231 protein-coding genes and 20 pseudogenes (1 of these 251 only partly in view) are annotated in these 224762 nt (G+C 61.5%); 99 read left to right on the forward strand and 152 right to left on the reverse strand.

Translation table 11 applies throughout. The features are described from left to right. A protein-coding gene (locus EHW12_RS31830) for an IS110 family transposase (protein WP_125053188.1) crosses the window boundary here: on the reverse strand, nt 1-738 show its 5' portion. Its footprint begins 306 nt before the window's first position; only the first 738 of its 1044 coding nucleotides appear in the window; it begins with the start codon at nt 736-738; its stop codon lies off the left edge, out of view. Nucleotides 739-957: 219 nt separating this feature from the next. After that, the gene (locus tag EHW12_RS31835; protein WP_030537341.1) at nt 958-2238 is read right to left on the reverse strand and encodes an IS256 family transposase; all 1281 of its coding nucleotides are present in this window, start codon (nt 2236-2238) and stop codon (nt 958-960) included. Here EHW12_RS31835 and EHW12_RS35625 point away from each other — a divergent pair. Together EHW12_RS35625 and EHW12_RS35630 are read left to right on the forward strand one after the other, a co-directional pair. Then, nucleotides 2229-2606, forward strand: a pseudogene (locus EHW12_RS35625) (DMT family transporter); the annotation flags it as partial. The gene EHW12_RS31835 and the pseudogene EHW12_RS35625 sit on opposite strands and share 10 nt — an antisense overlap. Nucleotides 2607-2817: 211 nt before the next feature. Continuing rightward, nucleotides 2818-3210 carry a DMT family transporter gene (locus EHW12_RS35630; RefSeq protein ID WP_231783881.1) on the forward strand — a complete coding sequence of 131 codons (393 nt, stop codon included), beginning with the start codon at nt 2818-2820 and terminating at the stop codon, nt 3208-3210. A 187-nt stretch (nt 3211-3397) separates the two neighbouring features. Here the strand turns inward: EHW12_RS35630 and EHW12_RS31845 are convergent, their stop codons facing one another. The 5 genes and pseudogenes from EHW12_RS31845 to EHW12_RS31865 form a co-directional block, all read right to left on the reverse strand. Then, nucleotides 3398-3955, reverse strand: coding sequence for a hypothetical protein (locus EHW12_RS31845; protein WP_125053190.1), 558 nt, complete (start codon nt 3953-3955; stop codon nt 3398-3400). A 78-nt stretch (nt 3956-4033) separates the two neighbouring features. Further along, nucleotides 4034-5754, reverse strand: a pseudogene (gene ctaD, locus EHW12_RS31850) (cytochrome c oxidase subunit I). A gap of 317 nt (nt 5755-6071) precedes the next feature. After that, the gene (locus EHW12_RS31855; protein WP_064444962.1) at nt 6072-6518 is read right to left on the reverse strand and encodes a rhodanese-like domain-containing protein; all 447 of its coding nucleotides are present in this window, start codon (nt 6516-6518) and stop codon (nt 6072-6074) included. 580 nt (nt 6519-7098) lie between these two features. Continuing rightward, on the reverse strand, nt 7099-8682 hold the full coding sequence (locus EHW12_RS31860) for an NlpC/P60 family protein (protein WP_125053192.1): 1584 nt from the start codon (nt 8680-8682) through the stop codon (nt 7099-7101). A 304-nt stretch (nt 8683-8986) separates the two neighbouring features. Continuing rightward, nucleotides 8987-9310 carry a hypothetical protein gene (locus EHW12_RS31865; protein WP_125053194.1) on the reverse strand — a complete coding sequence of 108 codons (324 nt, stop codon included), beginning with the start codon at nt 9308-9310 and terminating at the stop codon, nt 8987-8989. A gap of 219 nt (nt 9311-9529) precedes the next feature. Here EHW12_RS31865 and EHW12_RS31870 point away from each other — a divergent pair, with 219 nt between their 5' ends. After that, entirely contained in the window at nt 9530-9775 is a 246-nt protein-coding gene (locus EHW12_RS31870) for a hypothetical protein (RefSeq protein WP_125053196.1), read from the forward strand. 312 nt (nt 9776-10087) lie between these two features. On the opposite strand, the gene EHW12_RS31875 is transcribed toward EHW12_RS31870, so the two are convergent. Beyond that, nucleotides 10088-10450, reverse strand: coding sequence for a metalloregulator ArsR/SmtB family transcription factor (locus EHW12_RS31875; RefSeq protein ID WP_064444960.1), 363 nt, complete (start codon nt 10448-10450; stop codon nt 10088-10090). A gap of 101 nt (nt 10451-10551) precedes the next feature. Here EHW12_RS31875 and EHW12_RS31880 point away from each other — a divergent pair, with 101 nt between their 5' ends. After that, entirely contained in the window at nt 10552-12552 is a 2001-nt protein-coding gene (locus tag EHW12_RS31880) for a heavy metal translocating P-type ATPase (protein ID WP_164490666.1), read from the forward strand. A gap of 632 nt (nt 12553-13184) precedes the next feature. On the opposite strand, the gene EHW12_RS31885 is transcribed toward EHW12_RS31880, so the two are convergent. From EHW12_RS31885 to ccsB, 4 genes are all read right to left on the reverse strand, one after another. After that, nucleotides 13185-13838: a PhoU domain-containing protein gene (locus EHW12_RS31885; protein ID WP_064444875.1), complete on the reverse strand. Its 654-nt coding sequence runs from the start codon at nt 13836-13838 to the stop codon at nt 13185-13187. A gap of 233 nt (nt 13839-14071) precedes the next feature. Continuing rightward, a complete protein-coding gene (locus EHW12_RS35635; RefSeq protein ID WP_231783883.1) occupies nt 14072-14299 on the reverse strand; it encodes an ANTAR domain-containing protein in 228 nt (75 codons plus the stop codon). Between the two features lie 1497 nt (nt 14300-15796). Continuing rightward, nucleotides 15797-16015 carry a hypothetical protein gene (locus EHW12_RS31895; RefSeq protein ID WP_084326696.1) on the reverse strand — a complete coding sequence of 73 codons (219 nt, stop codon included), beginning with the start codon at nt 16013-16015 and terminating at the stop codon, nt 15797-15799. A gap of 515 nt (nt 16016-16530) precedes the next feature. After that, nucleotides 16531-17517: a c-type cytochrome biogenesis protein CcsB gene (ccsB, locus tag EHW12_RS31900; RefSeq protein ID WP_064444871.1), complete on the reverse strand. Its 987-nt coding sequence runs from the start codon at nt 17515-17517 to the stop codon at nt 16531-16533. A gap of 702 nt (nt 17518-18219) precedes the next feature. Between ccsB and EHW12_RS31905 the strand changes: the two are divergent. The 3 genes and pseudogenes from EHW12_RS31905 to EHW12_RS31915 all read left to right on the forward strand — a co-directional run. Then, nucleotides 18220-18872 (forward strand): annotated as a pseudogene (locus tag EHW12_RS31905) (CBS domain-containing protein); the annotation flags it as partial. A gap of 55 nt (nt 18873-18927) precedes the next feature. Next, nucleotides 18928-19332 carry a MerR family transcriptional regulator gene (locus tag EHW12_RS31910; protein ID WP_064444868.1) on the forward strand — a complete coding sequence of 135 codons (405 nt, stop codon included), beginning with the start codon at nt 18928-18930 and terminating at the stop codon, nt 19330-19332. After that, the gene (locus EHW12_RS31915) at nt 19329-19637 is read left to right on the forward strand and encodes a hypothetical protein (protein WP_064444867.1); all 309 of its coding nucleotides are present in this window, start codon (nt 19329-19331) and stop codon (nt 19635-19637) included. The genes EHW12_RS31910 and EHW12_RS31915 overlap by 4 nt, the downstream gene beginning before the upstream one ends. A gap of 136 nt (nt 19638-19773) precedes the next feature. Here the strand turns inward: EHW12_RS31915 and EHW12_RS31920 are convergent, their stop codons facing one another. Continuing rightward, nucleotides 19774-20001, reverse strand: coding sequence for a DUF4229 domain-containing protein (locus EHW12_RS31920; RefSeq protein ID WP_082920753.1), 228 nt, complete (start codon nt 19999-20001; stop codon nt 19774-19776). A gap of 267 nt (nt 20002-20268) precedes the next feature. Between EHW12_RS31920 and EHW12_RS31925 the strand changes: the two genes are divergently transcribed. Genes EHW12_RS31925 through EHW12_RS31955 form a run of 7 tightly spaced genes read left to right on the forward strand, consistent with a single transcriptional unit; the run spans nt 20269 to nt 27175 of the window. Then, complete coding sequence (locus EHW12_RS31925) at nt 20269-20910, forward strand: TlpA disulfide reductase family protein (protein WP_064444865.1); 642 nt, start codon at nt 20269-20271, stop codon at nt 20908-20910. 26 nt (nt 20911-20936) lie between these two features. Beyond that, nucleotides 20937-21551 carry a TlpA disulfide reductase family protein gene (locus tag EHW12_RS31930; protein ID WP_064444864.1) on the forward strand — a complete coding sequence of 205 codons (615 nt, stop codon included), beginning with the start codon at nt 20937-20939 and terminating at the stop codon, nt 21549-21551. Continuing rightward, complete coding sequence (locus EHW12_RS31935) at nt 21548-22354, forward strand: cytochrome c biogenesis CcdA family protein (RefSeq protein ID WP_064444863.1); 807 nt, start codon at nt 21548-21550, stop codon at nt 22352-22354. Before EHW12_RS31930 ends, EHW12_RS31935 begins: the two co-directional genes overlap by 4 nt. 47 nt (nt 22355-22401) lie before the next feature. Beyond that, nucleotides 22402-23982: a cytochrome c biogenesis protein ResB gene (locus EHW12_RS31940; protein WP_125053621.1), complete on the forward strand. Its 1581-nt coding sequence runs from the start codon at nt 22402-22404 to the stop codon at nt 23980-23982. Beyond that, nucleotides 23979-25592, forward strand: a complete 1614-nt coding sequence (gene lnt / locus EHW12_RS31945) for an apolipoprotein N-acyltransferase (RefSeq protein WP_011133456.1) — start codon at nt 23979-23981, stop codon at nt 25590-25592. Before EHW12_RS31940 ends, lnt begins: the two co-directional genes overlap by 4 nt. Nucleotides 25593-25638: 46 nt before the next feature. Beyond that, nucleotides 25639-26439, forward strand: coding sequence for a DUF3105 domain-containing protein (locus EHW12_RS31950; RefSeq protein WP_011133455.1), 801 nt, complete (start codon nt 25639-25641; stop codon nt 26437-26439). Between the two features lie 31 nt (nt 26440-26470). After that, nucleotides 26471-27175, forward strand: a complete 705-nt coding sequence (locus tag EHW12_RS31955; RefSeq protein WP_095996212.1) for a DUF305 domain-containing protein — start codon at nt 26471-26473, stop codon at nt 27173-27175. 58 nt (nt 27176-27233) lie between these two features. On the opposite strand, the gene EHW12_RS31960 is transcribed toward EHW12_RS31955, so the two are convergent. Continuing rightward, the gene (locus EHW12_RS31960) at nt 27234-28169 is read right to left on the reverse strand and encodes a cytochrome c oxidase assembly protein (RefSeq protein WP_030538024.1); all 936 of its coding nucleotides are present in this window, start codon (nt 28167-28169) and stop codon (nt 27234-27236) included. A 42-nt stretch (nt 28170-28211) separates the two neighbouring features. After that, nucleotides 28212-28754 carry a copper resistance CopC family protein gene (locus EHW12_RS31965; protein ID WP_225320455.1) on the reverse strand — a complete coding sequence of 181 codons (543 nt, stop codon included), beginning with the start codon at nt 28752-28754 and terminating at the stop codon, nt 28212-28214. Between the two features lie 183 nt (nt 28755-28937). Here EHW12_RS31965 and EHW12_RS31970 point away from each other — a divergent pair, with 183 nt between their 5' ends. From EHW12_RS31970 to EHW12_RS31980, 3 genes are all read left to right on the forward strand, one after another. Then, the gene (locus tag EHW12_RS31970; protein ID WP_030538023.1) at nt 28938-29594 is read left to right on the forward strand and encodes a thioredoxin domain-containing protein; all 657 of its coding nucleotides are present in this window, start codon (nt 28938-28940) and stop codon (nt 29592-29594) included. Then, nucleotides 29591-30253 (forward strand): vitamin K epoxide reductase family protein, encoded by a 663-nt coding sequence (locus EHW12_RS31975; protein ID WP_030538022.1) that lies wholly within the window; start codon nt 29591-29593, stop codon nt 30251-30253. Before EHW12_RS31970 ends, EHW12_RS31975 begins: the two co-directional genes overlap by 4 nt. Before the next feature lie 143 nt (nt 30254-30396). Further along, a complete protein-coding gene (locus EHW12_RS31980; RefSeq protein ID WP_030538021.1) occupies nt 30397-30588 on the forward strand; it encodes an antitoxin in 192 nt (63 codons plus the stop codon). Nucleotides 30589-30720: 132 nt separating this feature from the next. Here EHW12_RS31980 and EHW12_RS31985 read toward each other — a convergent pair whose 3' ends face one another. From EHW12_RS31985 to EHW12_RS32010, 7 genes are all read right to left on the reverse strand, one after another. Continuing rightward, on the reverse strand, nt 30721-31260 hold the full coding sequence (locus EHW12_RS31985) for a hypothetical protein (RefSeq protein ID WP_011133446.1): 540 nt from the start codon (nt 31258-31260) through the stop codon (nt 30721-30723). A gap of 29 nt (nt 31261-31289) precedes the next feature. After that, nucleotides 31290-33047 (reverse strand): cytochrome c oxidase subunit I, encoded by a 1758-nt coding sequence (gene ctaD / locus EHW12_RS31990; RefSeq protein ID WP_011133445.1) that lies wholly within the window; start codon nt 33045-33047, stop codon nt 31290-31292. Between the two features lie 117 nt (nt 33048-33164). Next, nucleotides 33165-34115: a M56 family metallopeptidase gene (locus EHW12_RS31995; protein WP_011133444.1), complete on the reverse strand. Its 951-nt coding sequence runs from the start codon at nt 34113-34115 to the stop codon at nt 33165-33167. Beyond that, nucleotides 34116-34475 carry a BlaI/MecI/CopY family transcriptional regulator gene (locus tag EHW12_RS32000; protein ID WP_011133443.1) on the reverse strand — a complete coding sequence of 120 codons (360 nt, stop codon included), beginning with the start codon at nt 34473-34475 and terminating at the stop codon, nt 34116-34118. Between the two features lie 32 nt (nt 34476-34507). After that, a complete protein-coding gene (locus tag EHW12_RS32005) occupies nt 34508-35389 on the reverse strand; it encodes a M23 family metallopeptidase (protein WP_225320456.1) in 882 nt (293 codons plus the stop codon). 132 nt (nt 35390-35521) lie between these two features. Then, nucleotides 35522-35917 carry a cytochrome c oxidase assembly protein gene (locus EHW12_RS35640; RefSeq protein WP_241199210.1) on the reverse strand — a complete coding sequence of 132 codons (396 nt, stop codon included), beginning with the start codon at nt 35915-35917 and terminating at the stop codon, nt 35522-35524. Continuing rightward, on the reverse strand, nt 35875-37470 hold the full coding sequence (locus EHW12_RS32010; RefSeq protein WP_241199211.1) for a bifunctional copper resistance protein CopD/cytochrome c oxidase assembly protein: 1596 nt from the start codon (nt 37468-37470) through the stop codon (nt 35875-35877). The genes EHW12_RS35640 and EHW12_RS32010 overlap by 43 nt, the downstream gene beginning before the upstream one ends. A 179-nt stretch (nt 37471-37649) precedes the next feature. On the opposite strand from EHW12_RS32010, the gene EHW12_RS32015 reads away from it, so the two are divergent. The 9 genes from EHW12_RS32015 (at nt 37650) to EHW12_RS32055 (ending at nt 46098) form a co-directional block, all read left to right on the forward strand. Then, nucleotides 37650-38570 carry a cation diffusion facilitator family transporter gene (locus EHW12_RS32015; RefSeq protein WP_030538018.1) on the forward strand — a complete coding sequence of 307 codons (921 nt, stop codon included), beginning with the start codon at nt 37650-37652 and terminating at the stop codon, nt 38568-38570. Nucleotides 38571-38620: 50 nt separating this feature from the next. Beyond that, on the forward strand, nt 38621-39103 hold the full coding sequence (gene lspA, locus EHW12_RS32020; RefSeq protein WP_051721011.1) for a signal peptidase II: 483 nt from the start codon (nt 38621-38623) through the stop codon (nt 39101-39103). Between the two features lie 245 nt (nt 39104-39348). After that, nucleotides 39349-40410: a multicopper oxidase domain-containing protein gene (locus EHW12_RS32025; protein WP_011133438.1), complete on the forward strand. Its 1062-nt coding sequence runs from the start codon at nt 39349-39351 to the stop codon at nt 40408-40410. A gap of 128 nt (nt 40411-40538) precedes the next feature. Further along, on the forward strand, nt 40539-41672 hold the full coding sequence (locus EHW12_RS32030) for a metal transporter (RefSeq protein ID WP_037127376.1): 1134 nt from the start codon (nt 40539-40541) through the stop codon (nt 41670-41672). Further along, the gene (locus EHW12_RS32035) at nt 41669-42088 is read left to right on the forward strand and encodes a Rieske (2Fe-2S) protein (protein WP_011133436.1); all 420 of its coding nucleotides are present in this window, start codon (nt 41669-41671) and stop codon (nt 42086-42088) included. The genes EHW12_RS32030 and EHW12_RS32035 overlap by 4 nt, the downstream gene beginning before the upstream one ends. A gap of 89 nt (nt 42089-42177) precedes the next feature. Then, nucleotides 42178-42897, forward strand: coding sequence for a TIGR02206 family membrane protein (locus tag EHW12_RS32040; protein WP_037127360.1), 720 nt, complete (start codon nt 42178-42180; stop codon nt 42895-42897). 311 nt (nt 42898-43208) lie between these two features. After that, nucleotides 43209-43538 carry a metalloregulator ArsR/SmtB family transcription factor gene (locus EHW12_RS32045; protein ID WP_030538015.1) on the forward strand — a complete coding sequence of 110 codons (330 nt, stop codon included), beginning with the start codon at nt 43209-43211 and terminating at the stop codon, nt 43536-43538. Nucleotides 43539-43565: 27 nt separating this feature from the next. Further along, nucleotides 43566-43958 carry a DUF3703 domain-containing protein gene (locus EHW12_RS32050; protein WP_011133433.1) on the forward strand — a complete coding sequence of 131 codons (393 nt, stop codon included), beginning with the start codon at nt 43566-43568 and terminating at the stop codon, nt 43956-43958. Continuing rightward, nucleotides 43951-46098: a cation-translocating P-type ATPase gene (locus EHW12_RS32055; protein WP_011133432.1), complete on the forward strand. Its 2148-nt coding sequence runs from the start codon at nt 43951-43953 to the stop codon at nt 46096-46098. Before EHW12_RS32050 ends, EHW12_RS32055 begins: the two co-directional genes overlap by 8 nt. A 153-nt stretch (nt 46099-46251) precedes the next feature. Here the strand turns inward: EHW12_RS32055 and EHW12_RS35645 are convergent. The 11 genes and pseudogenes from EHW12_RS35645 to EHW12_RS32100 form a co-directional block, all read right to left on the reverse strand. Beyond that, nucleotides 46252-46359: pseudogene (locus tag EHW12_RS35645) on the reverse strand (ArsR family transcriptional regulator); the annotation flags it as partial. 172 nt (nt 46360-46531) lie between these two features. After that, nucleotides 46532-47328 (reverse strand): annotated as a pseudogene (locus EHW12_RS32060) (hypothetical protein). Next, nucleotides 47328-49286 carry a hypothetical protein gene (locus EHW12_RS32065; RefSeq protein WP_241199212.1) on the reverse strand — a complete coding sequence of 653 codons (1959 nt, stop codon included), beginning with the start codon at nt 49284-49286 and terminating at the stop codon, nt 47328-47330. The pseudogene EHW12_RS32060 and the gene EHW12_RS32065 overlap by 1 nt, the downstream one beginning before the upstream one ends. Before the next feature lie 34 nt (nt 49287-49320). Further along, entirely contained in the window at nt 49321-49623 is a 303-nt protein-coding gene (locus EHW12_RS32070; RefSeq protein WP_064444829.1) for a type II toxin-antitoxin system PemK/MazF family toxin, read from the reverse strand. Then, nucleotides 49624-49839, reverse strand: coding sequence for a hypothetical protein (locus EHW12_RS32075; protein ID WP_003941254.1), 216 nt, complete (start codon nt 49837-49839; stop codon nt 49624-49626). Between the two features lie 198 nt (nt 49840-50037). Continuing rightward, complete coding sequence (locus tag EHW12_RS34855) at nt 50038-50331, reverse strand: hypothetical protein (RefSeq protein ID WP_164490658.1); 294 nt, start codon at nt 50329-50331, stop codon at nt 50038-50040. A gap of 29 nt (nt 50332-50360) precedes the next feature. Next, a complete protein-coding gene (locus tag EHW12_RS32080) occupies nt 50361-51656 on the reverse strand; it encodes an AAA family ATPase (RefSeq protein WP_125053200.1) in 1296 nt (431 codons plus the stop codon). Nucleotides 51657-51726: 70 nt separating this feature from the next. After that, nucleotides 51727-52914 carry a hypothetical protein gene (locus EHW12_RS32085; RefSeq protein WP_125053202.1) on the reverse strand — a complete coding sequence of 396 codons (1188 nt, stop codon included), beginning with the start codon at nt 52912-52914 and terminating at the stop codon, nt 51727-51729. Beyond that, a complete protein-coding gene (locus EHW12_RS32090; protein WP_125053203.1) occupies nt 52911-53105 on the reverse strand; it encodes a hypothetical protein in 195 nt (64 codons plus the stop codon). The genes EHW12_RS32085 and EHW12_RS32090 overlap by 4 nt, the downstream gene beginning before the upstream one ends. Then, on the reverse strand, nt 53102-54340 hold the full coding sequence (locus EHW12_RS32095) for a VWA-like domain-containing protein (RefSeq protein WP_125053205.1): 1239 nt from the start codon (nt 54338-54340) through the stop codon (nt 53102-53104). The genes EHW12_RS32090 and EHW12_RS32095 overlap by 4 nt, the downstream gene beginning before the upstream one ends. After that, entirely contained in the window at nt 54337-55437 is a 1101-nt protein-coding gene (locus tag EHW12_RS32100) for an AAA family ATPase (protein WP_125053207.1), read from the reverse strand. The genes EHW12_RS32095 and EHW12_RS32100 overlap by 4 nt, the downstream gene beginning before the upstream one ends. A 778-nt stretch (nt 55438-56215) precedes the next feature. Here EHW12_RS32100 and EHW12_RS32105 point away from each other — a divergent pair. After that, on the forward strand, nt 56216-56593 hold the full coding sequence (locus EHW12_RS32105; RefSeq protein ID WP_064113927.1) for a hypothetical protein: 378 nt from the start codon (nt 56216-56218) through the stop codon (nt 56591-56593). 229 nt (nt 56594-56822) lie between these two features. Here the strand turns inward: EHW12_RS32105 and EHW12_RS32110 are convergent, their stop codons facing one another. The 6 genes from EHW12_RS32110 to EHW12_RS32135 all read right to left on the reverse strand — a co-directional run bounded on the left by EHW12_RS32110 (nt 56823) and on the right by EHW12_RS32135 (nt 60151). Then, nucleotides 56823-57641 (reverse strand): DDE-type integrase/transposase/recombinase, encoded by an 819-nt coding sequence (locus tag EHW12_RS32110; protein WP_081377669.1) that lies wholly within the window; start codon nt 57639-57641, stop codon nt 56823-56825. Between the two features lie 179 nt (nt 57642-57820). Continuing rightward, nucleotides 57821-58237, reverse strand: coding sequence for a transposase (locus EHW12_RS32115; protein WP_030537394.1), 417 nt, complete (start codon nt 58235-58237; stop codon nt 57821-57823). 375 nt (nt 58238-58612) lie between these two features. Continuing rightward, on the reverse strand, nt 58613-58909 hold the full coding sequence (locus EHW12_RS35650; RefSeq protein ID WP_064114222.1) for a hypothetical protein: 297 nt from the start codon (nt 58907-58909) through the stop codon (nt 58613-58615). A gap of 77 nt (nt 58910-58986) precedes the next feature. Beyond that, nucleotides 58987-59574 (reverse strand): hypothetical protein, encoded by a 588-nt coding sequence (locus EHW12_RS32125; RefSeq protein ID WP_064114221.1) that lies wholly within the window; start codon nt 59572-59574, stop codon nt 58987-58989. 122 nt (nt 59575-59696) lie between these two features. Further along, entirely contained in the window at nt 59697-59942 is a 246-nt protein-coding gene (locus EHW12_RS32130; protein ID WP_064114220.1) for a hypothetical protein, read from the reverse strand. A 5-nt stretch (nt 59943-59947) separates the two neighbouring features. Beyond that, nucleotides 59948-60151 (reverse strand): hypothetical protein, encoded by a 204-nt coding sequence (locus tag EHW12_RS32135; protein ID WP_064114219.1) that lies wholly within the window; start codon nt 60149-60151, stop codon nt 59948-59950. Nucleotides 60152-60877: 726 nt separating this feature from the next. On the opposite strand from EHW12_RS32135, the gene EHW12_RS32140 reads away from it, so the two are divergent. From EHW12_RS32140 to EHW12_RS32155, 4 genes are all read left to right on the forward strand, one after another. Continuing rightward, nucleotides 60878-62359 carry a DUF4185 domain-containing protein gene (locus EHW12_RS32140; protein ID WP_331715347.1) on the forward strand — a complete coding sequence of 494 codons (1482 nt, stop codon included), beginning with the start codon at nt 60878-60880 and terminating at the stop codon, nt 62357-62359. 142 nt (nt 62360-62501) lie between these two features. After that, nucleotides 62502-62846 carry a hypothetical protein gene (locus EHW12_RS32145; RefSeq protein WP_125053209.1) on the forward strand — a complete coding sequence of 115 codons (345 nt, stop codon included), beginning with the start codon at nt 62502-62504 and terminating at the stop codon, nt 62844-62846. A gap of 37 nt (nt 62847-62883) precedes the next feature. Continuing rightward, the gene (locus tag EHW12_RS34860; RefSeq protein WP_082920797.1) at nt 62884-64008 is read left to right on the forward strand and encodes a matrixin family metalloprotease; all 1125 of its coding nucleotides are present in this window, start codon (nt 62884-62886) and stop codon (nt 64006-64008) included. A 28-nt stretch (nt 64009-64036) separates the two neighbouring features. Next, on the forward strand, nt 64037-64765 hold the full coding sequence (locus EHW12_RS32155; RefSeq protein ID WP_064445101.1) for a hypothetical protein: 729 nt from the start codon (nt 64037-64039) through the stop codon (nt 64763-64765). A 99-nt stretch (nt 64766-64864) separates the two neighbouring features. Here the strand turns inward: EHW12_RS32155 and EHW12_RS32160 are convergent, their stop codons facing one another. Then, nucleotides 64865-65443 carry a hypothetical protein gene (locus EHW12_RS32160; protein WP_125053211.1) on the reverse strand — a complete coding sequence of 193 codons (579 nt, stop codon included), beginning with the start codon at nt 65441-65443 and terminating at the stop codon, nt 64865-64867. A gap of 200 nt (nt 65444-65643) precedes the next feature. Between EHW12_RS32160 and EHW12_RS32165 the strand changes: the two genes are divergently transcribed. Next, nucleotides 65644-66042, forward strand: coding sequence for a hypothetical protein (locus tag EHW12_RS32165; RefSeq protein WP_125053213.1), 399 nt, complete (start codon nt 65644-65646; stop codon nt 66040-66042). Nucleotides 66043-67106: 1064 nt separating this feature from the next. On the opposite strand, the gene EHW12_RS32170 is transcribed toward EHW12_RS32165, so the two are convergent. Continuing rightward, nucleotides 67107-67916: a hypothetical protein gene (locus EHW12_RS32170; protein ID WP_064114085.1), complete on the reverse strand. Its 810-nt coding sequence runs from the start codon at nt 67914-67916 to the stop codon at nt 67107-67109. A gap of 144 nt (nt 67917-68060) precedes the next feature. Between EHW12_RS32170 and EHW12_RS32175 the strand changes: the two genes are divergently transcribed. Next, complete coding sequence (locus tag EHW12_RS32175) at nt 68061-69050, forward strand: DUF2971 domain-containing protein (RefSeq protein WP_064114084.1); 990 nt, start codon at nt 68061-68063, stop codon at nt 69048-69050. Here the strand turns inward: EHW12_RS32175 and EHW12_RS32180 are convergent. Then, on the reverse strand, nt 69047-69763 hold the full coding sequence (locus tag EHW12_RS32180) for an SOS response-associated peptidase (RefSeq protein WP_125053215.1): 717 nt from the start codon (nt 69761-69763) through the stop codon (nt 69047-69049). The genes EHW12_RS32175 and EHW12_RS32180 overlap by 4 nt on opposite strands. Nucleotides 69764-69929: 166 nt before the next feature. Here EHW12_RS32180 and EHW12_RS35970 point away from each other — a divergent pair, with 166 nt between their 5' ends. From EHW12_RS35970 to EHW12_RS34865, 3 genes are all read left to right on the forward strand, one after another. Continuing rightward, nucleotides 69930-70058, forward strand: coding sequence for a hypothetical protein (locus EHW12_RS35970; protein WP_256931965.1), 129 nt, complete (start codon nt 69930-69932; stop codon nt 70056-70058). A gap of 24 nt (nt 70059-70082) precedes the next feature. Continuing rightward, complete coding sequence (locus EHW12_RS32185) at nt 70083-70667, forward strand: DUF6461 domain-containing protein (protein WP_064113936.1); 585 nt, start codon at nt 70083-70085, stop codon at nt 70665-70667. Nucleotides 70668-70997: 330 nt separating this feature from the next. Further along, nucleotides 70998-71162 carry a hypothetical protein gene (locus EHW12_RS34865; protein WP_164490667.1) on the forward strand — a complete coding sequence of 55 codons (165 nt, stop codon included), beginning with the start codon at nt 70998-71000 and terminating at the stop codon, nt 71160-71162. Between the two features lie 224 nt (nt 71163-71386). Here the strand turns inward: EHW12_RS34865 and EHW12_RS32190 are convergent, their stop codons facing one another. After that, nucleotides 71387-71776, reverse strand: a complete 390-nt coding sequence (locus tag EHW12_RS32190) for a heavy metal-responsive transcriptional regulator (RefSeq protein ID WP_006246584.1) — start codon at nt 71774-71776, stop codon at nt 71387-71389. 105 nt (nt 71777-71881) lie between these two features. Between EHW12_RS32190 and merA the strand changes: the two genes are divergently transcribed. Genes merA through EHW12_RS32215 form a run of 5 tightly spaced genes read left to right on the forward strand, consistent with a single transcriptional unit; the run spans nt 71882 to nt 75731 of the window. Continuing rightward, a complete protein-coding gene (merA, locus tag EHW12_RS32195) occupies nt 71882-73306 on the forward strand; it encodes a mercury(II) reductase (protein WP_006246583.1) in 1425 nt (474 codons plus the stop codon). A 37-nt stretch (nt 73307-73343) separates the two neighbouring features. Next, nucleotides 73344-74003, forward strand: coding sequence for an organomercurial lyase MerB (gene merB, locus EHW12_RS32200; protein WP_006246582.1), 660 nt, complete (start codon nt 73344-73346; stop codon nt 74001-74003). A gap of 19 nt (nt 74004-74022) precedes the next feature. Next, a complete protein-coding gene (locus EHW12_RS32205) occupies nt 74023-74328 on the forward strand; it encodes a hypothetical protein (protein WP_040538777.1) in 306 nt (101 codons plus the stop codon). Next, nucleotides 74325-74849 (forward strand): redoxin family protein, encoded by a 525-nt coding sequence (locus tag EHW12_RS32210; RefSeq protein ID WP_006246580.1) that lies wholly within the window; start codon nt 74325-74327, stop codon nt 74847-74849. The genes EHW12_RS32205 and EHW12_RS32210 overlap by 4 nt, the downstream gene beginning before the upstream one ends. A 3-nt stretch (nt 74850-74852) precedes the next feature. Next, the gene (locus EHW12_RS32215) at nt 74853-75731 is read left to right on the forward strand and encodes a cytochrome c biogenesis protein CcdA (RefSeq protein WP_048472691.1); all 879 of its coding nucleotides are present in this window, start codon (nt 74853-74855) and stop codon (nt 75729-75731) included. A 48-nt stretch (nt 75732-75779) separates the two neighbouring features. On the opposite strand, the pseudogene EHW12_RS32220 reads toward EHW12_RS32215, so the two are convergent. After that, nucleotides 75780-75917 (reverse strand): annotated as a pseudogene (locus tag EHW12_RS32220) (ATP-binding protein); the annotation flags it as partial. A 145-nt stretch (nt 75918-76062) separates the two neighbouring features. Between EHW12_RS32220 and EHW12_RS32225 the strand changes: the two are divergent. Together EHW12_RS32225 and EHW12_RS32230 are read left to right on the forward strand one after the other, a co-directional pair. Then, nucleotides 76063-77124 (forward strand): site-specific integrase, encoded by a 1062-nt coding sequence (locus EHW12_RS32225; RefSeq protein ID WP_064445106.1) that lies wholly within the window; start codon nt 76063-76065, stop codon nt 77122-77124. Continuing rightward, nucleotides 77121-77438: a helix-turn-helix transcriptional regulator gene (locus EHW12_RS32230; RefSeq protein WP_064445096.1), complete on the forward strand. Its 318-nt coding sequence runs from the start codon at nt 77121-77123 to the stop codon at nt 77436-77438. The genes EHW12_RS32225 and EHW12_RS32230 overlap by 4 nt, the downstream gene beginning before the upstream one ends. 16 nt (nt 77439-77454) lie before the next feature. Here EHW12_RS32230 and EHW12_RS35655 read toward each other — a convergent pair whose 3' ends face one another. Continuing rightward, nucleotides 77455-77799 (reverse strand): hypothetical protein, encoded by a 345-nt coding sequence (locus EHW12_RS35655; RefSeq protein ID WP_073513720.1) that lies wholly within the window; start codon nt 77797-77799, stop codon nt 77455-77457. 123 nt (nt 77800-77922) lie between these two features. Here EHW12_RS35655 and EHW12_RS32235 point away from each other — a divergent pair, with 123 nt between their 5' ends. Next, nucleotides 77923-79089 (forward strand): site-specific integrase, encoded by a 1167-nt coding sequence (locus tag EHW12_RS32235; protein ID WP_003943392.1) that lies wholly within the window; start codon nt 77923-77925, stop codon nt 79087-79089. A 46-nt stretch (nt 79090-79135) separates the two neighbouring features. Here the strand turns inward: EHW12_RS32235 and EHW12_RS32240 are convergent. The 6 genes and pseudogenes from EHW12_RS32240 to EHW12_RS32260 all read right to left on the reverse strand — a co-directional run. Continuing rightward, nucleotides 79136-79807 (reverse strand): annotated as a pseudogene (locus EHW12_RS32240) (ATP-binding protein); the annotation flags it as partial. Beyond that, nucleotides 79804-81522 carry an IS21 family transposase gene (gene istA, locus EHW12_RS32245; protein ID WP_008720624.1) on the reverse strand — a complete coding sequence of 573 codons (1719 nt, stop codon included), beginning with the start codon at nt 81520-81522 and terminating at the stop codon, nt 79804-79806. The pseudogene EHW12_RS32240 and the gene istA, both read right to left, overlap by 4 nt. A 226-nt stretch (nt 81523-81748) precedes the next feature. Continuing rightward, nucleotides 81749-82054 (reverse strand): hypothetical protein, encoded by a 306-nt coding sequence (locus tag EHW12_RS32250; RefSeq protein WP_082920792.1) that lies wholly within the window; start codon nt 82052-82054, stop codon nt 81749-81751. Then, nucleotides 82051-82200, reverse strand: coding sequence for a hypothetical protein (locus EHW12_RS34870; RefSeq protein WP_164490668.1), 150 nt, complete (start codon nt 82198-82200; stop codon nt 82051-82053). The genes EHW12_RS32250 and EHW12_RS34870 overlap by 4 nt, the downstream gene beginning before the upstream one ends. After that, nucleotides 82193-82534: a hypothetical protein gene (locus EHW12_RS32255; protein ID WP_064445094.1), complete on the reverse strand. Its 342-nt coding sequence runs from the start codon at nt 82532-82534 to the stop codon at nt 82193-82195. The genes EHW12_RS34870 and EHW12_RS32255 overlap by 8 nt, the downstream gene beginning before the upstream one ends. Next, nucleotides 82531-82791 carry a WhiB family transcriptional regulator gene (locus EHW12_RS32260; protein WP_064445093.1) on the reverse strand — a complete coding sequence of 87 codons (261 nt, stop codon included), beginning with the start codon at nt 82789-82791 and terminating at the stop codon, nt 82531-82533. The genes EHW12_RS32255 and EHW12_RS32260 overlap by 4 nt, the downstream gene beginning before the upstream one ends. Before the next feature lie 142 nt (nt 82792-82933). Here EHW12_RS32260 and EHW12_RS32265 point away from each other — a divergent pair, with 142 nt between their 5' ends. Beyond that, nucleotides 82934-83284, forward strand: a complete 351-nt coding sequence (locus tag EHW12_RS32265) for a hypothetical protein (RefSeq protein ID WP_064445092.1) — start codon at nt 82934-82936, stop codon at nt 83282-83284. Between the two features lie 11 nt (nt 83285-83295). Here EHW12_RS32265 and EHW12_RS32270 read toward each other — a convergent pair whose 3' ends face one another. The 5 genes from EHW12_RS32270 to EHW12_RS32290 are packed head-to-tail and all read right to left on the reverse strand — an operon-like array spanning nt 83296 to nt 86765. After that, the gene (locus EHW12_RS32270; protein ID WP_064445091.1) at nt 83296-84012 is read right to left on the reverse strand and encodes a hypothetical protein; all 717 of its coding nucleotides are present in this window, start codon (nt 84010-84012) and stop codon (nt 83296-83298) included. A gap of 59 nt (nt 84013-84071) precedes the next feature. Then, on the reverse strand, nt 84072-84797 hold the full coding sequence (locus tag EHW12_RS32275; protein WP_125053218.1) for a hypothetical protein: 726 nt from the start codon (nt 84795-84797) through the stop codon (nt 84072-84074). Then, the gene (locus EHW12_RS32280; protein WP_054781793.1) at nt 84794-85672 is read right to left on the reverse strand and encodes an RAMP superfamily CRISPR-associated protein; all 879 of its coding nucleotides are present in this window, start codon (nt 85670-85672) and stop codon (nt 84794-84796) included. The genes EHW12_RS32275 and EHW12_RS32280 overlap by 4 nt, the downstream gene beginning before the upstream one ends. Beyond that, a complete protein-coding gene (locus EHW12_RS32285) occupies nt 85672-86085 on the reverse strand; it encodes a hypothetical protein (RefSeq protein ID WP_003941562.1) in 414 nt (137 codons plus the stop codon). The genes EHW12_RS32280 and EHW12_RS32285 overlap by 1 nt, the downstream gene beginning before the upstream one ends. After that, nucleotides 86082-86765 (reverse strand): hypothetical protein, encoded by a 684-nt coding sequence (locus EHW12_RS32290; RefSeq protein WP_054781794.1) that lies wholly within the window; start codon nt 86763-86765, stop codon nt 86082-86084. The genes EHW12_RS32285 and EHW12_RS32290 overlap by 4 nt, the downstream gene beginning before the upstream one ends. Nucleotides 86766-86903: 138 nt before the next feature. Between EHW12_RS32290 and EHW12_RS32295 the strand changes: the two genes are divergently transcribed. Continuing rightward, nucleotides 86904-87758, forward strand: coding sequence for a phosphoadenosine phosphosulfate reductase family protein (locus tag EHW12_RS32295; RefSeq protein WP_125053220.1), 855 nt, complete (start codon nt 86904-86906; stop codon nt 87756-87758). A gap of 645 nt (nt 87759-88403) precedes the next feature. Here the strand turns inward: EHW12_RS32295 and EHW12_RS32300 are convergent. The 11 genes from EHW12_RS32300 to EHW12_RS32345 form a co-directional block, all read right to left on the reverse strand. Next, the gene (locus tag EHW12_RS32300; RefSeq protein WP_238592786.1) at nt 88404-88775 is read right to left on the reverse strand and encodes a hypothetical protein; all 372 of its coding nucleotides are present in this window, start codon (nt 88773-88775) and stop codon (nt 88404-88406) included. Between the two features lie 131 nt (nt 88776-88906). Next, complete coding sequence (locus tag EHW12_RS34875; protein ID WP_164490669.1) at nt 88907-89080, reverse strand: hypothetical protein; 174 nt, start codon at nt 89078-89080, stop codon at nt 88907-88909. Beyond that, nucleotides 89080-90027, reverse strand: coding sequence for an NlpC/P60 family protein (locus EHW12_RS32305; RefSeq protein WP_064445088.1), 948 nt, complete (start codon nt 90025-90027; stop codon nt 89080-89082). Before EHW12_RS32305 ends, EHW12_RS34875 begins: the two co-directional genes overlap by 1 nt. Nucleotides 90028-90214: 187 nt before the next feature. Then, nucleotides 90215-90589 (reverse strand): hypothetical protein, encoded by a 375-nt coding sequence (locus EHW12_RS32310; protein WP_064445104.1) that lies wholly within the window; start codon nt 90587-90589, stop codon nt 90215-90217. Nucleotides 90590-90782: 193 nt separating this feature from the next. Then, nucleotides 90783-91178: a hypothetical protein gene (locus EHW12_RS32315; RefSeq protein ID WP_082920798.1), complete on the reverse strand. Its 396-nt coding sequence runs from the start codon at nt 91176-91178 to the stop codon at nt 90783-90785. A 91-nt stretch (nt 91179-91269) separates the two neighbouring features. After that, complete coding sequence (locus tag EHW12_RS32320) at nt 91270-92193, reverse strand: hypothetical protein (protein WP_064445086.1); 924 nt, start codon at nt 92191-92193, stop codon at nt 91270-91272. After that, nucleotides 92190-92573: a hypothetical protein gene (locus tag EHW12_RS32325; protein ID WP_064445085.1), complete on the reverse strand. Its 384-nt coding sequence runs from the start codon at nt 92571-92573 to the stop codon at nt 92190-92192. The genes EHW12_RS32320 and EHW12_RS32325 overlap by 4 nt, the downstream gene beginning before the upstream one ends. A gap of 53 nt (nt 92574-92626) precedes the next feature. Next, nucleotides 92627-92911 (reverse strand): hypothetical protein, encoded by a 285-nt coding sequence (locus tag EHW12_RS32330; RefSeq protein ID WP_125053222.1) that lies wholly within the window; start codon nt 92909-92911, stop codon nt 92627-92629. Nucleotides 92912-93027: 116 nt separating this feature from the next. Then, on the reverse strand, nt 93028-93357 hold the full coding sequence (locus tag EHW12_RS32335) for a hypothetical protein (RefSeq protein ID WP_064445083.1): 330 nt from the start codon (nt 93355-93357) through the stop codon (nt 93028-93030). Nucleotides 93358-93477: 120 nt separating this feature from the next. Next, the gene (locus EHW12_RS32340; RefSeq protein ID WP_125053224.1) at nt 93478-93822 is read right to left on the reverse strand and encodes a hypothetical protein; all 345 of its coding nucleotides are present in this window, start codon (nt 93820-93822) and stop codon (nt 93478-93480) included. A gap of 10 nt (nt 93823-93832) precedes the next feature. After that, on the reverse strand, nt 93833-94105 hold the full coding sequence (locus tag EHW12_RS32345) for a DUF1524 domain-containing protein (protein ID WP_241199213.1): 273 nt from the start codon (nt 94103-94105) through the stop codon (nt 93833-93835). A 198-nt stretch (nt 94106-94303) separates the two neighbouring features. Here EHW12_RS32345 and EHW12_RS32350 point away from each other — a divergent pair, with 198 nt between their 5' ends. The 3 genes from EHW12_RS32350 to EHW12_RS32360 are packed head-to-tail and all read left to right on the forward strand — an operon-like array spanning nt 94304 to nt 98063. Beyond that, nucleotides 94304-95479 carry a tyrosine-type recombinase/integrase gene (locus tag EHW12_RS32350; RefSeq protein ID WP_042445344.1) on the forward strand — a complete coding sequence of 392 codons (1176 nt, stop codon included), beginning with the start codon at nt 94304-94306 and terminating at the stop codon, nt 95477-95479. After that, nucleotides 95472-97646, forward strand: a complete 2175-nt coding sequence (locus EHW12_RS32355; protein ID WP_080726510.1) for a tyrosine-type recombinase/integrase — start codon at nt 95472-95474, stop codon at nt 97644-97646. The genes EHW12_RS32350 and EHW12_RS32355 overlap by 8 nt, the downstream gene beginning before the upstream one ends. Nucleotides 97647-97664: 18 nt before the next feature. Further along, a complete protein-coding gene (locus EHW12_RS32360; protein ID WP_042445338.1) occupies nt 97665-98063 on the forward strand; it encodes a DUF6262 family protein in 399 nt (132 codons plus the stop codon). Nucleotides 98064-98094: 31 nt separating this feature from the next. Here EHW12_RS32360 and EHW12_RS32365 read toward each other — a convergent pair whose 3' ends face one another. Then, complete coding sequence (locus EHW12_RS32365; RefSeq protein WP_042445334.1) at nt 98095-98862, reverse strand: HNH endonuclease family protein; 768 nt, start codon at nt 98860-98862, stop codon at nt 98095-98097. Then, complete coding sequence (locus EHW12_RS32370) at nt 98862-99092, reverse strand: HNH endonuclease family protein (protein WP_241199214.1); 231 nt, start codon at nt 99090-99092, stop codon at nt 98862-98864. The genes EHW12_RS32365 and EHW12_RS32370 overlap by 1 nt, the downstream gene beginning before the upstream one ends. Before the next feature lie 131 nt (nt 99093-99223). On the opposite strand from EHW12_RS32370, the gene EHW12_RS34880 reads away from it, so the two are divergent. The 6 genes from EHW12_RS34880 to EHW12_RS32395 all read left to right on the forward strand — a co-directional run bounded on the left by EHW12_RS34880 (nt 99224) and on the right by EHW12_RS32395 (nt 104667). After that, on the forward strand, nt 99224-99397 hold the full coding sequence (locus EHW12_RS34880) for a hypothetical protein (protein ID WP_164490670.1): 174 nt from the start codon (nt 99224-99226) through the stop codon (nt 99395-99397). A gap of 57 nt (nt 99398-99454) precedes the next feature. Next, nucleotides 99455-99871 carry a transposase gene (locus EHW12_RS32375; RefSeq protein WP_030537394.1) on the forward strand — a complete coding sequence of 139 codons (417 nt, stop codon included), beginning with the start codon at nt 99455-99457 and terminating at the stop codon, nt 99869-99871. A gap of 179 nt (nt 99872-100050) precedes the next feature. Then, complete coding sequence (locus EHW12_RS32380) at nt 100051-100869, forward strand: DDE-type integrase/transposase/recombinase (protein ID WP_081377669.1); 819 nt, start codon at nt 100051-100053, stop codon at nt 100867-100869. A 59-nt stretch (nt 100870-100928) separates the two neighbouring features. After that, on the forward strand, nt 100929-101858 hold the full coding sequence (locus tag EHW12_RS32385; RefSeq protein WP_082920791.1) for a tyrosine-type recombinase/integrase: 930 nt from the start codon (nt 100929-100931) through the stop codon (nt 101856-101858). Then, complete coding sequence (locus EHW12_RS32390) at nt 101855-104062, forward strand: site-specific integrase (protein ID WP_058037609.1); 2208 nt, start codon at nt 101855-101857, stop codon at nt 104060-104062. The genes EHW12_RS32385 and EHW12_RS32390 overlap by 4 nt, the downstream gene beginning before the upstream one ends. Then, complete coding sequence (locus tag EHW12_RS32395; RefSeq protein WP_064445081.1) at nt 104059-104667, forward strand: DUF6262 family protein; 609 nt, start codon at nt 104059-104061, stop codon at nt 104665-104667. The genes EHW12_RS32390 and EHW12_RS32395 overlap by 4 nt, the downstream gene beginning before the upstream one ends. A 12-nt stretch (nt 104668-104679) precedes the next feature. Here EHW12_RS32395 and EHW12_RS32400 read toward each other — a convergent pair. The 10 genes from EHW12_RS32400 to EHW12_RS32460 form a co-directional block, all read right to left on the reverse strand. Then, a protein-coding gene (locus tag EHW12_RS32400; RefSeq protein WP_241199215.1) for an IS3 family transposase occupies nt 104680-105943 on the reverse strand; the annotation gives its coding sequence in 2 pieces (ribosomal slippage) (nt 104680-105631 and nt 105630-105943; 1266 coding nt in all). 111 nt (nt 105944-106054) lie between these two features. After that, nucleotides 106055-106759: an HNH endonuclease family protein gene (locus EHW12_RS32405; RefSeq protein WP_174519535.1), complete on the reverse strand. Its 705-nt coding sequence runs from the start codon at nt 106757-106759 to the stop codon at nt 106055-106057. A gap of 410 nt (nt 106760-107169) precedes the next feature. Beyond that, nucleotides 107170-109656: a site-specific integrase gene (locus EHW12_RS32415; RefSeq protein ID WP_011133408.1), complete on the reverse strand. Its 2487-nt coding sequence runs from the start codon at nt 109654-109656 to the stop codon at nt 107170-107172. Beyond that, nucleotides 109653-110912: a site-specific integrase gene (locus EHW12_RS32420; protein ID WP_011133407.1), complete on the reverse strand. Its 1260-nt coding sequence runs from the start codon at nt 110910-110912 to the stop codon at nt 109653-109655. The genes EHW12_RS32415 and EHW12_RS32420 overlap by 4 nt, the downstream gene beginning before the upstream one ends. 937 nt (nt 110913-111849) lie before the next feature. Next, entirely contained in the window at nt 111850-112017 is a 168-nt protein-coding gene (locus tag EHW12_RS34885; RefSeq protein ID WP_156423061.1) for a hypothetical protein, read from the reverse strand. Then, nucleotides 112014-112913, reverse strand: coding sequence for a hypothetical protein (locus tag EHW12_RS32440; protein WP_125053226.1), 900 nt, complete (start codon nt 112911-112913; stop codon nt 112014-112016). The genes EHW12_RS34885 and EHW12_RS32440 overlap by 4 nt, the downstream gene beginning before the upstream one ends. Further along, nucleotides 112913-113959 carry a hypothetical protein gene (locus tag EHW12_RS32445; protein WP_064445014.1) on the reverse strand — a complete coding sequence of 349 codons (1047 nt, stop codon included), beginning with the start codon at nt 113957-113959 and terminating at the stop codon, nt 112913-112915. Before EHW12_RS32445 ends, EHW12_RS32440 begins: the two co-directional genes overlap by 1 nt. Before the next feature lies 1 nt (nt 113960). Continuing rightward, nucleotides 113961-114902, reverse strand: a complete 942-nt coding sequence (locus EHW12_RS32450) for an alpha/beta hydrolase (RefSeq protein WP_125053228.1) — start codon at nt 114900-114902, stop codon at nt 113961-113963. Further along, the gene (locus EHW12_RS32455) at nt 114899-115438 is read right to left on the reverse strand and encodes a hypothetical protein (protein ID WP_238592780.1); all 540 of its coding nucleotides are present in this window, start codon (nt 115436-115438) and stop codon (nt 114899-114901) included. Before EHW12_RS32455 ends, EHW12_RS32450 begins: the two co-directional genes overlap by 4 nt. A gap of 282 nt (nt 115439-115720) precedes the next feature. Further along, nucleotides 115721-116491 (reverse strand): HEPN domain-containing protein, encoded by a 771-nt coding sequence (locus EHW12_RS32460; RefSeq protein WP_164490671.1) that lies wholly within the window; start codon nt 116489-116491, stop codon nt 115721-115723. A gap of 409 nt (nt 116492-116900) precedes the next feature. Between EHW12_RS32460 and EHW12_RS32465 the strand changes: the two genes are divergently transcribed. After that, on the forward strand, nt 116901-117575 hold the full coding sequence (locus EHW12_RS32465; RefSeq protein WP_064445009.1) for a DUF6338 family protein: 675 nt from the start codon (nt 116901-116903) through the stop codon (nt 117573-117575). A gap of 135 nt (nt 117576-117710) precedes the next feature. Here the strand turns inward: EHW12_RS32465 and EHW12_RS32470 are convergent, their stop codons facing one another. Further along, the gene (locus EHW12_RS32470; protein WP_241199216.1) at nt 117711-118235 is read right to left on the reverse strand and encodes a hypothetical protein; all 525 of its coding nucleotides are present in this window, start codon (nt 118233-118235) and stop codon (nt 117711-117713) included. Nucleotides 118236-118739: 504 nt separating this feature from the next. On the opposite strand from EHW12_RS32470, the gene EHW12_RS32480 reads away from it, so the two are divergent. Next, entirely contained in the window at nt 118740-119747 is a 1008-nt protein-coding gene (locus EHW12_RS32480) for an IS481 family transposase (protein ID WP_125050546.1), read from the forward strand. A gap of 69 nt (nt 119748-119816) precedes the next feature. On the opposite strand, the gene EHW12_RS32485 is transcribed toward EHW12_RS32480, so the two are convergent. Then, on the reverse strand, nt 119817-120548 hold the full coding sequence (locus EHW12_RS32485) for a hypothetical protein (protein WP_238592781.1): 732 nt from the start codon (nt 120546-120548) through the stop codon (nt 119817-119819). A 90-nt stretch (nt 120549-120638) separates the two neighbouring features. Next, nucleotides 120639-121538, reverse strand: coding sequence for a hypothetical protein (locus tag EHW12_RS32490; protein WP_164490672.1), 900 nt, complete (start codon nt 121536-121538; stop codon nt 120639-120641). A 268-nt stretch (nt 121539-121806) separates the two neighbouring features. On the opposite strand from EHW12_RS32490, the gene EHW12_RS32495 reads away from it, so the two are divergent. Then, nucleotides 121807-122412: a hypothetical protein gene (locus EHW12_RS32495; protein ID WP_125053236.1), complete on the forward strand. Its 606-nt coding sequence runs from the start codon at nt 121807-121809 to the stop codon at nt 122410-122412. 31 nt (nt 122413-122443) lie between these two features. Here the strand turns inward: EHW12_RS32495 and EHW12_RS32500 are convergent, their stop codons facing one another. From EHW12_RS32500 to EHW12_RS32615, 22 genes are all read right to left on the reverse strand, one after another. Further along, the gene (locus EHW12_RS32500) at nt 122444-122746 is read right to left on the reverse strand and encodes a hypothetical protein (protein ID WP_064445006.1); all 303 of its coding nucleotides are present in this window, start codon (nt 122744-122746) and stop codon (nt 122444-122446) included. Next, nucleotides 122747-123373: a hypothetical protein gene (locus EHW12_RS32505; protein WP_241199217.1), complete on the reverse strand. Its 627-nt coding sequence runs from the start codon at nt 123371-123373 to the stop codon at nt 122747-122749. Between the two features lie 261 nt (nt 123374-123634). Next, entirely contained in the window at nt 123635-124372 is a 738-nt protein-coding gene (locus tag EHW12_RS32510) for a hypothetical protein (protein ID WP_241199218.1), read from the reverse strand. Between the two features lie 134 nt (nt 124373-124506). Then, nucleotides 124507-125337 (reverse strand): CPBP family intramembrane glutamic endopeptidase, encoded by an 831-nt coding sequence (locus EHW12_RS32515; protein ID WP_125053240.1) that lies wholly within the window; start codon nt 125335-125337, stop codon nt 124507-124509. 244 nt (nt 125338-125581) lie between these two features. Continuing rightward, nucleotides 125582-126250: a hypothetical protein gene (locus EHW12_RS32520; RefSeq protein WP_238592774.1), complete on the reverse strand. Its 669-nt coding sequence runs from the start codon at nt 126248-126250 to the stop codon at nt 125582-125584. Between the two features lie 63 nt (nt 126251-126313). Next, nucleotides 126314-127597 (reverse strand): IS256 family transposase, encoded by a 1284-nt coding sequence (locus EHW12_RS32525; RefSeq protein WP_125053242.1) that lies wholly within the window; start codon nt 127595-127597, stop codon nt 126314-126316. Nucleotides 127598-127849: 252 nt separating this feature from the next. Next, the gene (locus tag EHW12_RS32535) at nt 127850-128200 is read right to left on the reverse strand and encodes a hypothetical protein (protein ID WP_064445003.1); all 351 of its coding nucleotides are present in this window, start codon (nt 128198-128200) and stop codon (nt 127850-127852) included. 89 nt (nt 128201-128289) lie between these two features. After that, nucleotides 128290-129090: a hypothetical protein gene (locus EHW12_RS34890; RefSeq protein WP_241199268.1), complete on the reverse strand. Its 801-nt coding sequence runs from the start codon at nt 129088-129090 to the stop codon at nt 128290-128292. Between the two features lie 149 nt (nt 129091-129239). Beyond that, nucleotides 129240-129866 (reverse strand): hypothetical protein, encoded by a 627-nt coding sequence (locus EHW12_RS32550; RefSeq protein WP_064445002.1) that lies wholly within the window; start codon nt 129864-129866, stop codon nt 129240-129242. Nucleotides 129867-129877: 11 nt separating this feature from the next. After that, nucleotides 129878-130444, reverse strand: coding sequence for a hypothetical protein (locus tag EHW12_RS32555; RefSeq protein WP_064445001.1), 567 nt, complete (start codon nt 130442-130444; stop codon nt 129878-129880). Continuing rightward, a complete protein-coding gene (locus EHW12_RS32560) occupies nt 130441-133632 on the reverse strand; it encodes a LysM peptidoglycan-binding domain-containing protein (RefSeq protein WP_125053246.1) in 3192 nt (1063 codons plus the stop codon). The genes EHW12_RS32555 and EHW12_RS32560 overlap by 4 nt, the downstream gene beginning before the upstream one ends. After that, nucleotides 133629-134084: a pilus assembly protein TadG-related protein gene (locus EHW12_RS32565; RefSeq protein ID WP_125053248.1), complete on the reverse strand. Its 456-nt coding sequence runs from the start codon at nt 134082-134084 to the stop codon at nt 133629-133631. Before EHW12_RS32565 ends, EHW12_RS32560 begins: the two co-directional genes overlap by 4 nt. Further along, nucleotides 134081-134482: a pilus assembly protein TadG-related protein gene (locus tag EHW12_RS32570; protein ID WP_241199219.1), complete on the reverse strand. Its 402-nt coding sequence runs from the start codon at nt 134480-134482 to the stop codon at nt 134081-134083. Before EHW12_RS32570 ends, EHW12_RS32565 begins: the two co-directional genes overlap by 4 nt. 47 nt (nt 134483-134529) lie before the next feature. Continuing rightward, nucleotides 134530-134943 (reverse strand): hypothetical protein, encoded by a 414-nt coding sequence (locus EHW12_RS32575; RefSeq protein WP_125053252.1) that lies wholly within the window; start codon nt 134941-134943, stop codon nt 134530-134532. A gap of 39 nt (nt 134944-134982) precedes the next feature. Then, nucleotides 134983-135297 carry a hypothetical protein gene (locus EHW12_RS32580; protein ID WP_125053254.1) on the reverse strand — a complete coding sequence of 105 codons (315 nt, stop codon included), beginning with the start codon at nt 135295-135297 and terminating at the stop codon, nt 134983-134985. 67 nt (nt 135298-135364) lie between these two features. Beyond that, complete coding sequence (locus tag EHW12_RS32585; protein ID WP_241199220.1) at nt 135365-135622, reverse strand: hypothetical protein; 258 nt, start codon at nt 135620-135622, stop codon at nt 135365-135367. Nucleotides 135623-135776: 154 nt separating this feature from the next. Then, complete coding sequence (locus tag EHW12_RS32590; RefSeq protein ID WP_125053257.1) at nt 135777-136031, reverse strand: hypothetical protein; 255 nt, start codon at nt 136029-136031, stop codon at nt 135777-135779. A 116-nt stretch (nt 136032-136147) separates the two neighbouring features. Beyond that, entirely contained in the window at nt 136148-137038 is an 891-nt protein-coding gene (locus EHW12_RS32595; RefSeq protein ID WP_125053259.1) for a type II secretion system F family protein, read from the reverse strand. Next, complete coding sequence (locus EHW12_RS32600; protein WP_241199221.1) at nt 137035-137916, reverse strand: hypothetical protein; 882 nt, start codon at nt 137914-137916, stop codon at nt 137035-137037. The genes EHW12_RS32595 and EHW12_RS32600 overlap by 4 nt, the downstream gene beginning before the upstream one ends. Continuing rightward, nucleotides 137913-139559, reverse strand: a complete 1647-nt coding sequence (locus EHW12_RS32605) for an ATPase, T2SS/T4P/T4SS family (RefSeq protein ID WP_125053261.1) — start codon at nt 139557-139559, stop codon at nt 137913-137915. Before EHW12_RS32605 ends, EHW12_RS32600 begins: the two co-directional genes overlap by 4 nt. Next, nucleotides 139556-140353 (reverse strand): hypothetical protein, encoded by a 798-nt coding sequence (locus EHW12_RS32610; protein WP_011331693.1) that lies wholly within the window; start codon nt 140351-140353, stop codon nt 139556-139558. Before EHW12_RS32610 ends, EHW12_RS32605 begins: the two co-directional genes overlap by 4 nt. 6 nt (nt 140354-140359) lie before the next feature. Further along, entirely contained in the window at nt 140360-141064 is a 705-nt protein-coding gene (locus EHW12_RS32615) for an SAF domain-containing protein (protein WP_125053263.1), read from the reverse strand. A 236-nt stretch (nt 141065-141300) separates the two neighbouring features. On the opposite strand from EHW12_RS32615, the gene EHW12_RS32620 reads away from it, so the two are divergent. Both EHW12_RS32620 and EHW12_RS32625 read left to right on the forward strand, forming a co-directional pair. Continuing rightward, the gene (locus EHW12_RS32620) at nt 141301-141747 is read left to right on the forward strand and encodes a helix-turn-helix transcriptional regulator (protein ID WP_164490673.1); all 447 of its coding nucleotides are present in this window, start codon (nt 141301-141303) and stop codon (nt 141745-141747) included. Between the two features lie 266 nt (nt 141748-142013). Further along, on the forward strand, nt 142014-142796 hold the full coding sequence (locus EHW12_RS32625) for a helix-turn-helix transcriptional regulator (protein ID WP_125053267.1): 783 nt from the start codon (nt 142014-142016) through the stop codon (nt 142794-142796). A 12-nt stretch (nt 142797-142808) separates the two neighbouring features. Here the strand turns inward: EHW12_RS32625 and EHW12_RS32630 are convergent, their stop codons facing one another. The 4 genes from EHW12_RS32630 to EHW12_RS32645 all read right to left on the reverse strand — a co-directional run bounded on the left by EHW12_RS32630 (nt 142809) and on the right by EHW12_RS32645 (nt 146724). After that, the gene (locus EHW12_RS32630) at nt 142809-143612 is read right to left on the reverse strand and encodes an alpha/beta hydrolase (protein WP_125053269.1); all 804 of its coding nucleotides are present in this window, start codon (nt 143610-143612) and stop codon (nt 142809-142811) included. A 139-nt stretch (nt 143613-143751) separates the two neighbouring features. Continuing rightward, nucleotides 143752-144420, reverse strand: a complete 669-nt coding sequence (locus EHW12_RS32635; RefSeq protein ID WP_241199222.1) for a TetR/AcrR family transcriptional regulator — start codon at nt 144418-144420, stop codon at nt 143752-143754. Beyond that, complete coding sequence (locus EHW12_RS32640; protein WP_241199223.1) at nt 144413-145159, reverse strand: hypothetical protein; 747 nt, start codon at nt 145157-145159, stop codon at nt 144413-144415. The genes EHW12_RS32635 and EHW12_RS32640 overlap by 8 nt, the downstream gene beginning before the upstream one ends. A gap of 23 nt (nt 145160-145182) precedes the next feature. Then, nucleotides 145183-146724: a hypothetical protein gene (locus EHW12_RS32645; protein ID WP_125053271.1), complete on the reverse strand. Its 1542-nt coding sequence runs from the start codon at nt 146722-146724 to the stop codon at nt 145183-145185. A 200-nt stretch (nt 146725-146924) separates the two neighbouring features. On the opposite strand from EHW12_RS32645, the gene EHW12_RS32650 reads away from it, so the two are divergent. After that, entirely contained in the window at nt 146925-147377 is a 453-nt protein-coding gene (locus EHW12_RS32650; RefSeq protein WP_228233067.1) for a helix-turn-helix transcriptional regulator, read from the forward strand. A gap of 26 nt (nt 147378-147403) precedes the next feature. Here the strand turns inward: EHW12_RS32650 and EHW12_RS32655 are convergent, their stop codons facing one another. Beyond that, a complete protein-coding gene (locus EHW12_RS32655; RefSeq protein ID WP_125053275.1) occupies nt 147404-147769 on the reverse strand; it encodes a hypothetical protein in 366 nt (121 codons plus the stop codon). Nucleotides 147770-147991: 222 nt separating this feature from the next. On the opposite strand from EHW12_RS32655, the gene EHW12_RS32660 reads away from it, so the two are divergent. Together EHW12_RS32660 and EHW12_RS32665 are read left to right on the forward strand one after the other, a co-directional pair. Continuing rightward, the gene (locus EHW12_RS32660; protein ID WP_125053277.1) at nt 147992-148789 is read left to right on the forward strand and encodes a type IV toxin-antitoxin system AbiEi family antitoxin domain-containing protein; all 798 of its coding nucleotides are present in this window, start codon (nt 147992-147994) and stop codon (nt 148787-148789) included. Then, nucleotides 148789-149703 carry a nucleotidyl transferase AbiEii/AbiGii toxin family protein gene (locus EHW12_RS32665; RefSeq protein ID WP_011331704.1) on the forward strand — a complete coding sequence of 305 codons (915 nt, stop codon included), beginning with the start codon at nt 148789-148791 and terminating at the stop codon, nt 149701-149703. The genes EHW12_RS32660 and EHW12_RS32665 overlap by 1 nt, the downstream gene beginning before the upstream one ends. A gap of 2 nt (nt 149704-149705) precedes the next feature. On the opposite strand, the gene EHW12_RS32670 is transcribed toward EHW12_RS32665, so the two are convergent. Continuing rightward, nucleotides 149706-152063 (reverse strand): FtsK/SpoIIIE domain-containing protein, encoded by a 2358-nt coding sequence (locus EHW12_RS32670; protein WP_241199224.1) that lies wholly within the window; start codon nt 152061-152063, stop codon nt 149706-149708. A 789-nt stretch (nt 152064-152852) separates the two neighbouring features. Continuing rightward, entirely contained in the window at nt 152853-153311 is a 459-nt protein-coding gene (locus EHW12_RS32675) for a hypothetical protein (protein ID WP_125053281.1), read from the reverse strand. 488 nt (nt 153312-153799) lie between these two features. Here EHW12_RS32675 and EHW12_RS32680 point away from each other — a divergent pair, with 488 nt between their 5' ends. After that, complete coding sequence (locus tag EHW12_RS32680; RefSeq protein WP_125053283.1) at nt 153800-154219, forward strand: SMI1/KNR4 family protein; 420 nt, start codon at nt 153800-153802, stop codon at nt 154217-154219. A 177-nt stretch (nt 154220-154396) separates the two neighbouring features. On the opposite strand, the gene EHW12_RS32685 is transcribed toward EHW12_RS32680, so the two are convergent. From EHW12_RS32685 to EHW12_RS32720, 8 genes are all read right to left on the reverse strand, one after another. Beyond that, on the reverse strand, nt 154397-155077 hold the full coding sequence (locus tag EHW12_RS32685) for a hypothetical protein (RefSeq protein ID WP_125053285.1): 681 nt from the start codon (nt 155075-155077) through the stop codon (nt 154397-154399). Nucleotides 155078-155089: 12 nt separating this feature from the next. Next, the gene (locus tag EHW12_RS32690) at nt 155090-156805 is read right to left on the reverse strand and encodes a peptidoglycan DD-metalloendopeptidase family protein (protein ID WP_125053287.1); all 1716 of its coding nucleotides are present in this window, start codon (nt 156803-156805) and stop codon (nt 155090-155092) included. Further along, entirely contained in the window at nt 156805-159153 is a 2349-nt protein-coding gene (locus EHW12_RS32695) for a hypothetical protein (protein WP_125053289.1), read from the reverse strand. The genes EHW12_RS32690 and EHW12_RS32695 overlap by 1 nt, the downstream gene beginning before the upstream one ends. Further along, nucleotides 159150-161645, reverse strand: a complete 2496-nt coding sequence (locus EHW12_RS32700) for an ATP-binding protein (RefSeq protein WP_241199225.1) — start codon at nt 161643-161645, stop codon at nt 159150-159152. The genes EHW12_RS32695 and EHW12_RS32700 overlap by 4 nt, the downstream gene beginning before the upstream one ends. Before the next feature lie 37 nt (nt 161646-161682). Further along, nucleotides 161683-162288, reverse strand: a complete 606-nt coding sequence (locus EHW12_RS32705; RefSeq protein WP_125053293.1) for a hypothetical protein — start codon at nt 162286-162288, stop codon at nt 161683-161685. A gap of 139 nt (nt 162289-162427) precedes the next feature. Beyond that, nucleotides 162428-162748 carry a hypothetical protein gene (locus tag EHW12_RS32710; RefSeq protein WP_011331713.1) on the reverse strand — a complete coding sequence of 107 codons (321 nt, stop codon included), beginning with the start codon at nt 162746-162748 and terminating at the stop codon, nt 162428-162430. A 26-nt stretch (nt 162749-162774) separates the two neighbouring features. Then, on the reverse strand, nt 162775-163968 hold the full coding sequence (locus tag EHW12_RS32715) for a conjugal transfer protein (protein WP_125053295.1): 1194 nt from the start codon (nt 163966-163968) through the stop codon (nt 162775-162777). Further along, nucleotides 163965-164219, reverse strand: coding sequence for a hypothetical protein (locus EHW12_RS32720; protein WP_125053297.1), 255 nt, complete (start codon nt 164217-164219; stop codon nt 163965-163967). The genes EHW12_RS32715 and EHW12_RS32720 overlap by 4 nt, the downstream gene beginning before the upstream one ends. Before the next feature lie 340 nt (nt 164220-164559). Here EHW12_RS32720 and EHW12_RS32725 point away from each other — a divergent pair, with 340 nt between their 5' ends. From EHW12_RS32725 to EHW12_RS32735, 3 genes are read left to right on the forward strand one after another with little or no spacing between them, the layout of a single operon-like run. After that, entirely contained in the window at nt 164560-165399 is an 840-nt protein-coding gene (locus EHW12_RS32725; protein ID WP_206434867.1) for a sigma-70 family RNA polymerase sigma factor, read from the forward strand. Continuing rightward, the gene (locus EHW12_RS32730) at nt 165399-165656 is read left to right on the forward strand and encodes a hypothetical protein (RefSeq protein ID WP_125053301.1); all 258 of its coding nucleotides are present in this window, start codon (nt 165399-165401) and stop codon (nt 165654-165656) included. The genes EHW12_RS32725 and EHW12_RS32730 overlap by 1 nt, the downstream gene beginning before the upstream one ends. Nucleotides 165657-165679: 23 nt before the next feature. Next, the gene (locus EHW12_RS32735; RefSeq protein ID WP_125053303.1) at nt 165680-167680 is read left to right on the forward strand and encodes a cutinase family protein; all 2001 of its coding nucleotides are present in this window, start codon (nt 165680-165682) and stop codon (nt 167678-167680) included. 170 nt (nt 167681-167850) lie between these two features. On the opposite strand, the gene EHW12_RS34895 is transcribed toward EHW12_RS32735, so the two are convergent. Then, nucleotides 167851-168603 (reverse strand): hypothetical protein, encoded by a 753-nt coding sequence (locus EHW12_RS34895; RefSeq protein WP_164490674.1) that lies wholly within the window; start codon nt 168601-168603, stop codon nt 167851-167853. A gap of 186 nt (nt 168604-168789) precedes the next feature. On the opposite strand from EHW12_RS34895, the gene EHW12_RS35660 reads away from it, so the two are divergent. Beyond that, entirely contained in the window at nt 168790-169314 is a 525-nt protein-coding gene (locus tag EHW12_RS35660) for a hypothetical protein (protein WP_241199226.1), read from the forward strand. A gap of 261 nt (nt 169315-169575) precedes the next feature. On the opposite strand, the gene EHW12_RS35665 is transcribed toward EHW12_RS35660, so the two are convergent. Next, nucleotides 169576-169713, reverse strand: a complete 138-nt coding sequence (locus EHW12_RS35665) for a hypothetical protein (protein WP_241199227.1) — start codon at nt 169711-169713, stop codon at nt 169576-169578. A 983-nt stretch (nt 169714-170696) separates the two neighbouring features. On the opposite strand from EHW12_RS35665, the gene EHW12_RS32760 reads away from it, so the two are divergent. The 3 genes from EHW12_RS32760 (at nt 170697) to EHW12_RS32770 (ending at nt 173757) form a co-directional block, all read left to right on the forward strand. Continuing rightward, the gene (locus tag EHW12_RS32760; RefSeq protein ID WP_125053309.1) at nt 170697-171371 is read left to right on the forward strand and encodes a hypothetical protein; all 675 of its coding nucleotides are present in this window, start codon (nt 170697-170699) and stop codon (nt 171369-171371) included. A gap of 683 nt (nt 171372-172054) precedes the next feature. Beyond that, nucleotides 172055-173020 (forward strand): ParA family protein, encoded by a 966-nt coding sequence (locus EHW12_RS32765; RefSeq protein ID WP_125053311.1) that lies wholly within the window; start codon nt 172055-172057, stop codon nt 173018-173020. Then, the gene (locus EHW12_RS32770) at nt 173017-173757 is read left to right on the forward strand and encodes a hypothetical protein (RefSeq protein WP_125053313.1); all 741 of its coding nucleotides are present in this window, start codon (nt 173017-173019) and stop codon (nt 173755-173757) included. The genes EHW12_RS32765 and EHW12_RS32770 overlap by 4 nt, the downstream gene beginning before the upstream one ends. Nucleotides 173758-174026: 269 nt before the next feature. Here the strand turns inward: EHW12_RS32770 and EHW12_RS32775 are convergent, their stop codons facing one another. Continuing rightward, nucleotides 174027-174725, reverse strand: a complete 699-nt coding sequence (locus EHW12_RS32775; protein WP_125053637.1) for an IS6 family transposase — start codon at nt 174723-174725, stop codon at nt 174027-174029. Nucleotides 174726-174792: 67 nt separating this feature from the next. On the opposite strand from EHW12_RS32775, the pseudogene EHW12_RS32780 reads away from it, so the two are divergent. Then, nucleotides 174793-175290: pseudogene (locus tag EHW12_RS32780) on the forward strand (aldehyde dehydrogenase family protein); the annotation flags it as partial. 543 nt (nt 175291-175833) lie between these two features. Here the strand turns inward: EHW12_RS32780 and EHW12_RS32790 are convergent. The 4 genes and pseudogenes from EHW12_RS32790 to EHW12_RS32805 all read right to left on the reverse strand — a co-directional run. Beyond that, nucleotides 175834-177798: a tyrosine-type recombinase/integrase gene (locus EHW12_RS32790; protein WP_241199228.1), complete on the reverse strand. Its 1965-nt coding sequence runs from the start codon at nt 177796-177798 to the stop codon at nt 175834-175836. Nucleotides 177799-178264: 466 nt separating this feature from the next. Continuing rightward, complete coding sequence (locus EHW12_RS32795; RefSeq protein WP_125053317.1) at nt 178265-178468, reverse strand: hypothetical protein; 204 nt, start codon at nt 178466-178468, stop codon at nt 178265-178267. A 49-nt stretch (nt 178469-178517) separates the two neighbouring features. After that, a pseudogene (locus EHW12_RS32800) lies at nt 178518-178970 on the reverse strand (transposase); the annotation flags it as partial. A gap of 84 nt (nt 178971-179054) precedes the next feature. Next, nucleotides 179055-179285: pseudogene (locus tag EHW12_RS32805) on the reverse strand (SDR family NAD(P)-dependent oxidoreductase); the annotation flags it as partial. A 97-nt stretch (nt 179286-179382) separates the two neighbouring features. On the opposite strand from EHW12_RS32805, the gene EHW12_RS32810 reads away from it, so the two are divergent. Then, complete coding sequence (locus EHW12_RS32810) at nt 179383-180159, forward strand: helix-turn-helix transcriptional regulator (RefSeq protein ID WP_241199229.1); 777 nt, start codon at nt 179383-179385, stop codon at nt 180157-180159. Between the two features lie 583 nt (nt 180160-180742). Here the strand turns inward: EHW12_RS32810 and EHW12_RS36095 are convergent. Next, on the reverse strand, nt 180743-180898 hold the full coding sequence (locus EHW12_RS36095; protein WP_164490659.1) for a hypothetical protein: 156 nt from the start codon (nt 180896-180898) through the stop codon (nt 180743-180745). Here EHW12_RS36095 and EHW12_RS32815 point away from each other — a divergent pair. Next, nucleotides 180888-181307 (forward strand): annotated as a pseudogene (locus EHW12_RS32815) (integrase core domain-containing protein); the annotation flags it as partial. The gene EHW12_RS36095 and the pseudogene EHW12_RS32815 sit on opposite strands and share 11 nt — an antisense overlap. A 58-nt stretch (nt 181308-181365) precedes the next feature. Here the strand turns inward: EHW12_RS32815 and EHW12_RS32820 are convergent. The 7 genes from EHW12_RS32820 to EHW12_RS32850 form a co-directional block, all read right to left on the reverse strand. Further along, nucleotides 181366-182649 carry an IS256 family transposase gene (locus EHW12_RS32820; RefSeq protein WP_125053321.1) on the reverse strand — a complete coding sequence of 428 codons (1284 nt, stop codon included), beginning with the start codon at nt 182647-182649 and terminating at the stop codon, nt 181366-181368. A 145-nt stretch (nt 182650-182794) separates the two neighbouring features. Then, the gene (locus tag EHW12_RS32825; protein ID WP_125053323.1) at nt 182795-183673 is read right to left on the reverse strand and encodes an NAD(P)-dependent oxidoreductase; all 879 of its coding nucleotides are present in this window, start codon (nt 183671-183673) and stop codon (nt 182795-182797) included. Beyond that, nucleotides 183670-184035, reverse strand: a complete 366-nt coding sequence (locus tag EHW12_RS32830; RefSeq protein ID WP_125053325.1) for a hypothetical protein — start codon at nt 184033-184035, stop codon at nt 183670-183672. The genes EHW12_RS32825 and EHW12_RS32830 overlap by 4 nt, the downstream gene beginning before the upstream one ends. 103 nt (nt 184036-184138) lie before the next feature. Continuing rightward, nucleotides 184139-185272, reverse strand: coding sequence for a 3,4-dihydroxy-2-butanone-4-phosphate synthase (ribB, locus tag EHW12_RS32835; protein WP_241199230.1), 1134 nt, complete (start codon nt 185270-185272; stop codon nt 184139-184141). Continuing rightward, nucleotides 185269-185802: a flavin reductase family protein gene (locus EHW12_RS32840; RefSeq protein WP_125053327.1), complete on the reverse strand. Its 534-nt coding sequence runs from the start codon at nt 185800-185802 to the stop codon at nt 185269-185271. The genes ribB and EHW12_RS32840 overlap by 4 nt, the downstream gene beginning before the upstream one ends. Nucleotides 185803-185866: 64 nt before the next feature. Further along, nucleotides 185867-186700 carry a mycofactocin-coupled SDR family oxidoreductase gene (locus tag EHW12_RS32845; protein ID WP_125053329.1) on the reverse strand — a complete coding sequence of 278 codons (834 nt, stop codon included), beginning with the start codon at nt 186698-186700 and terminating at the stop codon, nt 185867-185869. 62 nt (nt 186701-186762) lie between these two features. Continuing rightward, the gene (locus EHW12_RS32850; RefSeq protein ID WP_125053331.1) at nt 186763-187509 is read right to left on the reverse strand and encodes an IclR family transcriptional regulator; all 747 of its coding nucleotides are present in this window, start codon (nt 187507-187509) and stop codon (nt 186763-186765) included. A gap of 277 nt (nt 187510-187786) precedes the next feature. Between EHW12_RS32850 and EHW12_RS32855 the strand changes: the two genes are divergently transcribed. Genes EHW12_RS32855 through EHW12_RS32865 form a run of 3 tightly spaced genes read left to right on the forward strand, consistent with a single transcriptional unit; the run spans nt 187787 to nt 189569 of the window. Next, entirely contained in the window at nt 187787-188566 is a 780-nt protein-coding gene (locus EHW12_RS32855; protein ID WP_241199231.1) for a fumarylacetoacetate hydrolase family protein, read from the forward strand. Next, nucleotides 188563-189333 (forward strand): fumarylacetoacetate hydrolase family protein, encoded by a 771-nt coding sequence (locus EHW12_RS32860; RefSeq protein WP_241199232.1) that lies wholly within the window; start codon nt 188563-188565, stop codon nt 189331-189333. Before EHW12_RS32855 ends, EHW12_RS32860 begins: the two co-directional genes overlap by 4 nt. Before the next feature lie 32 nt (nt 189334-189365). Beyond that, on the forward strand, nt 189366-189569 hold the full coding sequence (locus EHW12_RS32865) for a 4-oxalocrotonate tautomerase family protein (protein WP_125053333.1): 204 nt from the start codon (nt 189366-189368) through the stop codon (nt 189567-189569). A 49-nt stretch (nt 189570-189618) separates the two neighbouring features. Here the strand turns inward: EHW12_RS32865 and EHW12_RS32870 are convergent, their stop codons facing one another. Continuing rightward, complete coding sequence (locus EHW12_RS32870) at nt 189619-191040, reverse strand: aldehyde dehydrogenase (protein WP_125053335.1); 1422 nt, start codon at nt 191038-191040, stop codon at nt 189619-189621. Nucleotides 191041-191120: 80 nt separating this feature from the next. Continuing rightward, nucleotides 191121-191393, reverse strand: a pseudogene (locus EHW12_RS32875) (acetaldehyde dehydrogenase (acetylating)); the annotation flags it as partial. A gap of 111 nt (nt 191394-191504) precedes the next feature. Here EHW12_RS32875 and EHW12_RS32880 point away from each other — a divergent pair. From EHW12_RS32880 to EHW12_RS32910, 7 genes and pseudogenes are all read left to right on the forward strand, one after another. Then, the gene (locus EHW12_RS32880; protein WP_125053339.1) at nt 191505-192110 is read left to right on the forward strand and encodes a TetR/AcrR family transcriptional regulator; all 606 of its coding nucleotides are present in this window, start codon (nt 191505-191507) and stop codon (nt 192108-192110) included. Nucleotides 192111-192227: 117 nt separating this feature from the next. After that, entirely contained in the window at nt 192228-193427 is a 1200-nt protein-coding gene (locus EHW12_RS32885) for an LLM class flavin-dependent oxidoreductase (protein ID WP_164490675.1), read from the forward strand. Between the two features lie 47 nt (nt 193428-193474). After that, nucleotides 193475-194155, forward strand: a pseudogene (locus tag EHW12_RS35670) (dienelactone hydrolase family protein); the annotation flags it as partial. Between the two features lie 70 nt (nt 194156-194225). Further along, nucleotides 194226-196523 (forward strand): CoA transferase, encoded by a 2298-nt coding sequence (locus tag EHW12_RS32895; protein ID WP_125053345.1) that lies wholly within the window; start codon nt 194226-194228, stop codon nt 196521-196523. A gap of 102 nt (nt 196524-196625) precedes the next feature. Further along, a complete protein-coding gene (locus EHW12_RS32900) occupies nt 196626-197696 on the forward strand; it encodes a VOC family protein (RefSeq protein ID WP_125053347.1) in 1071 nt (356 codons plus the stop codon). A 32-nt stretch (nt 197697-197728) separates the two neighbouring features. After that, nucleotides 197729-198709 carry a zinc-binding dehydrogenase gene (locus EHW12_RS32905; RefSeq protein ID WP_125053349.1) on the forward strand — a complete coding sequence of 327 codons (981 nt, stop codon included), beginning with the start codon at nt 197729-197731 and terminating at the stop codon, nt 198707-198709. Nucleotides 198710-198890: 181 nt separating this feature from the next. Further along, nucleotides 198891-199265, forward strand: coding sequence for a WhiB family transcriptional regulator (locus EHW12_RS32910; protein ID WP_241199264.1), 375 nt, complete (start codon nt 198891-198893; stop codon nt 199263-199265). Here the strand turns inward: EHW12_RS32910 and EHW12_RS32915 are convergent. Then, nucleotides 199150-200433, reverse strand: a complete 1284-nt coding sequence (locus EHW12_RS32915; RefSeq protein ID WP_125053353.1) for an IS256 family transposase — start codon at nt 200431-200433, stop codon at nt 199150-199152. The genes EHW12_RS32910 and EHW12_RS32915 overlap by 116 nt on opposite strands. Nucleotides 200434-200588: 155 nt before the next feature. Here EHW12_RS32915 and EHW12_RS32920 point away from each other — a divergent pair. Both EHW12_RS32920 and EHW12_RS32925 read left to right on the forward strand, forming a co-directional pair. Further along, a pseudogene (locus EHW12_RS32920) lies at nt 200589-201813 on the forward strand (IS3 family transposase). A gap of 382 nt (nt 201814-202195) precedes the next feature. Beyond that, nucleotides 202196-203567, forward strand: a pseudogene (locus tag EHW12_RS32925) (IS1380 family transposase). Between the two features lie 127 nt (nt 203568-203694). Here the strand turns inward: EHW12_RS32925 and EHW12_RS32930 are convergent. Continuing rightward, entirely contained in the window at nt 203695-204135 is a 441-nt protein-coding gene (locus EHW12_RS32930) for a hypothetical protein (RefSeq protein WP_125053355.1), read from the reverse strand. A gap of 424 nt (nt 204136-204559) precedes the next feature. Between EHW12_RS32930 and EHW12_RS32935 the strand changes: the two genes are divergently transcribed. The 8 genes from EHW12_RS32935 to EHW12_RS32970 are packed head-to-tail and all read left to right on the forward strand — an operon-like array spanning nt 204560 to nt 212046. After that, nucleotides 204560-205084, forward strand: coding sequence for an MSMEG_0572/Sll0783 family nitrogen starvation response protein (locus EHW12_RS32935; RefSeq protein WP_206434868.1), 525 nt, complete (start codon nt 204560-204562; stop codon nt 205082-205084). Between the two features lie 11 nt (nt 205085-205095). Beyond that, complete coding sequence (locus EHW12_RS32940) at nt 205096-206157, forward strand: MSMEG_0568 family radical SAM protein (protein ID WP_125053359.1); 1062 nt, start codon at nt 205096-205098, stop codon at nt 206155-206157. Nucleotides 206158-206159: 2 nt separating this feature from the next. Next, nucleotides 206160-207608 carry an MSMEG_0567/sll0787 family protein gene (locus EHW12_RS32945; protein WP_125053361.1) on the forward strand — a complete coding sequence of 483 codons (1449 nt, stop codon included), beginning with the start codon at nt 206160-206162 and terminating at the stop codon, nt 207606-207608. Beyond that, a complete protein-coding gene (locus EHW12_RS32950) occupies nt 207605-208546 on the forward strand; it encodes a carbon-nitrogen hydrolase family protein (RefSeq protein WP_125053363.1) in 942 nt (313 codons plus the stop codon). Before EHW12_RS32945 ends, EHW12_RS32950 begins: the two co-directional genes overlap by 4 nt. After that, nucleotides 208539-208844: an MSMEG_0570 family nitrogen starvation response protein gene (locus tag EHW12_RS32955; RefSeq protein WP_054828303.1), complete on the forward strand. Its 306-nt coding sequence runs from the start codon at nt 208539-208541 to the stop codon at nt 208842-208844. Before EHW12_RS32950 ends, EHW12_RS32955 begins: the two co-directional genes overlap by 8 nt. Then, nucleotides 208841-210100: an MSMEG_0569 family flavin-dependent oxidoreductase gene (locus EHW12_RS32960; protein ID WP_125053365.1), complete on the forward strand. Its 1260-nt coding sequence runs from the start codon at nt 208841-208843 to the stop codon at nt 210098-210100. Before EHW12_RS32955 ends, EHW12_RS32960 begins: the two co-directional genes overlap by 4 nt. Nucleotides 210101-210104: 4 nt before the next feature. After that, nucleotides 210105-210935: a carbon-nitrogen hydrolase family protein gene (locus tag EHW12_RS32965; RefSeq protein ID WP_125053367.1), complete on the forward strand. Its 831-nt coding sequence runs from the start codon at nt 210105-210107 to the stop codon at nt 210933-210935. 19 nt (nt 210936-210954) lie between these two features. After that, nucleotides 210955-212046 carry an MSMEG_0565 family glycosyltransferase gene (locus tag EHW12_RS32970; RefSeq protein ID WP_054828301.1) on the forward strand — a complete coding sequence of 364 codons (1092 nt, stop codon included), beginning with the start codon at nt 210955-210957 and terminating at the stop codon, nt 212044-212046. Between the two features lie 114 nt (nt 212047-212160). Here EHW12_RS32970 and EHW12_RS32975 read toward each other — a convergent pair. The 9 genes and pseudogenes from EHW12_RS32975 to EHW12_RS33010 all read right to left on the reverse strand — a co-directional run. Further along, a pseudogene (locus EHW12_RS32975) lies at nt 212161-213195 on the reverse strand (IS256 family transposase); the annotation flags it as partial. Nucleotides 213196-213238: 43 nt separating this feature from the next. Continuing rightward, nucleotides 213239-214522, reverse strand: coding sequence for an IS256 family transposase (locus EHW12_RS32980; RefSeq protein ID WP_075832375.1), 1284 nt, complete (start codon nt 214520-214522; stop codon nt 213239-213241). A gap of 53 nt (nt 214523-214575) precedes the next feature. Then, nucleotides 214576-214821, reverse strand: a pseudogene (locus EHW12_RS32985) (transposase); the annotation flags it as partial. Between the two features lie 22 nt (nt 214822-214843). After that, nucleotides 214844-215593, reverse strand: coding sequence for a Fic family protein (locus tag EHW12_RS32990; RefSeq protein ID WP_241199233.1), 750 nt, complete (start codon nt 215591-215593; stop codon nt 214844-214846). Further along, nucleotides 215590-215805, reverse strand: a complete 216-nt coding sequence (locus EHW12_RS32995; RefSeq protein ID WP_075835818.1) for an antitoxin VbhA family protein — start codon at nt 215803-215805, stop codon at nt 215590-215592. Before EHW12_RS32995 ends, EHW12_RS32990 begins: the two co-directional genes overlap by 4 nt. A gap of 117 nt (nt 215806-215922) precedes the next feature. Continuing rightward, nucleotides 215923-216090, reverse strand: coding sequence for a hypothetical protein (locus EHW12_RS34905; RefSeq protein WP_164490676.1), 168 nt, complete (start codon nt 216088-216090; stop codon nt 215923-215925). Further along, a complete protein-coding gene (locus tag EHW12_RS33000; protein ID WP_125053369.1) occupies nt 216087-216317 on the reverse strand; it encodes a hypothetical protein in 231 nt (76 codons plus the stop codon). Before EHW12_RS33000 ends, EHW12_RS34905 begins: the two co-directional genes overlap by 4 nt. Then, nucleotides 216314-216859: a DnaB-like helicase N-terminal domain-containing protein gene (locus EHW12_RS33005; RefSeq protein ID WP_241199234.1), complete on the reverse strand. Its 546-nt coding sequence runs from the start codon at nt 216857-216859 to the stop codon at nt 216314-216316. The genes EHW12_RS33000 and EHW12_RS33005 overlap by 4 nt, the downstream gene beginning before the upstream one ends. Before the next feature lie 36 nt (nt 216860-216895). Beyond that, on the reverse strand, nt 216896-217216 hold the full coding sequence (locus EHW12_RS33010) for a hypothetical protein (protein WP_125053372.1): 321 nt from the start codon (nt 217214-217216) through the stop codon (nt 216896-216898). A gap of 204 nt (nt 217217-217420) precedes the next feature. Between EHW12_RS33010 and EHW12_RS33015 the strand changes: the two are divergent. Continuing rightward, nucleotides 217421-218622, forward strand: a pseudogene (locus tag EHW12_RS33015) (IS110-like element IS2112 family transposase). A 141-nt stretch (nt 218623-218763) separates the two neighbouring features. On the opposite strand, the gene EHW12_RS33020 reads toward EHW12_RS33015, so the two are convergent. Beyond that, entirely contained in the window at nt 218764-219711 is a 948-nt protein-coding gene (locus tag EHW12_RS33020) for a recombinase family protein (protein ID WP_047269784.1), read from the reverse strand. 119 nt (nt 219712-219830) lie between these two features. Between EHW12_RS33020 and EHW12_RS33025 the strand changes: the two are divergent. The 4 genes and pseudogenes from EHW12_RS33025 to EHW12_RS33040 all read left to right on the forward strand — a co-directional run. After that, nucleotides 219831-219952, forward strand: a pseudogene (locus EHW12_RS33025) (cold shock domain-containing protein); the annotation flags it as partial. A gap of 78 nt (nt 219953-220030) precedes the next feature. After that, nucleotides 220031-220570: a DUF488 domain-containing protein gene (locus EHW12_RS33030; RefSeq protein WP_125053374.1), complete on the forward strand. Its 540-nt coding sequence runs from the start codon at nt 220031-220033 to the stop codon at nt 220568-220570. A gap of 364 nt (nt 220571-220934) precedes the next feature. Further along, the gene (locus EHW12_RS33035; RefSeq protein ID WP_064442814.1) at nt 220935-221594 is read left to right on the forward strand and encodes a carbonic anhydrase; all 660 of its coding nucleotides are present in this window, start codon (nt 220935-220937) and stop codon (nt 221592-221594) included. A gap of 144 nt (nt 221595-221738) precedes the next feature. Next, on the forward strand, nt 221739-222326 hold the full coding sequence (locus EHW12_RS33040) for a uracil-DNA glycosylase family protein (RefSeq protein WP_064443438.1): 588 nt from the start codon (nt 221739-221741) through the stop codon (nt 222324-222326). 376 nt (nt 222327-222702) lie between these two features. Here EHW12_RS33040 and EHW12_RS33045 read toward each other — a convergent pair whose 3' ends face one another. The 4 genes and pseudogenes from EHW12_RS33045 to EHW12_RS33060 form a co-directional block, all read right to left on the reverse strand. Continuing rightward, nucleotides 222703-223020, reverse strand: coding sequence for an MGMT family protein (locus EHW12_RS33045; RefSeq protein ID WP_064442813.1), 318 nt, complete (start codon nt 223018-223020; stop codon nt 222703-222705). Continuing rightward, nucleotides 223013-223201: pseudogene (locus EHW12_RS33050) on the reverse strand (vitamin B12 dependent-methionine synthase activation domain-containing protein); the annotation flags it as partial. The gene EHW12_RS33045 and the pseudogene EHW12_RS33050, both read right to left, overlap by 8 nt. A 349-nt stretch (nt 223202-223550) precedes the next feature. Further along, nucleotides 223551-223883, reverse strand: coding sequence for a cupin domain-containing protein (locus EHW12_RS33055; protein WP_125053376.1), 333 nt, complete (start codon nt 223881-223883; stop codon nt 223551-223553). Between the two features lie 116 nt (nt 223884-223999). Then, a complete protein-coding gene (locus EHW12_RS33060) occupies nt 224000-224689 on the reverse strand; it encodes a hypothetical protein (RefSeq protein ID WP_125053378.1) in 690 nt (229 codons plus the stop codon). Between the last annotated feature and the right edge of the window lie 73 nt (nt 224690-224762).

The following is a 224762-nucleotide window of genomic DNA, read 5'->3' on the forward strand; positions in this document are numbered from 1 at the left end:
ATCGACCCCTGCGGTCTCACCAAGGATCTTGGCCGCAGTTATGGCTCCGCAGCCAGGGATCGCGATCAAAGACGGCGCCATATCGGCTACCAATGTAGTGATTTCTGCGGTGAGCTCGTTGATCTGCTCGGTCAGTGCGCGGCACCGATCGAGCAGACCGCGGGCAAGCCGCACAACAGTTCCCGTCAACGGGTTCAGGTGTGCCGAAACCTTGTCCAGGATGGCAAGTCGATCCAGCGATCGGGCCTTCGGCTCCCAGGACGGGTCAAGTTCATGTAGATACCAGCGCAATCTATTGATCGCCCGAGTACGTTCTGCAACAAGGGATTCACGGTGATCGCCGAGTAACCGCACATCGCGGTCAGGGCCATCCAATCGGGCCGTGGGGAGGTCGGGTTCGCGTTGAGCGGCCCGTGCGACGGCCAGCGCATCGATGGGATCGGACTTGCCGTAGGTGCGAGCGGAGTCACGGACGTGGGCCATCAACTTTGGTGGCACCCGCACGATCGACTGGCCTGCAGCGAGAAGGTCGCGTTCGAGCCGCCGCGACAGATGCCGGCAGTCTTCGATTGCCCAGAGCAGACCGTTGCCCTTGGCCAACTGCTCGGCCCAGGTCAGCAGTCCCAGATGGTCTTTTGTGGTCGTGGTGATCGTCTTCGATGCCAGCTGGCGACCGTTGGGATCGACCGCGACGATGGTGTGGGTGCGCTTGTGCGCATCGACTCCCAGAGTGATCATTGAACCGTCTCCTTGTCCTTGAGGGGATCAGGGATCGGCCGGTGGGCACATCCCAGTCAGGGGCGATTCCACGCTCCTCTCAAGCCACGCCGGCCGGTCCTTGGCATCCGGCGGGCCGCACTACAGATAATGGCCACCAACGGCAAATAACAGGTGGAGCGAACCCACCGGACCGCTCCAGTCAAACACTGGCTTTAACGGTGTTTCGGCGGTTTTCCATCAGTAAGTTTCCGATCCCGGCCAACGATCGGCGAACGTGATCGCAAACGCGTTCAGAGCGGGCTTCCACCTCGTTATCCATCGTGCCTGGCCCTTGCCTGTCGGGTCGAGCGAACGTGTCACCAAATACAGACACTTCAGCGCAGCCGCCTCGGTAGGGAAATGGCCACGAGCTTTCACCGCCCTCCGATAGCGGGCATTGAGGGACTCAATCGCGTTGGTAGAGCAGAGCACTCGCCGTATCTCTGTGTCGTAATCGAGGAACGGAATGAACTCCTGCCAAGCGTTGGTCCACAATCGGATGATCGCCGGATACCTCTCACCCCAGTGCTCGGCGAGATCGTCCAGCCCCGCGTGAGCGGCAGCCTCGGTCGGTGCCGTGTAGATCGGTCTGAGATCGTGTTTGAGTGCGTCCCAGTGTTGACGTCCCGAGAGCCGAAAGGTGTTGCGGATCAAATGCACGACGCACGTTTGTACCGTCGTGGCCGGCCATACGTTCTCGACGACTTCCGGCAGGCCTTTCAATCCGTCGCAGACCAGGAAGAACACATCCCGAGTGCCGCGATTGCGAATGTCCGTCAGCACGGACATCCAGAATTTGGCGCCCTCACCGCCGGTGCCGGCCCACAATCCGAGCACGTCGCGCCGTCCGTCGAGACTGACGCCGATCGCCGCGTAGATCGGCCGGTTTGCGACCTGCCCGTCTCGAACTTTGACGACGATCGCATCGACGAAAACTGCCGCGTACACCTCGTCGAGCGGACGGGCAGACCAGTCCTGCATCTCCTCGAGGACCTTGTCGGTGATCCGCGAGATGGTCTCCTTCGAGACCGAGGCCCCGTAGATTTCAGCGAAATGCGAACTGATTTCACCAGTCGTTAATCCTTTGGCGTACAACGACAACACGATCTCATCGACCCCGTTCAATCGACGTTGGCGCTTCTTGACGATCTGCGGCTCGAACGTCCCTTCCCGATCACGAGGGACCTCGATCGGGACATGCCCACTGGCCTCGGTCAACACCGTTTTCGACCGAGTCCCGTTGCGAATATTCGTAGACTCCCGATCGGCCGGAGCTTGGTTCTTGTCGTGCCCGAGGTGCTCGGTCATCTCCTCGTTCAGTGCGGTTTCCAGAACGGTTTTAGTGAACTGCTTGAGCAAACCGTCCGGCCCGGTCAGCGACAGGCCCTGCTCCTTGGCCAGGCGCACCAACTCCGCGGCCGCCGCAGCTTCCGCGGAGGGCTCGGCCCTCTTCTTCGTAACATTCTCCAGTGTCGTCATCTCGGCACCTCCTCGCCGAGCATTCACTCAGCGTCTCGGGCCAAAACACCGATTACGAAACAGTCCCAGCCTGTTTTCTCGGCGTCCGGTGGGGGCTCCGTGACGCGCCGTTATTGTGGTTCGCCGCACTGAGAGCCCTGCTCGGTGGAGCAGCCCTGGCTGTTGTTGCCATCACCCAGCGCCGATCACTGCCACGGTCCGCAGCTAGCTGGGGCAGGATCGGGCTCCTCGGGCTTGTCAACGTCAGCCTGGCGTTCTGGGCGATGTTCGCCGGAATCGCCGGGCTCGCAACCGGTACTGCTGCTGTACTCGCGAATGCGCAGCCGCTGCTGATTCTGCTACCTGCCTGGTGGCTGTTCGGCGAGCGTGTGACGGCCCGGACCGGCTTGGCATTGGTGGTCGGGTTCGGAGGGTTGTTGGTGGTGGCGGTCCCGGGCGGCGGCGGCCAGGGTGCGGTGTTGTCGCTGTTGTCCGCCGCCGCGGTCACTACGGGGACACTGATGGTGCGCCAATTGGACGGCGACGTAGTGGTCGCGAGCGCAGCACATTTATTGTTCGGGGGGGACGGTCCTGGCGAGCGTGGCATTCGTCACCGAGGGCGTTCCGCATATCGACTGGACTCCACGGTTCGTGGCAGTTCTGCTTTTTCTCGGGTTGATCGCGACTGCAGCGACCACCTTGGCCTGGTTCGTAGAGACCCGGCGATGCCCTCTGTCCTCGCTCACACCCTGGATGTTTCTTGTACCCGTCTTCGGCGTGCTCATCGGTATAGCGGCCCTGCGCGAACGACCTGACGGATGGGTGGTGACCGGAATTGTCTTGGTTCTGCTCAGTATGCGGGTGGCCCTCACGAAACATGCCACCGCCGGGGCGGGTCCACCGGGCCACTTGTATGTTGCAGACTCAGGTTCAGCCGAGCCTGAGGTCGAGGTCCACCGCAAGCCTCCACATCCACCCCTCGATGATCGATGACCACGATCACCTCTCCCCGCCCCGGTTCTGGTACCGCTACCTCACGTCGACGGTTCAACTACGCCGTCCGTGTGAACAGTCGCCGCCGGTACGACTTCCCCGATGCAACGACGGTCCTCAATCGCCGTTGTCCAAACGAATGACTTCTCTCGCCGGTGGCCGTTCCGATCTTCCGCACGGCAGTTCGTCATCGGTTCCGCAGTTGGACGTGCACCTCGAGGTCCGTACTCCACAGCCGTGCAAGCACCCCGCAGTAGGAATCACGGACCGAATAGTATGCATCCGGTGTCGACAGATCACCCCGGCCGGTACCGATGACCGCACCGGCCGCGAACAGCGCACGATTGGCCAATGATGCTATTTCACAGCCACTTTCGTCCAGATCGCCGCTCAGTCGCGCCACCGCGTCCATCACCTGCTCTGGCATCACCCGTGTGGGTGGGACGGCGACCCCGGCGCTGCCGTGCGTCGGATCTTCGATCGCCCCGGCATAGTTGCCGGCCAGTCGTGCTTCCGCAGCGCCGATCGCCGTCCGTAGTGCCCGTGCGTGAAAGCGAAGTCTCCACGGCGATCGAATACGACGTGCGGTGACAGAGGGGAGCTTGCGCAGTGTCGAGGCAGGGCAACGGAGGCCCGCGCCGGCAAACATGAGCGGTAAGAGTTCGCGTAACAACCAATCGGTCAGTGCGGCTGTCGTCTCATCTGTCGCCGGCACAGTCATCACCGAAATTGAGTCCTGCCTCATAGCGACTTCGTATCCTCACTTCTTCCTGTGACAACGTGCGACATATATTGCGTACGTGCAGTTTGCGGACGAGACGGCTCACTCGAATCCGTTCCCCGACATCGTGCTCGTTGTGGGATGGAACCTTCCGGTGTGAGCTTCAGCGCGCATCCGATCCACCATATGTGGGTAATGCATCTCGAACGCCGGACGCTCAGAGCGGATGGGGGGGAAGCTCGGTGAAGTTGTGACGTGGCGGCGGACAGCTGGTCGCCCACTCGAGGGAATTGCCATAGCCCCACGGATCGTCGACGGTGCGACCTCACCAAATCTGTAGCTTCTGAAGACGTTCCAGATGAACGGCAAGGTGGATGCACCCAAGACGAAGGATCCTATGGTCGAGATGGAGTTCAGCACCGTAAAACCGTCCGAGGGTAGGTAATCCGCGTAGCGGCGCGGCATCCCCTCGGCGCCGAGCCAGTGCTGCACGAGGAAGGTCATGTGGAATCCGACGAACGTCGTCCAGAAATGCCATTTACTCAGCCGCTCGTCCATCATGCGGCCAGTCATCTTGGGGAACCAGAAGTAGATCCCCGCGTAGGTGGCGAACACAACCGTGCCGAAGACCACGTAGTGAAAATGTGCCACGACGAAGTAACTGTCGGTGACCTGAAAATCGAGCGGTGGACTGGCCAGCAGCACCCCCGAAAGACCGCCGAAGAGGAAGGTGATCAGGAAACCGATCGAGAACAGCATCGGCGACTCGAAAGTCAATTGTCCCTTCCACATTGTCCCGATCCAATTGAATATTTTCACCCCCGTGGGGACCGCGATGAGGAACGTCATGAAGGAGAAGAAGGGGAGAAGGACCGCGCCGGTCGCGTACATGTGGTGAGCCCAGACAGCGATCGACAAGGCGGCGATAGCAAGGCGTTGCGTAGACCAGTCCTGTGTAGCCGAATATCGGTTTGCGGCTGAAGACCGGAAATATTTCCGACACGATGCCGAAGAAGGGCAGCGCGATGATGTACACCTCGGGGTGTCCGAAGAACCAGAAAAGGTTCTGCCACAGCAAGACTCCTCCGTTTGCTGGATCGAACAAAATGCCCACCCAACTGACGGTCGACTAGGAGGCCGGCCAACGCTGCAGTGAGCAAGGGAAACGCTATGAGGATCAAGATGGACGTGATGAAGATGTTCCAAGTGAAGATCGGCATGCGGAACATCGTCATTCCCGGCGCGCGAAGGCAGATGACCGTCGTGATCATGTTGACACCGCCGAGAATGGTCCCCAATCCCGACAGCGCCAACCCCACGATCCACATGTCCGCGCCCACACCCGGCGAACTGACAGCCGAACTCAGAGGTGTGTACGCAGTCCATCCGAAGTCGGCTGCACCTTCTGGGGTGACGAAGCCAGCCGTCGTGATAATCGCTCCGAACAAGTACAACCAGTAGCTGAAGGCGTTCAACCGCGGAAATGCGACGTCGGGCGCGCCGATCTACAGTGGGAGAACGAAATTGGCGAAGCCGAACACGACCGGCGTCGCATAGAGCAGCAACATGATCGTGCCGTGCATGGTGAACAGTTGGTTGTACTGCTCGTTCGACAGGAACTGCATCCCCGGTATTGCGAGCTCGCTGCGCATCATCAGTGCCATCAACCCGCCGATAAGGAAGAAGGCAAACGAGGTGAACAGGTACATCACTCCGAGCGTCTTGGGGTCGGTCGTGGTGATCATTTTGACGATGAACGACCCCTTGGCTCCCTTCGGAGGGTAAGGCCGCGCGACCACCGGCGTGGGTGCGAGGACGATCATGAGTTGCCTGCTTCCTGTCGAGTCGTTCATAAAGACACATGGCGAACATAAACGAACTACTATGTTTCATAGTAATTGAGGGTCGGGTGGACCGCAGGTTCCGCCACATCCCTTTGGCTGCACCATTTCCCATCGTTGATGTTCACAACGGCGGCGACTACAAATGGGATGCCGGTTCGATCGCGGAAGGGCGGAGCACGAATTCGGCCATCACCACACCGTCGCGCCTCCGGACCGAGTGGGCAGGATTTGCGCGCTCGACAAGGAAAGCGCTCGTCACACCGAAGACCGCTCGCCCGACGAGAGCAGCTATGTTCCTACTCGCCGGGCGGCAGCAGATCTCGGCCCTCCGCCTTCCACGCTTTCATTCCTCCGCCGAGTTCGACTATCTCCGTGAACCCCAATACGGAGAGCGTTCGAACTGCAATTTCGCTCATTCTTCCGGTCATGCAGTAGACGGCAATCGGAGTCGATCTCTCGCGCGGTAGTTCTGCAGCACGCCGATCCAGCTGATCGAAGGGAATCCGCGCATTCGTCCCCGGAATCGACCCCTCGTCCGGCGCATGAACGTCCACGACGAAATAGTCCTGCGAGGAGACCGCGCTGGCGAAGGTAGGAACATCGACCGTCACCGGAAGTCCGCCCTGCTCGACACGCATGGATGCCGGAACGTCGGTTCCACAACCGGCTACCAACACAAGGACGACCAGGAGCAACGAGACGCCGATCCACCGATCACCCCTGCGAGTTCTACGCCATTGCATCCGAGAACGCGAACGACCCACTGACCACGCCACCTTGCCCATACACGGCACCTGTCTCACGATTCGGCGAACCGTGCTCTCATGACCCGGTGACCCCATCGCGCCGAAATGAACTACTACCACACATAGTATATCGAGTCGATCTGCAATGCCAGGGGAGATCGGCTCCACTGCAACTACCTGAAACTCGCCAAAGTCGATTCTGCCCAGAAGGTTTCGTCCTCGCGGAGCCTCTCGAGAGAATCCCACCAAGTCGCCTCAATCGGGAATGAACTAGGCGTCGCGCGCGGTTCTACCCGAATCTCACCCCACCACTCTTCGATTCACCTAGGCAGGAATTGCTTTCCAGATTCGAACCTGCGAATGCGGGGTTGACAATGCTCTGCGGGACCGACTTGGCCGACCCGGCATTGTCGAGTTGAGGCCCGCGAAAAGCTGGGCCCACAACAAAGTCTGCCCCACCTTACGGGCAGCTCGACCGCACGTGTCCAGTTTCGGAGCACAAACATGTGAACGACGCGCGTGCAATGTTTTCGGCCGACCTCGAAAGCCTACCCATACCGCCGACGGTGAAGAGCGCCTAGAGAAGCCTGGTCACGTTAGGAACCATGCCATCCCAACGCACCGGGGAAACCTTGACCACATCGCCGGACTGCGGGGATTCGAGCATCTGATTGTTGCCAAGGTACAGCGCCTCGTGCTGACTTGCATTGGGCCCGTGGAAGATCAGGTCACCTCGCTTCATTTGAGAAGCTGGCACCTGCCTTCCCGCGGTGTACTGGTACCCGGAGTAGTGCGGAAGTGAAATTCCTACACCAGCAAACGCGTAGATCATAATTCCGGAACAGTCGAAGCCTGCATTTTCGAAATCACCGAAAGTGTCCGCCACTCCGCCGTCACGAATACCGAAGGTCGGCCCGTTCGCGTCTCCGCCTCCCCACGAATAGCGCACACCAAGTTGCGACATGGCCCGGTCGATGACAGTTTCGATGGCACCCTCATCCGTGGCCGAATTCTGGCCGTTGCCCCCCTCACCATCCCCGGGATCCGTCGTCGCGGCCGGCGGAGCCTTCGTCGGAGAAGCAGTCGATGGTGGCGTCGTCACCGACGGCGGCGGCGGCGGAGCCTTGGTCGGAGAAGGAGTCGGTGGTGGCGCCGTCGCCGATGGCACTTTCGTCTCCGAGGGGCCATCGTTGATCTGTGTATGCGGACGCTGTCTGCTGGCGATGTCCGCGGCGCGATCACGTGCTATTTGATCCGCAGCAACCCGAGTCGCAGCTTCCGCTGCTGCTTGCTGAGCTGCTGCGATCGCCGCTGCAGTGGCTGCTTCGTCTGCTCGGCGCTGAGTGTCCCATTGGTCGTAGACCTGTCGCTGGTTCTGCAGTCCCGTCGCGCTGTTTCTCGCTGCATCCAACTCGCTTTGCGCCGAATCGCGCTCCTTCATGACCACTGCCTGTTGGTCTGTTGCCGACTTCTGCACATCCGTCACGCGCTGGATTGCTTCCGTTGCAAGGGCTTTGTTGTCTTCTGCTCTCGCTGCAGCGGCGTCGGCAGTGGCCTGGGCCGCGCGTGCCACAGACTCCGTGTTCGAGCGCGTCGTTCGTGCGCGCTGAAGCTCGTCCATCACGGCGTTATGTTTCTTCGTAATCATCCGCACCAGATCAGCTTTGGCCAAGAGATCGTCAGGGCTGTCGGTTCCGAGGAAGACGGTCAGCGAGCCAGCGGTGCTGCCTTGCCTGTAGCTGGCGGCGACGAAATCGTCGAACTGCTGCTGCGCCACCTCGATCGCCTGCCCAGCCACTCCCATGTCGGTGCGTGCAGCGGCCACAGCAGCAGTAGCGGCCACCGCGACATCACGTGATGACTGAAGGTCCACCAACGCCTTGTTCACATCCTCCCGCTTGATCGCAACCTGGGCGGCGATCTCGGCGAGTTGCGCATTCGCCGACGCAACGTCGTTGATCAGATCACCGATGCGGCGCAGAGTTTGATCCACGCGCGAGTCCGCCTGTTGCAACTCGGAATCGCTCGGATTCGGTGGCGGTGGGGGAACCGCTGTCGCGATACCGGGAATGGTTGCGACGATCGAGCCTGCGAGAGCCAGAGCGAGGACGGTGTGAGCGACTCTCGTGCGAGCACGCGTGGGTCGATTCCGTTGCCTCACACACACCCCGTCCTCGATGATTCAGCTGAACTCGACACCCACATACTAAGGACAATAGTAGATAAATATCACCAACTGCCCCATATGACAAAAAGCGTCACATGTTCCCCTCGGGCACCACAGCACCACAGATCGGCTGACCGTGCCGTCCTACCGGATTGGACCAGAACAGCAATGCTCCTGACCTCGGGACCGTTCGCACCCGCTGCGTGGAATCGCCACCGCGCCTTGGTCAGGAATGTCGGGTGCACGCACGAGGTGCCGGCGGCACCTCCCGATTGTCCTTGCGCCTGCTGAAGGATCGTTACAGAGCTACGGTGATCGCCGCGGTGTGCAGCTGGCCCTGCGCCTGGAACTCGATGAACAGTCGCCAGTCGCCGGACTTCGAGAGTTTCGCAGGCACATCGAATTCCGGACCCTGCTGATCGCTGCCCAGTGGCGTCAAATCAGCAAAGGCCAGAGTCTGTGCGTGGATTGCAGTGACATGGACATAGGCGTCCTCGTAGCGCTGCAAGTCGAATACCGGCTCACCGTCTCTGGCAATGTCCACCGTGAGCTCGCCCGCCTGGCCGGGTGTGAGTTTCCCCGCAACCGTGAGCGTGTAACCGTCGACCGAGGTCGACGGCATAGCGTGAGGAAGCCTTTCCGGAGTCCCCTCCCCAGGAACTGTGACCAGCTGCGAAAGCACCTGCGTTTCAGAGGTTTTCCCGCTAAGAGCCCTAAACTGGGCGTATACGCGGTATCTCCCGGGCACAAGGCCTGAGATCGGTGCGCTCCACGTGCCGTCGCCAGCCATGATCGGATGCAGATGCGCGAATCTCGTCGAGTCGTCCCGAATGAAATACAGATGCATGAGCTGGCCGTGCTCTGCCTCGTACTCGGTTACCGCGCCACCCCCGGAATCGTCGATTCGGAATCTCCACGTGGTGGCTTGACCGGCGGGAATCACCGAATCATCAGTAATCAGCGCCATATCGGAGGTGCTGGACTCGAGCCCATTTATCACTGCCGAGGGTTCGCCGGCCTTGCTCGACGATGGCTGAAGGGAAGGCTCCGCACTATCGGTACCGCTGTTCGCGCAGGCCGTGAGTGATGTCACGGCGGCGGCGACCACAGCCGCCACCGTCATGTACCGAGGCAGACTGCGAATATCCATCGGGTTGGATCGCTTTCGTTGTTCCACCGACCAGGGGAGGAGATGTCGGGGGTCGAAATGAAGGGTAGCCCGATCAGGGATTGCCGATTGATCAACACATTCACCTCGCCCCAGCGAGTAGATCGGGGTTGGTAACACCACTGCAGCATGAGCTTCAGCGAGTGTGTCGCCGCACGCACTGATCACCTGGTCGTCGGACGCGCCGCCGAGGGACGCCGGCGTCGATTGGCCACATATGGGGTGAGCTCTTTACAGGGCAGGGATCGGGTCGTCGGCGATTCCGAGCCCGAGATGTTCGATGTGATATACCGCTTCGTCGAGAAGCATCGCCACGTGATTGTCGTACAGGCTGTACACGACGTTGCGGCCCCGCCGCGTCCCCGTCACCAACCCCATCACACGCAGCAGCCGCAGTTGATGCGAGACAGCGGACTGCTCCATCCCCACCGCCTCCACCAGGTCACCCACAGAACACGCCCCGTGCCGCAGCCGAGTCAACATCCGCAGTCGACTCGGCGTCGCCAACGCCTGCAACGTGGCAGCGACCGTCGCGGCCGACTCCGCATCGAGCTGCGCGGGCGGTGTGGACGTGCCTTCGACTCCGTGACCCATGTGAAGCATCTTACCCACCATGATTACATGAAGAGGTCTTCATGTACTCCTGTATCGTGGCATTCGTTCCCCCCGCCACCAGCCGGAAGCCATGCCATGCCATGACCACCCCCGTGCGCAGCGATCCCCACACCGAGTCCGCGGCGCCCCGGCCCGCAACCGCCGTCCGCACCCGGCCGTTCGCACTCCCGGAAGTGCGGCGGGCAGCCACCGCGACCGGGCTGTTCGTCCTCGGGCTTACCGCTCAGTTCGGCGGTGCCCCGACCTGGCTGTGGTGGACGCTGTATCTGGGCTGCTACGTCACCGGCGGGTGGGAACCCGCACTGGCGGGCTTGCAGGCGCTTCGAGAGAAAACCCTCGACGTCGACCTGCTCATGATCGTCGCCGCGATCGGCCAGGTCCTCGACGGCGGCCTGCTGATCGTCATCTTCGCCACCTCCGGCGCACTGGAAGCATTCCTGACCCAGCGCACCGCCGACTCGGTGCGCAGCCTGCTCGACCTTGCTCCCGAACGTGCCACCGTCATCGGCCCTGACGGGCACGAAACCATGGTGGATGCAGCGTCATTGACGGCAGGTGATGTGATCGTCGTCCGACCGGGCGAGCGGATCGGCGGCGACGGCCGGATCATCTCCGGAAGCAGCGATGTCGATCAGGCCTCGATCACCGGAGAACCCCTACCAGTGGCAAAACATCGCGATGACGAGGTGTTCGCCGGGACTCTCAACGGGACCGGCACTCTGCGAATCCGGATCGATCACGCGGCATCGGAAACCGTCGTCACGCGGATCGTGGCGATGGTCGAAGAAGCGTCCGCCACCAAAGCGAAGTCTCAGCTGTTCATCGAGAAGGTCGAGCAGTACTACTCGGTCGGAGTCGTGTCCGCGACCCTCGCAGTGTTCTTCATCCCGGTCGCGCTCGGGAGCGCCCTGCAACCGTCGCTGCTGCGGGCAATGACGTTCATGATCGTCGCCTCCCCGTGCGCAGTCATGCGGGCGACAATGCCGCCGCTGCTGGCGGCGATGGCCAACGCCGGCCGCAACGGTGTGTTGGTCAAATCCGCCGTCGTGACGGAGCAGCTCGGTTCGGTCACCACCGTCGCGTTCGACAAGACCGGAACCCTCACCAACGGGTCCCCGGCACTGACCGATGTCCGGCCGATGAGCGGGGCGAACCTCACCCCCGACGAGCTGCTCACGTTCGCCGCCGCTGCCGAGCATCCGAGCGAGCACCCGCTCACTGCCGCGATCGTCGCCGCTGCCCGCCAACGCGGGCTGCAGGTACCCCCGGTCGAAGAGTTCGACTCCGCCCCCGGGCGCGGAGTGCGAGCACGCCTGAACGGTCGCCGGGAGCAGGTCGGCAGCCCCGCCCACCTGCTCCCGGCCGCATCGGGCGCGGTCGCGGACCGTGGCACAGCCCAAGCGATGTCTACGGCCGCCGAGATGGAAGCCGGCGGAAAGACCGCGATCGTGGTGATCGTCGACGCCGCACCGATCGGAGTACTCGGCCTGGCCGATCAACTCCGCGACGGTACCCGCGGCGGCGGCGACGAACTGACCGCCCTCACCGGACACATACCGGTGCTCCTGACCGGCGACAATCCCCGCGCCGCCGCTGCGCTCGCCGCACAGGTCGGGATCACAGACGTGCGAGCCGGACTTCTCCCTGAAGACAAGGTCACCGCCGTCGCCGACCTCGAACGCAGCGGTGCGAAAGTTCTACTGGTCGGCGACGGCGTCAACGACGCCCCCGCACTCGCCGCAGCGCACACCGGCGTCGCCATGGGCCGCGCCGGATCCGACCTCGCACTCGACACCGCCGACGCCGTCATCGTCCGCGACGAACTCGCCACCATCGCGCGCGTGATCGCCCTCTCACGCCGTGCCCGGCGCATCGTGATCGCCAACCTCGCGATCGCCGCCACCTTCATCACCACCCTCGTCCTGTGGGACCTGTTCGGGCACTTACCGTTACCCCTCGGCGTCGCGGGACACGAAGACTCCACCGTCATCGTCGGACTCAACGGAATGCGACTCCTTTCCCAACGCGCGTGGCGCTACGAGACAGGCAACCTCGGGTGGCGCCGGGCTCGATCCATCTAGAGAAGAGGTACATCTCCCAAGCAAAGGTCGTCCGCCTTCGATTGCCTGCGCGCTACGTAGTGGCGAAGGGAACCCGCGAGTTTTGCCGCGGGACGCCGTCAATGGACCACCGCCATGAGCAATCTACTATTGACGATAGTAGATTGTTGATCGACACTGTCCCAGACCACTCGATCCGAGCATAGGAGAACTCCATGAGCTTGGCGCCGTTCCTCGTCGTAGTTCTCGGAATTCCAGCAGGAATGGCCGCCATAATTGGACTGATGACCGCGGGCAACGAGAGAAAGAGCCGAGTTGACCGACCGATGCGACGGATGCGTGCGGAGATCAGTCGACTCAATTCAGAGAACGCAGCACAGTAGCCCGGCATGGCATCGACCATGCTCACCGCCGATACACTCGTGCTGCATCTCATCTCGCAACCACGAGCGGGACCACGGACGTGGGGTCAAGATCCTTCCTCGGGAGAGGCGACGTCGTGCAGCCAAGGTCGGGCGCGAGAATCGAACTCCCAACGCAACACCAAATCGGATCCCATCACACTGTCCACGTCTTCCGACTGACCAGACAGCCGGCTTCCACATCGGGACCGGCATGCATCATCTCCTCCTGACATCCCGTCAGCTTCCAACCTACGGAAGCAGGGCGTCCGGTCGAGCGGGGAGTCGACCGGTTTCGAGGAAGATGATGCGCCGTCCGATTTCCACAGTGTGATCGCAGAACCGTCCGAGCAAGGTGACGTCGACAGCAGCTTGCACTCCGTGCACCCATTGCTGGGCCTGGGTCACGGTGAACAGGCGCCGGCGCAGCTCGTCCATGACCGTATCGGCAGCGACAAGCTCTTGCGCGCGAGCAGAATCGACGTGCCGCAGTATCAACTGCGTTTCGGTCGCCCGGGCCACTGCTGTCCGTCCCATGTCCGCGACGACTGCCCGCGCTTCGAGCGGTACGGCCGGTGCCGGGTGGCGCAGGCGCGCGATCTTGGCGATGTGGACGGCCAGTGCGCCCATACGGTGCAGGCTCGCGGCGATGTGCAACCCGCCTACGGTAAATCGCAGGTCATGCGCCACAGGGGCCTGCAAGGCGAGAAGTGAGAACGCCTTGTGTTCCCAATCGGAGGCGGCCCCGTCGAGGTCGGTGTTCGCGTCAAGCACTCGCTCGGCGGTGCGAAGGTCAGCATCGAGCAGGGCTGACGTTGCCTCCGACATCGCCGTCACGGTGAGCCCGCACATCGACGCCAGGCCACACGAGAGGTCGTCGAGGCTGTCGGCGAAATGTGTGCGCATCTCATCACCCTAGATGTGTACCCAGCGGTTGTTTCGTCTTCAGTTCGATCCGGGGCATCGGGTCCATTGCGCCTCTTCTCGGCCTCCGTCCGGGCAATACCGCTTCTGCGCCCGCCGGTGACGGGTAGAAATGGATTGAAGCCGACAGCCGTAATGGGTGCTGTCGGCGAGGTGCCTGTGGTTAAGCAGTCAGCCGCAGGTGCTGACCACAACGCGATTCAGTCTGTCGTCGGTCACGAACCGAGCAGCAGCTGATCGAATTGCGAACGCAACCCACCGAGTAGAGCCAAGTCTGCGCGAACACGGGCGCTCAACTGCTCGGAAACCTGGCGGAGTTTGACGTTCTTCTGCTCCAAGCACCAGATGAGAATGTCGAAGGCCCGCTCCGCGGAAATTCCGTACACGATCATCAGCATCACTTTGGCCTGCTCGATCGCTCCACGGGAGCTACTGATCTTCATCGACCAACTCGCCGACCGACTCCCTGACCCATGCGGTCGAGCGTTTCGGTGACGTCTATGTAAAAGACCGGCACTACCGATTACTTCGTCGTTGTCGCCGAGGATGCTGTCGCCCACCACGATCACCGATCTCGTCACACCATTCGTGTCGATGATGCGATGTCGACTACTGAACGGCCCAAACTGGTCGCCGCCGGCACCGCCCTCTACGAGGCGTGAGGCATTATCTTCCTCGAAGACCAACTCGCGGAAGCCCGCCGCATCAACACCGAACTTCAACAGCAAGAAAGCGGACCCGGCGCATCACCCGAATACGCCCAGCACCTCCGACATCACCCCTCCTCAATACTCTCCGCTACGCCACCACACCCACCTTCGCGGACTGCATCTTCACAGGGCCGGATCTGCCCGAGCGGAAACGTCAGGAGTCGAACGCAGACAATGCTTTCGCTACAGTCGATCAATGCAGCACAATCCCGACGTGGCGTTGCACTCGGCCCACCGAACGCGAGGTCGCGCAGGCCGAAAATTCGGTGGGCCGCCTCTGACTGCGCGCCCGTCTACCCTGACACCGGGCCTCACGGCCCATCAGGTCGGACGTCTCACCCTGACCTGGTGAACCACGGTGGAACTGTGTCCCCCAACTGGCGAAAACACATACCCTCGCTCGGCCGCCGAAAACATGGGTACAGAAGAATTTCACCCCGGACAGCGCCTAGGAACCTTCGGCGATCTTGCCGCAACGCCTGGCCGGGGGCAACGCCTAGAACACACACTCGCCTACGCGACCCCATGGTGGCAGACGTGGATTGATGGTGTCGACGTGTGCTCAGCACATACCCAGGACAAACCTCACCTCACCTCACCTCGACCGCCCGCGACACGTACGGCCTAGTCGTACACGTCCGGGAGCGGGCGCCGGCATCTACCGGTCTCGTCGGTCCTCTGCCTTGTATGGTCGTCGAGACTGCCCTCCCAGCGTCAGAGCCCCATCGGTTGGGTAGAGCACATATAGTCCTGCAATGATGCACGGCCCAATCTCGCAGTTGCACCGAAAGCTCGCTCTCACTCGTCGATCTCGGCCAGAGAACCACGAACGGCACGGAGGACCTCGCGAGATCAGTCCGAAAAGCGAACTCCATTCCGCCACAGCATTTTTCGCCGTGTCGAAAAGTCAAGACGGTCGGTGCTACGCCTGCAGCGCAAGTTTTCCAATCTGTAACTTCGATTATCTGTGCGCTAGCCGCCGAAAAGCAGTCCAGTGCAAGCCGAACCTCTACGCAATACAGTCAGGAGAACCGGATGACACCACACCCGAAGAGGGAGCATCACCGTGATCCGTCAAACGCCTGAGTCCGCGGGCGTGAGTGGTTTCAGCAACCGCCTCAGTGCTCGTTGATCCCAGGTCCTTGATGAGTGTGTATTGCGCACCGATTCGACACCGTAAAATCGACCTGGGAAGCCATGCAGTGCAGTTATTTGCGTAACACGCGAATCTCAGATCTCTCCATCCCAGGCATCGTCGTGATCGCGCGCAGCGGGAGTTGGCATGCCATGTTCGAGCCCACGAGCTTTCATTTCCCCGTTCACATAGTAGAACCGCGCCTTTTGATTCGGGGTGTGGCGATCAAACCTGTCGTACAAGTATTGGTACTCCTCGACCAGGTCATCGCCCGTCATTCGGTAAACCGACAGAGGCGCCTCGTCATTCGTCATCGAATCGCCTCCTTGATACAGCGGCGCCGCAAGAGAATCTCGAAGACCATTCCCCGGCCGAGCGGACTTCGCAACGTGGATTTGCGGTTGGCCCACGGGACAATTACACACCTGTCTCCGACGAGGTCAAAGGATGATCCCAGCTTTCGATCGGCTTCGGTCATGACACCCCAGGTTCCGTACGGCTCACCAGCACCCAGGGCATCAGGGGCAGTTCTGACAAATCCGCCGAGTCGGCGAATCCCACCGGCTTCCAGCAGTAAGACCACCCTTCACCGGCACTCGAACCCCGCCTTCCGTCACGCCCTCACCCGAATAACCTATAACCAAACCCGTGACTGCATTCAAACAAGCAGCAGGAAGGCAAGACACGAAGGAATCCCCCGCCGCCTCGAACGCACCAGTCGCGCCCACGGCGTAGCCTACGAAGATCATTCTTTGGGCACTCATACGTTGTCTTCGCTTCGAACGCCACCGTGGACGTGCCCGCCGACTTCAATTCGATCACGAATCGCTCAGCTCAGACCGGCGTAGGAGTGCAATCCGGACACGACCATGTTGATGATGAACAGATTGAACAGCATCGCGACGAATCCTGCGATGTTTATCCAAGCGGCTTTGGTCTCGCGCCAACCTGCGGTCGCTCGGGCGTGGAGGTAGGCGGCGTAAATCACCCAGGCGATAAACGACATCGTCTCTTTGGGATCCCACCCCCAGAACCGACCCCAGGCTGCCTCCGCCCAGATCGCGCCGAGGATGACGCCGACACCAAAGAGGGGGAAGCCGACGATGACGGTTCTGTAGGCCAACCGGTCGAGTGTCTGGGCGTCAGGCAAACGACGAGCCATCGCACCTACAGGCCCGCGGCGCTCCGCGCCGGCGGGCTGTCGGATCCGTAGTAGGAACGCGAGGCTGGCCACGCCGGAAACCAGGAAGACGCCGCTGCCGATGCTGACGATTGTGACATGGATCGGAAGCCAGTAGGACTGCAGAGCCGGAACGACAGGCGCTGCGTCGGCGTAGAGCAGGGTTGCCGCAACGAACATCAGGATTAGGACCGGCGCCAGAAGAAAAACCCACATCGCGCGGTATGTCTGCCCACGCAGAAACACGATGCCAGTCGCCGTTGCGGCCACGGTGGCCATGGTGACAAACTCGTACATGTTGCCCAACGGGAAACGTCCGGTTGCGAAGCCACGCAACACGATCGACACAAGGTGCAGGCCCAAGCCCACGACGAGAACCGCGGCACCCATGTTGCCGAGACGCTCGGGCACTGGCTTCGGCGGAGCCGAAACGATCCGTCGGGGCACTTCCGGCGACGGCGCCGAGACTCCCCCTGCCGCTACAAGCTTCCTGCTCCCCAACTCGAACCGGTGAACGTGGTCGGTGCGTGTCGCGGCGTAGTGCCAGATCAGCAACACGAGTGCTAACAGATACACGGCGAAGGCCGACTGGAACGACAGGTCACTCAGCCTGGCAATGGTTTGGTTGATGGGCACGGTGGGTCCTCTCCTGAGCCATCCGGGTTCTCAGATCAGATGCGGCCGCACCCGTCCAGCGAGTTTCTACTACTCGTACGTCATTCGTGGTCCATTAATCCGTGCCGCAGACTTGGCAGAATCGCACAACCTACAATTCCGTCTGGGATGCGCCGGACCCGCCGTACGCGTCATTGCCCTGACCTCGGCGCACTGCGGTTTCGATCAGTCGTTCGTTCAGATCAGCATGCCCGTAGAGGTCGGCGAGGGCACACATTTACTACTATGCCCGATAGTAGTCAATGTTGTGTGGCTCAACGGGGAGTCGCCCGGAAATGAGGCTGCCGTCGGATGCCGGGATCGATACCGCGTTCCGCGGCGCTGAGTGATACGCCAAACCCCTCAGAGCGCAAGGGCTCGCTGACGCAACGAACATTGCCATGCCACCGAGCGAACACGTTGACGCATTGATCTGCTGACCGACCCTCCGGGGACGCGACTTCGCGCTCACGGCAACGCTTCTAGGTGCACTGGACCACGTGCGCGATAGATGGGCGAATGTATGGATACGCTCACCAAAGGCGGGGTCGACCGTGCATCCGCATTGAGCCTCTGCTCCGACGACCTCACAACCCGAACCGCTACGCCAGAAGTCGCCGAGCTTGAGAGTCGCCCCAAATGGCTCCCAAACTGGACCTTACATGCATAGGTGCGCATGTAACAATATCGGAGCGGAAAGAGGGCGCAGACAAGCGCGAGGGTGGGGAAATCCTTGACCGCGTCCACACCGACCCCGAGCTTGAGGCGGACGTTTTCGAAGAGCTCGACCCGGGCGCAAGGCCAACAAGCTGCTCGACGACATGAGCGACGTCGAGGTGGCCGGTGTGCTTGGTCTCATGCGCGCAGACGACGCCGCCGTCGCAGTCGCAGAGTTACGACAGTCCCGCCGTCGACGAGTGCTCGATCTGATGCCGGCCGGCCAACGCACGAAGGTGATCACACTAATGGGGTTCAATTCGTCCAGCGCCGGCGGCCTGATGAGCGTCGACGTCATCTCCTGCGCCGCCACCGCCACTGCGGCGCAGGCCCTGTCGGCAACCTCAGCAGCACGGTCCATGCAGCCCGAGGCTCCGCTGAAGGTGCACGTGCTCACCAACGCCGGCCGGCTGATCGGGGTGGCGTCGGTTATCCGACTGCTGCAATCGGAGTCGGTGACCCCGATCGTCGACATCATGGACACCGACCCTGTGCGCGTGACCCCCGTGGCGGACCTAACCGAGGTGGCGGTGCTGATGGTCGACTATAATCTCGCGACGATCCCGGTCGTCGACGATGCCGACCACGTCGTCGGCGTGGTCACCGTCGACGATGTCCTGCCGCCGGGTAGAACGACTTGACTCCGTAGCCGGGTACAAGGTTCACAATGGCAACATGCGTAGCAGTGAACTGGCCACCCGCGCCGGGGTGAACGTACAGACGTTGCGGTACTACGAACGGCGCGGACTCCTGCAGCAGCCTCCACGATCCGCCTCGGGATACCGCTCATATCCGGACGAAACTGTCGAAATTGTCCGGTTCGTCAAACGCGCCCAGGAACACGGCTTCAGCCTCGACGAAATCAACGAACTTCTCCATCTCGCCGGCGGCGGACCGGACGATTGCGACACAGCTCGGCGACTGGCGCAGACGAAGATCACCGAGTTCGACGAAAAGATCCGAGATCTGCAACGCATGCGGGCCTCGCTGACCGAGTTCGCGTCCACCTGCGCGCGACCGCGAGCGGACCGGCACTGCCCCATGCTCCAGACACTGCACACCGACACAGGACGACCATGATGAATCTCGAAATTCTGCAAGTCCCGGACTGCCCTAACGTGCCGATCCTCGAACAACGAATCGAGCACGCTCTTTCAGGCATGCCGATCGAATGGGAACTGCGCCGCCTGGTCATCGAGGATTCCCAATCAGCAGCACTCACGGGTATGGCCGGGTCTCCGACGTTGCTCGTCGACGGCCACGATCCCTTTGCCGAACCGGATCAGGTGCCGAGCGTGTCCTGCAGGCTCTACCGCGACGCCGCGGGCGCTGTCGACGGCGCTCCTACTGTGTCGGCGCTGAGGAGAGCATTCGGAATGGATTGACCAACGTGGACAGTCGTTGACTGCTGCTCCGAATTCGGCTTCGGCAGCAGCGATCGCCGTGACCTAGCCCCTTCCCGCGTCACACCGGGGGATGAAGGAAGTCTTCATCTATGCCGGCGTGACAGTGGGAAACTCTTCACGCGGTGCGCGACGCGCGACGCTTCTCATCTACGACCATCACCTCGTCGTTGATCCGGCGTCGCAACGATCGGAATGCGATCGCAGAGATGGCGAATCCGAGCAGCAAGGCCCCGAACAGTGACAAAGCGCCGGGGATTTCGAGGTCGAATACGGCGTTGATTCCCATGACGATCACTGCGAGCCCAGCGATCAGGGCGAGTCGAGCTGCGGTGTAATACACCATCAATCGCACAAGCTTCGACCGTGCAATTCGTGTCAATCGTGTCGGCGACGCTTGATGTGAATCCAGTGCTGGAATTTCGGGGCGAGCCGACGAGCTGGGTCGCCCCTCCGGGGCGGATTGACGTTTCACAGTGCTCGATTCAATAGTTGGACTCGGGCCCTCTGCCGCTGCTGAGCGAGGGCCGGTGGAAGAACCAATATAGCTACTATGCACAATAGTAGTTCAGTGTTGTTCCCCAATTCGCCGCACCATACTTGGAGGAAGTGCATGCAGGCACGGTCGCGATGGCTCATGTTCTTCTTGGCCGTGATCGCCCTCCTTGTCGTGGCAATCTGGCCTCGATCCACGTCAACCGAGGCCCACACCTCGACCCGGCCGCAAGTGCCCCCGGCCGCATCACAAGGGGAAGAAGAAGCTCCCAACTCGGGGCTTTCATCGTCGTCCGCGGCAGCGGACGTTTCCTGTCCAGTGGCCCCGGCGGCACCGCCCGTGAACGGAAAACTCCTGGGAATCAAAGCGACGTGTCTTGGCGAGAGCACTGAAGTCGACCTCGGCGCAGCGCTGTCCGGGGAACCCACCTTGATCAATCTCTGGGCATCGTGGTGTGGGCCGTGTCGATCGGAAATCCCAGTCCTGAACGATTACGCAGGCAGCCCCGGCGCGATCCGTGTGGTCGGCGTCAATGTCCAGGACGACATGTCAGCAGCACTAGCACTTCTCACGGACGCCGGCGTGCGCTATCCCTCGTTCGCCGCCATCGACGACGTCGGAATTGCACTGTCGGCGCCGCCAGTTCTGCCGCTGAGCTTCCTCGTCCAACGTGACGGGTCCGTCGACCAGGTCACAGCCCCCATGGTTTTCGAAAACACGGACCAAATACGCTTCGCTGTAAGTGAGTTGATGAAATGACCGTCCCCACACCCGCGCGACAACGGATGCACCGCACCCCGCGAGCGCATGCCCATCCCCTCTCACTCGTCGTTATTCTCACCGCGATCGTCGTCGCCGCGAGTGGGTGTGCAACCGGCACCGACGCAGTCGCTTCGGGTGCCAACTTTGATTTCGTCTCACCGGGAGGGCAAACCGATATCTTGTACGACCCACCCGAGTCGCGAAACATGATCGGCGTATTGGCCGGGCCTGACCTCATGGCCGAAGGTAACGACATTTCACTGACCGATTACGCAGGTCAGGTCGTCGTGATCAATCTGTGGGGGCAATGGTGCGCCCCGTGCCGGTCCGAAGCCGACGATCTCGAGCGCGCATACGAGGCAACCAAAGACCTCGGTGTTCAGTTTCTCGGGATCAATGTTCGGGATCCTCAACGTGACAAAGCTCAGGACTTCGTCGTCGACAACAGCGTGAGCTACCCCTCGATCTACGACCCGTCGATGAGGACCTTGACAGCGCTCGGCGGAAACTACCCGACCAGCGTGATTCCCTCCACATTGGTGTTGGATCGACAGCATCGCGTCGCCGCCGTGTTCCTTCGCGCACTTCTCACCGAGGATCTACAACCTGTCATCGAGCGTGTGGCGGCCGAACGGTGAACGAACTCGCCCAAGGCATCGGGTCCAGCTTCCAGACAGCCGCCGCGAGCGGCCCGTTGCTGCTGGCCGTAGCGGCGTGTGTTCTCGCTGGTCTGGTGTCTTTCGCCTCACCATGTGTGGTGCCACTGGTTCCCGGATACCTGTCATATCTGGCCGGCATTTCCGGAGCGGACTCCCCTGCGGTTGCCCCTGCCAATGCGACCTCGAAACCCGTCGGAAGATGGCGGGTGACCGGGGCCGCAGCGATGTTCGTTGCGGGATTCACCGCAGTGTTCGTCCTCGCCACTGCCTCGGTATTCGGGGTGATCGGCACCCTTCGTATCAACGAAGCGCTGCTCCAACGCGTGGGTGGTGTGATCACCATCGTGATGGGGTTGACGTTCATCGGCTTCATTCCTGCCCTGCAGAAAGACGCACGGTTCGCCCCGCGGCGCATCTCATCCCTTGCCGGCGCTCCCTTGTTGGGGGGCGTGTTCGCGTTGGGTTGGACACCGTGTCTCGGCCCCACCCTCGCTGGGGTTATTTCGGTTGCGGCCGGAACTCAAGGCACGACAGCAGCGCGAGGGGTGATACTGATCGTCGCCTACTGTCTGGGATTGGGACTTCCGTTTATCGTGCTGGCGTTCGGGTCGGCGAAGGCGCTCCGCGGCGTCGGATGGCTCAAACGCCATTCACGGACGATTCAGATCGTCGGCGGAATAATGCTCGTCGCTGTCGGCCTGGCACTGGTCACCGGCGCGTGGGGCATGTTCATCGGCTGGTTGCGCAACGAATTCGTCAGTTCGGTCGTGTTGCCGATATGACAGATAGCGCCACCGCGGGAGCTCGCATCCGTCGCCTCCCGAGACTGATGATCCGAGAAAGCATTCGGCTACTGCGCCAGAATTGGCGCAGGTTGACATCGATGAGTACCGCGCTCGTGCTCCTGTTCCTCTTGGCGCTCGCAGCACTTCCCGGCGCTATGTTGCCTCAGCGAAATCTCAACGTACAAAAGGTGTCCCAGTACATCGCGGCCCAACCAACCCTTGGCCCGTTGTTCGACAAGCTGGAGTTGTTCGACGTCTTTTCCAGCTTCTGGTTCACTGCGATCTATGTCCTGCTGTTTCTCTCTCTCATCGGCTGTCTGGTTCCACGCTTGCAGGCGCATCTCGGCGCGCTTCGGAGCCAACCTGTGCGAGCGCCTCGAAATCTGTCCAGGTTGCCTCACCATTTTCGCGGCGTAGTAGATATCTCGCATGACGAGGCCCTCACCAGAGTGCGGCAGTCGCTCAAGGGCTGGCGGGTAGCGGTCAGGTCCGAAAAAGATTCCGAGGTAGCGGTTTCCGCGGAGAAGGGGTATCTGCGAGAAGCAGGGAATCTGGTGTTCCACTTCTCGCTGATCGGATTGCTCGTCACCGTCGCCATCGGCAAGTTGGTCGGGTATGAGGGTTCGGTGATCGTCATTGCCGACGGCGGCCCCGGTTTCTGCAACACGTCACCCGCTGTGTACGACTCGTTTCGCGCTGGAAGTGCAACTGATGGAACGGGTCTCGCACCGTTCTGCATCAAGGTGAACGATTTTTCCGCGGACTATCTCGATACCGGTCAGGCGGAAATGTTCACCTCCAACATTTCGTATCAGAGTGGGCAGGACATCGCGACGAATACGTGGAAGGACTATCGCCTTCGGGTCAACGAACCGCTGCGTACCGATGGCGCCCGCGTCTATCTGACCGGCCACGGGTACGCGCCGCAGTTCACGGTCACATTCCCCGATGGACAATCCCGTACCGAGACAATGCAGTTTCAACCGGACGACGCGGTGACGTTCCTGAGCAGTGGGGCGTTGCGGTTCGATCCACCCGGCGGTTCGTTCCCCGATCCGAACGAGCGCCGGAAGAATCAGATCGCCATCGAGGGACTCTTCGCACCGACCGCGGCCTTCAGCGGGACGCTCCTGACTTCGTCGTTTCCCGATGCGCGTGACCCTGCGGTCGCGATCGACATCTACAAGGGCGATACGGGTCTGGATACCGGCATCCCGCAATCGATCTTCTCGTTGAACAAGGAAATGATCAACCAAGGAAGGCTGGTCAAACAAGATCGTGTGAACCTTCGCCCGGGAGAGACGCGGACTCTCACCGATGGAACACAGGTTCGGTTCGACGGGGCCAAGGAATTCGCCAATCTGCAGGTGTCGTACGACCCTGCGCAACAGTGGGTTCTTGTCTTTGCGATCACGATGATGCTCGGACTATTGATCTCGCTCGTGATCAGGAGGCGGCGAGTGTGGATCCGTCTACGCCCGGGGGCGGGACCGGAGCAGGTTGATCTCGAACTCGGTGGACTGGCGAGGACCGATCATGCCGGGTGGGGCGGCGAATTCGACGATCTCTGTGAGAAATTGTTGACGGATCAGCGAAGCTCTCCCTCGATAAGAGCGGGCATGTGAAGGTTCCTTCGGCCAAACGTGCAATCGCTACCGACTGCGACACTGATACAGGCCCCAAAGATGACCGGCCCACGCGGCGCAGCGGTGGGATTGTCCTGGGTCTCGCGTTTTCGGTGGGCGCTGGATGGCTGCTGTTTCTCAGCTTTCCGCCGCGCACGCTGTGGTTTCTCGCCCCTGTCGCCATCGCCCTACTGACGGTCGTTCTCCGGGGTCGTAGTCTCCGTGCGGGTTTCGGATTCGGCTATGCCGCGGGACTGGGGTTCTTCGTTCCCTTGCTGCCGTGGGTCGGAGCGTACGTAGGTGCAACGCCTTGGTTGGCGTTGGCGGCGATTGAAGCGCTCGCGTTCGGCGTGTTCGGCGTACTGGCGGTGGCCGTCGGCCGCGCTCCGCTTTCCCCGGTGTGGATTGCGGGTGCATGGGTCACCGCCGAAGCACTTCGTAGCCGAATTCCGTTCGGCGGTTTCCCGTGGGGGCGTTTGGCCTTCGGGCAGGCGGACAGTCCGCTGCTGCCGTTGGCTTCGATCGCAGGGGCGCCAGGTCTTTCCTTCGTGACTGCACTGACCGGAACACTCATCGCCTGGTCACTGGCCGGACCCTCCCGTGTTCGATGGCAAGCATTGGCGAAGGGTGGCATTGCCGTCGTCCTCATCTTTGTGAGTGCATTGGTGACAAGTTCTCCCGGTGCCGCCCCTGACGAGGTCGTCACAGCGACCGTCGTTCAGGGCAACGTGCCGCGACTCGGCCTCGATTTCAACGCCCAACGCCGAGCGGTGCTCGACAATCATGTTGCTCGCACCGAGCAGCTCGCTGCCGATGTCGCGGCGGGTCGCGTAGCCCGGCCACGGCTTGTTATCTGGCCCGAAAATGCTTCGGATATAGATCCTTTGGTGAATCGGGATGCGGCAGAGCGACTGGACCGAGCAGCCCGTTCGATCGGGGCACCGATCCTGGTCGGTACGGTTCTCGTAGGTGAGGCGGGCACCTCGATCAACAGTGTCATGGTGTGGGATCCCACGGATGGCCCTGGCCAGCAACACATCAAACGACAACTCGTGCCGTTCGGGGAGTATCTGCCGCTCCGATCGATCGTTCGTGCAGTGTCGTCGTACGCCGATTCTGCGGGCAATTTCGTTGCCGGGAACGGGAACGGTGTCGTCGACCTCAACGGAGTTCAGGTAGCTGTTGCCACGTGTTACGAGGTGGCCTTCGACGATCTGGTGACCGAGTCGGTCCAGGCGGGAGCCACCGTCATCGCGGTTCCCACCAACAATGCGACCTTCGGCCGGACGGAGATGACCTTTCAGCAGTTGGCCATGTCGCGGGTGCGGGCAGTCGAGCACGGTCGCACTGTGTTGATCGCCGCGACCAGCGGTGTCAGTGCGATCATCACGCCGACGGGAGAGGTACGCCAACAGAGTGAGATCTTCACAGCACAGGCATTGACCGACGAGATCGCCCTGCGTTCCGATCTCACACCGGCAACACGTCTGGGCGCGGTTCCCGAGATCGCCCTGGCGGTGATCGTCCTTTCTCTCGCTGCCGCATCTCTTCGGGGGCGCGTACCGCTTCTGTCTCGGCAGAAGAACGAAACCATGAATTACTATGATTGATAGTAATTCAGTGTCGGTGCCAGCGCGCAAGGGAACGAGTCCACCAATGTCGAAGAACCGCAAGAAGAACACACCCCGCCCCCGCGGCGGTGGGGTGCCCGGTGGCCGAAGTTTTCCGTGGTCGATATCGATCGCAGTCCTGATTATCGCCGGCCTGGTCTCGGTCATCGCCTACAACATGGTGCCCAAGGCCATCGAGAGAACCGAAGCGCAAAAATACGCTCCGAGCGCGGACAACCCGGACCCGTCGAAGTCGATCGAGGGGGTGACCGAAATCGAATATGCTGCCGCCAATCATATCCAAGCGCCTCAGCGTGTGGCATACGATCAAACTCCGCCTTTGGGCGGAGCGCATGATCAGTACTGGGCAACGTGCACAGGCATCGTCTACCCGGAGCCGATTCGCACAGAGAATGCGGTGCATTCACTCGAGCACGGCGCGGTTTGGGTGTCCTACGATCCTGACTCCTTGAACTCGTCCGACGTCGATGCCCTTGCCTCCCAAGTAGATGGTGAACCGTATTCTCTGATGTCACCGTTCCCCGGCATCGATTCACCTGTTTCGATTCAATCGTGGGGGCACCAACTCAAAGTCGACAGCGTCGACGACCCCCGTATCGCAAAGTTCGTCACCTCCCTCAAACAGAACCCGAACACCCATCCGGAGGTCGGGGCCAGCTGTGCAACCGTCCCCGGCGGATTCGACCCGAAGGCTCCTTCCCCCTTCGACGCATCTCCGCCAGGCCCTGATGCGATTCCCGCAGCATCGGAGCAGTCAGCAACTGGTCTCCCCGGGGCAACGGCCACACCGACGCCCGCGATCACGGGAGAACGCCGCAATGGTTGAACACGCTCCGGTACCCATTGAGACCGAGTCGATGTCCGATTCATCGGGCAATCGCCGTGACACGAGGCCCACAGCGTTGGTTCTCGGTGTTGTCATCGCCCTGTTGGTCGGAATCGTCATCGGACTGTGGGCAAAGGGACGAATCGAAAACACCTCGCAGAGCGCCCCAGCCGTCGGCGCAGTAGAGGTCGGCTTCGCGCAGGACATGTCCGTTCACCACGGGCAAGCGGTCGAGATGTCATCCCTCGCACTGATGAACACAGCCGACCCTGCCATCCGTACGCTCGCCTACGACGTCGTCACTACTCAGCAAAGTCAGATAGGAATGATGCAGGGGTGGTTGTCCCTCTGGGATCGACCAGCCCGGGGCACGGGCGAATACATGGAGTGGATGCCCTCGACTACCTCGGCGATGAATCACTCGATGCCCGGCATGAGCACCGGACAAAATGATTCCGGCACAAATTCGTCAGCTGTGATGCCCGGCATGGCTTCTCCTGCCGAACTCGCGGAACTACGCGCGCTGACAGGGCCGGCATTCGAAATTCGCTATCTGCAATTGCTGTTGCGCCACCATCAAGGGGGAATTCCGATGGCCCAATACGCCGCCGACAATGCCGATCTCCCCGTCGTGACAAATCTTGCGCGACAGATCGCCGCCACACAGCAAGCCGAATCGACCGCATTGCGAGAACTGCTCGCAATGCGAGGCGCCCAACCGATTCCGATGAACTGACACTCTTCTCACCCGCCGTCGCATCTGCTGAACCGGGGGTTACCGAATTCTGCGAAATTCATCGACGTGGGAGGGTTTTGAGGAACTCGTTGTATGCCTCGAGATCGACGTCACCGTCCCTGGCGGCCTTTTTGTCGACGGCGGCGTTGGTGTGGGTCTCGTCGCGATTCCACCTCATCGCGAAAACCACCATGATGATCAACGCGACCGGTTCTCCGTACGACCATGCCAAAGCCCCCGCCATTTGTTGATCGGCCATCAGATCGACGTTCCAGGACGCCGGCGGATTGGTGAAGGTACTCAGAAGCGGCGAGGTTGCCATCATCAGGATCACGCCGATGAAAACATGGAGAGGCATTTCGACGAACAGGTCGAAACATCGCCCCAGGTTGCTTTGCTTGACGGGCAACGGCCCCGATGAGAGCACCGGAACGATGAACAACACTCCAGTGGCCAGGAAGAAGACCTCCAGGCCCGTGTGACCGACCCAGGACGACGCCACCAGGTCGAACACCGGAGAGAGGTAAATGCCGTAGTAGCTGAACAGGAACAGCGGAATCGTGACGCCGGGGTGTAGCAGAATCTTCGCCGTCCGGCTTCTGAGTGCCGTCAATGCAAGCTTGAGGATCGGAATTCCCCAACCTGCATGAGGCGTGGAGCGCAGCAGAAGCAGACCTGGACTGCCGAGAACCAGCAGTGGTGGAATCGCCATCGACAAGGTCAAATGCTGGAACATCCAGATACTGAAGAGTTCGTACCCGTAGCCCTCGACGGCGAGCCCCGTGACCAGGATCAGCAATATACAGCCGAAGAGGAAGCTCGCCGTCCTCGTCCACGGCCACACCCGACCGGAAGCCGTCACCCGGTAGACACCCCAGCAGTACCACGCTGCCAGTAGGACTCCGATCAGTGGTAGGACCGGGAGCGGCTGCGGCGCCCACCCCACCATTGCTCCGAACGAAGGCACGGCCTCGGGTAAACGTATCCAGTCCATCACCTACGTTGTCCCTCCCCGCTCGTACTGTGTTGTAAAATCTCAGCGCTTCGAGCGCTTGTCTCCGCGGAGAACGATGACCATCCCGATCACGAACAGGATTGCCACTGCGCCACCGAGAATCGGCAACAACAGTGGGGATCCGTCGTCGGAGTCGGCATCGGCGGTCGCCGCCGACGGCGCAACAGTTGCCGGAGGTGTTGCACCTCCGGGAAGCGGCGCCGCATTGTTCGTCGCCGCGTTCAAGGTGAAGGAGTACGACCCCGTGATCGGGTGTCCGTCCTCAGAGATCACCCGGTAACCAACGGTGTAAGTGCCAGACGACATCTGACCGGTCGTCACGAGAGAAACGCGCTCTCCCTGCACCGACGGCTCCCCGGCTCCGACCTGCGTCCCGTCGGCCGCACTGACGGTCACGTTCGCGAAACTCGTCTGAATCTCCTGATTGAAAACCAATTCCACCGAACTCGGCGCAGTGTCGAGAACTGCGTCGGCGGATGGAGTCGATCCGACCAGTGCACTGTGTGCTTGCGCGGTGCCTGCGCTTATGAGCGCACACCCCGCAGCCACCAGCAGCACAACCATTGCACGCCTCAAAATCTGTTCCTCCTACTCGGCTCACACCATCGAGGTGCGGAGTCCGGCGATCGATGCACACCGCACTTCGCTGAGACAATACCTCCGACTACTATGTTGCATAGTATTCAGGGCTGTGTGGTGGCCGGGAGGTTGCACGCATCGACGAACTCCGATCAGGTAGGCGGATCCATGAAGTTGACCACCAACGCGAAATTCTCGATAGCCCTGGTAGCTGTCTTCGCTGTCGTCCTCGGCGCACTGTTGCTCGGCAACCGCAGCGCGACGGAGACCACCAACGCCGGGGCTTCGGGCGCGTCGGTTCTTCGCGACGACACACACCTGCTGTCCACTGCGCCGGACAACGACGTCGTTCTGGTCGAATTCCTCGACTTCGAGTGCGAGGCATGCCTGGCCATGTATCCGACGATGGAGCGGATACGTGCTGAGTACGCTGACCGCATCACGTTCGGTGTACGGTACTTTCCCATTCCCAGTCACACGAACAGTGGACTCGCGGCGCGAGTGGTCGAAGCGTCGTCCCGGCAAGGGAAGTTCGTCGAGATGTACCAGCGGATGTATGACACGCAGACCCAGTGGGGCGAGTCGTCCGAGTCCCAAGAAGCAGTATTTCGTTCATTCGCACAGGATCTGGGACTCGACATGGCAGCCTTCGACGCGGATGTGAACGACCCGGCGGTCGCCGAACGTGTCGAACAGGATTTCAACGAAGGAATCGACCTGGGAGTGCAGGGCACGCCCACACTGTTCCTCAACGGCGTCCAGTTGCCGTCGATGCCGACGTACGACGATCTCACCGCTCGCATCGACGCAGCACTGTCCCAATGACATCGACGGGTTCACACGGCACCCAGATTGATGCCGGAGCGTCTTCATCTGTCGGCGCGCATCCGAAAGTGTGCTCTGCCTCTGTGACCGGATGGATTCTCGTTACTACTGGCGCTCTCGGGTTGGCGGCGTCTCTGATTCTGACCATTGAGAAGATTCAGCTTCTCGTGGATCCCTCATACCGCCCGTCCTGCAGCATCAACCCCGTCCTCAGCTGTGGATCGGTGATGAGTTCTCCCCAGGCGTCGATCTTCGGTTTCCCGAACTCGATCCTCGGCATAGTCGGGTTCACCGTCTTGCTGACCACGGGAATCGTGACCCTCGTCGCAACAAACGCACTGCCTCAATGGTATTGGCGCTGTATCGTCATCGGATTGTTCGCCGGCGCGGTGCTGGTTCACTGGCTGATATTCCAAAGCCTGTACAGAATCCAGGCACTGTGTCCGTACTGCATGCTCGTGTGGGTGGTGACAATGACAGCCCTGTGGTACGCCACTTTGCACCTGTGCACCCGTAGCCGCTCAGCCTCCTCTCGAACCGTGACGAGAATCGTGACCGTCGGCACCAAGAATCACACGCTCGTGCCTACTATTTGGGTCTTGTCCGTCGCGAGCATGATTCTCAACGCATTCTGGACCTACTGGTCGACGCTGGTCTGAGAGTCTCACGAGAATCCGCCGACGCCGTCGACCTCGGTAGTTGCGCGAGCAGTCACCCCTTAACGCAACTACTATGGATCTTAGTTTTTAGATCCGCAATCTTCTCGACCATCGGCGATTGAGGCCAGACCAAGGAGACGACCATGAAACTCATGGGTGCAGCGAAAGCGTTAGTCGACAAAGGCAAGGAGGCTGCCTCGAAGAACGCAGACAAGATCGAAAATGCAATCGACAAAACTGCCGCTTCTGCCGAAGCCAGGACGGGCGGAAAACTGACCAGCCAGATTCAGAAGGCTGCGCTTGCAGCAAAGAGAGCAATTCCTCCGAAGAAGTAGCTGCTCTCTTTGCCGTGCCGCACTGATTGCTCGTTGGTCGCCGCGCCGTACGACTGAGAATCGGCGTCGAGATCGCGAACAATCTCACTTCGGTGTGCCCCCCTCGTGACAGCACACCGAAGCGAGGAGCGCTCAGGGTTCGATCTGCGGAGGAATGACGATACTCGCGTCAAAATCTTTGTGCCACAGCCGCGCAAGGAGAGCGTAATAGGATTCGGTCACCCTCGATCGGGTCGAGAGCGCCGCTTCCGACGACTCGATTGTCGCCGGAACGAGAAGGAGGGCACGATTCGCCAACGCCGCCGCGGAACTCCCGATATCCATCACCGCGCCACTGATACTGGCTGAGGCATTCAGCACGGGGTCTGGAAGGACAGTGGCGGAACGCGTGAAGATCCGCTCTGCGTCAACCGAACCCGCTACGGCCTGGAGATGATTCTCGATTGCCGCGATTGCTTCGCTGACTCGACGGGTGTGAACCCGAAGTTTGCGAGGGTGCCGGATGTGGCGACGAGATACCGGCGGCAACGCTCGCAACCGGGCACCAGCATGGTTCGCCACACCGCCGTCGAGAGCGGCCGGCAGTACGTCTCGAATCAACCAGTCCGCGAGTGCGGCAGCAGCAGCATCGGTTGCCGGGACGATGACCACCGGCATTGTTCGTGTTGACATTGACTTTCCCATCGGTCTTCGTCGCCGAACTACTTCTTCTCGTCACCATCGGACGTGGAAGCGGTAAGTACCTGCTCCGATTCCGATGAACTCGTCTCCGGCCGATGACCGGCCCCGACGTGCGCTTCTGCCCGCATCCGAGCAACCATGTGCGGGTAATGCAATTCGAAAGCAGGGCGTTCGCTGCGGATGCGCGGCAACTCGGTGAAGTTGTGGCGCGGCGGTGGGCAGGTCGTTGCCCATTCCAGCGAGTTTCCGTATCCCCACGGATCGTCGACAGTGACAACTTCGCCGAATCGGTAGCTTTTGAAGACGTTCCAGATGAACGGGAGGGTGGATGCTCCGAGAATGAAGGACCCGATGGTCGAGACTGTATTGAGTGTGGTGAACCCGTCCGCGGGCAGGTAATCGGCGTAACGACGCGGCATACCTTCGGCACCGAGCCAGTGCTGGACGAGGAACGTCATGTGAAAGCCGACGAACGTGGTCCAGAAGTGCCACTTGCCGAGGCGCTCGTCCATCATGCGACCGGTCATCTTCGGGAACCAGAAGTAGATACCGGCGTACGTGGCGAACACGACCGTACCGAAGACCACGTAGTGGAAGTGGGCGACCACGAAGTAAGTATCCGTGACCTGAAAATCCAACGGAGGGCTGGCCAAAAGTACACCGGACAGACCACCGAAGAGGAAGGTGATCAAGAATCCGAGAGAGAACAGCATCGGTGACTCGAACGTCAAGTGTCCCTTCCACATCGTGCCGATCCAGTTGAAGATCTTCACACCTGTCGGCACGGCGATCAGGAACGTCATGAACGAGAAGTACGGCAGGAGAACAGCGCCGGTTGCGTACATGTGGTGAGCCCACACTGCGATCGACAGCGCCGCGATACCCAGCGTTGCGTACACCAGGCCGCTGTAGCCGAAGATCGGTTTGCGGCTGAAGACCGGGAAGATTTCCGAGACGATGCCGAAGAACGGCAGCGCGATGATGTACACCTCGGGGTGGCCGAAGAACCAGAACAGGTGCTGCCACAGCAGGACTCCGCCATTCGCGGGGTCGAATATGTTGCCTCCGAGGCGACGGTCGTAAAGCAGTGCGAAGAGTGCGGCGGTCAACAGCGGGAAGGCCAACAGAATCAAGACGGAGGTGATGAAGATGTTCCACGTGAAGATCGGCATGCGGAACATCGTCATGCCGGGAGCGCGTAAGCAGACAATGGTGGTGATCATGTTGACCGCGCCGAGAATCGTGCCGAGACCGGAGACGAGAAGTCCTACAATCCAGAGATCCGCACCGACTCCGGGTGAGCTGACCGCCGAACTCAGAGGTGTGTAGGCCGTCCAGCCGAAATCTGCGGCACCGCCGGGGGTGACGAACCCGCCTGTAGCGATGAGGGCGCCGAAAAGGTAGAGCCAGTAGCTGAAAGCGTTCAGTCGCGGGAAGGCGACGTCCGGCGCACCGATCTGTAGGGGGAGAACGAAATTGGCGAATCCGAACACCACCGGCGTCGCGTACAGCAGGAGCATGATCGTGCCGTGCATGGTGAAGAGTTGGTTGTACTGCTCGTTCGACAGGAATTGCATGCCCGGAATCGCCAGTTCACTACGCATGATCAACGCCATGAGTCCGCCGATGAGGAAGAACGCGAACGAAGTCACCAAATACATCAGGCCGAGTGTCTTGTGATCGGTCGTCGTCACAAGGTTCCGCAGCACCGATCCCTTCGGCGCTCTACGCGCGGGGTACGGCCGGGCGGGGATAGGGGGTGATGCAATTGCGGTCATAGTCAGCCCGCTTCCTGTCGAGACGCAAATAGAGTGTGCGCCAGAAGCATAACCCAAATACTACGTTGCATAGTTTTTGGGTTGGGGTGGCGCCTCGGCCACCCTTTCCGACTGCCGTCAGGTCACGAGGGCATGAGCGGACGCCGAAAAAACGACCATGGTGGTCAACGCGGCGATGACGGGAACGATCATCGGGAGCACCGCTGCAGAGATACAGACCAGTTTGGTGCCGCGAATCCGGGAATCCGCTTGCAGCCTGACCAAGCGCACCGAGATCTCGTCGTCACCGAGTCCGAGGGTCCACACCGGCTGAGGTAGCGGCGACGTCGCCACCACGCGCAACGCCGACCTGACGGCATCGGGGCTGGTGGCCTGTGCGGCCCGATCGTCGGCAGCTAGCTCGACCAGCCGCCGCACCGCAACAGGAGCCGCTTTGAACAGCGGGATCAACGGCAGCGCCTTCGCGAAGACTTCGCACACACTGATGATTCGGTGATGGTGACCTCGCAAGTGTGCCCGCTCGTGTGCGATCACCGCTTCACGCTCGGATGCGGTCAAGCAATCGGAAAGACCTTTGGTCGCTACGACGAACCCTGGCCGTCCCGCGACACTGTAGGCCATCGGCATCGGATGATCAAGCCAGAGAACATCATCCGATGCCGGATCTGCGCGGGCGATGATCGATACGACATCACGGTGGTAGTCGCGGACCTTCGCTCGGCCCTTATGTTGCCGATGAGCCAAGAACAAGCTGCGAGCGGCGATGAGCGCGGTAACCGCAACTCCGCCGACAGCGAGCGCTTCCCCGATCCAGGGGGCCATCGCGTGTTGGAAGGCAGTGAAGCATCGCACAAGGGCCTCGGAGAGTCCTTCGGCCGGCGCATGGCTCGGCCACAGAAGGATCGCTACTGCCGATACGGCAAAGAACCCCAGACCTGCGATGCTGCCGATCCATGCCGCGAGAATCGCTGCAGGAGCCAGAGTGGTCGATTCGAAACGCCGCAAAACCTTGGGCATGAACGCTCCGATGAGCACCGCCCCGAGAAAGAGGACTGCAGCGAGAGTCATCTACCGAACCTTGCCGTGATCCAGTGCTCGCCGCAGTGCCTCGTATTCGTCATCGGAGACGTTTTGCGCGAAGTGCAGAAGCGCTGAAACAGAGTCATTGCTGTTGTCGAGTAATTCGCGCATGGCCAGCGAGGCAGCTTCATCGCGGCTACGCGATGGCGAATAGATGTACGCGCGGCTTCGTTTTTCCCTCTGCACCCAACCTTTTTCGTGAAGGTGCGTCACGACGGTCAAGATCGTGGTGTATGCCTTCGGGGCGCCGCCCTCGAAGCGGTCGACCAGATCCCGCACAGACTGCGGCTCGTCTGCATCCCACAGGAGATCCATCACTTCGGATTCGAGCCCGCCGAGCCTCTTCATCTTCCTTCCCCCTTCGAAAATCGTCGATTGCGTCAGTCACTGATGGCCGGAGGCTGGATCTGTACCCCGCGCGCGTCCAACCATGCCATGGGATCGACCTTCTGGCCGTCTGCCTGCCACACCTCGTAATGCAGATGTGGCCCTGTTGATTGTCCTCTGTTTCCTACCGTCGCAATCAATTCTCCGGCACGCACCTTTTGACCCGCGGTTACCAGAGTCTCGTTGATGTGTCCGAAGACCCCGATTGTCCCGTCATCCTGCAGGATACGGACCCACAGTCCGAAACCCGACGCAGGTCCGGACTCGAGTACCGTACCGTCGGTCACGGACACGATAGGCGTACCAATCTCATTGGCAATGTCCAACCCGTAGTGAGTCGACCCCCACCGCGGTCCGTAGTTCGAGGTCAATGTTCCGCTCACTGGAGCCATCGTCAGCGGCTGGCGCGCAGCCTCCTCTCTCGAAGCGCGCTCGGCGTCGCGTTCGGTGCCTCGAGCCAGCTGTTCGGCCAACTTCCCCAGGTCGGCCACTTTGGGGACCTGAAGAATTTCCGGAGCCGAAGCCAGTGCCTGCTCGACGAGAGGTGCCAGCGGTTGCTGGTCGAGCTCGACAGGAGCACTGACGCTCCCTGCCGAGGCATGTGAAGCGGATGTTCCGGCGGCGAGCAAAGCGCCGGTGGCAACAGAGAGAACCAAGGCCCGCCCACCAGGACGACTGCGGGACTGTCGGCGATGAGCGCCGCCTCGTCGCGAGTGAACGCTTCCAACGCCGGATTCAACGTCGACTGCTGACGTGGTGGAGATCCGGATCGAGTCGCCCTCCAGGTTGTGACCACTGTGGAGAGTGCCGAAAAGGTAACTTTCCCGAAGCGTGCAGTCGAGATCGTCGGTGTCGGGCTTGCGGTGTCGGGCCAAGATCGCATTCCTTGCGTCGCGGAAGGTCACAGAATGGTGACGGTCCCAGTCAGCGTACTACTATTTCGCATAGTTTTTCATCGGGCGTTGACAAGAGATCACACTCTCGATGAAAAGCCTCACTGCGAGTACTCACTTTTCCCTCCTGACTTGCTGAGAGTCGGTCTCTCGACCCGCACAGCGCCTGATGACAAGGATCCCTGTAGCAATTGCCAGGGGAATTACTCCGACAGCGAGTATCAGTCCGGCACCGAGGCGCTGATCTCGTGCGAGGTCCTCTAGCCAACCTCGCTGCAACGATGTGAAGTACCAATCGGCAATCACCGCGTCAGTGGCAATCAAGGCTGCTGCGAGGCACGCATAGGCGAAGAACGCCGCCAGAAGAAGGACCGTTCTGATTGCGGGGCTTGCTCGTCTCGGCAAGGGATCGACGCCGACCATGACCCAGAAGAACATGAAACCGCAGATCAGCAGGGTGCCATTGATCACCAGATGGGGGACGTGCGAGCCGGCGACAGCGCTGTACATCCCCCCAGGTAAAGGAGAGGCAGGGCTCCGGCGAAAATCACAGCAATCACATAGGGCTGGGACACGAATCGGAACCAGGAGCCTCTGTACACGCTTTGCGCCCATTCCCTCAGCCCGGGCGCATCTCCGGACGATCGTCGAACGGAGAGCCTAAACAGCGTGAACGGGGCGCCCAGGACCAGACAGAGTGGAGCAAGGACCGCCACGGCGGACGTTGCGGCCATATGCACACTCATCACTGCGGGTGCATATCTACCCACTCCCGACGATGTTGCGACAAGCAACACGAGGCACCCCAGAGCCCAGCTGACCGATCGGCACGTCGACCACTGCACGCCCTGCTGCCGGAGGCGAAAAACGCCGACGAAGTAGCACGCAGCCAACACCACGGCGAGAGTTCCGAAAATGAGATCGAATCGCCAGTCGACGAGCAAGCGGCCCGCAGTCGGTACGCCATCGAGCGCATACCCGAGTACCTCCTCGACTCTGCTCGGATCCTGTCGTTCCATGGGCGCCGGGGGCGGCGTGCGGCCCAGCGCGACGGCGATACCGACGGTTACTGCGAGAACGACCGACTCCACCACTGCCAGACGAATGAAGGTGCGACCGTCGCCGGGGTCCTTCGTCAGTTCGGCGATCGCGACTTTCCGTTGGCGCCAACCCGCCAGTCCCGTGAGGACCAAGGCGGCGACTTTGGCAAGAATCAAGACACCGTAGGTGCTACTCCACACCTCGGTGAGCGGCACCCGCACGGCAGCGTTGACCACACCGCTGATCGCTATGACGACGAACGCCATGAGTGCCACGGCCGAGAAGCGGCGCGCGGCGAAGTCGAGATAGCTCCCCTTTCTGCGGGCATGCAGCACGAGAGCCGCTATTCCTCCCATCCAGATCGACGCCGCAAGGATATGCAGAACCAAACTGTTCGTGGCGATGTCGTGGGATCCTCCCGAGGAGGAGTGACCCGACAGTGCCCTGGGGAGCAGGCTGAACAAAGCGAATGCGAGGAGTAACGGTGTCCACGAATATCGCAGGGTCAGACGACACGCAATCGCGAGCACGAGTGCGAGTCCTGCGGTCCATGCCCATGCAGTGGTGACATCGATGTCCGCAATCGCGCGAGCGAACAGCCCTGGATCGGCGAACACGACGGAGAGAGGTTGGCCTGAACTGTCCGAGAGGGTGAGTGGAACGAGAAGCGCCGCGCATACCGCCCAGATAGCGGCGGCGACGCTTGCGGTTCGTAGCGCCAGATATCCGTCGACATCGAGTACACCTGAAGCTTGAGGCGGAACGAGAACGGCAGCCAAAAGCAGACTGCCTACGGTAATCACGGCGGCAACCTCGCCGAACGCCATCACTGCGGGGAGTCCGTAAGTGGTCAGGGGACCTGGATCAGGAAGTCCGAGCAATCGCAGCGCTTCGGATGTTGACGCCCTAGCCAACACCGCTGCAGTGATCGCGGCTACGACACCCCATCCCAACACTTTCCGCGTGGGTCGTCCGATGACAAGAATATCGGCGCGAGTGTCATCCGGTTCGGTTTCGATCATTGCGGGTGGGGCCTCTCGGGGTGTGGATCTCGCCCGCGCGATCGGCGCTCCGGACCAAAATACTATGACCGATAGTTGCAAGGGGGTTTCAGTCGGGGTTTACTGAAGCCCTCCAATCATCAGATATGCGCATATGACAATGCGACCATGTGGTCGACGACAGAGAAGGGCAAATCGAGATGGGTCACGGTCATGGGCACGGTGTTGCAGAACAGGCTGCGAGTGCATCCGGTAAACATGTCAGCAAACTGTGGATAGCCGTCGGACTCGGCCTGGTCACGTTCGTCACGCAAGTCATCGTGGGCTTGTCCACGTCATCGCTCGCCCTGCTCTCCGACTCCGCACACGTCTTCACCGATGTGTTCGGCATCCTCATGGCTTTGACAGCCATCTTGCTTGCTCAAAGGGCACGATCGCGCCCTGATCGCACGTTCGGTATGTATCGGGCAGAAGTGTTCGCAGCCTTGTTCAACGCTCTACTCCTGTTCGGTGTCGCCGGATGGGTTCTCTACGAAGCAGCCGGTCGACTTTCCGATCCACCTGAGGTTCCGGGGCTCCCTGTGAGCATTGTCGCTGTCGTCGGCCTCGTAATGAACATCGCGGCATTTTTGCTGCTTCGCAGCGGAGCAAAGGAAAGCATCAATGTTCGCGGCGCGTATCTCGAAGTCATGGCGGACATGCTCGGATCCGTCGGAGTCCTGATCAGCGGACTGGTCACACTGATCTTCGGCTGGCGATACGCAGACCCGGTAATCGGCGTTGCGATCGGCTTGTTCGTCCTACCGCGTGCATACAATCTCGGGCGCCATGCTCTGCGAATCCTGCTCCAGCATGCCCCCGCGGGCGTGAGCATCACCGAGGTGACGCAAGCCTTGCAGGGGATCGCCGGAGTCAAGGACGCCCACGACCTTCACATCTGGACGCTGACATCGGGCATGGAGGTTGCGTCGGCTCATCTGACGATCGATGACGAGTCCGATCCGACCAAGGTTCTTGCTGTGGCCCAGGATCTGTTGGCCAAGCAGTTCGATCTCGTGCACGCGACCCTGCAAGTGGAACCTGCTGCGGGCGACGGGCGTTGCCAGGAGCTTCCGTGGTGAGCGCCAGCGAGGCACTTGCCCCGGAACACGAACAACAAACCACATATCGCATGAGACGAGCACTCTTCGTAACAACAGCGCTTATTTCGGCAGGCATAGCTCTGGCGGTTGAACCCGTTGCACGGAAGCACCTTTCCGGGTCCAACGAGATAGATCTGGGCGTCGTCAGATTGAGACTGGCATACAACAGTGGTGTCGCCTTCAGCCTGGGTAATCAGCTGCCAAGTGCCGTCATCATCGCCTTTACCGCTCTCGCCACCATTGGAATCGCCGTATACGCCTGGCGGAGTGTCCCGCAAAGTCGTGGGGTGGCCGTGATCGGTTTCGCTCTGATTGTCGCCGGAGCTGCCTCCAATGTGGTCGACCGAGCCCTCGACGGGAAGGTCACCGACTACTTCCACACCGGCTGGTGGCCCACCTTCAATCTTGCCGATACCTACCTCACCTGTGGATTCATCCTGGTCGTCGTGTCGCTGCTGGTCGAATCCTCGTGCGGGTCCGAACCCGAGATTCAGCGCCCGCAATCCGTGTGACCTGACTCGCGCGAGGAGGGAGCCGGAGCGCTGTCGGCGGGGCAGCAGCCCATCTCTTCGAACTTCTGCGGTTCGAGGTGGCGAAACCACGACGCCCCCACTCGTCGAAAATTCGCGAGGTCCGCCTGGCTTCGGTCAAATCAGTTCGGATAGTTTGGGGACTATGAAAATAAAGTTTGGCATGACAAACTTTGAGGTGTGACTCTCTTGACTGTTAAGAATGTCGATGCTTCGGTCGGGTGGCCATGAGCGCACCCTCGCGGCGCCAATTGTTGATCGGCGGGGCGCTCGCCGGATCAGCCGGACTCATGATGAACGCAGGAAGAGTGGCGGGCGCATCGCCTACCGAGCATCCCGGAGACACCAACCCGGGTGCCGCCGCACCTGACGGAGACGGCGGAGTCCGTCACGGCGGCACGAGCGGTGCGACCTTTCGGGCCGGTCGGCAGGTGAACCACCTCGCCAACGGATTTCATCCCACCGCAATGCTGCGTGACTTCGACTACGGGACGACTTCCGTATCGTCTGACGGCCGAACGTTACGCGAGTGGGAGATCTTTGCAGCGGACGAGGAGATCGAGGTAGCACCGGGAGTCTATTATCCCGCGTGGACCTTCAACTCCCGCATTCCGGGTCCCGCATTGAGGTGCAGTGAGGGAGACCGGCTCCGAGTGAAGTTCGTCAACGGTTCCGCGCACCCCCACACGATGCACTTTCACGGAATCCATCCCGCTGAAATGGACGGAATTCCCGGGGTGGGCCGGGGCATCATCGAGCCAGGAGAGTCATTCACTTACGAATTCGATGCCACCCCTTTCGGATTGCATCTTTATCACTGCCACGTCAGTCCGCTCGCCGAGCACATTGCCCGCGGAATGTACGGCACATTCATCGTCGATCCCGCTCAGGGCCGTCCAGCGGCCGACGAAATGGTGATGGTGATGCACGGTTACAACACCACCTTCGACGGACAAGGAAATCAGCTCTACGCCGTCAACGGCATCCCTTTTCACTACATGCACGAACCTGTACAGGTGAAACGAGGCGAGTTGGTTCGCATCTATCTGGTCAACATCCTCGAATACGACCCGATCAACAGCTTCCACATCCACGGAAACTTCTTCGACTACTACCCGACCGGGACACGGCTCGAACCCAGCGAATTCACCGACACGATCGTCCAGGCCCAGGGCCAACGTGGAATATGCGAACTGCGCTTTCCCCACCCGGGCAAGTACATGTTCCACGCCCACAAGACTGAATTCGCCGATCTGGGCTGGATGGGGTTCTTCGAGGTGACCGAATGAGTGACGCCCCGAATTCAACCCCTCCGACGAGCACTCATGAGAATTCCCTTGGCGCTGCGGGTTCCGCGCAGACAGAGTCCGATCACGGCGACACATCTCGCGCTGGCCTTTGGTTCCGAGGCGCTGCAGTGCTCGCGATCATCGTCGTCGCCTTGACTGCGCTGGCAATGCTCGCCGGACAAAGCCTTCCCGAACGTACCGGCCCACCGATCGAGAACATCTCCGTCGAACGGACGGCCCTCGAACCAGGCCGAATCACGTTGACGCTACGCAACACCGGCCCCGACGCGGTGACCGTCGCGCAAGTTGCCGTGAACGACACATTCGTCGACTTGGTAGGAGCTGCAGATCCCATCGGCAGACTCGAGTCCCAGACGGTCACCCTCGACTACCCGTGGATCACCGGCCAGCCGTACCTCGTATCGATGCTCACCTCCACAGGATTGGTCATCGAACACGAAATTCCCGCTGCTGTAGCAACTCCCGCCCCCGGAGTGGCATTCTTCGGCCTGATGGCCCTCCTGGGCACATACGTCGGAATCATCCCGGTCCTGCTCGGGATGCTCTTGCTGCCGGTGATGCGGCGCGCCGGCACCAGGGCAGTCAGATTCGTACTGGCCGTCACGGTCGGCCTACTCGCCTTCTTGATCTTCGACGGCACGAGTGAAGGGTTCAAACTGGCAGCAGCCTCGAGCGGAGCCTTCGGCGGCGGCACTCTCGTCGTCCTCGGCGCGGTGATCGCCTTCCTGACGCTCACGTGCATCGACCGCTATCTGAGAGGAAAACGGCGCCGAGCCGGCACGACAGGCGCATCCGAACTCAGCCTGGCACTGATGATTTCCATCGGCATCGGATTGCACAACCTCGGAGAAGGCCTCGCGATCGGATCCGCGTATGCGGTAGGTGAACTTGCACTCGGCGCATTCCTCGTCATCGGATTCACCCTGCACAACACAACAGAGGGGCTCGCGATCATCGCCCCATTGGCTCGGCGACGCACCCCCCTACTGACCTTGTTGGGATTGGGGTTGATCGCGGGTGCGCCGGCAATCCTCGGTGCTGTTATCGGAGCGGGCGTCGACAACCGTGAAGTATCTGCGTTGCTGCTCGGAGTCGGTGTCGGGGCAATCATTCAAGTCATCATCCAAATCGCACCATCCCTGCGCACACAAGGCCGCTCAGACCTGGACCCTCTGGTCCTCGTCGGCGTCGGCGTCGGAATACTCCTGATGTTTCTCACTGGTTTGGTGGTCCCCGCATGAGCACGATCGATCCATCCGACATCAAGGTCGGGCGCCGAACGGTCCTCCTAACAGCCTGCGCAACAACTTGTCTCGCCGTCGCCGGATGTAGCACCCAGAACAACAGCAATGCACCCGGCGTAACCCTGGGCAGTGCCGAGGTTCCGATATCAGCGGTTCCTGTCGGCGGCGGAGTCATTCTGGCGGACGAGCAAGTCGTGATCACCCAGCCGCAGGAAGGCGTGTTCCAAGCCTTCTCTGCGGTATGTACCCACCAGGGATGCGTAGTCTCCGAGGTCAGCGATGGAACGATCAACTGCCCATGTCATGGCAGCCGATACTCCATCGTCGATGGCTCGGTCGTGCAACGACCGGCTCAGAAGTCCCTACACAGTTACCCCCTTTCTCTCACTGGGGACACGATCATCGTCAACTAAGCCGGAGAACGGCACTTCCGAACTGGAACAGCTATCTGCGAAGGTTGTCATGGAGCAGTGCGTTCGGCGGCGCCGAGGAAGTGAGAGATGTGTATTCTGCGCAACCCGAGTTTTCGGCGTACGGCCTATCGCATTGGGCCGTCATCGCTCTGTTTGTCGTGGGTTCGGTGTTTCTGATCTTTGCGGGACGTAGACAGACCGAGGTGCAAGCTCGCCACCTCAGCCGCGTCCTCGGCGGAATACTGGCGGTGATATACGGCTCGGCGGTGCTCTACTCGCTGTCCTCGCCCACGCTAGGAGGATCCGTACCCCTACAACTCACCGATCTCGCGACAGTTTCCGCGATCTACGCATTGTGGTCGCACCGACATTGGCCGTTCGCCCTCACCTACTACTGGGGGCTTGTATTGAGTACGCAGGCGTTGATTTCACCGGCTCTGGCCGGGCCAGACTTCCCCGGTTACGAGTTTCTTGTCTTCTGGGCGATTCACCTGTTTGTCGTCTGGGCCGCGATCTATCTCACGTGGGGCCGGAGAATGCGACCTACATGGCGCAGCTACCGCCTCGCGGTACTGGTCACGCTCACATGGGCGATAGTCACTTTCATCTTCAATCGCGTCGCCGATACCAATTACGGCTTTCTCAACGCCAAACCTTCCACCGCATCGCTGCTGGATCTGATGGGTCCGTGGCCGGTGTATCTGTTTTCTGGGATGACGATCGTATTCGTCATCTGGGCTCTGATGACGTGGCCGTGGGAGAGAGACGGGAGTCTCGACAAGGATGCCGCAGATCAACCTATGGGCTAGCCGCCCTCGCTCGACCTTCGCGCCCCTGGCACTGGACTGCTTCACAACAACAATCTGCACAGAGTCCCGCCCAACAGAACTGCCGGGCAGCCCAGTGGCAGGCCAACGAGAGCGGCAGATGTGATTGCTCAACCGGTATGTGGATCCGGTGGGCGGCGCACGCTCCGATCGGCGACTCGGAGTTTCACCCACGCGAGTTCGTCGGCACGTGCTTGATCCAATCGTCGACACCTATAACGAGAGGCGTCTGTCGACATACCGCAGACTATTCATTATTTCCTGTATTCATAATATTCTGTATTATGGTTGATATGGATACCTTGCTGCATCGGGACGCCCTGTCAAGATTCGGATACGCCCTCTCGGACTCGACGAGAACCCAGGTACTGCTCAGCCTGCGGGAGACCCCGGGGTATCCGTCGGACCTCGCCGACCAGATCGGGGTATCGCGTCAGATTCTCTCGAATCACCTCGCTTGCCTGCGCGGGTGCGGACTCGTCGTCGCCGTCCCCGAGGGCCGCCGAACGCGCTACGAGCTGGCCGATCCACGGATCGGGGACACCCTCGGACAATTGATGGACCTCGTCCTCGCCGTCGACCCCACTCTGTGCCCGAAATCGGATGCCGAAGGCTGCTGCTGACCGTGTCACGAATAGGGAGGAACCGCCATGTCTACGCCGACCACCGCAGTTCGCGCACTGTACGAGCGTGAAATGTCTTCCGCGCACACCGCGTCCGACGACACGGTCCGGTGGAGTCACCTCGAACGCCCCCATATCCTCTCGCAGCCACATCCGTGGCTGCATACCCGCAACCACCTCTCGATGCTCAACCTGGCGCTGCGGCAACATGATCGACGCGAAGCACTCGGTCAAGTCCTCCGCATTGTGGTCGCCGCGCCCGGATCGCTGAGTGGGCGGTATCCGGTAAGCAACACCGGACGCACTGCTGTCGGGCTGATGACACCGATGCCGATCCCGGCTGACATACAGAAACTGCTAGCGCGCAGCAACACCGAAGACTCCGACGCTGCAACCGAACCGGAGAGCACTCATGGCTGACGCATGCTGCGGCCCAGACCCCAGCGCGCAAGACGCCACCGAGGTGCACGAGAGTGAGCAACGACTCTGGCATGTCCGCGACCTGCAGATAGCCGCAGCAGCAGCGCTTCTACTGGCGATCTCCTGGCTGATCGGACGCACCGCCGCCGGCACCGCCGTAGCTCTCGTCGCCGCGATCATCGCGGCATCGACCTTCGTACCGAATACCGCGGTGAACCTGCGCCACGGCCGCATCGGCGTCGGAACCCTGATGACGATCGCCGCGATCGGCGCGATCGCGCTCGGCCAGATCAACGAAGCCGCGATGCTCGGGATCTTGTTCTCCGTCGCTGAAGGCCTCGAACACTATGCCGTGACCAAAACCCGGCGCGGCCTGCGAGCGCTCCTCGCGTTGGTGCCGCCGACCGTCTCCGTCCTGCGCGGCGGCCGCGAAGTCACGATCGAACCGGACGAGTTGACCGTCGGTGACCGCATGCTCGTGCGCCCCGGTGAACGCGCCGCCACCGACGGCACCATCGCCGCCGGCACCACCAGCCTGGACCTGTCCGCGATCACCGGCGAATCGGTGCCCGTCGAAGCCGGACCGGGCGATCAACTCCATGCGGGGGCGATCAACGGCGGCGGAGCCATCGAAGTCGACGTCACCGCCCGCGCCTCCGACAGCTCATTGGCTCGGATTGTGCACATCGTCGAAGAAGCCCAGGATCGTAAGGGGTCCGGCCAACGCCTTGCCGATCGCATCGCCCGCCCCCTGGTACCGGCAATCATGGTCCTCGCCGCACTGGTCGCGGGAATGGGCACGCTCCTCGGCGATCCGATGCTGTGGATCGAACGAGCACTGGTGGTGCTCGTTGCCGCATCACCCTGCGCACTCGCAATCTCAGTACCCCTGTCAGTGGTGGCGGCGATCGGTGCCGCAAGCCGAAACGGCGCCCTCGTCAAAGGAGGAGCTGCACTCGAAGAACTCGGCCGCATCACGGTGGTCGCCCTCGACAAGACCGGTACCCTCACCGCCGGAGCACCCGAAGTAATCGACGTCGTCACCACGCCCGGAACCACACGCGAACAAGCACTCTCGGCCGCAGCAGCACTCGAATCTCGCAGCGAACACCCACTCGCCCGAGCAATCCTCGACGCCGCCGAGACCGTCGATCCGGCCGACGACGTCACTGCCGTCGCCGGACACGGACTGCACGGCACACATCGCGGCGTAGTACTGCGGCTGGGAAAACCGGGCTGGGTCGAACCCGGTGCCCTTGCAGCCGATGTCGACCGACTCCAACGCGAGGGCGCCACCGTCGTCCTCATCGAACGTGGAGGCGTGGTGGTCGCGGCGATCGCCGTCCGCGACCAATTACGACCAGAAGCACCCGAAGCGATCCGCCAACTGACCGCACTCGGCATCGAAACAGCCATGCTCACCGGTGACAATCACCGCACCGCACAGGCCCTGGCCGGGCAAGTCGGAATCGGCATCGTCCACGCTGAACTGCTCCCCGAAGACAAAGCCCGACTGCTCCCAGACATCGCGCGAGGCCGTCACATTGCGATGGTCGGCGACGGAGTCAACGATGCCCCCGCGCTGGCCACCGCGAACATCGGTATCGCCATGGGTGCGATGGGCACCGACGTCGCCATCGAAACCGCCGACATCGCACTGATGGGTGAGGACCTGCGGCATCTACCGCAGGTTCTCACTCACGCCCGCCACGCCAGGGCGGTGATGTTGCAGAATATCGGGCTCTCCCTGGCCATCATTGGGGTCCTCATCCCGCTCGCCGCCACCGGTGTCCTCGGACTCGCCACCGTGGTGTTCGTCCACGAATTCGCCGAAGTCCTCGTCATCGCGAACGCGATTCGCGCGGCACGCACCACGCCGCTGCCTGGCCAACCCGAGATTCCGCGCACAACGGGCCAGTTGAACGTAAGCATTGCGCCGCCACGTCACGATCTCGGTGACGCTTGCTGCACACCTGCACCTGCACCACTGACACTGAACAAGCGCGAAGGCACACCGCCCACCATGTTGACGCTGACTACACCGCACCCCACGAAAGCCGACGGCGAATCCGACGGCGGTTGCTCTTGCTGTGAAACCGCTGATCCGGAGCCGATAGAGACTCACCAACGCGGAACGTGACATCCGGCCACGAGGAACCGCCTAGACCGGCGGGAATCGTGACTCATCAACCCGCTCGCCATCCCTCGGCACTCGCACTAAGCGCTGCTTCGAGTCACTGATCACATATGACGGATCGGTTGCCGAAAATGCTTCGATTGACGGTTCAGAAGATCAGGAATGCGCTGCTGTCCGGCGTTCGAGAAGGACTGTATCGCGCCCTATTCCGTCGAATTAGGCGATTTTCTCCCGGATCCCGATGGTCCGAAATCCCGTCGCATTGCCCGCCACCAACTTCCAAGCACTTACGTTGCGTGCTTGTCGAACACCGAGTACGTGCTGGCAAGAGCGTGACGAGGCTCTCGCGTTCACGTGAATCTACCTCGTACGCAGCCGCCTATCCAGACCAATTGGGCTGCCATCGGATCGGCGAGGTGCGATCGCAATGACCTATCTAGGTCCAGTCGATGTGGACGGATTCGATGGAATCGAAGTGAAATCCGAAAGTGTCGCCGTACTGGTCGAATCCCTTGTTCTCGGGGTAGTCCATCGTGGCGTGACGTTCGAGGATCGCCACCACCCGGGCATGATCGTCGCCTGCCAAAGCCATGGCGAGTTCCCGTGTTTCGTCGAGACTGAAGGGGCTGTCGGAGTTCGCGAAGTCGAGGGTACGCACTCGATAGTCGTAACCCTCCTCGGAACCGTTGCGGACGGACACTCCCCGCGGACTCGGATGGTGGCCTTTTTGGGTCGTCCGTCGGGTCGTAGGACGCCGGCGCGGTCCATGATGTCGCGAGCTTTGACGTTCTTGAGTTTCTTTTTCGCGTCAGCGCGCAGTTCGTTCGTTTCGCCGGAACGGTAGCGAGAGACCGCTGATCGTGAACGGCCGATTTTCTTTGCGACAGCATCAATTCCGCCGAGGCGTTCGATGGCGGCTCGCCGTTGTGCACGTTCGGTGACGTCGGGGTGCGGGATTCGTCCTTGCTGCGCCCAGCGGCGCAGTGTTCGGTCAGAGGGTGGCTTTCTTCCGGCGTCGACAGCTGCTTGCCGTAGGCCTTCTTTGCCGATTTCGGTACGGATCTGGCGTACGGAGACTTTGCTGGTGAGTCCGGCCAATCCCCCGCTTTTGACCGATTTCGATTTTTCGATACCGCTGGTCGCTGCTGTCGAGACGGATACGTTGAGTCCGTCCAAGCCGACAGTCTTTTGTGCGGGTTTGGTTGATCGCGGTTTCGGAAGATGCAGGGCCACTATATGTTTCCTTCATCTTCGTCGGTGAACGCAGCTTTGAGTGCGAGGTTGATCTCGTGGGTGTCGCGTGCGTCGGTCAGCATGACGGTTATGTCCTCGGTGAGCGGGGCACTCTTTTCCAGAGTCATTTTCCCGAGTGCGTCACTGTCGTCTGCGATGTCGATGCCAGGGGGCAGGGGGTAGACCCAGGAGTCGGTGACCGTACGCAGCGGCCATCGGCCGGTTTCGCGTGCGATGCGCATCGCGACGCGGCGGCCTCGCCAGCGGCAGTGTGCGATGATCGCTGCTCGCCAGAGCGGTTGGTGGTGGTGTTGCATTTGTTTGGCGGTCCACATGTCGGGGTTGACCATTCGGCCGATGTAGCCCTTGTAGCAGGCGCCGAGGAACCGTTTCATTGCTGTGTCGCCTGTGTCGACGGCAACTTTGCGGGCTTCGCGGAGGATCTTGGCCCACTTGTCGAGGGCTCGACCTTGTTCGGGGTAGACCCATGCTTCTGCGATGTCGAGGTCGTCGAGTTCTGCGCCGATTCCGCCATCGGCGACAGAGGTTTGCAGTGCATCGAGGCTGACGGTGGTGATCCAGGTCTGCACAGGTTGGTCGGCGAGCATGTGTGGGTGAGGCAACGGTAGAGCGGGTGGGAGCGCCAGCATGTCACCCGGTGGGAGGGTTACACGCCAGAGTCCGAACGGGGTTTTCGATTGCCGCGCAGCGTCGAGCGCGTTCTCGCCGCGAAGATGTCGAGGTTTTCCGTAGCCGAATTCGAGCATGCCAGCGGAAGCGAGGTACGCAGCTCGTTGGTCTATCGATACCAGTTGTGTTGCGTCGGAAAGTTCTTCGAGGTCCGGGATGCGGGTCCATCCGAGGGCAGGTTCGAGATCTCCGCGGGGTTCGCCGTCCAGCGGTGGGACCGGTCCACCGACAGTGACGACGATTCCTTTACCGCTGCGGGTGCGGTCGCGTTTGATCTTGTCGACGATGGCGGCGCCGGTGCGTGCTGGGGTGGGGCCGGGTAGCACGCCGAGGTGTTGTGCGCACCAGGCGAGTCGGCGTCCCAGTTCCTGGGCAGCGGGGAGGTCGTCGTCGGGGAGGTAGGTTCCGGCGGTGGGTGATCCGAGGATCCCCATGTCCCCCACGCGATTGCCCCATCCGAAGTCTTTGTTCCAGTAGGTCCACACGTAGGGTTCGATGAAAATGTCGACCATGGATGTGAAGTTCCCGGTGGTGCGGGAGAGGTGAACGACGTGGCCGGGTTCTCCGCGGAGTTCCCATCCTGCGGTCAGCATGGGGGTCAGCGTGGCGTGGAGGATCGCGGTGAGTTCTTCGGCCGCGCGGGTGCGGAGGATTTCCATGTCGTCGACATCGTCTTCGCTGCCTGGGTCGATGATCCATCCGAGCATTTCGCAGGCTTCGATTCCGACTATCCAGATCTGTGCCGGTGCGCCCAGCGGGGTGAGCGTTGCCCATCTGATGAGTTTGTCGAGTTTTTCGATGGAATCGACTGGGCCGGTGAGTGTGTGGCCAGATGGTGTGTAGGTGCCGGCTGCTGTGACAATGACGGCGTGGCCGTCTGCTGCCTCGCTGGCGGGAGGAAGGGCGGCCGGTTCGGTTGCGCCCCGTTCGGACGCCGGGGGAGGTTCCGGCCCCACGTCAGCAATGGGCTTATCTTGGGGCACAACTGGTTCGGTGTCCGAGACCGATGACACGGGCGACGTCGAGCCGGCACCGTGACGATCGGCATCGGTGCTTTCACCGGTTTCTGGCTCGACGTCTGACTCTGTGTCGGCGCGATCTGCCGCATTCGGTGATGCGCCATCCGCGTCAGCATCGCATTCCGGTGCCGCGGCGTCGTCGAGATCGAATAGCGCTGGTTCAGAATCGACCTCAGGACCATCCCCCTGAACTTCGGGCACCGGAGGAGGATCGAGGTCGAACAGGGGAATCTGCTCCCACTTCTTCACCACCATCTCTCCCCCATCGTCGCTCCTGATGTCCTCATGACTCGAGATCAAATGCTGATCGCAACGCCCTGCTCAACAACACTTCCTGAGCCGGCAAGAGAAAACCTCGATTCACCCCGAGAGCCGACACGGGGATGGTCGTCACCCCGTCGCAGTCGACAACCGATCCGTCCTCGACGCCGTTGCCTTCACCTAAACTCAGTTCGGTCGACAACCCCCGCCCCTTCGAACGAATGGGGGCAACAGTGACCGTCCCCAGGTGGGGCCGAACCAATTCCCTCGTCAGGACCAACACCGGACAAAGATCTCCGAGTTGCGCCTCGTGGATCGGGCGCACTCAGTTCTTCTTCCCGTGCGCGGCAGCGATATTCACATCGCTACCCGCGCCGTCAGACAGGATCTCCACGTCGCGGACCGCCAACTGTCGACGCTGCTCACGCTCCAACGCTCGAAGCACGACTTGAGCACGGCTTTTCGCACGCCCACCGCTGACCTCGCTGTCGAGAAACGCCACGATGTCCTCGGGTAGCCGTACCGCGATCTGCGTACTCATAACCATCATGATACCGAATTGGGATGTAAACCGGTACCGGTCCCACATCCATTCATCTCCTTGCAACCACCGCCCCTGACACTCCCGGTGCCGGGGACTGCCGGCCGAACGTCCGTGGATTGTCCGACCGTCAGTGCCCCGATTACCCGGTGCTGTACAACTCGGCGGCGAAAATGCCCCTCCCCATTGCGTGTGGCATCACCGAAAATCGACGCCCAACGCGTCGGCCAAGTGATGTGCATCGGAGAGGAAATCCGCGAACACGGTGGGCAATTCTTCGGTGCCAGTACCGCAGCGGCGGGCATACGCGATCATTCCGTCCGCTGCCCGCACAGCGCGGACGCCGTTGTCGTGGATCTGCGACTCGGGGTCTTGCTCGTAGCGGAAGTCATCGTGCTTGCTGCCGCCTGCTGTCGATGCCGCGACTGCGTCGAATGTGTCTATTCCTTCCCAGGCGCGTGCACGGTATTCGGGCTTCGTTGTTTCGGACATGTGTTGTGTCCCTTTCCCTTGCGGGTGAACTACACAGCGGGGGTGCTGTGCAGCGCGGCCAACAGGCCGGTCTGGACCTCGAGCGCGGGCGACGGCGCACCGTGTGCAAGGACGCTCGCGGTCGTGTCATCGATGACGACGGACATGTGGGCGCGGTGACGCGAGAGCATCACGCAGGTGCGGCCCGCGTCGAGGTTGAAGGGTTCGGCGGTCCGGTATCCCGCCAATGGGTGCAGCACCACGACGGCAGGGCGCTCGAGGCCTTGCAGCGAGTTGGCGGTGCCGACCAGTACGTCGGGGTGCTCGCTGAGTAGGGCACGGATTGCCGCAGCCTGGGTCACGTGCGGGACCACCACGGCCACGTCGGCGGCCGTCATTGGCCGCTGGCCTGTGGTGGTGACCAGATCCGCTGCCAGTAGTTCCGCCGCCCGCGCGGCGCATGCGGTCACCAGGGCCGGATCGGACGGGCCTCCGCAGGCTGTGATCGGGCGGTGTGCCAATTCGGGCCACACGGCTCCGCTCGAATCGGTGAGGTGTTCCGGGGGCCGCTTGGAGGTGAACGGCAGGTCGGGGTAGAACAGTGGCGCGATCAGTGCTGTGGTGGCGGGTCCGAGTCGCCAGGTGTGCGCCAACCGCACCATCCCCACCGCGTCGCCGTGTGCCGCCAACAGTGCAATCGGGGCGGGTAGATCGGGTGCGGTTTCGCTTCCCTCCCAACGAGATACATCGCCGGTCACCACCGGGTCGATCTGGCCGGGATCACCGACGCACACCACCTGTTTCGCCATGGCTCCCAGCGCTCCCAGATCGGCGTAGGTGCATTGCCACGACTCGTCCACGATCAACACGTCCGCACCGACTCGGTCTGGGTCCGAGAACAACCATCGCGCCGTCGTGCCGATCAGAATTGCACCGACGTCGCCCTGCCAGCGCACTTTCTGTCCCGAGACCACCGGTGTGTCGCCGCTGTCCGGTGCCGGTGCTTTCGCTTTCCACATCAAGGCGGCGCGGTCGGTGAGTGTTCCCAACCGGCGTGCAATCTCCACCGCCTGTTCGCGGGTCTGCGCCGCGATCCCCACGCGCAGATCCGCGCGGTGCGCCAACGCCGCTGCCAGCAGTGCAACCAAGCGGGTCTTGCCCGCACCGGGAGGGGACGGCACCACCACCGCCGGATCACCCGACCACACCGAAAACAGCACACGCGCTGTGATCGGGTCGGCCATGATCTCCGACCCCGGCCAGCCCGTCAGTGACGGAGCAGGCGGGCGCGGCGGGACCGGGCCGGAGGGGGCGGCGATATCCGATGACGAGGCAGTAATGCGCATGACGAATCAAACCTTTCCTGAAAAAAGCTTCTGAACTGGCTATTTACCTAAGGCAGGTATGCTGCCGGTGCTATTCCTCTGCGCCTGCTATGAGCACGTCCAACGGCACCTCACGCCGGGAAGGGACGGGTGTCTGCCCCGTCGAAAGCCAGGACCGCCGCCCTCGGTAGAGCCGCCAGTACCGGCCACGACCAGCGCGCATCGTGTGCGGTGACGCCGCTTGCGGCATCAACACCACCGACGCGCCACTCGGCGGCGCATACATCCCCACCGAACCGAGTCCGAGCACCAACTTCCCGCCGACAACCTCGGTCGATGTGACCTCGACGGTGAACTGCTCGAACGGACGCCGTCGCGGTGTACCGACCCACCCGGTGACAGCAGATCCGACCCGAAGGCGTGAATCCAGACGCTCGCACGTCACCGACAGCGACCCACCCCGCCGACGTGAGCCTTTCGGTGGCGGCGTCATCGATGCCACACCTACCGCGACGTGGCCGGTGTGCAGTGCGCGCTCGCGCCACATCGGATCATCGAGCAAGGCTGATGACATCACATCTGCTGCGTCACAACGACTTCGCAGGCCCATCGCGGCGCTGGCCGTGTTGTCGGGACGTGACCAGTCGTGACCGTCCACCAGTGCGGACTGTGCCCGAGAAAACGAATAGGCGTCGTCTTCACCGATCGCAGCGAGCAGCGGTAACAACGGGCCACTGCCGACTGCACGCGCCCACTCGTGCATCCCGGCGACACTCTCGTCGGTGATCTGAAACCACGTCCGCCACACCCGCGCCGACCGCTGCGCTTCCGGGACCACGCCGAGCACGTAGCGGGCACTGGAGGCGGCCGGAAGATTGACCACTGCCGTCGTGCCGGGATGATCCGCGCGATCTGCCCACCACCCCACCATCGCGGCGCTACCGGAGATGTTCGGGTCACTGTGGTGAGCGTGCGTCCGCGCCAACCCCACCAGGGCCGGGATCGTGCCGGTGTCGTCGGTGAGCAACATCGCCGGGGTATCCGCCGCCAGTGTGCCGCCCAACCGTGCGAGCAACGCCAACCCTGCCTCGTCGCACGCGGTTTCCTCACCTCCACCGAACGACGCAGCGGACACGCTCACACTGCCGCCGCGTACCGTCGCCCGCACCGCCAGCGCCGACGCTGACGGGGTGAACGTAGTGTGTGCGAGCCGAGCAACGGGGCGCCCTGTTTCGGCGGCATAGAGACGCTGAGCCAGATCGAACCATTCCACGCTCACGACACGTCCTCCGTCTGTTCGCACGCCCCGACCACCGGATTCGCAGCGCACTCCCACCCCGCACGCAAGGCCCGCGCCGCCGCATCCTCGCCGGTACCGGCGACCACGCTCGCCACCTGATCCGGTGCATGTCCGGTGCCGGTCAACACCTGCTGCGCGTACCGCAACAGGTCACCGCTCACCGCGTTCACGACGCACCTACCGGGATCTGCACACTCGACGCCCAGTCCGGGGTCCGCGCCAGTGCGGCGTCGTTGCCGATCACCGCGCACACCAGATGCGCCCGCGACGGCCGATCCGGCCACGGCGTATCCCCGTCCGTCAACACGATCACCACGTGCGGGGCAGGACGGGCCGCGTTCGCCGCGTCGATCCCGACGCGCATATCCGTACCGCCGCCGCCCACCAACACCACATCGGCCACCGACCGCACCGCCTGCGCAGACGTCGATTTCGCATCGCACGAGAGAATCCGTACCCGCTCCCGCGCTACACCGCCTGCGCGCAGCACACCCGCAACCTCACCCATCGCCGCCGACAGATCCGCCGCCGACATGGACCCGGACGTGTCGATCACAATCGACACCGTGATCGACGGACCCCGCATCGCCGGTGCCACGATCCCCGGCACGCTGCGCCGCGACGGACGCGCATAGCTGTAGTTCGTCCGCCCCGACTGATCTGCCAGCGCGCGCCGGATCACCGCGCGCAACAGCCGATCCCACGGCACTGTCGGCGGCGTGAGAACCTCACCAGCCCAACGCGCCAATCCTGCCGGTGCGCTCCCGCGCCCCTTTCCTTGCGCCGCCTGCACCGCCCGCGCCACATGGCGGCGCACCAGATCTGCTTCCGCGCCGTCCAACCCGTCCGCGACCTCCCCCGCTGCCGCGCCCAACTCCCCCGGCACCGGCGCGCACCCCGCACCGGACCCGCATCCCACATCTTCGTCGTCTGGAAACTGTTGTCCCGTAGCCGGATCGATCAGGTGCGTGTAGTAGTCCTCTGCGATTCCGCCGTCCTCGCACCCGAACGATTGTGGAGTGATCACCCCGTCCGGTAACCCGACGCCCGCCGCCAGCAAGTCGTCGTTGATTTCCGCGTCCGCCGCGTAATTCCACGCCACGTGCGCCGCCGGCTTCGGCAAGGACTGCCCTCGCACACCGTGCGCCCGCAGCAAGTGCCCGACCTCGTGCAGCAATACCGCACCCGCCACCGGCACCGGCCACGCACCCGCGCCCACCAACAACGCCGGATCGAGATAAAGCCGCCACTGCGCATCCACCGCGAACGTTCCCAACCCCGGTGCAGCAACGGGCTGCGCCGCGAACAACGCCCGCATGAAATACGGCATCTGCTCGGCAGAAACCAGCCGTGCCAGGCGAAACGCCCGCAACTCATCCGGCGCGAGCACCCGAACCCCGCTCATGCCGCCGCCTCCATCAGACCCGCAGCGGTCAACATCGGCGCGAACCGACGTGCAGACGCCGGGACAGTCGCCTTCGCCGGTCGCGCCTTCGCCAGCGTGCGCGCCGCCGCGCCCGCCACGTCCGGTGCGCCCGCCTCCGCAGCCGCGATCAGCGGACCCCACGCACTGCGCCAGGCCTCCACCGTGCCGCGCCCCACCGCCCACGCCGTGACACCGGACAACACTGCCCACACCAGATCAGGACGCGACTGCCAATCGAACGCCGACTCGGGATTCTCCACCACCGCAACCGGATCGGGCAGATCGGCGCTACGTCGCCACTCCAAGAACTCCACGCCCGCGCCCTCACCGATCAACCCGAACACCGCCGTGTTGATCGCCGCGTTGTCGTCCTCGCGCAAATGCGGCAACACCGCCGCCAACATCGACCACGTACGACGCGACGGCCACGCGCCACCGGTCTGCGCCGCCGACGACGGAAACGCATCCAACGCATCAGGATTGCGCTGCACAAAGCCGGTGATCGAACTGCGCACCAACGCAACCCGCTGCTCATCGGTGGCCACCGCACGCGAGGCAGGTGGCGCACCCCACCCCGTCGACATACCGTCCAACCACTCATCCACAGACGGCGTGAACTCCACATGGCAGAACCGATTCGCCAACGGCGCTTCCAACTCGTACCCACCAGCGGCGCAATCCGGAGGGTTCGCCCCCGCAATCACCCGAGTTCCCTTCGGCAACTGCACATCACCGACAGTCAGATCCAGCGCCACCGCCAACATCGCCGCCTGCACAGCAGGCGGACTCGTCGTCAACTCGTCCAGAAACAGATACCCGCCACCACCGGCCACCAATTCCTTCGCCCACGCCGGAGCCTCCAACGTCACACCGTGCTCCCGCACCACCGGCAACCCAGCGAAATCCGACGGCTCACGCAACGACCCCAACACCGTCTTGCACAACACCCCATCCGCCGCAGCCAACCCACGCACCAAACTCGACTTGCCCATCCCCGGACCCGAAATCAGCAACGACGGCACACCCGCCCGCCCATTCGCATCCAACACAGTCACAGCAGTAGCCAAATCAGCCACAGGAATCCTCCAGAATCGAGCGAACTGGTCAGGTCCGCTACCGAATTAGACTCCCCAATTATATAGGTTGAACTGCACAAATAGGCGCTAGAATCGTTTCTCACGTCCCCGGCGCACCCTGTGCCGGGGACGTGAGAAACGATCACCACGCCCGACTGCCGGCACCACCGCGTACGAGGTACGAAAGGCCGCCAACGACGTGGAGTGCCAACTCTTCGCACTCGGGCTGCGGTCCGGACTGGGAAACACTTCGTATCGTCTGAACCCCCAGCGAGCCAGACAGAACCAGTGATCCCGCACGCCCCGAGACAATCACGGCCGTCTCCGCAACCGTCTAGGTGGCCGGCACCGCGGTGATGGCGTCCACACAAGTGACGAGCACGTCGATCAAGATCGGAAGGACAGGAAGGAAAAAGGATCTTTTCGCTTCTACAGAGCGGAGCGAAGCGGAGCATCCTCTTGGGGGACACCGCAGGTGGCCGGGCCGCCGGGCAGGCGGATGCAGTCGGTGATCCGACCGACCGGGTTGAGTGCCAGGCATTTACTCATTTGGAGCTGAAAGCGGCAAGCGGTCCGTTTCCGCCTCCGCACCTAGGGGCGATCAGCCCTGTTTCGCCTAGTCATAAAGTATGAATGCCCAGATTGCGAGCCTTTGCGCTACCGCTAACGTGACCGACGTCATGTTGTCGCAAATGTTCGGTTATCACGTTTTGCGCTACCGTCAGTTACATCAAAGTTGGTTGCGGAAGATGCAGCCTTCGCGTCACAGGAGGTTTCCATGTCCCGTTCACGTATGGCTGTAGCTGCACTGTTGGTCCCGGTAGCGGCCGGTGCTGTGGCCCTCCTCGGGGCGGGTGCCGCTTCTGCCGCGACCCCGTATTCCGGCAACGGATTTGTCGGAGTCAATTTCGATCAGAACGAGACCCGATTCATCGCCGACACCAATGCCGGCAACCTCCTCGGCCCCATCCCGGATCGGGGTTGGCGCGTGAACCTCGGCCCTGGTTCCGTCTATCAGCCCACCGGGAACGTCGTCTACGCCACCGTCGACCAGATCGTCGACGAGGCAGCTTCACACGGAGGTCGTGTCTCCATCACGCTCAGCGACCCGGCGCTCTGGAATGGCACGTACGTCACCGGTTTTCAGCGCTGGTGACATAGGGCGATCTCGCATTTCCAGCGCCGGTGAGCACATCGCTCACCGGCGCTTTTGCGTGTCATCTGTCCAGCCTTCAACTCGCACTGTTGGTTTCTATATGTAAAAAAGTATGTACACATCTTTTTGGTAGCTTTGGGGTGTGGCCACCGACAACATACGAATAACCCCTGCGGTTCAAGCGGTGCTTACGCTTCGCTATGTGTCAAGTCAAGTGAGACAGTGACGTTCAGTTGATCTGCGATTCCGAGACCGGTTCGTTGATGAAGAATACGGTCGGCATCTCGGGCGGACTTGGCCGGCGCGAAAACCGGGCAGGGTTCGCGACGTAAGCCTCGTTCAGAGTGATCTGCCGGGCCTCGTCGACCGCGTCAGCGGTCCCGAAGTGCACCGACGCCGGCGTATGCCAGGCAATTCCCGAATGACGGTGAATATGGTTGTACTCGTTGAAGAATCCTTCCAAGAACACTCGTGCATCATCCAGTGATGCAAACGAAGTCGGGAAATCATGCAGGTATTTCAGAGTCTTGAATTGCGACTCGGAGTACGGGTTGTCGTTCGATACTCGCGGTCGTGAATGCGACCGGGTGATGCCGAGGTTGGTGAGCAGTTCCGACACCAATCCTGAGGTCATCGAAGTGCCGCGGTCCGCGTGGACGGTGTGCGGGGCGATGCCGTTGCGCTCGATTGCTTCCGCAATGAATTCAGCTGCCAATTCAGCACTTTCGTGTGCAGCCACGATCCACGACGGGTTGTAGCGAGAGTAGATGTCGATCAGTACGTACAGGTGAAACCACACGCCCTTGGTGGGCCCGCGAAGTTTGGTGATGTCCCAGGTCCAGACCTGTGAAGGTCCGTCGGCGAGGAGTTCGGGGATCGCCTTCGGTGGATGTGTCGCTGTTCGTCGGCGTTCACGGTTTTGTCCGGCCGCGGCGGCGATCCGATACATGCTCGACAGTGAACACCAGTAGTTTCCCTCGTCGAGTTCCCGCGCCCAGATCTGACATATGGCCAGGTCAGCGTTCTTGTCGCTGTTGATGACGGTCAAAACTTTCGCTCGCTCGGATGCGGTGAGCGCTTGGCCGTTGTCCGGGATGGGTCTTGGTTTCCGGGGACCTTGAACGGGTGGTTGCTGGTGACGGTAGTGGGTGGCGCGGGATCGCCCGATCAGGATGCAGGATCGCCTGGTGGGGATTTCGGCGGCTCGCAGGTCGGCGAATGTGCTGTTCAGTGCGTCTTCGGTAAGGGCGGTGTGTCCGTGCTCTCGGAGATGGATTCCAAGAGCACGTGAAGTTTTCCCATGATCTCGAGCGCGGCCTCCGTCTGCGTCAATTGCTTTGCCAGACGAGCGTTCTCGCGTGTCAGTCGGGCCATTTCCTTACGTGTCGCGGCGTCGGTGTCGGGATGGGCGACCGCTTTCGGTCGAGACTTCCCGGCCGCTGCGGTTCTGGCTTGGGCCCATTCTCGGAGTTGAGATTGGTACAAACCTTCGCGGCGCAGGACTGCAGATTTCTCTCCGTGTGGGGCGTTGTTGTATTCGTCGAGGATGCGGTTGCGGTATTCAGTGGTGAAGGTTCTGCGGGTCGGTTTCGGGGCAGGATCCGCCGGCGAATCTGACGGTGTTTCGGGGTTCGGGCTGCTCATCGGTGGTGCTCGTTTCATGCCCTCAGTGAGTGATCTCGGTTGCCTCCGAGTGTCTCACTAAATCCTGACAGAGAGGGCTTCTTCTCCAGCATCCGGAGAAGGAGATCTACGGGTATCGGGTCATGGACGCGCTGGAGTATTCGAGTGGAAAGACTTATCGCATTCTCGCCCGGCTGACGGGAGCTAATTGGTTGATCCGCCACGATCCAGGAGTGGATGGCGTGTCAGGGAAGCCTCGCGTGACGTACTCGATCGCTCCATCGGCGCGTACCACCATCAAGGCAGCGTTGGCGGACGCCCGCGAGCGTGAACGGCGTGGGAGCAGGTTCCGAGCGCACGGACCGCGGCTGCCACCTTCGATCGAGTAAAAGACGTTCAGGTGGCCGGCACTTCGGTGATGGCGTCGGCGGTCACGAGCATGTCGATTTCGACGAGGTTGGTTCCGCCGGCATCGGTAACGCGCACGGTTACCCCGGCCAACCATTGTCCGTCGTGCATTTTGACCCAAAACTGTTGAGCTGCATCAAGATACCCGGACATGTAGAGCGCGGACGTTTTCACCCGCATGCTCACATGATCGGCGCGCGAGGCTCCCCCACGTCCGAGCGGGAGCGCGCGGCCGATGTCTTGTGCACTACTGGACAGTGACCAGTAGCACGAAGACCACATCATCGGACACAGGTCGAGACAAACGAAAGATACGAGGCCACCGCACGGAGGATCCGCCGCCGACGTGAATCGGGGCTGAACTATGTACGAAAGCCGCGGTCTTCGTCGCGCGCGAGTTCCGGTTCGAAGGGGGTGAACCAATCCTCGGGATCGAGGTTGACCCCATCTGATATCGGTTCTGCCCAGAATAGTGTCAGCACGTCATGGTCCTGGAACAGGTAATCGAGCGGGCCGTCCCAATCATCGTCATTCTTGTGCGCGGGCAGATGTGTGAGTTCTTCGACGAACCGGTCCGAGATCATGGCGGTACGGGCGCGGCCGATGATCAGACGCAGCGCCATTTCCTCGCCGGTACAGCGAGGTTCGGGATCGAGGCCCGCAGCGGCGTCGGCGGAAAGATCATCGAATGAGCGAGCCATGGTGCGTCGCCATGTCGCATCCTGAGTCCAGGTGCATTCCGGAAGGTCCGCCAACACCGCACACCCGGAACCTGGTTGAACGGGGCGATTACCGAGCAGGTGTGCGTCAGCAAACACCGCATCCGCCAACTCTGTCGCCACCCGAGCCACGACAACGCACTGGCGCGGAGTCAACGTCTGCGCATCCGGATCAAAAGTTTCGTCGAAATCTGGGTCGTCGTCATCGTCGAGGTCCGGGACCAGATACATGCCCCGAAGAGTAGACCGCAACCGGTTGATCCGTCTCGTCCAACGACCACCCCTTTGACTCTTGGGATCACAGTCCTCTGTGCTCGGCAACGCGCTGTGAAGCTTCTTGTCGATAGTGCTGGTCACAGGGTCGGGAAACGATCGGTGAGCTGCTTGACCAGTCGATGCACCCCGTGCAGTTCTTTTCGCAGCATGATTGCATCGGTACGAGCTACCGACGTCGTCGTCAGATTTCCGTTCACACGGGAATTTCGTTCGAGACGCACGGCTGCCTCGATGCGCGCGGAGAGGTCGTCGATCTCCGCATTCAACAGCGCCAGAAACACTCTCGCCTGTGCAATGTCGGAGTCTTTGTCTGCGGTCGGCACGCTCGTTACGAGGTGACCAGCGACGAGAGTTTCTCTTTCGCCATGCGCTCTACGAGCAGAGGAACGAAATCCCGTATCCGGTGCCCGGCAAAGTGAGCATGGGCGGACTCCACCGCCCCCGCTACAGCTTCTGCCGACACCGAGGGAAATTTCGCGGTCAACCGAGTGAGCGTCTGACCGATCAGGCGGTCTTCCTCGTCGTTCGTCATCTGTCAATGATGCGCCCAAAGCTCCGTCAGCTCCACAGGAGAGGACAGTGCCGATCCGTTCCGCCAAGGAACCATTCTCCAGCCATGAGCCGGGGAGAGAACTTACTTGCTGGTGCGTCGAAGCGGTGGTCAGTCCAGGGCGGCGCACGCGATGCACCACGCTCTGCCGTCAACACCAATCGTTCGATGTTCCGGCGCAATACTGGCGGCCAGAATGCACTCCGTGTTGTCGTGGTAGACACCGAGCGTGCTGGCCTCTGTCGAATGAAACGCTGACACCTTCATCGCTACCTTGCTTCCCTGACCGTCCGGCAGGTGGAGGTCTCGCAGGTAAGCGTGTCACCACCCTCGGAATCTCTCCATTCGAATGCCACCAGTCTCGAAAGGCGCCACTGTCGTTTCTGCTCGTCTTGACCGGGCGCTGGTGCAAATGTCCGTGTGAGGACGTTTGCCGACAATGGTGGGGACCCGCCGAAAGTATGAACTTTGACGAATCGGCACCCCAGTGACCTGGCATTAAACCAACCTGCTGGTTTTCGTAACCTAACTGACATGAAGTATCCGTTGGCAATTGCGCGGACGTTCTTTACCGTAAGCAGCGATCGGGATCCGCCCTCTTTTCGCAGGAGATTCCCAGGTTCAGTATTGGGTTGATGCGACTTCTACGGTGTTGGAAGGTTTTGCGTGCCTGAGATTCTCGTTACTCCTGTTGCTTCGGCTGTGTTCGTGAAGAATTTGACAGGCTCGTCCCAGACCGGTTCGTGGGGTGTGGGTGGGACGGATCTGGGGTTTCCTGTGCGTTTGCAGGATGGGCGTTTCGGGTTCTTCTTCGGCGACACGTTCGAGTCCCTCGCCCCTGGTGGTCCGGGGTGGCGTAGTCCGGTGATGTTGCGTTCGACGACAACTAATCTGGATCAGGGGATCGTGTTCAGCTCTGCGGCTGGCGGCGGCTATGCGAAGGAGATCCTGCCGAATGCGCACGACACGCGGCAGTTGCCGAGCGTCGAAGCACCAGGCACCGAGTTCACGGTCATTCCCGGGGATGCGCTCACGATCGGGACGCGCACGTATCTGTCGGTGTTGAGCGTGCACGCCTGGGACTCCGAGGACTGGAAAACGAACTTCACCTACCTCGCCTACTCCGACGACTCGGGCGAGAATTGGACTCTCTCGCAGGCACGTTGGGACAATCACCCCGGCGCGCTCGATCAGTGCTGGACGATGGAACGCCACGGCGGATACGTCTACGTCATCTCCACCGCGTTCGGACGCAACAAGCCTGCCGGCATGATCCTGCGTCGCGTTCCGGAAGCACAGATCCTCAGCCCCGCCGCCTACCAGGGGTGGGGCTGGACCGAACAGACGGGCTGGGCGTGGGGAAATGCCCCGACGCCGATCATTCCCGGCCGGATCGGTGAGATGTGTGTCCGCTTCGTCCAGGGCGCCTGGGTCCTCGCCTATTTCGATCCGGAGGCTTATGCGATCGTCACCCGCACCGCGGCCCGCATCGACGGACTGTGGTCTGAACCCACCGTTCAGGTCAAGGGCGGCGACTGGGGAGCAAATGACGGGACGTACGGCCAGATCTACGGCGGCTACATCCACCCCGCATCCACCCTGGACAATCTGCATCTGATTGTCTCGCAATGGAATACAGCAACGGGTACTCCGTATCATGCGATGCAGTTCAAAACCTCCGTCACTCCCGTCGCCCCCGTGTACACCGTCGGCGGCGCGATCGGTGCCCGGTACACACAACTCGGCGCCGAAACGAGCCCGCTCGGTGCACCGACCGGCGACGAACAACCTCTGGCGAGCGGGCGGGTGCAGGATTTCGAGCACGGCCGCATCTACTGGAGCGCCGCAACCGGGGCCTGGGAAACGTACGGGTTGATCGCGCAGAAGTATCTAGACCTCGGCGGACCCACGAGCCCTCTGGGGTGGCCCACAAGTGGTGAACTCGGCACGCCCAACGGAATCGGCCGCTTCAACCGCTTCACCGAAGGAAATATCTACTTCAATCCCCAGGCCGGCACTCACTGCGTCTACGGCGCCATTATCGCTGAATATGGTCGCCACGGCTATGAAGGCGGACGATTCGGATTCCCCACCACCGACGAATACGCCACCCCCGAGGGCCGCCGCAACGACTTCCAAGGCGGCTGGATCGCATGGATTAGCGCCACAGGTCAGGTAGTGACATCGTGATGTTCAACCCCAGCTGGCCCCTACTGTATATCTTTGTGCTCCAGCGCATTCGGCGTAGCAGTGGGGGCAATGCGGCCACGGGATGCGATCAACCGCCAGATCACTCACAGGGCGGTACATCGAGCCAGCAATCGAGGTGCCCATGCATCGCCGTGTAGGTGTTCTCGCTCTGATTGCGGTCGTTGCCGTCCTGATTGTCGTGGCGGTCTCGTTCTATTCCTTCGGCGGCGACCCGACCGAATACTGCCGAGCCCACGCGCCGCTTCCACCAGCATCGGGTGTGGAACAAACCCTCACGCCGGAGGAGGGGCATTGGACTGCTTTTCCGATTGCAGGAGCCGCCTGCACCTGGAATATCTCCGGCGACGTGCACTACGTGACCTCGACCATCCGGTGGGGGTCGACACTGATGTTGCTCGGCGCGGTCGTTGTCGCCATCGCATCCTCCTATTTCATCGCAAAAACTCTCTTCGCTAATCGCCAATAGCTGGCAAGTACCTGTGAATCAATCCGAGAGGATAGGCATGCGCAGAAACATCAAGAGGGCTACACGACGCCGGAAACTGTGGACGACATCCAGGTCGAAAGCAGTGGCGATGGTTGCTGCCGCGCTGACGGTGACAAGTGTGTCAGTGCTGGGTGCGGCACCCGCGAGTGCGGACCCGAGCTGCCCGAACAACGACCCGAAGTTCGGGTTCTGCGTCGGAGGGAAGATCCTCGAGGAATTCAACGAAACCGGAGGCTGGCCGTTCTTCGGAAATGCCACGAACTACGAGGCGGACGCCGCAAACTACGGGCGTTGGCAACCGTTCGAGAAGAACAGCTCGATCTACTGGCACGCGAATGTGTCCAACGGACATGCCAATCAGATCGGCGGGCTCATCCGCGACAAGTGGGGTGCCATGGGATGGGAGGGCGGCAGCGACCTTGGATACCCGGTGACCCGAGAGCTCGGAACGCCCACCAAACCCGGCCGCTACAACCACTTCGAAGGCGGTTCCATCTACTGGTCACAGCCAACCGGAGCATGGCCGGTGTGGGGCGCCATTCGAGACCAATGGGCAAATGCTGGATGGGAAAACAGCAACTTCGGGTTCCCATCCTCCGACGAATACAACTGCTGGGACGGAATCAATCCGGACAACAAGAACTGGATCTACGGTGGCAAGGGGCAGAATTTCCAGAACGGGCGTTTGTTCTGGAATTCGGCACCGAACAACTTCACAAACTCGTACAGCTCCGTCCACGGATCTCCGCGTACGCTCAAATACAGCTCCACCACCAAATACACCAGCGCGTTCAACAGTTCAGTCAGTACATGGAACGGGCTCGGTCGAGTAGCCATCTCCCAAGCACCGGTACTCAACAACGAGGTCCTGGTGGTCAGGGACGTCAATCGATCGGACTACAGCTGGGCGGGTCACTACGAGAACCGGGGCACCGACTACTCCACACTCGAGATGAACGACGCGAAATTCAGTGGCCCCAGCGATGCCCGAATTCAGCCTGTGATGCTCCACGAAATGGGGCACTCACTTGGACTCGCTCACAGCTGCGCAGGCTCGAACATGGACGAACGGATCTACTTCACCAAGACGTCCACCCTGTCCGACCTGGACAAGTCCTCCTACAACACCAAGCATCCGTGAGAAAATGCACGCGAGAAGGGAACCAACCATGACCATTTCGACGAAGAAGCGGATCGGAGTGGCTCTCGCCGTAGCCGCAGCATTAGCTCTCGGTGCATGCACGACCGAAGACTCCTCCGGCGCCAGCGACAAGCAGACGACACAGGAGAGCCCACACACGAACGCGCATTCGGATGCCTCGTGGGTCATCGACATCCAAGATCAGCGCCAGGTCGCAGGTTTCGCAGACGCTGTATTCGTCGGCACTGTGCTCGAGCAGAGCGGATTCGCGGCCGACCGCAGCGCGGTTCCGGAAACACAGTTCCGTGTTCAGGTCTCGAATTCCTTGAAAGGCGAAGTCGCCGAGGAAGTCACGGTGAATCAGCAGGGAGGGACAGATCCCAAAACCGGAGAAGTGATTCTCCTCGAGGAAGATCCGATGATCGAAGTCGGTAAGTCGTACCTGTTCGCAACCCGATACAACGCCGACTTCGATTTCTACACCGTCGTTCCCTTCACCGGGCACGAAGAGCTCGACCCGTCGGCAGCGCGCGGGGTCCAGCCAGGGGAATCCGACGTCGTCAAAGGGATGCAGGATGCAATTGCGAATGAGATTCCTTACGAGGAGCCGCAACCTCATGTCGTTGGGCCGAACGGTGAAACGAAGCCATCGGTTGCCCCGCGCCTGAGCGGACCTCCGGAGTCGGTCGAACCGAACGACCCCATGCAGTCCGGGGCCCCTACCTCGACCATGACCGTCGCACCCACAACCCGGTAACCATTTTCACTATGTAGTGCTGCTGTACCTCGCGGAGGAACTGAGGTACAGCAGCGCTTCCCGGTCGACCTCGGTTCCAGATTCATACCCAGCCCGACATCACCATGCACGGGGAAGATGGTGCAATTGTGCGTCCTGCACCACCAAGTTCATCACTGCCTCGTACGCATCCGGGAACGGGTACCGGCATGTTCCATCGACCGGAAATGCAACCCTGACAGCCTTTCCTGCGCTATCGACCAGCCACACCACAGGTGTGGGAACGCTCGAGGGGGTGGGGCACTCGCCGAACCATGGCGATTTGAGTGACTCCCGCTTGAACTGGGCCACCACATGCGCCATGTCCCCCGTTCTGGTTGTCTGCGAAAGGGTTGCCTCGCTGGAATCGTCTGTGTATGCGAGGAATTGGCACACCACAACAGATTTCGGCTCGAAGTTCTCGGGAACCGTGCCCGCAGGAGGTAGAGGATCTGACAACAGCTCCGGTGACTGCACCTCTCCAGGGACCGCCGCGACGAGGACCTCCGGCGCCAAACAGGTGGCGCGATCGACCACCACCCCCGTCGGCAACGCCACGGGATCGCGTCGCTCGTCGAGGACACGGAAGGCGATCACTGCTCCGACCGCAAGAACAGCAACCACAACTACCGTGATGAGCCCTGAACGAAATCGCCGCATAACCTAACACTAATCCGTAGGATCGGGACCGTCCCATTGCCGTTCCGTGACGGTGAGCAGCGATCCCATACACTCGCACGGGCCGCCATGACCCCGTCCATGAGGGGACGTCACGGCGACGTCAGAGAGGGCCAAGGGCAACACGTCGCCGACTATGCGCATTGATGCCGAGTCGGAAGTAAATGGGTAAGGTGATCCGAATGAATGGTTTCACTGTTCGCGTATTTGGTTCTTTGATTACTGCCCTGTCGTTGACTGGATGCGGGGTAGACATGGATACCTACGATCCTGCCATTTCCCAGGAAGATATTCTGACTTCTTCTTCCCAAAGGTGGAATCGCAGCGTCCTTGAAGGTTATCCGAAAGATGCATACACCCTTCTTTCAGTGCGATGCATGAATATAATTCCCGCACAAGAGTTCCCAACTCGGTTCAAAGATTTTGGAGTAGGAGGTCCCGGTCCGAGTTCTTTGACCGTGCACATCGAGGGTGGCCGTGGCTACGTGACCACACTATTCTCTGTTCATCCAGAGAGGGATGAGATTGATGTTCCGTGGATTTACAGCAAAGAAGATGGATGGAGGAATGACGATTGTTGATATATTTTCGCAATCGCTGAATTGGATTCCACATCAAAGGCAACATTCCGGACGTGTCCTGAAAACTGGACGCCTACTTCTCCGCCACACAGGGCGAAGTCCATATGGTCGCGCCTCTCAGGGGCATCGACGACCTGGACAGCGTGCCGAGTTACTAAGCCAACCGCTTCTCAGAAATGCCCCTCTTGCTAGGCGGACAACTGTCGGGCCAGGCTATAATACAAAGATGAGATTTTCCAGAACTACAGGAATTCGGACTGCTATTTTAGCAATCTTGTTAGCCAATGCTGCATGTTCACAATCGCCGGAAGATCCCGATTTTTTCACCAACCGACTTACCCTCCCGAGTTGCGGAGAGATCAAAAAAACGAACGCAAGTAGTGGTAGCACGTTCGAGCGCTCGCAAGTTGAGTGCATGGAATCATCGCGCACTGCCGGAGGCTCCGAATTTACCTTGCGCTCAACAACTACGGAGGGTGACGAGATAGTCAATTATATTCGCATACTGCCCAATGTTGAGGATGTCGAAATAATTGTGGACAAATCGCAGGATGAATATTCCGAGCAGGGGTGGACATCCTACTCATGCTCGATTCCTGAGTTAACAGAGAATTCCATCACCGATTGCATGGCAACGAGATAGATCAATCTAGAGATAGAGGTGCGAGCCACTGAAGTATATCGGTCACGTTCACCTCTTCGTTATTTCTGGATTTTGGTATCGGCGCGGCCGGTCGCGAGTCGAATGCAGGCTGGTCTGTCGGACGGCGGGTTTCAGTGACGGCCCGGCATTGATCGCCCACTTGCATGTGCGCACAAGTGCTCAGATTCCGGACTGATGCCCCATCTTCGAAAGGCAAGGACACAGCACTCGTTTTCTGACCCACGGGCAATACCGAGGCCTCCGGCATCGATGGGGTTCCTCAACGACGCACTCCTCCACACTGGACACTGGACACGTTCAAACCCGGTCTACAAGATGTCGACTTTCACCGCTCTCGGCGGGTCGAATGTCCTGATCACGGGGTGGTCGGGCCATCGTTCAGTCCAGTGGTCGGTGTTGATCACTGCGCTACCCGGAGCGGCGGTGTCGCAGCACGCGTGCTGTCGTCGAGGGTTGCCCAGCAGAGTTGTCCGCTCTCGTCGCGGATCTCCAGGCTGCCTGTGCGTTGTTGGAAGCCTTTGCCGACGGCCGCGACGTCGAGCCGAACGCCTGTCACCCGCCCTCTCCCCGCTGATAGACCCGTATATCCGGACACTCGCGACAAGATCCGCAGATCCGGACCGTCCCATTGCCCTTCTGTCACGATCAACAGCGATCCCTTACTTCTTGCCCGCGCAGCCACAGCCCTTCCGCGAGAGGGCGTTACAGCGCCACCAGAGAGCCCCAGAACAACCACGTCGAAGCCCTCCAGCAAAATTGCAGCGCAGTCGATTGCAGCATCCTTTGGCTGCGGCACCAGCGCGACCTTCGCCAAGTCGCCACCTTGCTCGTGGAAGGCGAGGAGTCCGAGTCCGGGCATTCCGATCACCGCAACGTGCCCGCCGGCGGCGGTGACGGTGGCGAGTAGTCCGATGAGGACCGATGCTGCGCCGTCGACGCTGACGACGGTTCCTCGGGCCAAACCGCCGCGTGGGAGCAGATCACCGATCGGCGCCGGAACGGGAAGCATCCGGAGGGTCGATTGCGCAGTGGCCACGATCGGAGTCGGCTCCCGCTCGTCGACCGGGCGAAGTACCACCGATGACGTGGCTGGTTCGGTGCCGTCCGAGCGGGCGGGAATCGACGCCATCTTGCGGCGGAGCTGTTCAAGCTTTTCCGCCTTGCTGACCGACGCGAACGTCGGCACGATCCCGCCGGGCGGCTCCGCCATGACGATCTGCCCCCGCTTTCAAGCTGTCGCAACCTTGACACCGTACACTTTACTCGCACAGATGTTCGAATTGGGCCTCAATTCGAACTCTCGGCGATAGACAGTAAAGGCCCAATGGAGATAGACCTGTGATGGACTGCCACTGTGAACGCACCGTCAACTCCGGAACTACCTGCGACCCTGTGGCATTACACCGACGCAGCCGGGCTGCTCGGGATCCTGGGGCATGAAGTCACAGCCGCTGACCCGAACATCGTCGGGTCAGGCAGTTACAAACCCGTCTTGTGGGCGTCCGCGGCCCAGTTCCTCAATGATCGACGGGAGCTGGTTCACGGCCTCGAACTGGTCAATAACTTCGTCAAGGATGGACTCAAAAAGGCCAACATGTGGGCGAGCGCGCCCCCCACTACCCAAGCACCACCGGGAGCCGATTGGGTCACCAACAGTTGGCACACCCTTTTCAACTCAACCAGGGCTGCAAACCCAACAGGCATCGATTTTCTTAAGGAAATTTGCCGAACACTCGACCTGATCATCGATCGCAAATATGAGACCTACCTGCACTGTTGCACGGTCTCGTTCTCCCAGGAACCAGACGTCCTTAGTCAGTGGCGCGCTTACGGCAACGGCATCGGTGGATTCTCCATCGGTTTCGACCCGAGCAAGTTTCCCCGATCGGACGGGTCTCCGGTCCATCTCTCAGGCTTAGGGCTACACAAAGTGCAGTACACAAGAAATGAGTTGACTCCGGCTCTGAAAACCGCCGTGCTCGAACTTTTCACCACCGAGCTCACCCGGCGTGGACACTCGGTCAATCCAGGAAATCTGAGCACTGCTGTACAAAACCTGGCGTTCTACGCTGCAAGCGTCAAACACCAGGGTTTCGAGGAAGAACACGAATGGCGCTTCATCGAACCCGGCTCTTTCGACGCGCCAGAGTTCCGTGCCACTCCTTCGGGCCTCGTCCCGTATCGCAAGCTCGACGAGTTACCTAGTGATGCAGTCACAGGTTTGTATGTCGGGCCGGGCCCAAAGCAGTACGAAAATCTGGTGGCAGCAAAGTCACTTCTGCAGCGATATGGATACACAACTGCCAGCGCCAACGTTCACCCCTCAGAAACACCATTCCGCTAATTCCTGACTGGCTCAAGCAGTTTCGGATCGTTGTTCCTGGGGCTGTTGACCGCCGTCGAGACCTCGTAGGGTTCGAGATGCGGCTCCGGAACGGAGTTGATCATGGCTTGGACCTCACCCTTGTCGGTGAGGTTCGGATCGAGCCAGTGCTCCCAGAATGATTCGAGCAGAATCAGCGGGGATCTGTCGTGTATGTGTCCCGTGGCATCGCTGGCTGGCCGAGTCAAGACTGTGCAGGTCCATACCCACCTGTTCGGGTCATCTTCGGGCAGTTCAGGATCGGGCCACAACTCATACAATCCGGCCATTGCAAGGATGTCGACCTCGCTGTGAAGGAAGTATGGAATCTTCGACCCTGCTTCACTTTTCATCCATTCGTAGTATCCGTTCGCAGGAATGATGGCACGCCGTTTGGATGCACTACTTCTGAATGAGGGCTTCTCCGTAACGGTTTCACTGCGGGCGTTGATGAGTTTGGAGGCCATCTTTCGATCCTTGGCCCAGGCCGGCAACAGGCCCCATTTGACGGTCCGGAGCTGGCGCTGGGGCTCGGCGTCGGGTTCCTCGTTTGGGGTTCGTTCGAGGATCACACGGACAGGTTGTGTGGGGGCGACGTTGTAGGACGGTGGGAGTTCGTCGCCGACGGTCTGCATCGTGTCGAAAAACGACTGCAATTCCTTGCTCGAGCTTGTGCTTGCATAGCGCCCACACATGGCCTGACCTCCTCGTAATCGGTTCCCGTTCCATTGAACAGCGTGGGTCCGACTTCCGCGCCAAACGCCGTGTGATGATCTGTGCGAGTACGTCGTCGACTGTCGCGGAAGGGGAAGTGCGATCACCAACCCTCGGCCGTCGCCTACCGATGTCGCGTTGGCGATCGTGGCCGCCACAGCCCTCGGTGTCACCGTCGGAATTCTCCTGGCCGACGTGGTGGCCGGCGTCGCGGTCGGGGCCGGTACCGCGGTGGTGTTCCGTTTCGTGTTGCGGACGATCATCACCAGGAAATGACGGAATCTCTCGGGAAGGCTTCACATGAAAACGTATCGCGACTTCGAGTGGCTCTTCCGCGACTACCCGTGGACCGAGAACGGGCTGCACGTGACCTACGTGCGCGACGCAACGCCGACCGCCGTGATCGAAGCGATGACCGTGCGCGACCTGGGGGAATTCCGCGGATTGCACGGCATCAACGACATCGAATGGGAAGAGTATTCGGTCGTCGGCACCGCGGCATTGGGGAACTGGGCGATCGCGATCGCTCGGATGGCGTGGGCCGGCTCGGACGACGAGCTTATGGTGCCTCTGTCGGTGGGACGTGAAGTGCTCACACACTCGCGCGACGTCGAAGCAGTGTCCTCGTTCGACCTGTGGCAGGACGGAGTTCATACCGTGCAGTTCGACCCCCTCTTCGGTTCCGAAGCGGGGAACCCGATGTCGGAGGCGTGGAAGTCGCGGATGAGGGAAGTCGGGCTCGACCCCGACAGTGAAGGACCGTCGCCGGACGGGAAATTCCATATCATCGAAGCATCTTTTGCGATGGCCGCGAACTACACCGGCGTGCAGATCACCCCCGAATTCTTGTCGACGGCGACCTTCGTAGCCGGCAGTGACGACTGATCGCGATGCAGGTCAGCGCACCGGAATAACTCTGCGGCGGTCTTCGTTGTAGAGGCTGTCGGTGTTCGGTTCTTTGCCCCGGGTACCACCGAAAGAAATGCCGCTTCGAGCGGCCACTTGCCGAGAGGCGCAAGACGGGCACCGACCCTGTGAAGCCGCTGGACACCGTCAGGTGCCGGCGGCTTCGTCATGTCCTGGGTGGCCAAGGAGGCAGATTGGCATCAGATGCAAGATTGATGCATCTGTTTTGGTGCTGGCTACCCGCCGTTTCCGGTGGTCAGTGTCGGCCACTGGTTTCAGCCGGTTTTCGGAGGTTGAGACAATAGTGGAATGAGCGAGAGTGCGGAACCGAATGAGACTCAAGGGTGGAGCCCTGCGCCGGACGAGGGCCAGGCCGGCACAGTGATGACGAAGGATGGTCATTGGGCCTACCGGTACAAGGACGGTGCGGAGCTCATCATGATGAAGATGCCGGAGCGCCCAGCCTCCACGTAGGAATGTGCAGTGTGGCCCACACCGAACCTCCTTGCCTTGCAAGGCTGGTAGCGGGCCGCCATTGTCTTGGACCGGCTCTGGTCATCGCCTCGGTTTCGGCGCCGGCGGGACTCATGTTGGCTGTGTCAACCCGATCTGGGACCACGATGACGGCCTGACTGGGACCCACCTGGCACCGGCTAATCACGCCCTTGGTCTCGGTGGTCACTGCCGAGTGGCGAGGGCTATAGGTATCTGCAGACCTGATCGGGGCTACAGGTTTCGGGCTCTGGGAGGGCTGCATCGTCGCGGAGCGCAGCCACGTTGTCGCGAAGTGTTGTGAGGTCGGCGATCTGCGCGTCGATGTCGGCAAGGCGCGCGTCCAGCAGGTCACGTACGTGGCCGCAGGGAGCTTGGCCGTGGTCGCGGATGTCGAGGATCTGCTTGATCTGGGCGAGGGTGAGCCCGGCCGCTTGGCCGCGGTGGACGAAGTCGATCCGGCTGACCGCGTCGGGGGTGTAGTCGCGGTAGCCGGCCGGTGTGCGTTCGGCCGGGGGCAGCAGCCCTTGCTCTTCGTAGAACCGCAGAGTCTTGGTGGTCGTGCCTGCCGCCTCGGCGAGTTCTCCGATCCGCATCCCGGCCTCCATCGTGTCGCAGGTCTCGCTTGACCTTCCCCTTTACTGGAAGGTCCAGTATCGCTGCATCAGGAGCGTTTCCCAACAGTTCTGGGAGGAATCGGGATGCAGACCAGGTACGACCTCGCGATCATCGGATCCGGCGGCGGTGCGTTCGCGGCGGCCATTCGTGCGACCTCTCTGGGCAAGTCGGTGGTGATGGTCGAGCGTGGCACGTTCGGCGGCACGTGTGTGAACACCGGCTGCGTGCCGTCGAAGGCACTGATCGCAGCCGCGGAGGCCCGGCACGTGGCCGCGGACGCGCCGACCCGGTTCCCGGGCATCGCCAGCGTCGCGGGCGCGGTGGACATGCCGGCCCTGATCGGCGGAAAGCAGGATCTCGTCGAGGCCCTGCGGGGTGAGAAGTACGTCGACGTCGCCGACTCCTACGGTTGGCAGGTCCGCCGCGGCAACGCCGCGTTCGCCGGCACTCCGGATTCGCCCCTGCTCGAGGTCGCCGCGGCGGATGGCAGCGTCGAGACCATCGAGGCAGCGCAGTACCTGGTGGCCACCGGGTCCCGTCCCTGGGCCCCGCCGATCCAAGGGTTGGAGGAGGCCGGGTACCTGACCTCGACTACGGCGATGGAGTTGACCGAGGTCCCCGACTCGCTGCTGGTGCTCGGTGGTGGCTACGTGGCCCTGGAGCAGGCGCAGCTGTTCGCCCGGCTCGGGTCGACGGTGACCCTGCTGGTTCGGTCCCGGCTCGCGTCGAAGGAGGAGTCGGAGGTCTCCAAGGCGCTGCAGGAGGTCTTCGCCGATGAGGGCATCCGGGTGGTCCGCCGAGCGGTCCCGACCCGCGTGACCCGCGACGCCGCCACCGGCCAGGTGGTGGTGACCGCGGACGTCTCCGGTGGCGCGCAGGAGTTCCGCGCCGACGAGGTTCTGGTCGCTCTCGGCCGCCGACCGGTGACCGACGGGCTCAACCTCGACGCGGTCGAGGTGAAGACTGGCGAGGTCGGCGAGATCGTGGTCACCGACCAGCTGCAGTCCTCCAACCCGCGGATCTGGGCGGCCGGTGACGTGACCGGGCACCCCGAGTTCGTCTATGTCGCCGCCCACCACGGCACCGTGGTCGCCGAGAACGCCTTCACCGACGCCGAGCGGTCGGTGGACTACATGCGGCTGCCCCGGGTCACGTTCACCAGTCCCGCGATCGGCGCAGTCGGGATGACTGAGGCCCAAGTCCTCGCGGCCGGGATCCGCTGCGACTGCCGGGTGCTCCCGCTGGAATACGTGCCGCGAACGCTGGTCAACCGGGACACCCGCGGCTTCATCAAGATGGTCGCCAACGCCGACACCGGCGAGATCCTCGGCCTGACCGCGGTCGCCAAGGACGCCGGCGAACTGGCCGCCGCGGGCGTCCACATCATCGGCAAGACCATCGCCGAGGTCGCCGACGCCTGGGCGCCTTACCTGACCATGACCGAGGGCATCCGGATCGTCGCGAAGGCCTTCACCACCGACGTCTCCAAGCTCTCCTGCTGCGCCTGACCCGCACCCACCCCACTCAACGAAGGAGGCATCCGCGATGTCGGACCTCAGCACCCAACTGCCCCAACGACTCACCCGACCCGAGGAGACCGGCCTTGACGCCGGCCTGCTGATCCCGCTGCTGCGGCTGCTCGTCGACGGCGACCCCGTCACCGTCGAGCAACTCGCCGCGGCTGCGAGCCGCACCCTCGATGACGTACGGCGCGGTCTCGCGGCGGTGCCGGACACCGAGTACGACGATCAGGGCCGGATCATCGGCCAGGGCCTCACCCTGCGCCCCACCCCGCACCGGTTCACCGTGGCCGGTGAGGAGCTCTACACCTGGTGTGCGCTGGACACGCTGATCTTCCCCGCCCTGCTGGACCGCCCGGCAAAGGTGGAGTCGGCCTCCCCGGTCAGCGGCGAGCCGGTTCGGGTCAACGTCGACCCCACAGAAGGTGCAACCAGCGTCGATCCGCCCACCGCGGTGGTGTCGCTGGTGAACCCGGAGCAGATCACCTCGATCCGTTCCTCCTTCTGCAACCAGGTGCACTACTTCACCTCCCCCGAGGACGCCGCGGGCTGGCTGGCCGAGCACCCCGGCGCGGAGGTGGTCCCGGTGGCCGAGGCGTGCCGGATCGGGGCCGCCCTCGCCACCGGCCTGCTCAACCGCCTCCAGGCGCCCGCCGCGGCCGACGACAGCCACAGCTGCTGCTGACCCATACCCACTGAAGGGAATGAGAACACCGATGATGTCCAACCACGACGATCGCCCGGGAGGCAGCGGCCTGCTCCTCGGAGCCGGCGCCGCGCTGCTCATGGTCGCCTGTTGCGCCTTGCTCCCCATCCTCATCGCCGGTGGCGCGATCGCCGGTATCGGCGCGTTCCTCCGCAACCCGTGGGTCATCGGCGCCGGGATCGCCCTGGCGATCCTCGCGCTGATTGCCATCTCCCGCCGCGGCGGCGGCACCGCCGGCCACGGCTGCTGCCCGCCCATGCCCACCAACGAAAACGTCGACCCGAAGGACGAGCAGAACCGATGAGAATCACCCGCCGCCACCACGCCGCGCTCTCGATCGCCGCCGTACTCGCCGCCGGATCGCTGACCCTGACCGCCTGCGGCAACAGTGCCGACCCCGCGACCGCCGGTTCCGGTTCACCCGCCACCGTGACCAGCGTCGATGGCCAGCAGATCAGCCTGCCCGCCAACGGGAAGCCCACCGCGGTGTTCTTCTTCTCCGTCGGGTGCGGCGAATGCGTCAACGGCGTCCGGTCCCTCGGCGAGGCCGCCACCACCGCCGAGAACGCCGGCACCGTGGCAAGCTTCCTCGCCGTCGACATGGACCCCGGCGAATCCAAGGCCCTGATCGGCGACTTCATGGAGTCCGTCGACGCCGAACACGTACCGGCCGCAATCGACGATGGCGCGGCACTCTCCCGGCGATTCGAGGTGGCCGCTCTGTCCACCCTGATCGTCGTCGACGCCGACGGCACGGTGACCTTCCGCGCCACCGACCCCGACGCCGCGACGATCACCGCCGAACTGGCAAAGGCCGGAGCCTGACCCATGGGCGGACTGCTCACCCTCGCCTTCGCGGCCGGCATGGTCGCGCCCGTGAACCCGTGCGGGTTCGCGCTACTCCCGGCCTGGATCACCCACACCCTCGGCGACACCGATGCCTCAACGGTCCCGGTGCGGCTGCTGCGGGCGCTGCGGGCCGGTCTCGTGTTGGCGGTGGGGTTCGCCGGCACCCTCGCGGCAGCTGGCCTGGTAGTCAGCGCCGGCGCCCGAGGGCTGATTCGCGCCGCGCCGTCGCTTGGCCTGGCCGTCGGCATCCTGCTGGTGGTTCTCGGCCTGTGGATGCTAGCCGGACGCTCGGTCTCGGTGCGGGTGCCTCGGATCCCCGGCCGGGCAGCCGCGGGACTCCCACCCACTGCCCGGATGGCTGCGTTTGGGGTCGGCTACGCGCTGGCTTCGCTGTCGTGCACGTTCGGGGTGATCCTCGCGGTCATCGCGCAGGCGCAGGCCACCTACAGCTATGCCGGGCTCCTGCTCGTCTTCGGTGTCTACGCTGCTGGCTCGGCGACCGTCCTGCTGCTGCTCGCCCTGGCCACCGCCGCGGCAGGCAGCGGACTCACCCGCCACGTCGCGCGATTGGCCCGCCATGGCCCACGGGTCACCGCTGTCGTCCTGCTGCTCACCGGCGCCTATCTGGCCTGGTACTGGTACCCGGCGGCCACCAGCGACGCCCCGGTCGCCGCGGGCCGTGGTGGCGGACTCACTGACGTCTCCGCGGTGGTCTCCAGCTGGATCCAGACACGGGCGACACTCATCGGCGCGCTCGCTGCCGCGTCTGCGCTGGTAGTGCTGGCGCTCGGGGTTCTCCAGCGACGCCGCCGGATCCTTCGGGGGCGCCCGATGACCACGCGGGACAGCACGCAGTGACAGCCCACCGGGTGCGGCGTGCGCACGAAACAGGCTCGGTTGATTGCGTCACCGCGACGCGTTCCCTGACCGGGTCGACGCCAGCCGGTAGGAGTCGGTACCAGTTTCGATGATGTTGCCGCCGAAGGTGAGGCGGTCGACGATGGCCGCGCACAGGCGCGGGTCCGTGAAGGTCTTGGTCCAGCCATCTGGGGTTGGCACTTGTTCGTCTCCGTGGAAACCCGCAGCTCGCTGGGACTTCAGCATGTTTTCGCGTTCTAGCCTTCTTCAAGCTGTGAGCGGTCTATATTAGGTGCTACCTTAATCGTTCAGGTGTGAAGAAGGTGTGCTGATGACCGAAGGTCTGCGGCTGATCCCGGGCAACGTCGTTCCGATAGAGTCGATCGAGTCAGATCCTGTTGTGTTCCAACGCAACTGCGTGGACGCCTTCGTCGCGTCCTGGCGAGCTCGGGGCTTCAGCCCAGTCACTATCGACAACGACATCGGGCTACTCGAGCGGACGCTGACGGCACTGGGCCGGCCGGCGTGGGAAGTCACCGCCGAGGACATCGACCGAGTCGTCGGCAGCCTCGCAGTCGCGGGCCGTGCTCCGTCGACTCGGCGGGAGTATGTGCAGATCTTCAAGGGATTCCACTGGTTCCTCCAGGTTCGCAAGGCAGCCGAGATCGAGGCCGTGTTCGGGGTGAAGCTGGTCTGTCCGGTGGATGAGTTCAACGCCTCCCGCCATGTCGGCGACGATTCGCCGGCGCTGGTGCCGCCTCCGACTCCGGAGCGCGTGCGGGAGTTCTTCGAGTTCATGAAGGCGCGCATCATCACCGCCCGAAAATATGGGCCGGCAGCTCGGGACTACGCGCTGTTCCGGACGCTCTATCATGCCGGACTGCGCTCGGAAGAGGCTGCGCTGCTCGACCTTCCGGATGTGCATTTCGATCGTGGTCCGTTCGGCAAACTTCATGTCCGCTTCGGTAAGGGCGCCAGGATGTCCGGTCCTCGGCCGCGATGGGTTCCGATGCTCGACGGTCTGGACCTGGTGCTGCGCTGGTTCCTGACCGACGTGCGGCCCAAGTTCCCGGACTCGCCGGTGTTGTTCGCCGACGAGTCCGGCGGGCCGCTGCATCGTGGAACGATCCGCAACCGGCTGCGATATCTGATGGAGCTCGAAGGGCGCCCGCGTTCGGAGCGGTTCAGCCCGCATGCGCTGCGACGTGCGTGCGCGACCCACAACTATGAGCGTGGCGTGGATCTGGTTGCGATCCAACAGCTTCTGGGTCACTGGACCGTCGGATCGACGATGCGGTATGTCCGGCCATCGGCGACCTTCATCGAGGACGCGTATCGGCGCGCGGTGACCACCACCCTGGCCGAGCTCAGCGGAGAGGACGAGCGAGCGTGAGGATCAAGTGGCGACTGCGGATGGCCGCGGCCCAACGCGAAGTGTGGACCGGGACCGAGCTGCGCAGGCTGCTGGCAGACAAAGCCGGGCTGGAGATGTCGGCGGCGTCGGTGTCGGCGCTGTTCACCAAGGAACCCACCCAGATCAAGATGACGACGCTGATCGCGTTGTGCACTGCCTTGCAATGCACTCCGGACGACTTGTTCGAGATCGACGCCACTCCCGTCGAGCGTCCTGCCGATCCGCCAATTCGACCGGCGCCGACGCAGCGCCAAGCCGTCAACGCCCGCGGCCGCTCGCTTCCGCCGATGTGACGCTTCGACCTGGAAGTCATTGCAGAACATGGGTAAACGCCAGCGTGACTGTGCCGAGTGCGGCGGACCGGTGGGCATCATCGGCCGCGACCTGTGCTGCCGGTGCACCGCCCGCGCCAAGGACGCGGCCGCCAAGCAGCCGTGCCCTGACTGCAGCCGCAGTAGGGTGCTGGTCGTCGAGACAGGTCGTTGCGTGATTTGTTCCCGCCGGTGCGCGCAGTGCGGTCACAAGGTCCGCTTCGCGGAGACCGTGTTGTGCCGGGGCTGCCAACGCAAAGCCGACCTGCAAGCTCGGCAACAGGACTGTCCGCGGTGCGGCAAACCCGGGTATCTGCGCGTGGACACCGGCTGGTGCGGTCACTGTTCGAGGCCGCGCCCTTCGAAGAAGCCCCCGCGCGTCTGCGTCGCCTGTGGCGTGTTGCGTCGCCATGCCGGCCGCGGCATGTGCTCGCGATGCTGGCAGCGCCATCCGGATCGGCCGCATGTGGCCGGCGAACATCTCCTAGCACGTCTTGCCGACCCGCCGGATTGGCTGCCCGGCCTGATCACCTGTCTCGCCGACGGCTATTCGCCAGGCCGTGCGTGTGTGGCGGTCACCGAGCTGGGGCGACTGCTCGACGACGAGCACTCCAATCATCCGCCGTCCCTGCTCGACAGGGCACGCCGCTCAGGCCGTTCCATGGGTCCGCTGGCCAGATCGATGCAAGATTTCTTCACCGAACACGGGCTGGCGATGCCGACCGACCACAACGAGCGACTCGCCGCCGGCCGCCGGCAACGGCGGATCGAAGCGGCCCCTGAACCGCTGCGACCGGCAATCGCAGGATTCGCCGAGTTCATGCTTACCGCCAAGGCCCGTGCTCGCCGGGCCGGAACACTGCCCCGCAGCGATTCGACCATAGAGGCCGCACTGGCGGCCGTTCGAGATTTCGCTTCGTTCTTGAACAGTGAACGCGGGAAACAAGATTGGGCGACCGTCGAGCTCGGCGACGTCGAGGCGTTCCTAGTTTCCCTGCCGAAGTCGCGCCAGCGAAGACTCACCGTGCTGCGCCAGTTTTTCCGATTCGCGCGCAGTCACCGTCTGGTCCTTGTCGATCCGACGAAGAGCCTGGACAGGAAAGAAGCCAAGGGTTTTCGTGGCCGGACGCTCACTCTCGAGCAACAACGCCGGTTGTTCCAGCGGTGGACCACCGACCTGCTGGTGCATCCGCATGAATCCCTGGTCGGCATCCTCGCCTTGCTGCATGGCGCTTCCAGTCGCGAAGTCCGGCTGCTGACCTGCGACGATGTCGATCCGCTTCGACAGACCGTCAGGCTTGGCGAGCGACCGCATCCGGTCCCGATGGACCCGGCGAGCTGGACGATCGTGCAGCGCTGTTTGGCCCAGCGCGCCTCCTGGCGCACCGCCAATCCGCACGTCATCGTCACCAAAGGGACCAAGGCCGGACGGTCACCCGCATCGGTCGCCTATCTGAGTCATGTGCTCGACGATTGCGGGTTCGGCCCGCGGATGATCCGCTGCACTCGCCTTATCGATCTGGTCAACACCATGGATCCGAAGCTCGTCGCCGCGGCATTCGGCATGACCGCCGAGGCCGCCATGATCTACCTGGCAGACTTCGTCGACCCCACCCGACTGCCGAACCCGTGAAACTTCGGCGCGACTACGCACAGATTCGCGCGAACATGTGCGCTTTGGAGAACGACTCATTCGACGCGATCGCGACGGAATTTTTCTCCTCCCGTTCGGTCAAAACCTGGAAGAGCAGCTCAGCGCCTCGCTTGTCGAGTTCCATGTAACCGAGCTCGTCAATGCAGAGCAGGTCGACGCGGCCGTAACGAGCGATCGTGCGGGCCAACTGCTTCTCATCGGCTGCTTCTACAAGCTCGTTCACCAGCCTCGTGGCGAGGGTGTACTTTACCCGGAATCCCTTTTCCGCGGCTGCGGTCCCCATGCCGATGAGCAGGTGAGACTTGCCGGTGCCGGAATCCCCGATCAGGCACAGCGGCTGGCCCTTCCGCACCCACTCGCCGGTCGCCAACTGGTGGATGGTGGCGGGGTTGATGTTCGAGTTGGCGTCGAAGTCGAAGTCCGCGAGGAACTTGCTCCGCGGGAACCCGGCGCCGTTCACGCGCCGGATGGTGGACCGACGGTCGCGGTCGTCGCACTCGGCCAGGAGCAGCTCGGCGAGGAATCCGGTGTAGGTCAACTGGTCCTTGTTCGCCGCCGCGACCGCGTCGCCAAGCAGGGCCCGCATGGTCGGGAGCCGGAGCCTCCGGCAGGCCTGGTCGACCGCCGCTACGGCGGCTTCCTCGGTCAGGCCGCGGCGGCGGCGCAAGGTGGTGGTCACGCTGGTGACTGTGCTCATCGGGGTGCTCCGCTCTCATCGGGACTCATCGGGTCGGGGTGGTGGTCGGTGCCGGTGCGGCGGCCGAGCAGTTGCTGGTATTTCTCCATCGACGGCAGCGGCCGGGTGTCGGGCGGGAGGCCGGCGATGACCGCGGCCGGGTCGAGCAGCAGGCGTTCGGTGAGGGACACGACCTTCCGGCTGCGCTTGGCGTCGCCATCTCGTCGTTCGCCATCGCTGGGCTGCGCAACGGGATGACGGTCTGAACTGGCCCCGGTGGGCGCTGCGAGGGTGGTGTGCAGGCGTGCTTCGACCGCGACCACATCAGCTGAGACTGCACCGACGCTCACTGCGGCGAGCAGCCCGGCTTCGACTTCGTCGGCGGCCATGGCGCGGTGCAGTAGGAGCACGTCGATCAGTTCCCGGGTGCCGACCGCATCCCCGAGCCGCCTGCGGGCGTTCGCCCAGAACGCCTCATGCGCAGGCGTGAACGCCCCCGATTCGCGGGCCTGCGCCAACGCGGTGGAGCCTGGCAATGCGCCCGGCTTACCCTTGAGCACCTCGAGGTAGTGGTCGAGGTTCACCGACTGGCCACCCCTTGTGATGACGCGGGCGTGCCGGGCGATCTGGAGTCGGCCGTCGAACACGACGACCTCGGATGCGCGCAAGGAGACGCGGACGCGGCGGTGGATGAACCGCGCCGGGACGGAGTACCGGGCCATGCGGACGGTGATCATCGCGGAGCGGTCGACCATCGGGTTCAGCATCAGCCCGGGGTCGAACCCCTCGACCGGGAGCGGCGCGAGGTTCTCGCGTTCGGTCGCGAAGTCCTCGCCGACGGTCCGGATCCGCGACGAGATCCGTCGGCGGTCGTCGGCGGCGTCCAAGGCACGGACCTTCTCGTTCAGCTCGTCGAGCGAGTCGACGACGGGCATGGGCACGAGGTGCTGGCGGCGGAACCGGCCGACGTCGCCTTCCACACCGCCCTTCTCATGTGCCCCGGCGATGCCCGGCTGGCAGTAGAACGCGTCGAACCCGAAGTGAGAGCGGAACAGCACCCAGCGGTCGTTCTCTACCCGCTCACGACCGCGCGCGTTGACGACCCGGGTGACTGCGGCGGTGAGGTTGTCGTACCGGACGTGCCGGGCGGGGATGCCGCCGATCTCGTTGAACGCGGCGATGTGGCCCTCGAGGAACGCCTCTTGGCCTTGGGTGGCGTAGATCCGGTGCACCGCCTTCCCGGAGTAACTCAACCTGAATGTGAAGAGGAAGACCTTCGTCTTCACCCCGGCCAGGATGACGTAGAGCTCGCCGAAGTCGACTTCTGCTTCTGCGCCTGGCGCGTGCTCCTGGGGGATCATGACTTCGACCCGGCGGCCAGCTTCGAGGCCGATCTGCGTGCGGCGGATGCGGACGTAGTCGCGAACCGTCGAGTACGACACCTCAATGGCGTCGTGTTCCTCGATGAGGCGGACGTGGATCCGGCGGGCGGTGTGCCGTTGCTTCCGCGGCGCCTCAAGGTCGGCGCGGAGCATGTCGTCGATGGCCGACTTGAACGGATCCAACCGGGGCGAGGAACGCACCGGGGTCTTCCGCGGCGGTGGTTCCGCGGACGTGAGGGCCCGGCGAACGGTGCCGCGTCCGACTTGGTGCTTGCGTGCGAGCGCTCGGATCGACATGCCCTCGACCCGGGCGTCCCGACGGATCGCAGCGAACAGTTCCACACGCACCCTCATCCCGAAACCCACTTCCGGTGCCGCGAGGACCGCTGGATGCGGGTCCTCCTGACGCCACGGAAGTGGGTCCAGATCAAGCCGTCACGACGCCACGCCGAAGCCCGGGTGGGTCCCGAATCAGACCGTCACACTGGTCCCGAATCAGACTGTCACCGCCACTCATGTCTCTACTCTGCGTGGGTGGTTCTGATTTCGCGCGGTTTTCAGGCGAGAGACTGCAGGACACTCACTGAGCACGCCGACCATCAGCCGTACTTTCACGTAGCTCCATACGCAGACACCGAGTCAGCCGATCTTCTCTTCCAGGCCGTTCAGGGTCTATCCCGTGATTGTTGTCGAGCAGATACGCGTTGGGCTCGACGACTCGGCAGGCCGGACACTGCCATCCGCTCAATCTTGTGCCCTTCTGTATCCCGCCTGCGCAATCCCACGATGCGGTCCACATCGCCGGGATCATGCGCTCTGACCACTCTCGAAAAGCAATCACACCCCGCAGTTCGATGTCGAAAAGCGTGACCTGCGCGTCGTTCATCGCATTTCCTGGATCAACTCTGCTGCAGGCCCGAGCACTTCGTCTTCGTCAGTCGCATCCTTTGCTCCTCGAAGGGCAACGGTGAGGCCGGCAACACCTAACAGGCATGTCATCGAGGCACCTGCCATGAACAGAAGATCACCCACGCGAGGTACCGATTTCGCTTGCCGGACGGATCCACGAAATCCACGCCTCATGCTCGTCTGCGTGCAGCGGAACAGAACCCGGATCATCCGGGTGAGCGTCCGCCCACGCTGATTGTTCGGCCACAAGATCCGCCACCGTCGCCCATGTTTCCGAGGTACAAGGCGGATTCACAACAGCCGCTTTGGCGAGCGCTCGGCAGGTAGCTCCACTGAGACTGAGGAGCTCGGTGCCGCAAATCCCTCGATCCCAGATATACCGAGCGAGTTTGATGGAATCGGCATACCTCGCGGCCTCCTCGTACGAGGTATGGGTGAAGTCCACGTGGGTGGTCACTGTTGCACCCGCGGATAGCGACGACGCCGCTCCGAGGCGGTCAACCCACCCCAGACACCGAAACGCTCGTCGTTCGCCAATGCGAATGCCAAGCAGTCGACACGAACCTCGCATCCTGCGCAGACCCGCTTCGCCGGCCGGACAGCTTCTCCCGGTTCAGGAAAGAATGCTTCGGGATCAGTGCGTTGGCACACTGCCCGCTCCTGCCACTCGACATTCCCAGCGGTATCGCCCGGGTGAATCTCGGTGATGGTCATAGCAACCACGACTCCTCTACACATCGGCCTCTCGGATTGATGGGCGAACGGTAGCCGCGGACCTGGACAGCCTGAGTCGACGTCGGCATTGAAGCGAAAGTCGTACGATTCCCGAGGTGCATATTCAGGCACAACCACTCAGATGTGGCTCTCAAAGGAGACTGTCATTTCCAATAAATTTGATCTTTCCAACGCCGATCTGTCCGGATCGAACATCGCCATCGGCAGTTCGGACTTCACCCAAAGCATCGGAACCCCCGCGAAGGGCGATCGCGAAACCCTCAAACAAGCACTGATCGGTGCCGGCGTATCAGCCGAGAGCTTGGAAGAGCTTTTTCAAGCCATCGCAGACGATGACGCCACCGAGCCGGGGCAAGGATACGGATCTCGCGTCAAGCAGTGGTTGGACGAGCAAACCGCCACTGTGCTGCCGGCGATCGCGACCGCTATCACCAACGCGGTCTTGCTGTATCACGGGCTGCCAGTGAGCTGAGCTCTAGACAATCACTCCCCGGCGGGCTCGGGGTCCTGGGCAATCTTCTGACTGAATTCCGAGCCTCCGAGGACGTTGTTCGAGCCCGAAAGATTCGAGTGCTGTAGGTAAAAATAATTGTTGACCACACTTGAGGCACGCTCATTCGTGCTGCGGCCCGCCCCCGGACTGCCCAGGCTCGGAGTTTCCTTCTGCAATTTCAGCGCTAGGTTGAGAGCGGTATTGCGGATCTCCTCAATGATTCCCTCCAATTGGCTCTGGTCCGCGTGCATATTTGCTGCCACCAAGCCCCAACCTGGCTCCATGATTGCTTTGGCAGTCCCTTGCTTCACCATCAGGTTGTAAGCAACCACCGCATCGGGCACCCAACCAAATGAAATCCCCCCAGCCTTGTCAGCCCAGTTTTTGATCTGGGCAGCACCTTGATCGAAGGTCAACGTGAACAACGGGCCACCACGGAAATTCTCAGGAAATGTGATCTCGGCAATTGGAACATTTGTGGTCTGACTCCCCCACCTGCTTATGAAATCACCACGCACCACTGCAGGAAACGGGCCGCGATACGCGGGCAGATCATCCCCGGGCCTGTACCCGGAAGCCTCTAAATTCGCCCATTTCTCGAGCTCAACCGCGCCAGTTAAGGAGCCGAGCACCTTAACCTTTCGTAGCAGCTCGGGCACAGGGGTATCTCCTGCCGCTGCCGCGATTAGATCCTGGAGAAATGTCATGGAGGTATCACACCAGATAGGGGCCGGAGCCCGCCCTTTGGTGTGGTGTCACTTGGGCGTCATAGCGGCAGGTGGAGTTCGCGCATCCGCGTCGGGTGCATGTAGGGCGGGCGAACACCTGCCAACCCGAACCCCGAGGTGACCGGCGTATCTCGCGAGGCCACACATGCGGCCGGTGTCGTGCGTCCCAGCGTCCCGTCGGCGTGCTCGTGCGAGAACTCCCACGGATCCTCGCCTGCGCGGTTCTCGAACTCCCACCGCAGAACTCGGCCCTCCCCGTGTGCGCGTTTCTTCCCGATCACATCGAGACCGGACAATATCGCCGCGACGGCCGTCAGGTCACCCACACCGCGCCAAGTGACAGTTCGCGAGTTGGTGATCATCAACGGCATGTACCTCGCCCGGTAGCGGCCCTGCCGGTCCGAGATCACTGCCGGCACGCTCGCCGCGAGTTCCTCGAGCCCTCGGTGATCAGTTCTGCTCGCCCAGTGCCGCACTACCGGATCTCCTGCCGGGTCTTCGGGGAACGAACACGTCGCGCACCAATGCCAGTCCGCGCCAGCCAGAGTGCAGTGCGCGAGCGGCAATTCGAGATCCGGCGGGGTCGCCTGCGGCGAGAGCGCCGGCACGTATTCGCCGCGGTCGAGGGCGCTCGCTTTGTGGTCGGCCCACAGTTCCGCAGCGAGGATGCCGTCCAAGGCGATCCCCCAGGGGCTTGCATGTGCCAACCCGGATGAGAGATGCGCCCTGACCAGGAAGGGAGCGAAAGCGTTGTCTGAGTTCATGTCAGCCACCCCAGTGCCTCGATCACGTCTTCTCGTAGCGGTTCCAGTTCCGCTCGCCAGTCCGCTACCTGCGGGCCGGGGCCGGTCAACACGGTCAGCTCCGACTCGGCGCGGACTCTGCCGTGCCCGATCGCGCTGCGCCCACCCAGGAAGCCGTCTCGCGAGAATCGTTCCCACACGTCACTGAAGAAGGCGATGTCGCGGTCGGTTGCCCGGTCCAGCCTCAGGAATGTTTCGAAATGTGTTCCTGCGGGCAATGTCTCGACCTCGAAGCGCATCAACATCGACGTCTGGTGCGCCGAAGTTCCCGAACCGGCGCCGGTGTCGGCATCGAAGGGCGCAGGGAAGGATTTGGTGCCGGCGTCGTCGAAGCGGCTGTAACTTTCCAGGGACATGAGCTCGAATTGCGACATCAGCACTCCCGGGTAAGGCCTGCTCATGATCGATTCTGTTTCCTTCACTCGGGGAACGACTTTGCCGACTTTCAGACATCCGTCGATCGGCGGCGCACCGCCTCCGTTTCCTCCGAACAGACTGATCGGCGGGACCAACTCGCGCAGGCGCTGACGCCTGCGGCCGGTCAGTGAGTCGCCGGCGACTTTGCTCAGGTTGCCGCCGTTGCGCAGTGCGTGCGCCGCGGAGAGAGGTATCTGTCTTTCGTAGCCGATCACATCGCGGAACAACTCCTCGGCGGTGCGTCGCAATGCTCCCCGCAGCGAGTTCCCCGACACGACCGGTACCAGCACTTTCCTCCCGTCCGGTTGCAGGATCGGTTCGCGGCGAAACAGTGTCGTCGTCGTTTCCGACTCCTCGCCTTTCTGCGAGATCGACGACAGGGCAGTCAGTTCGACATCCCATCTCACGGTCGAGCGCATCAGCTGACCTTCCTCGCGGCGCGGGCAGCGGCCACTGATTCGGCCACGATGCGGGTCCGCAGGACATAGGCCGTGGGGCGCTCCCGCAGCAGTGTCAGAACAGGCTCCGATTCGGCGCGCAGAAGAGCGGCCAGCTCCAGCCGTTCGTCGGTTGTTCGCGGCTCGGATTCGAGCGAACGTGAGACAACCGACCACCAACGATCTAGGTCGGCTCCTCCGACGTACGTCGCGACGCGGACTCGGTTCGGCAAATGCTGCGTCCAGTACGTCGCCCGGCGCCGGCCCACCCACGAATCCCAGTCCACGCCGTAGTGCAACAGCAACAGCAGCCGCTCGGCCACGTTCTCCACACCGTGCAGCTGTGGGAGGCCTGCGGGAGCGGCAGCGAGCCAGCGGTCGGTCGGCGTCGTCATGCGTGCGCCTTGCTGCGAGGCGGTTTGGTGGCCAACAGCGCCAATGCCCACCATCGGTCGACGTGGCGGTACGGGGACAGGTGATCCCAGTCCTCGAAGATCGCCGGCCACCTACGCGCCGGCACTGTGCGTAGCACTGCATACGGGGCTGCGCTCTCGCCGAGCATGCGTTCACCGAAGCCGTGAGAGCGCAGTCGGCGCATCGCGGCAGCTGCTGCGACATCGCGATCCGACCACGGCAAGGAGGTGTCTTCGACGGCAACAGCCCCCCACCGGGCGTGCGGCAGGATGTGTTTGCGGGCCGGGCGACGCAACGGCACCACCAGCGCGATCTCCGACGTCAACGGTGCCGACAAGGTCCGGGCCAGGCGCGGCTGCGTCAGTTCGGTCATCGCCGGCGCGGTGGTGATCAGATGCATTCGGGTTCGCAGCTCCGGGGTCTGATACGCCCACCGGCACGGTGCGCAGAGACCTTTCTCGGTCGGAGCCTTCCACGAGTCGAATGCGGTGAAGGTCCGTGAGATCGCCGACCGCGCGGGCTCGATCGGTGTGTCGGCCTTCGCGCAGCGCGCACACCGCCCCCTCTGCAGTGGGTCCTTCTCAGATGAACGATTCGTCGATGCGAACGCCGCCTCTACGACCTCCACGCACGAGGTCACCTCCTGTAGTTTTTCTTTCATCACGCTCCTCCTCCTGTGCAGGTGCCCCGAGTCGGATCGGCTTCGAGGCCTTACATACACAGGAAGATCCGGCCGAAGGGCCGCGTGTGACAACAACGCCAGAAATACCCATCGAGCACCCAGGGAAGCGGCAGAGATATGAGTGGCACCCCTCGCGCGGACGGACTAGATCTGACCACACTGCGCGCACTGCGGCGCCCACGTCCGAACCTGGCCGCGATCAAGGAGCGCATCGAGGAACACCTCGACAATCACGACGGATATCTCGCCTTCTCCGGCGGCAAAGATTCACTCGTCGCCCTGCACCTGACCACAGCGGTCGAGCCGAACATTCCTGTCGTCTTCTTCGATTCAGGGCTCGAATACCCACAGACCTACGAGTACATCGCCGACCTCGCCGACGCATGGAACCTCAATCTCGAAGTGCACCGAGCCGACCCACCCCTGCTGACCGTCCTCGCGGACTCCGGCGAATGGGATCACCACCTGCCCACACGAGCAACAACGCGAGCGCTCCGCGACATTCTCATCGGAGCACCCTCACGCGCGGCCCACAAGGCCCACGGACCGGGAGAGATCTGGGGTGTACGTGCCGACGAATCAGCGAAAGGGACCGGACGCTGGTCGATGTACTACAACGCTCTCAACGTCCGAGTCACCGAAGATTGCACCGACTGCTGCACCACAGCAGCGCAGCAGCGCCAAACACATGGCGGTGCCCTCGACCGTGCCGACGGCACACACGTTTTCGGGCCGGTCTGGAACTGGAGCAGCGAAGACATCTGGACGCACATCGCCGCGCACGACCTTCCCGTCAACCCCATCTACGACAAGCTCCGCCGCCTCGGCACCCCCGAGCAGCACCTACGGGTCTCACACATCCTCGACGGAGCGTTCCTCGAACGCGGCCGCATCACCAGACTCAGACGCGGATGGCCTGCACTTTTCGAAGAACTCGCCCGAGTCCTCCCGCGGATCCGCGAATTCGTCTGACCTCGAAACCACATACGCTCGAAAGAAGCTACGCTTTCGGCGTTATTGGACTGCGCGCAAACAGTTTTCACCTTCGCGAGGGAAGCACCACGATTCCCTCACCAATTCAGTCACACACCTGGACCTCGACACTGGAGGTCGCTAGCGTCGCATAAACCAGTGCTTGCATCGCAATAACTTTCGCGCGCTCCATGTCCGTTCCCATCACGTGCTCCGATTGGTCGACGCGCGACAAAGCTCGGTCAGCCCAAAAAGTCGGACCCTGAACTGTAACCATGAGAATTGGCTCCTAAAAGAATTGGCGGGTTCGTGTTGACCCGCTCACAACCTTTCACACATGTGCAGCCGTCCGCGACCCCACTTTGCAACTCGGCGTTGCCCTCTCAATACGGCGACAAAAACAGCAGCAGGCCGCCACCTCGACCAATCTCGTGGGGAATATTCCCTCACAAGATCAGGACCGCCGATGGTGCTGCGGTCTGGGTCGGTGTGGCGACCTGCTGCTCGTCGCACATTCGAGATTAGCCGAGGGCTACGACACATCGATCAGAAAGGGTGCGCCGGCGGGCTGCTTTCTCACGCTTTTGCGGGCGCAGCGACGAGTCCCGATGTAGACGGACCGGGGGTATACGTGGTGTGCGTTTTTTAGGCCGAGCTGTCGTGCGCGGAATTCTGTTCGGACGTTTGGGGTGCATTCGCGGCGGCCGTGTTTTCTGCCGGCGCCGACGAGGATCGCTTGCTCGACGCTGCGGCCTTCTTCTTTTTCGGTGCGTTGTATCCCATAGCGGCGAGTTCCTTGACGGTCCACCCGCCCGCGATCGCGCGTTCGTGGGCGAGGCGGATCGTGTCCTCTGCCTCAACCCGTGCCGCGTCGATGGCAGCAAGCTCAGCTTCCGCCTCGCCGATGGCACCGACGAGAGCGACTCTCGTTGCAATCGCCTCCTGCGCCAACGATTCTGCGGCCTTGCGTGCTGTCTCCAGCGCCTTCTTGTGGCTTGACGGCGTTGTCGCGGTCATGGCAGTGGTATCTCCTTCACTCGAGGTTGTGCTCGCATCAATCTCAGCGGTGCTCTGTTGAGGTTCTCTGCTGTCGTTACGCAAATCGTAGTGGCCCGCGGCTGTGCTGTCGGGTGCGCTGTCCGTCACTGTCATCCCCTCCCACTGTGAGTGAGCGCAGCCGTCACTGCAGGCCCCCACTGAATCAACAGCGTCGTCAGCGCCGCCGGGATCAGGGCGGCGGCCCCGACACCACTGAGCGTCGAAACACTGCGACCTGGCCGCTCGGCCCGGCAGTTACTCACAGTGGAAGATAGGTCCGTCATCAGAGGAACCTGGCCGGGATCATGTCCGAACGGACTGCGCTGATCTGCACCAATTGACCGGTCTGAGGTGCCTCGATCATCTTGCCCTCGCCGAGATAGATCGCGACATGATTGGCGCCGTCAGCCTGCCAATTCCCAAACAGCAGGTCACCCGGCTGTGCCTGGCTCATCGGAATCTGGTGTCCGGCGCGGAACTGCTCCTGCGACGTCCGAGGCAGCACCTTGGTTCCGCCGCTTCCGATGAAGTACGCGAAGCGGCTCAGTCCGGAGCAGTCGTAACCGGCGATCGGGCCGCCCGTTCCATCACCCATCGACGGACCGGTCAACAAACCGCCGCCCCACTGGTAGGGAAGTCCGAGTGCCCGCATCGCAGCTTCGATGACAGCGCGAGCGAACTCAACATTGCGAGGAAGGTTGGGATCGAACTTCAAATCCGGCACCGCCGACGGTGCGAACAGGCCTGTGAGCGAGGGTATCCCGGCAGCGTTAGATGGTTGTGCGCTGAACACGGAGGGCAGAAGCGCAGGCCCTCCGGCAGGTGTCGTGTCATTCGCCGATGCGTCTTCGACAGCGGATCCGTTCGGCGCCGACACGGCCGGCGGAACCGAGTCCGGTCCGGGAGCAGGAAGGGCGACGTCGGGGATCAGAGCCTGTGCCTGCGGCGGGAGGATCTCTTGTATCTGCGCCGCAGCGTCTTTCAGTTCCGGGGGTAGCGCACTTTCCGCCTCGGACTGCCACGCAGGAGGAATCTGCTCCTGCAGCTGCGTCAGGGCAGTTGTTGCCTGGTCCAGGTACGGCTGCGGATCTGGAATGAACTGGGAGGCAGCCGGTGCCTGTTCCTCGACTACCGAGGTGATGGTGTCGGTGATGACTGGCTCTACGCCAGCTCCCTGCGCTGCCGATGCGCCGGCTACTGCGACGCCGACGATGAGTGATGCGATGTCCATGATGTCTTCCTTTGCCGGATGTTGGTGCGGCCGAGGGGAACAACTGTCTCGATGACCGCGGGGACTTTCCAGTGCGATCCGGACAGTAGAGACGGACCTGGACAGCTCAGGTGCCTGCAAGCAATCGACGAACATAAGACCAGGTCAACGACCTTCCCTGGCGAGCGCTCCGACGGCTCTTTTTCTTTCACCCGAGTAACTCGTACCCGAGCCGGAGGTCCTCGTCGGAGACAACGATGAGGTCATCGTCGTGTGTGCGCACCAGCCATTGCCCACACGAGAGCGGTATCCAGCGCCCCTCGGAATAGACGGCAGCGAATGCACCAACGTCGACGAATCGCGCGTAAGTGAGAGAGCCGAGTTGCTCCCACACATCAGGGTCATCGGCGAGAGACACCAACCGGTATGCACCAATCGCCTTGTCGGGAGTCGAGAGATCCTTCCACGCGAATTCCGTGAGTTCGTCGAGAGTGGTGTTACCGGGAATCGCATGAATCGAGTGAGACACAGGAGCCTTCACCCCATCAACGGCACCTAGTGGCCGAATTTCAGTGATGCTCATGGAGTCCCTCCCTCGGATTCTCGAGGCCACGTCTGCGCCCTCACTGCAGCGCAATTCGAGCAGTAGTTCTCGTCGACGGAATGTGTCCACCCTGGCTCGATCGCGGATCTCACGACACTGCACGATGACAAGTAGTTCACCGGAACTTCTCGAGTAGTTCCACACGCATCACAGTTCACGGTGATCGACATCGTCAATTGTCAACTCCCGGATTCACCAGAGCTCCGCCAGTTGCCCCCACTGTCATGGTCTCTGGCTCCGGAGCAATGATGGTGACAGGAACTGCGCCACGGATCCGCTCCTCAAATCTCAGGCAGAGCCGCGCGTACACCACCAACCCTGTTTCCGAGTTCGTCATAGTGCCACTGATCCACCGTTCGTCGATCCCGTCGATGATCTGTCTCAACGTCGGCCGACGTTCCCATTCTGCTTCGCGGGCGTACCGGTTGATCGCCGCGGCAATACGTTTAGGTTCGACGCCATGTCCGTAGATGCACACCGGTATCGCTGGATGAAAGTCGGGTGGAACGAGGAACCACTCTCTGAAAAGCCCGCGCAGCCTGCCCAGTGGGGTACTGGTGATTCGCACTCCGTAGCAGTGCTCACTGAAATTCTCGGGGCCGACTGGACTGAGGACATGCGTGCCCAGTTTCGCCCGACTCGTAGCGTGTCTTCCATGCTTAGCGATTTTCTCGACCACTTTCCCTCACTTCCGTTCTCTCACTTGCGTCGAAGCGGCCGGCGCAGTCTTCGAGATCTGCAATCGTCTGCCACGCGTGCTCCCAATCCCCACCTTCGTGAGGGTCCAGTACTTCCACGGCGTTTCGTAGGGCTAGTGCAGCGACACTGAACGCTGACACTGCGGTACGGGCAACCGGCGAGTTGACGAGATCCCTGTACGGGATGTCCTGCCGCAGACGGCACCGGCGGCACAGGCGTCCGTCGATATCCGAGTCCAGCCCATCGTGGTACCAGTCCGGCGTGACGCACCGGCAGTGCGTCTTCACTTCTTCTGTAACGGCTGGCAGGGAGTTCGGGCAGGGTTTGTTGGTTCCGCCGCCGCCGGCCGGGTAGCGCTCGTGAATCGTGTTGTGAGACCCATTCAGTCCGAAGCAGAACGGGCACCGTGTTACCGCCTTCGCATTCGTCTCCTCTTCCGCAGGTTCGGCAGGGGCGGAACCATCTGAACCGCCGACATTGTCGGCGGTTGCCGTACCGATATCGGGACACGCCTTGGCGGGTTCGGTTGCCAGGAACCATGCGAGCAGACGGTGGGCGGCTTCTCGGCTGGCGATGTTGCCGTACTGAAGCGCGCAATTCGACACCTGTCGTATCTCTTCCGCCTCTTCAGTGGTGATGCGCCGGTGACCGTTGAGCTGTAGCCAGTAGAAGACAGCTTTCCCTGCTTCCAGGAAGAACTCGTCGGGCTCTGAGCCGTAGGGGACACCTTCACTGGCTTCGATCGCGACTCTTCCGATGTCGATCGCGAGTTCGTCTGCGGCTGTGAGGTTATCGGCGTCGAAACCTGTTGCCGGTTCCGCTGCGGGGGTGAGGGATCCGTTGCCATGCTGGTGCGCGGTGGCGTCGGCTGGGGTGGCGGTCATCTGTGGTGTCCCCTTTCGATGTGGGCCTTGTTCGTTCGCCTCACGTCAGCGGCAGCTGTCACCTTGTGGGTATGTGGATGCAGCGACGTCGAGCAGTTCGACACGGCCGTGGTTGTGGTGCTGTGAAGGATCGCGAGCGCGGCACGGATATCGCGGGCTGCGGAGGCGAGGTGGGTGGCGATGTCCTGATTGTCGGCTTCGGCGGCGAGGAACAGTTCCAGCTCTTCTGGGTACGTTCTCGGGCCTGTGTAGAGCCCTCGGAGTTCTTCGCGTGCATCAGCTATCCCGGCGAGGGCATCGTCGAGGGCCGCGAGCATTGCTCGGAGTCGCCGTTCGGCCGGGTCGGGGAAAACTTCTGCGGGGCGGTATGTCTGAGTCATGAGCGGGTAACTCCTGTCGTGTCATGTCGAGTTTCGAGGACCGTTCGTAGGTGTCAGGAGGCGGAATCGGTCCCGGGGGTACGCCGATCGGCGGACGGGAGGACCGCAACGATGCGGCTCTGTACCGACCGCCTGCGGCTCACCTCGATGTCTCCGGCGATCAGCTCGCGCATCCGATCTGCGATGTCGCCGTCGTCTTCGTAACCGCTGCAGAAGATTCTGTCGTCCGGGCCGCGCACACCGCGCTCTGTATCGAGGATCGTGTAGTACGGGACCCTGCGGAGGTTGAACGGGCTGGTAAGGATCGCGAACCTGCCATCGCCGGATGTGGCTCGCACCCTCCACCATCGCCGGGACTCCGCGAATTGCACGCGGTGCCCAATTTCGAGCGCGGTTGCAGCGACCGAGAGTGATGAGCAGGGTGCGATTCGGTCGCCAACACCCGATTCATTGCTCACGACTGCGCCTCAGAAGACGTAGTTAGTAGGACATCAGGTGGAAGGGCGGCGAGGGCGGCGTGGATCTGTGCGGCGCGTTGGAGGGTGCCGCGTACGCCAGCGGGGTACGCAAATCCACGGACGTCAACCGGGTCAGGTTGCAACGCAAGGATAGACACGCGCTCGGCGAGAGACACACGCTCAGCGAGCGCGGCGTGCTCACTGCAGGTAAGGGATTTGAAGCAGCCCGGCACCGGAATATCCCGTAGGGCGGATTCGAGGTGCAGCCAGGGTTCTTGGTTCGAAACCACGGCGCCCTGCATGTCTGCGCTGTCGATGCTCGTCATGGCTGAATTCCTTTTTTCCGAGAGGTTGGGATCGTTTCCGTGCGGAGATTTCGAGATTGAAGCCGAACAACATCGAGAGTCCGTAAAAGTCGAACGCAGGACACCCGTTGCGCCTTGGTTTCAGGCGATAGGACCGGTGGTAAAGGTCAGGATCTCGGACAAACGGCCGGAGAACACGAGGTAGATGATGATTCCCAGTGCTACAGCACTGACCAGAACCGGGATGAAGGAGACGAGTCGGATCGGCTCTCCCCGGTCGACGGCCCCACTGATGCCGTTGCCGACGGCCACGCCGACTGGGATCAACGCGAAGAACCCGAGAAAGTAGAGCCAGGCTCCGGTCGCCACACCTCCCATGAGTGCGGCGCCTGCGGCGAAACCTATCGTCGCGATTGCCCGACTGAGGCGGGTTCGTCGTCTACCGTTCGACAAGCGGATGTGATCATCACCATCGGTAGAACTCATCTACTTCTCCTCATTTCTGTGCGCATGCACTGCGCGCCGCGCCGGCATCGGCGGCAGTGATCATCAGGTGATATTTCACGGCCACGGTGAGATATCTGATGGCGTAGTCACATTGGAATGCAGCGTTGGGGGGAAGCCAGGTGTCGAGGCCTTGATCGGACTTCGATTGGTTTGCTTTGCCCTGGGAGGCAAGCAAGTTGACGTCCGTGTCGTTGGCGAAGTTCACCCTTTGCTGCGGAGTCCAATTCGCTGCCCCCGCATCCCAGGCTCTCGAAAGTGCCACGACATGTAATCCGTAACTAGTAGGTAGTGCCGTTGACATCATCCTGGGTCTCCGTCCACGGATCCGGGATATGTGGGCGACGGTGTTATCTGCAGGCAGCGAGGCATGCCGATGACACCGCCGACACGCACCGTTCGGGTGCATCGAATCAGGCAGGGCCGGGCGTAGCTTCGACTTCAGACGAACGGGAGCGGGCTGATGGCTAGAGCGCAACGTGTCACTCTCAGCGACGGTGCAACGACCTGGACGGTGATCGACAGATCGTTTGGTCTCGTTGAGCCGGTCGAGGCATACCTCGAGTACGGGCGGCAAGTCGACTTCCGGCCGAACACGACCCGGGCCTACGCACAGAGCTTGGCCCAGTGGTGGTCGTTCCTGGAGGTGACCGGCAGGTCGTGGGATGCGGTGAAGCTGCACGACTTCGGCGACTTCATCTCGGCTCTGCGCTACGGCGAGCTGGACTCTCCGATCCGCGAACTGCGTCCCCATCCGACGCTCAGCGACAGCACGGTGAATCTCCGCATGCGTGCAGTGATGAGTTTCTACCGCTACCAGGCCGACAGCGGAACGGACGCTGCGCCGTTCCTGTGGAAACAAGCCCAGGTCCGATCGGGACGCTACCTCTCGTTCCTCGAGCACGTCACCCGGCGAGCGCCGCGGAAGCGCGCCGCCATCCGAATCCGCGCCGCCCGCAAGACCATTCCGATTCTGACGCCGACCACGATCGACGCCCTCCAAGATGCCGAGGCCACCTACGACCCAACACTCGTGGAATGGCGAGGTGACCTGCGATATCGGTTCCTGTGGGCAGTCCTGTCGGAATCGGGCATGCGGATCGGTGAAGCCCTCTCGTTGCAGCACCGCGACTGGATTACCGGGATCGGTGGCAAGAGCGCCCGGGTCGCGATCGTGAGCAGGGCGCACCCGCACGGCCTGTCCGCCAAGTCCGGGGAGCGCGAGGTCCACATCGGGTCTCGGCTCGACCGGCTCTATGCCGACTACGTGTGGTGGCTGTGCGACCGAGGCGCCGATGTCGCCCTCGGCGATTGGGACAGTAGCTACATCTTCTGCAACGTGCTGCGGAACCCGCTGTTCGCGCCGCTGCGCACCGAGTCGGTCTATGCGCACTTGCGCTCGATGAAGCATCGCAACGCCGATCTCCCGAACCTGATGACACCGCACTGGTTTCGGCACACCCATGCCACTGCACTGTTGCTGGCGGGGAGCCCCGTCCACACCGTCAGCCGCCGCCTCGGCCACGCGAGCGTGCAAACCACGATGAACATCTACGGCCATGTCACCGAGGACGCCGAGCTGGCGTCGGTAGCGAACTGGCGCGAATACGTCGCCGGATGGGAGTATCCGAATGTCTAGCCCCGCAAACGATCCCGCGTTCACATCCTGGCCGCGCAGCCCCAAGAGACTGCACCAGATCGATCCGGGCTTGGCACTAGCGGACATGTTCGACCCCGCAATCGCCCGCAGGCTCTGGGACTCTCTGCCCGAAGAATGCCGCAGCGATCACTTCGACAAGAAGACGATGCCGGCGCACTACCGACCGGCGATCCGCGAAGTCAGTGCGGGCAGCAGCAGCGGCAGCGACTGGACCGCCTGTTACCTGAATTTTCGGGGTCTCCCTGAACCTATGACCTGGGAAGTTGCCTGGATCATTCACCGGTACATCGAGTTGGGACGGTTCATTCGCATCGTCGACGCGAACGCCGTCTTCATCTTGCTGCGCGCCGCGATCCGCCACGGGGACGACGAATGTCGGTCGGCGCAATCGCTGCTGCACCGTTCGCCCGACGAGTGGGTGCGATCCGCGCGGAAGGCGCAGATGCTCGGCGAGAAGATCGGTGAATTCGCCTTCAAAGAAGGTACCTACCGTCTTGGACACATGGTCGCAGTACTCGGATATGCCTATCACCGCGGCCCGTGGTGGGAGCTGAACGTCTGGAATCCGAGCCTCGACCCGAGGGTGCCTCAGCGAGACCACGAGCCTATCGGATCGACGACGATGCACTTCACCAACCTGACCAGCCTCTGGATGCGCGAGGGAGCGAAGTACTGGCTCTCGGCGGGCCTGAGCGCGGAGAGGTACTCGTGGAGCACGATCAAGTCGCGCCTGGATGCCCTGAAATGGCTGCAACGCTACATCGACACCACCGCCGACCAGGGCCCGTGTCTGACTACCGATCCACACCGACTGCGGGGCTTCATCCGAGGGTTCTGCGACATGCTCCTTGCGCACCGCATCGAGTCCGGACCGCGCGCAGGCCGCCCTCTGGCGAAGAACCCACGCCGCCAGATCATGACCGCCATCGAGCAGTTCTACCAGTTCATGTATGACCACCGGGATGAAGCCGCCACCGAACTCGGTATCAGTGCCTGGGCCACTCTGCGGCCCGAGCACTGCGTGCTGTTCCGCCCCGAGGACAAGCCCCGCCTCACCAACGTCAAGGCACACGACATGGTCCTCGAAGACGGTGTCATGCAGCAGATCGCCGAGGGCAGTGGGCTGCTCGCGCAGCCAGTGCAGGAGGGCGGGCTCGGCGATCTGCAGGCCTTCCACATCATGATGCTTCTGCTGCGCACCGGCCGTCGCGCCAACGAGGTGCTGATGATGGACTTCGACCCGCTCGAACCGATGCTGCGCAATTCCGCGGCTGGCGATCCTGACGGCGCTGGATTCGTCGCCCGGATGCGGTATCAACAGACCAAGGTCGAACCGAACGTCGCACCCTCGATCCCCGTGGACGACGAGATCGTCACGATCATCCGAGCGCAGCAAAAGCATGCCCGCGAGATGATGGCACACTTCGGAAACCCTGGTGTGACGCCGAAGTACCTGTTCCTCCGCACGACCCGAAACCGGATGGGCGACAAGCCTTACCCGATGACGACAATGCATCTGCGGTTCAGCAGGCTCACCAGTCTGCTCGACATCAGCGACTCCGTCGGCCGACGCGTCGCTGTCTCCAAGACACATCAGTTCCGGCACACCGCGGCGACCAACCTGATCAACGCCGGAGTGCCGCTTCACGTCGTGATGCGCTACTTCGGGCACGTTTCGCCGGACATGACCTTGCACTACGCCGTGACCTCTGCGCAGACCATGGAAGAGGAATTCCTCCGCTACAAGAAGGTCACCCGTGACGGGCGCACCGCCACGATCGACAGCTCCGACCTCTACGACCTGATCCAGCTCGACAAGCGAGCTGATCGCATCTTGCCCAACGGTTGGTGCGCGCTCCCACCGAAACAGTTGTGCGATAAGGGAAACGCCTGCCTGTCTTGCTCGAAATTCGTCACCGACTCCACTCATGCCCCGCAGTTGCGGACCCAGCTCGCCGACACGGAAACACTGATCGAACACCGGCAAGCAGTGTTCACCGCGAAGTACGGCGCCCCGATGGACGAGACGAACATCTGGCTGCAAGGCCGCCAGATCGAGGTCGACTCGCTTAACCGGATCCTGCTCTCGATCAACGATGTCTCCGCCGCCGACAAAGCGGTTCGCGGTCCCGGAACCACCACCTAGAGCAAGGAGAACCAGCCCGTGCCCGAACATCTCACCGCCGCAGCGCGAGCGCGCCACACCGAGACCAGAGCCCGCGCGGACGCGGCGCTGCTGGCACTCAGCAATGCAGGCGAACCGGTCACCTTCGCGGCCGTCGCTCGCCGCGCCAAGGTCTCCACCGACTTCCTCTACAACCAGCCCGACCTGCGCACAAAGATCAACGACCTCCGCACCCAGCGGCCGCATCGCCGAACCACTCCAGAACAGATTGCCGAACCCGAACAGCAGTCCGCATCGTCCGCGGTCAGGGCGCTGTCCGCGCAGCTCAAGGACCTCAAACGCCGACACGCCGAAGAGATCGGCGAGTTGCGCACGGCGCTCGCGGTCGCCCACGGTGAGAACCTCGCACTGCGGCGACGACTCGCCGACTCCAACTAGCGCCCTGCAGGTAAGCGAATTCACCGCTCGTTCACGAAACACGACCCGCCGCCTCGGCATTGGAGGGAAGCCCCTGGCCGGGACACGTCGACAAGACCGCGGCGATCGCGTCTTTCTCCGCATTGGTCACCCACAACCGATACCGGAGTTTGACCGCGACCTGACGAGCCACATAAGCACATCGGAACGCCTTGTTCGGAGGAAGCCACGAGGCGGCATCGGAGTCACTCTTCGCCGAGTTCGGAGCCTGCGTAGTAGCGATGAGATTGAGCGGATCATTAGCCAGATCGACCCGCTCGGCGACCGACAACTGCTGCGCACCCTTCTGCCACGAATCACCAAGTGCAACGACATGCTCGATCGGGACGAGCGGCGAAGTCGTCTCCCCTCGAACGAAATTCACCGTGGTCCCGGTATACGGATCGTGAAGGACTCCCGACTGCACCACGCACGGCGGCGAGGCCACACCCGAGCGGTCCTTGCACGTGATGTCCACAAGGTCACGGGAGAGTATGTCCTCGCGTGTGCTCAGCGAGTTCCCGCCCCACATAACGGTATTCGTATCAGTCCACGCTATACCGAACTCGCTTCGCGCATAACCCGTCTTAGGCGCACGCCCCTTCACCGCAAGCTCCTCCAGCGCCGACAGTGCCTCATCGACCTGCGCACCCGGCGCAGAAGTTCCCGACACCGGAGCTGCGAATACCGCCCCGCCATCAGGCCGATGGACCGAGCAACCAGACACAGCGACAACGAACGCCGCAGCCGCCACCGCGACCCCGGTCACGCGCTGGCGCATCACAAGGCCACCACAGCACTCAGCAGCATGTCATCGACACAGTAACCAGCAGAAAGAGGAAGACTCCTTGACAAAGCTGCTGATAAGATGTGGTCGATCTGAATGGCCGAAGGATTGGACGTGGAGAACGCGATATCGGTTCCGGTGTACGGGTCGTGAAGCGTGCCGGCGATAACTTTGCAGTCGCGAGTTCCGGGCTTGAATGCGACATCGACAAGTTGAATTTTCAAGACGTCATTGCGTGTTATCTCTAGCGCCGCATCAGGATGAAGGCACGGTAGGCACGGCGTGTCGGTCGCCCTGTCCCTCATGGTTATCTAATAGCGTCTATATCACAGGTGGGACAGCCATAGGAGTGGCGATGTCGTGTGCTGTAGAGAAGGTCATTTCACCGACGACGGGGCAGTCGGGTTGGGTGATCGTGGACGAAGAATCCATGCGCCCGGTCGCGGAGGCTTCCGAGTGGGTGCTGTTCATGCAAGGCGCCGGAAGGTCACCTCAAACAATCCGCGCATCCCTCTCTGTCAGGATTTAGTGAGACACTCGGAGGCAACCGAGATCACTCGCTGAGGGCATGAAACGAGCACCACCGATGAGCAGCCCGAACCCCGAAACACCGTCAGATTCGCCGGCGGATCCTGCCCCGAAACCGACCCGCAGAACCTTCACCACTGAATACCGCAACCGCATCCTCGACGAATACAACAACGCCCCACACGGAGAGAAATCTGCAGTCCTGCGCCGCGAAGGTTTGTACCAATCTCAACTCCGAGAATGGGCCCAAGCCAGAACCGCAGCGGCCGGGAAGTCTCGACCGAAAGCGGTCGCCCATCCCGACACCGACGCCGCGACACGTAAGGAAATGGCCCGACTGACACGCGAGAACGCTCGTCTGGCAAAGCAATTGACGCAGACGGAGGCCGCGCTCGAGATCATGGGAAAACTTCACGTGCTCTTGGAATCCATCTCCGAGAGCACGGACACACCGCCCTTACCGAAGACGCACTGAACAGCACATTCGCCGACCTGCGAGCCGCCGAAATCCCCACCAGGCGATCCTGCATCCTGATCGGGCGATCCCGCGCCACCCACTACCGTCACCAGCAACCACCCGTTCAAGGTCCCCGGAAACCAAGACCCATCCCGGACAACGGCCAAGCGCTCACCGCATCCGAGCGAGCGAAAGTTTTGACCGTCATCAACAGCGACAAGAACGCTGACCTGGCCATATGTCAGATCTGGGCGCGGGAACTCGACGAGGGAAACTACTGGTGTTCACTGTCGAGCATGTATCGGATCGCCGCCGCGGCCGGACAAAACCGTGAACGCCGACGAACAGCGACACATCCACCGAAGGCGATCCCCGAACTCCTCGCCGACGGACCTTCACAGGTCTGGACCTGGGACATCACCAAACTTCGCGGGCCCACCAAGGGCGTGTGGTTTCACCTGTACGTACTGATCGACATCTACTCTCGCTACAACCCGTCGTGGATCGTGGCTGCACACGAAAGTGCTGAATTGGCAGCTGAATTCATTGCGGAAGCAATCGAGCGCAACGGCATCGCCCCGCACACCGTCCACGCGGACCGCGGCACTTCGATGACCTCAGGATTGGTGTCGGAACTGCTCACCAACCTCGGCATCACCCGGTCGCATTCACGACCGCGAGTATCGAACGACAACCCGTACTCCGAGTCGCAATTCAAGACTCTGAAATACCTGCATGATTTCCCGACTTCGTTTGCATCACTGGATGATGCACGAGTGTTCTTGGAAGGATTCTTCAACGAGTACAACCATATTCACCGTCATTCGGGAATTGCCTGGCATACGCCGGCGTCGGTGCACTTCGGGACCGCTGACGCGGTCGACGAGGCCCGGCAGATCACTCTGAACGAGGCTTACGTCGCGAACCCTGCCCGGTTTTCGCGCCGGCCAAGTCCGCCCGAGATGCCGACCGTATTCTTCATCAACGAACCGGTCTCGGAATCGCAGATCAACTGAACGTCACTGTCTCACTTGACTTGACACATAGCGCATACGTTCCTCGGGTCTGTTGGTTCTTGAACTGGACTGCCGGTCGCGGACTGGATTGGCACGAGATTCGTGTAGGTGAACTCACTCGTTTCAAATTCGCCGTCGAACACACCCCAACCGTCCACTACCGGCTGCGCTCCGGCAGATCGGTCAACGCAGTGATGACCGCTGTCGTCGAATTCCTCAGGTTCTGCGGAATGCGTGGATTGGTCTCCGCAGATGTTGTTTCTGGGCTGTCCCAGCCCAAGTACCTGGCCTACGCACCCCGCGATTTCCACGAAGGTGAATCCGGTCAGCATCGGCTGATTCGTGCCAGAACCCTCAAAGCGCCGGAAGTCGTAAAGCCTCCGGAAATTATTACTGAAGAACAGTTTTCGCATGCTCTGAACTCCGCGAACACCGAACGAGACCGTTTTCTGGTGCTGTTGCTGGTTCGTTCCGGACTCCGAATCGGAGAGGCATTGGGTTCGCGCCGTAGCGACCTGCATTTCCTTCCGACCTCGGTTCATCTGGGATGCCAGGAACGTGGACCTCATGTTCATGTTGTTCGGCGTGAAGGCAATTCGAACGGTGCCCGCGCTAAAGGACAATCCCGAGTCGTACCGGTCAGCGACGAGGTGGTCACTCAGTATCGCGAGTACCTTCTCGAACGAGACAGCGTGCCCACCGCAATGACCTCGGACTTCGTGTTCGTCAACCTTCTCGGGCATCACGCCGGTTCGCCGATGTCGTATTCGAACGCAAAACAGATTGTGGAAAGGATCGGCAACCGTGCCGGTTTCCGATTGCGGCCCCACATGTTCCGGCATACGGCAGCCACAATCTGGACGCGCAACGGCACCGGTATCGACGTGGTTCAGTCGTTGCTCGGTCATGTGAGCCGAGCATCGACCGCGATCTATCAACACCCCGACGCGGAGGACCTGAGGGCGGCAGTGGAAAGAGTGGGCATATGAGCATCACCGCTCTACCCGTCGAGTCAAGAGCCCTCTCGACTGGAAACGAACAGACCTGGAAAGCGTGGTTGATCGAACGAATCGACCCGCAATGGCGAGTCGCGGAATGGGATTCACGCCGACAGGTATTCACCGGAGACGTCGACAACGAAATGACAGCGGTCTATCTGTGCCGAGTCGACCGATGCATGACGGTCGTGGAAATCTTCGACCGCCGTTGCAGGCGGTGCGAACGCCACCGCAAGCTCAACGGGACCTCACCTTCATTCTTCGACCGGACATTCGACCCCGATTCGGTTCCACGAAGAGACGAAAAAGCCTTTTCGAAAGTCGATTTCGAACTCAGTGAGGTGAACGGCACTGTTGCGGCGGAGATTATTTACGGAGTGCAGCAGCGTGACCGTGATCAGATCATCTTGGTTCCGATGCGGATCCGCAGCATAGTTTCCCACCTCCCACCGGATTGTCGCTCACTGCTCGATGTCGCCGGAAATCGCCAGTTCGAGAAGGCACTCGGAGCTGCAGCCGGTGGTGTGTTCCGGTCGTTGGTCACACATCTGCAGCGGGCGCACGTCGTGTACTCCGGTACTGATCCCACCATGGCCGACGTGTGGAAACCTGCCGTCGTGGGCCTGCAAGCTGCTCCGGACCGGCGATACAGTGCGGCCGGTGGCGTTGTGGACTTCCGAGAGATCAGACAGCGATGGCTTCGAGAGATCACCAAACAATTCGGCCGCGAGGTACGCCCACCCGTGACGACACTGCGGCACACCGTTCATGCCGCCGAAATCGCTTCACGGCAACTCTCGCTGCGCACGAACGGCGATCACCCCGAACTACTCGACCACGGTGACATGAGCGCTGTCGTCGAGGGTTTCCGCACCAGCGCCGATCGAGAGGGCAAGCCCCATTCCTTCACCCATCGACGATCATTGCTCGGGTGGTGGCGCCGACTTCTCGAGTTCTCACGCCGCACGGGCGCAATGGATGACATCCCCGGCTCCTTCGCACTCGATCTGCGTTCGCACACAATTGCCCAGGTCGAGACCAGCGAGGACGACTTCGGACGCACGATCCCCGAACATGTCATCGCACAACTCGATCAACACCTCGAGCTGCTGGGTAGGCACTCCACGTACTCCGCGCCGGGCTGGAACCCTGACGACTACGCCATGATGTATCAGACGGTCTACCAGATCATCCGGGACACCGGTCGACGCCCGAGTGAGATCGTCGGGCTCAAACGCTCATGCCTGGACTGGGTCGACGGCAAGCCCACACTCGTCTACGACAACCGTAAACGTCGCAGAATGGGGCGTAGATTGCCGATCAGCACTGCAACGGCAACCGTGATCGACCAATGGCTCGACCACCTTCAATCGCTGTCTGTTCCGGACACACTGTGCGACTGGCTCTTTCCCACGCCGGGAACCCGCAACAACATTCGCCGCGGGCACTTGAGCGGTGCGCAGTTCGGGTCCCGGGCCTTCGCCATCTGGATCGATGCAATCCCGGAACTTGTCGACGAAAGACTCGACGATGACGGAAACCCAGCTCTCTACGACAGATCAATGATCACTCCTTACGGATTGCGGCACTCCTACGCTCAGCGGCACGCTGACAACGGCACACCGGTGGACGTCCTACGCGAATTGATGGATCACCGCAGCGTCGACACGACCATGGGATACTTCTCCGTCACACTCAAACGTAAACGCCAAGCCACCGAGGAGATTTCGAAGTTCGCGATCGACAGGCACGGACGACCGGCGGGATTCACGTCGGTAACGGAGTACGAGCGACAGTCGGTGGCCGTGCCCTTCGGAAACTGCACCGAACCCTCGAACATCAAAGCCGGCGGCCAACACTGCCCGATCCGATTCCAGTGCGCAGGATGCTCCTTCTACCGACCGGACCCGTCCTACCGGCCCGCAATCGAGCAGCATCTCGCAGAGCTGCGCACAGACAAAGAAACTGCAATCGCCACCGACTCCGCGTCGTGGGTGATCACCAACTTCGACGCCCAAATTCACGCGTTCACGGACGTCATCTCGTCGATGGACGCAATGCTTGCCGACCTGCCCGCAGACCAACGCGCGGTCATCGACAACGCCTCCCGCGAACTGAGGAAAGCGAGGACCGCAGCTGCCTTCATACCGCTCGAGTCCGTAACCACCCACACGAACGAGGACGAACAACGATGACTGCCGATGACCGTGACATACGAACCCAACGGCTCATCGCCTCCCGTCGACGTGACAGCGCTGACAAACAACGCAGAACGCTGACAGTCATCGCCGACCTCTCATCCGCTGGCGAACGCATCAACATCAGCGAAATAGCGCGTCGCGCAGGCGTTTCTCCATGGTTCATCTACAACACCGCAGCAATTCGAACCGCCGTCGAACGCGCCACAGAAGAGCACTCCCACACCGCCACCAGAAGCAGCGCCGGACGCACGTCCGCTACGGCGGACAGTCTTCACGCCGAACTGTTGATGGCGCGTGAGGAAGTTCGGGCGCTACGAACGGACCGAACCAAGCTCGAGACCAAAGTGCAACTACTACTCGGCAACCAACTCGAACACCTGCCGCACGACACACTGCTCGCCCGTATCCACGAGCTCGAACAGATAGCAGCCGAGCTGCGCTCGGACCTCGACTCCGAACGCAGACGCGCCGACACCATGACAACACGAACCGAAGAACTCCAGGACGAGCTCACCGCCGCCCGCGCCTCACTCAAAAGGATGGTTCAAAGCGTTTCTCCAGCACGACGAATCGAAGCAATTGAATCGCCCTGGGTCTGATGGAGGCTCTGGCTATTTGATTTCAACCAAGGCCTGCTCACCCTGCTCAGTAGCGTAGAACGTCTTCTCGTACTCTGCTGGCGGGATGTCGCCGCAGTGACCATGCAGCCGCCTGTGATTGTGCCAGTGCACCCACGACAGTGTCGCCAGTTCCACGTCGTCGATGCTGCGCCATGGACCAGGATGCGTTGGGCCGTAGATGAGTTCGTACTTGTAGTAGCCGTTCACGCTCTCGGCGAGAGCATTATCGTAGGAATCGCCCACGGTCCCGATCGACGGTATTGCACCGAGTTCGGCGAGCCGTTCGCCGTAGCGGACCGAGGTGAATTGACTGCCCGCATCGCTGTGGCAGCGCAGCCCGGTCAACCGTGTGCCGCGACTGAAGCGGGCCATCTCGATGGCGTCGAGCACTACCTGGGTGCGCATGTTCGCCGCGACGCGCCAGCCCACGATCATCCGAGAGTAAGCGTCGGTGATGAAGCAGACGTAGCCCATTCCCGCCCAGGTCGGGACGTGGGTGAGGTCGGTGACCCACAGTTGGTTCGGCTCAGTCGCAGTGAAATCCCGCCCAACCAGATCGGGGTGCCGATCCGCCCCGGCCGTTGCTCGGGTGGTACGCACCTTCTTCCCTCGCCGCACACCAGCGATCTGCTCGGCACGCATCAGCCGCGCGACCTGGTCACGGCCGACATCGATGCCCGATCTTCGGGCTGCTTTCCACAGCTTCCGCACCCCATATACCTGGTAATTCTCCTCCCACAACCCCCGTAGCGCCGGCCGCAACCGGCTATCGGAGACCGATCTAGCTGACGGCGGTCGGCTTTTGGTGGCGTAGTAGCTGCTCGGAGGTATCTGCAAGGCCTTGCAGATACGCTCGACCCCAAGCCTCCGACCCGCGATGACATCGCCGCGATTGGCATCGATGAACGCGGTCATCTCTTGTGCTGGCGGCCCTGCTCCGCCCGAAGAAAGACGCCGCACGCTTCAATATCTCGTTGGCGCGCTGCAGTTCTCGGATTTCCTGCTCGAGTTGCTTGATCCGATCGGCCTCGGCGGTGCTCACTCCCACAGTCAGACCGTCATCGATATCGGCCTGCTTGACCCACGACCTGACGGACTCGACCCCGTAACCCAACTGCGAGGCAACCCGCGCTGTCGTCCCATGCTCGGTCCCCAGCTCGGCCCGCAACGCCCGGACCATCCGCACCGCACCGGCCTTCTCCTCCGGCGAATACCGCCGCATCGTCGGCCTCCCTGACACCCGTTCATTCGGCATGCTTCCATCCTCGTTTCCAAGGCCAGAAGTCTCCACCGAACCCAGAGCGATTCACAATCGGCACATAAGAACACACCCCAGCAAGCATCGGAATCTACGCGGAACTGTGAATCAACACGCGGACAATACGGCAGACATCGCATCCTTCTCTGCTTGAGTCACCCACAGGCGGTAGACCGACTTCACCGTGATCTGCTTCGAGACGTAGGTGCATCGGTACGCCTTGTTCGGGGGAAGCCAGGATGCGGCATCGGAATCAGACTTCTTCGCGTTCGTCGGTCCATCCACCGGGATCAGATTTCGGGGATCGTTCGCCAGATTCGTGCGCTCCTGAAGACTCAATTGTTGCGCACCCTTCTGCCACGAATCGCTCAACGCGACCACATGGTCAATCTGAACCGCAGTCGAAGTATCCTGTCCCCGAACAAAATTGATCGTCTTTCCAGTGTAAGGATCAGCCAACGTGCCAGAGAGAACAACACATTGCTTCTTTCCTTCTTTGAAGACCACGTCAGTCAGCCGCGAAGCCAACAGATTATTGCGCGTATCGCACCCGTCATGCCCGAACTCCACATCGACATCATCAGACCATGCCTGACCGAACTGATCTCTGCTGTAACCAGTTTTCGGAGCACGCCCCTTCACCGGAAGCGTCTCCAACAGCGCAACGGAAGAAGCCACATCAACATCGTGCTGACCAGGGCTATCCACAGACAACGATCCTGCTGGGATCACATCCGCCAACGTCGTACTGCAACCGGAAATCGACAACCCGACCAAGGCAGTGACGGCAACCAGGAGGGAACGGGAACGCACCAAGCGACTATGCAACGTGAAACTCCTAAATCATATGCAGTGCAGAGGATCTGCACTCTTATCAACAAAACTCATGAGGATGATTGTCGGGAAATCCCGACATCAGACCAGGTGTGCTACACATCCACCGAACCCAATCAACCGGCCACGTGCGTGATTGAACATGCCATCGTCCCTATCCGTGCGGTCGAACCGGTCGACCGTCACACGAACTGACCATCGTCACTCACATAACTCACACCGTCGACATCGAACAATGGGGGCCTACCAGCAAGGTTTTGAGATATGTCAAAACTGCGTGCAGATAATGCGTGTGTCACAACCATTTCTGGCCAGGGGTCCGTCGTACTTGTCGGTCCATGCCGTGCCGAAAACGCAACTTTCTCTGAACAAGAATTCAAGCTTGGTAATCATGTGGAAGTCCTTCCCGAGATCGATCCGAATCCAGGCATTCCGAGGTCAGTTGTTGCCGATCCTCGTTTCATCGTGGCATCGACCTGTGCGATCTTGTCCCTGACTCCGGTGTAGCTGACCTGCAGTCCTTCGACTTCACCCAGCCAGCCTTCCTGTTTGGCTTCGATGATGCGGGCTTCGAGGTTGTCTCGGATTTCTTCGAGCCTGCCTCGCTGCGTTGGATCCGGCCGCAGGAGTGAGCATCTGACGCAAGCATGCTCATGGATGCAGGGTGTGCCGAACGACCGTGCGCAGGTCCCGACCGATACTTTCCGCTTCTCGAAATGAGACAAGAACGCATCCCATTCCTCGTCGGTCGGTGTCCGGTATTCCTCACTGGGTCTCATCGAACGACGACGCGCGATGAACGCTCGATGCGCTTCGATCGTTTCCGAGGGGTAGACGGCCTTGTAGCCCATCGTCGTGTCAATTGTCTTGTGCCCGCAAATAACCTGTGCGATATGGGGTGGCAGGCCGTTCATGATCGCGTCGGTGACGAATATTCGCCGGAAGTCGTGGGGCTGAAACATCAACGGATCGCCACTGGCATCGGTGAGAGCTGCCACGGTGAGCGCATTGATGAGGAGCTTGCGGACGAAACTCGGTGGGATCGCTCGGCGTTCGTTTCCGATTCCCCGCTGAAAGAGCAGCGGCATCGGCGGATTCCACAGCTTCTCCTGCGTATCGTAGGCAGCCACGAGCGGTATCGATCCGTTGGGTTGCCGCGAACGCTGAACTACCGCACTGAGGACTTCCGCAAGCTCGGGACTGACCAAGATCAGCCGCTCGGTATCGGTCTTCGATGGAGCTATCTGCAGCAGCGGAACCAGTTCACCGGTACTAGGTAGTCGATATTCGGTGATGCTGTGGTGACTGAGCTCGAGGAGCTCTTCATGACGGATACCGCTGAGCCGCAACACTTCGATAGTGGCGAATGCCCAGAATGCTTCCTCGTCCTCGTAGGTGAGATCGCGGCGAACACCGGTAACAGTATTGTCGGCCCATACGACGCGGCCAGTTCCCCGACGGATCAAGGATCGTCGCAGTTCTCCGTCGGTTCCCGCGATCACCTCACCTGGTTCGGTGTTCTGCGCCGCAACAAGTAGAGCCGCTGCGGCCGCGCGGCGGTCAGCTGCGGACCGAACCAACTGCGACAGGACAGGCAATCGCTCGCGAGTGCGCTGATCCATCCGCGCTTTACGGTGTTTGAGTTCCTTGCCTCTTTTGACCTCGGCGTCGCTGATCGGGCAGGGCGCCACCCACTGCGCCCAGCGTGCCGGATCTTCGACGGCCCAGTGCGCGAGGTCGAGATAGAACGCACGCACTTGCAACAGATTGTCTTTGTAATTCTTTCGGGGCGAAGTTGTTTCGTGCTTTCGTCCCGCCGCGTCGACGGCGGTGCGTGTGATCGATCTCAGGTCGTCCTTCCATGCTCGGGCAACGTCAGGCGGCAGCGCCAGGGTGTCGATACCGGGGGCGAGTGTCTCGACGCGGCTCCAGAACAGCCCGGCGAGTCCTCGGGCACGAGAGTTGAGACTGGTGTAGTCCAGCGCGGGTTGACGCTCGCGCAGATAGTCGATGAGCAGAGCTCGGATCGGTTGGTTCTCGATCGGGTAGCGGTCGACGAGTTGTTCGATCGTCAACTGTCCGACCGGAGCGCCGAACGCACGGATGCTGTGTGGTGCATCCTCGGGAAAGATGCCCATCGCACGTAGTCGCAGGTAGAAATCGATCTTCTTCTGACCGCGGCGGGAGTGCACCTGCGCCATCGTTTCGATCAGCTCCACGCAATCGCCGACAGTGATCTCCGCGACCGTCCCGCCTTTGGATACCAGCAGGGTCGCGATTCTGGTCGCTGCGATTCGTGCATCGTCTCGCGAGGTATCCGGCTGAGTGGCAGCAAGCTCGTCCAACCGCGCGAATCCGTCCGGATCTCGCAGCTTTGCCATCATCGGCGCGAGAAACGGGTGCGCCCGGGAGAGCATCCACGGCAACTGCGGCCGGATCACGTCCAGGCACAGCAACATCAGCAGTCCTGCAGCCAGGTCGTTGCGATCATGTCTGACAGGGCGCCCGTGTCCGGCAATCCATTCCACCGGGAGATCGGCCCAGGAGGTTGTCGCGCCGTAACGAGACCCGCGGATGTTCTCGGCGCCGCTGGCGAGCCACCGGGCTTGCCAGGTATCGCCTGGCACCGAAGCCAACCAGGTCAGTATCTTGATCACGCCCCGGTGCCGTCCGGCTCGGGTGGTGACCGCAGCCTCAGCAAGCACCGAGCAGTTCAGTCGGGCCTCGACCTCCTCAGCAGAGGCAGCGGTGTGCGGCCACCAGAGTTCACCTTCGCGTGGTGGAAACTGTTTGTGCAGTTGGCGAATCCTCGAATGCGGCACCGGTGTGACCTCGAAGCGTTCCGGGCGGGTCATGTGCTTGACGGCAGTGCTCACAACGGCCTCCCGAACAGCACGCTCAACGCTGCCGGATCGTATCCAGGAGCAGGAGGCGGCGACGGAGCCCGCGGATGTTCCCGCTGATCAGCAGTACGAGCGTGGTGGGCCAGGACGCTGGCGATCACCTCGTCCTTATCGGGTGTCAGATAAATTTCGGTCGTCGACAAATGGGCGTGCCCCAACACCTCTTTGACCTCCACCAAGGACAAGTGCGGGTCGTTGGCCATCCGCCTCGCTGCACTGTGACGTAAGTCGTGCAGAGTCCAATCCGAACCGAGGGTAGCATTCGCACGCTCGAACATCCGATGCGCCGCATGGTAATTCAACGGGCGGCGAGGCCTTCGCAGTGTCCACCACAACGGTTGCATCCGTCCGAGTGGCACCTCGCCCCGCAACTGCTCCTGATACAACCGCAACCAGACGAACGCGTCCGCCGACGCGGGTACCTGCTCCACCGCACGTGTTCCCTTGCGCACCACAGTAATCAACTGCTGCCCCGGGTCGACATCGCACTCGCGGACTCCCAACAGCTCCGACGCTCGCACCCCCGATGAAATCCAGAACGCCACCAACGCCCGGTCCCGATCCGACGACAACGCCGCGAACAACTTATCGAACAGATCCTCGGGAATCGCTCGGGGAATCCGCTGCGAGACCCGAGGCCGGTAGCGCCCCACACGCTCAGGTGCCCAATGATCCATCGGATTGTGGTGCGCATGAGCCCGTCTCGACCGGCGAGAGAGATCGAGAGGGAACGGATTCAGAAGCGGGCCAGTCCCCGCGTCCCGATGAAAATCGTAGAAACTTCGCAGCACCGTCTCACTGTGCGCCACTGTCGCCGGCGAGTACCCGGCCCCCAGAGCCGGTTTGCCGGTGACAGGATTCGGCGATGCCGCAGCAGTAGCAGCCGCCTCGGCGCTGGCCGGCACCACTGATCCTTGTCGTGCCTTCGCCGTCAACTGGATCCAACAACTGAAATCGCGGGCATCGACCCGATCGGCACGATCCCACGCCACGTCCACAGCGTGAAGGAACCGCCACCATCTGAGCAGATCCATACCGTACGAACGCACCGTCGCCACCGACCTCCCGGAAGCGATCAGCTCCCGGAAGAACACCTCGACGGACTCCACTCGTTCACCGTCGCTGCCCTGCAAGACGTAAGGCTCCGCCGCCTGACCTGTCGCTATCAACCGACCCACTCGGGCCACCACAAGCCCCGACAGATCTCTCGAACTTTCCCCTTCGCTCATGTCCGCAAGCTACCGACCCACATCGACCCCACCCCTTCAGACCTGCACCATTCGGCATTTAGTTCAGTCAACGGGGCTTCTCCTGTGCCGCAACCTCTTTCGTAACCAGGGATGTTCGGCAACTTGTCGACGACAGTCACCGATCCGAGCAATTCGTCGAGGCGAGGTGTCGACTCGTCGGCCAGTTGTGCGACCACGAGAGGTGCAGCAGGTGCACTCGTCTCCATTCCCGTCCAGGGGCCGCCCTGAGCAACCGCCGCGCACCCCGAGACCGCGGCCATAAGCCCCGCTGCGGCAACACACGTAGCGACCTTGCGCCTCATCATCATTTCGCCTCTGCTGACGGCCACATCAATTCGGCGGCGTTAGGTGCGACGGACGAAAGGCTGACTCTGCGGGAGAAATTCGAGGCCACCTCGCTCGGATCCGCAGCAGGAGCAAACGCGGGGTATTCGTCGAGCATCACAATCAGTCGTCCACTGTCTTCGTCACCTTGAGTTTCGGAGCTGCCCTGCTCGTCCTTTTCGGCCGCGTTTCGTGCTGCGGTGGCAGCTTCCCTGGCTCGTGCGGCGAGCGTGGCGACAGTTGTATCGGGGGTTCGATCGGCGTGGTCATGGTTCTCCCTTTCCTGGCGAGCCGATGCGGTGCGTCCGGCATCGCCGCACGCTAACTCCGGACCTGGACTGGATGACGCCGTGCACGCACCTCCGTACAGAACCTGCAGCTCAGGCTCCTTTCATTTCGTCGTCAGCCCGGGAAATTCAGCCGGCGCTCTGGTACACAAGTTTCAAGAGCCTGCCCCGATTCGGCACCGGCGAATGGCAGGACTGGCCGAGTTGGTCGATCGCGTGGGGTAGTGTCGGCGGCACTGAGAATGCACCGGGTGAGTCGGGGCACACCATGTGGTGGCCTCCGACTTTTCTTTTGTGTGCGCCCTTCAGTTCTCTTGCGCGCCGATATCGCGGACTGCGTCACCGGCTGTGTCGGGGCCAGCTTCTTCCGCTCGGCGGGTGTCTACGACTCGGAACTGTGCCGGGATCCCGAGAATGTCAGGATGAAATGTCAGGTCCGGCCGGCGACGGCGCGACGTCTGGTCTTTGCTCATCGTTGTTCTCTTTCGGGTCTGTGGTCAGTCAGTTGCACGATCAGGCGTTCGCCAGGTTGTTGTCCAGGTCGCTCGTACGGCGCGAAATGTGCACCCACCACGTCCAATTGGATTCCTCTCGGAAGCAAATGATGTGAGTTGTTCATCCGTGAAGACTGCCCGTAGTACATTCCCCGTTCTGTCGAGATCTCGAAGACGACATCTGTCGGGCGAGTGGTGGAATCGAGCTCGTGTAAGGAGTGCGTCGCTGCAGTGAACCGGTCGAAGGACAGCACCGTGCCGGGTTGAAGCGTGGCAGGCAAGTCCGCCGGGTTGACCACAGCATTGGGAACGCTGACGGAGGTGTAGACGAGATGTCCGCGGCCGGATTCACGTTCGTACCTCTGGATGGCGCGGTCGATACGTTGCACCTGCTTACGCCGGTTGTCGTCGAGTTCAACGGCATCGCCGGCAACCGCAGAAAGCGCGTTGTTCGTTTCCTTCCAAGTGTTCGGGTCCGACGTCAATGCCGACAGGGCGTTGTACTGCGCCTGCGGCATCGAATCGAGCACCTGCCGTTTGGTGGCAGAGCGTGCGTTTTTCTGCCGCGCGGACAGCGAGCGACGCAGTTCGATCGCGGCCGGCAGTTCTCGGCGCAACCTGTGGTTCTCGATCGGTGCCGGCGTCGGGCGTGGATAGGCCCGGTTGAGATCTCGACTTGCACGGGTGAGGCCGGGCAAGTTCTCTGTCGCATGGTCGAGTTCGCGTGCTCCGCTGCGAATGTCGCCGCGAGTGTTATACGCGTGTTCCGAGATCAAGGCACCTTCTTTGCGGGTGGCGATGTCGCTCTCTCCCCGATCTGGGTCGAAGACGCCGTTACCGCGGTCCGGACTGATCCTGTCGTGACTTCTCCCCATCAGTCCCGCTCCTCGAATTCGGAGAGCTCTCCGCGTAGCTCCGCCAACGCGGACTCTCGTGCGCGCCGAAGGTCTGTGAGGTCGATCGCCAACTGACCTATCGCCGAAGCTGCCAAATCATCGCCGGCCGAGTTGACCAGAAGGCCCTCGATGGCCTGGTCCCCGTCGTGAATCCTGTCGAGAGATTCACCGGCAGCGATCGATTCCTGCAGCTCGAGCAGATGGCGACGATAGCTCCACAACGCAGCTACACGTGTGAGCAGCGAACGCTCGACCCGCTCGAGCCATCGGCTGCTCACCAGGTGAGCTTCCCTCGCTGAGAGGGCTTGCGGGCTGCTACCCGCCGCCGGGGTTCCCAAAGTTGCTCGCACTGTGGCGAGTTCACCGGCATGCGCGAGAATTTCGGCCAGTTGCTCGTCGAGATTCAGGCGTATGCGGCCTATGTCGAGATCCTCACTGGCCCATACAGGGACGGTGCGGATCTCGTCGACGAGTGCCGATGCCGCCAACGCCAACCGCAGCTCGACATGCGCTCCGCCCGCTGAGATCAACGTCTGCAGAGCTGTCACAGCGACGCCGATCTCGGTTTTGTCCTCCTCACTCAGACGGAGTGGATCGCGGCGGGTCCACCACCACAACCCCACCGCCTCTATCCCTGCGGCGAGACCAATGCAGACAAGTAATGCGACGAATGGGTTAGCCGGCGCAGTCACGCCCGCAAGAACCGGGACAAGTCCGATCAGAACCGGCGCGAGAAGAGCGAGCGGAATCTTCACCTCCTCACCGCCGGCGGTGCGACCGGTATGTACCGTCGTGCGCCACACATCGCGCCGAGGGTAGTAGTCGAGCGACGAATTTCCTTCCCATCCAGGCTCGTCAGCACTCCACGTCTGCTCACGCCTGAGCCCGACGATCTCCGCCACGCGCTCGCTGAGCATCTGCTCCCACAACCGGTCGAGCGCGCACAAGAATTCTTCGCTCTCTGGATCCACGTCGATGTCGGCGATCATGGACCGCACTGCGGTTACTGCACTATCTACGCTCACGTCACGCTCCGACCAGATCCGTTGTAGGTGAATGCTCCCGGTGATAGGTCTGCGCACGGACAAGCAGCCGATCGAGCGCTTCTCCGACGACCTGTGGCTGTTCCAGACCCACCATGTGGCGGCCACCGGCGACGGCAACGAGTTCGGCGTTCGGCAAAAGCGCGGCCAGCTGCTGTGAATGCAGGATCGGAGTGACCCGATCTCTGGTTCCGCACATGATCGATACCGGGATTCGCCCGAGCGCTCCCACCGCGGCAGACGCGTCGTAGAGACGCAGGTCCCGCAAGAATGCCGCCACCGTCGCAATCGGTGTCGAGTGGACCATCTCGTACGACGTCGCTGCGGCTCGGAGGCCCGAGCCGGGAGCCATGGGACAGGTCGCGCCGATGACGGGCGTCAGCAGCCGTCGCGAGAGACTCCAGCTGCGCCCCACCAACCTTGGTGCATGCGCGCACGCACCGCCGAGCAGTGAGACTGCCGGGGTATTCAACGCGCGCCCGATGCCGGCGCCAGCGACGTTGCTCAGGGCTGTCGAGATCAACCCCACCCCGACCACACGAGATGTCGAATCGGCGTGTTGTGCGAGGTACGACAACACCGCCATACCTCCCATCGAATGACCTACGAGGACAACGGGTCCGGTGGGCGCTACCGCACCAATGATTTCCTCGACGTCGCGCCCGAGCTGGCTGATCGTGTAGGTGCCGGCATCGGCACCCCCTGAGCCACCGTGACCTCGGTGATCGAAGAACACCAACCTCGCCCGCTCGCCCCACTGCCTACTCACAGAGCGTTGCTGAGGCTCCCAAGCACCGCCGTGTAGGCAGAAGCCGTGCACGAAGACCACCGTCAGCGGCGCCGTTCGGGATCCGACCTCGCGGACCGCGAGTCTGGTTCCGTCCGCGACAACCAGCGTCCGCGAGCGGCCCTCCTCGCGGTTCACAGCGGCCCGCCCAAAGTCCTGGTGAACTGTCTGCAGCCGGGGCTTTCACCGCTGTATCGCAATGTGCGGCACCCCGGATGTTCCCACGTCGGAGTATTCGGCTCTCTCACCTCGAAGCCCAACTCGCGCCCGAACTGCACCCGTTCCGGAAGGTCCTCCGTCGAGCCGTACAAGCGACCGTTGCCTGCCGTGTCGTCGGTGAGCTCGGCGATCAACCGCTCGATCAGCGCGGCCCGGACAGTGGTCGCGTCGGGAACATCCGGGTTGACGACGAGAGCTTCGACGATGCGGGTTTGTGCAGCAAGCCGCTCACAACCCTCCGGAGACCAACCTGCTTCACGCGCGGTACGAACCAGCCCATGAGGCGCTGATGCCAGCGCGTACCCGAGCTGCCGATATTCCGACGATGCGACAATGCCCACCGTTCCTGCGCCCCCAAGCCCCGCGGGAACGTCGGTGCCCGGCGACCAGTGCCGGTGGAGCCGGCGCATCTTCTTCGCTTCCGTCGGATGAATACGAACAATCTCGACAGTCATCAGGTTCACTCCTCGTCGTCCAAACGGCATGTGGGAGGACCATAGGTTCGAACCTGGACAGGACAGCGCCAACCACCGCGCTGTCCCTTTCCGAACCGTCCTTCTTTCAAGCCCGGTCTAGTGGGAAAGCGCGCTCGACGGGTTGGCTGTCGAAAGGAATCGGTCCGAGATGGCGGATCCCTCGGCCGGGCCGTCGGTGAGCAGTTCTAATGAACTCGCCCACAGGCGAGGGGGAATCCTCGTCTCTGAACGAAGCCTCGCACGACATGAAGAGGAGTTATATCAATCTATTTCGGCAGGATCGAGATCCTCCGCAAGCGTGTAACGCGCGGTAGGCGAATTTGGGCCGAATCGAGCCTCCGAGCTGTCGATCATCTGTTGAACCAGAGTGCACATCTTCTTGAAGCGTCCAGGTTTGAGTCTGGGCGTTTCAGCTCCGTAACGGACAGTTTTGCGCTTGGAAGCCAAGTCAGCAACGAGGTCAGCGTGTTCCTTGGGACTGTTTTCATGGTCCGTCCATTGCTTGAGCCACGCGCGCCTTTCTTGGTGACTTTGGGTGGTGTTTCCTTCTAGAAGCATTAGGGCCTGAACGGTCAATTCCGCTGCCGAGTGCAGATTGTCGAGCGCCACCGAAAGGTGGGCTTCGCTGGCGATCGCGACATCGAGGAACTGCTGCGCTTTGACGAGAAGACCTTGGGCACGGGGTTTGTACCGGCGGAAGTCGAAGTGCAGAACGAAACCTTCCTCGACTCGCAGATAGCAAACCCACCCACTGTCGGGATGGACGGCTTGTTCTTGAGGTCTGATGTTGACGATGTGAGTCTCTACCTCGTCGCGGTCGCAAATAACGTCTACGTATGCTTCCTCGCCCAGCCGAACAATCGCATCTGGTTGGCCCGGTTGGATTTCCACGAGGAATCGGTCGATCGAAGTGGGGTCTGTGTCGAGATCGCGCTTTTTGAGTTCGGGCGCAATGAAGCTGTCCAACATGCTCTTGAGGACGTTCTGGCTGAACTGTCTGCGCTGCGCAACCAAGTCGGGAGTCTCTGACATTCGCACCACATTAGACACAACACAGGACAGTCCTTGCCCTCTCGGAACTTCGACCTGCCGCGAAGAAACAATTCCCTGCCCACGCGACATCCGACTCCACATCGGCGGTCGCCGTCTGTGTCGGCCTTGTGGTGCACACTGAAACTCACAGCGACCGGTAAAGACGCCGGTACGCGAGCGATTGGACACAATCCATGACTGACCAAGAGAAGACATCGTCTCCCGATTTCACTTCCAAACCCGAACCACTCTCGACCGCCGACCAATCAGGTGCCGATTACGTCGAAAAGTCCCTCGATTCGTTGCCTGTGCCCGCTGCAGAGGTAACCGTTCAGCAGCAGGAAACGCCAGAGGACGGGACGCCCCGTCGGCCACTGTCGGACATTGTGGGCGATTTTGACGACTACTCATGACGCTTAACACGTGGTTCAGCATCCTGGCGTTCTTTGTATTCGCGGCGCCAGGCTTGCTGTACGACCAGCTCACCGCGAGAAAGGCTGTTCGGCGCCGGGAATCAACATTCACCGAAATCGGTCGAATCGCTTTGGTCTCAACCGTGTGCAGTGCCGTGGCCTTCGTCGTATTGCTTGCGCTCGCTGGGCTGGCCAGGTGCGTCAACTGGCATCCGATGCCAGACTTGTCCGCCATGATTCGAGGTGGAAGTAGCTACATCACAGGACACATTATCGCCGTTTCCATCGCCGCGGTGCTGGGTCTGACAGTGTCGATGTTGGCCGCGTGGGGCGCGTTCGCGTACGTCAACCGGAAGAACCCGGCCAAGATTACGTACACCTCTGCCTGGGCGAAGTTGATGCGCGAAGAACTACCGTCGCCGACGACGGCTGTCCATGTTCGGGCCACATTGGAGAGCGGAGCCATTTGGTACGGGAGAGTGGGCGCCTTCTCCCCGGATATGGAAGTCGCTGACCGTGAGATCGTGCTCTGCCCACCGCTCTCCGTGCAGAATCCTCGCGGGGAGTTGAGCGATTTGCCAGCGCAGTGGCAGCGGGTGGTACTCCGAGGATCGGAGATCGCCAGCTTGGCAGTCCACTACGAAAATCCGCCTGCCGCCAGTAACGGGTAGTCAAGAGAACACGAGAATGGGGCTGTACCCGCACGGGATGCAGCCCCATTTTGTTCTGCTTGGTCGACACCGCGTTCAGTCTCCGGGTCGGGTGCGAAATGCTGTTCATTCGGGCTCCGCCAAATCCGTTCGCAGTCAGTGTTGCAACGCCCGTTGATCAAACTGCGCCAGCGTGTTGCTGAACGTATACGGCAACGACGCCTTTGCTTGGATGATCATTCCGAACGTGTCCCGGTGTGGTCTCGCAATGCCTTCCTCGTCAGCGAGCATCCAGTGGGGGCCAAGCGAACCCGTAAACTTGGACATCTCCAAGTGCGCATCCTCCAGCCCCAATATCTGCAGTTTCAACGTCGCAGAAACACATGCGTAGTAGCGATTGTCGCGGTCACGGTAGGCATCAGAGTCCCGCTCCATGGTCGGGTTATCACTCGACACCAACTCAGCAGCCCGGTTCATAGCCTCCAGTGCGGACAAGAGAGCTTCAGTGACCTGCTGTCGGCGCTGAACTGCGCGATCCTCACCGAGTGTGGCCTGATGCAACGCTCTGTCGGATCGGGCCTTCACGAAGATCCCCAAGAACGCGATGCTCGCCGCACCCAATGCGATCGCCGCCGCGATGATCGTTGCCTGCCCCTGCGTCAGACCTTCTCCGAGCGCCATGATCAACACGCTGCTTTTTCTACCCTTCACAAAGTCTGTCGCGGGACCCATTCAACTGAATCGAGGAACAGGGATGTTACGTCCTACCAACGGCCACACGCCCTCAGCGGTCCGGCCGAGTGGAATCTCGGTGCTGACGATATCGGCTACCGAATAGGCGATACGCCCACATCGGCGGCATTGGCCGGGCAACTGCTGAAATCGGATCATGGCCCAATGTTCGTCGCAGAGTAAGTAGTCCACGGGGGCGTTGCCATGACAACAGTCTTTGACGACCGCTGCCCACCGCGCTGCGCGCACGAAACCGACAGGATCATCGGCAAAGTACTGCGGGTGCTCGGCGCAGAACTCACACGGAAGTTCGGTGTGAACGATGCCTGACTTCACGTCCCTAGCTGTTGTGGGTATGGACGTTGCTGACGCTGGATTGAAGTAGACGGGCTGGCCCTTCGCGGCAGGATGGAAGTTGCGAAACAGACCATCAACAGCAAAGGGACCAGCCCTGTGACACACCGTAATGCTCCGCTGACTGTGGAGGGAAGACGACGACTCATCGAGCGGTGCCGCACTCGTCCGATCGCCCACGTCGCCGCCGAAATGGGCATCTCCCGACAATGCGCCTCCACGTGGGTCAACCGGTACCGCAAATACGGTGAACTGGGATTACAAGACAGATCCAGCGCACCGAACCATCAACCCACCGCCACCGCCGCAGAGATCGTGGCCGAGATCGAAGCGATGCGCCGGACCCGGAAATGGTCGGCCGCGCGCATCACGTTCGAACTCCGAATGGACGGAACGGTCATCGCTCGCCGGACGGTCACGAAACTCCTGCGGGATCTTGGTCTCAATCGCCGCCGGTTCATCGACCCGAACGGCGAAACGAACCGCAAACCCCAGGTCATCGCCGCGAAACGGCCTGGTCAGATGGTGCACGTCGACGTGAAGAAGGTCGGCCGCATCCCTGACGGCGGAGGTTGGCGCGTCCACGGGCGAGGTTCCGAGCAGGCCAAACGATCACAACGTCGGAAAACGAAGAACAAGCAGGGCCGCGTCGGCTACACCTATTTGCATTCCGCGATCGATGGCAACACCCGTTTGGCGTACACCGAGGCCAGAGACAACGAAACTGCCGCGACAGCCATCGATTTCATGAACAACGCCCGACTCTTCTTCGCGGCGCACGGCATCACCCGGATCGAGCGCGTGATCACCGACAACGGATCATGCTATCGGGCAGCAGATTTCACTGCTTCACTGCGGGAAGCGCGGCACTACCGGATCAAGCCGTACACGCCGAAACACAATGGGAAAGTGGAGCGCTACAACCGCATCCTCGCCGAAGAACTGCTGTACTCCCGCGAATACATCAGCGAAGCCGAGCGGCGCACTGCCGTCGAGGTGTGGAACATTCACTATAATTATCACCGACCGCATTCAGCACGCGGAGGACGACCGCCTGCCGCTTACCGCCGGCACCGCGTAACTAACGTCCGTGCCTCATACACCTAGCTCTCTCGTCCATCCTCTTCCTCTCCTCCACTTCCCCATTCGATATTCATCCCGGTTCAAGACGACTTACTACCGCCGGATGCTTCTGACTCGATAGAGATGCCACGTTGCGCGCTCGGCCAATTCACACACTGTCGCGTGTTCGAGGACATGCGGCGCCGGCAACGCGTCCTGCCCAGTCTTGGTCAGTCTGGCTGCGTACCGCTCGAAGAACGCGACCAACACACGGGCACGCACCACCGGCATCCGCAGCCCGATCGGGCCCGACGACTTGCCCGCCACGCGTTCGAAGTGCGCGACCAGCCCGCGAATGTCCCGATCAGGGACAGGGACGTCAAGAAGTGCACCGAATCTCCCGACCTCACGCACATTCTCGACATGCGCCGGCGTCATGTCGCCGCTGTGAGCTCGTCGTACCAACTCCGTCAGAACCTTGATCCCTTCCGGAGAAGTAGGCATCCGGTGAACGTCGACGGTGATCCCGGTGGCTGCTTGAACAGCATGAAATTCATCCAATGCGGCAAGTCTTTCGTCATCGCGCTCCGGAGTGTCTTCCGCATCGAGATCCGCAGCGAGGCGTGTTGCGCATCCGTGTGCGGTCATCACGTAGAACTGTCCCAAACTGACCGACTCGACTGTCGTGCTTCCGATGGCGTTGTCAGTGCGCATGTCCTCCTCCAGCTCACGGATCATCGTCGACACCACATGCAGACGCCGCACACCGGCCGATCCCGGAGCATCCGATGCCGGCAGAGTGCGTTCGGCGACCTGGTGAACGTGATCGAGTAACTCATCCACCATTTCCACCCGGTTCGGCGAGTGAAAACGATTCCGCCGGCGCCAGCGCATTGTCCAGTTCCTCTCCTCGGTACGGCCGCATTTGCGTCAGATTCACAACATCCACCAGCCCGCGGGCAAGGCAATAGCGAGTGCTGTGCCGACAACGAGGTACGGAGCGAACCCGAACTCCACACCCCGGACCTTTCTGCCTCCGAACACCTTGGCTACCGCCACCCCTATTACCGCCAGGATATTCGGCAGCAGCACTGCCGAAGCCACGTTCATCCAACCGACCCATCCGACAGCTGCAGTGAGAATGAAGCTCAACCTCACATCCGCCAAACCGGGGTGACCGCGCGTAATGATCGCGAATACCAGGTAACTGGCGAATATCGCGGCGCCGGCCACCACAGCACGAAGACCCGCGGCAGGGTCCTGATCGATCACCACTGCCATCGCGCCGAGCAGCAGACCCGCCGCGGTGACTGCACGGATCAACGGCAAGGGGAACCGCAAGGTGAAGTGGTCAATCCACGCGGCCCAGACAGACAAAGCCGCCACCGTGAGCCATGCCGGCAAGATCGCGTCGCCTCCGGCGGCCATCACCGCCCCGAACCACAATCCTGCTGTTGCCACTGCCGGGACGATTGGGCGACTGGTCGGCCTCACGGGAATCTGCACGAGTGCACACAAACTTGCCATCATCGGACGCACCGCCACGCTCACCACCGCCCCAGCCAGAGCAGCCAACGCGGCGACCGACCACAGACCAGCCTGCTCGTGACGACCGAACGCCCAGCGAGCAGCGATCCACACCGCCACACTCACAGCAATGACACCCAGGATCGGCAGATACGTCGAGAGAGGGGGTTTCCGCCTTCCTGCGTCGGCGGCGGTGACAAGCCCCGGTCGATGACCAGGGCCGGACGCTGTGGGCTCGGCCTCCTCCGCGGAGAGAGAAGTCGAAGCACCGTCGGCAGTATTCTCCGACTCCACATTCGATTCGGCCATCTCAGAAAAGCTCCTTCAGCGCGTCCATCACCCGTGGTCACAGGCAGAACCCGACCCTAACCGCTCTACCGGACAGCGCGGGCTTCCGAACTCATCGGTTAGCCGCTGGGGCGTGCGCTGTCCATGCCATGGACTATCACTGACCGCACATCTCAGATGCCTGAAAACCCGCTCGCGCTGCTCTCGAACGACGATGTTCCCGCATCGTGACCGGACTCGCCGCCGCCAAAACCACTCGAAAACTCACCAGTAGAGGCAACATCACCCTATGAACGCCCCCATCGGAAAAGCTGCCCACCACCGCGCTCGACTCCAGCCGGCACGTTCCTCCCGTCCAGCATTGATCGTTCACACCTTCAGCGAATACACCCACCACATCCGCAGCGGCGCCAAACGACTGATCATCGACGCCGACCCTGACCTGTGGTTCGACCTCGGCCATGTCCCGCACGGAGTCGATGTGAAGATCATCGGTCAATCGTGTGCCGGAATCAGCGGAGGATCCATCGCTGCCGCCGGTCGATGCTTCCTACAGGCCTCCCACCGCGCCCGTGTCACCGCCTACGAATTCGCGCACGTCGAAGCATTCGATGGCGTCACCATCGAAGCACGCGGGAAAAGCCACATTGTCGGTACCGATCACGCCAAGATTCGCGCCGAAGATCAGGCTGTCGTCTTCGCCCACTCCCAGTGCCACGTCCAAGCGGCCGGCCACACTCTCGTCGCAGCGACAGACACTTCCTCTGTCTCCATCAACGGCGACGCACACGTCCGCGCCAGCGCCGGAGTGCACATCATCGGAGTTCCTCAGTCGAAGAATCTGAGCATCGAACCGCGCCCGATCAGTCGACTGGCCAACCAGCTCAACATGTAAGGCCCCGCAAGCGGCAGTTAATCGCAGAGCCTCAGCCAGCCGACGACCGATACACCGTGAGATCAATCGACTCCTGATCGCGGAAACTCGACGCCAACAATTCCACCGCCGGCACAATCACTTCACTCTCGATCTTCCACACCACCGACGTCGTCCACCCCACCAACCCGCCAGGCCCCGGCGTCGCTTCACCGAACAAACCTTCCAAGGCGTCCCGCCGGTAACCGAAGATATCCACCAGGTCATCAGCGGTGTACCAGTACTGCCGCAACGGATCCGGGTCATCGGCGTGCAGAGCGCTGCCTTCGCTGATTCGACATGGTTCAGTACTCATCTACATGCCCTCTCTGTGGTGCGGTCCGCCCTGCGCCGTCTTCACGTCGACAATCCGCACGTGTGCATAATCCGGGTTCTCCACAACGTATTTCGAACGCTCGATGCGCCAACGAGCGACAAGCATCTCCAGCTCCTGAACCTCCCGTGGATCCTCGAGATACTCACACGCGAAGTCGAGCCACGGCACATAATGCCGCAGGCTTTGACCGATCCGTCCGGACTGGCCACCGATCACGCTCTCGAGCACGATCAGTTGTCGCTCGTCCTTCATTCGTCGGCGCAACGCTTTCTGATTCACTTCGACCAGCGCGAGCTCCGCCGCAGCCACCGACTCGCCTACCCCATCGACGCGGGAGCCCATCTCGTTGCGATGGACGACCGCATCGACGAACTCGCGACAGACCGACGCTTCAGCCCCTTCCGGGAGCATCGCCATAAGGGCAAAGCCGCGTTCCTCAAGGAGCTCGAAACCGTGTCGATTACCTCGGCCATACCAACAACTCATGACCAGCGACCGCTCCCACGCCAACGCCAAGCGCCTCTCGAGAAAGGGAAGCGCCCGGGCGGCCGCCACGAACTGAAAATCACACTTCCCAGCGATCTCACGCGCCGATTCCCAGTCCACACTTCCTGCAGGAGAACTCATCTCACGTACAGCGCGCATTCGCCCACGAAGATCCGCAGCCGCGGCGGCGGTGTCTACTCTTACCGCGTACTTGTTGGATCGAGAGCGCAAGAACCAGAGGGTCATGCGGCTGAGCCTAATCTCCGCATCTCCAAGCAGGGGTGCAGTAGCATCGTCAGCGGCGCATTGCTGGCGTAGTGTGCTCCGGCTCACCGCATCGATGTCCATCGTCGATGCGGTGAGCCACCTTCAAAGAATGGCTCAGACGCGAACGGCTCCATCGCCGACAACCCGTTGATCCTGTTGGCGACTCCGCATTCGTTCCGCGTGCCGTTTCTGCCACCGCGCGTGTTTGACCTTGAACCGCTCGTCGAATTCCTCCCACAGCGGCAAAGCCTCTGTCTTCCTCGCGGCGAGAACATCGACGGGTTCCGGTCCGGACGCAAGCGCTGGAACCACATCGCCGACTTTGAGGCGATCGACGAGCTCCGAGAACAACCACGCCGGGCAACCCTCCCCCCGAAGCGCGTCGACTGCGTCTGGTTCGTCGTCGATCCAGGCAACTATCGGGCTCGTCTCTGCGTAGTGGTTTTCCCATCGCCACCAATGCCGTCGTTTGACATCGAGCGCCCGCCGCACAGTTCCGTCCACCCACAAGCTCCGTGATTCGATGTGACCGGGCGGCAACGACTTCGCCCGGATCCACCGATCAGATGTCCGATTGAACTGGTCCAAGCGGGTTGTGCTGTATGCAATGGTGAAACCTGCACTGTCGAGCGCCCGAACCAACTTTCCGCCTGCGCGGTTCAGGGAAGCTTCACCGAAATGGGTATGAAACCGCTTCCAATCTCGATCGGCGTATGACGGCGCGGCGATCAACCCCTCGAAATTGTGCATATCCGCAACGACGCCATCGATGTCGACAACGACAGTCGGCCCCGGGCGGGGAGCATCCAGCCACGGTTTCGGACGATCAAGAAAGCTTCGATTCTCCGTCATATCCCCAACGATATGGGCAGAGACAGACATTGAGCACGGTCCCGCGACCCACCCGTACGAATCCTCCGATGCATCTAGTTGGCAAAAGGCCCTGTTCACGCACTCGAACAGGCCTTCTTTGATGCTTCTGGCCTTTAAGGCTCACCGGTCAACACAACTGACCGCGATTGCCGATCGCCCACGTTTACCCCACCCTCAGTGCCCAAACGAGAACCGCGCGACCTCTCGATCTCTGCGATGTAGACAACAGCAAAGCCGACCACTACGACCGCGACGGCCACGACCAACCATCGCTGTCCCATCCAACCCGCCGCCACGCCAAGATTGAAAATACTGTGAGGCACAACTAATCCCAAGAGCGATCGATAACGGTAGTACGCGAAAACAGCAAACCCGCCCCACAACATCGCCCCGACTGCCAACTCCCACCCCTGATATACGTGTAAGGCTCCACGAAGAATCGCTGAAATGCCGATCACCACGATGAGGTTGATCCGGAATCGCAGACCTACCAATGCCGCTAGCCCGGCAAAGAAGACCTCTTCCATCAACCCCGCCAGCAGGACCGGCTTCACGACGTCCCAGGAGAACCAACCACCCTCGACCGAGGGACTGCCAGTTGAGCCCTCACCGACAAATGCCCGAAACGCAATTGCCAGAGCCTGACCGACCGCCCAAATTCCTGCAGCTCCGAGGAACCGCCGACGACGGCCCACACCTGCGAGCCACGGCGCAGATCGATCGACCGGGCCCCAGAATCTGCGAACTACCAAGAACGTGAACCACCCGCACGCCACCGCCACGCTAGTAGCGATAACGTCCTCCGCAATCCCAGGATCGGGCGAAACATCTACTGCCGCCCCGGAAGTCGGATTGAGATACTGGTCGATCGACGTCCAAATTACGTTGGACCAGAACAACAGCAGGATTGACGCGGGGACACCGATCAGCAGAACCAAATGCATCCGCTCGCTCCACCACGCCCACCAACGGCCCGTCCCCCATCTGAAGCGCTCTCCTCCTGAATCGAAGTCGGCAGCTGCCTCATCCAAACTCCCCCACCCGCTCGAATTTCACAATATTGACACCCACAACTCAACCAGACTGACGCTCCACAGTTCTACACCGCCACAAGGTAATCCAACACGCAACACAAGCACGCAACTGCAAGCAACGCGAGACTGCGATGGCCGCCCGGGAGAAGACCAATCAGGGCGGACTGTAGTCAACTACCCAAGCGCCCTCGGTCCGGCGGAGAGGCACCAGCCATCGGTGGCGATGATCTCGCACGACCACCTCAGCCCCCAAGAACCCCAACACCAGCGAAGTCGAAAATACAGCCGACAACGGAACCAACTCAGCCAACAAAATCCCCTCACCGTCCCTCGCGAAATCCGAAGCAACATCGAGGTCGGTCGTAAACGACGACAGAGGCTGCGCGCTGTAATCATGAGGTACCCGGCGCGCCGCCAGTTCAGGCCAAACCTCAGGCCGCGGGCTTACCCCGAACTTCCCCAGCCCCCGCCACAACAAAACATAGCGACCCCGAACACCGATCTCGGCGAATTCGCTACGCACCACCATCGGGATCGCAACTGCCAAAGCTGCAGCCAATCGCGTCTCTCCACGATCGACCCCCGACAGGCTGTCCAAGGCCAGATACCTGCTTGTGCTGTCAACGGCCTGGTGCATCAACATCGGCCACGGAAGGTCGACTCTCGCATTCCAGTGCACGGCCAGTTGGTTAATCTCAGCACCAACCGAATCCCCGAATTCAGATCTGAGTGCATCCTCAAAGGGGTTGGGGTCGGGAGATTCTGCGTATGGGTTCAACGTCGCCGACAAGTCCGAAATCAGCTCCGGATCAACCGCATTCACACAGGCTCGCAATGCCGAGACGCGGGGTCTGTCCAGAAAACGGTGTAATTGATTGATTTCTAACTACTTTCGTCCGGCAGACAGCCGTCCGTCGAACGTTATCTCGAAGGCATTCAGTGCTGCCTTCCATCGGTTGGACCAGCGTTGGCGGGCGGTGCCTTTCGGGTCGAGGCTCATGATGGCCAGATACACGCATTTCAAGGCCGCGGCCTCGGTCGGAAAGTGTCCACGGGCCTTGACAGCCCTGCGGATTCGGGCGTTGACACTTTCGATGGCGTTGGTCGTGTAGATGACCTGCCGGATGGCGTTGTCGAATTGTAGGAACGGCACGAACTCAGCCCAGGCATTGGTCCAGAGCCTGATGATCGCGGGATAGCGTTTCTCCCATTTGTCACTGAACTCTGCGAATCGGTCGAGCGCGGCCTGCTCCGACGGCGCCGTGTAGACGGGTTTGAGGTCCTTGGCGATCTCGGACCAGTCCTTGCGGGAGGCATAGGCGTAGGTGTTACGGAGAAGATGGACCACACAAGTCTGCACGATGGTCTGTGGCCACACTTGCTCGATCGAGTCGGGTAGATGCTTGAGACCGTCGCACACGACGATCAGAACATCCTGCACACCACGGTTTTTCAGCTCGGACAACACCCGAAGCCAGTACTTCGCTCCCTCCCCGTCGCCGTGCTCACCGGCCCACAATCCGAGGATGTCGCGGGTGCCGTCGACAGTCACCCCCATCGCGACGTAGATCGGCCGGTTGGCGACGTTGCCCTCGCGAATCTTGACGTGGATGCAGTCGATGAACAGCACCGGGTACACAGGGTCCAACGGCCGGTTCTGCCACTCGGCCATGCCTTCCATCACCCGCTCGGTGATCGTCGAGATCGTCTGCTTGGACACATCGGCTCCGTACACCTCGGCCAGGTGTGCAGCGATCTCACCGGTCGTCAAACCCTTGGATGACAACGAGATCACCATGTCCTCCACGCCTGAGAGCCGACGCTGCCGCTTGGCCACGATCTTCGGTTCGAAGGAGGAATCCCGGTCACGGGGCACCTCGAGTTCGACCGGGCCGGCCTCGGTCAACACGTTCTTGGTGCGTCTGCCGTTGCGGGAGTTGCCGCTGCCCCTGCCTGCCGGGTCGCTCTTGCCGTATCCGAGGTGGTCGTCCATCTCGCCTTCGAGCGCGGACTCCACGACTAGCTTGGTCAGCTTCGACAGCAATCCACCATCTCCGGTCAACTGCAGCCCTTCGGCTCGCGCCTGCTCGACCAGCTCTTTGAGCCGCGCATCGCTGATACCCGGCTGAGCCGAGTTCGTCTCTGTCTCACGATCAATCACATCAGTCATAGTGGCGTATCTCCTTTCAGAGTTACACCGTTGTTCTTACAGTCCCGAGACGCGGACAGCAACATCAGTCGCCTGCCTGTAGTCCTCAACCCTAGCTGCATTGCGGGATGCCTCACGAATATGAACCGACCACGCACCCAGATACGAGAGCTTTTGTCTCGCAGTCAGAAATGACGATTGCACTATGGCCCTCCGGATTTCACCCAATGACAACGATGTTTCCTCGCTCGGATCCCCGGTCAGCACGTGTAGTTACATCCCCTCGACAATGATGTTCGGACAAGCGGCGTCTGCTTTGCCTGGCGAGCTGGCCGGTACCAGGTGAGGAAGTTCAGGTTCGTCATCAAGGGACACCGGGCCGTCCCACGGAGCTACCAGTGACGAGTCGTATTCCCAACCGTCACAGGACAGGTCGTCCACCCAGATCACCGTCAGGGAACAGTCGAAATACTTCTCCGCGAATGCCATGATGGCCGGGAGCCGATTCTGATCAAACCAACCTCCCCTACCGACCTTGATGTCGCATCCGAATGCGCTCGGCCTTATCCTGGCGACGTATTCGCCTGGCGCCGAGCGTAGGACCACGTGATGATAGGTGCCCACCTATGATTCCCTTCTCGTTCTGCCGACAAAGATGCCCGCGTCACTCGAACTGGACAGTTCAAAATGACGCGGGCATCCATTGGCTGAATTCAGTTCGGTGTGACCAAGACCTGCAATTCGCCTACCCGCCGGTCGTACATCGACGTCAACGGAGTGGGGGCTACACCGCCCATCGTGCCGCCTGGCCAAGTGGCAGTCCACGTGACCACCCAGTTGCTGGTGGCGCTGACCTTGAAGACGTCTTGCGGCTGTCCAATGGACGATTTTGCGAGACGATGTCCGCATGTGGGCGATGGAGTTCCGCTGGCGGGCGAAAGAGGGCTGGCGTCAACAGCATCGGTATACGGAGTGAACGGCAGCAATGCACCCGGGCACAATTGCACGTCTCCATCGCCGTGATTGATGAGGACACCGGTGTTGATGGCGTTCGCGGTGACGGTTACCACACCCGAGGTGGCTGCTCGGTTGACCGGGCCTGTCGTGGATTCGCGAACGTCGTTGGGGCACATGAAAGCCCAGCTCTCCTTACCCACGAGACCGGTACGTTGACCTCCACCTGAGTTCGCAGGTTCAGGTGTCCAGCACATCGGAGGCTTTTCGAGCTGCATAGCGGTGATCGCCATAGACACCGTATTCATGATCTCCGCCATTGAGGGCGGCGTCGGCGGGATCTCGATACCGGGTGCCGCAGGCGGTGCGGGGCATCCCCCCGGTGTGCCGAGACATGCGCCTTGCAGGATCGCGTTGAGGGTCCCGGACGGAGGTGCAGCAGCGGGGCCGGCGCCGCCAGTACCCGCACCGCCTCCGCCGCCTCCTGCGTTGCCAGCCGCGGCCCCCGCGCCGCCTCCCGCGGCCCCCGCGCCGGCGCCTGAGCCCGCGGGCGCACTCACGTAGCCGCCACCCACTGTCACATTCGCACCACCGGGCGAGGACGATACGTCAACTCCACCTCCACCTACGCCTGGCTGCGCCAACGCTGATTGACTCCCCGTGACCAGAACGCCGCAAACCAGTGTCGCAGTGGCGAAAATTCTCATTGCTAGTCGCATGATTGCACCTTCTCAACTGTTTGACTTGTGACGCGCCAGCCATTCGAATCAGGCCACGCGGGGTTCCGAACGGTGATGTTGGTGGACTCGAACTGGCCGCGGTCGGGCTTCATCGCACTTGATCCGTCCGGAAATACGGCATTCCAGCCGGAGATATCAGTGCAGGCCTGAACGTGAACCCACGCGGCTTCCGCGCGGGGTTTTCCCTGATCATCTACCGGTGCGCTCAGATCCGTCACCGAGGATTTGATGACGGAAATGGCTCCGGTACTGGTGATGCCTTGCGACCGTCGAAGCATGATGTCCCCGACTCGGTCGTTCAAGACTGGGTCCCCAGCCACACCGCCGATCGCATCCACAGAAGCTGTTGGGTCAGCTTCAATGCTTCCGAGGGCAGCATAAAACTCGTTGACCTTGGCGATCGCTTGGCTCCGCGCTTGCTCGTCGGGCGTCTTCGCCTCGGTCTTGCCGTCTGGACCATCGAAAGCGGGGTTTCCGGTTGCAGTGAGAGTGACGTTCGGCTCGTCGGAATTGCTGGAACAAGCTGCGACGCCGGCTAGTAGGGCAACAGCTGCGACTGCTGCTGCTGTGGTTCGTCGAATTCTGTTGTGGGCCATGTTGTTGTCTCCTAGAAGCTTCCGGCGCTGCAGGGTGTTCCGGGTTGTGTGTAGTCGGCTGTGACTCTCCATCCTGCTGGGTCGGGCCATGACGGGTTCGTCAGGATCGGTTTTCCGAGTTCGAGTTTGTCCACAGGCTTGCTGATGCAGACGTCCATTTGGAGCGTGGCAGTTCCCGCTGTCGGTGCGCCGGTCTCGTCGATGGGGATGTCGTGTTTGGTAATCACGTTCTTGAGTACTTTGAGATCGCTTGGTGGCGTCGGGTTTCCGTTGCGACTGGTTGTGATCTCTTTCTTGGTCCTGTCGAGGAAACGGCCGGCCGCGACGGCATCGAGGTCAGAGAGCGGGGCAGCGGGGTCGGAATTCAATCGTGCGAGCACGGTGTAGTACTCGCTGATCTTGGCGAGGGCACCTTCTCCTGCTTGCTGTTCAGGTGATTTTCCCGATCCAGGGGGGCCGGTAAAGGTCGGGCCGCTGCTGGTGTCGAGGGTGCCGGGCTCCGGGCTGAGGATGCTGCAGCTTGCGGTCAGGCAGGCCGCCGCAGTGAGGGTGAGCATGGCTGCGAGGCGGCGGTTCATGATGCGGCTCCGATGCGGTAGTCGGTGGTGGTGTCGAGCTGTCTGAGAAGTTCGTTGGTCTCCGGGTGTGCGTCGACTTGCAGTTCGTCGAGTTCGCTTTTGAGGGTGTCGATGAGGGTTTGGGTAGTTTCGATGTCCCCGGAGAAGTGGGTGGCGATGATGGCTGCTCGCCAGCAGCCTTCGTGAGCACTGTCGACCGTGAGGCCGGCCCGGGCTGCCTTTCCTGCGGCATCGAGGTCCTGGGTGACCTGTTCGCCGCGGATGTAGCGGCCGGCGAGCTCTTCTGCGACGTCGGTGATCGCGGAGATCATTTCCTGCTTTATGTGATCTGCCCACCGGTAGGCAATCGGGTCGTCGCTGGTGAAGGGCTGACCGGTCACCAGCGCGAGAGCGGATTCAAGGCGTTCGGTTGTCGTCGTCGCAGGGTGAGCGTCGACGAGCTGGTTCCAGTAGTCCCAGTCTGTGGTCACTGAAGGGTGGAGGCGAAGTGGCGTTCGGCCGGTTCGGTCTCCGGACTTGATGAGCGCTGCGTCCCCGGTGTCGGTATCTCCCATCCAGCTGCGCAGTCGTGTGACGGCTTGGTTGCGGCGGCTACGGAGCCGCGCGTTTGCCGTCTTCGCTTCTTCGGCAGTGCTGGCCGCATTGACGAGTTCAACGTCGTGCGGCCACATCTTTGCGGTGAGCTCAGTTGCGGGCACTCCGCCGTCGCTGAATGCCAGTAGAGCTGCGATTTCGGTGAGGCTTCGCGAGTTCTCGCGGTCCGTTGAGCCCGGAGTAAGTGGCGCGAGGGTGGGCTCTCCGAGGACGCGAATCCAAATGTGTGGAGCCGCGGGAAGCTCGGGATGGGACGCAACAATCTCGGTTTCGGTCTCAGCCGCAGAGTCGGTGTCGATGTCGATGTCACCGACTGTCTCGGAGTTGATTTCCTCAAATACGTTGTCGTCGTTCCGAACTACCGTGAAAGCCGCAGGGTCGGTACTGGTGATGAGATTCTCGGTCGTGATCTCGCAGTCGAGACGTGCCCCCTCCCAACCGAAGTCCGAGGCCTCCGGTTCGACAGCTGGGGAAGAATCATGGGCGGTAGTGGCATACAGACTGACAATGCTCTCGTAGCCGGCTTCGTCGAGTGTTGTGACAGTGAGCTGTGCTGATGCGATACCAGGGCGGACCAGTGTTGCGGTGCCGTCGTCGGCGACATCCAATGTCCAGTCGGAGCGAGTGTTCGAGTTCTGCGTTGTGACTGCAGCGAACGCGATCCGCGGGGCGCTATGGGCGATCGAGGTCAGGATTTCTGTTTGTTCAGCTGTCAACGGGTCGGAGATGAGGACGATTTCCGGAGCAGTCAGCTCACTGGTCTCGTACACGCTCCGTGCCTGTGCGATGGATGCAACCTCGTTCTCGTCGAGGATGCCGGCGTCGCGTTCGAGATGGCGAGCCAAGCGCGCCAACACCTCGTCGGTGTTGTCGGAGTGCGTGATACGGCCAGTGTTCACTGCGCCTGCGAGGTCGCCGCAGTATCCGACGACGTTGAGGTGAAGGGAATCTGCCAGCGGCGATACGGCAAGCTCGACGGCCATCGCGCGAAGCACATTTGCGGTGGCGGTAGGTGTGCCGGTGATGGAGAGATGCCCTATTTCCTCCAAATTGAGCATGAGCTCTCGTCCATCGTCGCTCGTTCCCATCGCGGTCAGGGCTGGGTATGGGCTGACGTCGATGTCCGGGACCGAACGAGGGAACGCCCGTGGGTCGACCATCCACGTGTCGTCGTCTGATTGCATCCATGGCTGGGGCAGCGAGATCTCCTCGAGCAATCCGAGTTCGATCGTGTCGTCACCGATGAAAACCGCAAGGAGACTGGGGATGGAGATCTCGTTCGCTCGGCAGTACTGCGCGAGGTTCCGCAATGCAGTGTCGACATGAGCGGTGGTCAACGGATCGACAGCGGCCGTCAAGGCCTGTTCGGCAAGGATTGCTTCCTTGGCGGGCAGGGCGATGCGCTCGCCGCGGCGGCGGCGATGCTGCTGTTGCCGACGGCACAGCGCGAGATGGCCGGTCAGGCCGGCGGCGGCGAGCGCGGAGATACCGAGGGCGATGTAGACGACGCCGGACGAGCTGGAGGAGTCGTCTTCCGCGTCGGCGGTGATCACGGATGCTTCGGCATCAGGGGCCATATTCGCAGGCATCTGGGGCTCGATGGGGTCGAGTTGCCAGTTCGGTGTCGCTGCAACTTCTGGGAGGGGGTCCGGTGCCGCGTCGGGCACCTGCGCCTGGGGGGCTGGCACCGGCGCCTCAACCGGCGCAGGTACGGCCGCCGGCTGGGGGGCTGCCTCCGCTGCCGGCACGGGTGTTTGGGCGGACGCGGACGGAATGATCAATTGCTGTCCGACTGTGATCAGGTCTCCGGCTGGCGACCCGTCCGCAGTGGTGATCTCAGAAAAACGCAAAGGATCGCCGAGCTCTCGATCGGCGATGTCCCAGAGTGTGTCTCCAGCTTGGACGGTGTAGGCCCCTTGTACGACGTCCTGCACTGCCGCAGGGAGTTGCAGCGTCATTCCCTCTGCGAGGAATCCCGCTTCGGGCACAACGTCTTTGTTCAGTTCGAGCAGTTCGGTGAACAGCCTCCCGTCGCCGAGGTGAGTTTGGGCGAGTCCCCACAGGGTGTCTCCGCGGACGGTGGTCACGGTCGGGCCGGCGGGTTTAACCGCGGGCCGTGCAGCGCGCGGGTCCACCTGAGTGTGGGCGGGGCCGCTCGGGTCTTGCTGTGCGGCGATCGGTGCGTAGGGCGCAGGTGATGCACTGTCTACTGGTTGCGAGAGTGCAGGTGTCGCGGTTGCGGTGCCGGCTGTCAGCAGAAGCAGTGCACCACTGACGAGGAAAGTCGCCGTTTTCTGTTGCGACCCGAGAAGCCGGATCTTCGGTGCCTTGACGCCCCGGAGTGTGGCTGCGAGCTCGACAAGGATCGGGAGGGTAAATGTCGCCCACGCGACCCAGCCGACGAGCGGCAGAAGTGCGACGAGGAGGCTGCCGTCGTCGGGGCTAGAGAGCAGACTCTCGAAATCCGAAAAGGGGATGTCGAGAGGATTACCGCGCAATGCCCACAGTGCTGCGGGGATCCCTGCCACGAGCAGAAGCAGGATCAGGAGGTACCCGAGTCCTGCGAGGCGGGATCGGACTGTGCGAGCACTCATGGCCGGTACACCTCCCCCGCGTTGGTGCGGTTGAGGTTCACCGTTGCACTACCCGTGATCACTTTCGAACCAAGGGGCAAAAGCTTGTTGTCGTACACGATGCGGGTGGTGATCAGCAGTGTGCGAGGCCCTGTGGGGATGACCTCGCCCTCGACCCCGGCGTCGGCGAGGTAGCGTTTCGCGGCCGCCACTGCGCGTACGGGGTCGACAACCGTATCGATCCCTCGCGCACTGAGCGATCCGACGATCTGCTGTCCGGACGCGCGGGCGGCGTCTTCGGCGACGTTGTCCGCGCGTTGAGCTGCGGTGTGCATTCCACCGCCGTCGACGATGAGTCCCCACACGAAGAATATGAGGATGGGAGCGAGTATCACGGTCAGCAGCGTCACGGCGCCCTTATCGCGTTCCTCGGGGAGCCTGGAGGTGAGTCGCTTACGCAGGGTGGTGATCATCTGGTGCGCTCCCGGAAAGTGTCGATGGGTGAGATTGCAGTGACCTCGATAGTTCGTCCTCCGCTGACGCCGGGCCATCCGAGGGCGTCGTAGGAAACTTCACAACTGACGGTGACTTCGACGGTTGCGGATACTCCTGGGCGAGTACGGAATCCGGAGGTGTCAGCGCTGACGTTCATGGTCGTGCATTTGAGTCCTTGACCATCCATGGAGTCCAGGGCCGCTTGGTATGCGAGAGGGTTGGCTTGAGTGGCGGTACGTGAGAGTGATGCTGCCCGGGCGGCTTCTCCCGCGGCGTGCTCGACCTTTTGATGCGCCTGACGGTTGATGCCGTATGCGTACATCCAACCGAGTAGGACGAGGAGGACGATGATCGCGAGGCACAACTCGATGGTCACATCTCCTCGATCGTTTGAGCGGGCGCGAGCGATCCACTGGCTCAGCTTCATCCGACACCTCCGGGATTGGTCACGCGCTCAGTGGGTTTGGTGTGGTCGACGGTGATGGCGAATTCCAACCCCGGTACGAGGGACGGGGACTTTCCGGTGATCGTGACCGTGGTCTCGCGGAGTGTCTTGTTCACCGACACGACCGGCGATTGAAGGTCACCCGATCCGGATTTCGCGATGCACGCGTTCGCTGCGGCGAGGCCGAGCGCCTGGTTCCCTTGCTGAGAACGCGTGGCTTGCAATGCTTTTTCGGCGCAGGTGTTTGCGACGTCTCGTCCATGGAAGAACAGGGCGGTTTGCAGCATCACGGAGAACATCATCAGGAAAGCGACCATCGCGATGACGGTGACGAGCGTCGTGGGGCCCCGGTCGTCGTGGCGCCACCGGTCGATCAGCTGTTCCAGTGTCATGACTGTCCGTTTCTCTGCGGTCCGGTTGGCGAGGGTGGGCTAGGTGGCGAGCCCTTTTTGGGCTGCGGTACTGCGCTTGGTGTCGACGCGATTGCGCGCGAACATGGCAGTCCACATCGCGGCAACGACGAGGGCTATGGAGAGAGAAAATGCGGCCGCAAGTATGCCGAGCTGGGCTATGCCCGAGGTCTTCTCGTCCGTGATTACATTGAAACTCCCGAGCGTCAACGTGGGGACGGCGAGCGCCGCAACCATGGGCGGCAAATAGAACTTCAACCCGTCATCCGAGATGTAGAAGGCCCCGAACACCAGGAGATAGCTCGTCACTGCCAATACGATGATCGTGATAATCATTGGCCTTCTCCTTCACCCCTCAGGGCTTGTAGGTCTGTGAATTCTGTTCGTATGACGCAGATCCAAATCACTCGTTCGGCAACGAACGATCACGACGGAAGGTGGCGTAGCGATAAACGTAGGAAGCGCCCCCCGCGAGTGCGACGACACCGACTGCGGCCACGGCTCCCCAAAACAGGCCCAATACGCAGAAAGAAAGTGCCAGCACCATAACTGACCACCCCGCCCACAAAATCACTTCCTCCAGCGGTGACCCATCTAGAAGGATGATGAGGAGCAGCATTCCGAACAGCAAGAGAACCGCTACCGCTGTCAAAATCGTCATCACAGCATTTCCTCCTGTCCCATGCGGTTACTGCCGCCTGAGGTCGTGCATCGATAGCGCCGAGCACTGGAGAGCGACGTTGCACTCCATGTCCTCAGCGCTACCGATAGGCCCATGGTTTTGTTCTCCAGCATCCGAACTGCGCTCGGCAGTTTCAGTCGGGGATGGAGTCCGCGCGGGACTGGATCTTCTGGACGACTACAGCGCCGGCAGCGATGGCCGCGACGGCGAAGATTCCGGCGAGGATGACGTACTCGAGGGTGGACGGACCACGGTCCGAATTTTTACCGCCTGCACGCTGCAGAAGGCTGCCTGCGAGTGCGGCGACGAACATCATCGTGAGTGCGAGGTACGAGGTGATGGCAGCGCGGGTTGCGCGTCGGGTGGTGGTGATGGCCTTGGTGGTCATGGCGTGCTCCTTATTGGTGTGCTGGATGTGTAGCAGTTGTCCTGGACTGGATGAGTCCGGTCGATGGGTCCTTCTTTGTTTTGCCTGTTCAGAGGGCATTCCTTTCTTGTTGTTGGTTAGCCGCTGATGACGGTCACGGCCGGGATCAGGAGTAGTGCCATGAACAGGCCGGCGAGGGGCATGGCGAGCTTCTCTGTTGCCTCGACGGCGGCGGACTGTTCAGCGGAGGTTTGTGCGGAACGCAGGCTGGCGGCTTTGGCTCGCAGTGAGGTGTAGACGCTGGCGCCTTTGTCGCCTGTCATCGTCATGATGTCTGCGAGGTCGCCGAGTTCTGCGAGTCCGAGCTGCTGAGAGACGCGAGTGAGGGCACTCCAGGGCGCTTCGCCGGAGCGGCCGGCTTCGTACAGTTCCTCGTCCAGTCGTAGGAACACCCAGCTGTCTCCGACTTGGGCGGCGATCTCGAGGGATTGCGTGGATCCGATTCCGCCTCGTCGGCATAGCGCGACCAGGTCGATGTAGGAGCTGAGGGCTTGTGCGAATTCGGCGCGAGCCGCAGCTGCGCGGCGCCGAATGTCGATGTCGGGAATCACGAAGAGGAAGACGGCGGTCGCGAGTGAGAGGATCGCCGGCATCGACCATGCCAATCCCAATCCGAACGCGGTCAGAACCAGATTCAGTATCGGGAAGATCAACAGACCGAAGAATGCCGCGACAAGTTTTTCGCCGAGTACGTGCGCCGGATCTTTGTGCAGCAGTGAGAGGTCCGATGTGGGGAGGGTGAGGAATCGGCTGTCTTGTAGGTAGGGATGTACGCGCAGGCCGAGCTTGTTGGCGAGCCCGTCGACGAGTGATGTCCCTGCTGTACTTGCCTTCTCCGGCGCGGGTCCGGACATCCTGGACATCACGTCGGTGAGGGCAGGTTGGGTTCGCAGGAAGTACAGGGCGACGAGATAGATGCCGATTGTGCCGACGCTGGTATAGACGATGATCGTCATGGTGATACTCATCGCTGCGCTCCTACAAGGTCAGTGCGTTCGACGCGGTCATTGGTTCCGATGAACCGCGGGTAGGTCGGCGGCTTGGTGGCTTGTTTCATCCAGTACAGATCTGCAGCGAAGAGCGTCAGCAGGATCAGTAGGACGATCTGCATGCCGCCTGAACGGTATGGCTCCATGAAATTCGTGAAGGCGAAAGCTGCAGCAAGGACGGCGATGGTGATGATGGTGACCCATTTGGCTTGTGTTCGAGTCGATTTGCGGTCCGCTTCGATGCGCCGGCGGCGGGCGACGGTATCGCCCACGTCTTCGGCGAGGCCTTCGAGAACATTGGCCAGACCGACACCACGCAGTTGCATGGCAAGGAGGAGGGCGCCGCAGATCTTATCTCCGACGCTGTCGTTGAGGTCGGATGCAAATCGTGTGACCGCTTCGGCCGGTGGGACATTGTTGCGGAGCCTGTTGATGAAGGCAGTGATCTCGTCTTTGAGCGTTTCCGGGATAGGAGTCGAGATGATGGTGTGTTCGATTCCGGAGCCAGCTCGCATGCTGCTCGACAAGTTGCGCGTCCATTCGTCCATCGCGGACAGACGGCGGATCTGGTGTTCCGCTTCCGGTCGGCGCAGGAGGTAGGGCAGACCCACGAGAAGGGCCGGGACGAGGAAGAGCGTGAAGAGCCATCCACTCAGGTAGTAGACGCTGGCACCTGCCACGATCCCTACCGCCAGGAGCATTTGGGTGGTCCCGGATATCTTTACTCTTTCGCCCTTACGTGGACGCTGCCGAGTGGGGGCTGTGGGATCGCGGCGGTCCCTCCACCCCAGGACAAGGCAGCCGACTCCCGCGCACAGAAGCAGGACGAGGAAAACGCCGATTTGCTGGTACATCATGCAGCTCCTTCGTCGTCGAAGAGTTCACGTTCTTCGTCGAAACTCCGAAGAGTGTCGGAGGGGAGGTTCAGTCTCTTGAATCCGCCGGCGAGAAGCTTGCGTAGCAGCGGCTGTGGGATGGTGCCGAATACCCCTGTGCCGTCGGAGTATCCGCGGTAGATGGTGGAAAAGCTGGGTAGCTTGTCGTCGCCAGGTTCGACGTAGACGACTTCGGAGACATACCGGACTGCGGTTGTGGTGCCTTCGCGGTTGACCCTGACCTTCGTCGCCAACTGAACGATCACATCGACGTGTTCTGCCAGCTGCCGTTCGATGTATTCCGCGGTGGCGTTCATCGGGGGCTCTTGGGCGAGGTTGGCGAGTCGGTCGATGACGCCGCGGGCGGTGTAGGCGTGGGTAGTGAAAAGGCCACCATTGGCTGTTTGGAGCGCCTTGACCAGGGCGAGGATCTCGTGGCCGGCGATTTCGCCGACTACGAGGTAGTCGAGTCCCTGGCGGACGAACTCATAGAGAATTGCGCTCAGGCTGAAGCCGCCGGCGAGCTGTCCGTCTGGACCGCGTTCGCCACCGCCCATGATCATTTCGGCGTCGACGACGAAGTCTCGCCGGCCGGGCAGTTCGTCGAGGAAGAGTTCTCGTTCGGTTTCGGCCACTCCGATTCGTGTGTGAACGGGGAGTGCGTTGGCGAGAGCGCGGGCGAATGTCGTTTTGCCGAAACCCATTCCGCCGCCGACGCCGGTCGACGCTCCGCCTCGCATGGCGCATCCGAGGATGTGCGCAAGTTCCGGAGGCATCATGTGGTGATCGAGCGATAGCTGCTCGAGGGTGATGTTGGTCAGGCGGTGGATGCGGATCGCGACGGAGGGCCGGATGGTGGTGTACCCCAGGACCGAAAGTCGATGGTTGCCTTGCATGTTGAGTCGAAGCGAGGGATTGATTCTGGAGAAGGGCCTGCCACCGTTATCGGCCCTGGATGCGAGCAGGCTCATCCACTCGAGAAGTTCGTCGCCGCTGTCGACGACGGAAGCTCGGTATTCGTAGTGTCCGTCGGGGTATTTGACGTATACGGCGTCACCGTTGAGGTAGATGTCGGTGATGTCGGGTTCTTCGACGAGATCTTGGAGGGGCCCGAGGCGGAACTGGGCGTCGAAGATCGCCTTGATGAGGGCATGTTCTTGGTCGAGGTTGAAGGCTTCGCCGCCGGAGCGGATCGTCTGTTGGACGTGGTTTTTCACCAATCCGGTGATTGTTTCTCGGCCGTATTCGCGTTCTTCGTCTTCGGTGAACGGCACGACGAGTTTGGTGTTCTTCGGATCGTTGAGCTCTCGGTCACGCTTGGTGCGGTGTTCGCGCAGTAGCTCGGCCGCTTCTCGCTGCAGGGCGCGGACGAGTTGTCGGTCGACCGCGATTTTCGGGGGCGTACTCCGCCGCGACCGCACGGCCTCGTCCGGAGGACTATGCCGTGGTGCTGGAGGTAGGTCGTGAAGGTGGTTGGTGCGGAAGAAATCAGCGGTCTCTGCCGACACCGGGGTTACTGGTTCGGGGGAAGCCGAGTGCTGATCGACGGAAGGAAGCGTCGCGGAGAAGAACGGGAGATCGGTGATGTTCTTGTGCGTACTCTGTGCTGTCTCGTCAGTTGTCATCGTCGGTCTCCTGTCACGGCGAGGCTGGACTTCCAGTCGGCCTGGTGGGTGGCCGCGAACTTTTCGATCTTGGGCCACGTGGTTCGGTGCAGCGCATGGAGATACAGCGATCGGCGGCGGCGCCACTTGGTCAGCACCTCGCCGTCGGAGAAGACCTTCGCGTCCTTCGAATCCGGGATGACGGCGATGACATCGAGTCCCGTGACCTTGGCTACTTCGTCGGCGTTGTACGGAGATTCACCGATGAGGATGAGTCCGAGGCTTGCCGTGGACTGTGTCGCTGACAGTTGTTGACGCAATCCGTTGATCGAAGCGCGCAGCGCCGCCAGTGCCGGACGGGTCGTGCGGGTAACGATGGCAATGGTCGTGGCGCTGACGATCATTTCGACAGGTGAGCCGTGTTGTCCGATCCGGCCGGCGTCGACGATGACGTTGGCATCGTCGACGGCAAGTCCTGCGAGATGGATTCCGAGTGGACTCCAGACGCCGCGCATTGCATCGACTTGAGCGGAATGTAGAAGGCCAGGGAGGACAGAGACCGTGGTGTCGGGGAAGGTGATCACCTCGGAGGCCAGCGCTGATTTGAGGCGTCCGTGGCGGTTGGCGTCGACGAGGTTGATCAATGATTTGTCGTGGTAGCGGCCGCCGAGGAGGTATCCGGCCAGCACGGGCGAGGATCCGATTGGATCAGCTTCGACCAAGAGCGTGTTCTTACTTGGTGAATTCAAGGCCAGAGCGAGTGCTGTCGTGGAGACTCCTGGTGCCCCGGATGCAGAGATGAGTGCGAGGTACATGGGAAATCACCGCACTCGGTTGTCGAGGACGATGGACACGCGCTTGGTCGCAGCCCGCGCGGCGACCCAGTTTGCTTCGGCTTCCGGGACCAGGAGGTTGAGAGTGGTTTCGCCCGCTTCCGCGATCGTGGTCGTCGAGTAGACCTGCGCCTTTGTGTTGATAGGTCCCGTAACCGGCGGGTCATCGCCTTCTCGGGGGGTGTCTACGACGCGAATCATGTCTCCGGGAAGAATTGCTTCCGACGGTAGGTGTGGGTATCCCACGGTGATGCCGACCATCGTCAAGCCTTCTCCGGGCACCACCTGGTCGGTGACGGCCGCGGGCATCAGCACTGTTCCTGCCGGCAATCGAGTGCCGGCACTCATTCCGATGACACGACCTCGTTCACCCGCCGAGAGGGCACCCAGGTCGGCGTCGACGTTGACGGTTTTCACCGCGAGGTCCTTCGATTCGATGATTTGGCCCTGTTGGACGTCGCGCGCGAGGACGAGGACGTCGGTCGTGGCGCGCATCGCGCTGACTGCGGCGAGCATGCCGATGACGGCGACGACGACAAGGGCGACGCCGATTGCAAGGTAGATCGGGCGTCTGCGCACTCGCGCGCGGGTAGTCAGGTCGGGTGGGCTATCCGGGTCTGCGCCGTTATGTGCTGGTTGTTTGTCACCGGACGAGCGGATGGAATCGATCTTTTTGGTCAGTAGGGATGCCATGTGTGGTGGTCCTTCACAGTGGACGAGTGGACAGGGTGGGCAGGTCGTACGGGGACAGTAGGTCGGGACCTGGACTGGCTGGCGCCAACTGCGCTGCAGAACGGTTTGCCTCGGCTTTTCGGTGGCGGTACGTTCGCCGCAATCCCTGTCAATCTTGGTGACAAATCTAAAAGCCAATCTGGATGGCATATTAGAAGGGTTGCGGCATGGTGTCTAGCGATGGACGGACCAATCCGATGAGCCGCAACGTCCTGCGCGGCTTCGATAAAGACGCATTCGCAGCTGCCCGAAAGGCAGCTCGGATGTCCCGTGGCGATGTCGCCCGCCTGGCGGACACGACCGCCGCGACCATCCGCAACTGGGAGATCGGCGCCGTGTCTCCTCAGATAGATTTCCTGGCCAGAGCCGCGAATGCGTTGAACATCCAAGTCGGCGACGTCGTCGTCACGGATCCAGAGGAGCGCTTTCTCAGTGACTATCGATGCTTGGTCGGACTTACCCAACCCCAGCTCGGCAAAGTGTGCGGGTTGACGACTACGACGATCACGCGCATCGAACGCGGTGAGATCGCCCTCACCGACAAGATCCAGACTGCTTTGGCGGAGGCGTTGGGGATTTCTGGGGAACAGGTGAATCGGGCGTACATGAAGGCCAAGCGGCGACCTCCTGGAACGCCTGCTTGAGCCTCGCCGTAAACGTGGCATGGCTATCCCCCTCTGGAGCAACTCCGAGGGTCTCCCCACCCCGGTGTTGACTCGCCTCCCTGCTGGTTTCACTCTCCTGCCTGCCACGCAGCTGTGAGTCTTTCGCGAAACAGCACAGCAGGTTTGTGTTACCGGCGCGAGTCTGGTCGGTACCACTAAAGAGTGTTACCTGCGAGTATTGACTTTTCGCCGTAGGTCAGCTTTTGGGTGTTTGTCTCGTTACAGATACTCACGAAAGGTCATGCATGGATACCGTCCGACCGCCCAACCTGGGCGATTACCTGCGCGCGTTGCGCACCAGATCCACACCGCAGCACCCGGACGGTCTGACGAGGAGCGAATTCGCGGCGAATATTTTCTGGAGCGTGAGCCATATCACGCAGATCGAACGTAACGAATCGCCGAACCCTTCAGTCAAATTTCTGGAAGCAGCATCACGGGAACTCGGCCTCGATCCGGCCCAGCGCCGACACCTGTACAACCTTGCTCGCCGCACTCAAACGGAACGGGAAACATCGACCACCCCGTGGACGATCGAGCAATACCGATCACTCATCACACCCGAGATGCGCACGGTCATCACAGCGCTCAATCCACATCTGGTGGCTTATCTGGATGAGCGATGGAATGTCATCGAATGCAACGCTGCCTATGATCGCGCCTTTCCAGGCCTTCTCGACGACGGCAATGTTTTGCGCTGGTTCTTCTCCACACCGCAGTCCAAGCAAGTCATGGTGGAGTGGGAAGCCGAGACGACCTTGACGGTGAACTGGTTCCGCGCATTGATGGGACGCTATTACAACCCTGAATGGGCGATCGAAACCCTGGAAGAACTGAGCAAGTTCCCTGCATTTCGGCGCCTGTGGGGCAAAGAGGATGTTCGATTCGGCCGACACCAGCCATTCATGCATCTGCGCGATGCCGACACCGGCGAGGAATACCGCGTTCATGTCCAGGTACACACGGAAATGCGTGGTGACTACCCCGTACAGATGTACCTAGGCGTGCGAATCCCGGGAACCGAATAGCTGCTCAAACTTCTACAGCCAGCCTGTTTCAACCATCGTCACGAAGGCCGCGATGGTCTCGTTCACGGGCTGCGGGTGGGTCCAATTGGCTGCGTGACCTGCGCCAGGAATGGTGAGGACTGGAACTGCGAGCGGTAAATGGTCGTACAACTGTTTTGCTTTGGCCGCAGGCGCGGACATGTCGTGTTCGCCACGGATGATCAACGCCGGCACCTCGATAGCACTCAACCGGTCGACGACATCGTCGCGTTCGATCAAGCACTCTGCGGCCGGTCGAATCGCTCGACGATCGCTTGTCGTCCATTTCTCGATCCACGGCGCCCACGACTCTCGCGAGTCACCGCCGATCAATTGTGGTGCCAGAGCTTCGACAAGCGGTTCGATCGGGGCATCGCTGCACCACTGATCGAACATGGCCTTGTATCCGGCTTTCTCGCCATCGGTGCAGGCAGATGCTTCGGTGTCGAGTAGCAGGAGCGCTTGGACTCTCTCGGGAGCGAGCAAAGCCGTCCGTAGCGCGGTGTAGCCGCCCTGCGACATTCCGCCGACGATTGCTGTCTCGATCTCGAGATCGTCGAGGACCGCCAGGGAGTCTCGAGCCAAATCCCAATACGTGAATGCGGCGCCGTGATCGGTTGTTCGTCCGTGTCTGCGCGAGTCCCAGGCAACCACCCTGACATTGCTGGCGAGGGCATCGATCTGCGGGGCGAACATCGACGAATCCATGAAGAATCCATGCCCGAGCAGCAGGACGGGCCCCTCTCCCCCACTGTCGGTGTAATAGATATCGGCGTCGGGCGTTCTCACGTTCGGCACGAACCCGATACTAGGGGTGACCTTTTCCGACCGGGGATTCGAGTCCGCTCACGTGCATACAACACGGGCGCGGTAGATTTTCAGGCTCCGTGGGAAGATCCAGGGCCTCTGCGGGGCGGCGTAGAAGGCGAGGTTTCGGCTAGTCCGGACCGCCGGTAAGTCCGTCGAACACGTCGACTATCCGTGTTCGCAGATTGGGTGAGCCCACATCAACCGAATGAAGTTGAGCCCCGCCAATGAATGTCGCGCACACCTGATCAGATAGTCGGTAGCTTGCGGGACGGTCGCTTATCTCGCCTGACTCTATGGAGCGGACAACCAATTCATCAATGCTCTTGTGCCACTCCATATATGCAATTCTCCCGCCCGTAACGGACGGTTCGACAGTGAGAAGTAACCCAGCACGCAGGATGGGATCGGCATCGATACGGTACGCCATCTCGCTGCAGAACCGCACCAGCTGGCGGTAGGGGGACCTATCACCAGCCTCTCCGAGAGCCACGTACTCGTCATTCACCATATTTGACCATCGCTCGATAACCTGTTGTGCCAGTTCCTCTTTGGAAGAGAAATGGAAATATATTGCACCTTTGGTCAGGTTCCCGTTTTCGATGATGGTGTTGATACTTGCCGCGGCAAATCCACAAGCATCGAACTGACGTGCGGCAGCATCGACGATTTTCTCGCGAGTAATCCCCGCCCGTTTCTGCCGTCGCCTTCCTTTGACCGCGCCCCCGACGACGGATGGGCTGGGTGAACCGAAATGACCTGGACTCACCGGCTCTGATTGGACGACGGTTTCACGCATTCCCTCTCACTTTCAGCAGTGTCTTCTCGCTACATCCTGCAGAAACAACGGAAGCATTTGCAATCTGCCTATTGTCAGCGTTAGTGCGCGATTGTGCAGATCGGAGGCCTGACTGATCCAATTCTGTCCTCGCGACCCATTCTCCGATTGCAGTCAGAATCCAACTTCTGGACACCTCGCGGTCGACGGCCACCACCGATGTCAGCGCTTCGAATGCCAGCGTGACGGCGACCGAAAAATCAGGATGCGGAGTGTCCATTGCTTCCAGTGCGATGTCGTTGGCTGCGGAGAGCGCGAGGTGCAGGGCATCTGCTGAGATCACCGCAGGGTCTTCTACCAGCGCTGTTGTGGATTGGTATGCCGATAACCAGACCTGCGGGTCTAGCGGATGCTGTGCTGCGGCGCGGCACATACGGGCAGCCTGCTCCAGTTCGGACATGACCGGCTCGGTCACGATGGGCGCGAGCCTGCCGGTCAACCCCCATTGCGAGTCGAGGAGATCGGCGAACCAGTGCCAGCGCATTGATTCCGGTGCGTCATCGAGAGCAAGCTCGACCGTTCCGGCAGCAAGACACATAACAGCGTCGCCGGGTGTCATGGTGTTGAGCGCGGAGGCGAATGTCGTGTTCATGAGCAGGTCCCGTCTGGGGTCTCGGGTCGAGACCGGAGATGTCTGTATATGAATAGAACGTGATGCGATTTTGTAATCCGCTGTCAAGAAACGCTTTTCAGCGCCCAATGGAGATCTTGCCGAGATGTACTTCAGCCGGTGTCGGCAATGTCGATCGGGCGCAAGTACCTCTGCGGTTGACTGCCACGGTTTACCTCTCGCCGCAGCTGACCATCCACCGGGCCGTATGTGAATGCCCTCCCGCCGGCCCCATCGAAGAAGAGACCTCGCCGCCGCGAGGCGCGTGCGGGCGCCGATGGCGAGCGCAGCATTGCATCGTCTACATGTTGATTTGGCTTGATGGATCGATCAATCAGATTGGGACGCAGTATGTCTCGACTGGATGTGTGGCGAGAAATGCCGCCAGGGCCTACACCGGGGCACCGCGTACTCAGAGTGCGCAGCATGTGGCGCGGCGGGCGGAGCCGTGCCGCGCCATTCCTATGTCCCGACCGAGAACCAGACAACTGGACTCGTTCGACCCTCCGGTTGAGCGCGGCGGACGCGCGAGCGCTCGATGTCGCATCTTCCAGCAATTCCTCGTCGAGCGAGATCGGTTCCAGCTCCCGACCCGACAGGGGCTCGACAGGAGACAGTTCGTCGGATTCTTCGCGAACACCAAGGACTTCAACGGCTGTTTCCTGTGAGCCACTCTCTTCTGTCGATGAATCGCTGTCGACCGCTGCATCACGTGCAAGTGCGCGCCGGTAGCGGCTCAATTCGGTGACTGCCGAGTCGTATTTGATGGAAAGCCGTGCCGCGAGCTCGGAAGGAGACCAACCTCGTTCGAACGCAATGCGCACGATCTCGCGTCGCTCGCAGAGGCGTAGCGGCAACTGCTCCCCACCGAGCCGGCGGATCACGACTGCCTCGTCAACGGGAACACCTCCCCCACCGTGTCGCGGTTGAACTCGTTCCTGACTCCGCGCCTTGGGGTTGTCGATTTCGTCGTCGTCCCACCCGAGCGGCGGCACGACGCCATCCGCGCGTGATCGGTCACGAATTTCGGCATCCGGGCCCGGGTGCATGGACAGCTCGTCGTAGATACCGGCGATCGCCTTCCATAGCCCACTGGAGATGAGGCTCTTGGTCGGCATGCCAGTGACGACGTCGATGTCGACGCCGAGACGAGCTGCCAGGAGACCGTCTCCATAGCCCATTGCGTTGAGTGCACGCAGACGTCGGTGCGCTCCGACAGCCGGCGTGAGATCGCGGCCGCGGCTGGGGCGGAAGGTGATTGAAAGGACAGCGTCGACGACACGCTGTGGTGCTGACGTCGTGGAAGTCTTGCGCAACGCCCGGATGATTTCGACGGGCAGTGATGCAAGTTGAGCGATCAGCTCGGTTGTCATTCCGGCGCACATCAGAGCGTTGACGTGGTAGCGAACGTCTGCGAGGTCGACTGATGTATCGACGTGACGGGCAGGTGTCCAAGCCTGCCCGTCACGTCCCCCTGAACCCGATTGTCGCGATGTCTGGAACCACCCGTCGTCGCGACTGGGTGTAGTAGACCGGGCGGGGATTCCGGCTGTATTCAGTCTAGCTACCGACGCTTGGCGTGCAGAGGAACGGCAGCCGCGTCGGCTGCTGGAGATTTCGGACGTGCGTTGTGGTGCTGCGGTGCTGGTGGTCATCGGAAGCTCTTTTCCGTTAGCGGCTGGTCAGGCCGCATGTACGTGTGAACAGTTCGTACTCGAGCGCACCGGGTCGTCGAGAACAGCGAATGCTCGCTGGTTGAGGCCGTTCTGGTGTTTATCACTGGAATCTAAACCCGGTATGCAACGATGGTATCTACATCTTCAATAGGATGTCCAGCGATGAACGGACAATCCAGGTGAGACTGCCTTTGAACGGCTTCCAGCCGAAGGCCCTCGAAAAGGCTCGAACCGCGGCCAAGATCAGCCGTGGCGATCTCTCCCGCGCAATCGGCGTGGACCCGACCACCGTTCACAATTGGGAAACCGAACGATCGCAACCGTCGCCTGACCATCTGGCGCGTGCCGCTGAGCAACTCGGCATCCCTCTCGATCAACTGATCGTCGTGCCAGAGAAGAACAGGACGATCGCTGACCTGCGCAATCTCGCGGGAATGACCCAGAAGGATATCGCCGGCCGCACGGGCCTGAGCACCACGACGATCGGCAGGATCGAGCGCGGCGAAGGGACTCTCGCCGATCGCCACGCCACCGCACTTAGCGAGGCTCTGCATGTGGAGATCCAGACGATCCGTGCCGCGTTCATCCGAGCCCGAACCAGACCTCTCCGCCCCCTTCCCAAGACCAGCTAGCGCGCATCCCGGACCTGCGAGTTTCCTCACCCTTGATCACCCACTCGCAGCCGCTGCTGACGACGACGATCAACTGCCTGGCGTAAGCCGCTGACCGCCAGGGCTACCGCTACCGCAAGCACCGCAGCGACGACGATGAGCCGGCGGATATCGAGGCCAGCGCCTTCCGCGCCAGGAAGGGCCAGCAAGGGCGATTCCGCTGCGGCGATGATCATGTTGTGTTCGAGAAGCCAGGCCGTGGCCCTTGCCGACATGGCCGGCATGGCGCCGACGACGATCCCGAAGATCAGTGGGGCTGCCATCAGCAGGGACATCTGATCCGCGTCAGACAGTCCTGCCGCGTTCGCCGTACCCGGGGTGGAACGCTGGGGTTCTGACTGGCTCTCGAACATGACCGATCTCCTCGTGTCGCCGGAATTGGGCTTCTACGAGTAGGAAGATCCGGTCGAGACGTCCTGTGTGACACGCGTCGGCAAACAAATTTCGGAACCTGGGCGGCGCACGTGACGGGCAGGTGATTGACACGCTTGCGGTCTTCGTCAGATGCGGGGAAGTTTCACTGAAACTCCACTCTGGATCGTCAATAATTACACCTAAGGTGATATTATTGGTGCATGAAAGGTGATGATCGCTTCCTCGCACTGGCTGACCTCGCCCAGGACCAGTGGGGCATGTTCACCTCAGCGCAGGCCGCAGAGTCGGGCGTAAGTGCGCAACACCTCAAGCGGTTGGCAGACCGATTCATCCTCACCCGCATCAGACATGGCGTGTACCGGCTGACAGGGACGCCGATTCACCCCACCGATCACGTGCGCGCCCAGTGGCTTGCACTCGACCCGACACGCTCGGCGACAGAGCGCATCGGCAGTGCCGATCCCCGCGGGGTCGCCTCTCATCGAACGGCTGCCGACTTGAGACAACTCGGCGACATCGATGCTGACATTGCAGAGTTCACCGTTCCGCGCCGGCGCAACACACGTAGCGACGGAGTCCGTTTCCACGTCGCCACGCTGGACCCCACACACTGGTCTCTACTCGACGGCCTGCCCGTCACGACGACAGCAAGGACGATCGTCGACCTCGCATCTTCTCGAACAGACGGTGGACACCTCGCTGGCGTGGTGTGGGATGCATTGCGCACCGATCAGGTCTCGCGGGGACAGTTGGAGTCCGAACTGCGCCCATTTGCGCACCTCTACGGCGCACCCCTCGGTGACGGAGCAGGATTGATCGCCGCCCTCATCGACGATGTCGCCGCCTCGGACCTGAGGTCCGCACCGACCGATACGAGAGCCTCTCGCCAGGAGGAAGCCGCTGGCGAGGTCGGGCACGGTCCCGGCGTCCTGAATATTCTGCGTGATCCCGCCCTGCCCGCCGCACTTCGCGCGCTGCGTAAACAAGGAATCGTATAGTGGCACAACACTATCCGTCGGCAGCAGCATTTCACCGGGCACTGCTGGCACGCCTGGGAAGCCAGGCAAAGACATCCGGTCGCACGACTGAAGAACTTCAACGCGAGTACTTCACCCAGCGGTTCCTGGCGAGGGTGTTCTCGTCACCTGATTCGCGGTGGATCCTCACCGGAGGCGGTGGAATGCTCGTTCGCATCCCTGGGGCCCGTCACAGCCAAGACGTCGATCTGCTTCATCCCGGAACAGACATCATCGGTGCCGTCGACGAACTACGAGCTCTCAGCGTCCGCCCGGACCTGGACCGGTTCACTTTCGAGATCGAGGCGAAAGGATCACTGACCGGCGTCAGTCGGGGTGCTCAATTGAAAGCAACCGTTTATCTCGGCACTACGCGCGTAGGAAACTTTCCGATCGACATTGCGATCGAACGCACCTTGATCGGACCGGTGGAACGACTGCAGCCCCGCCCTGCCGTCGAGATCGCAGACGTCTCGACGCTGCCGGCCTTCACGGTCGTACCTATCGCTGACCAGATCGCTGACAAACTATGCGCGATGTACGAACTTCACGGGCCTCAGAAGGTCACTCCCTCAACGCGATTCCGTGATCTTGTTGATCTGCTACTCATCATCACCTCATGCACGGTCGACGCCGAAGACACTGTGAACGCACTACGGGCCCAACAAACCCGCCGCGTGCTCACACTCCCCCACACGCTTGCATCTCCCGGGCCGAGCTGGGCCGCCGGCTATCGTGCACTCGCGTCGAAGACATCGTTGAAATCCGAGCTTCATACGCTCGACGACGCACTCGCCGAGCTCAGCCGTGCACTGTCTCCATTGCTGTCGGGGCGGAGATCCACAGGGACATGGGACCCCGCCGCGCGGCAGTGGGTGCCGGCCGAGCTCGACTGAGGTCACACCAGTTCAGGTACCTGAACAGGCTTGCGGATCGAGACGTAGGAACTGTCCGGAATCGCAAGATCGCCCACCTCGTCGGTGTCACTGCGCCAGGTCAACGAGAGCAACGAGTCTTCGATGATGTCGGGCTCGGGTTCGGTGTCGACAACGACCCACTCGTCGGTGTCCTCCATCAACAACAGATCACCCAGTGCCACGTCAGCGGCGCGAACATCCTGGACAGGTCCGTATTGGTCCTCGTGTTCGTCTCCACTGGCGAATGCATAGTCCGATTCCTCGCTTAGAGCCGCACCATCGACCGCCTCCTTGACGACGGTGAGTCTGGTTCGGGTCTGGTCGAGGTTCGACTGTTCTGTTCGGATTGCAGGATCGGCCAGTTTGTCGAGAAACGCCGCCGCAGCTGCGGGATCGTTTTTCGCGAGCGTCGGCCTGCGGTAGGTGTCGAGGTCGACGAAGTCCGCCATCGCTGGTCGCTTCGTCGGAGTTTCGGGCGCCCCCAACAGACCCAACAATGCGGTCGGCGATGCGATTCGGCGATCGGTATCGCGGTTCATCCGTGCTCGCTTGAGTACCGGGTCGAGGTCGGGTCGGTCACTGGCAAGGACCCAGTCAGCGGCGACGTAGTCGAAATAGGTCAGAGGTGCGGGTTCTGACGTTTCGTCGGAGGCGTCGATGTCCGGGAGAGATTCCGGAGGAACGATCAGCAACCGCGGGTGTCTGGTCACCGGTGGCCGGAGCCTGTCGAGGAGATCGGCGTCCGGAGTACCGTCACGGGTCTTTCGTGGATCCGGCACGCGGTAGCACTGGATTTCGAGCGGCTGATAGTTGTCGGTGACAGTGGTGCCTCGCCCGCGGCACTTGCGCGGAACGCTCGTGCCGATTGTCGGAGACTGCCACATCATGGTGGCCGCTTGAGGTGAGAGCCGTCCCATGGAGATGCGCATCGCGAAGTTGTCGCGCATGTCGCCGAGGAAGTAGATCGCGTCGGGACGCTGAGTGCCGAAGACCAGATGCACTCGCGAGGTACGCGCTTTGCGTGCCATCGACGCCAGCATGGCGAGCACCGGCGGTTGTCTCGGGCCGCCTTTCGGTTTGACCGAGGTGTACCAGTCTTCGACATTGCCGCGGAATTCCGCCCACTCGTCGAGGAACACCAGCACCGGTTCGAAATCCGCTTCCGTTGCCTCGCCGGTGACGATCTTCTGGTAGCGGTACTCCATCAAGTCGCGTGCACGATGCACCATCGCAACTTGCTGCTCGATGGTCGTGGCGACCACTTGGACGTTGGGCCAGTCCTGGAAGCCGAGGAATTCGACATATTTTCCATCGAGCACCCAGATCGGCCATCCGCGGCGCGAGAAGTTGACCAACAGGTTGTGTGCCGTCACTGTCTTGCCGCTACCGGGAGGTCCGATCAGCATCAGATTCGGATCGATCGCAGGGCGCCACACCACCTCGTTGCCGTCTTCGTCGACCCCGTAGGGGATCTCCACCGAGTCGTAGCTGGCCAACAAATCGACATCCGGGTCGATGTCCGGGGCGGGCAACCAAACGCTGTCGGGGAACGCAGCACGTTGCTCGAACGTCACCTCGTCCGTGTGATGGTTCCACTTTGCACGCCAGCGTCCGGGGAACATCGCATTGATCGCTCGTTCGACACGAGTGCGATAGCCATCAGACACGAGCTTCGATCCGATTTCGTGCCGCACCATCATGGAGGTGACTTCACCGGTCTTGGTATCGACATCAATCGCAGTCACTGTTGCGGTCGGTCCCAGCAGTTGCCCGACATAGCGTTTTGCACGCGCCACCGCTTCACTGTCAGAGGGCTCTCGTTCCGGCTCCGCTGCGGGCGTGAAGATCAACCGCCGACGGTTGGGATCGTGCTCGGCGAGTGCAAAGAACCCCCATCCCTGGTCTTCGAAAACCTCGCAAATGTCGTCGAACCATGTGTCGTCGTTCAGCGGCTGCGCCGACGTGTAATACACGGTGAGTTTTCCCGGCACGCCCGGAGTCCCTCCGCTCCACTTCGATACCGACAACACCGCCCGCGTCGCTTCCGGGATGCCCATGACGGGGCAGAGTCGTTCGATTACTTCGTCGACCTCGACATCGCGCAGTTGTTTTTTCTTCCCCGCGACTCCGGCGTACACCGCGCCTATCGACAGTCCTGCGGCCGCCGGAACTGACAAGGCGGCATACCCGAACAGCGGCGCCCCGGCGCCGACACCCACTGCCGCGCTTCCGAGGCAGAAGCTGTCGCGAACCCAAGTCCGCGACCGCGCCGGCAGTGAACTTATGCGAGGGGTACGAGCGAATCTGGCGGGAGCCTTTTCCTGCGCAGGACTCGTCATCGCCGACCCCCGATCACCCGACGGCGATCGAATCCGGTCTGCATCTGCATGGCGCTCCTCCTGTGGTCGGCCAACCGCGCGCACGCGCAGTTGCCTCGAATGGTTCTTCTACTCACAGGAAGATCCCGCCAACCCGAGCTGAGTGACATCGCGGCCGAAGAAATCTCTCTCCACTTTCACTCAAGCCGGAACAGCGACGTGTAAATCCGACACCGCCCCGCATCAGATGCACCACGAGTGAGATGTTCATGGGAGGCATCCCATGGCACTCCCACGGCAACTCCCCTTCGCGGAACTCGTAGAACAACTCGCGCTCACATCAATCGCGAAATGACACCGTCACCCCTTGACACGTGGGTTACGCTCCGAACAGCACAACGGAGTGAGCATGGATCGGAGCGACCCCCGCGTAGGGGATAAATTCTCTCCCCGGCAACTACACCGATTCGCGCTGCTCAGCAGGTTGCGGGGCTCCGGAACGAGGATCCGAGCCGTCCATCTATCCCACGCCTCAGCCAACAGACAATCTGAAAAGAACCTTCTCCCGTGGGCGTCCCAAGCCCGTCCCCTTAGCCAATCAACAGCCACGCACCTGTTGTTCAACAGCCTGCGATGTGTCCGGTCGCGAGCCGTTTCGCGCGAGTCTCACCCACACAAGTTCGAGCAGATTCCCGCATCGCAAGTTTCGGCACACAAGTTGGGGAACGTCCTCGCCGGTCCTGCAGATGCCTTTCGACCCTGCCCCAGGGCGACGGGTCGCGCTTAGGGTTCCCGGGCAATGGCTTCAGGTCAGGTCCGCTTGCGGCTCGCGATCTCGTCGGAGAGCTGCTGAACGTGGGCGGCGTCCGCGTCCCGGGCAAGGGCGACGTAGTGGTCCATGACGGCCGGCCGGTAGCGCACGGGCAACGTCTGTCCTGGGGCGAGTCGTGTCAGCTCGGTGATCGTGAGGTCTTCGTCTGCGATACCGCGGAACAAGATGCCGTCGGAGGTCTCCACGTCGAACATCAGGACCACGCGTGGATTGCTGTTGACCTCCCGCCAGTCGACGAGAACGCCGAGCGCAAGCACCCCCGTCCGCAGTTCCGCATTGCGCTTGCGTGCATCACTGCTCATGAGCGGGTTCGGGGCGACGCCCGGAAAGTCGGGTCCGACGCCGAGCGATTCCCGACTCAGGTCAGGCCTGAGCTTCGACATCACATCGTCGAGCGTCATCTTCGAATCGTTGCGCTTCTTCTTCCAACCGAACATCCTGACCCCTCCATCACAGCGGCGCCGGAATCTCGGCCTGGAGCTTCGGCGCTCGGTGCGATCGTAACGGCCGGCATTGCCCGAATCAGACAGATGACCGACGCAAAAACATGCCGATGCCGACTCGTTGGATCCAGCGCGGCGATCTGCGGTGGTCTCCAGGTGGCGGGGTTCGACGCTGATGTTCGGATCCGAGCACTGGCCGTTATTGCCAACGATCATTCGAGCTGGTCAACGTACATTGCTGGCGAGATCCTGCAATCCGAAAGTCGTCATGAGCCCGACCTCGCGGAGATCGCGTGGTCGAGCTGTGGCAACAACACCGGGGCGAACGGATCGAGCAGTGATGTCCTCTCCGGATCGCAGCCAGAGCGTTAGTGCGGGAGGGGAGCCAGCATTACCCGCGCGGATTTGAAGCGATGCAACAGCTGCGCCGTCAGTTTGAGATGTCGGGGCCTAGTGTCCTGCGCCGGTAGTAAGTTTCCGATATGGCTCTCGGAAACGGGTTGGTCGCTCGCATCGAGCGGACCGTGGACTTCTACGGTCCCGGCCGTCCGATTCCGGCAGACGAGCTTCACGCGCGATTGCATGCACTCGACATCGTCCCGGACAAAGACTTCACCGAGTTCGTGGGACGTTGGGGTGGATGCTTCGTGGGCGTGTCAGTGCACGCATGGGACAACGCCGAGCTTATCGGTCGTGAGACATGCATCGAGCTGACCATGGAGGCGCGTGACGCATACGGCGCCCTCATCGACGGGGTGGTGTTCGCTGACGACGGGTCGGGGAATCCGATCTGGATCGCTGCGGACGGAAGCGTGCGCTTGGTCGACCATGACAACGCGAACACAGTTGTTCGACTGGCTGCCAGTTTCCGCACGCTGTTGGAGGAGAACGTCGACGACTGACTCACGAAGGCATCCGCGCGATTCCGGCTGCCCTCGTCGCCCTCGCAGGTTGCATGTCCGCGGTGGTCGCCCCACAACGACCGGACCTGTCACCGAGATGATCGAAGGCGTTGCGGGCGTCGTGGCTGGGGCCGGCCTACGGATACACGCATGTCGCCCCCTCGACGGGGCACTAGTTCATCGGACGGCTACTGCGCTTACACGCCAGACGCCGATTTTGACGGCACTCATGTAGACGGCGAAAGTGTTTTTGCTCAGTTCTTTTCCATCAGGTCCGGTGGCAGTTTGTGTCACTGCGAGCACACGGGAAACTTTGGCGGGTTGATCAGCAGGGTGTTCGTCGCCGGCAATGCTCGCTGTGGCAACGACGATCGCGTGGTCGTCTGCCCAGTTCTGCCATTGCTTACCGGTGATCGGAGCAAGCGCAATGAATGAGTCGGCATTCGCGGCGTAGTACCTCTCGTCGAGGAGTGGCGCCGCCCGTTGAGCTGCCGCGGATTGGTTTACGTCCTTGCCTGGGGCGTAAGAGAGCATGGTGCGAGCGGCGGCGAGCATGACCGATTCTGCATCGTTCTCGTTGGCTCCGGCCAGTGTGTCGGGGAGCGCTGGAGGCGGAGTGGTGGTCAGGGCTGGAGGGGCGGTCGGCGGCGACGGAACTGTCGTCGGCGCCGAGCCGGATTGGCTACCTTCAGCGAGGACGTCTGTCGATGGGAGTGGGGGTACCGTCCACGAGCTGTCGGCCTCGGCACTCGTTTCCACCGGATGATCTTCGGGTTCGTCGCTTCCTCCGCACGCTGTCAGTACCAACGCGGCAGATGTGAGAGCAGCAAGAGCGAGCGAGCGATTGCGAGTAATCATTTGTGAAGGTTCCTATCCGAATCGTTTGACGTACATCTCTTCGCCGGCCCAGCCGGAGAGCGGCATGATCGAGACGCTTTTCCCCGATTCCGGGGCGTTGAGCAACATGTCCTGACCGTTCTCGGTGCCGTAGAAAATGCCGACGTGATGGGTGTCGCCGCCTGCGCCAAAGTAGATCAGGTCACCTGGGCGCTTCTGGTCGAACGGAATGTCTTGGCCGCGGGAGTCGTACAGCTGGCCGGGGTTGGAATGACTTCCGGTGAAGTGAGGGAGCAAAATTTGGCCACCGGAGGCTTGGTAAACCGCGTACAACGTCAAGCCTGAGCAGTCGAAGCCGACCTTGTTCGAATCGCCGTTCGCATCTCCTGCCCCGCCACCATCACTGATGCCTTTCGTTGGACCGTTCTGATCTCCGCCTCCCCACGCGTACGTTGTTCCGATCCATTGGGAGGCAGCAGCGATCACGTTCGCTCCGAACGGCCCACCCGGCTTGAACTGAGGTCCACCGGGGTTCGAGGTCCCAGGCGCGCAGGCGCCGCCGTCGATGATCGTTGTTGCGGCGCCACCCTTGACGATGTCTGCCAGCTCCTGCGGCGTCAGGTCTTTGCCTGAACCTTTGAACTGCGAATCTAGTTGCCGAGCGAGCGTTTCGTCGTCGGCGTATGCCTCCGGGTGAGCCGATCCCTGCACGGTTTGGGCGGCGACGGTGACTGGCATGGATTGCCAGCCCGAAACTTTGAGCAACGCGTCAAAGAATTTGACGTTCGCCGTTACGGGGTTCATCAGCTCTTCCGCGGTGCCCCAGATGCCAACTTGTTGTTGGTATTGATTGACCGAGAGGTGGTCGCTTCCGACGCCGTCGTGGGGATATTGCAGCGACTCGGGCACGTTGGAGCTGGCGAGCATTCGGTAGGTCGATTCCTGGCTCATGGTGGCCAAGGCAACTACGATTCCTTGATCAGGAACGCCCATGGACTCGCCTATGGCGACAGCTTGTTTCGCCAGCGCCGTTTGGCTTGCGTTGAGACCGCCCGTGCCGGCGTGGGTGGATTTCGCCACCAACTCTGCATCGGGCTGAGTTGGGGCGGAGGCTGCTGCAGGGGAGGCGGTTCCTCGTTGCTTGAGCCAGGGAACAGGGTCGACTCCACCGCCCATCGACCATTGTCCTGGGTAGATACCGAAGTGCAGGTGCGGGCCGCTGGATTGTCCTTCGCTGCCGACTTTGCCGATGAGTTGGCCTGCGGTGACCTTGTCACCGGCTTTGACGAGCACTCCTGCTGCGGTCATGTGCCCGTAGAGAGATTCGACGGTCTGCCCGTCGATGGTGTGTCGGATGCGGATCCAGTGTCCGTAGCCCGAGGCCGGTCCGGCGACGACGACTTCGCCGTCGCCTGCGGCGTAGAAGGGGGTATCCAGCGGGGCGGCGTAATCTTGTCCGTCATGCATTCCGCCTTCTCGCATGCCGAACGGCGAGCTGATCGTGTACGTACCTTCGGCCATCGGAACTGCCAGAGATCCGGGTTTCAGACCTACCAAGGATCCGTCTGCACGAATGTCGGTACCGGTCGGCTGACCGCAGGTGGTGTCCTCACCGGTGAGGGACAAGATGACGAGAATCGGCGCCATCAGCACGACCATGCACACGATCGGCACGGAGATGAGGATCCACCACCACTTCTTCGACGAACTTTCCGAATCGGGGGACGGTGGTGCGGCGAGGAGCGTCATCAGCGAGGCCGCCGGGTCAGCGAGCTCGGCTGCGGGGTCCTCGCGTTACCCGCTCCTGCTTGAGCTGCCGCCGCCATCAGTCCGGCAGTTCTGGAGCCGGATCCGGTGGGAATGTTGACGGCGGGAACAACTGGAGCGGCTGGCGGACGTGCCGGCGCGGCGGTTGGCTTCGGCGCCTTCGGGGCGCGGGTGGGAGTGGTGGGCAACAGCAGCGGCGCACCGGAATCGGTGGTGAATTCGCGGAAGGCCCGACCGTCTGGTGCAACAGTTTTCGATGCTGAACTGCGAACTTGTCCACGCTCCGGAGCAAGCCCCGACGGTGCTGTGGCGATCGACTTCTTGATGCCCGGTTTGTCTGCGACAGCCGATTTCGAAAGTCGACTGCGCACCGCGGCCGCAGCACTATCCGCACCGGTTCCACGGCTCGGTGAGCTCGTAGAGGACCGTGAGCCCGAGGACTGTGAACGGGCCATCGTGGCCGGGTCGGAGAGATTGTCGATCGACTTCTTGGCCTTCTTCGCTCCGGAGACTGCTTTCGTGCCCGCCCAGACTGCGGCAGCGACGCCTCCCGTTACCGCAGTCGATGTCGCTGTGCCAGCTACTGAGCCAACGGCCTTGGTTGATGTAGTCGCTTTCTTCGCGATCTTGCCTGCGCCCTGGACCGCGGCCTTGCCGCCACGGTAGATCTGCCGGCCCTGCGCAGCCATCAACGCGATATCTCGACCCGACGTAGGGGTAGATCTGGTGATGGATGTCGGTGCGGCATCGGGTCGCTTCGCCAAAATCGACGCCAGACTGTCCGACATCCGTTGCAGACCCTTGATCGCGCGACGGAAGAGGAGGAGTGCGACGATCAGGAAGATGTCGACGAAGAAAACGGTGCGGATGAGATTCGATTCGTCTGAAGCGAAAAGGTCCTGGACGACGAGCACGTATCCGACCAGGAAAACTATGGAAAACATCATCTGCAGCAGCGACATCGCGACGTTGGCGATCGTGCGCCAAAACTGTCCACGCATCGACGGTGCGATGGCAACGACGATGCCAGGGATGGATTTGATGGCGTTGCCGATCGAAACCCCTGCAGCGAGAACCAACCTGCCCGCCAGGTAGATCGCGAAGAGCATCAGCAGAGTGCCGGCGAAGATCAAGAAGAGCAGACCCATCGCTTGACCAGGGCCAGGATTGTCGGCGTATTGCTTCATCGGACCGTCATCGCCATCACACGCCGCGATCGCGTCTTTGATGCGATCTTCAGGCTTGTCATCCGGATTGAGCAGATCCAGGGCCGCCCCCGCGCCGGGAAGAATGTCACCAACCTTCTCTTGCACCTTGTCCATGACCCCGGGCCCGTCCGGGGTCGCGGCGTAAGCCTCGTCGAATTCCTTGACGCACTTGCCGTTGTTGTCCGGCGCATCAAGCACGACCCCGAAGTTGATCAGCTGAGTGGGCTGGCGCAGGAAGGTATCTACGAGGGTCGATTTGATGGTGTCGATCTGCTGATCGGCGTTGCCGCTGGTATTTCCACCGTTCGCCAGTCCCGACGCGACTTCGAGTCCGGCATCGCGTGCAGCGAAGACCAGGCCTTCGTTACCGACGACGCGGTCGAGGGGGTTGGCGAGAAATCCGGCGGCCGCGGCCGCGATGACACACGACATGAGCAGTTCGTAGATGCCAGTGGAGAAGCGCCCGCGTACGAACCACACGGCCACGCTGAATCCGGCGATGGTCAACATCAGTGGGGTGAGCGCGAATTGGTCGGTGATCGAGGTGACGGAGTCTGCGATGGTGCGGACCGGCGTGAGAATCATTTCGATCCAGTCGAAGGACAACGCGTAAGTGATGAACCAGATCGCCGTCGCCATCATGAATCGGAAGACCTCGTATTCGAGGGTGATGATGTACGCCCAGATCATTCTCCAGCCGCCGCCCATTGAGGCGTTTCCTTTGTCGATCGAGAGGAAGTAGCTCCAGGCGTCGATTCCGTGCGTGTCCTTGAGCGCCATCCATGCGAAGAACGGTGATGCACCTCCTCCTCCGCTGGGGTCCGCAGCCGCGGGCGTAGCGAAAATCACCAAAAGTGCACCAAGAGCGTGCCATCCCGCGGCCACCCGAATGAGCAGGCGGCTCCACCAGCGTGACCACAACCAGCGAGAGATCGGTTTGCTCACGTACATGATGACGACCAACCAGGATTCGGGAATCCACGCTTGGGCGATCCGGCTGGCGGAGTGCAGGAGCCAACGCAGTGAGTGTGTGACCGCGGCGCGGACGCTGAAGTACTCGCGGGCTTCGGGACTGCCCTCGACAGCGTCCTGGTCGAGGGGGTGCGCCGCGGTCGAGGTCATGCCTTCACCAGCTTCTTGTTGTCTTTCGGGGTGGTCAGCGCGGCTTCACGGCGCGATTCGGTGGCGGGGAGAAGAGTTTTGATGCGGCCGACGTTTCCGCTGCCGTCTCGCATGTAGCCCTCGCCTCGGCGGTGCGGCTCGACGTAGCCGTCTTTTCCCGTGACCGGCGCTGTCTGCTCCGTGAGCTCTTTGACCAGGTCTTGGTTCTCTGGGTCCAGGCCCAGCCACTCGATCGCGCGCTTGGCGAGGCCTTCGTCGGTGTGGCGATGAACAAATCGGGTTTTGATGAGGCCGCGAAGTTTCGGTGTCCCGAACGCGCAGTCCTGATCACCTAATCCCACTGCTGCAGAGGACTTTCGGCCTTGAAGTACGAAATCTTCGACGATGTCGATACCGTCGTCGGCGTTGAGAAGGTGATGAGCTTCGTCTACGAGGAACAGCGCCATCTGGTCGGCGTCGGCGAAGCACTGACCGCGGGCGATCTTCGCGATGAGTGTGTAGACGGCGTGACCGAATCGCTTCTCGAGCGGCAGATTGTCGTACAGGTGCTGCTTCTCTGTCTGCAGCTGGGTGGGGAGCTCCACGCGGTGGGTGCGGAAGATGATCGCCGGCGCGGTGATCGGCAATGCCGGAAGGTCTTTCGCGAAGAGCGCTGCGGCATAGGTCAACCGGGCGTAGACGTTCATCTCCTCGCCGAGGTCGTAGGCACCGTCGATCAGGCAGTCGGCGGAGAGGAGGTGCTCGGTGAGCTCGCCAAGCCCTGCGTAGGGGTGCTTCGCGCGATAGGACGGTTCGAGCACCTTGGCCAGCGCCTTGCCGTGCGTTGATGTCGGCTGGATTCGCAGCAACGCCAGCATCACCGATTGCGTCATCTCCGCCGCGATGTTGGGCGGGAAGATCCGCAGTGGGTCGGTGCTGTAATCGGGCTCGACCAGATCGACGATGACCGCATCCGTGACCGCCCGAGCCCAGTTGGCGTATTCACCGAGGTCACTTTGATCGATACCGATGACCTGGCCGCCGCAGTCGACGACGTGACCGGCAATCACCTTCATGGTGACGGACTTTCCGGATCCGAGCTCCCCGGTGACAGCCCACGAAGAGGACTGGTCGCGGAGGGACTTACCGAGTATGTCGTTGTGTACCGCACCGATCCGGGCTGCCGTGATGTTCAGTGCGAGCAGAGGTCCGGAACTGTCGCCCAGATCGTTGCGAGTGAACGGCATGTAGGCAGCAAAATGTGTCGAGGTGGTGATGTGCCCGAATTCGCGCACGATCTTCGACGAGGGAACGCCGGGAATCATCGCCCACCACAAGTCCTCTTGAAATCCGAGCGGCGCGACCAGCTTGTAGTCCTGATGTTCAAAGGACTTCTTCACTGTTTGGGCTTCAGCGAGGGCCTGCTCTTCGGTGGGCGCGCCTACGGCAAAAAGCGCTGTCCAGGCGACTTCGACCTCGTCACGGTTGGTTTCGAGAAGCGAGCTGTACTCGGTCAGTGCAGAGGCTGCGATATCGAGGGCGCCCTGTCCGCCTGCCAGCTCGCCTTCCCGCTGCTCGTACTGTTCTTTGAGGTTTTCCAGCGCACGCTTGTTCGCACGCATCACGTCAGCGCCTGCTGTCACCTTGAGTCGAGCAACGAAATCGACGTCGATGTCTCCGAAGTCATCCGCCAGGGAAAAGAATTCCGAGCCGGGAAAGAGGACACCACCGGAGGGCATATCCGCTAGCGCGAGAATCACCTGGTACGACGCCGGCCGATCATCGATGTCGTAGGGCTGGTCGACCTTGAGAACTCGACTGAATGTGGGAACCTTCGGACGCCACCAAGTCGTGGGCGCATCGCGATCTGATTGCGCGCCTTCGTCGAGTCGTGCTGGGGCGAGCGCCGCTCCCGATTTCGGGGAAGGCGTGGACGCGGCGCCAGGCATGTCTCGATCGACATGGAGGCCGCGGGTCATGGAGTGCTGCCAGAGCCAAACCATCTGTGCTGGTGTTGCCGGTCGAGCTTCGAAGACTGCGGGGATATCGGCGACGATGAGATCCGCTTGGCGAATACGCGCCCGGACCTCGTCTTCGGGGACGGCGGTTCGAGGGAGACCGATGAAGTCCGACAGCGACGTCCATGCCGCGTGCGTGGCGGCCTTTGCCTGTCCTGCGAGTCCGGTCGTTGTCAGGGGGATGCTCAGATAGAACACTCGTTGGCCGGGGCGATAGAGCTCGATGGAGTCGAGGGTCGCTTCGCATTCGATCGCCCAGTCTGTGTGGACGTCGAGATCAACCCCTTCGGTCATTCTCGCCACGACCGCTTCCGCACTCAGCGACGACGCGATGCCCATCAACATCGATTCGCCGGGCAGTGCGCGCACGAGCATCGTGTGCAGAGTCCGGGCGGTGCGCTTGTCGACGTTGGGTCGGTAGCCGTAGTCCATTCCGCTCAGTACGTAGTCGGCCCACACGACACCGGATTTCGTCCACCGGATATTTGCTGCCATCGACAGAGTTGGCTGTTCCATTGCGGCGGATCGCTTTCTACTCGGGGTTTCCGGCGTTGGCCAGCGCAAGGAGTTCCTTGACGCTTGATCGGCCGGGGCGCGGGGCGGGGTCGTTTGGTGAGAGGGCGGGCAGTTCCTGAGGTCGCGACCGAGTGCCGACAGCGTTGTGTGCGACCGGTACAGATTCAGAAGGGGATTCGGGTTCCACAGCAGCGACGAGTTGGTCCTCGATGCGCGGATCGGCAGTGATGTAGCCGCCGGCGTGAACAAGGTGCGGTGCTCGGATATTCACGCGTTTGCCGTTGATCTTCAGCTTGGCCTCAGGCGGCGCGAAGACGGCCTTTTTGACCCCTTGAGCGACAGATGCTGGGCTTCGGCCGGCCAATCGGAGCTTGCCGACAACGAACACCGTGCCGCCGCAGCATGCGACGAAAAATCCGACGTTCCACGTGATGTTGTCGCCGAGCCACAACGGATGCAGGAGCCACAGGATTGCTCCGACAGCGGCGCCACTGACTGCTTGCGGGACTGTGTAGGGGCCGAAAGGGAGCTTCTTACCGTCGGGTGTGCGGCCGATCAGCTGAGGGATTTTCCGAGCTGTTGTGAAGTCTTTGATGACTTCGACGTTGTTGTCGTCGTTCATGCGGGCACCGACTCGCGTGAGGAGTTCTGTCGGTGTGCTCGTGTGGTCGCGTCCGTTGCCGCGGTGGTTACCTCGGACATCTGCAGTCCTCCTTGTCAGGGTCGGTGAAGGGCGATTCGAGTGGGCGCGCGGTCGCCGTTTACACCGGCAGATCCAGACTCGGGTCCGGTGCTTCTACGACCTGCACGACAGAGATGGCCAGGTCCTCTCCGGTTCGGTCTTTGAGGGAGTCCATGTTGAAGACGACCCAGAGCGCTGCAGCACCGATGAGGGCGGAGACGACCAGCCGGGCGATCGTGAAGGACTGCATCAAGTTCCGGAGAAGGAAGTACAGGACCAGGCAGCTGGCTGCGGATTGGAGGGCGACCTTTCCGTTGTTGGTCAGCTCTCCGATCTTTTCGAAGACACCGGCGGCGACGATCGCGGTGTTGGGGTCAGCGGCGGCGAGTGCGAGGGACATGATGGGTCACCTTTCGGTTCGAGGGGTCAATTTCCTGAAGGGGAAAACAGTGGGACTTCGCCGACAGCTGGAAGCGACGATCCGGGTGTTTGGCTTGGCGCGGGAGCCTGAGTGGGCGCTACGGATGTCGGTGCGGAAGTCGACGGAGCGTTCTTCGGAGTCGACGGGGCCGGGGCGCTCGTGGTCGACGAATTGACTCCGCTGCGAGGAGCAGTAGCGGCAAAGAGCGGCGTTGAGTCGATGGCGCTGACTTCCCAGCGGCCGCCACGGGAAGTCATCGTCAGCGCGTACTGACCGTTGACAGATTCGGCGTCGGTGATCTTCAAAGATGCAGTGATCAACAAGCGCACGACGTCGCCATCTGAACGCGGTGCTGCCGAGTTCGAGGCACTGAGATCGACCGAGGACAGCACATCGGTGAGTGCGATGCTGCGGTATGGCGCCGGGACGATCGGGGCGATGGAGACCCCCGGCGTCAGGTAGCGAGCAACCTCGCCGCTGCCTGTCAGGAGGGCGGCGAGGAACTGGTTGGCCGAGGTTCCGATCGGGTGATTCGCGACTCGGAACTTATATCCGAGTTGAACATCCACGGCTGTCGACGGCTGCGCGACTTCGGAAGGAAGTGTGGCGGCGCGTGCGCCGGATTCGGTCACAACAACAGGAACTTGGAAGTAGCGCCGAACGATTGTTGCGGAGGCATCGTTGGCGGGGCGTACCGAGACCGATACCGTAATGGCGTAGGTTCGTGCGTCGTGATCGAAGGCAATTGATGCGATGGCGGGGTCCGTCGCGACGTAGAGCGCAGATGCCGGAAGATTCGGTGGCGTGGCAACGAACCGTTCGATCTCGCGTTCGTTTCCTCGGCTGCCTTGAAGCCACGTCACGACCAGTTGACGGGCTACATCTTCGGCTTGGGCTTGTGCTGCGGTGTCAATGCTTTGCGCTTCGTTGTCAGTTGCTTTGACGATTGCCGGAGTTGACGACGAGCCGAATACGACGAGCAGCAGTGAGACAATTCCTGCGACGAGAGCGGCGATGATCGCACCGCGAATTGCGCAGGTTGTCCACTGCTGACGAAGGCCCCACTGGACTCGCTCTGCGCGGACACGCTCCTCTACTTCATCGACGATCGTCTCGGCGGAATCGGCGGTTGCGGAGCCATCCTGTTTCCGTTTCGGAGTGCGTCCGAAGTTGTTGATCTTCTTCCAATCGATGTTCATCGGATACCTGCCTCGGACGGCTGCTCGGACGAGTCGTGGTCTGATTCGCCGTCCGAGATGTCGGCGCTCATTGCCCGCGCAAGCGCTGCACGAGCGGCCGGCGCTTCTGCGAATACCAACAACGAGAGCGCGGCGCTGGCTTCTTCGTCGAATGGGTTTCGTGTGAGAGCCGCGGCGACTCGACGGATCTCCTCAGCAATGGCATGGGCGTAGCCGAGATCGTGCAGTAGCGCTTGCATCGAGTCGTGCATCCGGTCCTCCTGGCGACTGGCGAGTGTGAAAGCCGCACCGATTTTGTGGGCTTCTACTTGTAGGAAGATCCGGGCGCGAAGACCTGAGTGACAGAGCTCGCCAAACTTTTTTCAAAGTTTTTTCCGAGCGCGGTCAGGTGCTTGTTGCCAGAGGTTCAAACGTGCACGTCGATGCCTTCGATGCACGCGCATCTACTCACGGCGAAGCTCGCGGCAACAACATCTCCGGCAACAACAAACACTCCCCTGGCAACAACAAACATGCAGGTCAGAGGCAATATAGGGCTGCTCTACTGGGCGCGAGACCAACCTCGCACGCGCACAGAGGAGACCCGTGGAAATGTCCACCCACGCAGCAACCGCCCCCAGCCATTCGTCGTCCGCCCTGCCGTCCCACGTCGCGGCTCGAGGCGACCTTTACAGCCGTCTGAACACCGAATGGATGCAGTTGTGCACACGACCCTCAGCAGCGGCAGAGGTGCTCACATGGTCGGTCAATCAGCCGACCTTGAGTCAGGTTCAGGAACTCAACGACTTGGCCGGCGCCCATCGTCTCGATCGCGACGCCGTACTGCTGGCACTGTTGACCCTCCACCAGGAGGGCAGCGTTCTCGCGGGGCGAGCGCTGTTGCAGCTGATGCTCGGGAAGTTGATCTCGTTGACCCGTCACGCGCGGGTGGCCGGCTTCGATTCCTACCACGCTTACGACGAGCGTGCGGCCACCACAATCGCCACTTTCATGTCATTGATAGCCGAGTATCGCCCGTCCGGAGAGAACATTTATGCAGCTCTCTTTTTGCGGACTTTGAAGAAGATCGCACACGTGAACACCTTTGCCGGTGAGATCCCGGCGTCGGATCTGATGGATCGTTCCGATGGTCCTGAGGCGGAAACCGAGAACCCATTTCTCGCCCAGGACTTGCTCGCTTGGGCTGTACGGAACGGAGTCATCACCGGCACCGACCGAGCTTTGATTCAGCGCGCATATCTCGACCAGACCGACACCGATCTGACATCGATCGCGGCTGAGATCGGCATGACCTCGGCCGCACTTCGTCAGCGGCTCTATCGCGCTGTGTCGAAGATTCGAAACAGCGTAGGAACTTCGAATCAGACGTCCGATCATGCGCGCTTCGCCCGTGCATCGCGCAGCGCCCGGCCGATCGAACAGGCTTTGTGATGACTCGAACTCTCGACGCAGTTTCGTTGCTGGTGTGCTTCCTGATCGCTGGCTTCGTGATGAAGGAATCGTCCCTTCTTTTCGAGACTGCTGGAAGTTTCGACGCTGCGCTACGTATCCCTTCCGTGAGTCATCCCGAACTTTTGGGACAGCTGATGTCGCTCGCTCACCGCGCCGTCTTCACGGTCGTCGACCTTCTGCCGAACACCGTGACCGCACATTCGGGCAGCGGTTTTTCCACTTTCCCCTCGTTGTAATCGATGACGAAAAGAGATCTGTCATGACGACCATCGCTTCCCTATTTGCCGACTACCGACGCGCCCGTTCGGTGGGTTCGGCGGCCCTTCTTACAGCAGCCGTGGCGTCAACTCTGCTCACGATCTCAACGCCGGGGACCGCTCATGCCGCACCGGCTTCTGCAGGCTGCCCCACTGCGGAGGTGGTCATGATGACGGGGACGTTCGAGACAGATTCGGAAGCAGATTCTTCGGTGGCGACGGGTCTTCTCAAGCAAGTGACTGACCCGCTTGTTCAGCAGTTCGGAAGCTCCATCAAAGTCACTTACCCTGCCTACGAAGCATCCGCGTTCAACAAGGGCAAGACTTACGGAACGAGTAAAGCCACCGGAATAGAGGCTGCCGCGAAAGTCATGCAGACCCGGGCAGCGGAGTGCCCTAGTACTGTTTTCGCTCTCGGTGGTTACAGCCAAGGGGCGGATGTCGCGGGCGATCTGACGTGGCTGATCGGGCACGACAAGGGTCCGATTCCCGCGGAAAAGCTGATCGCGGTCGGCTTGGTTGCCGATCCCCGACAGAGTCCGAGCGAGGACAACACTCTCGTTGGTCCAGCTGTCGACGGAGTCGGTATTGCGGGGGCGCGGCCAGGCGGATTCGGAAAGACAGCCTCGGTAACGCGGTCGTACTGCGCACCTGACGACCTCTACTGCTCGACGAACAGCAACAAGGACGGGTTACTTGCCGGTCTCGGCCGAGTACTTTCACAGCCTCCTACTGCATCCGGTCCACAGCAGAGTGATGGCTCTCAGCCCAACACAGCGGCCCTGCAGAACGCCCTGGTTTCGGACTACTCGAAGGTTGATCTCCCTGGCCTCGCCGGCAACGTCGACACTCTGCAGAAGCAGCTCCAGTCTGGTTCTCCCGACCTCGCCAGCGTGAGCGCAGCGGCATCCGATATTGCAAACACTCTGGTCCCTGTAGCGGATACGACCAAGTGGGTGACTCAGAATCCCGCCGTCGAACAATCACTCAAGTCAGCGGACGCATCGACGCCCGAGTTCGCGGCCGGCAAGATCGTCGAGACGGTCAAGGGTATCGATGTGGCCGGCGCATTGAAGGCCGCCGATTCGATAACGAAGGCAGTCCAGGGAGCCACAGGCGCGACGCAGGTGCCGCAGTTGCAGGCTTCCGTCGATGCTCTCGCCAATCAGGTTTCACCTTTGACGTCCACCCCGGCGGATGGGCTCTCCGCTGCCGCGAACGCGCTCTCGATCATCAAGCCGAGTGTCCTGATCGATCAGGTCACCCACATCGGGACGAATGCCTTCGCATTGGCCAACAACATTCCAGCTGTCGCCGACATCTTCACGACTCGGATCCCGCAGATCATTCTCGATCCCGCGCTCGATCCCATGGCGAAAGTCAAGGCGGTGCACGCCGAGTTCGACCGAATCAATGTTCTCTTCGAACCACTCGTCAAGCTCGCTGCAGGACTGGACTACAAGACCGCAGCATCACTCATCGCGATGATCCCCGACCCGTCCGGTACCGCTCAGATCGTGTCGATGATCGTCGGACTCGTCGGCAACCTCGATATCATCGGTTTGGCCAACTCCGCCGGCGAACTGCAGAAGCAGCTCTGGCACGCGATCGAAACCGGCGATGTCATCGGAGCCGGTCTGGGTGCACTCCCCCACATCCTCGACTTCGCGAAGATCGCGGTAGGCACGCTCGGGGGCGGACAGAAGACTGATCCGGCCAAACTCGGAGCAGCGTCCGCATCGTCGGCGACCGGCCAGCAGCTAACCCAGCAGTCCCAGACAGGGGACCTTGGTGGGCTCGCTTCGAATCTCACCGCGCTGGCAGGTTCTGACGGCGCCGATGCACTGGCACAGATCGGGACTGAAGGACTGAAGTTCGCTTCGTTCATCGGTTCCGGAGCTCACCAGAGCTACGGAGAAATGGTCATCGACTCCGCTGGAACGACCGCTCTCCAAGATCTGACCAATCACTTCCGCGACGCGATTGCGAAAGTGACCGCCTGACTCGCCTGTCCTCAACTCTGCACACAAGGTCAGCAGTCATGAATGAACCGCACGGCCAGGGAAGGGTCTCACCGTCTACCGGTGGGGCCCTTTTCGCTTCTCTACGTTCGGCGAAGAGATTGGTTCACTCGGACATTGTGAGTCGTTAACGTCACCGTGCTTGCCGAGTCTCAAGAGTGAACCTCGATGCTGGTGTAGCGGAAGGTCCCAAGGACTCGGCCGGCATCGACCCGCCAAGGTCTGACGTTCGTTTCGGCTCCCCCTTGATGAGTGCAGACGACCGCGGTGGTGTCGAATTCAGCTCCGATGACGATCCCGCCACCCTTGCTGAGAGCTCCTTCGGCAACCCCGGGAAGAGGACTCCAGTTCTCCACAGTTCCGTGGAGAAGATTTTCACGAGCCCATCTCAATCGCTGATCGTGCGCCATGTCTGCAATCTCGCCGGGGTCGCCACGGACGCCGCGGAACAAGCGGATCCGCGTAGCTCCATGCCTCTCGTGCAGGTAGTCGGCAAACGTCTTCCCATACGCCGCCGTCAGGACGAGCCAGTCATTTGCAAGCGAGGGATCAGCGAGGAGCCGCTGGTGTGCCTCAGCAAAACCGGCTTGGCCAGAAGGTTCATCGTTGTCGCGATAGAGATCGAATTTTGGGTCCACCACGGTTATCTCCCGTTCGAGGACGAGCCTTGGGACGTAGAGCCCGACGGGCCGACCGCCAGACTTGATGTCGACCTTCCATTCAGCAAGGCGATGTACGAGGACTGACGTATCGGCGACACTTTCATCGAGTTCACGCGCCTTGTCCGCGACATTGCGCCGAAACTCGTCGGTATCGGTACTGAAAATCGCGTCGCCCAACCAGCTTTGAAGTGGTTCACGCTCCAAGAAGTTGCTGTCTCCCCGTTGCTGCGCTTCACGGTGCATAGAAGCGATCCTGCCTGCCAACCACCTCTACTCGCGGGTCCGACGCGCCTCAGAGCAGCACGTGCGGCTGGCGAACCTGCGGTGATGTGGCAGGGACCGATGTGCCTGATCGCCGATTCGCCATTCGAGCGGAGGGAGTTCACCGAGCCGCGTGGGTAGTCCATGGCAGCAGATAGCCTCCACACCATGCCTCCCCCTTCACCATTCAATGACAGCGGCCACAACTTGTTCGTCGTCCACCTCCATACGGCGGCGACGAGCACTGGCGACCAATGCGTGCGGGAAATTGCAGCAATAGATACCGATAGCGGACGATCGTGGGAGATCGCGCTGGCTGGTGAAGGCGCACTGGCAGACGACGCTCAAGCTGTCCCTGAACTCACAGCACTGGCGCGCAGCATCGCAGGCCGAGTCACTGGAGGGTTTCACCCGGATGCGCACACGAGACTACTCAGACGTCTGTTCACCGAACTGGGTCTTTCTCCAGAGTGGCACCAGAACTCCGATATCCGTCAGCTGACAGCCGGCGCATTGGGGATCCCACCAACCCATATGCCCACCACGGAACAGACCTGCAATCTATGGGGTGTTTCTGTACAGGCGCGCGAAAGCGCCGTCCAAATGGCTGAAGCGGCGGCAGCGTGCTTTGACGCGCTTGCCTACTTTTCTGCCGGCCACGGACGCCGCATCGTCGATATCCAACTGAATTGAGACAGCTATGACAAACCGAATTTCGAGACTGAAACTGCCTGCGGGACTGAACCTGTTCTTGCGGCGACTGCGCTGGCGCCACGTCGCGTTCCTGTGGCTCGTCACAGCCCTTCTACTTGCTTTGATCAATAGGGAGGTTGAGACAGGGACAGTCATGCATTGGGTACTTGCGGTCCCTGTCGCCCTCTCCCCCGTGCTTGTTCTTTCCCTTTGGTTACTCGCAAACAGGAAGCGCTGAAGGCGCCCTCGTCGCTTCCCTCGTCATGTTGCGGGTTCGTCGTCTTTGAAGAAATATCCGGTCAGCGCCGCAGCGATCAGGTGCGAGCGGGATTTTGCGCCCAGTTCCGCCACGAGGTGATCGATCACGTCGAAGTCGGCATGAAATAGTCGGTAAGTCACCTGCGTCTCACTATCGTCACGTGACGTTTTGGCTCGAATGCCCCGGGCTGCGAATAATCCCCCACCGATTCGACCGCCAGGGTAAAGCAGTTCCGGAAGTCGATCATGAGTCGCCTCGATCGCGACGATGAAGATCTGACCGTTCGTCATCCCCGTGCTCGCCCGCATCTCCTCGAGCTTCGCATGGCACCTTGCCGGCACCCGAACACTTGACGACTTCCCTCCCCCATCCAGGTCCGAGGAACGGTCGACTTGCTCCCGATCTTGTTGACCTCCAGAAGGTTCAGTCTCAGCGGGGCGCTCCACAAGCGCGGGCACTTCCCGCCCTTGTTCAATTTCGTCGTTGTCACCCTCGATGTACGCGGAAGCGATGCTCTCGAGCGATCGGGCCGCGGCCGAACGGAAGGTCCCGGCGAGTGGTCGGTGCCCTCCAGCCGACTGAGACGGGCCTTGGTTATGCGTGCTAGTCACGTCAATCTCCGATACTGAACAGGGAACGAGACGCGCTCGCTCAAACCTAAAGTGATCTTGCTGAGAGTTATACAGCCCTCCCTGGACAGCTCGGGTGCGACGAGACACCTCACCCAAGACCCGCGAATCTTGCACCCAAGTCATATCCATAGCCGTTAGAGAAACCTATCGGATCATTTCGATACGACCAAGACGTAAGCACCTAATTGCCTACATATGCGGAAGTGGCAAGCTCGATTCGATCACACAACGATATGCATCGCGTCCCACAAGCATCCCAATCTCCCATTAAGTCCAATTTGACTGAAGCTTTATGCGGTATTGGGACGCCTCTGGGACGCCTTCGAAAGTGAGTGGCAACATTTGCGAAGCCGCTTAGCTGGTATGTCGGTATGACTGGCATGCGATCGTCAGAATGCCTTCAAGTTCCAAACAAGGCGATAAGCATGATTCGTCGGGACGCAACTAGTACTACTGATGACACACCACCGGTGTGGTGTCATCATTGTTCTATGACCGTTCCCGGCAGCGAGATGGGCCTCAAGCTCAACTCTGCATGGATCGACGATCTCCGCTGGCACCGCGACCAATACAGGCAGTCTCGATTTCAATGGACGAGCAGCGACGCCCTGTTGGCTGCGACCGAGTTCACTCGCGGACGCCAAAGCTTCACCACCCTGTCTGAACTGCGCGAACTAAGCCAAGCGCGACGCTCAGCCGCCGCATACGCCACAGTGTGCCAACGGGCATTCGGCGAGGCCGCCAGACATGCGCGCAGAGGCCTCGAAACGACCACATCCTGGTCCGCAGTTGCTCGCGAACTGGACACGACTGTGGTCACCTGCTCGGCGAGTTCCCACTTTTCGATCTGGTCGCAGGCGCACGAACGCACAAATCCCCAGGTAGCCCGGGTGCAAAAGATCGTCGACGGGCTCTATTTCTCTAATCCCCTGATCCGCGCGTGGGAGCTCAAGCAGCTCTGGGACCTATATGCGGCTGCCGAGGACATCCTCGAAGACACTTTGGTCGATCTAGCCGTCGAACTCGACGGATTTCGCCGGGCTGACGACATCGCTCAGGCCGCAGATGTCCGCACCGTCGCCGGCCTCGGACATCGCATCAAGTCACAGCGTGCACAGCGGGGGGCCATCGGCGATCCACGACGAACCCCACATCAGTACAGCTAAACAGCTATTTCACGCACACCTTCACGCAAAGCAAGCCATGTTGAATCACGCAGAGTGAGTAGTGAGTCCGGGCTCTAGAATTCTGATCACGCACCCGGTCACCCTCGCCTACAAGCAGGCGGATCCGTACGCCAATTGGCAACTGATTCCGCCTGTGGCACAGCATGTAGACCCGCACCACATGCCGTACGAGAACCCTAGGTGCCACCCCGCACGCAAGCCCATCCTTCTGCACGCACATCATCCTGCGAGCGGTCACGCAAAACATCACGGATGCACACCCGCCCATCAAACCGCTGTGCACTCCGCACCTGATCATGCGGGGTCTCACGCATAGAGCCACGTTGTATCTCCCGTGTTATCCCACGCAGACATGCACGCAGAAGACCACGTTTCTTTACACGCCATTTGGTCCGCGTGTCTTCACGCATCATTACCCGCATTTCTTCACGCATGATTTCACGCAGTGACTCACGTAGTGACTCAAGCGCGTTCACATACGTGCTCACCTGCGGTTACATCGGCATGCAAACACGCGGCCTCACACGCGGTGCTGCATGCCGACCCACATGCCTGAACACATACGGCCCCACACGCGTGGCATACCGCGAGTTGTCCAGGACCCCTGCTAACTTTCCTTACAGACCACTCGTCAGAAACCAACGTCCATTGGGAGAACCACCATGTCTGTAGATGCCGTTCCAACGACACCCACTCATCAGCAACTGCCTGCCTGCTTCGGATTCTTCAACGGCAAAGGGGGAGTGGGCAAGACCTCACTCTGCGCGAACACCGGAGGCTTACTTGCTGCCGGCGGCTACCGGGTTCTCTTGCTTGACTTCGACCCCCAGGCCAACTTGTGCCGCGACCTCGGGTTCGTGAAGGAGGACGGCGTGCCCTTGTTCTCAGCCCTCTTGAGCGGGTCGACACCGCCGATCATCCAAAACGTCGGTGGTCGCGAGAATCTCGACATCGTTCCAGGCGGCCCGGCAATGTTCGACCTTGCCGCAGTCATGGTGTCCAGGCAGCAACGCCAGGGAGGCAAACGACTAGGACAGCTTCTACTGGCCATGTTGCTGCAAGTGGCCGCAGACTACGACGTCATTATCTTCGATACCCCTCCGACGGATCTCACGATCATCGAAGCAGTGATGGAAGTAGTCCACGCTGTGGTCATTCCAATCCGCGCAGATGATGCCAGCCTCGACGGCATGGAAACGATCGCTGGCCAGTTCTCGGCAGCACGCGACGGAGATCCGGAACGAAACCTTCCTGCCGTGAACCCCCAGCTCCAACTCGGCGGGATCTGCCTCTTCGGCGTCAGCTCACGCGCAACCAAACTTGACGCAACGATTCGGGAAGCAGTCGAGGAGATGATCGGCGATTCGGCCCCGACTTTCGAATCTCGGATCCGCACGATGGAAACCACCGCCTTCGACGCGCGACGCCAGGGACTTCTGGTGCATGAGCTCGAGGAACGATCGGCCGGGGAAACCGCATCACGGATCGCAGCGCTGAGGAAAGGCACGAAACCGAAGGATCTGATGCTCTCGCGAAACGCCTCTGGCCTGGCCGAGGACTACTCGAACCTCACCCGCGAGATCCTCGTACGGATGTCGACCATCACCGCTGAGAGGGCTTCGGCATGAGTGAAAATAGGGTCCGCAACCGCAAGAGCATTGCCAAGTCTTTCGCCCCGAAGCCCAACCGAGCAGAGGGACTCGCTGGTCTCTTGCCCCCGGCCGGCGGGCTGCAGCCTCGCCGCGCCGCGAGCCCACAGACACCGGACACGGCTCAACCCCAGATCGACTCCACAGCTCCTCACCCGCCGGCTCCCAAACGAGTCACCGACGCCCCTCAACCCGCCGTCTCGGCGCCTGAATCTCCAGTGCGGGTGCAGCCGATGGAACCCGAAGCTGTCACCGCTCCAGTCGCACCACCCCACGCGACTCCTGTTGTAGTCGAACCTGCACCCGCAGTCACCGAAGCGCCGCCAGCCCAGATTCTGGAAGAACGAAATCCGCCGGCTGCAGATACCTCGAAGGTGACTGTCACGGCCTACCTGGATCGCAGCACTCGCGACGCCTTGGTGAATCGTGCCGCCGAACGGCGATGCGATCACGCCGATGTTGCCATCGAGGCATTCGACGCAGTAGGCATCGAACGACTGCGAGCCCTCTTTCAACCCGTAGCAGGCAGATCGTCCTCAGGGATTCCGGTCCATCAAGAACCGTTCACGGTCAAGGGGCCCGTCGAGACATGGTTCCGATTCACCACCGCTCAACGTGACTGGCTTGACGAGCAAGTGAAGGTCGTCGGTTCCAAATCGCGCAGCCGATTGCTCGCGGGCGTCTTGTCGCTGCACCTGCAGTCGCCCGCACAGTAGTGGAGAACGGCCTCCGAGGAGCGAAAAGTAAGCCTCGGAGGCCGTCTCGGCTGTCAGGCCCACATGAACGGCAGCGGAGGCGGCATCGAATTGCCAGGCTCTCGTAGCCTCGAAACGGATCGTAGATCTGGGCGAGCGCAACGGCCGATTCGTGTCTTTGAAGCCTCTCCCCACCCCGCTCCCCACGGCACTGTCACGTTAATCGAAAAGTTAAGCGGCGAAGCATGTTTGGTTCAGGCTATTACAGGGCACCGCTGGGCCGTTCACTTTCAGGCGGCAACATCGGTCGCGGTGACTTCCTGCCAGACCGCGAACCGGTCGGCCATCTCAGCACGCCATTCGGACGCCGAGAGTCTGTGTCGGCCGGACCGGAAATGCGGTGAGATACCCGAGAAAGCGGACAGGAATCGTTGCGCGTGCCCGGGCGAGGTGAACCGTTTCATCGCCCGCTCCCGCTGTCGGGTCGGCTGATGAGAATTCTCGGCCCGGTTGTTCAAATACTTCGACCGGCGATGCTCGACCGAGGCCAGTATCTCGCGGTGGGCGACCTGGTAGCTGCCGAGTTTGTCGGTGACGATCACCCGCGGCAGATAGCGCAAGCCCTTGAGCAGCTTACGGAAGAATCGCTTGGCGGCGTTGCTATTTCGGCGTGACTGAACCAGCACATCGAGCACGTTGCCGTGCTGGTCGACCGCGCGCCACAGATAATGTTGCCGGCCATTGATCCGGATGAAGACCTCATCGAGGTGCCATGTGTCACCGGGTTGTGGGCGTCGGCGGCGCAACTGGTTGGCATAGGCCTGCCCGAACTTGGCGCACCACCGCCGGATCGTCTCATAGCTGACCACGACACCGCGTTCGAGCATCATCTCCTCGACATCACGGAAGCTGAGCGGGAACCGGAAGTACAACCACACGCAGTGGTTGATGATCTCGACCGGGTGGCGGTGACCTTTGTACGACGGCATTGCGGTGCTCACGCCTCATTCTCCCAGCTTGCTGGGTTCAACAACGTGACAGTGCCCCGTCGCATCCCAAGCGCAATACGAAAAAGTTCTCGACTACATCGACATCGCCAAAGCAGACGGTGCACACCTCGCCACAGGCGGTTATCGACCTGAGGATCCCGCTCTGAGCGCCGGGCTGTTCGTCTTGCCAACCGTGTTCACGAATGTTCACAACGACATGAGAATCGCACGCGAGGAAGTCTTCGGCCCCGTCGCCGCAGTCATCCGATTCGACAATGAGGACGACGCTGTCCGTATCGCCAATGACACGAACTTCGGCCTGGCTGCAGGAATTTGGACACAAGATGTTGCCCGCGCACACCGTATGGCACGGCGAGTACGCGCGGGCAGCGTATGGGTCAACAACTACCGCAAAACCAACTACGTCGCACCGTTCGGCGGATTCAAGGAAAGCGGGCTCGGACGCGAGAACGGCAGCCACGCCATCGATGATTACTCCGAGGTCAAGACTGTGTGGATCGACACGGGCAACACCATCACCGACCCCTTCAATCCCCGCGCCTGAACAAATATCTAGTCGCCCCAAAGAATCGACAGCCGCATGCCGGTCGGTGTGCCAGTGCGCGGTACACCGCGCACTGGCACGAAGTTGAACATCCCCGCGCTGCGCCGCAAAGCCGAAGGCCGTGATTCACGACGCTCGATAGACGAAACTCGTCCGTCGCCCAAGCAGACGCGAAACGCAAGAATAGGAAAGCAATGCAGTTCATGGTTCTGAGTCGCCGGTTGACCGAGCGATTCTCTGACCTCGAGTTCGACGAATTGATCCCGGCAGAAACTGACCGCGTACAGGCGTTGTACGCAGATGCGGTAGTACGTCAAATCTGGCTTCGGGCAGATCTTCCTGGCGCGTGTTTCTTGATCGAAGCTCCCGACCCCGATGCGGCGCAAGAGATTGTCCAGACCCTACCGATGGCGTCCTCGAAGCTCTCAGAATTCACGGTCATTCCACTGACGCCCTATCGCGGTTTCACACGGAGTCGAACCTGATCGTGCATCGCGCATCGTGCGGCGAGGGAAATCCCGAAGTACACCGCCAACCGGCGTTCTATTGACGCGAAGTCACTTCTTGAACGAGGACGTCAAGGGGCTGCAATCGTGGGATCCCGAGCCGCACAGTGCGGCGAAATCGGTGGGCAACCTCATCGCGTTTGGTGCGGAGGGCGGTGAGCGTGAGGTCGATTCCTTCGATCTCTCCTTGCCAGCCTTCAGCGTCGGCGCGTTCACGTCGGGCGATGAGGTCAGTTTCGATGTCGGTCAAGCGGGGGATCATTTTCGGATCGATATGCAGCATCGGGCAGCGTATACAGGCGTGCTCGTGGGAGCACGGTGTTGCGTACGGACGTCCGCACGAGCCGAGTTCGACCTTCCGTTTGTCGAAATGAGCTTCGAATTCCGCCCATTCTTCGGCAGTGGCGGGGTGGTATTCCTCGGCCGGGCGCATCGCCCTTCGACGTTGTAGGTGGGCTTGGTAGTGGCGGGTGACATCTTCTTCGAAGACAGCGACGTAGCCGCGGGTGGTTTCCAGATCGAGGTGTCCGAGCAGCGCGGCGCCGATGTGAATCGGCAAACCGTTGTTGACGAGGTCGGTGACGAACAAACGACGAAAGTCATGCGGCCGGAAATGAACTCCCGCGAACCGAAGATCGGTTGCAGCGAGTTCTTCACACACCGCTCGTAGCCGTGTACCGATTGATCCGGTGGTCATGACCTCGACTCGTTGACCGATGTGGCGTTGGAACAGAAACGGTTGCGGATCGCTGGTAAGACGCTCATTGTCGTCGTAGCGGGTAGCGAGCGGCACCGACTTCCGGCCCGCTGTGACGCGCCGGATCATGCACGCAACAACGTGAAACAGCTCCGCCGACATCGGGATGACCCGTTCTCGGTCAGTCTTGGACGGGGCGATCACCAACAAGGCGATGACCTCCCCGTTCGGTCTCTGATACTGGCGCACGCTCAGATGTGAGAGTTCGGTCAGTTCTTCGATTCGCAGTCCGCTGTGCCGCAAGGTCTCCACTATCGCCCACGTCCAAAAGGCGGAATCCTCCTGGCGTTTGACGTCGATCCGCCTTCCTGTCGCTTCGTCTCTGACATGCACCCTGGGTGCGTCACCGATACGAATCAAACGCGTGTCTTCGCGGGAATGGACTCGGGTGTACTGGCGGTCTCGGAGGGTGAAGTGTTCGTTCTCGTTCGCCGCGGATCCTTGTTCGAGTAGATCGCGCCAGTACTCGTATTGTGAATCCACGTAATCCACCAGTACAGGTAGGAGTGGTTGGAGAACTCGGATCGTGTCGTGGGTGCGTTCTCGTACTCGGCGTTTGTGTTTGGCGCGACCACGCATGTCGCTGCGAGGGATAGGACAGGGCACTGACCACTGTGCCCAGTGCTGTGGTTCATGAACGGCCCACGCTTGGATGTCGAAATAGAGGGCACGCACAGTGGTCAGTATGTCCATCTGGTCCGCCCGAGCCTCGCCGTCTTCTCGGAACGCAATGGTGGCGCGCCATTGGAGGTAGACCTCCTCAGTCATGAGCAGGGTCGACTGATCGGGGTTGATGAGCTCGACAGCCTTCCAGAACACCTTGAGAACGATGTGCGCCTGTCGCGACAGCGTCGAATAACTGACTTGGGCGCACCGCCGGTCGAGGTAGTCGACGAACAGCTGCCGTATCCGCGGATCCCGGATCTGGTACTGATCGACCATCTGGATGGTCGTCAACTGTGGGGCCCGCAGAGCACCCCGCAACGTGCTTGGGGCGGCGGCAGGGAACTGGCCCATCGAGTGCAAGACCTGCCAGGCGAGATGTCCGACGTATTTACCGATATGGAGACCGGTACGGCTGGTGGATTCGCGGGTCTGTACCGCATAGTGCATGAACGCCTCAGGTGTCAGGTCCGCGAACGGTATGCCCTGAGTTGTCAGTGCGACACCCACATCGAAGATTGCCCAGCGCTTGAACACGTCACTGACCGAGGTGCTGTTGACCGCGCGGACGTACGCATCCAACGATGGATCGCTCTCCGCCTCAATGAAATGTGCAGAATATCGTGTAAACCTATTGGAGCGGAACGCTGCAAGCCCCGGTTGGACAACCCTCAATGAGAACAATGCTGCCGCGCCCTGGTTGAACTCAGCGCGCGCCGCATTCCCGGTTCCAGCGACGTCTGCGGCAGGCGTAGCGTTCAAATCGCTAGCCTCCCATCGTTGCTGCCACGTCATACCCGGATACCTATCCAGGTAGGCAGCTATCTTGCGGAGACCACGATCGCGAGTCCTGCGGCTACTCATCGGCATCGGCCATACCCGCTTGGCCACAACGCAGATCGTCTCGATCGGTGCGCTGGTCAAATCCCCATATTGATGCATAGAGCGTGGCGCCGCAGGCTCAGCGATGACGGCAGGTCTCGAGAATCGGGTGGTTCGGATCGCCTGTCGTTGCTCCTGGGTCCGCCTGGCCCGGCTTACCGGTATCTCAACCACCGAACACCGCCCGCACGTCCTCGTCTCGATACCCAGCTGTGTAGGTCCGCTCCGGACGAGACTTGCTGAAATGCTCCTGCAACTTGTCGTGCATGTCCTCGATCCGAGGTTGCAGGTAGATCTCTGTGGCCGACAAGTGGCGGTGTCGCAGGACGGTCTGAACCTCTGGCAGAGTTAAATGTGGATCGTTCGCCATCCTCGTTGCAGCCGTATGCCGGATGTCGTGGAAAGTCCAGTTCGTACCCTACCGAGGCCCCGTAGATTTCAGCGAAATGCGAACTGATTTCACCAGTCGTTAATCCTTTGGCGTACAACGACAACACGATCTCATCGACCCCGTTCAATCGACGTTGGCGCTTCTTGACGATCTGCGGCTCGAACGTCCCTTCCCGATCACGAGGGACCTCGATCGGGACATGCCCACTGGCCTCGGTCAACACCGTTTTCGACCGAGTCCCGTTGCGAATATTCGTAGACTCCCGATCGGCCGGAGCTTGGTTCTTGTCGTGCCCGAGGTGCTCGGTCATCTCCTCGTTCAGTGCGGTTTCCAGAACGGTTTTAGTGAACTGCTTGAGCAAACCGTCCGGCCCGGTCAGCGACAGGCCCTGCTCCTTGGCCAGGCGCACCAACTCCGCGGCCGCCGCAGCTTCCGCGGAGGGCTCGGCCCTCTTCTTCGTAACATTCTCCAGTGTCGTCATCTCGGCACCTCCTCGCCGAGCATTCACTCAGCGTCTCGGGCCAAAACACCGATTACGAAACAGTCCCAGACAACTTGACAACACCGTCGGTAGTGCAAGAGCTGTGCCGCCATTGGCGCGAATGTGATCTTCCAGTGCATCGATGCGGTCGCCGCGGCGGGCGATGAGAGCGACTGTGGCGCCGAGTTCGGCGAAGCGCTGCGCGGTGGCGGCACCGATGCCGCTGGAGGCTCCGGTGACGACGGCGACTCGGCCGGCGAGGGGTGTCCCGGCGATGATCTGGGCGGTGCTGGTGGTCTGCTGTGTTGTGTTCACATCAGCAGCCTGCGTGTCCGACGGTCAGGGAGGGAGGCCGCGACAGGGCCACCCTCACAAGGGAGGTCGGATTGTCGTCCGGCCGTAAGCTTCGACCATGCCGCATGCAGACTTGGGACAATTCCTCCAGACCCGACGCGCAAGGGTTCAGCCCGAGTTGCTCGGCATTTCACTTGTCGGGCATCGACGCGTTCCGGGCCTTCGGCGCGACGAGGTGGCGATGGATGCCGATATCAGCGTGGACTATTACCGGCGTATGGAGCAGGGGCGGGAGCGTCACCCTTTCGAACAGATCCTCGCGTCTTTGGCGCGCACGTTGCGGCTTACGCTCGATGAGCAACGGCATCTTTACACGCTTGCCGGTGTCGCGTGGAAACTCGATGGCGAGGCTGTGAACCCTCCTGTGCCCCAGGAACTTCTCATGCTGCTTCAGACATGGCAGGAGGCAGGAGCCGTTGTCCTTGATCCCGTCCTCGATGTCATCGCGCTCAACGCGCACGCTGAGGATTTGTTCAGTGGATTCGCCGTCAGGAGGAATCTTCTGGAGATGGTGCTTCTCGACCCATTTGGGCGCTCGTTCTTCGTTGATTGGGAAGCGTCGACGCGGTCTACTGTGGCGAATTTGCGCGCTAGTGCTGATTTCGGGGCTACGCCGGGGAGGTTTCGTGAACTCATCGAGAAATTGCGTCGGAACAGTCCGGAATTTCCGGCGTTCTGGGCCATGCACGACGTTCAGCCGAAGACGTACGAAACAAAGGAACTTCTTCATCACGAAAGAGGTCTTCTGACAATCGATTTCCACGCTTTTGGTGTGTCGAGTGCTCCGGGGCACCAGCTCCTCGTTTACCGGGAACGCCTGCAGAACGGATCGTGACAGCGTGAGGCATATCTGGGTGGGGTTGCGAGCCGGAGTTAAGGCCGGGGTCGAGAATGCCCAGTTCAATTGTGTCTTCATGAACGCGGACATCACTACCCGTGATCGAAACTGAACCCGGACCACAGGTGAACCACGATAGGGTAGATGCCGAGCCGAGGCTAAGGAACGCGCGAGGCGCACCTGGCGTGCGCCGATAAAGAGAGGCATCGTTAGCTCTGTGGGCAGGGCTCTCCAGTGAGTGGCCATGACTGCATTGAAGTTTCGTTGAGCTCTGCTGCAATGACAATACCCAGACACGCGATAGCACCGATCGCGAACATTAGGAAGTTACAGCTCGTCCCCATTCCGGCATCGAGCAAGGCATCAGCGATGTACGGGGCGAAGATTCCGATCCTGCCGAGCCCCTGCTGTGAACTCCGATGTAGTTCCCGAAGGGCGGATGGGAAGTAGTTTACTACCGATGTAGTTACCAGACCGGTTGTTCCGTGACCGCCGATACCGGTGACCAGAAGGGCTGCTATCGTGGCCAGGTCACTCGCGATCAGCCAGAGGATGAGCAGCCTCTTCGCCGACGACATCCTTATCGATGGCGTATGCCCGGCTCCGCGATCTCGGCGATGTGGTGGATCTGCCCGCCAAAGACGTCTATGCCCTGACCCGGTACGACGATCCGCGACGCTCTGGTCGATCCCGGCACCTTTCCGTCGCGGACGATCGGCTTCAACTCCATGGTCAACGAGGCGCTCCTCATTCGGTTGGCGTACTCCGAGATTCATGATGACGAGAAAGGTGTCACATGTGCGGGATTCCTCACCCGCGCTATCGCCTGCTTCGCTGTGCACGGCATCGATCGGATCGAACGACTGATGACCGACAACGCGTGGGCATATCGATACTCTCTCGGCACGGTGTGCGCCGAACACGAGATTGTGCCGAAGTTCATCAATCCTCATTGTCCCTGGCAGAGCGGCAAAGTCGAACAACTCAATCGCACTCTCGCCACCGAATGGGCATACCGCCGTCCTTACGCCAGGAACGCCGATCGCACCGCAGCACTTGCACCTTGGCTCGAGAACTACAACACTCGACGGCGCCACAGTGCACTCGGCGGTCACCCACCCGTCAGCCGTCTGCTACCAACCTGATGGCCGGGTACAACTAGTCGGGTCTGTCCAGAAAACGGTGTAATTGATTGGTTTCTAACTACTTTCGTCCGGCAGACAGCCGTCCGTCGAACGTTATCTCGAAGGCATTCAGTGCTGCCTTCCATCGGTTGGACCAGCGCCTGCGGGCGGTGCCTTTGGGATCGAGGCTCATGATGGCCAGATACACGCATTTCAAGGCCGCGGCCTCGGTCGGAAAGTGTCCACGGGCCTTGACAGCCCTGCGGATTCGAGCGTTGACACTCTCGATGGCGTTGGTCGTGTAAATGACCTGCCGGATGGCGTTGTCGAATTGTAGGAACGGCACGAACTCAGCCCAGGCATTGGTCCAGAGCCTGATGATCGCGGGATAGCGTTTCTCCCATTTGTCACTGAACTCTGCGAATCGGTCGAGCGCGGCCTGCTCCGACGGCGCCGTGTAGACGGGTTTGAGGTCCTTGGCGATCTCGGACCAGTCCTTGCGGGAGGCATAGGCGTAGGTGTTACGGAGAAGATGGACCACACAAGTCTGCACGATGGTCTGTGGCCACACTTGCTCGATCGAGTCGGGTAGATGCTTGAGACCGTCGCACACGACGATCAGAACATCCTGCACACCACGGTTTTTCAGCTCGGACAACACCCGAAGCCAGTACTTCGCTCCCTCCCCGTCGCCGTGCTCACCGGCCCACAATCCGAGGATGTCGCGGGTGCCGTCGACAGTCACCCCCATCGCGACGTAGATCGGCCGGTTGGCGACGTTGCCCTCGCGAATCTTGACGTGGATGCAGTCGATGAACAGCACCGGGTACACAGGGTCCAACGGCCGGTTCTGCCACTCGGCCATGCCTTCCATCACCCGCTCGGTGATCGTCGAGATCGTCTGCTTGGACACATCGGCTCCGTACACCTCGGCCAGGTGTGCAGCGATCTCACCGGTCGTCAAACCCTTGGCCGACAACGAGATCACCATGTCCTCCACGCCTGAGAGCCGACGCTGCCGCTTGGCCACGATCTTCGGCTCGAAGGAGGAATCCCGGTCACGGGGCACCTCGAGTTCGACCGGGCCGGCCTCGGTCAACACGTTCTTGGCTCGTCTGCCGTTGCGGGAGTTGCCGCTGCCCCTCCCTGCCGGGTCGCTCTTGCCGTATCCGAGGTGGTCGTCCATCTCGCCTTCGAGCGCGGACTCCACGACTAGCTTGGTCAGCTTCGACAGCAATCCACCATCTCCGGTCAACTGCAGCCCTTCGGCTCGCGCCTGCTCGACCAGCTCTTTGAGCCGCGCATCGCTGATACCCGGCTGAGCCGAGTTCGTCTCTGTCTCACGTTCAATCACGTCAGTCATAGTGGCGTATCTCCTTTCAGAGTTACACCGTTGTTCTTACAGTCCCAACTAGTCGGCCAATCTTGCGATCTTTGGTGTCCTCACCATGAGAATCTGCCGCAGGTATCTCGCCCTGATCGCCAGCTCCGAGCAGCGCGCGGTGAAGTCAGTGATTCGCTGGCTCAGTCTCGGCTGACGGATCTGGCCAGGTCATCCAGAAATCGAGTCCCAGCTGCTCGCTGCCTGGCTCGGTCCGGTAGCGGGACAGGTCGTCGATACCGTCGGCGGCGAGGACCTCATCGTCGATGAAGCATTGCCCGGTTGCTGTGGATACGGGTTTGGAGAGAATGCTCGCTGCTGCTTCGGCCATTATCTCGGGGGTGCGGCTGCGGGCGATCAGATTTTCGCTGAGGATGTTGCGTACCGCTGCTGTGGCGATCGTCGTGCGCGGCCAAAGCGAGTTCACCGCGATGTTGTCCGGCCGTAGTTCGGCGGATAGACCGAGAGTCACCAGTGTCATCGAGAATTTCGAAATCGTGTAGGCGGTACCGATTGTGTCGAACCACGTGGGATCCAGATCGATGGGTGGGCTCAGGGTCAGTACGTGTGCGTTTGGAGATCGGCGAAGGTGTGGGAGGGCTGTTTTGGTCAGCAGGAATGCTCCGCGCGCGTTGATGTCCTGCATCAGGTCATACTTCTTCATGCTGATGTGTTCGGCACGGGTCAAGTCGAGTGCGCTGGCATTGTTGATCACGATGTCGATACCGCCGAACTGCTCGACCGTCCGGTCGACGGCGGTAGCAACTGCTTCATCGTCTCGGATGTCTCCGATGATGGGCAGAGCGTGGCCGCCAGCTGCTTCGATGGCCGCCGCCGCTGTGAATATGGTGCCTGGCAATCGCGGGTGCGGTTCGGTGGTTTTGGCGATGAGCGCTATGTTTGCGCCGTCCCTCGCGGCACGGACGGCTATCGCCTCTCCGATGCCTCGACTGCCGCCGGACATGATCAGGGTGCGCCCTTCGAGGGTGTGTGCTGTAGGCGTCATTCTACTTTTCTTTCCGGCGTGTAGGCGATGACCGTGAGTCCGCTGGGTGCGACGAGGGATAGTCGCTGCTCGTGGCCGCCCTCGACGACTTCGCCTACATTCCAGCCTAATTCGTGTGCGCGAGCGGCGACTGCGGGCAAATCGGTAGTGCGGCCGAGTAAGCTCCAGGTGGGACCTGTTTCGTCCGAGACGTTCAGCGTTTTCCACACCGCCCAAGTGCTTCCGTCCGTGAACTGTGGTTGACCGAGGACTGCGGTGACGTCTGTTGTGGTGGTGGACCATCGACTGCTTGCATGCATGATCGATACTCGTTCGAACAGCGTTCCGAAACCGTGGGCGCGTTCGTCGGGGGTAGACGTCATGTGGCTGCCACCGTCGCCGATAGGCCGATCGAGTGGCTCATTCGGCTTCGTTTGGTCGCGAGGTAGGCATCGTTGTCGGCGTTGTACGCGACGTCCAACCCAATCACATCGATAACGTCGATTCCCTTTGCCTCCAACCCCTTCGTTTGGCTGGGTTGTTGGTCATCAGGCGGATACGGGGGGTGCAGAGATCGAGGAGGATCGCGGCGGCATCACCGTATTCTCTGGAGTCAACCGGTTTTCCGAGGTGGAGGTTGGCGTCGACGGTGTCGAGGCCGTCGGTGTCCTGCAGGTGGTAGGCGGCGATCTTGTCGAACAAACCTATCCCTCGGCCTTCGTGTCCGCCGACGTAGATGAGAATTCCTCCGCCGGAGGCTGCGATCTGTGCCATGGCCGAGTTCAGTTGTTCTCCGCAATCGCAGCGCATCGACCCGAGCGTGTCTCCGGTGAGACATTCACTGTGGACACGAACGAGCGGTTGGTGCGTCGAAATGTCGCCGTACACAAGCGCCAGGTGTTCGTGCCCGTGTGTGGACCGGTAGGCAGTCGCGGTGAAGATCCCGTGCTCGGTGGGTAATCGACACGACGCCCCGCGTTCTAACTGCGACGTGCGCAGTCGGTATTCGACGAGCTGGGCGATGGTGATCACTGCCAATCGGTAGCGGTCGGCGAACGCGGGCACGTCGTCGCGAGCGAGCATCGTCCTCCGGTCGGCGCTGATCAGTTCGCAGATGAGTCCGACAGGTTCGAGTCCTGCGGCCGCGCACAGATCCACAGCGGCTTCGGTGTGTCCGCGCCGTTCGAGCACCCCGCCTGGGCATGCCCGGAGGGGCATGATGTGTCCTGGCCGCACCAGGTGGGTCGTGTTCGTGCTGGGGGCGCCGAGGAGTTTGATCGTGTGGGCTCGGTCTCCGGCGCTGATACCGGTGGTGATCCCCTGTGCTGCATCGACACTGACGGTAAACGCTGTGCCCAGAGGGTCGGCTGAGTTCTCGACCATCTGGGGTAGGTCGAGGTGGTCGGTGCGCCTACCGGTCATCGACACGCACAGGAAGCCTGAAGTGTGTTGGAGGAAGAATGCGACATCGTCGGCCTCGACGGACTGGGCGGCCATCACCAAGTCTGCTTCGTTCTCCCGTGTCTCGTCGTCGACGACGATCACCGGTCTGCCGCGCCGAAGTTCTGCCACGCACGCTTCCACAGCGCGCGTCGCATCAGTGCTGTTCGACGTGCTCATTGGTGGTCTCGCAGCTGGCGGAATGTCGACTTGTGGAAGATCAGCGGCGCGGTGTCGGTGAGCGAGGTCAATGCGTCGACATGACCGACGACGAGGTCGTGGTCGCCGATCGCTCGGTGCTCGTAGAGTGTGCATTCGATGTGCGCGTGCGCGCCGGTCAATAGCGGGATTCCCTTCCTCCCTGCGTTCCAATCGACACCGGCGAATTTGTCGGTTCCACTGCGGGCGAACGACTTCGCCACAAGGTGTTGTTCCTCGGCCAGGACGTTGACGCAGAACGACCGAGCAGCGATCACGTGGGGCAACGTCGCCGATGCGTGGCCGACGAAGAAGCCCACCAGCGGCGGTTCTATCGAGATCGAGGCGAACGAACCCACAGTCAATCCGACCGGCGCGCCGCCGCGATCGACAGCGGTGATCACTACGACTCCGGAACCGAAGTGGCTCAGTACCTCTCGAAAGTGGTCTCGCACGGCGGAGGGCCCGACGTGGCTGAGCCTCGGGGTTTCCGTGGCGTACTCGGTGTTCATGATCTTCTCCCGTTGACGAGTTGGAGGGCCTTGATACGGCTCCCATGCAGGAGCCGTCGCGTATTCATTTGACGGAGTAGCCGGCATCGACTGGCAGGGTGACACCGGTGACGTAGCGGCCGTCGTCGGATGCGAGGTACAACACGGCATTGGTAACGTCATCGGCCTCGACCCATGGGGTGGGCAGTGCGTTCAATGACCGAAATGCCGGTATCGCGTCCGCCTCCGAGGGGTCGTCGAGATCTGGACGAAACATTTTGTAGCTGACTGGATTTAGCACCATCGGGGTCGCCACCGTGGTGGGATTGACGGTGTTCACCCGAATCGAATGCGGTGCCAACTCCAGCGCTAATGCGCGCATTAGACCGGTCAGACCAGCTTTCGTCGATGCGTAGGCCACCATGTTGGGTACCGCTTTGAGCCCGATCGACGAGCTCATGATGACCACCGAACCCGCGCCGCGTTCAATCAGGTGTGAGATCGCGGGTCGGATGGTGTTGAAGGCGCCCGTGAGGTTGGTGTCGATAACCGTTGCCCAGTTGTCGGATGTGGCGCGCGCTGCCGGGCCGGGTATGCCCGTTACGCCCGCGTTCGCGACGACGACATCCAGGCCCCCTAGTTCGCTCACTCCGTGCTCGACCACGTCAGCGACAGCGCCGGCGTCCCGCACGTCGGCGACGGAGGCGATGATGCGGCGGTCGAGCTGTTCGACCAACCTGACGGTCTCTGCGAGATCCTCTGGACTGGCAACTGGAGTACCTTGGCCGGGAACGGGCCCGGCCACATCGAACGCGATGATATCGGCGCCCTCGGCGGCAAGACGTACAGCTTGATTGCGACCCTGACCTCGCGCGGCGCCGGAGATGAGGGCGATCTTTCCTTCGAATCGTGGAGTCATCGTCTTCCTTCGATTTGGAATTGGTTCGGATGCGTTCGGTGGATCCGTGGCGGTGCTGCCAGTCATGCGATTCGCCGACTGGCATCGGCGGCAGCTGTCAGTACTGCTCGAACAGCATGCTCATGTCGCGTGTCATCGGTGCGAGCGGTGACCGACAGGGCCGCGACCGGCTGGTCGTTGCGATCGAAGATCGGGGCCGCGATGCAACTGATTCCGACCGCGCATTCTTCGTCGTCGCGCGCGAATCCGTTACGGCGCGTTGACTCAAGTTGGCCGAGAAAGAGCTTGGGCACAACCACAGTTCGAGGCGACCTGCGCTCGAGTCCATTCGATAGGATTTGCCGAACCAAACCCGAAGGGGTATGTGCGAGTACAGCTTTCCCCACCGCAGTACAGTGCGCAGGCAGCCGCCCGCCGACTCGTGAGGCCGTCGCAGGTGCGCCGGGAGCGTCGAGCTTTTCCAGGTAGACGACGTCGGTGTGATCGAGCAGTGCGAGGTGCACGGTCAATTCGGTGCGGTTGCGCAGTTGCTGCAGTACCGGACCCATGGACAGTCCGAAGTTGTGTTGGTGTGTGACGCGCTGTCCGAGTTCGAACAGGCGCAGCCCCAGTCGGTACCCGTGATGGTGTCGTTCGACGAGCCCCCAACCCGAGAGCTGGATCAACAGTCGATGCGCGGTGGGTTTCGGAATTCCTGAGCGAGCGTGTATTTCGGCAAGCGTGAGGGTTCCGTCTCCGGCTTGGAATGCATCGAGCAGGTTGATGCTTCGACCGAGAACAGTGTTCGGGTCCGGCGCAGGTGTGTGCACCGAGGCAGTGGAGTTCTGCGGTGACACTCCTCCCCCAGCATGGTCGACAGCAGGCCATGACGATCGACGTTCCACGACAGCCTCCCGGCAGATGAGATGTGGGCCACATGAAGTGCCTACAACGAGAATCGCACAAAAGTTGATCGCCGGTCAAGAAAAAGTTGACTATTGGTCTAAAAGCCGATGTGCCGATCGTTTCGCTGAGGGAAATGCCGACCCTGACTTCCCTTGGAGTGTGAGCGACCATGACGGATCATTCGTATGAAAGGACGATCCTGTGGAAGATGTAGCGGAGAAGGCCCGCGCGTTGTACGACGCGCGACGAACGGGAGTGCCGATTCGGCCGTTTACGGACGCCGAACCGGACTTGGGGATGTCGGATGGGTATGCCGTGCAGAAGGAACTCGTCGATCTTCTCGTCTCGGACGGTGACAGAGTGGTCGGTTACAAGGTGGGTCTGACCTCCGAGCCCATGCAGGCCATGATCGGGGTGGACTCCCCGGACTATGGCCCGGTACTGTCCTCTACTCTGTACCGCGACGGTGACTCGGTGCCGCTGGGTCGCTTCATCGCCCCCCGACTCGAAGCCGAAATTGTCTTCATTCTGGGAGAAAGACTGGCCGGACCCGGGGTGACGCTGACGCAGGCCAGGAGAGCGATCAGCGGTGCGGTAGCTGGTATGGAGATCGTCGACTCGCGAATTGCCGACTGGCGAATTCAGCTCGCGGACAGCGTTGCCGACCTCGCATCGAACGGTGCAGCCGCCGTGTCGAGTCGGATCGTCGAGCTGGGTGACATGAACCCCAGGTTGATCGGAATGACTCTCACCCGCAACGGTGAGGTAATCGACACCGGCGCAGGGGCAGCAGTATTGGGTGATCCGGTTGCGGTGGTGGCCTGGCTGGCGAATGTTCTCGGCGACAACGGAATCGCGTTGGAGGCGGGGCATCTGGTCATGACTGGGGCACTACATGCCGCAGTTCCGATGACACCGGGCGATGTATTCCGAGCCGATTTCGATCGTCTGGGCTCGGTTACGCTGGCGGTGGCAGCGTGAGCACTCGGGCCGAAATAGCGGACATGGTCACCAGCTTGACTACTGCTGTCGAAGATCGCACCGCGATGTCGCGCCTGACTGCCCGTTACCCGGAGCTGGATCTTCCCACTGCGTATCGGGTGCAGGCCGAGCTGCGAGCTGCGGCGGGACCGCTTGTCGGATGGAAGCTGGGCGTGACGTCCAGGGCGAAACAGGCCCAGGTCGGGGTGGACTCGCCGGTGTACGGTTTCCTGCCTGGCGCAGCAACATTGGACATCAGCGAAGCGTTGGACACATCACGGTTGATCCAACCTCGCTGCGAGCCCGAGATAGTGCTCGTACTCGGTCACGATCTGTCCGGCTCGCATGTCAGCGCTGTCGATGTCCTTGCAGCAACCTCGGGAGTTGCGGTTGGCATCGAGGTCCTCGATTCCCGTTACGCAGGTTACGATTTCACAATGCCGGACGTCGTGGCAGACAACACCTCGGCCGCCAAATTCGTCGTCGGGACGCCAGTTGCACCGACCGGTGTCGACCTCCGACTGGTCGGAGTGGTCTTCGAGCACAACGGCAAGGTCGCCGCGACAGCCTCCGGCGCTGCCGCGCTCGGTCACCCTGCCGCCGCTGCGGCGTGGCTGGTCCGCCAGCTCGCCGCCGAGGACAAGGGACTACGTGCGGGCGACATCGTCCTGACCGGAGGCCTTACGGCGGCCGTTGCCGTCGAAGCGGGCGACGTCGTCGTCGCCTCCGTGGACCGGATCGGCTCAGTCGAACTCGCGTGCCGCTAGATCTGCAACATCAACCATTCGAGAGGACATACATGCCTTTGATACAGGTGACCCTCGCCGCGGGCCGCTCACCCGAACAGCTCGATGCACTGGGCAAAGCCCTGACCACTGCCGCCGAGCAATCGATCGGTGCCCCGAGAGAAACGATTCGAGTCGTACTCACCGAATGCGAGCCCGCACTGTGGTTCGCTGGAGGCGAGTCCCTCGCGGCGCTCCGGGCATCCGGAAAGCGTTGAAATCGGCGGTGGCGCCCGACTGTCGGGCGCCACCGCCGTGTCGTGCTGGCTAGTTGACAGCCATCACCACAGCCTTGGGTTCGGTGAAGAATTCCCGGGAGAAGTTACCCCCCTCGCGGCCCCAGCCGGAGTCCCCCATGCCACCGAACGGGGCACGCAGGTCGCGAACGAAGAAGCAGTTAGTCCACACGGTACCGGCTCGCAGCGCAGCCGAAACACGATGCGCGCGTGAGAGGTTCTCAGTGAACACCATGGCGTTGAGTCCGTACGCAGAATCGTTGGCCAGGCTGACAGCCTCGTCTTCGGTGTCGAACGCCGTCACGGTGACGACCGGTCCGAAAATTTCCTCACGCTGCAGGCGCCCGGTCGCAGGGACATCGGCGACGATCGTGGGCCGTATCGCCCATCCATTGCCTCGTCCTCCAGTCAGCACTGTCCCGCCCGGATCGTCCACGTAGCTGCACACCTTGCGCCAATGTTCCTCCGAGGCAAGAGGTCCCACTTGGGTAGCCGGATCGCGCGGGTCACCCACCGTGAGTGCTTCGGCCGCAGCCACGAAACGTGCGGTGAACTCGTCGAACACACTACGGTCGATGTAGAGCCGGGAACCTGCCAAGCAGACTTGTCCGGCGTTGGTGAAGATCGCCCGGACTGACCATTGCACTGCTGTCTCGAGGTCGGCGTCGGCGAATACCAAGTTGGCCCCTTTACCTCCCAGCTCGAGGCTGACAGGAGTGAGGTTGCGCGCCGCTGCCGCCGTGATCGCTTTCCCTGTGCCCGACTCTCCGGTGAACGTGATGCGGTCCACCCGTGGGTCAGTAGTCAGTGCTTCGCCTGCCGAGCCGGGCCCATAACCGTGCACGACGTTTAACACGCCAGGCGGGATGCCCGCCTCGACCGCCAACCGCGTCAGAATGGTTGCGCTGACAGGAGTGTCCTCGGCCGGCTTGAGTACGACTGTGTTGCCCCACGCCAATGCCGGAGCCACCTTCCACGATTCGAGCATGAGGGGAAAGTTCCACGGAGCGATCGCGGCGACGACACCCGTCGGCTCGAATCGGGTGTAGGCGTGGTGGCCGGTGTCGCTCGGATATGCCTCCGATGCGCTCAGCCGGGCATGATCAGCAAAGAATCGGAAGTTCTGTGCGGCCCGCGGCACATCGTTGGCCAGGGCATCGCTGACTGGCTTTCCCATGTCGTGCGAGTCGGCGAAAGCCAATTCCTGCGCGTGTTCTTCGATGAGATCGGCAAGCCTGTGCAGAAGCGCGCCGCGTTCGGCGTAACCCATTCGAGGCCAGGGCCCGTGATCGAAAGCCCGCCGGGCAGCGGTGACCGCCCAGTCTGCTTCCGTTGCCCCACCCAGCGCGACTTCGGCCCAAGGCTTTCGAGTCCACGGATCGATCGAGGTGAAGGTAGCGCCGTCATGTGACGGACGTTCTGCGCCGTCGATGACGTGTCCGGCAATGATCATGACGGCCTTCCTGCAAGTTCGAGAGCGACGTCGATGATCATGTCTTCCTGCCCGCCGACCAGTCCTAGTTCGCCGCAGCTCGCGTCGGCGTAGCGGGGCGCATTGGCTGCATGCGCTTTCGCCGATGTCGCTTCGAACACGATCTCGGGCAGAGGGTCCTGTCTCAGGAGCCAATCCACGCCTTCGGCGCTGGCCACGATACCTCGGGCCCTGGCCCGCACCAGGCCGTCCGATTCCATCACTCCGACTACATAGCGCACGTCGACGACGTCACTGCGCAGCAGTTTCTCCAGCAAGTCGGTTCCGATGTTGCCCGGCCCCACAATGGCCGCCGGGATCTTCTCTCTCGTCATGAGACTGAGTGTCATCGGCATCGACGCTGAAGTGCTAGCACACCGTCTCTGTCAGCGAAACGCACCGAAGGGCTGCAGCACTGGTAGTCGCCGAGTCAATAGGCTAGGTCCATGACGAAGGCGGAAACGAGTTCGAAAGCAGACGGCAAACGGCGTCGGCTGATCACGGCGGGACTGGCACTGATGGAGGAACTGCCCTACCCGGAGATCACAGTGGTCATGATCGCGGAAAGAGCCGAGATGGCCAGAAGCCTGGTCTTCTACTACTTCAAGGACAAAGAGGAGCTGTTCCACCACGTCGTCCGTGACCTTCTCGACGGTCTGCGTGAGTCCTTCGAAACCAACGACCTCACCGTTGCTGCCGACAACACTACGGCGTGGTTGCGACGCGAGGTGGGGATCTTCCTCGACTTCATGGCCGCCCATCCGCGCGCAATGGAAACCATAGTGGCACTCGGATGGCAGAACGAGCGAGATCGAGTTGGCACCACGATGATGGACTTCACCGCCGAACGTGTGCATCACGCATTCGGCAGCCCCGACGGGGGTGAGTTGCTCGACCCCGCGCTCCACAGCTGGGCATACCACTGCGTGGATTTCACCTTGCGAGTGCACCGGACCGCGCCGTCAGCCGACCCCGCATCGGTCATCTCCATCCTCGTCGATCAAGCCGAGTCCATATTCACCACTCTCGCAACATCTTTGCGAAACGCCTGAAACCAAACGATCCTTTTGACCGCCAGTCAGATCTTTTCTTGACTCGCGGTCAAATTCTGTGGCACCCTCCTTGTTATGCGCCGCCAGTGGCGGTCCTCACACTTTCAGGAGGTTTCAGTGAAGTTCGGTGTTTTCTACAACCCGATGGTGCCCAAGGCCCCGGGCAAAGATGATTGGGAACCAGGCCAGGAACGCAAAGTCCTGACCGACATGATCGAGCAGATTCGGTTTGCCGACAGCCTCGGGTTCGAGTACGCGTTCCTCGGCGAGCACCACTTCATGCCGGAGTACGCCCACAACTCGGCAACCGAGGTCATCCTTGGCGCGTTGTCGCACTCCACCACCAATATTCGAATCGGAACCGGGATCGTGCACGCCTCGCACAACGACCCGATCCGCACCGCAGAACGAATCGCCACCCTCGATCAAATCTCCGGTGGCCGCGCCGAATTCGGCTTCGGCCCAGGAACCACCCAGGAGATCGCGCCATGGGTCAAAAACGATCTCCCTCGAAAGCGTGAACGCTCCGACGCGTCCGCGCAGGTGTCGATCGACATTCTCGGCACACCCGGAGTGTGGCCTGGCGTGGACAACGAATTCTTCCAATTTCCGCCGGGGAACGTCGTCCCGAAGACCTATCAAACACCCCACCCGCCGCTGTGGACCTCCACGGCGGTGCCGAACATGGCACCAGAGGTCGCAGCACGAGGGTTGGGCCAGTTGATGCTCACCCTTGCCGGTCCCGAAGCCGTCGCCGCCGAAGTGCAGGCCTACTGGGACACCCTGCGCTCAGGCGCGGTGACTCCGATGGGTAAAGGAATCAACCCTGCCGTATTCACCTTTACGATGGGCCTGCTTGCCCGGACCGACGAGCTTGCCGAGGAGCGTGCCCGAGAAGGCCTTGAATACTACGGTTTCGGGCTGACCGGCGGCGCCATGGCGCGCATCGGTGACCCCAACCATCACCTGTGGGATTCGTTCCAGGACTTCAAAGCCGGCCGCGCCGACATCCGTCTCGAGTCCGGACTGGCCCAGTTCCTCATCGACATCGGATACCACTTCGCCGATCTACCCGGCACAATGATGTGTGGACCGGAGAAGGCCAGAGAATTCACCCGCCAGATCGAAGCGACACACGCCGACGGCCTGCTACTGAACCAGCAGTTCGGATGGACCAAGCATGAACATTTGATGGAGTCGCTCGAAATCTGGGCAAAAGAGGTCATCCCAGAGTTCCGCGAGCGCGAACAGGAACATCAGGCGTGGCGCAAACAGCAGCTCGACGGCATCGACTTCCCGGTGGTGAGCTCGCTGTGATCGGGCAGGACATCCCTATCGAAGATCTGGTCATCGACGAGGTGCCCATGCGTGTGGCGCGACCCGGCGGCCCTGCGGAAACCGGTGTGATCGTCCTGCATCAGGGCCCCGGTTACGCGTCGCAAACAGCCCTGTGGCTCCGGCAGTTGGCCGCTGACGGGCATCTCGCGATCGCACCGTTGCTCCTGCACCATCGCGGAGAAGAAGCAGTCGATCCCTTCACGCGCTTCGGTGGTGACCTCGCAGCCTTCGCTGCATACCTTCCCGGAGACGACGAGATACGCGCCGACTTCACCGCCGCACTACATCTTCTAAACAACGAAGACATTCCGGTCGAACGGAGCGCGGTCGTCGGCTTCTCCTACGGTGGCCGCGCCGCGTTCCTTGCAGCGACAGAACACCCGGTGAGCTGTGCAATTACATTTTACGGCAATGGTATTCAGTACGACGGCTACCAGGGGAACGAAGGAATTCCCCCGCTGGCCGATCGTGCACCGGACCTACAGGCCCCGTGGCTGGGCCTCTACGGCGAACAGGACTTTTTGCTCGCACCCGGAGAGATCGACGACCTCGAAGTCACGATCGGGAAAGCTCCGGTTGCAACCGAGCTCGTTCGCTATCCCGCCGCCGGACACGCCTTCGATACCGACATGGTTTTCGGGCCGGGCGCGCCCAGCTCACTGAACCAGGACGCTGCTGCCGACGCAACCGAACGGACACGGACTTTCCTGAGCACCTATCTCGGTCGAGACCGCACGGTGACGCCGACCGAGACACATCCGGCGGGGGAGATCGGCCATGACACGGCCACTGGACGGACTGCGGGTAGTGGACTTCGGCCAATGGCTCGCCGCACCACTGGTCGCGTCTTGGCTCGCCGATGCCGGCGCCGACGTCGTTCGGGTCGATCCACCCGGCGGACCGCGATGGTCACACCCAGCGAACGCCATGCTTCAACGAGGCAAACGCAGTATCGTGCTCGACCTTAAATCCCCTGCGGACCATGACGTTGCGCGGGAGCTGATCGCGCGCGCCGATATCGTCATCGAAAATTTTCGACCCGGTGTCATGGACAGACTCGGGCTCGGGCCGAAAGCGATGACCGAGGTGCACCCACGTCTGCTTTACTGCTCCATTCCAGGCTTTGGCGCCGACGATCCCCGCGCCGACGTTCCCGGCTGGGAAGGCGTCGTCGAATCGGCAGCCGGTTTGTACTTGTTCCCCGGATCGGCGCCGATGAACTATCGCGGCGATCGAACCAGAGAACCCACCTTCAGCGCGTTACCACTCGCCTCCTCCTACGGCGCGTTCGTGGCAGCACACTCGATAGCGGCAGCACTTATCGCACGCGAACGCACCGGCCTCGGTCAGAGCATCGAAGTGCCGCTGTTCGATGCGTCGTTCGAGCTCATCGGTGCCGGGGTAATGAAAACCGACAAGCCGAGGCCGGTGTCATCGGCCCCGAAAGTCACCCTTGAGTCTCCGCAGTTGGGGCACTACCGCTGTGCAGACGGCAAGTGGCTCGAACTCTGCCTGTTCCAAGACAAGCACTTGCGCTGGTTCGCCGACGCATTCCTGCCCCAGGAATACATCGACGACGGTATGGGCGATGCCGAGCGCATGCTGACCGATCCCGATTTGCAGGTGCGCGCACGAGAGCGTTATGCCCGGTTGTTCGCCACACGGCCGGCGCGCGACTGGGAGATCGCTGTCAACGAGGAGAGTGGAGCGTCAGCAGTGCTCTGCCAGACGGTTGAGGAATGGTTGACAACAGACAGCCACGCCAGGGACTCGGGCGCAGTCATCGACCTTCACGACCACGAACTCGGTCTCACCTCCCAGGCTGGCTTCCCGATCCGAATGTCCAAGACGCACTGGCAGGTGACAGCCGCGCGCAGTCCGCTGGACCACCACCGGGACGAGATACTCGCCGAACTGTCCACTTCCCTGCCCGAGCAGGCTCCGGTTGACTCCACAGTCGGTCGTTCGCAGGCGCTCGCGGGCTTCCGGGTCTTGGATATGGCGCAGGTATTGGCCGGCCCCACCGTCGGCCGCATCCTCGCCGAGTACGGCGCCGAAGTCGTCAAGGTCAACAGCCTCCATGACCGGCAACTGGCGATGCACCTGTACACCAACAGCGGGAAACGATCGATCATGGTCGACCTCAAAACAGCTGAGGGTATGGAAGTCTTCCGCGCCCTGAGCATCGACGCCGACATCGTCGTCCAGAATTTCACGCGCGGCGTCGCCGACCGAATGGGCATCGGAGAAAAAGCGGTACGCGACTACAACGCCGGCGTCGTCTACGTTTCGATCAGCGCGTTCGGTCACGAGGGGTACCGCGGCGGTTGGCGCGGACGCGAGCAACTCGGGCAAGGCCCCACCGGGATACAGGTGCGGGCGGGCGGCGACGGTGAACCTGTCATGTCTCCCTACCCGCTGAACGACTACGGCTCAGGCAATCTGGCCGCGTTCGGCGCGCTACTGGCCCTCTACCACCGAATACGCGGCGGACAAGGACAGCATGTCCAGTCATCGCTGACGCACAGTGCCACATTCCTGCAGGTCCCCTACATGGTGGCGTTCGCAGGGCGCGTGTGGGACGAGCCTGCGGGCTCGAAGGCGAAAGGATGGGGCCCGTGGGATCGGCTCTACCCCAGCGCCGATGACTGGTTCTATCTCTGTGCGCCAGCAGGATTGGACGCATTGCCAGACCTGGCAGGAAAGAACGAGCACGAGCTCACCGCAGCGTTCAAGACGGCGCCCGCCAAGTACTGGGTGGACCGGCTCGTCGGCGCGGGTATCGGTGCGCACGTACTCATCTACCAGGCGGACTTGATGGATGATCCGATCGTTCGGCAGCGGGGTCTGGCAATCGAACGTGACCACCCTGGTGAAGGCCGAATCGCGATGGCAGGTCCCTCGGCGCGTTTGAGCAGAACACCCGTCCAACCGACCCGGCCCGCCGGCCCGCCCGGCTCGGACACCTCTGCCGTGCTCGATGAGCTCGGCTTCGACAGCGCAGACCTTGTGTCACGCGAGATTGCACGCAACGGGCTACCCGAAGGGACGGAATTCATCGGGCTCTTCCGCTGACACCGTCACACCGATAACGAGCTTGCGGCAACGCAGCCAATCCATTCCGCCGAAGCGCCGCAAATGTTGCGGCTCAAAAAATGACGCGAGAGGCACCTTGCAATGACCATAACCACTCCCCGCTTCGAGCTGGCCCACATGGCCCACGCCGAGCTGTACACCCCTGACCTCGAAGGCAGTCTGTGGTTCTTCACCCAGCTCCTCGGCATGCGCGAGACAGCCCGCCACCAAGGGTCGGTCTATCTACGCTGCTACGAAGACCCGTACCACCACAGCCTCAAACTGACCGAGCGCGACGAACCGGGCCTGGGCACCGTCGGCTGGCGAACCACGTCCGCCGAAGCCCTCGAACGTCGCGCATCAGCGCTCGACAAAGCCGGGCTCGGTCAGGGGTGGACCAAGGGCGACCTGGGTGTGGGCCGCACCTTTGCATTTCAAAGCCCGGACGGCCACTCCATGGAGCTGGTGTGGGACGTCGAAAAGTACAGTGCGCCAGACGATCTACGCAGCCGTATCCTGACCCGCCGCTCGAAGCGGCCGCTCCAAGGATTGCCTCCTCGGCGCCTCGACCACGTCAACCTCATGGCCTCCGATGTCACGACACAAAAGGAACTCTTCGAGCAGACCTTGGGATTCAGTACCCGAGAGCGGGTCGTCGACGCCGCCAGCGGCGGCACCGAAATCGGCGCGTGGATGAGTGTCAACGCACTCGGCCACGAAATGGCTGTCATGCGAGACCAGACCGGCGCCAAGGGTCGACTCCACCATCTCGCGTTCTGGTACGGAGTGCCCCAGCACAACAACGATGCAGCCGAGCTGTGCCGCGAATACGGCATTCAGATCGAAGCAGGACCCGATGTCCACGGCATCACTCAGGGTGCCTTCCTGTATGTGTTCGAACCTGGAGGTAACCGCATCGAACTGTTTGGGAACTCCGGCATTCTGCAGTTCGAACCCGACCATGAAACCGTAACGTGGGATTTGTCCGATTTCGACACCGGCCTCGCTATCGGCGGCGCCACCCTGCCGGCAGAGACGTACTTCGTCTACGGAACGCCAGCCCTCGACAACCAAACCAAACTGCTCGCCGGTTGGAAAGACCGCGGGGTCGTCCGACGCCCGACCGGACTCGCACCGGTCGGTTCGAACAATCGCGTTTCGCCTCACCAATAACACACCGAACCGTCTCGACAAGGGAGTACTCGATGAAGACGAACGCGATTGTTTGGACCGCAGCTGGGCGGATCGCCTACCAACTTGTCGATCTGCCGGAGCCGGACCCAACCCAGGTACTCATTGATGTCGCATACTCACTGGTCAGCCCAGGTACAGAGCGGGAATGGCTGGAGAGTGACCAGTCACACCTCGTGCTGGGAACAACGTTCCCCTTTACCCCCGGATACAGCCTCGCTGGCACTGTCCGATCGGTTGGATGCGATGTCACTCAGTGGAAGCCCGGAGATCGAGTCGTGGGATCCCCGCTCTACGGTGCCCATGCCAGCCATGCGTTGGTCGATCAGGACCTCGTCTTTCCTATACCGGACGGCGTCACGTCCCGACAGGCTGTGTATTTCAACCTGGGTCGAAGCGCAGCCCACACGCTCTGGCTGTCGGGAGTTCGTCTGGGCACTTCGATCACCATCGTCGGCCAGGGTCCAATCGGTACGCTGGCAACTCAGATTGCGGTGGGGTATGGTGCCCACCCGGTCGTGGCCCTGGAACCTAACGAAAACCGTCGACAACGAGCCCTCGTGGCAGGGGCCACAGTGGCATTGGATCCCAACGGCCCCGAGTTCGAAGAACTGATCTCCTCGACAGGGGGTACGCAACATACGATCGACCTCTCGGGTTCGCTCGACGGCCTCGCCACCGCAATCAACGCAGCCGCACCGCTCGGCACCGTGGTCCTGTCCACCGGTATGAATGTTGACCTGACAATCCCCTACGGACAAGTATTTCTGAAAGGGCTGACCCTCAAAGGCGCGTTTGTCAATGCTCGCGAAAATCAAGCAGCAGAGGATATTACGACTTTCCTCGACCTAGTGAAACGCAGAATTGTCACCGTACCGGACACGGAAGACGACACTTTCGCCCCTCACACCCAGGCAATCGAGGTATTCAACCGGGTTCTGAACGGCGACCGCACTCTTACTGCCCCGCTCTTCGACTGGACGATCCGATCGTGACACGAGCGCCATAACACGCAGCACGACAATGGCAGTGCACGAATGCACCCCGGCCTCAGACGAAGCCCGCTGCTCCCGGTAGAACCGCACCGCACGGCCGTCAAACGCCGGTGCGTCGTCGTCCGATGCCCATAAATTACGATATGGCCGCGAATTGAACGACGAGGAATCGAACTGGCGAGTGCGAGCCCACTGTCGCACCCTGGGTGACTACCTCTTCTTCGCCCCTCCATCTGAGACACCGCGTAACTATCTGCGCCGCGAACGCGCGGCAAAACGCACCTGCTCCCGCTGCCCCGTCAGGCTGCAGTGCCTGAACTTCGCCCTCGAGAACCACGAGTCCGACGGAATCTGGGGAGGAAACAATCCGAGCGAACGCGCTTGGTCGGCGCCTCTCTATAGGGTCTGTCCAGAAAACGGTGTAATTGATTGGTTTCTAACTACTTTCGTCCGACAGACAGCCGTCCGTCGAACGTTATCTCGAAGGCATTCAGTGCTGCCTTCCATCGGTTGGACCAGCGCCTGCGGGCGGTGCCTTTGGGATCGAGGCTCATGATGGCCAGATACACGCATTTCAAGGCCGCGGCCTCGGTCGGAAAGTGTCCACGGGCCTTGACAGCCCTGCGGATTCGAGCGTTGACACTCTCGATGGCGTTGGTCGTGTAAATGACCTGCCGGATGGCGTTGTCGAATTGTAGGAACGGCACGAACTCAGCCCAGGCGTTAGTCCAGAGCCTGATGATCGCGGGATAGCGTTTCTCCCATTTGTCACTGAACTCTGCGAATCGGTCGAGCGCGGCCTGCTCCGACGGAGCCGTGTAGACGGGTTTGAGGTCCTTGGCGATCTCGGACCAGTCCTTGCGGGAGGCATAGGCGTAGGTGTTACGGAGAAGATGGACCACACAAGTCTGCACGATGGTCTGTGGCCACACTTGCTCGATCGAGTCGGGTAGATGCTTGAGACCATCGCACACGACGATCAGAACATCTTGCACACCACGGTTTTTCAGCTCGGACAACACCCGAAGCCAGTACTTCGCTCCCTCCCCGTCGCCGTGCTCACCGACCCACAGTCCGAGGATGTCGCGGGTGCCGTCGACAGTCACCCCCATCGCGACGTAGATCGGCCGGTTAGCGACGTTGCCCTCGCGGATCTTGACGTGGATGCAGTCGATGAACAACACCGGGTACACAGGATCCAACGGCCGGTTCTGCCACTCGGCCATGCCTTCCATCACCCGCTCGGTGATCGTCGAGATCGTCTGCTTGGACACATCAGCTCCGTACACCTCGGCCAGGTGTGCAGCGATCTCACCGGTCGTCAAACCCTTGGCCGACAATGAGATCACCATGTCCTCCACGCCTGAGAGCCGACGCTGCCGCTTGGCCACGATCTTCGGCTCGAAGGAGGAATCCCGGTCACGGGGCACCTCGAGTTCGACCGGGCCGGCCTCGGTCAACACGTTCTTGGCTCGTCTGCCGTTGCGGGAGTTGCCGCTGCCCCTCCCTGCCGGGTCGCTCTTGCCGTATCCGAGGTGGTCGTCCATCTCGCCTTCGAGCGCGGACTCCACGACTAGCTTGGTCAGCTTCGACAGCAATCCACCATCTCCGGTCAACTGCAGCCCTTCGGCTCGCGCCTGCTCGACCAGCTCTTTGAGCCGCGCATCGCTGATACCCGGCTGAGCCGAGTTCGTCTCTGTCTCACGTTCAATCACGTCAGTCATAGTGGCGTATCTCCTTTCAGAGTTACACCGTTGTTCTTACAGTCCCCGAACAGGTGACATCTGAGCTGTTGTGCCGAGAGAATGGGCATTGACCCCGTGTGTTGGACACGCTTGATCCTGGTCTCAGACCGGGGAAAGCGAGAAGATCTATCCCGATGGCAAAGAAAAATTACACCGAAGAGTTCCGCCGCGACGCGGTCGAGTTGTACCGAGCTACCGCCGGCGCGACCGTGGTCGGTATCGCCTCCGATCTGGGTATCGCGCACGGTTCGCTGACTGCATGGCTGAAGAATGCCGGTATCCCGATCCGCAGACCCGGCATCAGCAGTGCGCAGCGTCCCGACCCCGGCGAGACATCGCAACAAGAAGCCGCCAGGCTCCGCGCCGAGGTCGCGCACCTGCGAGCGGAGAAAACCAAGCTCGAGACCGAGCGAGATATCCTGCGGTCGGCGGCCAAATATTTCGCCGGAGAGACGAATTGGTGAACCGCTTCCACTTCGTTGCAGACCACTCCGACACCTACCCGGTGAAGCGGTTATGCCAGGTCATCGATATCGCTCGCTCGTCGTACTACGCGTGGATCAACGCCGCAGAGAAACGCGCCGTCCGCGCCGCCGCCGACGTTGAACTCGCCGACAAGATCCGCGCCGTCCACAAAGTGGACAACACGTACGGGCGGCCCAGGATCACGCCGAGATCAACGACGGACAACCCGCCGACGGGCGGGTCAATCACAAACGGATCGCAAGGATCATGCGCGAGAACAACATCGAAGGTGTGAGGCTGCGCCGTAGGCACCGCACCACCATCGCAGAACCGGCCGACACTCCGTCGGCGGACCTGCTCCGCCGTGATTTCACTGCAAGCGCGCCGAACATCCGATACGTCGGTGACATCACGCACTTGCCGTGCGGGGACGGTCAGTTCTTGTATCTGGCGACGGTGATCGACTGTTTCTCCCGTCGCCTGGTCGGATGGTCGATCGCCGAGCACATGCGTACCGAACTCGTGGAGAACGCGCTCGATGCTGCAGCACTGACCCGCGGCGGTCTTGCCGGAGCAGTGTTCCACGCCGATCACGGAAGTCAGTACACCTCAATGGATTTCGTGACTCTCTGCAGACAAATCGGTGTTGCGCAGTCGATGGGAGCAGTCGGCACGAGCGCAGATAACGCCCTGACCGAGTCGTTCAACGCGACACTCAAACGGGAAACATTGCAAGGCGCAACCCGCTGGGAATCACCCCGAGCGGCAAGGCTCGCGGTGTTCCGATGGATCACCCGCTACAACACCCGACGTCGGCACTCGTACTGCAACTATCTCAGTCCCACCGACTACGAAAACGCCCACACATCCGATAGCCTGCAGCAAGCCGCGTAATCACAAACCCCGTGTCCAGCTTCCGGGTTCAAGGCCCATGGTGATGCACACGGCCCGCTGAAGCAACACTCGCACTTGCGCCTCGGCGGGCCGCCACACCCACAACACTTTCCCGTTCCTCAGAAGACAGATGAGTTCATGTCGGGGCCGCTGCCTACGCCCGCGGAACGCCAAAGTAAAGTTCCTCCCTGCATTCCTGCCTCCAACCCGTGGAATGCACCCGGCCCGACCGACTCCTTTAGTCCTGGTCGGGCCACCTAAACCTCAATCCACCGATGAATTTCCCAAGCAGTGGAGTGTCGAACTGAAGAAAGTGCCCCCTGAGCTGGAAAGATTTGAGTTCTTACACAACAAATCAGACAGCTCGACAAGGACACTTCCAGTGCGATCTTCTCACACGTTCCGCGGTGATTCAGCAGCGTTCGACGACGACAATCTCGTGTCATGCGCAGGCTTGGTCCCGATCATGGCCCTCGCTCGACAGACACAGCTTATGGATCTACTCGCCGACAAGGTTGCGATCACCACACCGAAGATCGCCTCCGGAGCGGCAAATCCCGCACCGAAACTGAAGACGCTGATCGCAGCGATGTGCGCCGGCGCCGACAGTATCGACGACATCGACCTACTCCGATCCGGCGGTATGAAACACCTTTTCGGCAACCTCTACGCACCCTCGACGGTGGGAACACTACTGCGCGAGTTCACCTTCGGACACAATCGCCAACTCAAATCGGTATTACGCGAGCACCTCGTCGCACTCGCAGACCGCGCCGACATCCTCCCAGGAAACGCTGACCGTGCGTTCATCGACATCGACTCACTTCTACGCCCGGTCTACGGGCATACCAAATCGCCGGAAAACAGATCCTCCGCAAAGGGCTCTCCCCACTCGCGACGATCATCAGTACCGCCAAATCAGCCCCGTCGTCGCAGGGATGCGGCTGCGAGCAGGCAAAGCCGGATCCGGCAAAGGTGCAGCCCGGATGGTCACCCAAGCCATCGTCACAGCACGCATGGCCGGCGCCACTGGCACGATCATGGTCCGCGGTGACTCCGCCTACGGCAACAGTGCGGTAGTGCGGGCTTGCGCGAAAGCGAGCGCCGAGTTCTCGTTCGTGCTGATCAAGAACCCACTCGTCCAGCGGGCAATCGACTCCATCGCCGACGACGAGTGGACCCCGGTGAAATACCCGGGAGCGGTCCGCGGTCCCGACACCGGAAGTTGGATCTCCGATGCCGAAGTCGCCGAAACTACTTACACCGCTTTCGCTTCCACCGCGCACCCCGTCACCGCCCGGTTGATCGTCTGCCGGATCAAAGACGCTCGATTCCAGAATGCACTGTTCCCGGTGTGGCGGTATCACCCGTTCCTCACCAATACCACACTGCCGACGGCCACAGCCGATGTCACCCATCGCGCACATGCAGTCGTGGAAACAGTGTTCTCCGACCTGATCGACGGACGACCCCTGGCGCACATGCCGTCCGGGTCGTTCGGAGCGAACTCGGCGTGGGTTCTGTGCGCTGCGGTCGCCCATAACCTGCTCCGCGCGACCGGGATCCTCGCGGACGGACACCACGCGAAGGCCCGCGGGTCCACACTGCGCCGAAAGATCGTCAACGTTCCGGCCCGGCTTACACGCCCGCAACGCATCCCGACACTGCGGCTACCGACACACTGGCCGTGGTCGGGTTCCTGGCTTCGACTGTGGGCCAACATCATCAGCGCCAGTCCGCCCGCCGCGATCTGACCCCTGACCACCCTGCCGTCCCAGGCCCGACCGAAATCAGATCGTGGAAATGCTGGACAGACCAGCGGTTATCGGCTGCGCAAAAATGCACGCACAGGGATATCGCCAACTTAAACGGGGCCAGGAGTCAAAGGCACGCCAGTCGGTGGATTGATTCGCGAGCTGCGTGTTCGCCCATCGGGACAAGCCTGGGGATCACATAGACGTAGATCACCATGCCGACGAGTTCGACGAGAGTCTGGGCCACCACGACCACCGCAGCCAGTGACAACGCCGGTGGAAGCGCCAGTGGAAGCGCCAGTGCGAGCGGTAACACAACGAGGGAATTGCGGGTGGCACCGGAAAACATCAGCGCCCTCGTCGCCGCCGGATCCAGACGTGCCACCTCCCCGACGCCTTGCCCGACAAACACCTTGATCGTCTGGACCGCGACGAAGATCGGAATCACCGAGACCAGTGAACTCAATTGTGCACCAACGGATTCTATCTGATATGCGACGACCACAGCAAGAGTTGCCATCATCACCGGAGCCATGATCGAAGCCATCACCTCTATCACGATCCGCACGACCGCACCGCACCGGGCCAGAGCCTGCCCGCCCGCCGCGAAGACTCCTCAAAACTCCCTTCCACCCAAATATGCAGGTCGAACTGATCGAGCAGAGGACCGCAGAAAAATAACATTCCCTCCACGATCACGATGGCACACTCAGAGACTCGGGCGTGAGAGACGACCGCGTCGTGTGCCAGGTCGCTGTGAACTCGTAATAAGGCCACCGAGGTACGTTAATCACCGCAGTTTTAACGAAGTCGCCTGCCGTCGTGTTACGGACAAGTGACGCGCTAAACGCAACCGTGAGAATTACGTAACGTGGGATTATTCCCATAGTATCCATCGCGAAATATGCTGTGCGTGTACTGGTTTCAGCACAACGGCAGGGTAACTCCCCCGCTTTGCCGATATGAACCCAACGACGCCAGGAGTTACAACCGTGTCCGAAATTGACCAGTTGATCGCAGCGAACATCGAGAAGTCTCTCGCCGAGATTCCGCACCCAGCCCTTCCGAAAGGCAGCAACATCTACGGATCGACCAAGATCTTCCCAGATTACAAGGCGGAGGACGGGGAGAGCTACTTCACCCTGATTCACGGCATTGCGCATGAGTCGTCAGTGAGTTTCGTCGCCGTGTTGCAGGCAACCCGTGCACTTCGTAAGGGGTTCGAGTCCGCCATCTACTTCTATGGCACCGGGGCGATGAATGCTGTTGCTACCCGGGGTTTTCCCACTACCGGCGACAACGGATTCCCCGGCGAGCAGAACATCAACGATGCGCTGACCACTTTCATAGCCGAGGGCGGCAAGGTCTTTGTCTGCCGCTTCGGACTCGCCCTGCACGGACACCGCGAGGAAGACCTCATCGAGGGCACTATTCCTGCGCATCCGCTCGATGTGCAGGACGCGATCATCCACTACGCCCGTAAGGGCGCCATTATCAATTCCACCTACATGGTCTGAGGTGTAACCACATGAGTACCCTGTCAACGCGAGCAGAGCTTGCGGTCCGAGGAATTCGCAGTCTCGACGTCCCGGTGTCGCGGCGGTCAGGGGCGGGGCCCAGCGACGACGGACACGTACTCATCGGCGGATTCGGCGGCGCCATTCCCATCAGGTCGGACAGTCCGTACGAAGTGAGCGGAAACCGACTGCTGCTGGACGGGACTGACATGGGAATCGATGTCGAACCCGTGAAGCGGCCCCGATTTTACGATTTGGCGACTGAAGACGGTGTCTCTTACGAAAAAATCGCTCGGCTGCACGGAGCAAATGTATTGGCCACCACTGTCGTTCAGACCTGCATTCGCTACGATGCCGATCAGCGGTGCCGCTTCTGCTCGATCGAGGCGTCACTCGAGACGGGAGCCACCATCGCGGTGAAGCGGCCGGAACAGCTGGCCGAGGTTGCCGCGGCGGCCGTTCGGCTTGATGGCGTCACTCAGATGATCATGACGACCGGGACGTCAGCGGCGAAGGACCGTGGCGCCCGGCATCTGGCTCGCTGCGTCGCCGCAGTGAAGGCTGTCGTGCCCAACTTGTCCATTCAGGTCCAATGCGAACCGCCAGGTGATCCGGCCACCATCACGGACCTTCACGAGGCGGGTGCCGGCTCGATCGGCATCCACGTGGAATCCCTCGACGACAACATCCGAAAGCGCTGGATGCCCGGCAAATCGACGGTCTCGCTCGACGAGTACCGACAGGCGTGGCGTGAAGCGGTACGCGTCTTCGGCCGCAACCAGGTTTCCACCTACCTCTTGGTCGGCCTGGGCGAGGATCCTGACGAACTGGTATCGGGCGCTGCGGAACTGATCGAGATGGGCGTGTATCCGTTTGTCGTTCCGTTCCGTCCACTCGCGGGAACGCTGGCGGTGGATACGGACGGCGCCCAAGCACCGGCCGCTTCGGTTCTCGAAGACATCACGGCTCGCGTGGCCAAAGAACTCCAGGCCGCCGGGATGCGGGGCGCCGACCAGAAGGCTGGTTGTGCCGCGTGCGGTGCCTGCAGTGTGTTGCAGACCGCAGGAGGCTGACAATGAGCGAATTGAGCCTGCGATACGGATTGCGCGCCGATGGACCGGCAGACTTCGCGGTACTCACCGGACCGCAAACGACCCACACGGAAGTCCCGTTCCTGATCCGGCCAGCCGACAGTGCCACGGCGCTGACCGCTTACCATCGTCTCCGGCGCGAGACGTTCGTCATCGAACAGGGGCTGTTCAACGTCAGCGACCGCGACGATGTGGATGACGACCCCCGCGCCGTTGTCCTTGTCGCCACCAGCTCGGACGGCGCAGTGATCGGTGGGGTGCGTCTCGCCCCGGTGACCGACGGTGTGGATCTGGGTTGGTGGACAGGTAGCCGCCTCGTCGTCGACGTCAGCGCCCGCAACAGCCTCGGTATCGGGAAAGCGCTGGTTCGGGCCGCATGTGCGTACGCGGAAACCCACGGGGTGTTGCGCTTCGATGCCACGGTTCAGGCCAGACATGACGTGATGTTCACGAGGCTAGGCTGGGAACGGATCTGCGACACCGTTGTTGCCGAAACACCCCACGTCCTCATGCGCTGGCCGATCGACCGCGTACAACGGCTGGTTCAGTCGACGAAGGCGGTACTGTCCGATGCGTTGGCACCATTCGATGCCGACCCGAACTCGCTCGGGGGCATTGGATTTCGCGGCGACGACGGTGCACCCGTGCCGACCACCGATGTGATCGCCGCGTGCGATGCAATTGTGCCGTCCATGGTTCAACGCGACCCGGAATGGGCCGGATGGTGCGCTGTCCTGGTCAACCTCAACGACCTCTCCGCGATGGGTGCAGAGCCGATCGGTCTTCTCGACGCAGTAGGTGCGCCCAACAGTTCTATCCTCACTCGCGTCATCCGCGGCCTGAGCCGAGCCGCCAACCAATGGGGAGTGCCGGTACTCGGCGGACACACCCAGGTAGGTGTCCCGGCGGCACTGTCGGTCACCGCGCTGGGCCGAACCAGCGACCCTGTGCCGGCGGGCGGGGGGAAAGCTGGCGACGAATTGCGTCTCACGACAGACCTAGCCGGGTCATGGCGTCCCGGTTACGTTTCCCAACAATGGGATTCGAGCTCACATAGGACCTCCGACGAGCTGGCACGATTGGGTTCTTACGTGCGACGGGCGCGGCCTGCCGCGGCGAAGGACGTCAGTATGGCCGGTCTCGCTGGAACCGCCGGCATGCTTGCCGAGGCCAGCAATGCCGGAGCGATACTCGACGTCGCAGCGATCCCGAAACCACCCAGCGCCACGATGGGCGACTGGATGACGTGCTTCCCCGGATTCTCGATGATTACCGCGGACCGACCGGGACACACTCACCTGACACCGACCGGACCTGCCGCATCGGCAGTGTGCGGCGAATTGACTACAGAACCGGGGGTCGGCTTACGCTGGCCCGACGGTGTGATCACACGTGCGGTGCATTCGACCGTCACAGGATTGGGAACAGCATGAGCGAGATCGGAATCTCCGTCGCAGCAGCCGAATTCGGCCGCAACATGGAACAGTCATACAACACCATCGGACACTTGATCGGTCAGGCCCGAACAGCGGGTAGCTCGCTCCTGGTTCTCCCGGAAGCCTGCCTCGGAGGATATCTACCGAGCCTGGGCGGGGGCGACGAGTCAGCGGAGGAACGCGAACGCCGACTTCGGCGACTCCCCCCGGCCTTGGACCTGGACGGCCCGGAACTGCGCCGCGTCATCGACATGGCCGGCGACCTCGTCATCACCCTGGGGTTCTGCGAGGCCGACGGGCCGGACCGATACAACGCAGCAGTGACACTGCACGGAGACGGCATTCTCGGCTCCTACCGCAAAGTGCATCAGCCCCTGGGAGAAAACCTCTGCTACGCAGCCGGAGACACCTTCGCCGCATTCGACACTCCGGTAGGCCGCATGGGCATGCAGATCTGCTACGACAAAGCCTTTCCCGAGGCTGCACGGACCCTCGCCCTCGACGGCGCCGAGATCATCACGTCGTTGTCCGCATGGCCGACCGCACGCACGGCACCGGCCGAGAGTATGGCGATGGATCGGTGGAAGCAGCGCTTCGACATCTACGACCGCGCCCGAGCTACCGAAAACCAGGTCGTGTGGGTGGCATCCAACCAGGCCGGGACCTTCGGATCACTTCGCTTCGTGTGCAGCGCCAAGATCGTCGGTCCAGGCGGTAACGTACTCGCCGACACCGGGATCGAGCCGGGGCTGGCGTCCGCGAAGATCGACGTGCAGGCGGAGCTGACCGCAATACGCAGCGGAGGAATGTACAACCTTCGCGACCGGCGTCCCGAAGTGTACGGCGATGTCGTCGAGCCGAACCTCGTCACCGGAACCCTGCTCAGTCCACAGCAGCGCTCCGCCAGCGTCCGGAAAACGCCTGCCCATGCCTGAGATGACATTCGACATCGAATGGGCGGACGGACGTAAGCAGTCCTGCTACTCGCCGTCCCTGGTCATGCACGACTATCTCACCGTCGGCCAAGAGTACAGCGTTGCAGAGTTTCTCAACCGCAGCCGCAGCGCACTCAACGAAGCCAGCGAGCGAGTGAGAGCAAAATTCGGATTCTATTGCACATCGGCTGCCGCGACATTGAGCGAACTCGAGGAAGCTGCAATCGGCCGTTCACCTGAATCCCTGATCCGGGTGCTCGACATGAGCCCCGCCACTGTTCCCGGAGGTACGCAATGACTGAACATCACGACGTCGTGGTCATCGGCGGTGGACAGGCCGGACTGTCGATCAGCTGGTGCCTCGTTCAACGCGGAATCGACCACGTGGTCCTCGAACGCGATTCGATCGGTCACCAATGGCGTGAGGGGCGTTGGGACAGTTTCACTTTGGTGACACCGAATTGGCAATGCAACCTTCCCGGTTACCGGTACGCAGGCGGGGACCCGGACGGATTTATGACCCGCGAGCAGACTTACGCATTTGTGCGCGGATACGCGGATACGTTTCCTGCGCCGGTCCGTGAACACGTCTCGGTCACCTCGGTTACTCAGAGCGCCGACAGCGGCTTCGACATCGAGACCACCGCCGGGGCGCTGCACGCCGGACAGGTCGTCGTCGCTACCGGCGGCTACCACGTCCCGGTCATCCCGCGGTTCGCCGAACGCCTGCCTGCGTCGATCGAGCAGATCCACTCCTCTCGATACCGCTCCTCTGCGGCACTGCCCGACGGCGACGTCTTGGTGGTGGGCAACGGGCAGTCTGGGGCGCAGATCGCCGAAGACCTCCTCCTGTCCGGGCGCACTGTGCACCTCGTGACCGGAGGAGCCCCCCGGGTGGCCCGTTTCTACCGCGGTAAGGACTGCGTGGCGTGGCTGCACGAGATGGGCACTTACGACGTTTCGATCGCCGACCATCCCGGCGGCTCGGCCAAACGGGAGAACACGAACCACTACGTCACGGGCCGCGACGGTGGCCGCGATATCGATCTCCGCGACTTTGCGCTTCGCGGCATGAAACTCTACGGACGCCTGCTCGATGTTGTCGATGAAACCTTGCATTTCGCACCTACGTTGGAGGCTTCGCTCGATGCAGCGGACGCGGTCGCCGAGAGCATCAAAGATTCCATCGACGCTTACATTGCCCGCGAGGGAATCGCCGCGCCACACGAGGATCGCTATGTCCCGGTATGGCGTCCCGAACAGGAGACGACATCGCTAAACCTGCTTTCCGCAGAAATCGGATCGGTCGTGTGGTCGATCGGGTTCCGCACCGACTACCGGTGGTTGCACGCCGGTGTCTTCGACGGCGAGGGCCACCCATGCCACAACCGTGGTGTCACGGCAGTGCCGGGACTGTTCTTTCTCGGTCTTCCATGGCAGCACACGTGGGGTTCCGGGCGGTTCGCCTCCGTGGGCCGCGACGCCGAGTATCTGGCCGACCGGATCGAGCTCGAGTCGTCGGTGCAGCCGGCGATTGCGTCGTCGCTAGCCTGAGCCTATGGGGACGACCAGACTTGCGGCTCTCGCCGGCCACTTCGGCCGCGACGTCGACCGGGCGCTGATGAAGCTCGAGACGCTCATCGCCAAGGCAACGGCCGACAAAATCGACCTACTCGTGTTGCCGGATGCCTGCTTGGGCGGGTACATCGCGGACCTTCGCAGCCCGGACATCGAGGAGCTTCCGCCTGCTCTCGAAGCGGACGGACCAGAACTGAAGGCGATCTCTCAGATGGCTGGTGACCTGACCGTGTGCATCGGGTACACCGAGCTGGCCGACGGATTGCGGTACAACACCGCAGCGTGCATCACCGGCGACGGGATCATCGGGAGTCATCGCAAGGTTCATCAGCCGGCCGGGGAGTCATTGGCGTACGCGGCCGGTGACGCCTTCGCCGCGTTCGACACCCCAGTGGGCCGAATGGGGATGCTCATCGACTACGACAAAACCTTTCCCGAAGCCGCCCGCACACTGGCACTCGACGGCGCGCGAGTCATTGCGGCACTGTCGGCGTGGCCGGCCAGCATCACCGACCGCGCCGACCGGTTGGCCAATGACCGCCAGTCCCGCCTGTTCGATCTCTACGACTCCGCTCGCGCCGCCGAAAACCAAGTAGTGCTGATCGCGTCGAACCAAACGGGCATCCAAGGCGGGCTGCGCTTTCTCGGACAGGCAAAGGTTGTCGGGCCAGGCGGCGACGTACTCGCGAGAACCGGTGTGAAGGGCGGCCTTGCCGTAGCCGACATCGACATCGATCACGAGGTAAATCGTGCACGAAAGGTGCTGCGGCACCTCGAAGAACGCCGCGTCGACACGTACAGCATCCAATGAGGAACGGGATAACCCTGGTATGCGAATCGCCCTGCTGACCTACTCCACCAAACCGCGTGGCGGGGTCGTCCACACTCTCGCGTTGGCCGAAGCTCTGGCAAGGAGCGGCTCCGACGTCACCGTGTGGTCGCTCGGGCGAGGAGGGGACAATACGTTCTTCCGGGACGTTGATCCGGCCGTGTCGATACGCATCGTGCCGTTCGCGGCCATCGACGGAGAGGACGTCGGGGCTCGAATAGTCCGCTCCATCGAAGTGTTGGGTACAGCGTTCACACACGACGACTACGACATTGTTCACGCACAGGACTGCATCAGCGCCAACGCCGTCGGCCCGTGCATCCGCACCATTCATCATCTCGACCAGTTCACCACGCCTGCTCTCGCCGCCTGCCACGAACGAGCTGTGGTGCAACCGTATGCGCGAATCTGTGTGTCGGAGGCGGTGGCCAGGGAAGTTCGTGCCGGTTGGAACCTCGAACCCACGGTGATTCCGAACGGGGTCGACTCGGCACGTTTTGAAGCGGCCGCTGGCGACGATGCCGCCCGACGCCGGTGGGCGGACGAACTCGGCGACTACGTACTCGCAGTCGGCGGCATCGAGCCTCGTAAGGGCAGTATCGACCTCGTTGAGGCCTACGCACTGCTCGCCGCGCGCCGTCCCGATCTACGACTGGTGTTTGCGGGCGGTGAAACACTATTCGACTACCGCGCATATCGAGACGAGTTCGATGCTCGCTGCGCTCAACTCGGGGTACGGCCGACGATCCTCGGCACCATCGCCGACAACGCGCTCCCGTCACTCGTCGCTCAGGCGTCCGTCTTCGCGTTCTTCTCTACGAAGGAAGGATTCGGACTCGCAGCGATGGAAGCGCTCGCCGCCGGCGTACCCGTTGCAGCGCGCGACCTCCCGGTCCTCCGTGAAGTCTTCCGCGACACGGTTCTTTTCGCGTCTACTCATCCACAGATGGCAGCCGCACTCGATCAGAGCGCCGATCCGGCCCGAACGGAGAGCGGACAGGCGCTGGCCCGCGCCCACAGCTGGGACGACACCGCCCGCATGCACCTCGATTTCTATCTCGCGCACAAGCGCTTCGATTGCACCGCCATCTAACTCTGATGCCTACTGACACGATCACAGAATCTGCGAATCATTCTCCCTCACAACAGATCTTTCGGAAGGACCACAGGGTCTGTCCAGAAAACGGTGTAATTGATTGGTTTCTAACTACTTTCGTCCGGCAGACAGCCGTCCGTCGAACGTTATCTCGAAGGCATTCAGTGCTGCCTTCCATCGGTTGGACCAGCGCCTGCGGGCGGTGCCTTTGGGATCGAGGCTCATGATGGCCAGATACACGCATTTCAAGGCCGCGGCCTCGGTCGGAAAGTGTCCACGGGCCTTGACAGCCCTGCGGATTCGAGCGTTGACACTCTCGATGGCGTTGGTCGTGTAAATGACCTGCCGGATGGCGTTGTCGAATTGTAGGAACGGCACGAACTCAGCCCAGGCGTTAGTCCAGAGCCTGATGATCGCGGGATAGCGTTTCTCCCATTTGTCACTGAACTCTGCGAATCGGTCGAGCGCGGCCTGCTCCGACGGAGCCGTGTAGACGGGTTTGAGGTCCTTGGCGATCTCGGACCAGTCCTTGCGGGAGGCATAGGCGTAGGTGTTACGGAGAAGATGGACCACACAAGTCTGCACGATGGTCTGTGGCCACACTTGCTCGATCGAGTCGGGTAGATGCTTGAGACCATCGCACACGACGATCAGAACATCTTGCACACCACGGTTTTTCAGCTCGGACAACACCCGAAGCCAGTACTTCGCTCCCTCCCCGTCGCCGTGCTCACCGACCCACAATCCGAGGATGTCGCGGGTGCCGTCGACAGTCACCCCCATCGCGACGTAGATCGGCCGGTTAGCGACGTTGCCCTCGCGGATCTTGACGTGGATGCAGTCGATGAACAACACCGGGTACACAGGATCCAACGGCCGGTTCTGCCACTCGGCCATGCCTTCCATCACCCGCTCGGTGATCGTCGAGATCGTCTGCTTGGACACATCAGCTCCGTACACCTCGGCCAGGTGTGCAGCGATCTCACCGGTCGTCAAACCCTTGGCCGACAATGAGATCACCATGTCCTCCACGCCCGACAGCCGACGCTGCCGCTTGGCCACGATCTTCGGCTCGAAGGAGGAATCCCGGTCACGGGGCACCTCGAGTTCGACCGGGCCGGCCTCGGTCAACACGTTCTTGGCTCGTCTGGGGTCTGTCCAGAAAACGGTGTAATTGATTGGTTTCTAACTACTTTCGTCCGGCAGACAGCCGTCCGTCGAACGTTATCTCGAAGGCATTCAGTGCTGCCTTCCATCGGTTGGACCAGCGCCTGCGGGCGGTGCCTTTGGGATCGAGGCTCATGATGGCCAGATACACGCATTTCAAGGCCGCGGCCTCGGTCGGAAAGTGTCCACGGGCCTTGACAGCCCTGCGGATTCGAGCGTTGACACTCTCGATGGCGTTGGTCGTGTAAATGACCTGCCGGATGGCGTTGTCGAATTGTAGGAACGGCACGAACTCAGCCCAGGCGTTAGTCCAGAGCCTGATGATCGCGGGATAGCGTTTCTCCCATTTGTCACTGAACTCTGCGAATCGGTCGAGCGCGGCCTGCTCCGACGGAGCCGTGTAGACGGGTTTGAGGTCCTTGGCGATCTCGGACCAGTCCTTGCGGGAGGCATAGGCGTAGGTGTTACGGAGAAGATGGACCACACAAGTCTGCACGATGGTCTGTGGCCACACTTGCTCGATCGAGTCGGGTAGATGCTTGAGACCATCGCACACGACGATCAGAACATCTTGCACACCACGGTTTTTCAGCTCGGACAACACCCGAAGCCAGTACTTCGCTCCCTCCCCGTCGCCGTGCTCACCGACCCACAGTCCGAGGATGTCGCGGGTGCCGTCGACAGTCACCCCCATCGCGACGTAGATCGGCCGGTTGGCGACGTTGCCCTCGCGGATCTTGACGTGGATGCAGTCGATGAACAACACCGGGTACACAGGATCCAACGGCCGGTTCTGCCACTCGGCCATGCCTTCCATCACCCGCTCGGTGATCGTCGAGATCGTCTGCTTGGACACATCAGCTCCGTACACCTCGGCCAGGTGTGCAGCGATCTCACCGGTCGTCAAACCCTTGGCCGACAATGAGATCACCATGTCCTCCACGCCTGAGAGCCGACGCTGCCGCTTGGCCACGATCTTCGGCTCGAAGGAGGAATCCCGGTCACGGGGCACCTCGAGTTCGACCGGGCCGGCCTCGGTCAACACGTTCTTGGCTCGTCTGCCGTTGCGGGAGTTGCCGCTGCCCCTCCCTGCCGGGTCGCTCTTGCCGTATCCGAGGTGGTCGTCCATCTCGCCTTCGAGCGCGGACTCCACGACTAGCTTGGTCAGCTTCGACAGCAATCCACCATCTCCGGTCAACTGCAGCCCTTCGGCTCGCGCCTGCTCGACCAGCTCTTTGAGCCGCGCATCGCTGATACCCGGCTGAGCCGAGTTCGTCTCTGTCTCACGTTCAATCACGTCAGTCATAGTGGCGTATCTCCTTTCAGAGTTACACCGTTGTTCTTACAGTCCCCTCGTCTGCCGTTGCGGGAGTTGCCGCTGCCCCTCCCTGCCGGGTCGCTCTTGCCGTATCCGAGGTGGTCGTCCATCTCGCCTTCGAGCGCGGACTCCACGACTAGCTTGGTCAGCTTCGACAGCAATCCACCATCTCCGGTCAACTGCAGCCCTTCGGCTCGCGCCTGCTCGACCAGCTCTTTGAGCCGCGCATCGCTGATACCCGGCTGAGCCGAGTTCGTCTCTGTCTCACGTTCAATCACGTCAGTCATAGTGGCGTATCTCCTTTCAGAGTTACACCGTTGTTCTTACAGTCCCGCCGCGCATGAGGTCGCTGAGCTCGTTCGGGTTGTACGGTGCGCGGTTTCCGCTTCGGAGATGGTCGATCATCGCCTTGTGGTGCTCGGCTACCTCGAGGTGGATGACGTTGCCTTGAGTTTTGGCGAGTGTGGGCGGTTCGGTGTTGTTGCGGTGCACGCCGGGGGCGAGGACGTCGCGGAGTGGGGTGTGGGTTGCTTCCATGGCGACGTAGCGGGCTGCTTGTACTGCGGAGGCGTGGACTTTTTGCCAGTCGATGGTCCAGCCGGAGGATTTGAGGAGTTCGTCGAAGAAGACTCGTTGTGTGCGGGAGTTGCCGTCTCGGAATGGGTGCAGGACGGTGGTTTCGCCCCAGTGGTAGGCGAGTCGGTCGACGGCGCGGTCTTTCGGGAGGCCTTGGGGGAAGTTGTCTTTGGCGATTCCGCGGAAGATGAACGCTGCTTGGTTTTCGATGTGTTCGGGTCGGCAGTGTGGGAGGTTCATGCCGACGGCGCCGGTGTCGCGGGTGCGGAGGGTGCCTGCCCAGTCGTAGACGTCTTGCAGGATGAATTGGTGGATCTTTTTGAGGTGGTCGAAGTCGAAATTGCCTGGTATGGGCTGTGTTTCGAGTTGCAGGATTCGCTGGTAGGCGGCTGCTCGTTCGTCCTCGAGGAGTGCTTGGGGGTCGGTGTGCCCGAGTTTGTTGATCAGGACCCCGGTTTCGGGGTCGACGTACGGGTCTTTCAACTGCGGGCAGCTCGGCGGCGGCGGTTTTCGGCGAGGACGAGTGCGACTGCTTCGTCGCCGGTGATTTCTCCGCGTAGTTGCCGGCGTCCGATTTCGATGTCGTAGTCGGTGGGTTCCATGCCGGCCATGCGGTGGCCGGCGGTGGCGGCGGCGATGGCTCGGTCGATCTGGGCTTCGGTCATGTGCGACTGTGCGTTGCGTGCAGTGGTCACCGGTGCTCCTTCGTCGACTCGGGCGAGTGTGGCGGTGCGCGGGGAAGCTGCGCACCGTTGTCTATTCTACCTGATCATTGCCTGTTTCCTGCGATCAACAGACCTGCGGGGGTGGCGTTAGAACAGGGTGTTTTGGGTTTGTGCGGCGGCGTTGTCGGTGCGTTTTTCGTAGGCGGCTGCGAGGGTTTGCGCGGCGGTGGGGCTGCATCCCATTTCGGTGCCGATTTCGTCCCAATCGGCTCCGTGGTGGTGCAGCTGCCAGGCGTCGCGTTCGTCATCGTTCATGTTCTGGGTTCCTGTCTGCTCGAGGGCGACCTTCGGAGTTTGGCCGCTTTCAGGAAGCTGTAGCTCGAAAGGGCGAGCAACCCGACTCCGGCGATGAGGGTTCGGCTGGTTCCGATGGTGAAGTCCAGGGCTGCGACGGCGAGGGCGAGGACGAGGACACCGAAGATGCTGTGTTTCACCACCCCCGGCCTGCTGATTCGCTGATCTGGCTTGTCTGGAGTGTTCATGCTCGGCCTTCGCGGATGGCGGCGAGGCGTTGGGAGGCTGCGCGGCGTTCGCGGCCGATGCTGAGCAGGTGCTCGAACAGTTGGTCTTCGGGGAGTTCTTCGGCGGCTTGGGCGAGGGATCGTGCTGCTTCGCGGAATCCGCGCCGGTAGGCCTGGGTGAGGACTGCGGCAATGTTGTGCTCGAGTTCAGCGGACGGGACGCCGATGGTGGTGATGTCGGTGAGCGCTTTGGTGAGCTGTTTCCCGAGGTGCCCGCTGGTGCGGCCTTCCTGCTGCAAGGTAGTGAAGACGTGGGCACTGTTGTGAGGTTTGCCGGAAGTGACTAACTCCTCGATGGCGGTGAACAGTGCCGCGTTCACGGGCCGATAGAAGTCTGCGCTGGTCAGAGCTGCGACGGCACGCTTCGCGCTCTCGGCCGGCGCCCAGAGCAGCGAGCACAGGAGTTGAGCCTCGACGTCGAGGGCGGTGCTGTATTCGTCGATCTCGCCTTCGTTGTCGGTGAGGTCGTCGAAGTCGGGGGCGGTGGCCAGTGAGAGTGTCACGTCGGGGTCCTTGCAGTCGCCGGTGGGCATGGGAGGTCAGGGTCGCGGTGAGGTGAGTTGCCGGTGGCTGCGCAGAATCTCGGCGGCTGCGCGGAGGTTGCGGGCTGCGTCCTCGAGGTGGGTTGCGATGTCCTGGTCATGGCCGGCAACGTCTTCGGCGGTGTCCGTGCCGGGGGCGGTGTAGAGGGTGTGCAGTTCTTCGCGTGCGTCGCTGATTCCGGCGAGGGAGTCGTCGAGGGCGGCGAGCATGGTGCGGAGTTTGCGGTCGACGGATTCGCTGTCGCGGCGGAGCTCGGCGTCGAGTGCGCGGTCGACGAAGTCTGCATCGGGAGTGAAGGTGAATGCTGCTGCGGTCATGGTGTCCTCCGTAAGTTGTTAGTTGGTCCGGAAGTGCTGGGTGTGGCTGATGGTGTCTTGCCTTGTGTGGCTCGAAACGAGTGGCCGCCCAGCGCTTCGGGACGCCCTGTCTGCTGATTGAAAAATGTGCTTCGAGCACTGTTTACGGAGATGACGGTGGGGTGTTCCTCGGGCCTGACACGAGTCGGCGACATGGAGGAGCGAATGAGAGAAACTCACACCCACGCATGGGTCGGAATCGACGCAGGCAAGGGCCATCATTGGGCAGCAGTGGTCGACGAAGCAGGGTTGATCGTGTGGTCGCACAAGATCATCAACGACGAGACCGCGACACTGCACGCGCTGAGCGAGATTCTGGCCTTGGCCGACGAACTCCATTGGGCGGTAGATATTTCCGGAACCTCCTCTGCGTTGCTGCTCGCTCTTCTCGCCGCACACGACCAGAGTGCGGTGTACGTCCCTGGTCGCACCGTCAACAGGATGTCCGGCGCGTATCGAGGGGAGGCGAAAACCGATGCCCGCGATGCCTATGTGATCGCGGAAACTGCTCGACACCGACATGATCTGTCTGTGTTGATCCCACCGGCTCAGTTGGCCGCGGAACTCGCGCTGTTGACCTCGCATCGGACCGATCTCGTCGCTGACCGAGTCCGGCTGATCAACCGTCTGCGTGACACTCTCACCGGTGTCTTTCCTGCGCTCGAGCGGGCTTTCGACTTCGGGCGACACAAGGGCGCGTTGGTGTTGTTGACCGGTTTTCAGACCCCGCGTGCCATTCGGCGACGCGGACGCACTCGCTTGAGCTTGTGGCTTGGTAAACGTGGGGTGCGCGGGGCGGACGGTGTCGCCGAGATTGCGTGGGAGGCGGCGTCTGCGCAGAATGTGGTCCTGCCTGGTGAGGCTGTTGCGGCGCAGTTGGTGGCCGATATCGCCGACCGAGTCCTCGCAGTGGACGTCCAGCTCGCTCGTATCGACGCCAGATCGGTGAGACCTTCCGCCGCCATCCGCAGGCTGCGGTCATCGAATCCATGCCCGGTATCGGTCCGATCCTCGGCGCGGAATTCGTTGTCGCTGCCGGTGATATGTCGGCGTACTCCGATGCCGGACACCTTGCCTCGGCAGCCGGTTTGGTTCCGGTCCCCCGCGATTCCGGTCGCCGAACCGGCAACATGCACCGACCCAAACGCTACAGCCGGCGACTGCGGCGGGTCTTCTACCTCTCCGCTCAAACCTCGATCATCAAAGATGGACCGAATCGCGAGTTCTACCTCAAGAAACGAAGTGAAGGAATGAGGCACGTTCAAGCGGTTATCGCCTTGGCGCGTCGACGAGTGAACGTGATCTGGGCATTGTTGCGCGACGACCGGCTGTTCATCGTTGATGCACCCGCTCTTCGAACTGCTTGATTTCCTCATTGAAACTCGTTTCGCTGGTGAAAGTGTGTGGTCAGGCGGCCGGGACTGGTGGAGTGTCGGTATTCCAACCGTGCACTATTCGTTTACGCAGGTCCGCTTGGGTTTTCACTGATGAATCCATATCGCCGCCTTTCATCGGTGGTCCGGGCACAGGAGGGTGGGCGTCAAATTCCACCCACTGGCAGTCAGCCACTGTTGAACAGGAAGCGGGAGACCTTCGACTGTCGCGGCGTGTGCGAAGGTGTCGGCAAGAATTGGACCGTCGCCGCATACGGCGCACGCGACGTCGAAAGCGGGTGGCTCGGGTTCGCAATGGCGACAGTGCGAACGGATGACGACCGCATTCGGATCGTCGACATCCGGATGGAGCCATGCAACGGCCAGGTCGCCGCGTTGATGAGCGGCTTCCGCTCGCGTACTCGGCTCGTAACCACACGTCGGGCAGGTGCGTGGCACTCGCATGGGCACAACAGAATTCACAGGAACGTCCCCGGGAGGTTGCGCTGTGGAGGTCGAAGCTGACTTGTTCTTGTTGAGATGGCCGTACACGGTCGTGCGGGGCACGTTCAACGTCGCAGCAATCTGCGCGACCGTGTTCTCTCCGGCGTCGTACAGCCGCTGAGCGAGTGCGATTTGATCGTCGGTGAGCTTCGGCGGACGGCCGCCCTTTCTGCCGCGCGCCCGCGCAGCGGCCAAGCCGTCCCGAGTGTTCGCCACAATCAGCTCACGCTGAAGTTCCGCGAGTACCGACAGCATCCCGAACATCGCCCGACCTTCGGCGGTGGCGGTATCGATTCCCTGCTCGAGGACTTTCACCCCGATCCCCCGCCCACGCAGATCGGCACCGAGCGTGATCAGATGCAGTACCGACCGGCCCAGCCTGTCGAGGCGGGTGATCACCAGCGTGTCACCGTCGCGCATTCGCTGCAGAACAGCATCCAACTGTGGCCGTGACGCCTTCGCGCCGCCGGCGTGATCGACATGAATGTTCTCGACCTCGACGCCCGCCCGCGCCAACGCGTCGACTTGGTGAGCGGGATTCTGATCTGCGCTGGAGACTCGTGCGTAACCGAACAGCATCTGTCGATAATACCCAGACCCAGGGTTATTCGACATAGTTTTACGACACGGGTTTCAGACAAACATCATCTGGGTGTACATGGTGATGAAAACCGGATCGATTCTGTAGGGATATTTGTATGACACGGGGCCTCGTGCAGTGGTTCAACGGCGAAAGGGCTTTGGTTTCATCGCTCGCGACGATGGAACACCTGACGTGTTCGTTCACTTCTCCAAGATCTCGAGCGGCGGCTACACGAACTGATGTGCCAGCGAGCTGAGCCCAGATATTTCCACCTACTACACACAAGATCCAGGGGATACGACGTAGCGTGACGCTATGTCAGATATCACGGTTTACACCGTCGGACACTCGACACACCCGATCGACGAGTTCATCGATCTTTTGGAGACGTACGGGGTCAGGAAGCTGATCGACGTACGAACCATCGCCAAGTCCCGACACAACCCGCAGTTCGGTGAGGCAGCTTTGGCGGCGAGCGTGCGCGCACGCAAGATCACGTACCGCAGAATGAAAGCATTAGGCGGCTTGCGTCATGTACGCAAGGACAGCATCAACGGTGCGTGGCGAAACGCCTCGTTCCAGGGTTACGCGGACTACATGCAGACAGACGAGTTCGCCGAAGCGATCGACCTGCTCGTGAAGCGAGGTCACAACAGCGATGTAGCGATCATGTGTGCCGAAGCTGTGCCGTGGCGATGCCATCGTTCGATGATCGGCGACGCCCTCGTGGTGCGCGGCGTCGTCGTGCTTGACATCATGACCAAGAAGTCGGCGCCGCCGCATACGCTTACCTCTTTTGCGCACGTTGACGGGACGCGTGTGAGTTACCCGACCTCGCCGGAAGCGTCGTCTTAAGCGCACTGCGCTGAGCCTGCGCGGTAGTGACACGCGTCTTGTGGTGACGAAGTGAGTCGAGGAGTTTCCGCAGACCCAGAAACCCGACTGCGAAACCCGACTGCTCGACCGCCTTGTTCGTGGTGATCACGCGCGCGATCCGGCAAAATCCTTGCGCAGTCACGACCACGCGGCCCCTCGCTTCACAGCGATCCTTGTTCGCAGGAGGTTCGTTGTCGACCGCTGAGAGGTTCGAACAGTACTGCGTTGCCGCACAGCCGGTTTCAAGCTCGCCGGACGCTTCGTCGGAGCCGTGACCACCCGACCACAGGTGGGTCAACACCCCTGTCAGCAATGCGGAAGACGCCGTGTGCACAATGGATGAATGCCACGTTCAAGCCCCCTTTCCGCTTGGAAGTCTCTTCGCGAGGGTAACGAGCGATTCGTCAACGGCGCGTCCATCCATCCGAGCCAGGGAATCGTCGACCGCGCGAAGCTGGTCAACGAACAACATCCGACCGCGGTCTTGTTCGGTTGCGGTGATTCGCGCGTAGCCGCCGAGATCATCTTCGATCAGGGTCTCGGCGACATGTTCGTCGTCCGCACCGCAGGTCATGTGCTCGACGATTCGGTGCTCGGTTCGATCGAATACGCCATAGAGGTGCTCGACGTGCCGCTCATCGTCGTCCTCGGCCACGACAGTTGCGGCGCAGTGAAAGCCACTCTCGATGCCTTGGACGAGAATGCGGTGCCCGACGGTTTCATTCGTAGTGTGATCGAGCGCGTCGCCCCCTCGATCCTGATGGGCCGCCGCGAGGGATTGTCCACCGTCGACGAACTCGAAGGTCGTCATGTGGTGGAAACAGGGTCGTTGATCATGCAGAGGTCGCGCATCATCGCGGAGAAAGTGGACAAAGGTGCCTGCGCGATCGTCGGCGTCACCTACACGTTGTCCGACGGGCATATGCGTCTTCGAGGCGTGGTTGGAGACATAGGGGAAACCGTGCCAAATACTGGGGGACTCGACGCCCCCGCTGCCCGCTGACTGAGGAATCTGTCAGCCGGGCCTACCGGCGCGGCTTCAAGCCTTCCACCCGGATTTCGGTGATTTCCCGGTAAGACGACGACCTCGAACGCGTCCGATAACGACGTCACTTCTATGCTTGCCTCGACCCCGGAGATGGGAAATATGCCGGAACCATTGGCTGAGTTGCTCAGGGAGATCCGAGGGTGCACGCTCTGCGCGGACCACCTGCCGTGCGGGCCGCGTCCCGTACTGCAAGCAGGCCCATCGGCTCGGCTGCGTGTGATCGGCCAGGCGCCTGGCCGCAAAGTTCATACGACGGGTGTTCCCTGGGACGATCCTTCAGGTGACCGTCTGCGCACTTGGCTCGGTCTGACGCCCCCACAGTTCTACGACCCGGGCAAGGTAGCCGTCATGTCGATGGGCTTTTGCTATCCCGGCAAAGCGAGGTCGGGTGATCAACCACCGCGATCCGAATGCGTATCCCACTGGCACGAGGCGCTGAACGATCATTTGGTCGATGTTCGACTCACGTTATTGGTCGGTCAGTATGCACAGGCACATTATCTACGTGGTCGGCGCAAGCCGACGCTGACCGAGACCGTCAAAGCAGCGAAGGATTACTTGCCGTTGGGGTACCTTCCCCTTCCGCATCCTTCTCCGCGCAACCAGCCGTGGCTTGCCAAGAACCTGTGGTTCGAGGAGGACGTGTTGCCGATCGTCCAGACTGCAGTTCGCTCGCTCGCCCTGTGAAAGATCTTTTTGTCTCCACGTAGAGGTTCAGCGCGAAGCGCGAACACAACGTGTTCGACGTTGTCAGTTGACCGTCCACATCATCGAACCGATACCGAGCTGGCCGCCCGGTCACTGAGCTCTCCCCGTTCACACGCCGCGTCGGCGCTACACGCTCTCGCGCCTTACACCTTGCCCCCGGGTGTGTCGTCAACCGCCAGTCCACCTGAGTGCACGTCGAGACTGCGCAGCGGGTGGCCGTGTCTCATCCGACATGCCAGACTTAGGACATGACCCGGGGAGCAAATACGAGGGTGAAGATGACTTAATCGCATGGAGGACATGGCATTTCGTCGAAAACGATTGCAGGACGGTTCTCGCCATCGTTTGAGGTGGATCATCCATTCCACAGCGCGTGTACGAGGTCGACCCGTCCGTCGCGCATGGGCGTCCCTTCGCCGCGCAGTAGGACGAGAGCGTTGTTGCCGTGACAGGTAGCGGGAGTGCCGTTGGCGTAGACCACTCGGTGCCAATGTGTTTCGTCTGCCCAGTGGGTCATGACCTGGCCGACTTGGCGCGGATGCGCGTCGACGATGGTGGCGATCAGTCCGTATGTCATCACGCGGCCTGCAGGGATACGGTCGATTGTGTCGAGGACGCGGCGCGCGAACGGCGAGGGGCCGTCTTCCGATATTCCGTTCGGCAACTCAGACATTGAAATACTTTGCTTCCGGGTGGTGCAGGACAAAAGCGTCCGTGGACTGCTCGGGATGCAGCTGCAGCTCCTCAGACAATTCGACGCCGATTCGTTCGGGTTCGAGCAACGCAACCAACTTGGCTCGATCCTCGAGATCCGGGCACGCGCCGTATCCGAACGAATAACGAGCGCCGCGGTACTCGAGGCCGAGGAAGTCGTCCAGGGTGAGGTCCGCGGCCTGCAACATGGTGCCCATCGCTCCGTCGCCGATGACAACGCAATGTTTCAGCGCATCAAGCAGGGCAGAGTTACATGGGGCAGACATGCCGCCGGCCGTGGACTTCGAGGAAACAGGGGCGATCGGATCGTCGGTTTCGAATCGGTTCAATGCATTTACCTAACAGGACGATTGCCATCGACACGTAGAAGGACCGCGAACCGTGCCCGCGGACGATGCGGGGCACAGCTCGCGACTGGAGCATGGTCGATGACGAAGCGGAGTAAGAAATGACGGTCAGATCAGTGGCCGTGAAGACCGGGTCGATACTTCAGATTGCTTTAGCGACCGTCAGTAGTACGCACGAGGCCTCCAGCGCTTCGAGAGAATGTCGAGCATTCGGGACGATCAACAGATCGCCGGATGATCCTTCCCACGCGTTTTCGGCTGCGCACAGGCGTACCCGGCCGGTGAGGACATAGACGGTCGCTTCCCCAGGGTTCTCGTGCTCGTCGAGTTTTTGCCCCTCTGCCAGCGCGATGACGGTTTGACGCAGGACGTGTTCATGGCCGCCGTACACGGTACGAGCGCTACGGCCACTCTTCGACCTTCCCGCCTTGTCGGCGAGTTGGCGAGCGAGCGCTGTCAATGACATCTTTTCCACGATGTTCGCTTTCTTTGCGTTTATGCGGTGCTGGCCAGGGATTTCACTCGTTCTCGACTGGTCCGGCCATGAGGAGGTTCCTCAGTTGGTTCATGGGCATTTCGGAGGGCGTTGAATCAGGGCTGCTGCGGCGGGGGTGGGGGGTGATCTCGTGCGGTGAGGAACTTGGCGGGGTCACTGCCGGCGCGGGCGCCGCTGTCTAACCATCGGGCGAATCCCCTTGGATCTCGAGGTTCGATTTCGTCGAGATAAGCCTCGCGGGTACGCGCGAGGTGCAGGGCGTCCGTGGCCGAGGGCGATGTCGAGGGATCGCTCTTCAGGGCGGGAAAGCTCATTCGCCAACATCGGCACAGGGCTTCGTTCGACAGTTGACTGCAGTCGGGCAGCGGATGAAGCGGCACATCGACGGGGCGTGGGTGGATGAGTGGACTCCTCGGCGAGCGCGGCGGTGACTGTGTGAACTCGACTCTGCCGCGAAGATAGCGGCATACCGGAGCAGAGGTGATGGCCATCAGCAGTATCAACGGTAGGGCGGGAGCGCCGGCGAGGGTGATCAATCCGATGACAGTGACCACTCCTGCCGCCCACGTAGCGCCGTCTCGTAGCGCAATCGCAAGGAGATTTCGCGGTGGTGGGGTAGTACGACGTGTGATCGGTCGCAGCCAGGGTGAACCCCCTCCGATCAGCACTGCGGCAATCACCGCCGATACCAGAACGTCGGTTTGGACGGTGACGGCTGCGGCGATCCCCCCTGAAGCGGCCAGGATGACCGCGGTAATCCACCAGATCATGCGATAGATGCTCATGAGATGTAATCCGTTGTGGTGAGGAAGTTTCCGGCTGTTCATTTCTCGATGCGGTCCGCCGAAACGGGGAACA

Source organism: Rhodococcus sp. NJ-530, from assembly GCF_003860625.1.
In the GTDB taxonomy this organism is placed as follows: domain Bacteria; phylum Actinomycetota; class Actinomycetes; order Mycobacteriales; family Mycobacteriaceae; genus Rhodococcus_F; species Rhodococcus_F qingshengii.

What these genes read in the sequence shown, in the direction of transcription:
- EHW12_RS31835 (WP_030537341.1), bottom strand. Translation starts at nt 2,238, where the DNA reads ATGACGACACTGGAGAATGTTACGAAGAAGAGGGCCGAGCCCTCCGCG.
- EHW12_RS31845 (WP_125053190.1), bottom strand. Translation starts at nt 3,955, where the DNA reads ATGAGGCAGGACTCAATTTCGGTGATGACTGTGCCGGCGACAGATGAG.
- EHW12_RS31855 (WP_064444962.1), bottom strand. Translation starts at nt 6,518, where the DNA reads ATGCAATGGCGTAGAACTCGCAGGGGTGATCGGTGGATCGGCGTCTCG.
- EHW12_RS31865 (WP_125053194.1), bottom strand. Translation starts at nt 9,310, where the DNA reads ATGCCGTCGACCTCGGTCGACGGTTACACGCTCACGGTTGCGGGGAAA.
- EHW12_RS31870 (WP_125053196.1), top strand. Translation starts at nt 9,530, where the DNA reads ATGCATGAGCTGGCCGTGCTCTGCCTCGTACTCGGTTACCGCGCCACC.
- EHW12_RS31875 (WP_064444960.1), bottom strand. Translation starts at nt 10,450, where the DNA reads ATGGGTCACGGAGTCGAAGGCACGTCCACACCGCCCGCGCAGCTCGAT.
- EHW12_RS31880 (WP_164490666.1), top strand. Translation starts at nt 10,552, where the DNA reads ATGACCACCCCCGTGCGCAGCGATCCCCACACCGAGTCCGCGGCGCCC.
- EHW12_RS31885 (WP_064444875.1), bottom strand. Translation starts at nt 13,838, where the DNA reads ATGCGCACACATTTCGCCGACAGCCTCGACGACCTCTCGTGTGGCCTG.
- EHW12_RS35635 (WP_231783883.1), bottom strand. Translation starts at nt 14,299, where the DNA reads ATGAAGATCAGTAGCTCCCGTGGAGCGATCGAGCAGGCCAAAGTGATG.
- EHW12_RS31895 (WP_084326696.1), bottom strand. Translation starts at nt 16,015, where the DNA reads ATGACGAATGACGAGGCGCCTCTGTCGGTTTACCGAATGACGGGCGAT.
- EHW12_RS31910 (WP_064444868.1), top strand. Translation starts at nt 18,928, where the DNA reads ATGCGTAGCAGTGAACTGGCCACCCGCGCCGGGGTGAACGTACAGACG.
- EHW12_RS31915 (WP_064444867.1), top strand. Translation starts at nt 19,329, where the DNA reads ATGATGAATCTCGAAATTCTGCAAGTCCCGGACTGCCCTAACGTGCCG.
- EHW12_RS31920 (WP_082920753.1), bottom strand. Translation starts at nt 20,001, where the DNA reads ATGGTGTATTACACCGCAGCTCGACTCGCCCTGATCGCTGGGCTCGCA.
- EHW12_RS31925 (WP_064444865.1), top strand. Translation starts at nt 20,269, where the DNA reads ATGCAGGCACGGTCGCGATGGCTCATGTTCTTCTTGGCCGTGATCGCC.
- EHW12_RS31930 (WP_064444864.1), top strand. Translation starts at nt 20,937, where the DNA reads ATGCACCGCACCCCGCGAGCGCATGCCCATCCCCTCTCACTCGTCGTT.
- EHW12_RS31940 (WP_125053621.1), top strand. Translation starts at nt 22,402, where the DNA reads ATGATCCGAGAAAGCATTCGGCTACTGCGCCAGAATTGGCGCAGGTTG.
- EHW12_RS31950 (WP_011133455.1), top strand. Translation starts at nt 25,639, where the DNA reads ATGTCGAAGAACCGCAAGAAGAACACACCCCGCCCCCGCGGCGGTGGG.
- EHW12_RS31955 (WP_095996212.1), top strand. Translation starts at nt 26,471, where the DNA reads ATGTCCGATTCATCGGGCAATCGCCGTGACACGAGGCCCACAGCGTTG.
- EHW12_RS31960 (WP_030538024.1), bottom strand. Translation starts at nt 28,169, where the DNA reads ATGGACTGGATACGTTTACCCGAGGCCGTGCCTTCGTTCGGAGCAATG.
- EHW12_RS31965 (WP_225320455.1), bottom strand. Translation starts at nt 28,754, where the DNA reads ATGGTTGTGCTGCTGGTGGCTGCGGGGTGTGCGCTCATAAGCGCAGGC.
- EHW12_RS31970 (WP_030538023.1), top strand. Translation starts at nt 28,938, where the DNA reads ATGAAGTTGACCACCAACGCGAAATTCTCGATAGCCCTGGTAGCTGTC.
- EHW12_RS31975 (WP_030538022.1), top strand. Translation starts at nt 29,591, where the DNA reads ATGACATCGACGGGTTCACACGGCACCCAGATTGATGCCGGAGCGTCT.
- EHW12_RS31980 (WP_030538021.1), top strand. Translation starts at nt 30,397, where the DNA reads ATGAAACTCATGGGTGCAGCGAAAGCGTTAGTCGACAAAGGCAAGGAG.
- EHW12_RS31985 (WP_011133446.1), bottom strand. Translation starts at nt 31,260, where the DNA reads ATGTCAACACGAACAATGCCGGTGGTCATCGTCCCGGCAACCGATGCT.
- ctaD (WP_011133445.1), bottom strand. Translation starts at nt 33,047, where the DNA reads ATGACCGCAATTGCATCACCCCCTATCCCCGCCCGGCCGTACCCCGCG.
- EHW12_RS31995 (WP_011133444.1), bottom strand. Translation starts at nt 34,115, where the DNA reads ATGACTCTCGCTGCAGTCCTCTTTCTCGGGGCGGTGCTCATCGGAGCG.
- EHW12_RS32000 (WP_011133443.1), bottom strand. Translation starts at nt 34,475, where the DNA reads ATGAAGAGGCTCGGCGGGCTCGAATCCGAAGTGATGGATCTCCTGTGG.
- EHW12_RS35640 (WP_241199210.1), bottom strand. Translation starts at nt 35,917, where the DNA reads ATGTACAGCGCTGTCGCCGGCTCGCACGTCCCCCATCTGGTGATCAAT.
- EHW12_RS32010 (WP_241199211.1), bottom strand. Translation starts at nt 37,470, where the DNA reads ATGATCGAAACCGAACCGGATGACACTCGCGCCGATATTCTTGTCATC.
- EHW12_RS32015 (WP_030538018.1), top strand. Translation starts at nt 37,650, where the DNA reads ATGGGTCACGGTCATGGGCACGGTGTTGCAGAACAGGCTGCGAGTGCA.
- lspA (WP_051721011.1), top strand. Translation starts at nt 38,621, where the DNA reads ATGAGACGAGCACTCTTCGTAACAACAGCGCTTATTTCGGCAGGCATA.
- EHW12_RS32025 (WP_011133438.1), top strand. Translation starts at nt 39,349, where the DNA reads ATGAGCGCACCCTCGCGGCGCCAATTGTTGATCGGCGGGGCGCTCGCC.
- EHW12_RS32035 (WP_011133436.1), top strand. Translation starts at nt 41,669, where the DNA reads ATGAGCACGATCGATCCATCCGACATCAAGGTCGGGCGCCGAACGGTC.
- EHW12_RS32045 (WP_030538015.1), top strand. Translation starts at nt 43,209, where the DNA reads ATGGATACCTTGCTGCATCGGGACGCCCTGTCAAGATTCGGATACGCC.
- EHW12_RS32050 (WP_011133433.1), top strand. Translation starts at nt 43,566, where the DNA reads ATGTCTACGCCGACCACCGCAGTTCGCGCACTGTACGAGCGTGAAATG.
- EHW12_RS32055 (WP_011133432.1), top strand. Translation starts at nt 43,951, where the DNA reads ATGGCTGACGCATGCTGCGGCCCAGACCCCAGCGCGCAAGACGCCACC.
- EHW12_RS32075 (WP_003941254.1), bottom strand. Translation starts at nt 49,839, where the DNA reads ATGAGTACGCAGATCGCGGTACGGCTACCCGAGGACATCGTGGCGTTT.
- EHW12_RS34855 (WP_164490658.1), bottom strand. Translation starts at nt 50,331, where the DNA reads ATGTCCGAAACAACGAAGCCCGAATACCGTGCACGCGCCTGGGAAGGA.
- EHW12_RS32080 (WP_125053200.1), bottom strand. Translation starts at nt 51,656, where the DNA reads ATGCGCATTACTGCCTCGTCATCGGATATCGCCGCCCCCTCCGGCCCG.
- EHW12_RS32095 (WP_125053205.1), bottom strand. Translation starts at nt 54,340, where the DNA reads ATGAGCGGGGTTCGGGTGCTCGCGCCGGATGAGTTGCGGGCGTTTCGC.
- EHW12_RS32105 (WP_064113927.1), top strand. Translation starts at nt 56,216, where the DNA reads ATGTCCCGTTCACGTATGGCTGTAGCTGCACTGTTGGTCCCGGTAGCG.
- EHW12_RS32115 (WP_030537394.1), bottom strand. Translation starts at nt 58,237, where the DNA reads ATGAGCAGCCCGAACCCCGAAACACCGTCAGATTCGCCGGCGGATCCT.
- EHW12_RS35650 (WP_064114222.1), bottom strand. Translation starts at nt 58,909, where the DNA reads ATGATGTGGTCTTCGTGCTACTGGTCACTGTCCAGTAGTGCACAAGAC.
- EHW12_RS32125 (WP_064114221.1), bottom strand. Translation starts at nt 59,574, where the DNA reads ATGTATCTGGTCCCGGACCTCGACGATGACGACGACCCAGATTTCGAC.
- EHW12_RS32135 (WP_064114219.1), bottom strand. Translation starts at nt 60,151, where the DNA reads ATGACGAACGACGAGGAAGACCGCCTGATCGGTCAGACGCTCACTCGG.
- EHW12_RS32145 (WP_125053209.1), top strand. Translation starts at nt 62,502, where the DNA reads ATGCATCGCCGTGTAGGTGTTCTCGCTCTGATTGCGGTCGTTGCCGTC.
- EHW12_RS34860 (WP_082920797.1), top strand. Translation starts at nt 62,884, where the DNA reads ATGCGCAGAAACATCAAGAGGGCTACACGACGCCGGAAACTGTGGACG.
- EHW12_RS32155 (WP_064445101.1), top strand. Translation starts at nt 64,037, where the DNA reads ATGACCATTTCGACGAAGAAGCGGATCGGAGTGGCTCTCGCCGTAGCC.
- EHW12_RS32160 (WP_125053211.1), bottom strand. Translation starts at nt 65,443, where the DNA reads ATGCGGCGATTTCGTTCAGGGCTCATCACGGTAGTTGTGGTTGCTGTT.
- EHW12_RS32165 (WP_125053213.1), top strand. Translation starts at nt 65,644, where the DNA reads ATGAATGGTTTCACTGTTCGCGTATTTGGTTCTTTGATTACTGCCCTG.
- EHW12_RS32170 (WP_064114085.1), bottom strand. Translation starts at nt 67,916, where the DNA reads ATGGCGGAGCCGCCCGGCGGGATCGTGCCGACGTTCGCGTCGGTCAGC.
- EHW12_RS32180 (WP_125053215.1), bottom strand. Translation starts at nt 69,763, where the DNA reads ATGTGTGGGCGCTATGCAAGCACAAGCTCGAGCAAGGAATTGCAGTCG.
- EHW12_RS32185 (WP_064113936.1), top strand. Translation starts at nt 70,083, where the DNA reads ATGAAAACGTATCGCGACTTCGAGTGGCTCTTCCGCGACTACCCGTGG.
- EHW12_RS34865 (WP_164490667.1), top strand. Translation starts at nt 70,998, where the DNA reads ATGAGCGAGAGTGCGGAACCGAATGAGACTCAAGGGTGGAGCCCTGCG.
- EHW12_RS32190 (WP_006246584.1), bottom strand. Translation starts at nt 71,776, where the DNA reads ATGCGGATCGGAGAACTCGCCGAGGCGGCAGGCACGACCACCAAGACT.
- merA (WP_006246583.1), top strand. Translation starts at nt 71,882, where the DNA reads ATGCAGACCAGGTACGACCTCGCGATCATCGGATCCGGCGGCGGTGCG.
- merB (WP_006246582.1), top strand. Translation starts at nt 73,344, where the DNA reads ATGTCGGACCTCAGCACCCAACTGCCCCAACGACTCACCCGACCCGAG.
- EHW12_RS32205 (WP_040538777.1), top strand. Translation starts at nt 74,023, where the DNA reads ATGAGAACACCGATGATGTCCAACCACGACGATCGCCCGGGAGGCAGC.
- EHW12_RS32210 (WP_006246580.1), top strand. Translation starts at nt 74,325, where the DNA reads ATGAGAATCACCCGCCGCCACCACGCCGCGCTCTCGATCGCCGCCGTA.
- EHW12_RS32215 (WP_048472691.1), top strand. Translation starts at nt 74,853, where the DNA reads ATGGGCGGACTGCTCACCCTCGCCTTCGCGGCCGGCATGGTCGCGCCC.
- EHW12_RS32225 (WP_064445106.1), top strand. Translation starts at nt 76,063, where the DNA reads ATGACCGAAGGTCTGCGGCTGATCCCGGGCAACGTCGTTCCGATAGAG.
- istA (WP_008720624.1), bottom strand. Translation starts at nt 81,522, where the DNA reads ATGAGGGTGCGTGTGGAACTGTTCGCTGCGATCCGTCGGGACGCCCGG.
- EHW12_RS32250 (WP_082920792.1), bottom strand. Translation starts at nt 82,054, where the DNA reads ATGAACGACGCGCAGGTCACGCTTTTCGACATCGAACTGCGGGGTGTG.
- EHW12_RS32260 (WP_064445093.1), bottom strand. Translation starts at nt 82,791, where the DNA reads ATGACCATCACCGAGATTCACCCGGGCGATACCGCTGGGAATGTCGAG.
- EHW12_RS32265 (WP_064445092.1), top strand. Translation starts at nt 82,934, where the DNA reads ATGTGGCTCTCAAAGGAGACTGTCATTTCCAATAAATTTGATCTTTCC.
- EHW12_RS32270 (WP_064445091.1), bottom strand. Translation starts at nt 84,012, where the DNA reads ATGACATTTCTCCAGGATCTAATCGCGGCAGCGGCAGGAGATACCCCT.
- EHW12_RS32275 (WP_125053218.1), bottom strand. Translation starts at nt 84,797, where the DNA reads ATGAACTCAGACAACGCTTTCGCTCCCTTCCTGGTCAGGGCGCATCTC.
- EHW12_RS32280 (WP_054781793.1), bottom strand. Translation starts at nt 85,672, where the DNA reads ATGCGCTCGACCGTGAGATGGGATGTCGAACTGACTGCCCTGTCGTCG.
- EHW12_RS32285 (WP_003941562.1), bottom strand. Translation starts at nt 86,085, where the DNA reads ATGACGACGCCGACCGACCGCTGGCTCGCTGCCGCTCCCGCAGGCCTC.
- EHW12_RS32290 (WP_054781794.1), bottom strand. Translation starts at nt 86,765, where the DNA reads ATGAAAGAAAAACTACAGGAGGTGACCTCGTGCGTGGAGGTCGTAGAG.
- EHW12_RS32295 (WP_125053220.1), top strand. Translation starts at nt 86,904, where the DNA reads ATGAGTGGCACCCCTCGCGCGGACGGACTAGATCTGACCACACTGCGC.
- EHW12_RS32300 (WP_238592786.1), bottom strand. Translation starts at nt 88,775, where the DNA reads ATGACCGCGACAACGCCGTCAAGCCACAAGAAGGCGCTGGAGACAGCA.
- EHW12_RS34875 (WP_164490669.1), bottom strand. Translation starts at nt 89,080, where the DNA reads ATGACGGACCTATCTTCCACTGTGAGTAACTGCCGGGCCGAGCGGCCA.
- EHW12_RS32305 (WP_064445088.1), bottom strand. Translation starts at nt 90,027, where the DNA reads ATGGACATCGCATCACTCATCGTCGGCGTCGCAGTAGCCGGCGCATCG.
- EHW12_RS32310 (WP_064445104.1), bottom strand. Translation starts at nt 90,589, where the DNA reads ATGAGCATCACTGAAATTCGGCCACTAGGTGCCGTTGATGGGGTGAAG.
- EHW12_RS32320 (WP_064445086.1), bottom strand. Translation starts at nt 92,193, where the DNA reads ATGACCGCCACCCCAGCCGACGCCACCGCGCACCAGCATGGCAACGGA.
- EHW12_RS32325 (WP_064445085.1), bottom strand. Translation starts at nt 92,573, where the DNA reads ATGACTCAGACATACCGCCCCGCAGAAGTTTTCCCCGACCCGGCCGAA.
- EHW12_RS32335 (WP_064445083.1), bottom strand. Translation starts at nt 93,357, where the DNA reads ATGACGAGCATCGACAGCGCAGACATGCAGGGCGCCGTGGTTTCGAAC.
- EHW12_RS32340 (WP_125053224.1), bottom strand. Translation starts at nt 93,822, where the DNA reads ATGAGTTCTACCGATGGTGATGATCACATCCGCTTGTCGAACGGTAGA.
- EHW12_RS32350 (WP_042445344.1), top strand. Translation starts at nt 94,304, where the DNA reads ATGGCTAGAGCGCAACGTGTCACTCTCAGCGACGGTGCAACGACCTGG.
- EHW12_RS32355 (WP_080726510.1), top strand. Translation starts at nt 95,472, where the DNA reads ATGTCTAGCCCCGCAAACGATCCCGCGTTCACATCCTGGCCGCGCAGC.
- EHW12_RS32365 (WP_042445334.1), bottom strand. Translation starts at nt 98,862, where the DNA reads ATGCGCCAGCGCGTGACCGGGGTCGCGGTGGCGGCTGCGGCGTTCGTT.
- EHW12_RS34880 (WP_164490670.1), top strand. Translation starts at nt 99,224, where the DNA reads ATGTCGTGTGCTGTAGAGAAGGTCATTTCACCGACGACGGGGCAGTCG.
- EHW12_RS32375 (WP_030537394.1), top strand. Translation starts at nt 99,455, where the DNA reads ATGAGCAGCCCGAACCCCGAAACACCGTCAGATTCGCCGGCGGATCCT.
- EHW12_RS32390 (WP_058037609.1), top strand. Translation starts at nt 101,855, where the DNA reads ATGAGCATCACCGCTCTACCCGTCGAGTCAAGAGCCCTCTCGACTGGA.
- EHW12_RS32395 (WP_064445081.1), top strand. Translation starts at nt 104,059, where the DNA reads ATGACTGCCGATGACCGTGACATACGAACCCAACGGCTCATCGCCTCC.
- EHW12_RS32420 (WP_011133407.1), bottom strand. Translation starts at nt 110,912, where the DNA reads ATGAGCGAAGGGGAAAGTTCGAGAGATCTGTCGGGGCTTGTGGTGGCC.
- EHW12_RS34885 (WP_156423061.1), bottom strand. Translation starts at nt 112,017, where the DNA reads ATGAGCAAAGACCAGACGTCGCGCCGTCGCCGGCCGGACCTGACATTT.
- EHW12_RS32440 (WP_125053226.1), bottom strand. Translation starts at nt 112,913, where the DNA reads ATGGGGAGAAGTCACGACAGGATCAGTCCGGACCGCGGTAACGGCGTC.
- EHW12_RS32455 (WP_238592780.1), bottom strand. Translation starts at nt 115,438, where the DNA reads ATGACTGTCGAGATTGTTCGTATTCATCCGACGGAAGCGAAGAAGATG.
- EHW12_RS32460 (WP_164490671.1), bottom strand. Translation starts at nt 116,491, where the DNA reads ATGTCAGAGACTCCCGACTTGGTTGCGCAGCGCAGACAGTTCAGCCAG.
- EHW12_RS32465 (WP_064445009.1), top strand. Translation starts at nt 116,901, where the DNA reads ATGACGCTTAACACGTGGTTCAGCATCCTGGCGTTCTTTGTATTCGCG.
- EHW12_RS32470 (WP_241199216.1), bottom strand. Translation starts at nt 118,235, where the DNA reads ATGGCGCTCGGAGAAGGTCTGACGCAGGGGCAGGCAACGATCATCGCG.
- EHW12_RS32485 (WP_238592781.1), bottom strand. Translation starts at nt 120,548, where the DNA reads ATGGTGGATGAGTTACTCGATCACGTTCACCAGGTCGCCGAACGCACT.
- EHW12_RS32490 (WP_164490672.1), bottom strand. Translation starts at nt 121,538, where the DNA reads ATGGCCGAATCGAATGTGGAGTCGGAGAATACTGCCGACGGTGCTTCG.
- EHW12_RS32495 (WP_125053236.1), top strand. Translation starts at nt 121,807, where the DNA reads ATGAACGCCCCCATCGGAAAAGCTGCCCACCACCGCGCTCGACTCCAG.
- EHW12_RS32500 (WP_064445006.1), bottom strand. Translation starts at nt 122,746, where the DNA reads ATGAGTACTGAACCATGTCGAATCAGCGAAGGCAGCGCTCTGCACGCC.
- EHW12_RS32510 (WP_241199218.1), bottom strand. Translation starts at nt 124,372, where the DNA reads ATGACGGAGAATCGAAGCTTTCTTGATCGTCCGAAACCGTGGCTGGAT.
- EHW12_RS32515 (WP_125053240.1), bottom strand. Translation starts at nt 125,337, where the DNA reads ATGCATTTGGTTCTGCTGATCGGTGTCCCCGCGTCAATCCTGCTGTTG.
- EHW12_RS32525 (WP_125053242.1), bottom strand. Translation starts at nt 127,597, where the DNA reads ATGACTGATGTGATTGATCGTGAGACAGAGACGAACTCGGCTCAGCCG.
- EHW12_RS32550 (WP_064445002.1), bottom strand. Translation starts at nt 129,866, where the DNA reads ATGGCCCACAACAGAATTCGACGAACCACAGCAGCAGCAGTCGCAGCT.
- EHW12_RS32555 (WP_064445001.1), bottom strand. Translation starts at nt 130,444, where the DNA reads ATGAACCGCCGCCTCGCAGCCATGCTCACCCTCACTGCGGCGGCCTGC.
- EHW12_RS32560 (WP_125053246.1), bottom strand. Translation starts at nt 133,632, where the DNA reads ATGAGTGCTCGCACAGTCCGATCCCGCCTCGCAGGACTCGGGTACCTC.
- EHW12_RS32565 (WP_125053248.1), bottom strand. Translation starts at nt 134,084, where the DNA reads ATGATCACCACCCTGCGTAAGCGACTCACCTCCAGGCTCCCCGAGGAA.
- EHW12_RS32575 (WP_125053252.1), bottom strand. Translation starts at nt 134,943, where the DNA reads ATGACACTGGAACAGCTGATCGACCGGTGGCGCCACGACGACCGGGGC.
- EHW12_RS32580 (WP_125053254.1), bottom strand. Translation starts at nt 135,297, where the DNA reads ATGATTATCACGATCATCGTATTGGCAGTGACGAGCTATCTCCTGGTG.
- EHW12_RS32585 (WP_241199220.1), bottom strand. Translation starts at nt 135,622, where the DNA reads ATGACGATTTTGACAGCGGTAGCGGTTCTCTTGCTGTTCGGAATGCTG.
- EHW12_RS32590 (WP_125053257.1), bottom strand. Translation starts at nt 136,031, where the DNA reads ATGACCACCAAGGCCATCACCACCACCCGACGCGCAACCCGCGCTGCC.
- EHW12_RS32595 (WP_125053259.1), bottom strand. Translation starts at nt 137,038, where the DNA reads ATGAGTATCACCATGACGATCATCGTCTATACCAGCGTCGGCACAATC.
- EHW12_RS32600 (WP_241199221.1), bottom strand. Translation starts at nt 137,916, where the DNA reads ATGATGTACCAGCAAATCGGCGTTTTCCTCGTCCTGCTTCTGTGCGCG.
- EHW12_RS32605 (WP_125053261.1), bottom strand. Translation starts at nt 139,559, where the DNA reads ATGACAACTGACGAGACAGCACAGAGTACGCACAAGAACATCACCGAT.
- EHW12_RS32610 (WP_011331693.1), bottom strand. Translation starts at nt 140,353, where the DNA reads ATGTACCTCGCACTCATCTCTGCATCCGGGGCACCAGGAGTCTCCACG.
- EHW12_RS32615 (WP_125053263.1), bottom strand. Translation starts at nt 141,064, where the DNA reads ATGGCATCCCTACTGACCAAAAAGATCGATTCCATCCGCTCGTCCGGT.
- EHW12_RS32620 (WP_164490673.1), top strand. Translation starts at nt 141,301, where the DNA reads ATGAGCCGCAACGTCCTGCGCGGCTTCGATAAAGACGCATTCGCAGCT.
- EHW12_RS32625 (WP_125053267.1), top strand. Translation starts at nt 142,014, where the DNA reads ATGGATACCGTCCGACCGCCCAACCTGGGCGATTACCTGCGCGCGTTG.
- EHW12_RS32635 (WP_241199222.1), bottom strand. Translation starts at nt 144,420, where the DNA reads ATGCGTGAAACCGTCGTCCAATCAGAGCCGGTGAGTCCAGGTCATTTC.
- EHW12_RS32645 (WP_125053271.1), bottom strand. Translation starts at nt 146,724, where the DNA reads ATGACCACCAGCACCGCAGCACCACAACGCACGTCCGAAATCTCCAGC.
- EHW12_RS32655 (WP_125053275.1), bottom strand. Translation starts at nt 147,769, where the DNA reads ATGTTCGAGAGCCAGTCAGAACCCCAGCGTTCCACCCCGGGTACGGCG.
- EHW12_RS32660 (WP_125053277.1), top strand. Translation starts at nt 147,992, where the DNA reads ATGAAAGGTGATGATCGCTTCCTCGCACTGGCTGACCTCGCCCAGGAC.
- EHW12_RS32670 (WP_241199224.1), bottom strand. Translation starts at nt 152,063, where the DNA reads ATGACGAGTCCTGCGCAGGAAAAGGCTCCCGCCAGATTCGCTCGTACC.
- EHW12_RS32675 (WP_125053281.1), bottom strand. Translation starts at nt 153,311, where the DNA reads ATGTTCGGTTGGAAGAAGAAGCGCAACGATTCGAAGATGACGCTCGAC.
- EHW12_RS32680 (WP_125053283.1), top strand. Translation starts at nt 153,800, where the DNA reads ATGGCTCTCGGAAACGGGTTGGTCGCTCGCATCGAGCGGACCGTGGAC.
- EHW12_RS32685 (WP_125053285.1), bottom strand. Translation starts at nt 155,077, where the DNA reads ATGATTACTCGCAATCGCTCGCTCGCTCTTGCTGCTCTCACATCTGCC.
- EHW12_RS32690 (WP_125053287.1), bottom strand. Translation starts at nt 156,805, where the DNA reads ATGACGCTCCTCGCCGCACCACCGTCCCCCGATTCGGAAAGTTCGTCG.
- EHW12_RS32695 (WP_125053289.1), bottom strand. Translation starts at nt 159,153, where the DNA reads ATGACCTCGACCGCGGCGCACCCCCTCGACCAGGACGCTGTCGAGGGC.
- EHW12_RS32700 (WP_241199225.1), bottom strand. Translation starts at nt 161,645, where the DNA reads ATGGCAGCAAATATCCGGTGGACGAAATCCGGTGTCGTGTGGGCCGAC.
- EHW12_RS32705 (WP_125053293.1), bottom strand. Translation starts at nt 162,288, where the DNA reads ATGAACGACGACAACAACGTCGAAGTCATCAAAGACTTCACAACAGCT.
- EHW12_RS32710 (WP_011331713.1), bottom strand. Translation starts at nt 162,748, where the DNA reads ATGTCCCTCGCACTCGCCGCCGCTGACCCCAACACCGCGATCGTCGCC.
- EHW12_RS32715 (WP_125053295.1), bottom strand. Translation starts at nt 163,968, where the DNA reads ATGAACATCGATTGGAAGAAGATCAACAACTTCGGACGCACTCCGAAA.
- EHW12_RS32720 (WP_125053297.1), bottom strand. Translation starts at nt 164,219, where the DNA reads ATGCACGACTCGATGCAAGCGCTACTGCACGATCTCGGCTACGCCCAT.
- EHW12_RS32725 (WP_206434867.1), top strand. Translation starts at nt 164,560, where the DNA reads ATGTCCACCCACGCAGCAACCGCCCCCAGCCATTCGTCGTCCGCCCTG.
- EHW12_RS32730 (WP_125053301.1), top strand. Translation starts at nt 165,399, where the DNA reads ATGACTCGAACTCTCGACGCAGTTTCGTTGCTGGTGTGCTTCCTGATC.
- EHW12_RS32735 (WP_125053303.1), top strand. Translation starts at nt 165,680, where the DNA reads ATGACGACCATCGCTTCCCTATTTGCCGACTACCGACGCGCCCGTTCG.
- EHW12_RS34895 (WP_164490674.1), bottom strand. Translation starts at nt 168,603, where the DNA reads ATGCACCGTGAAGCGCAGCAACGGGGAGACAGCAACTTCTTGGAGCGT.
- EHW12_RS35660 (WP_241199226.1), top strand. Translation starts at nt 168,790, where the DNA reads ATGCCTCCCCCTTCACCATTCAATGACAGCGGCCACAACTTGTTCGTC.
- EHW12_RS32760 (WP_125053309.1), top strand. Translation starts at nt 170,697, where the DNA reads ATGACCGTTCCCGGCAGCGAGATGGGCCTCAAGCTCAACTCTGCATGG.
- EHW12_RS32765 (WP_125053311.1), top strand. Translation starts at nt 172,055, where the DNA reads ATGTCTGTAGATGCCGTTCCAACGACACCCACTCATCAGCAACTGCCT.
- EHW12_RS32770 (WP_125053313.1), top strand. Translation starts at nt 173,017, where the DNA reads ATGAGTGAAAATAGGGTCCGCAACCGCAAGAGCATTGCCAAGTCTTTC.
- EHW12_RS32775 (WP_125053637.1), bottom strand. Translation starts at nt 174,725, where the DNA reads ATGCCGTCGTACAAAGGTCACCGCCACCCGGTCGAGATCATCAACCAC.
- EHW12_RS32795 (WP_125053317.1), bottom strand. Translation starts at nt 178,468, where the DNA reads ATGGCGAACGATCCACATTTAACTCTGCCAGAGGTTCAGACCGTCCTG.
- EHW12_RS32810 (WP_241199229.1), top strand. Translation starts at nt 179,383, where the DNA reads ATGCCGCATGCAGACTTGGGACAATTCCTCCAGACCCGACGCGCAAGG.
- EHW12_RS32820 (WP_125053321.1), bottom strand. Translation starts at nt 182,649, where the DNA reads ATGACTGACGTGATTGAACGTGAGACAGAGACGAACTCGGCTCAGCCG.
- EHW12_RS32825 (WP_125053323.1), bottom strand. Translation starts at nt 183,673, where the DNA reads ATGACGCCTACAGCACACACCCTCGAAGGGCGCACCCTGATCATGTCC.
- EHW12_RS32830 (WP_125053325.1), bottom strand. Translation starts at nt 184,035, where the DNA reads ATGACGTCTACCCCCGACGAACGCGCCCACGGTTTCGGAACGCTGTTC.
- ribB (WP_241199230.1), bottom strand. Translation starts at nt 185,272, where the DNA reads ATGAGCACGTCGAACAGCACTGATGCGACGCGCGCTGTGGAAGCGTGC.
- EHW12_RS32840 (WP_125053327.1), bottom strand. Translation starts at nt 185,802, where the DNA reads ATGAACACCGAGTACGCCACGGAAACCCCGAGGCTCAGCCACGTCGGG.
- EHW12_RS32845 (WP_125053329.1), bottom strand. Translation starts at nt 186,700, where the DNA reads ATGACTCCACGATTCGAAGGAAAGATCGCCCTCATCTCCGGCGCCGCG.
- EHW12_RS32865 (WP_125053333.1), top strand. Translation starts at nt 189,366, where the DNA reads ATGCCTTTGATACAGGTGACCCTCGCCGCGGGCCGCTCACCCGAACAG.
- EHW12_RS32870 (WP_125053335.1), bottom strand. Translation starts at nt 191,040, where the DNA reads ATGATCATTGCCGGACACGTCATCGACGGCGCAGAACGTCCGTCACAT.
- EHW12_RS32880 (WP_125053339.1), top strand. Translation starts at nt 191,505, where the DNA reads ATGACGAAGGCGGAAACGAGTTCGAAAGCAGACGGCAAACGGCGTCGG.
- EHW12_RS32895 (WP_125053345.1), top strand. Translation starts at nt 194,226, where the DNA reads ATGACACGGCCACTGGACGGACTGCGGGTAGTGGACTTCGGCCAATGG.
- EHW12_RS32900 (WP_125053347.1), top strand. Translation starts at nt 196,626, where the DNA reads ATGACCATAACCACTCCCCGCTTCGAGCTGGCCCACATGGCCCACGCC.
- EHW12_RS32905 (WP_125053349.1), top strand. Translation starts at nt 197,729, where the DNA reads ATGAAGACGAACGCGATTGTTTGGACCGCAGCTGGGCGGATCGCCTAC.
- EHW12_RS32915 (WP_125053353.1), bottom strand. Translation starts at nt 200,433, where the DNA reads ATGACTGACGTGATTGAACGTGAGACAGAGACGAACTCGGCTCAGCCG.
- EHW12_RS32940 (WP_125053359.1), top strand. Translation starts at nt 205,096, where the DNA reads ATGAGTACCCTGTCAACGCGAGCAGAGCTTGCGGTCCGAGGAATTCGC.
- EHW12_RS32945 (WP_125053361.1), top strand. Translation starts at nt 206,160, where the DNA reads ATGAGCGAATTGAGCCTGCGATACGGATTGCGCGCCGATGGACCGGCA.
- EHW12_RS32950 (WP_125053363.1), top strand. Translation starts at nt 207,605, where the DNA reads ATGAGCGAGATCGGAATCTCCGTCGCAGCAGCCGAATTCGGCCGCAAC.
- EHW12_RS32955 (WP_054828303.1), top strand. Translation starts at nt 208,539, where the DNA reads ATGCCTGAGATGACATTCGACATCGAATGGGCGGACGGACGTAAGCAG.
- EHW12_RS32960 (WP_125053365.1), top strand. Translation starts at nt 208,841, where the DNA reads ATGACTGAACATCACGACGTCGTGGTCATCGGCGGTGGACAGGCCGGA.
- EHW12_RS32965 (WP_125053367.1), top strand. Translation starts at nt 210,105, where the DNA reads ATGGGGACGACCAGACTTGCGGCTCTCGCCGGCCACTTCGGCCGCGAC.
- EHW12_RS32970 (WP_054828301.1), top strand. Translation starts at nt 210,955, where the DNA reads ATGCGAATCGCCCTGCTGACCTACTCCACCAAACCGCGTGGCGGGGTC.
- EHW12_RS32980 (WP_075832375.1), bottom strand. Translation starts at nt 214,522, where the DNA reads ATGACTGACGTGATTGAACGTGAGACAGAGACGAACTCGGCTCAGCCG.
- EHW12_RS34905 (WP_164490676.1), bottom strand. Translation starts at nt 216,090, where the DNA reads ATGAACGATGACGAACGCGACGCCTGGCAGCTGCACCACCACGGAGCC.
- EHW12_RS33000 (WP_125053369.1), bottom strand. Translation starts at nt 216,317, where the DNA reads ATGAACACTCCAGACAAGCCAGATCAGCGAATCAGCAGGCCGGGGGTG.
- EHW12_RS33010 (WP_125053372.1), bottom strand. Translation starts at nt 217,216, where the DNA reads ATGACCGCAGCAGCATTCACCTTCACTCCCGATGCAGACTTCGTCGAC.
- EHW12_RS33020 (WP_047269784.1), bottom strand. Translation starts at nt 219,711, where the DNA reads ATGCTGTTCGGTTACGCACGAGTCTCCAGCGCAGATCAGAATCCCGCT.
- EHW12_RS33030 (WP_125053374.1), top strand. Translation starts at nt 220,031, where the DNA reads ATGTCAGATATCACGGTTTACACCGTCGGACACTCGACACACCCGATC.
- EHW12_RS33035 (WP_064442814.1), top strand. Translation starts at nt 220,935, where the DNA reads ATGCCACGTTCAAGCCCCCTTTCCGCTTGGAAGTCTCTTCGCGAGGGT.
- EHW12_RS33040 (WP_064443438.1), top strand. Translation starts at nt 221,739, where the DNA reads ATGCCGGAACCATTGGCTGAGTTGCTCAGGGAGATCCGAGGGTGCACG.
- EHW12_RS33045 (WP_064442813.1), bottom strand. Translation starts at nt 223,020, where the DNA reads ATGTCTGAGTTGCCGAACGGAATATCGGAAGACGGCCCCTCGCCGTTC.
- EHW12_RS33060 (WP_125053378.1), bottom strand. Translation starts at nt 224,689, where the DNA reads ATGAGCATCTATCGCATGATCTGGTGGATTACCGCGGTCATCCTGGCC.